The sequence below is a fragment of the Streptomyces sp. NBC_01707 genome (assembly GCF_041438805.1).
Classification (GTDB): Bacteria; Actinomycetota; Actinomycetes; order Streptomycetales; family Streptomycetaceae; genus Streptomyces.
This window is the reverse complement of record NZ_CP109190.1, coordinates 1,720,246-1,949,362: the sequence shown is the minus strand read 5'-3', so window position 1 is coordinate 1,949,362 and position 229,117 is coordinate 1,720,246. Positions and strand designations below refer to the sequence as shown.

General features: G+C 69.9%; 211 protein-coding genes, 1 tRNA gene, 4 pseudogenes and 1 riboswitch (2 of these 217 running past the window's edge). Of the genes and pseudogenes, 117 read left to right on the top strand and 99 right to left on the bottom strand.

Going from position 1 to position 229,117, the window contains the following annotated elements; all coding sequences use genetic code 11:
• Positions 1-607 carry the end of an AAA family ATPase gene (locus OG963_RS08950; RefSeq protein WP_093770015.1) on the top strand. Its footprint begins 2,027 nt before the window's first position, so only the last 607 of its 2,634 coding nucleotides appear in the window; its start codon lies beyond the left edge, outside the window; the stop codon is at positions 605-607.
• A gap of 50 nt (positions 608-657) precedes the next feature.
• Positions 658-731, top strand: a tRNA-Pro gene (locus OG963_RS08945).
• 144 nt (positions 732-875) lie between these two features.
• Here OG963_RS08945 and OG963_RS08940 read toward each other — a convergent pair.
• A complete protein-coding gene (locus OG963_RS08940) occupies positions 876-2,285 on the bottom strand; it encodes a S9 family peptidase (protein WP_093770016.1) in 1,410 nt (469 codons plus the stop codon).
• 290 nt (positions 2,286-2,575) lie between these two features.
• Between OG963_RS08940 and OG963_RS08935 the strand changes: the two genes are divergently transcribed.
• From OG963_RS08935 to OG963_RS08915, 5 genes are all read left to right on the top strand, one after another.
• On the top strand, positions 2,576-3,346 hold the full coding sequence (locus OG963_RS08935; protein ID WP_218133068.1) for an SDR family oxidoreductase: 771 nt from the start codon (positions 2,576-2,578) through the stop codon (positions 3,344-3,346).
• A 62-nt stretch (positions 3,347-3,408) separates the two neighbouring features.
• Complete coding sequence (locus tag OG963_RS08930; RefSeq protein WP_093770018.1) at positions 3,409-5,205, top strand: acyl-CoA dehydrogenase; 1,797 nt, start codon at positions 3,409-3,411, stop codon at positions 5,203-5,205.
• A gap of 357 nt (positions 5,206-5,562) precedes the next feature.
• Positions 5,563-7,377: an ABC transporter ATP-binding protein gene (locus OG963_RS08925; protein ID WP_093770019.1), complete on the top strand. Its 1,815-nt coding sequence runs from the start codon at positions 5,563-5,565 to the stop codon at positions 7,375-7,377.
• 537 nt (positions 7,378-7,914) lie between these two features.
• Positions 7,915-10,389, top strand: a complete 2,475-nt coding sequence (locus OG963_RS08920) for a polysaccharide lyase 8 family protein (RefSeq protein ID WP_371798733.1) — start codon at positions 7,915-7,917, stop codon at positions 10,387-10,389.
• A 104-nt stretch (positions 10,390-10,493) separates the two neighbouring features.
• On the top strand, positions 10,494-11,222 hold the full coding sequence (locus OG963_RS08915; protein ID WP_319327924.1) for a hypothetical protein: 729 nt from the start codon (positions 10,494-10,496) through the stop codon (positions 11,220-11,222).
• Positions 11,223-11,588: 366 nt separating this feature from the next.
• On the opposite strand, the gene OG963_RS08910 is transcribed toward OG963_RS08915, so the two are convergent.
• From OG963_RS08910 to OG963_RS08855, 12 genes are all read right to left on the bottom strand, one after another.
• Positions 11,589-13,085, bottom strand: a complete 1,497-nt coding sequence (locus OG963_RS08910) for an HAD-IA family hydrolase (RefSeq protein ID WP_093770022.1) — start codon at positions 13,083-13,085, stop codon at positions 11,589-11,591.
• A 37-nt stretch (positions 13,086-13,122) separates the two neighbouring features.
• Positions 13,123-13,254, bottom strand: a complete 132-nt coding sequence (locus OG963_RS08905) for a hypothetical protein (protein ID WP_371798732.1) — start codon at positions 13,252-13,254, stop codon at positions 13,123-13,125.
• Between the two features lie 12 nt (positions 13,255-13,266).
• Positions 13,267-14,322 carry a hydroxyacid dehydrogenase gene (locus OG963_RS08900; RefSeq protein WP_093770023.1) on the bottom strand — a complete coding sequence of 352 codons (1,056 nt, stop codon included), beginning with the start codon at positions 14,320-14,322 and terminating at the stop codon, positions 13,267-13,269.
• A gap of 2 nt (positions 14,323-14,324) precedes the next feature.
• Positions 14,325-15,260 (bottom strand): carbohydrate ABC transporter permease, encoded by a 936-nt coding sequence (locus tag OG963_RS08895; RefSeq protein WP_093770024.1) that lies wholly within the window; start codon positions 15,258-15,260, stop codon positions 14,325-14,327.
• Positions 15,257-16,111, bottom strand: a complete 855-nt coding sequence (locus tag OG963_RS08890) for a carbohydrate ABC transporter permease (protein WP_030973551.1) — start codon at positions 16,109-16,111, stop codon at positions 15,257-15,259. The genes OG963_RS08895 and OG963_RS08890 overlap by 4 nt, the downstream gene beginning before the upstream one ends.
• Before the next feature lie 190 nt (positions 16,112-16,301).
• A complete protein-coding gene (locus tag OG963_RS08885; RefSeq protein ID WP_093770025.1) occupies positions 16,302-17,609 on the bottom strand; it encodes an ABC transporter substrate-binding protein in 1,308 nt (435 codons plus the stop codon).
• A gap of 117 nt (positions 17,610-17,726) precedes the next feature.
• Complete coding sequence (locus OG963_RS08880) at positions 17,727-18,821, bottom strand: substrate-binding domain-containing protein (RefSeq protein WP_093770026.1); 1,095 nt, start codon at positions 18,819-18,821, stop codon at positions 17,727-17,729.
• A gap of 236 nt (positions 18,822-19,057) precedes the next feature.
• Positions 19,058-19,555 carry an FBP domain-containing protein gene (locus tag OG963_RS08875; RefSeq protein WP_093770027.1) on the bottom strand — a complete coding sequence of 166 codons (498 nt, stop codon included), beginning with the start codon at positions 19,553-19,555 and terminating at the stop codon, positions 19,058-19,060.
• Positions 19,556-19,610: 55 nt separating this feature from the next.
• Positions 19,611-20,117 (bottom strand): NUDIX hydrolase, encoded by a 507-nt coding sequence (locus OG963_RS08870; protein ID WP_093929247.1) that lies wholly within the window; start codon positions 20,115-20,117, stop codon positions 19,611-19,613.
• Between the two features lie 83 nt (positions 20,118-20,200).
• Entirely contained in the window at positions 20,201-20,419 is a 219-nt protein-coding gene (locus tag OG963_RS08865; protein ID WP_256223355.1) for a hypothetical protein, read from the bottom strand.
• 120 nt (positions 20,420-20,539) lie between these two features.
• Positions 20,540-21,172 (bottom strand): class I SAM-dependent methyltransferase, encoded by a 633-nt coding sequence (locus tag OG963_RS08860; RefSeq protein WP_371798731.1) that lies wholly within the window; start codon positions 21,170-21,172, stop codon positions 20,540-20,542.
• A 25-nt stretch (positions 21,173-21,197) separates the two neighbouring features.
• Positions 21,198-21,326, bottom strand: coding sequence for a hypothetical protein (locus OG963_RS08855; protein ID WP_256223353.1), 129 nt, complete (start codon positions 21,324-21,326; stop codon positions 21,198-21,200).
• Between the two features lie 201 nt (positions 21,327-21,527).
• On the opposite strand from OG963_RS08855, the gene OG963_RS08850 reads away from it, so the two are divergent.
• On the top strand, positions 21,528-22,112 hold the full coding sequence (locus OG963_RS08850; RefSeq protein ID WP_256223352.1) for a helix-turn-helix domain-containing protein: 585 nt from the start codon (positions 21,528-21,530) through the stop codon (positions 22,110-22,112).
• Positions 22,113-22,143: 31 nt separating this feature from the next.
• Here OG963_RS08850 and OG963_RS08845 read toward each other — a convergent pair whose 3' ends face one another.
• The 7 genes from OG963_RS08845 to OG963_RS08815 form a co-directional block, all read right to left on the bottom strand.
• Positions 22,144-23,208, bottom strand: coding sequence for an NAD(P)/FAD-dependent oxidoreductase (locus OG963_RS08845; protein ID WP_319739677.1), 1,065 nt, complete (start codon positions 23,206-23,208; stop codon positions 22,144-22,146).
• 349 nt (positions 23,209-23,557) lie between these two features.
• Positions 23,558-24,850, bottom strand: a complete 1,293-nt coding sequence (locus OG963_RS08840; protein WP_093770031.1) for an MFS transporter — start codon at positions 24,848-24,850, stop codon at positions 23,558-23,560.
• On the bottom strand, positions 24,847-25,386 hold the full coding sequence (locus OG963_RS08835; protein WP_093770032.1) for a transcriptional regulator: 540 nt from the start codon (positions 25,384-25,386) through the stop codon (positions 24,847-24,849). Before OG963_RS08835 ends, OG963_RS08840 begins: the two co-directional genes overlap by 4 nt.
• Before the next feature lie 392 nt (positions 25,387-25,778).
• Positions 25,779-26,678, bottom strand: coding sequence for an NAD(+)/NADH kinase (locus OG963_RS08830; RefSeq protein WP_093770033.1), 900 nt, complete (start codon positions 26,676-26,678; stop codon positions 25,779-25,781).
• A complete protein-coding gene (locus OG963_RS08825) occupies positions 26,675-27,688 on the bottom strand; it encodes an SPFH domain-containing protein (RefSeq protein ID WP_093770034.1) in 1,014 nt (337 codons plus the stop codon). Before OG963_RS08825 ends, OG963_RS08830 begins: the two co-directional genes overlap by 4 nt.
• Before the next feature lie 55 nt (positions 27,689-27,743).
• Entirely contained in the window at positions 27,744-28,559 is an 816-nt protein-coding gene (locus OG963_RS08820) for an SDR family oxidoreductase (protein WP_093929243.1), read from the bottom strand.
• 238 nt (positions 28,560-28,797) lie between these two features.
• Entirely contained in the window at positions 28,798-29,427 is a 630-nt protein-coding gene (locus tag OG963_RS08815; RefSeq protein ID WP_093770036.1) for a TetR/AcrR family transcriptional regulator, read from the bottom strand.
• 166 nt (positions 29,428-29,593) lie between these two features.
• Here OG963_RS08815 and OG963_RS08810 point away from each other — a divergent pair, with 166 nt between their 5' ends.
• The gene (locus OG963_RS08810; RefSeq protein WP_093770037.1) at positions 29,594-30,466 is read left to right on the top strand and encodes a phosphatase PAP2 family protein; all 873 of its coding nucleotides are present in this window, start codon (positions 29,594-29,596) and stop codon (positions 30,464-30,466) included.
• Entirely contained in the window at positions 30,463-31,425 is a 963-nt protein-coding gene (locus OG963_RS08805) for a hypothetical protein (protein ID WP_371798730.1), read from the top strand. Before OG963_RS08810 ends, OG963_RS08805 begins: the two co-directional genes overlap by 4 nt.
• A gap of 114 nt (positions 31,426-31,539) precedes the next feature.
• Here the strand turns inward: OG963_RS08805 and OG963_RS08800 are convergent, their stop codons facing one another.
• Together OG963_RS08800 and OG963_RS08795 are read right to left on the bottom strand one after the other, a co-directional pair.
• Complete coding sequence (locus OG963_RS08800; RefSeq protein ID WP_093770038.1) at positions 31,540-32,100, bottom strand: PadR family transcriptional regulator; 561 nt, start codon at positions 32,098-32,100, stop codon at positions 31,540-31,542.
• 63 nt (positions 32,101-32,163) lie between these two features.
• Entirely contained in the window at positions 32,164-34,185 is a 2,022-nt protein-coding gene (locus tag OG963_RS08795; protein ID WP_093770039.1) for an NADPH-dependent 2,4-dienoyl-CoA reductase, read from the bottom strand.
• Between the two features lie 206 nt (positions 34,186-34,391).
• On the opposite strand from OG963_RS08795, the gene OG963_RS08790 reads away from it, so the two are divergent.
• The 16 genes from OG963_RS08790 (at position 34,392) to hypE (ending at position 50,515) form a co-directional block, all read left to right on the top strand.
• Positions 34,392-34,916: a DoxX family protein gene (locus OG963_RS08790; protein WP_030923751.1), complete on the top strand. Its 525-nt coding sequence runs from the start codon at positions 34,392-34,394 to the stop codon at positions 34,914-34,916.
• Between the two features lie 222 nt (positions 34,917-35,138).
• On the top strand, positions 35,139-36,923 hold the full coding sequence (locus OG963_RS08785; RefSeq protein ID WP_371798729.1) for a hydrogenase maturation protein: 1,785 nt from the start codon (positions 35,139-35,141) through the stop codon (positions 36,921-36,923).
• Between the two features lie 59 nt (positions 36,924-36,982).
• Entirely contained in the window at positions 36,983-38,068 is a 1,086-nt protein-coding gene (locus tag OG963_RS08780) for a hydrogenase expression protein HypE (protein ID WP_030923747.1), read from the top strand.
• 96 nt (positions 38,069-38,164) lie between these two features.
• On the top strand, positions 38,165-39,949 hold the full coding sequence (locus OG963_RS08775) for a nickel-dependent hydrogenase large subunit (protein WP_030923746.1): 1,785 nt from the start codon (positions 38,165-38,167) through the stop codon (positions 39,947-39,949).
• Positions 39,946-40,563 carry a hypothetical protein gene (locus tag OG963_RS08770; RefSeq protein WP_093770041.1) on the top strand — a complete coding sequence of 206 codons (618 nt, stop codon included), beginning with the start codon at positions 39,946-39,948 and terminating at the stop codon, positions 40,561-40,563. Before OG963_RS08775 ends, OG963_RS08770 begins: the two co-directional genes overlap by 4 nt.
• Positions 40,560-41,231: a DUF5947 family protein gene (locus tag OG963_RS08765; protein WP_093770042.1), complete on the top strand. Its 672-nt coding sequence runs from the start codon at positions 40,560-40,562 to the stop codon at positions 41,229-41,231. Before OG963_RS08770 ends, OG963_RS08765 begins: the two co-directional genes overlap by 4 nt.
• Positions 41,228-41,929, top strand: a complete 702-nt coding sequence (locus OG963_RS08760; RefSeq protein ID WP_093770043.1) for a DUF6084 family protein — start codon at positions 41,228-41,230, stop codon at positions 41,927-41,929. Before OG963_RS08765 ends, OG963_RS08760 begins: the two co-directional genes overlap by 4 nt.
• The gene (locus OG963_RS08755) at positions 41,926-43,374 is read left to right on the top strand and encodes a hypothetical protein (RefSeq protein WP_093770044.1); all 1,449 of its coding nucleotides are present in this window, start codon (positions 41,926-41,928) and stop codon (positions 43,372-43,374) included. The genes OG963_RS08760 and OG963_RS08755 overlap by 4 nt, the downstream gene beginning before the upstream one ends.
• Complete coding sequence (locus OG963_RS08750) at positions 43,371-43,919, top strand: hydrogenase maturation protease (RefSeq protein WP_093770045.1); 549 nt, start codon at positions 43,371-43,373, stop codon at positions 43,917-43,919. The genes OG963_RS08755 and OG963_RS08750 overlap by 4 nt, the downstream gene beginning before the upstream one ends.
• 19 nt (positions 43,920-43,938) lie before the next feature.
• Complete coding sequence (locus OG963_RS08745; RefSeq protein ID WP_371126207.1) at positions 43,939-44,043, top strand: hypothetical protein; 105 nt, start codon at positions 43,939-43,941, stop codon at positions 44,041-44,043.
• Positions 44,044-44,172: 129 nt separating this feature from the next.
• Positions 44,173-44,565: a hydrogenase maturation nickel metallochaperone HypA gene (locus OG963_RS08740; protein ID WP_030923729.1), complete on the top strand. Its 393-nt coding sequence runs from the start codon at positions 44,173-44,175 to the stop codon at positions 44,563-44,565.
• A 3-nt stretch (positions 44,566-44,568) separates the two neighbouring features.
• Positions 44,569-45,507, top strand: coding sequence for a hydrogenase nickel incorporation protein HypB (gene hypB / locus OG963_RS08735; RefSeq protein WP_093770046.1), 939 nt, complete (start codon positions 44,569-44,571; stop codon positions 45,505-45,507).
• On the top strand, positions 45,504-47,909 hold the full coding sequence (gene hypF, locus OG963_RS08730) for a carbamoyltransferase HypF (protein WP_371798728.1): 2,406 nt from the start codon (positions 45,504-45,506) through the stop codon (positions 47,907-47,909). The genes hypB and hypF overlap by 4 nt, the downstream gene beginning before the upstream one ends.
• Before the next feature lie 50 nt (positions 47,910-47,959).
• Complete coding sequence (locus OG963_RS08725; protein WP_051878349.1) at positions 47,960-48,280, top strand: HypC/HybG/HupF family hydrogenase formation chaperone; 321 nt, start codon at positions 47,960-47,962, stop codon at positions 48,278-48,280.
• Positions 48,277-49,401, top strand: coding sequence for a hydrogenase formation protein HypD (gene hypD / locus OG963_RS08720; protein WP_093770048.1), 1,125 nt, complete (start codon positions 48,277-48,279; stop codon positions 49,399-49,401). The genes OG963_RS08725 and hypD overlap by 4 nt, the downstream gene beginning before the upstream one ends.
• A 13-nt stretch (positions 49,402-49,414) precedes the next feature.
• Positions 49,415-50,515, top strand: coding sequence for a hydrogenase expression/formation protein HypE (gene hypE, locus OG963_RS08715; RefSeq protein ID WP_093772039.1), 1,101 nt, complete (start codon positions 49,415-49,417; stop codon positions 50,513-50,515).
• Between the two features lie 168 nt (positions 50,516-50,683).
• Here the strand turns inward: hypE and OG963_RS08710 are convergent, their stop codons facing one another.
• The 5 genes from OG963_RS08710 to OG963_RS08690 all read right to left on the bottom strand — a co-directional run bounded on the left by OG963_RS08710 (position 50,684) and on the right by OG963_RS08690 (position 55,255).
• On the bottom strand, positions 50,684-51,499 hold the full coding sequence (locus OG963_RS08710; RefSeq protein WP_256223347.1) for a DUF427 domain-containing protein: 816 nt from the start codon (positions 51,497-51,499) through the stop codon (positions 50,684-50,686).
• Positions 51,500-51,800: 301 nt separating this feature from the next.
• The gene (locus OG963_RS08705) at positions 51,801-51,995 is read right to left on the bottom strand and encodes an antitoxin (protein ID WP_030923709.1); all 195 of its coding nucleotides are present in this window, start codon (positions 51,993-51,995) and stop codon (positions 51,801-51,803) included.
• A 536-nt stretch (positions 51,996-52,531) separates the two neighbouring features.
• A complete protein-coding gene (locus tag OG963_RS08700; RefSeq protein WP_371798727.1) occupies positions 52,532-53,320 on the bottom strand; it encodes a GNAT family N-acetyltransferase in 789 nt (262 codons plus the stop codon).
• Between the two features lie 448 nt (positions 53,321-53,768).
• Positions 53,769-54,296 carry a universal stress protein gene (locus tag OG963_RS08695; RefSeq protein ID WP_030923702.1) on the bottom strand — a complete coding sequence of 176 codons (528 nt, stop codon included), beginning with the start codon at positions 54,294-54,296 and terminating at the stop codon, positions 53,769-53,771.
• 125 nt (positions 54,297-54,421) lie between these two features.
• Positions 54,422-55,255 carry a slipin family protein gene (locus OG963_RS08690; RefSeq protein WP_256223336.1) on the bottom strand — a complete coding sequence of 278 codons (834 nt, stop codon included), beginning with the start codon at positions 55,253-55,255 and terminating at the stop codon, positions 54,422-54,424.
• A gap of 518 nt (positions 55,256-55,773) precedes the next feature.
• Here OG963_RS08690 and OG963_RS08685 point away from each other — a divergent pair.
• The 5 genes and pseudogenes from OG963_RS08685 to OG963_RS08665 all read left to right on the top strand — a co-directional run.
• A complete protein-coding gene (locus OG963_RS08685) occupies positions 55,774-56,511 on the top strand; it encodes a hypothetical protein (protein ID WP_371798726.1) in 738 nt (245 codons plus the stop codon).
• Between the two features lie 876 nt (positions 56,512-57,387).
• Entirely contained in the window at positions 57,388-58,005 is a 618-nt protein-coding gene (locus tag OG963_RS08680; protein WP_093770051.1) for a DUF6230 family protein, read from the top strand.
• A gap of 150 nt (positions 58,006-58,155) precedes the next feature.
• Entirely contained in the window at positions 58,156-58,725 is a 570-nt protein-coding gene (locus tag OG963_RS08675; protein WP_093770052.1) for a DUF6114 domain-containing protein, read from the top strand.
• A gap of 505 nt (positions 58,726-59,230) precedes the next feature.
• Positions 59,231-61,237, top strand: a complete 2,007-nt coding sequence (locus OG963_RS08670; protein ID WP_371798725.1) for a GxGYxYP domain-containing protein — start codon at positions 59,231-59,233, stop codon at positions 61,235-61,237.
• Between the two features lie 58 nt (positions 61,238-61,295).
• Positions 61,296-61,550, top strand: a pseudogene (locus OG963_RS08665) (class II aldolase/adducin family protein); the annotation flags it as partial.
• A gap of 351 nt (positions 61,551-61,901) precedes the next feature.
• On the opposite strand, the gene OG963_RS08660 reads toward OG963_RS08665, so the two are convergent.
• Positions 61,902-62,690: an SAM-dependent methyltransferase gene (locus tag OG963_RS08660; RefSeq protein WP_093770054.1), complete on the bottom strand. Its 789-nt coding sequence runs from the start codon at positions 62,688-62,690 to the stop codon at positions 61,902-61,904.
• 978 nt (positions 62,691-63,668) lie between these two features.
• On the opposite strand from OG963_RS08660, the gene panD reads away from it, so the two are divergent.
• Genes panD through OG963_RS08645 form a run of 3 tightly spaced genes read left to right on the top strand, consistent with a single transcriptional unit; the run spans position 63,669 to position 65,144 of the window.
• Positions 63,669-64,094, top strand: a complete 426-nt coding sequence (gene panD, locus OG963_RS08655) for an aspartate 1-decarboxylase (RefSeq protein ID WP_371798724.1) — start codon at positions 63,669-63,671, stop codon at positions 64,092-64,094.
• Positions 64,095-64,122: 28 nt separating this feature from the next.
• Complete coding sequence (locus OG963_RS08650; RefSeq protein WP_371798723.1) at positions 64,123-64,473, top strand: GNAT family N-acetyltransferase; 351 nt, start codon at positions 64,123-64,125, stop codon at positions 64,471-64,473.
• Positions 64,474-64,517: 44 nt separating this feature from the next.
• On the top strand, positions 64,518-65,144 hold the full coding sequence (locus OG963_RS08645) for an aspartate/glutamate racemase family protein (RefSeq protein WP_093770057.1): 627 nt from the start codon (positions 64,518-64,520) through the stop codon (positions 65,142-65,144).
• A 357-nt stretch (positions 65,145-65,501) separates the two neighbouring features.
• Here the strand turns inward: OG963_RS08645 and OG963_RS08640 are convergent, their stop codons facing one another.
• Together OG963_RS08640 and OG963_RS08635 are read right to left on the bottom strand one after the other, a co-directional pair.
• On the bottom strand, positions 65,502-66,884 hold the full coding sequence (locus tag OG963_RS08640) for a hypothetical protein (protein ID WP_093770058.1): 1,383 nt from the start codon (positions 66,882-66,884) through the stop codon (positions 65,502-65,504).
• Positions 66,885-67,090: 206 nt separating this feature from the next.
• Entirely contained in the window at positions 67,091-68,398 is a 1,308-nt protein-coding gene (locus tag OG963_RS08635) for a helix-turn-helix domain-containing protein (RefSeq protein WP_371800276.1), read from the bottom strand.
• Between the two features lie 323 nt (positions 68,399-68,721).
• Between OG963_RS08635 and OG963_RS08630 the strand changes: the two genes are divergently transcribed.
• On the top strand, positions 68,722-70,098 hold the full coding sequence (locus OG963_RS08630; RefSeq protein ID WP_371798722.1) for a M64 family metallopeptidase: 1,377 nt from the start codon (positions 68,722-68,724) through the stop codon (positions 70,096-70,098).
• Positions 70,099-70,123: 25 nt separating this feature from the next.
• On the opposite strand, the gene OG963_RS08625 is transcribed toward OG963_RS08630, so the two are convergent.
• The 4 genes from OG963_RS08625 to OG963_RS08610 form a co-directional block, all read right to left on the bottom strand.
• Positions 70,124-70,921 (bottom strand): family 1 encapsulin nanocompartment shell protein, encoded by a 798-nt coding sequence (locus tag OG963_RS08625; RefSeq protein ID WP_093770060.1) that lies wholly within the window; start codon positions 70,919-70,921, stop codon positions 70,124-70,126.
• Positions 70,921-71,991 carry a Dyp-type peroxidase gene (locus OG963_RS08620; protein ID WP_371798721.1) on the bottom strand — a complete coding sequence of 357 codons (1,071 nt, stop codon included), beginning with the start codon at positions 71,989-71,991 and terminating at the stop codon, positions 70,921-70,923. The genes OG963_RS08625 and OG963_RS08620 overlap by 1 nt, the downstream gene beginning before the upstream one ends.
• Before the next feature lie 240 nt (positions 71,992-72,231).
• A complete protein-coding gene (gndA, locus tag OG963_RS08615) occupies positions 72,232-73,674 on the bottom strand; it encodes an NADP-dependent phosphogluconate dehydrogenase (protein WP_030923659.1) in 1,443 nt (480 codons plus the stop codon).
• Positions 73,675-74,021: 347 nt separating this feature from the next.
• A complete protein-coding gene (locus tag OG963_RS08610; RefSeq protein ID WP_319328560.1) occupies positions 74,022-75,551 on the bottom strand; it encodes an SDR family oxidoreductase in 1,530 nt (509 codons plus the stop codon).
• 339 nt (positions 75,552-75,890) lie between these two features.
• Between OG963_RS08610 and lepB the strand changes: the two genes are divergently transcribed.
• From lepB to OG963_RS08590, 4 genes are all read left to right on the top strand, one after another.
• Positions 75,891-76,673 (top strand): signal peptidase I, encoded by a 783-nt coding sequence (lepB, locus tag OG963_RS08605; RefSeq protein WP_371798720.1) that lies wholly within the window; start codon positions 75,891-75,893, stop codon positions 76,671-76,673.
• A 92-nt stretch (positions 76,674-76,765) separates the two neighbouring features.
• Positions 76,766-77,365 carry a TetR/AcrR family transcriptional regulator gene (locus tag OG963_RS08600; RefSeq protein WP_093770063.1) on the top strand — a complete coding sequence of 200 codons (600 nt, stop codon included), beginning with the start codon at positions 76,766-76,768 and terminating at the stop codon, positions 77,363-77,365.
• Positions 77,366-77,526: 161 nt separating this feature from the next.
• Positions 77,527-78,900 (top strand): ROK family protein, encoded by a 1,374-nt coding sequence (locus tag OG963_RS08595; protein WP_371798719.1) that lies wholly within the window; start codon positions 77,527-77,529, stop codon positions 78,898-78,900.
• Positions 78,901-79,026: 126 nt separating this feature from the next.
• On the top strand, positions 79,027-80,289 hold the full coding sequence (locus tag OG963_RS08590) for a transglycosylase family protein (RefSeq protein WP_371798718.1): 1,263 nt from the start codon (positions 79,027-79,029) through the stop codon (positions 80,287-80,289).
• Here OG963_RS08590 and OG963_RS08585 read toward each other — a convergent pair.
• Positions 80,259-81,467, bottom strand: a complete 1,209-nt coding sequence (locus tag OG963_RS08585; protein WP_107441082.1) for a DMT family transporter — start codon at positions 81,465-81,467, stop codon at positions 80,259-80,261. The genes OG963_RS08590 and OG963_RS08585 overlap by 31 nt on opposite strands.
• A gap of 228 nt (positions 81,468-81,695) precedes the next feature.
• Here OG963_RS08585 and OG963_RS08580 point away from each other — a divergent pair, with 228 nt between their 5' ends.
• Positions 81,696-82,394: a (2Fe-2S)-binding protein gene (locus OG963_RS08580; protein ID WP_319737876.1), complete on the top strand. Its 699-nt coding sequence runs from the start codon at positions 81,696-81,698 to the stop codon at positions 82,392-82,394.
• A gap of 185 nt (positions 82,395-82,579) precedes the next feature.
• Here the strand turns inward: OG963_RS08580 and OG963_RS08575 are convergent, their stop codons facing one another.
• The gene (locus tag OG963_RS08575; RefSeq protein ID WP_093770067.1) at positions 82,580-83,170 is read right to left on the bottom strand and encodes a TetR/AcrR family transcriptional regulator; all 591 of its coding nucleotides are present in this window, start codon (positions 83,168-83,170) and stop codon (positions 82,580-82,582) included.
• 286 nt (positions 83,171-83,456) lie between these two features.
• On the opposite strand from OG963_RS08575, the gene OG963_RS08570 reads away from it, so the two are divergent.
• The 4 genes from OG963_RS08570 to OG963_RS08555 all read left to right on the top strand — a co-directional run bounded on the left by OG963_RS08570 (position 83,457) and on the right by OG963_RS08555 (position 91,036).
• On the top strand, positions 83,457-84,398 hold the full coding sequence (locus tag OG963_RS08570) for an alpha/beta fold hydrolase (RefSeq protein WP_093929224.1): 942 nt from the start codon (positions 83,457-83,459) through the stop codon (positions 84,396-84,398).
• Positions 84,399-84,612: 214 nt separating this feature from the next.
• Positions 84,613-85,557: an NAD(P)-dependent oxidoreductase gene (locus tag OG963_RS08565; RefSeq protein WP_093929223.1), complete on the top strand. Its 945-nt coding sequence runs from the start codon at positions 84,613-84,615 to the stop codon at positions 85,555-85,557.
• Positions 85,558-85,976: 419 nt separating this feature from the next.
• The gene (locus tag OG963_RS08560) at positions 85,977-88,523 is read left to right on the top strand and encodes a PA14 domain-containing protein (RefSeq protein WP_256223381.1); all 2,547 of its coding nucleotides are present in this window, start codon (positions 85,977-85,979) and stop codon (positions 88,521-88,523) included.
• 149 nt (positions 88,524-88,672) lie between these two features.
• A complete protein-coding gene (locus OG963_RS08555) occupies positions 88,673-91,036 on the top strand; it encodes a GH92 family glycosyl hydrolase (protein ID WP_093772041.1) in 2,364 nt (787 codons plus the stop codon).
• Positions 91,037-91,080: 44 nt separating this feature from the next.
• Here the strand turns inward: OG963_RS08555 and OG963_RS08550 are convergent, their stop codons facing one another.
• Entirely contained in the window at positions 91,081-91,536 is a 456-nt protein-coding gene (locus OG963_RS08550) for an ATP-binding protein (protein ID WP_093770071.1), read from the bottom strand.
• Positions 91,537-91,638: 102 nt separating this feature from the next.
• Positions 91,639-92,517, bottom strand: a complete 879-nt coding sequence (locus tag OG963_RS08545; protein WP_093770072.1) for an RNA polymerase sigma factor SigF — start codon at positions 92,515-92,517, stop codon at positions 91,639-91,641.
• Positions 92,518-92,697: 180 nt separating this feature from the next.
• Here OG963_RS08545 and OG963_RS08540 point away from each other — a divergent pair, with 180 nt between their 5' ends.
• The 3 genes from OG963_RS08540 to OG963_RS08530 all read left to right on the top strand — a co-directional run bounded on the left by OG963_RS08540 (position 92,698) and on the right by OG963_RS08530 (position 97,235).
• Positions 92,698-94,182 (top strand): SDR family NAD(P)-dependent oxidoreductase, encoded by a 1,485-nt coding sequence (locus tag OG963_RS08540; RefSeq protein WP_093770073.1) that lies wholly within the window; start codon positions 92,698-92,700, stop codon positions 94,180-94,182.
• A 277-nt stretch (positions 94,183-94,459) separates the two neighbouring features.
• Complete coding sequence (locus OG963_RS08535; RefSeq protein WP_176901994.1) at positions 94,460-94,633, top strand: hypothetical protein; 174 nt, start codon at positions 94,460-94,462, stop codon at positions 94,631-94,633.
• 241 nt (positions 94,634-94,874) lie between these two features.
• Positions 94,875-97,235, top strand: coding sequence for an alpha-L-fucosidase (locus OG963_RS08530; RefSeq protein WP_371798717.1), 2,361 nt, complete (start codon positions 94,875-94,877; stop codon positions 97,233-97,235).
• On the opposite strand, the gene OG963_RS08525 is transcribed toward OG963_RS08530, so the two are convergent.
• The 4 genes from OG963_RS08525 to OG963_RS08510 form a co-directional block, all read right to left on the bottom strand.
• A complete protein-coding gene (locus OG963_RS08525) occupies positions 97,213-98,649 on the bottom strand; it encodes a lipase maturation factor family protein (protein ID WP_093770075.1) in 1,437 nt (478 codons plus the stop codon). The two genes, OG963_RS08530 and OG963_RS08525, sit on opposite strands and share 23 nt — an antisense overlap.
• A gap of 38 nt (positions 98,650-98,687) precedes the next feature.
• Positions 98,688-99,197 (bottom strand): DUF1990 domain-containing protein, encoded by a 510-nt coding sequence (locus OG963_RS08520; protein WP_362272422.1) that lies wholly within the window; start codon positions 99,195-99,197, stop codon positions 98,688-98,690.
• The gene (locus OG963_RS08515) at positions 99,194-100,147 is read right to left on the bottom strand and encodes a YndJ family protein (RefSeq protein ID WP_371798716.1); all 954 of its coding nucleotides are present in this window, start codon (positions 100,145-100,147) and stop codon (positions 99,194-99,196) included. The genes OG963_RS08520 and OG963_RS08515 overlap by 4 nt, the downstream gene beginning before the upstream one ends.
• A gap of 151 nt (positions 100,148-100,298) precedes the next feature.
• On the bottom strand, positions 100,299-100,802 hold the full coding sequence (locus OG963_RS08510) for a cyclic nucleotide-binding domain-containing protein (RefSeq protein ID WP_093770077.1): 504 nt from the start codon (positions 100,800-100,802) through the stop codon (positions 100,299-100,301).
• A 298-nt stretch (positions 100,803-101,100) separates the two neighbouring features.
• Here OG963_RS08510 and OG963_RS08505 point away from each other — a divergent pair, with 298 nt between their 5' ends.
• The 7 genes from OG963_RS08505 (at position 101,101) to OG963_RS08475 (ending at position 109,108) form a co-directional block, all read left to right on the top strand.
• Positions 101,101-102,153, top strand: coding sequence for a chitinase (locus OG963_RS08505; RefSeq protein WP_093770078.1), 1,053 nt, complete (start codon positions 101,101-101,103; stop codon positions 102,151-102,153).
• 109 nt (positions 102,154-102,262) lie between these two features.
• Entirely contained in the window at positions 102,263-104,329 is a 2,067-nt protein-coding gene (locus OG963_RS08500) for a SpoIIE family protein phosphatase (RefSeq protein ID WP_093770079.1), read from the top strand.
• 167 nt (positions 104,330-104,496) lie between these two features.
• Positions 104,497-105,921 carry a wax ester/triacylglycerol synthase family O-acyltransferase gene (locus OG963_RS08495; RefSeq protein ID WP_093929219.1) on the top strand — a complete coding sequence of 475 codons (1,425 nt, stop codon included), beginning with the start codon at positions 104,497-104,499 and terminating at the stop codon, positions 105,919-105,921.
• A gap of 120 nt (positions 105,922-106,041) precedes the next feature.
• A complete protein-coding gene (locus tag OG963_RS08490) occupies positions 106,042-107,040 on the top strand; it encodes an aldo/keto reductase (protein WP_093770081.1) in 999 nt (332 codons plus the stop codon).
• 2 nt (positions 107,041-107,042) lie between these two features.
• Positions 107,043-107,354: an L-rhamnose mutarotase gene (locus OG963_RS08485; protein WP_030923599.1), complete on the top strand. Its 312-nt coding sequence runs from the start codon at positions 107,043-107,045 to the stop codon at positions 107,352-107,354.
• A gap of 1 nt (position 107,355) precedes the next feature.
• The gene (locus OG963_RS08480; protein WP_371798715.1) at positions 107,356-108,213 is read left to right on the top strand and encodes an amidohydrolase; all 858 of its coding nucleotides are present in this window, start codon (positions 107,356-107,358) and stop codon (positions 108,211-108,213) included.
• A gap of 34 nt (positions 108,214-108,247) precedes the next feature.
• Complete coding sequence (locus OG963_RS08475) at positions 108,248-109,108, top strand: Fpg/Nei family DNA glycosylase (protein WP_030923593.1); 861 nt, start codon at positions 108,248-108,250, stop codon at positions 109,106-109,108.
• Between the two features lie 27 nt (positions 109,109-109,135).
• Here the strand turns inward: OG963_RS08475 and OG963_RS08470 are convergent, their stop codons facing one another.
• A complete protein-coding gene (locus OG963_RS08470; RefSeq protein ID WP_319737903.1) occupies positions 109,136-109,831 on the bottom strand; it encodes a zf-HC2 domain-containing protein in 696 nt (231 codons plus the stop codon).
• Positions 109,832-109,867: 36 nt separating this feature from the next.
• On the opposite strand from OG963_RS08470, the gene OG963_RS08465 reads away from it, so the two are divergent.
• The 4 genes from OG963_RS08465 to OG963_RS08450 all read left to right on the top strand — a co-directional run bounded on the left by OG963_RS08465 (position 109,868) and on the right by OG963_RS08450 (position 113,845).
• Complete coding sequence (locus OG963_RS08465; RefSeq protein WP_093770085.1) at positions 109,868-110,650, top strand: LytTR family DNA-binding domain-containing protein; 783 nt, start codon at positions 109,868-109,870, stop codon at positions 110,648-110,650.
• Positions 110,651-110,712: 62 nt separating this feature from the next.
• Complete coding sequence (locus OG963_RS08460; protein ID WP_051878340.1) at positions 110,713-111,075, top strand: hypothetical protein; 363 nt, start codon at positions 110,713-110,715, stop codon at positions 111,073-111,075.
• Positions 111,072-112,553 (top strand): cation acetate symporter, encoded by a 1,482-nt coding sequence (locus tag OG963_RS08455; protein ID WP_093770086.1) that lies wholly within the window; start codon positions 111,072-111,074, stop codon positions 112,551-112,553. Before OG963_RS08460 ends, OG963_RS08455 begins: the two co-directional genes overlap by 4 nt.
• Positions 112,554-112,615: 62 nt before the next feature.
• Positions 112,616-113,845 (top strand): histidine kinase, encoded by a 1,230-nt coding sequence (locus OG963_RS08450; protein ID WP_362272411.1) that lies wholly within the window; start codon positions 112,616-112,618, stop codon positions 113,843-113,845.
• Positions 113,846-113,882: 37 nt separating this feature from the next.
• On the opposite strand, the gene OG963_RS08445 is transcribed toward OG963_RS08450, so the two are convergent.
• Positions 113,883-114,416 (bottom strand): hypothetical protein, encoded by a 534-nt coding sequence (locus tag OG963_RS08445; protein ID WP_093770088.1) that lies wholly within the window; start codon positions 114,414-114,416, stop codon positions 113,883-113,885.
• A 129-nt stretch (positions 114,417-114,545) separates the two neighbouring features.
• Between OG963_RS08445 and OG963_RS08440 the strand changes: the two are divergent.
• Positions 114,546-114,659, top strand: a pseudogene (locus OG963_RS08440) (zf-HC2 domain-containing protein); the annotation flags it as partial.
• 17 nt (positions 114,660-114,676) lie between these two features.
• Here the strand turns inward: OG963_RS08440 and OG963_RS08435 are convergent.
• Together OG963_RS08435 and OG963_RS08430 are read right to left on the bottom strand one after the other, a co-directional pair.
• Positions 114,677-115,248: pseudogene (locus tag OG963_RS08435) on the bottom strand (sigma-70 family RNA polymerase sigma factor).
• 217 nt (positions 115,249-115,465) lie between these two features.
• Positions 115,466-118,366 carry a glycoside hydrolase domain-containing protein gene (locus OG963_RS08430; RefSeq protein WP_371798714.1) on the bottom strand — a complete coding sequence of 967 codons (2,901 nt, stop codon included), beginning with the start codon at positions 118,364-118,366 and terminating at the stop codon, positions 115,466-115,468.
• Positions 118,367-118,463: 97 nt separating this feature from the next.
• On the opposite strand from OG963_RS08430, the gene OG963_RS08425 reads away from it, so the two are divergent.
• The 4 genes from OG963_RS08425 (at position 118,464) to OG963_RS08410 (ending at position 123,316) form a co-directional block, all read left to right on the top strand.
• Positions 118,464-119,597, top strand: coding sequence for an ROK family protein (locus tag OG963_RS08425; protein ID WP_176901998.1), 1,134 nt, complete (start codon positions 118,464-118,466; stop codon positions 119,595-119,597).
• 183 nt (positions 119,598-119,780) lie between these two features.
• Positions 119,781-120,695, top strand: coding sequence for an ABC transporter permease (locus OG963_RS08420; RefSeq protein WP_371126212.1), 915 nt, complete (start codon positions 119,781-119,783; stop codon positions 120,693-120,695).
• Entirely contained in the window at positions 120,692-121,612 is a 921-nt protein-coding gene (locus OG963_RS08415; protein WP_093770093.1) for a carbohydrate ABC transporter permease, read from the top strand. Before OG963_RS08420 ends, OG963_RS08415 begins: the two co-directional genes overlap by 4 nt.
• Before the next feature lie 72 nt (positions 121,613-121,684).
• Positions 121,685-123,316, top strand: a complete 1,632-nt coding sequence (locus OG963_RS08410) for an extracellular solute-binding protein (protein ID WP_177309182.1) — start codon at positions 121,685-121,687, stop codon at positions 123,314-123,316.
• A gap of 40 nt (positions 123,317-123,356) precedes the next feature.
• Here the strand turns inward: OG963_RS08410 and OG963_RS08405 are convergent, their stop codons facing one another.
• The 5 genes from OG963_RS08405 to OG963_RS08385 form a co-directional block, all read right to left on the bottom strand.
• On the bottom strand, positions 123,357-123,818 hold the full coding sequence (locus OG963_RS08405; RefSeq protein WP_030923553.1) for a universal stress protein: 462 nt from the start codon (positions 123,816-123,818) through the stop codon (positions 123,357-123,359).
• A 198-nt stretch (positions 123,819-124,016) separates the two neighbouring features.
• Complete coding sequence (locus OG963_RS08400; RefSeq protein WP_319328602.1) at positions 124,017-124,673, bottom strand: class F sortase; 657 nt, start codon at positions 124,671-124,673, stop codon at positions 124,017-124,019.
• A gap of 265 nt (positions 124,674-124,938) precedes the next feature.
• Positions 124,939-125,469 carry a hypothetical protein gene (locus OG963_RS08395; protein WP_093770096.1) on the bottom strand — a complete coding sequence of 177 codons (531 nt, stop codon included), beginning with the start codon at positions 125,467-125,469 and terminating at the stop codon, positions 124,939-124,941.
• 163 nt (positions 125,470-125,632) lie between these two features.
• Positions 125,633-126,409, bottom strand: a complete 777-nt coding sequence (locus OG963_RS08390; protein ID WP_093770097.1) for a DUF4239 domain-containing protein — start codon at positions 126,407-126,409, stop codon at positions 125,633-125,635.
• A 15-nt stretch (positions 126,410-126,424) separates the two neighbouring features.
• Positions 126,425-126,916, bottom strand: coding sequence for a hypothetical protein (locus tag OG963_RS08385; RefSeq protein ID WP_319738400.1), 492 nt, complete (start codon positions 126,914-126,916; stop codon positions 126,425-126,427).
• Between the two features lie 204 nt (positions 126,917-127,120).
• Between OG963_RS08385 and OG963_RS08380 the strand changes: the two genes are divergently transcribed.
• From OG963_RS08380 to OG963_RS08370, 3 genes are all read left to right on the top strand, one after another.
• Positions 127,121-128,098 carry an SCO0930 family lipoprotein gene (locus tag OG963_RS08380; protein WP_093770098.1) on the top strand — a complete coding sequence of 326 codons (978 nt, stop codon included), beginning with the start codon at positions 127,121-127,123 and terminating at the stop codon, positions 128,096-128,098.
• Between the two features lie 202 nt (positions 128,099-128,300).
• On the top strand, positions 128,301-129,119 hold the full coding sequence (locus tag OG963_RS08375; RefSeq protein WP_030933933.1) for an SAM-dependent methyltransferase: 819 nt from the start codon (positions 128,301-128,303) through the stop codon (positions 129,117-129,119).
• A complete protein-coding gene (locus tag OG963_RS08370) occupies positions 129,116-131,290 on the top strand; it encodes a bifunctional diguanylate cyclase/phosphodiesterase (RefSeq protein WP_093929214.1) in 2,175 nt (724 codons plus the stop codon). The genes OG963_RS08375 and OG963_RS08370 overlap by 4 nt, the downstream gene beginning before the upstream one ends.
• Positions 131,291-131,339: 49 nt before the next feature.
• Here the strand turns inward: OG963_RS08370 and OG963_RS08365 are convergent, their stop codons facing one another.
• Positions 131,340-132,230: a LysR family transcriptional regulator gene (locus tag OG963_RS08365; RefSeq protein WP_030933940.1), complete on the bottom strand. Its 891-nt coding sequence runs from the start codon at positions 132,228-132,230 to the stop codon at positions 131,340-131,342.
• Positions 132,231-132,325: 95 nt separating this feature from the next.
• Between OG963_RS08365 and OG963_RS08360 the strand changes: the two genes are divergently transcribed.
• The 3 genes from OG963_RS08360 to OG963_RS08350 are packed head-to-tail and all read left to right on the top strand — an operon-like array spanning position 132,326 to position 135,727.
• On the top strand, positions 132,326-133,033 hold the full coding sequence (locus OG963_RS08360) for a succinate dehydrogenase (protein WP_093929213.1): 708 nt from the start codon (positions 132,326-132,328) through the stop codon (positions 133,031-133,033).
• A gap of 1 nt (position 133,034) precedes the next feature.
• A complete protein-coding gene (locus tag OG963_RS08355) occupies positions 133,035-134,984 on the top strand; it encodes a fumarate reductase/succinate dehydrogenase flavoprotein subunit (RefSeq protein WP_030933945.1) in 1,950 nt (649 codons plus the stop codon).
• Positions 134,981-135,727 (top strand): succinate dehydrogenase/fumarate reductase iron-sulfur subunit, encoded by a 747-nt coding sequence (locus OG963_RS08350; protein WP_030933948.1) that lies wholly within the window; start codon positions 134,981-134,983, stop codon positions 135,725-135,727. Before OG963_RS08355 ends, OG963_RS08350 begins: the two co-directional genes overlap by 4 nt.
• A 218-nt stretch (positions 135,728-135,945) precedes the next feature.
• On the opposite strand, the gene OG963_RS08345 is transcribed toward OG963_RS08350, so the two are convergent.
• Entirely contained in the window at positions 135,946-138,369 is a 2,424-nt protein-coding gene (locus OG963_RS08345; RefSeq protein WP_371798713.1) for an ABC transporter, read from the bottom strand.
• Positions 138,370-138,779: 410 nt separating this feature from the next.
• Here OG963_RS08345 and OG963_RS08340 point away from each other — a divergent pair, with 410 nt between their 5' ends.
• Entirely contained in the window at positions 138,780-139,268 is a 489-nt protein-coding gene (locus OG963_RS08340) for a hypothetical protein (protein WP_176902001.1), read from the top strand.
• Positions 139,269-139,326: 58 nt separating this feature from the next.
• On the opposite strand, the gene OG963_RS08335 is transcribed toward OG963_RS08340, so the two are convergent.
• Positions 139,327-139,542, bottom strand: a complete 216-nt coding sequence (locus OG963_RS08335) for a dodecin (protein ID WP_030933957.1) — start codon at positions 139,540-139,542, stop codon at positions 139,327-139,329.
• 201 nt (positions 139,543-139,743) lie between these two features.
• Between OG963_RS08335 and OG963_RS08330 the strand changes: the two genes are divergently transcribed.
• From OG963_RS08330 to OG963_RS08320, 3 genes are all read left to right on the top strand, one after another.
• Positions 139,744-141,000, top strand: a complete 1,257-nt coding sequence (locus OG963_RS08330; protein WP_371798712.1) for an extracellular solute-binding protein — start codon at positions 139,744-139,746, stop codon at positions 140,998-141,000.
• Positions 141,001-141,194: 194 nt separating this feature from the next.
• The gene (locus tag OG963_RS08325; RefSeq protein WP_319328621.1) at positions 141,195-142,094 is read left to right on the top strand and encodes a GNAT family N-acyltransferase; all 900 of its coding nucleotides are present in this window, start codon (positions 141,195-141,197) and stop codon (positions 142,092-142,094) included.
• The gene (locus OG963_RS08320) at positions 142,091-142,939 is read left to right on the top strand and encodes a 1-acyl-sn-glycerol-3-phosphate acyltransferase (protein WP_093770105.1); all 849 of its coding nucleotides are present in this window, start codon (positions 142,091-142,093) and stop codon (positions 142,937-142,939) included. The genes OG963_RS08325 and OG963_RS08320 overlap by 4 nt, the downstream gene beginning before the upstream one ends.
• Here the strand turns inward: OG963_RS08320 and egtD are convergent.
• Genes egtD through egtA form a run of 4 tightly spaced genes read right to left on the bottom strand, consistent with a single transcriptional unit; the run spans position 142,882 to position 147,261 of the window.
• On the bottom strand, positions 142,882-143,844 hold the full coding sequence (gene egtD / locus OG963_RS08315) for an L-histidine N(alpha)-methyltransferase (RefSeq protein WP_093929208.1): 963 nt from the start codon (positions 143,842-143,844) through the stop codon (positions 142,882-142,884). The genes OG963_RS08320 and egtD overlap by 58 nt on opposite strands.
• A complete protein-coding gene (gene egtC, locus OG963_RS08310; protein WP_093770107.1) occupies positions 143,841-144,596 on the bottom strand; it encodes an ergothioneine biosynthesis protein EgtC in 756 nt (251 codons plus the stop codon). The genes egtD and egtC overlap by 4 nt, the downstream gene beginning before the upstream one ends.
• Positions 144,596-145,930, bottom strand: coding sequence for an ergothioneine biosynthesis protein EgtB (gene egtB, locus OG963_RS08305; protein ID WP_371798711.1), 1,335 nt, complete (start codon positions 145,928-145,930; stop codon positions 144,596-144,598). The genes egtC and egtB overlap by 1 nt, the downstream gene beginning before the upstream one ends.
• Complete coding sequence (egtA, locus tag OG963_RS08300; RefSeq protein WP_319328626.1) at positions 145,927-147,261, bottom strand: ergothioneine biosynthesis glutamate--cysteine ligase EgtA; 1,335 nt, start codon at positions 147,259-147,261, stop codon at positions 145,927-145,929. Before egtA ends, egtB begins: the two co-directional genes overlap by 4 nt.
• 149 nt (positions 147,262-147,410) lie before the next feature.
• Between egtA and OG963_RS08295 the strand changes: the two genes are divergently transcribed.
• Complete coding sequence (locus tag OG963_RS08295) at positions 147,411-148,253, top strand: TIGR02452 family protein (protein ID WP_030933979.1); 843 nt, start codon at positions 147,411-147,413, stop codon at positions 148,251-148,253.
• Between the two features lie 248 nt (positions 148,254-148,501).
• Here the strand turns inward: OG963_RS08295 and OG963_RS08290 are convergent, their stop codons facing one another.
• The 3 genes from OG963_RS08290 to OG963_RS08280 form a co-directional block, all read right to left on the bottom strand.
• Positions 148,502-148,951, bottom strand: a complete 450-nt coding sequence (locus OG963_RS08290) for a type II toxin-antitoxin system PemK/MazF family toxin (protein ID WP_371798710.1) — start codon at positions 148,949-148,951, stop codon at positions 148,502-148,504.
• A gap of 242 nt (positions 148,952-149,193) precedes the next feature.
• Complete coding sequence (locus OG963_RS08285) at positions 149,194-150,735, bottom strand: flotillin family protein (RefSeq protein WP_093770111.1); 1,542 nt, start codon at positions 150,733-150,735, stop codon at positions 149,194-149,196.
• Between the two features lie 160 nt (positions 150,736-150,895).
• Complete coding sequence (locus tag OG963_RS08280; protein WP_030933989.1) at positions 150,896-151,114, bottom strand: hypothetical protein; 219 nt, start codon at positions 151,112-151,114, stop codon at positions 150,896-150,898.
• A 49-nt stretch (positions 151,115-151,163) separates the two neighbouring features.
• Between OG963_RS08280 and OG963_RS08275 the strand changes: the two genes are divergently transcribed.
• From OG963_RS08275 to OG963_RS08265, 3 genes are all read left to right on the top strand, one after another.
• Positions 151,164-152,186 (top strand): LacI family DNA-binding transcriptional regulator, encoded by a 1,023-nt coding sequence (locus tag OG963_RS08275; RefSeq protein WP_093770112.1) that lies wholly within the window; start codon positions 151,164-151,166, stop codon positions 152,184-152,186.
• Between the two features lie 124 nt (positions 152,187-152,310).
• Complete coding sequence (locus OG963_RS08270; RefSeq protein ID WP_176902002.1) at positions 152,311-152,637, top strand: hypothetical protein; 327 nt, start codon at positions 152,311-152,313, stop codon at positions 152,635-152,637.
• Positions 152,638-152,933: 296 nt separating this feature from the next.
• The gene (locus OG963_RS08265) at positions 152,934-154,370 is read left to right on the top strand and encodes an aldehyde dehydrogenase family protein (protein WP_371798709.1); all 1,437 of its coding nucleotides are present in this window, start codon (positions 152,934-152,936) and stop codon (positions 154,368-154,370) included.
• An 84-nt stretch (positions 154,371-154,454) separates the two neighbouring features.
• On the opposite strand, the gene trxA is transcribed toward OG963_RS08265, so the two are convergent.
• On the bottom strand, positions 154,455-154,829 hold the full coding sequence (trxA, locus tag OG963_RS08260) for a thioredoxin (protein ID WP_030933996.1): 375 nt from the start codon (positions 154,827-154,829) through the stop codon (positions 154,455-154,457).
• Between the two features lie 115 nt (positions 154,830-154,944).
• On the opposite strand from trxA, the gene OG963_RS08255 reads away from it, so the two are divergent.
• A complete protein-coding gene (locus OG963_RS08255) occupies positions 154,945-156,387 on the top strand; it encodes an NAD(P)/FAD-dependent oxidoreductase (protein WP_177309180.1) in 1,443 nt (480 codons plus the stop codon).
• A 198-nt stretch (positions 156,388-156,585) separates the two neighbouring features.
• On the opposite strand, the gene OG963_RS08250 is transcribed toward OG963_RS08255, so the two are convergent.
• The 4 genes from OG963_RS08250 to OG963_RS08235 form a co-directional block, all read right to left on the bottom strand.
• A complete protein-coding gene (locus OG963_RS08250) occupies positions 156,586-157,083 on the bottom strand; it encodes a hypothetical protein (RefSeq protein ID WP_371798708.1) in 498 nt (165 codons plus the stop codon).
• Positions 157,084-157,156: 73 nt separating this feature from the next.
• A complete protein-coding gene (locus tag OG963_RS08245) occupies positions 157,157-157,711 on the bottom strand; it encodes a hypothetical protein (RefSeq protein WP_093770115.1) in 555 nt (184 codons plus the stop codon).
• Between the two features lie 167 nt (positions 157,712-157,878).
• Positions 157,879-158,385, bottom strand: a complete 507-nt coding sequence (locus OG963_RS08240; RefSeq protein ID WP_093772049.1) for an Asp23/Gls24 family envelope stress response protein — start codon at positions 158,383-158,385, stop codon at positions 157,879-157,881.
• 224 nt (positions 158,386-158,609) lie between these two features.
• Entirely contained in the window at positions 158,610-159,206 is a 597-nt protein-coding gene (locus tag OG963_RS08235) for a histidine phosphatase family protein (protein ID WP_093772051.1), read from the bottom strand.
• A 127-nt stretch (positions 159,207-159,333) separates the two neighbouring features.
• A riboswitch (adenosylcobalamin (AdoCbl) riboswitch) is annotated at positions 159,334-159,482 on the top strand.
• 3 nt (positions 159,483-159,485) lie between these two features.
• Between OG963_RS08235 and OG963_RS08230 the strand changes: the two genes are divergently transcribed.
• Together OG963_RS08230 and OG963_RS08225 are read left to right on the top strand one after the other, a co-directional pair.
• Positions 159,486-159,704: a CbtB domain-containing protein gene (locus tag OG963_RS08230; protein ID WP_030980799.1), complete on the top strand. Its 219-nt coding sequence runs from the start codon at positions 159,486-159,488 to the stop codon at positions 159,702-159,704.
• Positions 159,705-159,732: 28 nt separating this feature from the next.
• Positions 159,733-160,506 (top strand): CbtA family protein, encoded by a 774-nt coding sequence (locus tag OG963_RS08225; RefSeq protein WP_093770116.1) that lies wholly within the window; start codon positions 159,733-159,735, stop codon positions 160,504-160,506.
• Between the two features lie 90 nt (positions 160,507-160,596).
• On the opposite strand, the gene OG963_RS08220 is transcribed toward OG963_RS08225, so the two are convergent.
• A complete protein-coding gene (locus tag OG963_RS08220) occupies positions 160,597-161,157 on the bottom strand; it encodes a GNAT family N-acetyltransferase (protein ID WP_371127895.1) in 561 nt (186 codons plus the stop codon).
• 208 nt (positions 161,158-161,365) lie between these two features.
• On the opposite strand from OG963_RS08220, the gene OG963_RS08215 reads away from it, so the two are divergent.
• The 3 genes from OG963_RS08215 (at position 161,366) to OG963_RS08205 (ending at position 163,881) form a co-directional block, all read left to right on the top strand.
• Complete coding sequence (locus OG963_RS08215; protein WP_319328648.1) at positions 161,366-162,115, top strand: SDR family oxidoreductase; 750 nt, start codon at positions 161,366-161,368, stop codon at positions 162,113-162,115.
• Between the two features lie 91 nt (positions 162,116-162,206).
• Complete coding sequence (locus OG963_RS08210) at positions 162,207-163,103, top strand: SDR family NAD(P)-dependent oxidoreductase (protein WP_093770119.1); 897 nt, start codon at positions 162,207-162,209, stop codon at positions 163,101-163,103.
• A gap of 34 nt (positions 163,104-163,137) precedes the next feature.
• Positions 163,138-163,881 carry a TetR/AcrR family transcriptional regulator gene (locus tag OG963_RS08205; RefSeq protein WP_371798707.1) on the top strand — a complete coding sequence of 248 codons (744 nt, stop codon included), beginning with the start codon at positions 163,138-163,140 and terminating at the stop codon, positions 163,879-163,881.
• A gap of 121 nt (positions 163,882-164,002) precedes the next feature.
• Here OG963_RS08205 and OG963_RS08200 read toward each other — a convergent pair whose 3' ends face one another.
• Positions 164,003-164,359: a tetratricopeptide repeat protein gene (locus OG963_RS08200; protein ID WP_093770121.1), complete on the bottom strand. Its 357-nt coding sequence runs from the start codon at positions 164,357-164,359 to the stop codon at positions 164,003-164,005.
• 166 nt (positions 164,360-164,525) lie between these two features.
• On the opposite strand from OG963_RS08200, the gene OG963_RS08195 reads away from it, so the two are divergent.
• Positions 164,526-165,491: a pirin family protein gene (locus OG963_RS08195; RefSeq protein ID WP_093770122.1), complete on the top strand. Its 966-nt coding sequence runs from the start codon at positions 164,526-164,528 to the stop codon at positions 165,489-165,491.
• A 204-nt stretch (positions 165,492-165,695) separates the two neighbouring features.
• A complete protein-coding gene (locus OG963_RS08190; RefSeq protein WP_371798706.1) occupies positions 165,696-165,929 on the top strand; it encodes a hypothetical protein in 234 nt (77 codons plus the stop codon).
• A gap of 81 nt (positions 165,930-166,010) precedes the next feature.
• Here OG963_RS08190 and OG963_RS08185 read toward each other — a convergent pair whose 3' ends face one another.
• Entirely contained in the window at positions 166,011-166,694 is a 684-nt protein-coding gene (locus OG963_RS08185) for a hypothetical protein (RefSeq protein ID WP_093770125.1), read from the bottom strand.
• 172 nt (positions 166,695-166,866) lie between these two features.
• On the opposite strand from OG963_RS08185, the gene OG963_RS08180 reads away from it, so the two are divergent.
• The 3 genes from OG963_RS08180 (at position 166,867) to OG963_RS08170 (ending at position 171,320) form a co-directional block, all read left to right on the top strand.
• Positions 166,867-168,075, top strand: coding sequence for a HupE/UreJ family protein (locus tag OG963_RS08180; protein WP_093770126.1), 1,209 nt, complete (start codon positions 166,867-166,869; stop codon positions 168,073-168,075).
• Between the two features lie 127 nt (positions 168,076-168,202).
• Positions 168,203-170,179, top strand: coding sequence for a metallophosphoesterase family protein (locus OG963_RS08175; RefSeq protein WP_030934034.1), 1,977 nt, complete (start codon positions 168,203-168,205; stop codon positions 170,177-170,179).
• Positions 170,180-170,255: 76 nt separating this feature from the next.
• Entirely contained in the window at positions 170,256-171,320 is a 1,065-nt protein-coding gene (locus tag OG963_RS08170; RefSeq protein WP_371798705.1) for a WxL protein peptidoglycan domain-containing protein, read from the top strand.
• A 187-nt stretch (positions 171,321-171,507) separates the two neighbouring features.
• Here the strand turns inward: OG963_RS08170 and OG963_RS08165 are convergent, their stop codons facing one another.
• Positions 171,508-172,812: a ThuA domain-containing protein gene (locus tag OG963_RS08165; protein WP_319328660.1), complete on the bottom strand. Its 1,305-nt coding sequence runs from the start codon at positions 172,810-172,812 to the stop codon at positions 171,508-171,510.
• Positions 172,813-172,832: 20 nt separating this feature from the next.
• Positions 172,833-174,983 carry an RICIN domain-containing protein gene (locus tag OG963_RS08160; protein WP_362272515.1) on the bottom strand — a complete coding sequence of 717 codons (2,151 nt, stop codon included), beginning with the start codon at positions 174,981-174,983 and terminating at the stop codon, positions 172,833-172,835.
• A gap of 1,030 nt (positions 174,984-176,013) precedes the next feature.
• Here OG963_RS08160 and OG963_RS08155 point away from each other — a divergent pair.
• A complete protein-coding gene (locus tag OG963_RS08155; protein WP_362272367.1) occupies positions 176,014-176,997 on the top strand; it encodes an AEC family transporter in 984 nt (327 codons plus the stop codon).
• 18 nt (positions 176,998-177,015) lie between these two features.
• Here OG963_RS08155 and OG963_RS08150 read toward each other — a convergent pair whose 3' ends face one another.
• The 3 genes from OG963_RS08150 to ribA all read right to left on the bottom strand — a co-directional run bounded on the left by OG963_RS08150 (position 177,016) and on the right by ribA (position 180,194).
• Positions 177,016-178,176 carry an alpha/beta hydrolase gene (locus OG963_RS08150; RefSeq protein ID WP_093770130.1) on the bottom strand — a complete coding sequence of 387 codons (1,161 nt, stop codon included), beginning with the start codon at positions 178,174-178,176 and terminating at the stop codon, positions 177,016-177,018.
• A gap of 240 nt (positions 178,177-178,416) precedes the next feature.
• Positions 178,417-178,983, bottom strand: a complete 567-nt coding sequence (locus OG963_RS08145) for a hypothetical protein (RefSeq protein ID WP_256223326.1) — start codon at positions 178,981-178,983, stop codon at positions 178,417-178,419.
• A gap of 554 nt (positions 178,984-179,537) precedes the next feature.
• Positions 179,538-180,194, bottom strand: a complete 657-nt coding sequence (gene ribA, locus OG963_RS08140; protein ID WP_093770131.1) for a GTP cyclohydrolase II — start codon at positions 180,192-180,194, stop codon at positions 179,538-179,540.
• Between the two features lie 214 nt (positions 180,195-180,408).
• On the opposite strand from ribA, the gene OG963_RS08135 reads away from it, so the two are divergent.
• Both OG963_RS08135 and OG963_RS08130 read left to right on the top strand, forming a co-directional pair.
• Positions 180,409-181,239, top strand: coding sequence for a creatininase family protein (locus OG963_RS08135; RefSeq protein ID WP_319737996.1), 831 nt, complete (start codon positions 180,409-180,411; stop codon positions 181,237-181,239).
• Positions 181,240-181,250: 11 nt separating this feature from the next.
• The gene (locus tag OG963_RS08130) at positions 181,251-182,138 is read left to right on the top strand and encodes a RibD family protein (RefSeq protein ID WP_256223324.1); all 888 of its coding nucleotides are present in this window, start codon (positions 181,251-181,253) and stop codon (positions 182,136-182,138) included.
• Here OG963_RS08130 and OG963_RS08125 read toward each other — a convergent pair.
• The 5 genes and pseudogenes from OG963_RS08125 to OG963_RS08105 all read right to left on the bottom strand — a co-directional run.
• Positions 182,070-183,017: pseudogene (locus OG963_RS08125) on the bottom strand (lysylphosphatidylglycerol synthase transmembrane domain-containing protein); the annotation flags it as partial. The gene OG963_RS08130 and the pseudogene OG963_RS08125 overlap by 69 nt on opposite strands.
• A complete protein-coding gene (locus tag OG963_RS08120; RefSeq protein WP_093770134.1) occupies positions 183,014-183,982 on the bottom strand; it encodes an SAM-dependent methyltransferase in 969 nt (322 codons plus the stop codon). The pseudogene OG963_RS08125 and the gene OG963_RS08120, both read right to left, overlap by 4 nt.
• Complete coding sequence (locus tag OG963_RS08115; protein ID WP_319328672.1) at positions 183,979-185,130, bottom strand: glycosyltransferase family 4 protein; 1,152 nt, start codon at positions 185,128-185,130, stop codon at positions 183,979-183,981. The genes OG963_RS08120 and OG963_RS08115 overlap by 4 nt, the downstream gene beginning before the upstream one ends.
• A complete protein-coding gene (locus tag OG963_RS08110; RefSeq protein WP_093770136.1) occupies positions 185,103-185,501 on the bottom strand; it encodes a 6-carboxytetrahydropterin synthase in 399 nt (132 codons plus the stop codon). Before OG963_RS08110 ends, OG963_RS08115 begins: the two co-directional genes overlap by 28 nt.
• Before the next feature lie 111 nt (positions 185,502-185,612).
• Positions 185,613-186,620, bottom strand: coding sequence for a zinc-binding alcohol dehydrogenase (locus OG963_RS08105; protein ID WP_319328676.1), 1,008 nt, complete (start codon positions 186,618-186,620; stop codon positions 185,613-185,615).
• Positions 186,621-186,732: 112 nt separating this feature from the next.
• Between OG963_RS08105 and OG963_RS08100 the strand changes: the two genes are divergently transcribed.
• Positions 186,733-187,491, top strand: coding sequence for a CDP-alcohol phosphatidyltransferase family protein (locus OG963_RS08100; RefSeq protein WP_319328679.1), 759 nt, complete (start codon positions 186,733-186,735; stop codon positions 187,489-187,491).
• A gap of 58 nt (positions 187,492-187,549) precedes the next feature.
• Here OG963_RS08100 and OG963_RS08095 read toward each other — a convergent pair whose 3' ends face one another.
• From OG963_RS08095 to OG963_RS08075, 5 genes are all read right to left on the bottom strand, one after another.
• Complete coding sequence (locus tag OG963_RS08095; RefSeq protein ID WP_371798704.1) at positions 187,550-189,232, bottom strand: ArnT family glycosyltransferase; 1,683 nt, start codon at positions 189,230-189,232, stop codon at positions 187,550-187,552.
• Positions 189,233-189,341: 109 nt separating this feature from the next.
• Complete coding sequence (locus tag OG963_RS08090; protein WP_371798703.1) at positions 189,342-190,982, bottom strand: sulfatase; 1,641 nt, start codon at positions 190,980-190,982, stop codon at positions 189,342-189,344.
• Between the two features lie 483 nt (positions 190,983-191,465).
• On the bottom strand, positions 191,466-193,073 hold the full coding sequence (locus OG963_RS08085) for an MDR family MFS transporter (RefSeq protein ID WP_371798702.1): 1,608 nt from the start codon (positions 193,071-193,073) through the stop codon (positions 191,466-191,468).
• Positions 193,074-193,127: 54 nt separating this feature from the next.
• Positions 193,128-193,718, bottom strand: coding sequence for a TetR family transcriptional regulator (locus OG963_RS08080; protein WP_093770141.1), 591 nt, complete (start codon positions 193,716-193,718; stop codon positions 193,128-193,130).
• A gap of 123 nt (positions 193,719-193,841) precedes the next feature.
• Positions 193,842-194,093 carry a hypothetical protein gene (locus OG963_RS08075; RefSeq protein WP_093770142.1) on the bottom strand — a complete coding sequence of 84 codons (252 nt, stop codon included), beginning with the start codon at positions 194,091-194,093 and terminating at the stop codon, positions 193,842-193,844.
• 153 nt (positions 194,094-194,246) lie between these two features.
• Here OG963_RS08075 and OG963_RS08070 point away from each other — a divergent pair, with 153 nt between their 5' ends.
• Positions 194,247-194,789, top strand: coding sequence for an FABP family protein (locus OG963_RS08070; protein WP_093770143.1), 543 nt, complete (start codon positions 194,247-194,249; stop codon positions 194,787-194,789).
• Positions 194,790-194,888: 99 nt separating this feature from the next.
• Positions 194,889-195,410, top strand: coding sequence for a chloramphenicol phosphotransferase CPT (gene cpt / locus OG963_RS08065; RefSeq protein ID WP_093929302.1), 522 nt, complete (start codon positions 194,889-194,891; stop codon positions 195,408-195,410).
• Between the two features lie 153 nt (positions 195,411-195,563).
• Here cpt and OG963_RS08060 read toward each other — a convergent pair whose 3' ends face one another.
• Positions 195,564-196,622: a phosphotransferase gene (locus OG963_RS08060; protein ID WP_093770144.1), complete on the bottom strand. Its 1,059-nt coding sequence runs from the start codon at positions 196,620-196,622 to the stop codon at positions 195,564-195,566.
• Between the two features lie 116 nt (positions 196,623-196,738).
• Between OG963_RS08060 and OG963_RS08055 the strand changes: the two genes are divergently transcribed.
• Positions 196,739-196,918 (top strand): hypothetical protein, encoded by a 180-nt coding sequence (locus tag OG963_RS08055; RefSeq protein ID WP_093770145.1) that lies wholly within the window; start codon positions 196,739-196,741, stop codon positions 196,916-196,918.
• Positions 196,919-196,948: 30 nt separating this feature from the next.
• Here the strand turns inward: OG963_RS08055 and OG963_RS08050 are convergent, their stop codons facing one another.
• On the bottom strand, positions 196,949-197,191 hold the full coding sequence (locus OG963_RS08050) for a hypothetical protein (protein WP_371798701.1): 243 nt from the start codon (positions 197,189-197,191) through the stop codon (positions 196,949-196,951).
• Between the two features lie 145 nt (positions 197,192-197,336).
• Between OG963_RS08050 and OG963_RS08045 the strand changes: the two genes are divergently transcribed.
• Positions 197,337-197,510 (top strand): hypothetical protein, encoded by a 174-nt coding sequence (locus tag OG963_RS08045; RefSeq protein WP_158716083.1) that lies wholly within the window; start codon positions 197,337-197,339, stop codon positions 197,508-197,510.
• Positions 197,511-197,761: 251 nt separating this feature from the next.
• Here the strand turns inward: OG963_RS08045 and OG963_RS08040 are convergent, their stop codons facing one another.
• The 3 genes from OG963_RS08040 to OG963_RS08030 form a co-directional block, all read right to left on the bottom strand.
• Entirely contained in the window at positions 197,762-198,280 is a 519-nt protein-coding gene (locus OG963_RS08040) for a lamin tail domain-containing protein (RefSeq protein WP_256327943.1), read from the bottom strand.
• Between the two features lie 506 nt (positions 198,281-198,786).
• Entirely contained in the window at positions 198,787-200,187 is a 1,401-nt protein-coding gene (gene lysA / locus OG963_RS08035; protein WP_093770146.1) for a diaminopimelate decarboxylase, read from the bottom strand.
• Between the two features lie 12 nt (positions 200,188-200,199).
• On the bottom strand, positions 200,200-200,616 hold the full coding sequence (locus OG963_RS08030; protein ID WP_107441083.1) for an SAV_915 family protein: 417 nt from the start codon (positions 200,614-200,616) through the stop codon (positions 200,200-200,202).
• 344 nt (positions 200,617-200,960) lie between these two features.
• On the opposite strand from OG963_RS08030, the gene OG963_RS08025 reads away from it, so the two are divergent.
• Complete coding sequence (locus OG963_RS08025; RefSeq protein WP_093770147.1) at positions 200,961-202,055, top strand: magnesium and cobalt transport protein CorA; 1,095 nt, start codon at positions 200,961-200,963, stop codon at positions 202,053-202,055.
• 98 nt (positions 202,056-202,153) lie between these two features.
• Here OG963_RS08025 and OG963_RS08020 read toward each other — a convergent pair whose 3' ends face one another.
• Positions 202,154-203,116, bottom strand: coding sequence for a YafY family protein (locus OG963_RS08020; RefSeq protein WP_093770148.1), 963 nt, complete (start codon positions 203,114-203,116; stop codon positions 202,154-202,156).
• A 70-nt stretch (positions 203,117-203,186) separates the two neighbouring features.
• Here OG963_RS08020 and OG963_RS08015 point away from each other — a divergent pair, with 70 nt between their 5' ends.
• The 6 genes from OG963_RS08015 (at position 203,187) to OG963_RS07990 (ending at position 206,698) form a co-directional block, all read left to right on the top strand.
• Entirely contained in the window at positions 203,187-203,987 is an 801-nt protein-coding gene (locus tag OG963_RS08015; RefSeq protein WP_093772061.1) for a DinB family protein, read from the top strand.
• Positions 203,988-203,989: 2 nt separating this feature from the next.
• Positions 203,990-204,661 (top strand): alpha/beta fold hydrolase, encoded by a 672-nt coding sequence (locus tag OG963_RS08010; RefSeq protein WP_093929194.1) that lies wholly within the window; start codon positions 203,990-203,992, stop codon positions 204,659-204,661.
• A gap of 390 nt (positions 204,662-205,051) precedes the next feature.
• Positions 205,052-205,777 carry a dienelactone hydrolase family protein gene (locus OG963_RS08005; protein ID WP_093770150.1) on the top strand — a complete coding sequence of 242 codons (726 nt, stop codon included), beginning with the start codon at positions 205,052-205,054 and terminating at the stop codon, positions 205,775-205,777.
• 39 nt (positions 205,778-205,816) lie between these two features.
• The gene (locus OG963_RS08000; protein ID WP_319330109.1) at positions 205,817-206,272 is read left to right on the top strand and encodes a helix-turn-helix domain-containing protein; all 456 of its coding nucleotides are present in this window, start codon (positions 205,817-205,819) and stop codon (positions 206,270-206,272) included.
• Positions 206,166-206,552, top strand: coding sequence for a hypothetical protein (locus tag OG963_RS07995; RefSeq protein WP_256327945.1), 387 nt, complete (start codon positions 206,166-206,168; stop codon positions 206,550-206,552). Before OG963_RS08000 ends, OG963_RS07995 begins: the two co-directional genes overlap by 107 nt.
• Positions 206,549-206,698, top strand: a complete 150-nt coding sequence (locus OG963_RS07990) for a hypothetical protein (protein ID WP_319738025.1) — start codon at positions 206,549-206,551, stop codon at positions 206,696-206,698. Before OG963_RS07995 ends, OG963_RS07990 begins: the two co-directional genes overlap by 4 nt.
• Here the strand turns inward: OG963_RS07990 and OG963_RS07985 are convergent.
• The 3 genes from OG963_RS07985 to OG963_RS07975 form a co-directional block, all read right to left on the bottom strand.
• Entirely contained in the window at positions 206,687-207,022 is a 336-nt protein-coding gene (locus tag OG963_RS07985) for an antibiotic biosynthesis monooxygenase (protein WP_319738027.1), read from the bottom strand. The genes OG963_RS07990 and OG963_RS07985 overlap by 12 nt on opposite strands.
• A gap of 118 nt (positions 207,023-207,140) precedes the next feature.
• Positions 207,141-208,238, bottom strand: a complete 1,098-nt coding sequence (locus OG963_RS07980; protein WP_371800275.1) for a hypothetical protein — start codon at positions 208,236-208,238, stop codon at positions 207,141-207,143.
• A gap of 279 nt (positions 208,239-208,517) precedes the next feature.
• On the bottom strand, positions 208,518-209,426 hold the full coding sequence (locus OG963_RS07975) for an SMP-30/gluconolactonase/LRE family protein (RefSeq protein ID WP_093770152.1): 909 nt from the start codon (positions 209,424-209,426) through the stop codon (positions 208,518-208,520).
• 85 nt (positions 209,427-209,511) lie between these two features.
• On the opposite strand from OG963_RS07975, the gene OG963_RS07970 reads away from it, so the two are divergent.
• The gene (locus OG963_RS07970) at positions 209,512-209,949 is read left to right on the top strand and encodes an Lrp/AsnC family transcriptional regulator (protein WP_093770153.1); all 438 of its coding nucleotides are present in this window, start codon (positions 209,512-209,514) and stop codon (positions 209,947-209,949) included.
• Between the two features lie 57 nt (positions 209,950-210,006).
• On the opposite strand, the gene OG963_RS07965 is transcribed toward OG963_RS07970, so the two are convergent.
• Positions 210,007-210,327 (bottom strand): DUF6191 domain-containing protein, encoded by a 321-nt coding sequence (locus OG963_RS07965; protein WP_030924125.1) that lies wholly within the window; start codon positions 210,325-210,327, stop codon positions 210,007-210,009.
• Between the two features lie 240 nt (positions 210,328-210,567).
• Complete coding sequence (locus tag OG963_RS07960; protein WP_093770154.1) at positions 210,568-211,554, bottom strand: class I SAM-dependent methyltransferase; 987 nt, start codon at positions 211,552-211,554, stop codon at positions 210,568-210,570.
• Between the two features lie 447 nt (positions 211,555-212,001).
• Between OG963_RS07960 and OG963_RS07955 the strand changes: the two genes are divergently transcribed.
• Both OG963_RS07955 and nadE read left to right on the top strand, forming a co-directional pair.
• Positions 212,002-212,781 (top strand): SDR family NAD(P)-dependent oxidoreductase, encoded by a 780-nt coding sequence (locus OG963_RS07955; RefSeq protein ID WP_030924130.1) that lies wholly within the window; start codon positions 212,002-212,004, stop codon positions 212,779-212,781.
• A gap of 126 nt (positions 212,782-212,907) precedes the next feature.
• Positions 212,908-213,738 carry an ammonia-dependent NAD(+) synthetase gene (gene nadE / locus OG963_RS07950; protein ID WP_371798700.1) on the top strand — a complete coding sequence of 277 codons (831 nt, stop codon included), beginning with the start codon at positions 212,908-212,910 and terminating at the stop codon, positions 213,736-213,738.
• Between the two features lie 152 nt (positions 213,739-213,890).
• Here nadE and OG963_RS07945 read toward each other — a convergent pair whose 3' ends face one another.
• Entirely contained in the window at positions 213,891-214,742 is an 852-nt protein-coding gene (locus tag OG963_RS07945) for an IS5 family transposase (RefSeq protein WP_371798699.1), read from the bottom strand.
• A gap of 110 nt (positions 214,743-214,852) precedes the next feature.
• Between OG963_RS07945 and OG963_RS07940 the strand changes: the two genes are divergently transcribed.
• The 3 genes from OG963_RS07940 (at position 214,853) to OG963_RS07930 (ending at position 217,258) form a co-directional block, all read left to right on the top strand.
• On the top strand, positions 214,853-215,251 hold the full coding sequence (locus OG963_RS07940) for a hypothetical protein (RefSeq protein WP_371798698.1): 399 nt from the start codon (positions 214,853-214,855) through the stop codon (positions 215,249-215,251).
• Between the two features lie 374 nt (positions 215,252-215,625).
• Positions 215,626-216,375: a phosphotransferase family protein gene (locus tag OG963_RS07935; RefSeq protein WP_371798697.1), complete on the top strand. Its 750-nt coding sequence runs from the start codon at positions 215,626-215,628 to the stop codon at positions 216,373-216,375.
• A gap of 415 nt (positions 216,376-216,790) precedes the next feature.
• Positions 216,791-217,258, top strand: a complete 468-nt coding sequence (locus OG963_RS07930; RefSeq protein WP_093770158.1) for a hypothetical protein — start codon at positions 216,791-216,793, stop codon at positions 217,256-217,258.
• A gap of 507 nt (positions 217,259-217,765) precedes the next feature.
• Here the strand turns inward: OG963_RS07930 and OG963_RS07925 are convergent.
• Positions 217,766-218,179, bottom strand: a complete 414-nt coding sequence (locus OG963_RS07925) for an SMI1/KNR4 family protein (protein WP_371798696.1) — start codon at positions 218,177-218,179, stop codon at positions 217,766-217,768.
• Between the two features lie 240 nt (positions 218,180-218,419).
• On the opposite strand from OG963_RS07925, the gene OG963_RS07920 reads away from it, so the two are divergent.
• Both OG963_RS07920 and OG963_RS07915 read left to right on the top strand, forming a co-directional pair.
• A complete protein-coding gene (locus OG963_RS07920; RefSeq protein WP_143019954.1) occupies positions 218,420-218,824 on the top strand; it encodes a hypothetical protein in 405 nt (134 codons plus the stop codon).
• A gap of 276 nt (positions 218,825-219,100) precedes the next feature.
• Complete coding sequence (locus OG963_RS07915) at positions 219,101-219,484, top strand: VOC family protein (RefSeq protein WP_093770161.1); 384 nt, start codon at positions 219,101-219,103, stop codon at positions 219,482-219,484.
• Positions 219,485-219,580: 96 nt separating this feature from the next.
• Here the strand turns inward: OG963_RS07915 and OG963_RS07910 are convergent, their stop codons facing one another.
• Positions 219,581-219,709, bottom strand: coding sequence for a hypothetical protein (locus OG963_RS07910; RefSeq protein ID WP_256327946.1), 129 nt, complete (start codon positions 219,707-219,709; stop codon positions 219,581-219,583).
• Between the two features lie 373 nt (positions 219,710-220,082).
• Between OG963_RS07910 and OG963_RS07905 the strand changes: the two genes are divergently transcribed.
• The 3 genes from OG963_RS07905 to OG963_RS07895 all read left to right on the top strand — a co-directional run bounded on the left by OG963_RS07905 (position 220,083) and on the right by OG963_RS07895 (position 222,541).
• Positions 220,083-221,102, top strand: coding sequence for a DUF4331 family protein (locus OG963_RS07905; RefSeq protein WP_319330083.1), 1,020 nt, complete (start codon positions 220,083-220,085; stop codon positions 221,100-221,102).
• Positions 221,103-221,177: 75 nt separating this feature from the next.
• Positions 221,178-221,699, top strand: coding sequence for a hypothetical protein (locus tag OG963_RS07900; protein WP_143019955.1), 522 nt, complete (start codon positions 221,178-221,180; stop codon positions 221,697-221,699).
• A 155-nt stretch (positions 221,700-221,854) separates the two neighbouring features.
• Entirely contained in the window at positions 221,855-222,541 is a 687-nt protein-coding gene (locus tag OG963_RS07895) for a DUF4328 domain-containing protein (RefSeq protein WP_371798695.1), read from the top strand.
• Between the two features lie 254 nt (positions 222,542-222,795).
• Here the strand turns inward: OG963_RS07895 and OG963_RS07890 are convergent, their stop codons facing one another.
• Complete coding sequence (locus tag OG963_RS07890; RefSeq protein ID WP_371798694.1) at positions 222,796-224,298, bottom strand: FG-GAP repeat protein; 1,503 nt, start codon at positions 224,296-224,298, stop codon at positions 222,796-222,798.
• 500 nt (positions 224,299-224,798) lie between these two features.
• On the opposite strand from OG963_RS07890, the gene OG963_RS07885 reads away from it, so the two are divergent.
• The 3 genes from OG963_RS07885 to OG963_RS07875 form a co-directional block, all read left to right on the top strand.
• The gene (locus OG963_RS07885) at positions 224,799-226,265 is read left to right on the top strand and encodes an FG-GAP-like repeat-containing protein (RefSeq protein ID WP_371798693.1); all 1,467 of its coding nucleotides are present in this window, start codon (positions 224,799-224,801) and stop codon (positions 226,263-226,265) included.
• A 917-nt stretch (positions 226,266-227,182) separates the two neighbouring features.
• Positions 227,183-228,769, top strand: a complete 1,587-nt coding sequence (locus OG963_RS07880; RefSeq protein ID WP_093770167.1) for an ABC transporter substrate-binding protein — start codon at positions 227,183-227,185, stop codon at positions 228,767-228,769.
• A gap of 47 nt (positions 228,770-228,816) precedes the next feature.
• Positions 228,817-229,117: the 5' portion of a VOC family protein gene (locus tag OG963_RS07875; protein ID WP_030924184.1), read on the top strand. Its footprint extends 71 nt past the window's final position; 301 of the gene's 372 nt are visible here — the first part of the coding sequence; its start codon is at positions 228,817-228,819; the stop codon falls past the right edge of the window.

Genomic DNA, 229,117 nt, shown 5'->3' with positions numbered 1-229,117 from the left:
GGACGCCGCCTGCCTGCTCATCGACACCCTGCTGGCCCGCGGCCGCGTCTCCGAGGCCCGCACGATAGCTGACAGGTACCACTTCGGCCTGCCCTACCCCAGCGCCATGGTGCTGCCCGACGCGCCGTGCGTCCGGGGCCGTCTCCTGCTCGCCGAAGGCCGTACGAAGGAGGCCGTCACCGAACTCGAGGCGGCCGGCCAGGCACTCGAACCGCGCGGCAGGTTCAACGGCATCTGGGCCCCCTGGGCCGGCGACCTCGCCCGCGCCCTGGCCGACGACGACCCGGCCCGTGCCGCCCAACTCGCGACCTCGGCCCGGGTGCACGCGGAGAGGTTCGGCACGGAGACCGCGATCGGTGAGGCGCTGCGCTGCGTCTCGCTGTTCGCCCGCCCCGAGGACGCCGAGCACCTGCTCGCCGACGCGGTCCGGCACCTGGAGGCCTCCCCGTCCGCGTACGAACACGCCCTGGCCCGCTTCGACTACGGCATCGCGATCCGCTCCCCGAAGGAGCTCGCCCGGGCGCAGAAACTGGCCACCGCGTGCGGTGCCGAATCGCTCGCCACCCGCGCCCACCAGGCGCGGGCGTCGATCCGGTCGACGGAGTGAGGTAATGTTTGTCCTGCGCGGCCGCCTGGGGACACCGGGGGGATTCGCAGCGGGACGTGGCGCAGCTTGGTAGCGCACTTGACTGGGGGTCAAGGGGTCGCAGGTTCAAATCCTGTCGTCCCGACAGAGATGTCGGAATTTTCCGTAGGTGAGGGGCGCTCTTCGGGGCGCCCCTCACGCGTGAGCGGGAGCCGTGCGGGAGCCCTCTCGGGATGCCGAAGCACCGGCGTGATGTCGAGCGCGGTCCACGACTGCGCGTCATACGCGGTCAGCGTCCGGGCAGTGTCTCCTGCAGCCAGTCGAAGACGATCTCGCAGTGCTGCTGCGGGGCCATCGGGGAGCAGTGCAGCTGCGCGCCGGTCGCCGCGGTGAGCTTCACGTAGTCCTTGGGGGACGTCAGTCTGTCGAACATCCGGCGCGGCTGCCCCGGATAGAACTGCTCGTCGTCGTAGTCCAGGACCAGCGTGGGCATCGTGATGCGCCCTACGACGTCCGTGATGTCGAGCGACTTGATCAGCTGGGCGGGGGTGTGGAAGTCCGTGAACATCTTCCCGCCACGGGCGGCGAGCATCGCCGGCACGGAGAAGGGTTCGAACCGCTTCTTCAACGTCGCGGCCTCGGCCGGGTTCAACTCGGGGACGACCTGCTTGTTCCAGACGTTGTTCGTCTCCGTCCTGTCCGGGGTGAGGATCTTCCGGATCTCCGGAGGGAAACCCAGCCATGGAGCCAGAACGCCGGGCATCGCCACCAGAGCGGCGATCCTGTCCTCGAAGGCGGCGGCCCGCGGCGCCAGATCGCCTGCCATGCTCAGCCCGGTCAGGGCGAGCCTGCCGGCGTCCACGTCGGTGCGGGCGACCAGCCAGTCGACGAGAGGTGTGACAACCGTTTCCCAGCGCGGCGTGAAGACCACCCGGTCCACGAAGAGCAACTGCCCCTGACCTGGTCCGTCGTAGACGAGGGCGTTCCAGCCGCGGTCCAGGGCGGCCGGGACGCCATAAGTCCACATGTCGACGTTCTGACCGTCGCTGCCGTTGGTGAGGATCACGGTGGGGCGTCGCTCGCCGGAGTCGTCCGGCCGGAACAACCAGATCGGAAGCGGCGTCCTCCCGTACGGGACGTCCGCCGTCACCGGTGGCGGTTCGGACAGCTTGCAGAACGTGTCCCAGCCGCGGCGCCCGGACCTGTACAGCCGCTCCTCACCGCCGGGGTCGTCGGAGCCGAGGGCGAAGAAGAGTGCCTGGCCGTAGTACTGCGATGCCCGCAGCGCGCGAAGGCGCGTCGTCTCCGTCCCGGCCTTGCTGTCCACGGGCGCCACCATCAACTGATCACCGAGGCTCCTGAACGTCGCGGTATACGTCTGCGCCGAAGGCCCGGCCTTGTTGATCGCGTTCACGGCGGTGAGCACCTCGCCCACCTCGCTGGAGCCCTGGCCCGCCGCGCCGAGTGCGAGAAGCCCGTTGAAGTTGAACCCCGGATCCTTGAAGAGGGTCATCACCCCGGGCGTGGCGGCGTCCGCGGAGCCGGTGGCCGATCCCGTACGGCTGGGTGCGGGCCCTTGCGCGGAAGTCGCGCCCTGGGGCGTACAGCCGCCTGCCAGCAGGACCCCGGCCCCACCGGCGAGCCCGGTGAGCGCGGTCCGCCGACTGAGGCCGGCTGCGTCCTTCGATACGTGCGTCATGCCAGCCGACCGTAGGAGTCCCGACCCCTGCACCTCGATGCGCGACACCGGCCGTTCCCCCGAACAGCCTGCTTGACACCGAGGGCCGCCGTCCGGAGTACGGAGCCGGGCGGCGCGACGTGTTCCGCCGCTGCCGTGTCGCCCGCGGTCTCCGTCGACGCCGCCCAGGTCCATGGACAAGGCCCCCTCGACCGGCGACGCGACGGGTGCGGGCTGGTTGACGCGTTCTAAGCGACCGCTTAGTATCCTGGAGGTCCGCGCCCACCCGATCACCGCCTTTGGAGTCCGCCGTGACCTCACTGTTCTCCGTCTCCGGCAAAACCGCCCTGGTCACCGGAGGGTCCCGCGGTATCGGCCTGATGATCGCCCGCGGCCTGGTCGAAGCCGGGGCGCGGGTCTACGTCAGTTCCCGCAACGCAGCGGCCTGCGACGAGGCCGCGCGTGAGCTCTCCGAACTCGGCGAGGCGATCGCACTGCCGGCGGACCTGTCGCGGGAGGAGGAGTGCCACCGGCTCGCCGCAGAGATCGGCGACCGCGAGGAGCGACTGCACATCCTGGTCAACAATGCGGGCGCGACCTGGGGTGCGCCGCTGGACGAGTTCCCGGTCAGCGGCTGGGACAAGGTGATGGACCTCAACCTGCGCAGCCCTTTCCTGCTGACCCAGGCGCTGCTGCCGCTGCTGCGCAAGGCCGGCTCCCATGACGACCCGGCACGCGTGATCAACGTCGGTTCCATCGACGGCCTGCACGTCAACCCGCTGCCCACCTACTCCTACGCGGCGAGCAAGGCCGGACTGCACCACCTGACCCGGGTTCTGGCCAAGGAACTCGGGCCGCAGGGCATCACCGTCAACGCGATCGCCCCCGGCCCGTTCGAGTCCAGGATGATGGCCGCCACGCTGAAGGCACAGGGCGACGCCGTGGTCGAGTCCGCGCCGCTGCGCCGGATCGGACGGCCGGATGACATGGCCGGCGTGGCGATCTACCTCTCCAGCCGGGCCGGGGCGTACGTCACCGGCGCAGTGATCCCCGTCGACGGCGGCATCGGCACCACCGTCTGAACCGCCGCCCGGACGCACACGCGTACCTGTTTCCGCCGCCCTCCCCGATCGGACCCATGCCCATGGACTCCCTGCTGCTCTCCCGCCGCGACCTGGACTTCCTGCTCCACGACTGGCTGGACGTCACGGCTCTGACCCGCCACCCCCGCTACGCCGACCACGACCGGGACACCTTCGACGCGGTGATGGACCTCAGCGAGGCCATCGCGACCCGGCACTTCGCTCCGCACAACAAGAAGAACGATTCCGAGGAGCCGCGCTTCGACGGAGAGCGGGTGCATGTCATCCCGGAGGTCGGACAGGCGCTGCGGGTCTTCGCCGAGGCCGGGCTGACCGGCGCCGCGATGGACTACGAGGTCGGCGGGCAGCAGCTGCCCACCGTGGTCGCCAATGCCTGCATGTCCTGGTTCCAGGCCGCCAATGTGGGTACCGCCGCGTATCCGTTCCTCACCATCGGCAATGCCGACCTGCTCGTGGCGCACGGCAGCAAGGAACAGGTCGACACCTATGTGCGGCCCATGGTCGAGGGCCGGTTCTTCGGCACCATGTGCCTCTCGGAGCCGCAGGCCGGCTCCTCGCTGGCCGACATCACCACCCGGGCGGTGCCGCAGGACGACGGCACGTACCGGATCACCGGTACCAAGATGTGGATCTCCGGCGGAGACCACGAGCTCAGCGAGAACATCGTCCACCTCGTGCTGGCCAGGATCCCCGGTGGGCCGGCGGGCGTGAAGGGCATCTCGCTGTTCATCGTGCCCAAGTTCCTGGTCGAGCCGGACGGCAGCCCGGGCGAACGCAACGACGTGGTGCCGGCCGGCCTCAACCACAAGATGGGCTACCGCGGAACCACCAACACCCTGCTCAATTTCGGTGAGGGCCGGCACGCCCCGGGCGGCGCCCCGGGCGCGGTGGGCTTCCTCGTGGGCGCGGCCCATCACGGGCTCGCGTACATGTTCCACATGATGAACGAGGCCCGCATCGGCGTCGGGCTCGGAGCCACGGCGCTCGGTTACACCGGCTATCTGCACGCCCTCGACTACGCCCGCACCCGCCCGCAGGGCCGCCCGCTGACGGGCAGGGACGCGAACGCCCCGCAGGTCCCCATCATCGAGCACGCCGACGTGCGCAGGATGCTGCTGGCACAGAAGAGCTACGTGGAGGGCGCCCTCGCGCTCAGCCTCTACTGCAGCCGCCTGCTCGACGAGGAACGCACCGCCGAGCAGGAGTCCGGGCGCGCCCGCGCCCGGCTGCTGCTGGACGTCCTGACGCCCATCGCCAAGAGCTGGCCGTCGCAGTGGTGCCTGGCCGCCAACGACCTCGCCATCCAGGTGCACGGCGGCTACGGCTACACCCGCGAGTACAACGTCGAGCAGTTCTACCGGGACAACCGTCTCAACGCCATCCACGAGGGCACGCACGGCATCCAGGGACTGGACCTGCTCGGTCGCAAGGTCGTCACGAACGGCGGAGCGGGGCTGAGTCTGCTGCTGGAGACCATCTCGGCAACCGTCGCCCGCGCCACGGCGAGCGGCGGCGAGGCGGCCGAGCTGGCCGCCGTGTTGGAGCAGGCCACGACCCGGGCACAGCGCACCACGGCCACGCTCTGGTCGACCGGAGACCCCGCGACCGCCCTGGCCAACGCCTCCGTCTACCTGGAAGCCGTCGGCCACGTGGTGCTGGCCTGGATCTGGTTGGAGCAGTTCCTCGCACTCAGGGACCGCACCGATGACTTCCACGAGGGCAAGCGACAGGCGGCCCGGTACTTCTTCCGCGTGGAACTACCCCGTACGGGACCGCAGTTCGATCTGCTCGACAGTCTGGACCGCACCGCGGCGGACAACCGGCCCGAGTGGTTCTGATCCAACGATTCCGCGGTACCCGCCCTCCGCCGACGCGCTGTTGACAGGTCGCCCCCGACTCCTGGAGACCCGCACCCGTCCGGCTGGGGGCGCACGTGTGTGCGGTGCGCCGCCGGCTGACAAAAACGCTTGGACTCCGCGGGCGTCATCGCGGGACACTGTGACGCCTGGCCCGCCCGTACTCGCACGGTGGCGTCGCTGCGATCTGCGCGGGGGGCCTTGTCGTCGTGCCCCGCCTGTCGGAGGACGACCCGAGCGCGGGCACTCACTCGAACCGGAGCTCCGCACGGCCATGGAGACAGCGGCATGCCCCCGAGAGGCGCACGGCGGGCTGCTGCACGACAACACGGGGTTGGGATGGGCTTACCTGAATCGCGCGAGGCTCCTCGGAGCAGGGGCTCGGTACTCCTCGCACTTCGTTACTACGGACGGGAGCTGGCCCGGTGCCCGCGGCTGACGGTGCCCGCGATGCTGCTGCCGGCGCTGGGCAACATCGGTATCAACTACATCGCGCCGCTGGTCGTCGCGAAGCTCGTCGGCCGAATCGCAGGCGACAACGGCATCTCCATCGGTTCGACGCTGCCCTACGTTCTCGGCTTCGCCGGCGTCCTTCTGTTCGCGGAGACGCTGTGGCGCATCGGCTTCCACTGCCTGAACCGCGTAGCCGCGCTCGCCATCGAGCACCTGTACGTGATCGGCATGGACGAGCTGTTCGCCAAGGACGCCGCGTTCTTCCATGACAACTTCGCCGGGTCGCTGACCAAACGGGTCCTCAGCTTCGCCTCTCGCTTCGAGGAGTTCATCGACACTCTTACGTTCTCGGTCGTGGGAAGCTTCGTGCCGCTGCTGTTCGGGTCGGTGGTGCTGTGGCGCTACGACCCGCTGCTCGTAGTCGGGCTCCTGGCGATGATCGCCCTGACGGCGCTGTGCGTGGTGCCCCTCATCCGCCGCCGTCAGGCGCTCGTCAAACAGCGCGAGGAGGCGATCGCCCGGGTGTCGGGCCACGTCGCCGACAGCCTGACGAACATCGACACGGTCCAGGCGTTCGCCGCCCAGGAACGTGAGGCCGCCGAGCATCGGTCCCGCGTCGCGCAGTCGCGGCGGCTCACACTGAGGTCGTGGGACTACGGCAACCTGCGCATCGACACACTGGTCGCGCCGATGTCCGTGCTGACCAACGCGCTGGGCCTGCTGCTCGCGGTCACGCTCGGCGGGGGCGGGCACGGGGTGGAGGCGGTCGTGGTCGCCTTCACGTACTACAGCAACGCGACGCGGATCATGTTCGAGTTCAACCAGATCTACCGCCGCCTGGAGAGCTCGATGACGGAGGCCGCACAGTTCACCGAACTGCTGCTGACGCCGCCGACCGTGCTCGACCCGGCGTCGCCGGAGCCGCTGCTGTCCCAGGCCGCCGATGTCCGCTTCGAGCAGGTGACCTTCGCCCATGGGGGCGGGAGACCGCTTTTCGAGGGCCTGGACCTGGCTGTGCCCAGCGGAGCGAAGATCGGTCTCGTCGGTCGGTCCGGCGGCGGCAAGACCACGCTCACCAGGCTGCTGCTCCGGCTGACGGACATCGACGCCGGCCGGATCCTGATCGGGGGTCAGGACATCAGCAGGCTGCGTCAGACCGACCTGCGCAGCCTGATCGCCTACGTGCCGCAGGACCCGGCGATGTTCCACCGCACGCTGCGGGACAACCTCGCGTTCGCCCGGCCGGACGCCACCGATGCCGAGATCCGCCGCGCGGCCGAGGCGGCGCACGTCACGGAGTTCGCCGACGCGCTGCCGGACGGCTTCGACACCATGGTGGGGGAGCGCGGTGTCAAGCTGTCCGGCGGACAACGCCAGCGGGTCGCGCTCGCCAGGGCGATCCTGCGCGACGCGCCCATCCTGCTGCTCGACGAGGCCACCAGCGCCCTGGACTCCGAGAGCGAGATCCTGGTGCAGGAGGCGCTGTGGCGGCTCATGGACGGGCGGACGGCGCTCGTGGTGGCGCACCGGCTGAGCACGGTCGCCACCATGGACCGCCTCGTCGTCCTGGACCGCGGACGGATCGTCGAACAGGGCACCCACCAGGAGTTGCTCGCGTCGGACGGCTCCTACGCGAAGTTGTGGCAGCACCAGTCGGGCGGATTCCTCGACGGCAGCCCCGCGCGGGCCGACCTGCACTGAGCCCGAGGCCGGTGGGTGCGGTCCTGCGCCTGCCGACGACGGTGAGTGCCCGGTGGTGCCGTGCACACGGGAGGTGGGCACCCGACCCTGCAAGCGCTGCCCGTACCGGCTTCCCCGTCGTCGGTACGGGCACCTCTGCGTCCGGCCCGGCCTCAGCTGCCCGCCCACCTGCCTCCCGGGCCGACGGCATCGTGATCCGCGACGCGGTGCGTCCGCGCCTGCCGCGCGCCGGCTCGGCGCCACCCCCGCCAGGAGCAGCGACCGGAGGGACGACGTCCTGCATTCGAACAGCTCCTGCACGGTGTCCGGAGGCGACGACCCGACAGACACCATGGGAGGCGGAGGCATGCACCCTCCACCGCGAACTGCAGCCGAGGAGGAAGCGGTAGAGCAGGGGGGAAGTAGGACAAAGATTAACGCGCAGAACGATCGAAATGCTCAATTCTGTTTCTTCTGTTGATCGGTTGAGCGCTTGCGTGCTAGAAACCGCCTACTCCACAGCGGTATTCCGCACCCCTCCCGGCCTCCGGAGCACCCATGACGCCCCCTCCCTCGCCCCCGTGGTCCCGCCGCACCTTCCTGGCGGCCACCGGCGGCACCGCGCTCGCGGTCGGCTTCACCGAGCCCGGCACCGCCGCGGCCACCGCTCGCACCCAGGCATCGGCTGCCGACCAGGCTGACGACGAATTCGCCGCACTGCGCGCCAAGTGGCGCACGCTGATACTCGGTGAGGGCTTCAGCCCGACCGCGGAGCCCTTCAGGTCCAAGCTCGCCACGCTCGGCACCCAGGCATCCGGCTTCCTGGCCACCATGGCGCCGGCGGTCGGCTCACTGTGGCCCGGCATCAGCTATGCCGACCCGTCGCCGGACACCGACCAGGAGTCGTACGGCTACTCGGCCAGGATGAACGACAGCTTCACGCGGCTGAACACCATGGCCCAGGCGTACGCCCAGCCCGGCACGGGGCTCACCGGAGACACCGCGCTCAAGGACGCCGTCATCGCCGGCCTGGACCACCTCTACTCGGACGTCTACAACGAGAACAAGGCCCGGTTCGGCAACTGGTGGAACTTCCAGATCGGCTCGCCGCAGGCGCTGATGGACACCGTCGTGCTGCTCTACGACCACCTGTCGGCCGAGCAGACAGCCGCCTACTGCCGGGCCGTGGACAAGTTCCTGCCGGACTCGGCCGTGGCGCAGTACACCGGCACCAGTACCGGCGCCAACCGTGTCGACCTGTGCCGCGGGCTCATCCTGCGAGGCGTCGTCGGCGGCAGCGCGGCCAAGATCCAGCTCGGCCGTGACGCACTGTCCCCCGTCTTCCCGTACGTCACCACCGGTGACGGTTTCTACGCCGACGGCTCGTTCATCCAGCACACCGACGTCCCCTACATCGGCGGCTACGGCGCGGTGCTCCACGACGGCCTGGGCCGGCTGTTCGCGCTGCTGCGCGACTCGACGTGGCAGGTGAACGACCCGGGCAGCCAGCTCTTCCTCGACACCGTCGAGAAGGCCATCGCCCCCTTCATCTACAACGGGCTGATGATGGACAACGTCTCGAGCCGCGGCATCAGCCGAGGTCTGACGGTGTCCGACCCCTTCCAGCTCCCTCAGGACGATCACACCCGCGCGCACAGCGTGATGGCGTCCGTCCTACTGGTCGGCCAGGGCGCGAGCCCCGAGGAGCAGGCCCGCTGGAAGAGCATGGTCAAGGGCTGGCTGCAGCGCGACTACTACGGTCCCGCGCTGAAGAACCCGAAGCTGAGCCTGGTCAACACGGCCCGACTGCAGGCGCTGTTCGACGACGACACGGTCAAGGCGTCGCCCGAGCCGACCGAGCACCGGGTCTTCTCCAACATGGACCGCGCCACCCACCGCAGTCGCGACTGGGGTGCCTCGGTCAGCATGGCCTCCAAGCGCATCGCGCACTACGAGTTCGGCAACGGTGAGCACGCCCGCGGCTATCACACCGGCTCGGGCTGGCTGTCCTGGTGGGGCGACGACCATGGTCTCGAGCAGTACTCGGACACCTTCTGGCCGACGGTCGACCCGTACCGGCTGCCGGGTATCACCGTCTCGAAGAAGCCGCTGCCGGACGGCTTCGGCGGCAACTGGGGCAACCCGAAACCGGACACGACCTGGGTGGGCGGCACCACAGACGGCGAGTTCGGCGTCACCGGTCAGCATCTGCGGGGCGTCGACAGCACGATGACCGCCAAGAAGTCGTGGTTCTGGCTCGACGACTCGATCGTCTGTCTCGGCGCCGGCATCACCTCGGCCGACGGCACCGCGGTCGAGACGGTGATCGACAACCGCAACCTGGGCGTCTCGGGCACCGCCCGGCTCAGCCTCAACGGCATTCCGCAGCCCGGTACCCAGGGCGGGCAGACCACCCGCCCGCACACCAAGTGGGCGCACATCGCCGGGCACGCGGGCTATGTCTTCCCCGAGTCGGGCGGCAGCCGGGTCAGCGCACTGCGCGAGGAGCGCACAGGTGCCTGGAGAGACATCAACACCGGAAGCTCCCCCACCTCGTTCACGCGGCGCTATCTGACGCTGTGGCAGGACCACGGCGCCGACCCGCAGGACGCCTCGTACGCGTACATCCTCATGCCCGGCGCGAGCGAGCTCCGCACCGCTGCCCGCGCCATCGACCCGCTGTGGCTGCAGATCCTCGCCAACACGCCCGAGCAGAGCGGCATCCGAGTCCCCTCCCTCGGCTTCACCGGGATCAACTTCTGGGAAGCGGGTACGGTCGGAAAGGTCACGGCGAGCGCACCGGTGAGCGTGCAGATCCGTGAAAGGCGTGACGGCACGGCGACGATCTCGGTGGCCGACCCGTCCCGCACCGTCACGGGTCTGACCCTCACCTGGAAGCGCCCCGTCAAGTCGGTCGTCTCCAAGGCGACTTCGGTCACCGATGTGCACACGGGCTCCTCCCTCACCATCACGTTCGGCGACCTCAGCGGCAGCTACGGAACGACCCACCGGGTCAAGGTGCGACCGGCCTGACGCACCGCACCGCCTCGGCGGGCCGGGTTCCTCCCACCTGCCTGACAGGAACCCGGCCCGGCTGTCCCAAGTGAACAGATCGCAGCAGAAAGGGCTCCCCCCCCATGCTCAAGCGCCTCTGCACCCTCCCGGCGATCGTCCTGCCTCTCGCCCTCACTCCGGTCCTGGCTTCACCCGCCGCAGCCACTCCCCTCTGGAACGGCGACACCTCGGGTGGAACGGGTGTGTTCGCCACCCTGGACTGCGACGCGCCCGCCCATACCGGGGTCGTGTTCGATGACGAACACGGTCACGGGGACGTCTGGAAGTTCGACAAGCCGAGCGGTTCGCCCCGCTGCGAGGCCCGTAACATCCGCGTCGGCGGTTCCGCCTACCAGTTCCGGAACGACAGTACGTACTACCTGGGATGGTCGAGCGCGGTGTCCACCACCACCGGCGCCTTCGTCACCTTCCAGTGGAAGTCCTATCCCAACGGCAGCCAGAACTACCCGGTCCTCATGGAGGTCAGGAACGGCGACGTGCGGCTCTTCCACGTGACTCCGGGCGGCACCTGGAATCTCATCTGGTCCGCCCCCGTCACCGCCTGGCTGTACAACGACTTCGCCCTGGGCATCCACACCTCGGACACGGCCACGGGTGGCTGGATCGAGCTGTACTTCAACGGCACGCGACAGACCTTCAGCAACGGCTCGACCCGTTACACCGGACGCACCTGGGACGGCGACAACGAGCCCAAGTGGGGCGCCTACGACAGCGACGACCCCGCGAACGCGGAGATCAACTACATCGACGGCCTGAAGGCGGGTACCTCGTACGCCGACGTCGCCCCCTGAAGTCGGGTCCCTTGATCCCCGCCCCCGCCGCCTCCGCCCGAAGAGCCTCTGGTCCCTGCCCTGAATCCGCAACGTCGGTCCAGGGCCCCGCAGCCTCCTCGCACCTCCTCATCCGCAGATCGCAATGACGCGTTTCTGGCCCCGTCGTACCTTTCTGGCCACAACCAGGCGGTACGGCACTTGCCCTCGGCCTGGCCTCGCCCACTCTCCTGACCCCTGAGGCAGCCGCAGCCGGGGGCACCCCCCGGACGGAGTCCGGGGAAGAGTTCTCCGCGCTGCGCGCCAAGTGGCGCGCCCTGATTCTCGGCGAGGGCTTCAGCCCGACCGCCGAGCCGTTCCGAAGCCGATTCACCGACCGCGGTGCCACTACCCGGCCTGGAGTCCCGCGGTCCACAAGGTCTGTGGCTCCATCGCCCGCAGATCGCGCAGAGCCGTCCTTCGTGACGCAGGTGGGATCTCCGTGAAGGAGGGAACCGCGAGCACCCTGCAACCTGCGGCCTCGGCCGAGGCGATGCCCGTCGGGCTGTCCTCCACGGCGAGGCACGCCGCAGGGTCCACACCGAGCGCCCGCGCCGCCGCGAGATAGGGATCGGACGCGGGCTTGGTACGAGGCGTCTCGCCTTCGGCGACCGTCGTACGGAACCGCTCCGCGCCGAGCAGTTTGAGCACCGCGTCCACCACGGGGCGCGAGGACGCCGAGACCAGCGCCACGGGAATGTCCAGGTCCCCGAGCAGATCAAGGAATTCCAACGCGCCGGGCAGCACCGTGGTTTCGCACTCGACGGCGGCCAGGAAGGCCGCGTCGAGTTCCCGGGCCACGGACTGCGCGCTGCGGCCGGTCCCGGAGACCTGATGGAGATGAGCGGCCGTGTCGGCGACCGCGCGGCCCAGGACGAAGGGCAGGTCGGTCTCGCCCAGCTCGTGGCCGAGCCCCATCGCGGTCTCCCGCGCGGTCCGCAGCCACAGCGTCTCGGTGTCCACGAGTGTGCCGTCCATGTCGACGAGGACGGCGTGCGGGGCGGCGGCGAAGGGCCGCCCGTCCAGCGTCCAGTGCCGGTCGGCGTGCCGGCCGAGCGAGGCGAACACCTGGGCGGTGACGTCGACATGGCGGACGGCGCGGGGGACAGCACCCGCCGAGATGCCGGGCCCCGCCGCGATCAGCCAGGCGGTGCGCTCCTCCTCGGTGCGGCCGCCGTGCCCACCCGCGTCCGCATGACCGTGGTCGGTGACCACGAGAAACGTCCAGTCCTCGTTCTCGTACGAGGGCCGGGACCGCACCGCGTCGAGGAGCCGTCCTAGGCGTTCGTCGGCCGCCAGCACGGCACGCTCGTACGCGCTGCCGCAGCCCAGGAAGTGTGCTGTCTCGTCGGGCGCACCGAGGTAGACGAACGAGGCCTCCGGGTCGTCTCCGGCCAGCACCCGTACGGCCTCTTCGGTGATCTGCTCGTCGCACGCGTCCCAGCCTTCGGGGGTGTGCGCGGCGGGCGAGACGTACGCGGTCCTCGCCGGGGCCCGGAAGAGCGGGCCTCCGCCGCGGGCGAGCATCAGGGGCTCCCAGCCGGCCGCGACGAAGGTGCGCCGTCCGTCCTGTTCCGTGAGCCGGGTCGCGAAGTCGGGGAAGACGGAGAGACGGTGGCCGGTGAAGTCGTTGCTCCACACGCCGTGCTTGGCGACGGTGACACCGGTCACGACCGTGGCCCAGCACGGCCCCGACATCGTCGGTGTGTCGTTGTCGATCCGGACCGGTGCGAGGAAGCCCTGCCGTGCGAGGGCGTCCAGGTGCGGGGTCGGCAGCCGGCGCAGGGTGTCGAGCCGCACGCCGTCGATGCCGACGACGAGGACGCGGCGGGCGCGACGAGACATGACGAAGTCCTTCCCAGGTTCGATCGGAGTGGCCGGCTCAGGATCCGGCCGTGCCCGTCGTCGACAGGGCGCTCGATGCGGTCCGCTGCTGCCCCCTGGTTTCGAGCCGGCCGCTGCCCGGTGAACGGTGCTCCACATAGGCGGTGTCCGGTGCGGGGCTGCAGGTCATGCGGGATGCTTCTCAGGCCGAACGTTGCAGCTCGTCGGGGCCGACTCCGTACGCGAAGGGCGCACCCTGCGCGTACCGCTCGACTTCGTCGATCGCCCAGTGCGCCATGCGGCCGAGCTCATTGCCGAGGGAGCCGGCGATGTGCGGGGTCAGCAGGACGTTGGGCAGGTTGTACAGCGGAGAGTCGGAAGGCAGGTGGTCGGGGTCCGTCACATCGATCACGCCGTGGATCCGGCCGGACACGAGTTCCTCGGTGAGGGCGCGGGTGTCGACGAGCGAGCCGCGCGCGGTGTTGATGAGCGTGGACCCGTCCGCCATCAGCGCGAGCAGTCGCGCGTCGAACATGTGGCGGGTCTCGGGGAGTTGGGGAGCGTGGATGGAGACCACATGACTGCGCCGGACGAGCTCGTCGAGACCGACGCGCTCCACGCCGAGGGCGGCGGCGTCCTCCTTGTCCACGTACGGATCGTGCAGCAGGACCTCCAGGTCGAACGGCCGTAGCAGTTCGATCACCCGGCGGCCGATCCGCGAGGCACCCACGATGCCGATGGTGCGCAGATAGTTGCCCTGCCCGGCGAAGTGCGGGAGGAGGTCGAAGGCGCCCCGTGTCTCGCGGTAGCGCCGTGCGGCCCCGAGGACCCGCTTGTTGGCGAACAGGATGGCGGCCAGGGTGAATTCGGCGACGGGAAGCGCGTTGGCGGCGGCCGCGGACGAGACGGCGATGCCCCGATCCCACACCGCCGCGGTGACGTGGTGCTTGACGGAACCTGCCGCATGGACGACCGCCCGCAGTCGTGGCATGAGCCGCAGTGCCTCGTCGGTGAGCTGCGGGGAGCCCCAGTGGGTGAAGAGGACTTCGGTGTCGGCGAGCACGGCGGGATCGGCGGCGGCGTACTCGGTGACCAGGAGCGACGTGTCCACCGCCGCGATGAGCCCGAGCCGCTCGAGGGCGCCGCCGGCCAGCAGGGTGCGGTGGATCTCGCCGCCCATGGCGAGCACGGTGACCGGTCGTCGGCCGGCCGGGATGCGGTCCGGGCTGTTCAGGACGGTGCCTTCCGGTACGAACATGATCACTTCACCGCACCCGCGGTCAGACCGGATCGCCAGAAGCGCTGCAGGCCGATGAACGCGATGATCAGCGGAATGACGGCGATGAGCGAGCCGGTGATCACCAGCGAGTAGAACTCGGGCTGCTGGGCCGTGTTCGTGTTCCACATGAACAGGCCCAGGTTGACCGGGTAGAGGGAGTCGTCGTTGAGCATGACCAGGGCGCCGAAGAAGTTGTTCCAGCTCCCGGTGAAGGAGAACAGGAAGATGGTCATGAAGCCTGGGGCGAGCATCGGCAGCGAGATCCGGCTGAACGTGCGGAGCTCGCCCGCGCCGTCCACCCGCGCCGCCTCGAGGACCTCGTTGGGTACGTACCCCTCGGAGAAGACCCGGGCGAGATACACGCCGAACGGGTTCACCAGGGCGGGCAGCAGGATCGCCCAGTAGGTGTTGACGACGCCGACCTCGGAGGCGAGCAGATACATCGGCAGCTGGATCACCGTGGCGGGTACCAGGACGCCGCCGAGCACCAGACCGAACAGCTTCTCCTTGCCCCGGAAGTCGTACTTGTCGAAGGCGTAGCCGGTGGCGGTGCACAGCAGCGCGGAGGCGGCCGAGCCGACCACCGAGTACAGCAGACTGTTGCCGAACCAGCGCAGATAGATGCCGTCGTTGAAGGTCAGGACGTCGTGGATGTTCGCGAAGAGGTTGAAGTCACCGAAGGAGAAGCCACCGGTGGCGAACAGGTCACGGTGGTTCTTGGTGGCAGCGAAGAGCAGCCAGCTGACCGGCATCAGCATGTAGAACGCGGCGAGGAGAAGTACTCCGTTGACGACGCCCTTGGAGAGCAGCACATGCGTCGGGCTGTGCCGTCGGCCGGCCGCGGCGGGACTGCGCTCGGAGGGAGCGGCCGGCGCCTGGGCAGGGACGGATTCCTTGGTGACCGTGTGAGTGCTCATGCGGACTTCCACCGGTTTCCGAGCTTGGTGACGACGTACGAGAGCAGCACGCCGAGGGCGGCGAGCATGAGGGAGGCGGCGGCGGCGAGTCCGTAGTCGTGCTGGACGAAGCCGGCCTTCCAGATGAACAGGGTCGGCGACCACTCGGTGTCCACCGACGAGGTGCCCCGCTGGTTGAAGAGCTTGGGCTCGGTGAAGAGCTGGATCGCGCCGACGCACGTGAACAGCACGGTCATGACGACCGCGGAGGCGATCATCGGCACCTTGATCTGCAGGGCGGTACGGATGGCTCCGGCGCCGTCGACGACGGCGGCCTCGACGAGCTCACGCGGTACGGCCTGCAGCGCCGCGTAGAAGATCACCATGTTGTAGCCGATCCACTGCCAAGCGGTGAGGTTCACCATGGACGAGAGCACATGGTCGTCGCTGAAGAAGTTCCACGAACCGCCGAGGGCGCCGATCCAGTCGAGCACCGGGCTGAGGCCGGGTGTGTAGAGGTAGATCCACAGGATCGAGGCGATCAGACCCGGCACGGCGTGCGGCAGGAAGAGCGCCAGCTGGAAGAACTTCCTGGCCCGGGCGACCGCGGAGTCCACGAGCAGTGCCAGTCCGAGCGCGGCGCCGATCATGACCGGGATGTACAGCGCGCAGTAGACCGCGATGTGCAGGAAGGACTCCCGGAATCCCTGGTCGGACAGGGCGTTGGTGAAGTTGGCGAAGCCGGCGAAGGCCCGCTCGGTGCCGCCGAATCCGAGCCCGGAGGAGGCGCGCTCCTGGAACAGGCTCATCCACACGGCATAGATGATCGGAGCCGCCATCACGGCGGCGAACAGAACGAAGAACGGAACGATGAACAGGGCCGCGACACCGCGCTGATTGCGCTTCAGCCGGGACGCGCTCGCGCGGGGGGTGCCGGCTCGTGACGGTCGCACGGCCTTGGCGAGTGGTACTGCCACGGTGGGCTCCTTGGCGGATGGACGCTGCGGGGGAGGGTGGTCGACGGGGTCCGGCCGCGGTCAGGCGCGGCCGGACCCCGACGGGTCACTTGGCGAGCTTGAGCCCGCGGTCCTCGATGCCCGACTCGGCCTTCTGCTGGCCGGCCTCGACGCCGGCTGCGAAGCCGCCCTTGGCGGACGCGTCCTGCACCGCCGTGTAGACGTCCATCTGGTTCGGACCCCAGGTCCAGCCGGGGACGATGGTGTCGACCTGCTCGGAGGCGAGCTTGTAGATGTCCTGGCCCTTGAAGTACGCGGTGTCGAACTGGGACGCGGCGACCTCACGCATCTCCGGGTTGGCCGGCAGTGCGCTGCTGGGGGACTTCTTGTCGCTCAGGCGGGCCTTCACGGCATCACCGTCGGTGGTGACCCACTTGATGAACTCGGCGGCCGCCTCGGTGTGCTTGCTGCCCTTGAGTACGCCGTAGGAGGTGCCGCCGTAGTTGCCGATGGCGGGTGTGCCCCAGTTCGGCATGGGCGCCGCCGCCCACTTGCCCGCGAGGTCGGGGAGCGAGGTCTTCATGCCCCCCGCGGACCAGGAGGCACCGAGGAAGCTGAGCGTCTTGCCCTCGACCCGCGCCTTGGTCTCCTCCGGGCTCCAGCCGGTGAAGGTCTGCACGAGGTCGTCCTTGATCAGCCCGTCCCAGTAGGTGGCGGCCTTCCTGGAGCCGGCGTCGTCGACGGCGGGCTTCCAGGCGTCACCTTCGGTGGAGAACCACTTGCCACCGGCCTGCCAGGACAGCGCGGCGAACAGTGCCGGGTCCGACTTGGGCATCGAGGCCAGACGGACACTCTTGTCCTTCTTCTTGACCTTCGTGGCTGCGGCCCTGAACTCGTCCCAGGTCTTGGGGACTTCGATGCCGTACTTCTTGAACAGGTCCGTGCGGTAGTAGTACAGCTGCGGTGCGGCGTCGAACGGGACCGTCCAGGTCTTGCCGCCGAAGTTCACCAGGTTCTGGATGGGTTCGGGGAACTTCTTCTTGACCGTTTCACCGGCGAGGTCGGTGAGGTCGACCAGATTTCCCTGGCTCGCGAACTCGGGGACCATCTGGTACTCGATGGTGGCGACGTCGGGGGCGTTGCCCGCCTTCACCGCGTTGGCCAGCTTGCTGTACCCCTCGGTCGAGCTGGGGATCTCGGTGAACTTGACCTGGATGTCCTTGTGGGTCCGGTTGAACTCGTCGGCAGTTGCCTTGGCGCCCAGCGTCCAGGTCCAGTAGTTGATGGTGACCGGCTTGCCGTTCGACTTGGCGTCGGTCGAGCCGCCGTCGCCGCCGCAGGCAGTGGCGAGCAGCCCCAGAGCTGCGACGGAAGAGACGGCGGCTATACGGAACGAACGTGAAGTGCGCGACATTGCACGGCTCCTACGGGACCTCGTACGGGAAGAGAGGCGAACGAGGGACATCATTTGCGCGATGCCGATCACAGTCAAGAGCGAACGCACACAACAATCAAAACGATCGAGACACGATCAGTTGCCGCTCACTTCGCCGGCTCCGCACGACGCCCGTACCTGGAGCTCCGGCAGCAGTTCGAGGTGCTGGCGCGGGGTAGGAGTCCCGCCCGAGGCGCGCTCCGCCAGTCGCTGCAGCATCAGCTTCGCGGCCAGCTCGCCCACTGCCCGCTTCGGTGGCGCGACGGCTGTCAGCGGCACGTCGGACAGGCCGGCGACCTCGTCGTCGTACGCGATGATGGCCAGGTCGGAGGGCACATTGATGCCCCGCTCCTGCAGCCTGGGCACGAGCACGATCGCGTCCTCGTCGCTGTGCACGAGCGCTGCCGTGACCCCCCGCTGCCTGACGGCGTCGACCAGATACTGCACTGTCTCGTCGTACTCGCCATGTCCCCTGATCGCCGGCGATCCCGGCACGGGCGTCAGTCCGAGCGACTCCGTCGCGGCCAGATATCCCGCGGTGATCTGCGCGGCATGCGGTCCTTCCTGCAGTACCGCCGCGACCGCCCGGTGCCCCAGCTTCGCGAAGTGACCGACCGCCACCGCGGCGCCGTGCGCCCGGTCCGTGCGCACGCGGTCGAGCGCCGCGGCGGGATTGCCGGCCGGCGCCGTGCGTTCGACCAACACAGCCGGAACCGGGCATTCCAACAGCCATTTCTCCTGGCCGTCGGCGGGTACCCCGCCGAACCAGCTGGGCGCGATCAACAGCCCCTCGGCCCCTCCCGCCAGCAGATGTTCCGCCTGTACGGGGTCCTCCGTGTCGACATAGCCGGACATCCCGAGCACCAGGCGGCCGCCCTGGGCCTCCACGGTCTCGCGCGCTCCGCGCACGATGTCCGCGAAGATGAAATTGGTGGTCGGCACGATCATTCCGATCACGGCGCCCTCGGCGGTCGGCGGCTGCACCGGCACCTCCGAGGCCTGCCCACCCGGCCACACCACGGCCCCGTGCAGCCGCTGCACCCTCCCCTGAGCCGCCAGCGCCTCCACGTCGCGCCTCAACGTCACTGCTGAGACGCCGAGTTCGGACGCGAGTTCGGCGACCCGGAGGCTGCCGCGCTCCCTGACGAGCTCGAGCACCCGCTCATGGCGCTGGTCGACATGCAGTCGCATGGGCTCCCCCTGTGGCAAGGCTGGAAGGACGGACGCGGAGAGTGACTCCTCGCAGGTCACTGTACGCCCAATAGCGTATCGAGCGTCTGCGTTCAATACGATCGCCTGAGGGCTCGGGGTGATCCCCGGGCTCTTCCTGGAGTCGCTCTCTGCGGGGACTCGCGGGCGCCGTTGCCCTCGTTGCGGCCGACGCCCGGAATCGAGTCGTCCGAGTCGTGGAGTCGCGGATCAGGCGGTCAGGCCACGTACAGCGTGCGCAGGAACGCGGCGAGGTTGGTCCGGGTCCGTGCCACCTGCTCCTCCAGGGTCAGTGTCTCCTTGAAGCGTCCGCCGGAGGCCGGGACCTTCCTGCCGCGGACGTAGAGCGAGCAGGCGAGGTCGGTGCAGATGTACACGCCGACCGAATTCCCCTCCCGCCCCGCCGCGCCCGTCTTGCGGGCGGTCATCAGGGAGACACCGCTGCCCGGGTGTGTGGTCAGGCAGAGCGAACACATGCTGCGGTGAAGAAAGCCCCGTTGCCGGGAGGGGAACCGGAGGGTGATGCCGATCAGCTCGCCGTCGTGCTCGGCGACGACATAGCTGCGCCCAGGGGCGGCGAGATCGCGCCAGCCCAGGAAATCCAGATCGTCCCAGGGCTGCTCGGCAAGATCGCGCGGCATCGGCAGACGCTTGGCTTCCCCCTTCGAGCAGTTGACGAACGATGCGCGGATGTCCTGCTCACTCACGGCCTTCATGTCGATGACGCTAATGATGCCTATGAGGCCTAGGCAAACGATTAATTGCCCTAGGTTACGAGTCGGCTCCGGCGGGGACGGCCATGACCTTCAGGCAGTGGGCGGGCGGATGCTCGACGCGGAGCTCCGGACGCCAGGCGGCGAGGATCTGTGCCGAGGGATCGAAGAGCGGCTCGGGCAGGTCGTCGAGGCCGGTCCACTGCCAGGTGCTGATCAGATGGGGTTCGGTGACCTGGGGGTTCTCCGCCTGCACGGACACCACGGCCCCCATGGTCACGCGGTTGATCCCGGCGACCACGTCGTGAAGCATCGCGAAGACCGTCACCCGGTCCTCGGTGACATCCAGGCCGGTCTCCTCGCGCAGCTCACGCACGGCGGCCGCGGCGATCGACTCGTTCGTCGGGTCGACCTTGCCGCCCGGCAGCTCCCAGGTGCCGCCATGGTGTCTGCCGAGCAGGATGCGTCCCCGCTCGTCCTGCACGACGACGCCCACGCCGAGCGCCGCTTGGGCGACGGGCGGACGGGTGTTGCGCGTGGGGTTCTCGGTGCGTCGGGAATCCATGGTGCTCCTCGTGTGCCGGGACCGTCGCGCCCGGTGCGAGCGGACGCGACGAACCCCCTGTGCGGGTCGGTGCGTTCGGCGGTTCAGCGGTCCTGCGACAGGGCGTACAGCTCGGCGACGAGGCCGTCTCCGTACGCCGGTTGGTCGAAAGCCCCTTCTTCCCGGACCCGGCCCCGGTCGAGGACGGGAATCCGGTCGGCCATCCTCACATGGTCGAGGCGGTGCATGACGACCAGGGCGATCCGGCCCGGGGCCATCTCCCGCAGTGCGGTGAAGATCTGGTGCTCGCCCCGGGCGTCCATCGTGTGTTGTGGCAGGCAGATGCGGGCGCGTGCCGCTTGTTCTTTCGCTGTCGGCCGAGCCCTGAACGTCCAAGTGATGTCGTGCTCGGGGGTCAGCCGCGGTTCTGCCTCGTCGGTGGATCAGGGGGTGCGTCGGACGGCGATGACGTTGTCGGTGACGGTCGCGGTCTGTCCTTCGGGGCCGGTGGCGGTGCGCCGGGGTGCGTCGCCTCGTGCGACGTGCCAGGCGTCGTCGAGCTGGAGCGAGGCGATGACGTCGTCGGGGGTGGGGTAGCGGATGTCCTGGCCGGCCTGCCAGGACCAGGGGGCGGTGGAGGCGTGTTCGATCACGATCAGCAGTCCTCCCGGGGCTACTGCCCGGGCGGCTCGGCGCAGGACGTGCTCGCGGGCGATGGCGACCGGGGTGTGGAAGTAGGTGGCGGTGACCAGGTCGTAGGTGCCGTCGGGGAATGATTCGGCGAGGTCGTGCCGCTGCGCGTGCACCCGATCGGTGATGCCGGTGGCCGCGGCACCTGCCGCGACGCGGTCGAGGGCGGTCTGTGACACGTCGACAGCGGTGACGTCCCAGCCCTGGGCGGCGAGCCAGAGTGCGTCGCCGCCATGGCCGCACCCCAGATCCAGAGCGGTCCTGGGGATGGGGGCCAAGTCGGCGAGCAGGGTGGTCAGGACGGCGTTGGGCTTGGTGCCCCATCGTGCGTCCATAGCCGCGTAGTGGTTCTCCCAGAAGGCGGCGGACTCGTTGGTGCTGTTCATGTGCGGGGCCTTTCGGTGCGGCGGGTCAGGAGGCGGCGGTGCTGGTGCGGTGGCTTTTGACGAGGAGGCCGGTGGCGGCGAGGGCCAGGGTGAACAGGGCTGCGCCGGCGAGGAAGGCGATGCGGTAACCGTGGACGTATCCGTCCAGTCGCATCGCGTGCTCCACGGTGCCGGTGTGGTCGGCGAGGAAGCCGGTGAGGGCGGAGACACAGAGGGTGTTGCAGTCCTCAGCAGGTTCAGGGAAGTAGGCAGGTCACGAGCGGATCGCCGGGCCTGGGGCGGGCCGCTGGCACGACACTGCGACAGCCGCTGCCGGAGTTGCAAAGCTTCATGCCGTTTCAGCATGCTTGCGGGCATGAGCGCCGCACGTGACATCGAGAAGAAGGACCGGCTGGCCGCGGTCGGGCCGCGTCTGCGGGACCTGCGCCGGCGGCACGGCCTGACGCTGGCCGACCTGGCCGAGCAAACCGGGATCAACCAGAGCACGCTCTCCCGCCTCGAAGGCGGCACCCGCAAACCGACCCTCGAAATGCTCCTGCCGCTCGCGGAGGTCTACGCCGTTCCCCTGGACGAGCTGGTCGGGGCGCCGCGCACCGGGGATCCGCGCATCCACCTGAAGCCGGTCACCCGCAACGGCATGACCTTCGTGCCGCTGAGCCGGCCGGGCGGCGTCCAGGCCCACAAACTCCTCATCCCGCCCCGGCCCGAAGCCGAACCGCAGCTCAACACCCACGAGGGCTTCGAGTGGGTCTACGTCCTCGCAGGCCGCCTGCGCCTGCTCCTCGGCGACAAGACCGTGATCCTCAAGCCCGGCGAAGCCGCCGAGTTCGACACCCACGTGCCGCACTGGCTCGGCCCTGACGACGACCGCACCGTGGAACTCCTGATCCTCTTCGGCGCCCAGGGAGAACGGGCCCACCTCAAGGCCCGCACCACCTGACCCCCGCCCGCACCAAGAACGCCGACGCCGCTCAGTCACCGTCCACCAGGCCGTCAAGGCCATGCGTGCGGAGCGCCCGCCGCGACACCTCGGCCTCCATCACCCCGCTGAACACGTCGGCGCCGGGGACCGCAGTACGGGAGGCAGCCGCACGGCCGGCGTCGGTCATCAGCAGGTTCATGTTGATCGCCGCTGCCGCGCCGACCCCGGCCGCCATGGCCTGGGGAACGCCCGCCAGCACGTCGCTGACGTTGCCCGCCGCCCACACTCCCCCGACCCCGGTGAAGCCGGAGCCGTCGACCACCACCTGCTCACCGATCCCCATCGGATGCTCCCGCATCGTCAGGCCGAGACCGTCGAGGAAACCGGCCCGCGCCACGAACCGCGGCGCCACCACCAGCTCCTCCACCGGCACAGCCACCCCCGACACCAGGCGCACCCCTGTCAGCCGGTCCTGCTCCTCGTCGACGACCAGACCGCCGACTCCGCTCTCGACCACGCCGACACCCAGACCAGCCAGCTGTTCCCACTGCTCTTCGGTCAGCTCCGTGCCCTCGTGCAGGAACAGCGTGACGTCCGTGGACAGCTGCCTGAACAGCAGCGCCTGGTGGAAGCTGCCCAGCACACCGATCGCCCGATCGCGGACCTCCCAGCCATGGCAGTACACGCAGTGCAGGACATCGCGTCCCCACCGCGCGGCCAGCCCGGGCACGTCCGGCAGTTCGTCGACCAGCCCCGTCGTCACCAGGACCCGCCGCGCCCGCACCCGCTGCCAGTCCTCGGTGACCACCGAGAACTCCTCGCCGTCCCGGTGCACCTGCGCCACCCGGCCGGACACCACCCGAACGCCGTATGCGGCGACCTCATCCCGCCCCAGGCGCAGCAGCTCCAGCGGCGAAATGCCCTCCCGGCCCAGAACGCCGTGCACACCGACACCGACGGCCGGGGCGTTGCGCGGTTCACCCGCGTCGAGCACCAGCACCGAACGGCGCACCCTGCCCAGGGTCAACGCGGCCGAAAGACCGGCCGCCCCGCCCCCGACCACCACGACGTCCCAGGCCGCTCCGTCCACTCGCTTCATCTCTTGCTCGTTCATGACCACACCCTGCGACCCGACGGTGCGATCCGGCAAACATGCATGCTGTTTCGGCAAGAAGGCGAACTGACCCATGGTCATCCGCGGCGTCGTCATCAGCAGCCGGCTGAAGAGAAGAGCGCGGCGGGCAACTGGGAGGGGATGTCCATCAGGAAGGCGTTGCGCGCCGTGCGGGGCCGGATGCCGAAGTTCTTCAAACGTCTTCCGAGGCTGTGGGGACCTCCCCCGCTCCCGCTGTGCTTCTCCCTCGCGGCCTCCCGGCAGTGGCCGGAGCGGTGGCGCCGCGGCATTGACGACGACCCGCTGGTCGCCCCCCATCCCGAAACTCTCGTGACACCTTCCGCGAGGGTCACAACAATTCGGGTGCGCCCTCCTGAGCCGGATCGTCGGATTCCGGGTGACCTGGACCGCGGGTCGAGGCCGCGTCGTGCAGCGCCGCCTCTACCCGGCGGTTGCTGGTCATGGTCGCCGTGACGGCGGTCATGGCGAGCAGGAGGCCGGCGGCGGTGTAGAGCGGTGTGCGCACGTCGTACGTGTTGGCCAGCCAACCGCCGAGGAAGGCGCCGAACGGGGCGGCGCACATGGCGAGCATGCGGGAGGTGGAGGCGACCCGGCCCATCAGATGGGCCGGGACGATCGCCTGCCGGAGGGAGGGCCCGAGCACCATCGTGGCGCCCATGCCCGCCCCGCAGACGGCGAGCGCGAGCCCGGCCACGTACGGATTCGGGGCGGCGGCAAGCCCCAGGATGGCAAGCCCTTCGACTGCGGCCGTGCAGGTCAGCGCGGTGCCGGTGCCGAGTCGTCGACCGAGGAAGGAAGCGATGCCCGCACCGAACAGGCCGCCGGTGGCCTCCGCCGTGAGAAGCAGGCCGAAGCCGATGGTGGCGATGCCGAGACGGTCGTGCGCGAAGAGGGCGAGTACGGTCTCCACGGCGAGGAAGGCGACGTTCCCGACCGCCGGACGGAGCGCGAGTCCGAGCAGCAACCGATCCCGGAAGACGTACGAGGCCCCGGCTCGCGCCTGCTGGAGCAGCGACGCGCGGGTCTCCTTGGGCGGGGGCGCGGCGGGCAGTGACCGTACGAGCAGTGCGGAGAGCGCGAACGACACCGCGTCCGCGAGCAGCGGGACCGCCCGCCCGAGGGCGAGCAGGGCACTGCCCGCGGGCGGCCCGGCGAAGCCGGACGCGGCGGTCTGGGTGCCGCGCAGGCGTGAGTTGGCGCGTTCCAGCAGTGCAGGGTTCCGGCCGAGCAGATCCGGCAGATAGGCCGTGGCGGCCGTGTCGAAGAAGAGTCCGCCGAGGCCGAGCAGGAAGGCGACGGCCGCGAGCAGTGGAATGCTCAGCACGTCGAGCGCGGCCGCTGCCGCCGGTATCGCGAGCAGCACCGCCCTCGCCGCGTCCGTGACCCACATCGTGCGCCGGCGGTCCCAGCGGTCGACCAGTGCGCCGCCGACCACCCCGAAGAGCAGCCACGGCAGAGTTCCGGCGGCCGTGACGACGGCGAGCGCCATCGGATCCCGCGTCAACGTCAGCGCGAGCAGCGGCAGCGCGGCATGCGTCACCCCGTCACCGAGCGAGGACACCGTCTGCGCGGTCCACAGTCGTCCGAACCCGGTCGGCAACTTCCGAACGTCTGAGGTCACTTGGCGTCCCCTTCTGCCTGCTCGTGCGGTACCGGGTGGAACAGTGCGAAGACGAGTGACGCGTCCGGCAGCGACGGATCGGACAGTTCCCGGTACTCGTCCGCCAGTGACTCCAGCCGCGCCCCCAGCTCCGCGAACTGCTTCTCGGTGAGCCGCAGATGCGCCATCTGTACGTGCCGCGCACTGTCCACCGGCGCGGCCTCCAGGTCCGCCACCGCATGCCGCATCAGCACATCCGGCCCTCCCTCGCCCGGATCCGGGAGCACGATCGCCCGCGCGGCCATCGCGTAGTACCGCTCGGTGACACCCCGCACCTTGCGCGTCCGCACCACTTTCACCAGGCCGGCCCGTTCGAGCAGCCGTACGTGGTAGCTGGAACTCCCCTTCGCCAGACCCACTTGCTGGGCGATCTGCGTAATCGTCGCGGGCTCGAAGCGGAGTACGGCCATGATCCGGTGACGGGTGAGATTGGAGACGGCTCGTAACTGCTCGTCCGTGGTGACGTGGAACGTCTCGGGAAGCTCATCGGTAGGCATGCATCCAATGGTCAACGATTCTTGACCATTAGGCAAGGGATTTTCTGATGCGACGTCAATCCGGTTCCGGCAGGCAGGGGATGAACCGGAAGCGCATCGAACATGAGATGACGCACTGAAGGGTGCGTACGCAATTCATCGCTCCTCCTGAAGTCGCTGCGATCGGGGCAAGCGATCGGAGAGCGCGGCTGATCAGGAGGCCGGCGCGGAGAAGCGAGAGCGATTCATCGGCCTGGTGTTCGAGTTGGAGGCGCGTTCCGGAGTGCGGCTGGGCGAGCGGCCGTGATCGGGTGTTCGATTCACCCGTGCGGCGGGAAGTCGCTCGATCGAGGCATTGACCGGGATGCGGCCGGGCTCCGGCATGCCCTGCCTGCCCGACCCATGACGGCTGCTCATACGGTCAGCCGCAGCGATGTCGCCGAGATGCCGAGTCGCACCGTCTGACCCCATGTCAGTTCCAGTGCATCGCCCTCCATTCCGTCACCGAAGACCACCACCCGGTCGGACTCGACCGTGAGACGCAGCCGCTGGTCATGCCTGAGTTCGCCCGCCACCAGCGAGGTGCCGGTCGTGGGCGACGGCCAGGCCTCGCGTACGAACCAGACCAGCCGGGGATCGGTCGGGCCGGGCAGCGCCAGGGTGCTCCCGCGCTCCTGCCACAGCGAACGCAACCAGCCGGTGGAGCCGGTGCCGGTGCCGACCAGGACACCGGAGGACGCCTGCGGTTCGGCGGGGGAGCCGTCGGCGTCGGGGCCGAGCCGGTACCGGGCGGTCTGGTGGCCTGGCGGGCCCAGATAGATCTCGTTGAGTGCCAGGAGGCGCTGGGTGTCGTCGGCGACGGCCTCGACCATGGTGAGATCGTCCGTCGTGCCGCCGGGGGACGCGGCCGCCCGGAACAGGGCGGCCGCGTCGCAGGGACGGTGGCGCACCAGCACACCCGGGTTGCGCCCGGGGTCGGTGTCGATGCCCACCACGGGCTGGCCGGTCAGGTATTTGGCGACGTTGGCGACCAGTCCGTCCTGCCCGACGACGACCACCACGTCCTCGGGCCCGAAGAGGAAGCGGTCGAGATCCGCGCGTTCCACCCGGGACTGGCGCCACTGCAGGGGTACGGCTGCCGCCACATCGGCGAGCGCCTGCCGGGTCCGTCCGTGCCGCAGCGCCACCTCCTCGATGGACCGGCCGCGGGAGGACAGGAAGAACTCCGCCTGGCCGTGCGTGCCGTGGCGGGCGAGCAGCTCCTCGTACTCGGTCGTCCGGTGCACGAGCACCGCGCGCGGCGCGAGGCTCACGCGCGCGCCTCCGGGTCGGGCCGGCCGAGCCGGGTGAGCAGACCGGTGAGGACATCGGGGGAGAGGGTGACGCTGTCGATGCGCGGCAGGTTCTCGGCGAAACGGGTGGTGGCGAGGGCGTGCAACGTCCCGGTGTCCACCTCCGCGTGCACCCGCAGCCAGGCCGCCTGCGACTCGGCGCGGGCCGCGCCGACCTCGCGGGCGGCTGCTGCCTCGGCGTGGGCCAGGCGCACCTTGCGCGCCGCTTCGGCCTCGGCGCGCACCCCGTCGGCCGCCGCGCTCTCCTCCGCCTCGCGGCGGGTGTTGGTGCCTCGCTGCTCGACCAACTGTTCCTCGCGGCGGGCGAGTTCGATCTGGCTGGCGAGCTCGTTCTCGGCGATGGTCCGCTCGCGCTCGACCGCCACGGCCCGGCGTTCGTACGTGGCCCGGTCGGCCTCCTGCTGGATCTGCTCCCGGGCCGGGGTGCGCAGGGCACGCTCCACCTCGGCCTCGGGGCGGATCGCGACGATTCGTACGGCGACCACGTCGATGCCGGTGGCGGGCAGCCGGGGCTCGGCGGCAAGTCCCTCGGCGACCCGGCTCCGTACCGACGCGACTCCGTCGACCAGGGCCCCGGCCAGGGGGGTACGTGCCAGCACGTCCAGGGTGTGCTGCTGGGCCGTTTCGGTGAGGAGTGTGGCGATCTGCTCCAGCGGCGCACCGCGCCAGACCCCGGTGTCCGGGTCGACGGAGAAGTCGAGCCGGGCGGCGGCCTCGGCCGGGTCGCTGATCCGGTACGTCACGGTGGCCTGGACGGTGACGTCCTGGAAGTCGGACGTACGGGCGTGGAATGCCATCGCCAACTCCCGGTCGTTGACCGGAACTTCGGAGAGTGCGGCGCTCAGTGACCGGTACCAGAAGCTCAGCCCCGGCCCGTCGTGCGCCAGTCGGCCACGCTTGTGGTGGCGGATGTGGGCGGTGGGTGCGGAGCGCAGATGGCGCCAGCCGAACCGCTTGGTGATGTCGGCCATGTCGGATCCCCCTCGTTCTCGTCATGAAGACGATAATGGGGGTGGGTTGATATCGTCAAGAGGACGAGAATGGTTCATGGTGCGCGTCTCGACGTCGGCCGTCCTTCGCGACGAGGAACCTGGCCGGCACCTCGCCACCCCCGTGCACCGCCAGATCGGCGCCGTTGATGTACGGAGCGAGGTCGCCCGTCAGGTAGAGGCAGGCGTGCGCGACATCGTCCGGCACGGCCATCCGCCCCATCGGGATGACGCCGGCGACCGCCGCACCGCCGTCGTCGCCGTACACCGGCACCGCACTCTCGGTGCGGATCAGTCCGGTCGTGATGTGGTTGACGCGCACCTTCGGTGCCCACTCCAGGGCCAGTGCCCGGGTCAGCGCCAGCAGTCCGGCCTTCGCCGCCGTGTAGGCGGCGGTGCCCGGCTGCGGGGTGTGGGCGGAGACGCTGCCGATGTTGACGACCGAGCCGCCGTCCTGCTGGGCCTGCATGATCCGGTTCGCCGCCTGCGCCACATAGAACGGGGCCAGCAGATTGAGCGCGACGACCTTCTCGACGAACCGCGGCGACACGGTCGCCGCATCGGCGTCGGGGGAGCCGCCCGCATTGTTGACCAGCACGTCCAACCGTCCGAACCGCTCCACGGCGGCGTCGACGAGACCGGCGGCCGCGGCCGGGTCCCGGACGTCGACCGACCGGAAGTGAGCCGTCCGTCCGCCCGCCTCGGGCGGTGCCGACGGCTCGTTGCGCCCACAGACCATGACCTCTGCGCCCGCGGCGAGGAACATCGCCGCGATCGCGGCGCCGATGCCCTTGGTGCCGCCGGTGACGATGACCGCTCGCCCCGTGAAGTCGATGGGATTGCCGATGCCCATGGTCCACCCCTGCTGTTGCCGAAGTGCGTGACGATCGTCGCCCCAGCAATCTACCAATCGTTTGTTTGATATGTGACGGCCGGGACCGGACGGCTGTCGGGAGAGACGGACACGCGAAACGCGGGCGGCCGGTGACTCCCGAAGAAGTCACCGGCCGACCGGACGGTGCGCCGCCCCCGTCCCCACGGTGCGGCGCGGGCGGGCCCTCGTCATCCGCTCGGACGACGGCCCACGTTCATCAGGACCCGGTCGTTGCCGGATCCAGTCCGAGCGACGGGAAGACCGCGCTCTCCACGAAACGGGTGAGATATGCCTCATCCGCGATCTTCGCCTCCAGCAGCGGCCTGGCGCGCATCACGCCCAGCAGCTGCGCCGAGACGAACTCCGCGCCCGCGTTGTCCGCGGTGATCTCGCCGCGCTCCATGCCGCGCCGGACCATGGCGTCGATCGCCGCCAACTCCGGCAGGATCAGCGCTTCGCGCAGTGCGCAGAGCAGCTCCGGGCTCTGCAGCGCGGCATGGCTCAGCGCATGCATCAGAGGCGTGTCACTCCCGGAGCGCGCGCCGATGGCCCGCGCCGCCTCGCGCAGATCGCCGGCGAGCGTGCCCGTGTCGATGTGAGACAGCAGCATCTGCCGGGTGCTGTGCAGTGCTGCGACGACCAGCTCGGGCTTGGAGCCCCACTGCCGGTAGAGAGTGGACTTCCCGCACCGGGTGCGGGACGCGACCCCTTCCATGGTGAGGGACTCGTAGCCGCTCTCCCGGAGCAGTTCGAGCACGGCCGTATAGAACTCTTGCGCCCGCTCCGGCGTGATCTTCGAGCGGCGCGGCGTGTGAGCCGGTTCCTGCACGGAATCGTGCGACGACATGTGCTGTTCCCTCTCTGCGACTGTGCGACGAGGTCCATCGATACGCCAGTGTACCGAAACGCCGCTGTACCGATACGTTCGCGTATCGGTACACTGGCGTATCGATGCGTCATGGACTGGACCATGCCGCCGTAATACCGCTTCGTCAGCAAAGGGGCACCGGGTGATGTACGCCGCCCGTAGTGAGCCCGCAGATCGGGAGCCGGACACTTCTGCCCGACCGCCCCTCGTCCGCGAGCTCCTTCTCGTCGTAGGACTCTTCGCGATCTACAAGCTCGGCCGCCAGGCCGCGAGTGGTCACGTCGAGGAGGCGTACCGAAACGCCGGACATGTCTGGGACCTCGAACGGGCGGTGCATCTGCCGGGCGAGGGTGCCGTACAGGGCGTGCTGCTGCACAGCGAGACGCTGATCCACCTCGCGAACACCTACTACGCGATCGTGCACTTCCCGGCCACGCTCTTCTTCCTGGCCTGGCTCTACTGGCGCCGGCCCCTCCACTACGTCTGGTCGCGCCGGATCCTCGCGGCGCTGACCGGGGCCGCGCTCGCCCTGCATCTGCTGTTCCCGCTCGCCCCGCCGCGGATGCTGGCCGCCGCCGGCCTCGTCGACACGGGCCAGGTGTACGGGCCGACGGTGTACGGAGACACCCCGGCCACCGACTCGATGGCGAACCAGTTCGCCGCGATGCCCTCGCTGCACTTCGGCTGGGCGCTGATGGTCGCGGTCGGACTGATCGTCGCCACGCGTTCGCGGTGGCGGTGGCTGTGGTTGCTGCACCCGCTGGTCACACTGCTGGTGATAGTCGGCACCGCCAATCACTACTGGCTCGACTCGATCGTGGTGAGCGCGCTGCTCGCCGTCGCGTTCGCGGCGCTGCGGCTGGAGCGGACCGTGCCGGTCCGCGTGCACACCCGGTGGCCGTCCGCCGCCGGTGCGGCCGAGTCCACCGTCGCCCGGACCGGGCTGCCGGTGTCCCGTATCCCCGATCCGGCCGCCATCTCCGAGGTGTACGCCGCGCCGTCCGGAGGCCGACCATGAACGCCACGCTGACAGCCGTCGCGCTGTCCCTGGTCTCCGCCGTCGCGTATGCCTCGGCCGCCGTGGCGCAGGCCCGGCTCGCGGGGCGCAGCGAGCCGGGCGCGGGAGTGTTCCGGATGCTCGGGCGCGCGGCCTGGTGGTCGGCGGTGGCACTGAACGCCGGTGGAGCGCTGTTGCATGTCGCGGCACTGAAGTACGGCCCGCTCACCCTCGTCCAGCCGCTAGGCGCGCTCACCCTGGTCGCCGCCGTTCCGCTGGGCGCACGCGCCGCCGGACGCCGGGTCACCGGCACCGAATGGCACGGCACGATCCTCACCCTGCTCGGCCTGGGCGCGCTGCTCCTGACGGCGGGCGGCACGGCCCCGCACGAGACGCTGAGCCTGGGCGAGGCGCTGGCGGTCGGTGCGGCGACCATGGCGGTCGTCGCCGGACTCAGTCGCCGCGGGACCCGCCCCGGGCTGCGGCACGCGGCGGCGTCCGGTATCACGTCCGGCGTGGCCTCGGCGCTCACCCAGACCCTGACGGTGGCGGTCACGGACCACACGGGCCCGCTGTTCAGCTGGCGCCTGGTGACGGTGGCACTGCTCGTCTCGGCCTTCGCGATGGGCGGCCTGCTCCTCGCCCAGACGGCGTACCAGGGCGGTCTCGGCGCACCGCTCGCCGTGGTCACGCTCGCCAACCCGATCGCCGCCGCGGTCATCGGCCTGGCCCTGCTCGGCGAACGCCTCCAGGGCGGGACGATCGCCCTGATCCCGGCGCTGCTGGGTTCGGCCGCGGCGATACGCGGCGTCGTCCTGCTCAGCCGTGCCCAGGGCGAGACGATGTCGTTGGCGGACCGGGCCAGGACGGAACCGGCGCCGAGCGCGCAGTCCCGGGTCGTGATCGGCAGCCCCCGGACGAGGGACGACCGGCTGGTCATCAGCCCGGAACCGAGAGGTACGCGGGTCGGCGGGCTGTGAGGCGGGTGGGACGAGGCGGGGCGAGCCGGGCAGGATCGGCCCGCCCCGCCTTCATCGGCAGCCTTCCTCGACCGTCCTCGGCGACTGCCTGATCAGACCTCCACCGGGCGGCCCTCATGGGCCGGACGGGCTCGCCGGAGTGACGTGACCGGAGTCCTGTGCCAGAGCGCGGGTCAGCCAGCCGATCCAGAAGTTCTCCAGATCGATTCCGCCGCGCAGCACCAGATGCCGCAGCCGGTCCTCCTCGGAGTCCCGACCGGGTGGGAAGTCCCGCTTCTCGATCGCCAGGTACTCGGCGAGCTGCTTCTCGTGCAACACCAGGTGGCGGCGCAGCTCCGCGGTGAGGCCCGGTGCGCCGACCACTGCCGCCGCTCGCATCCGCAGCAGCAGCGGATCGCGGATCTGCTTCGGGTCCTCCTGGAGCGCCACCCAGGCGGCCAGCGCCTCGCGGCCGGCGGGCAGTACCTCGTACTCCTTCTTCCGGCCACGGGCCGGCTGGGCCGACGGCAGGGCCCGGATCTGTCCGGCCTCCTCCAGCTTCCCGAGTTCGCGATAGATCTGCTGGTGCGTGGACGACCAGAAGTAGCCGATCGACCGGTCGAACCTGCGGGTCAGCTCCAGTCCCGACGACGGCTTCTCGAGCAGGGCGGTGAGGATCGCGTGCGGGAGTGACATGGGACGCATCCTAAGGACGGCGCCGCGCCCGGAGTCGTGGGCCCCGGGCGAAGCGGCCCGTCGTCACAGCGCGGCGGCGAGCTCCGTGCCCTGGCGGATCGCCCGCTTGGCGTCCAGCTCGGCGGCCACGTCGGCGCCACCGATCAGATGCGCCGTACGGCCTGCGGCGAGCAACTCCTCGTACAGGTCCCGCCGTGGTTCCTGTCCGGCGCAGAGCACCACCGTGTCGACCGGCAGGAGGTGCTGTTCGCCGTCGACCGTCAGGTGCAGGCCGTCGTCGTCGATGCGGTCGTACGCGGCGCCCGCGATCATCGTCACGCCGCGGTGCCGCAGCTCCGTGCGGTGGATCCACCCGGTCGTCTTCCCGAGCCCCGCGCCGACCTTGCTCGCCTTGCGCTGCAGCAGGTGGACGGTGCGCGGCGGCTTGGGGCGCTCGGGGAGGCGCAGACCGCCGCGCTCCCGGTACCCGGTGTCGACCCCCCACTGCCGGAAGAACACCTCCGGGTCGAGGCTCGCCGCGTCGCCGCCGTCCGTCAGGAACTCGGCGACGTCGAATCCGATCCCGCCCGCACCGATGATCGCGACCCGCTCACCCACCGGCGCCCCGTCCCGCAGGACGTCCAGGTAGCTGAGCACGCTGGGGTGGTCGAGGCCCTCGATCGCGGGGGAGCGGGGCGTGACACCGGTGGCGAGCACGATCTCGTCGAAGCCGTCGAGGGTGCCGGGCGTGGCCTTCGTCCCGAGCCGGAGCTCGACCTGCTGCTCCGCGAGCCGGGTGCGGAAGTAGCGCAGCGTCTCGTCGAACTCCTCCTTGCCCGGGATCCGGCGCGCCACATCGAGCTGGCCGCCGATCTCGTCTGCCGCGTCGAAGAGCGTCACCGCGTGGCCGCGCTCGGACGCCGAGACGGCGCACGCGAGACCCGCGGGCCCGGCGCCGACGACCGCGACGCGCTTACGGGTCCGGGTCGGCGACAGGGTGAGCTCGGCCTCGGTCTCATGGCAGGCGCGCGGATTGACCAGACAGGACGTGATCTTCCCGCTGAACGTGTGGTCCAGGCACGCCTGGTTGCAGCCGATACAGGTGTTGATCGCGTCGGCGCGGCCCGCGGCCGCCTTGGCCACGAAGTCCGGGTCGGCGAGAAACGGCCGGGCCATCGACACCATGTCCGCACGGCCCGAGGCGAGAATCTCCTCGGCGACCTCGGGGGTGTTGATCCGGTTGCTGGTCACCAGCGGTACGGAGACCGACCCGCGTACCTTCTCGGTGACCCACGTGTAGGCACCGCGCGGCACCGATGTCGCGATGGTGGGGATGCGGGCCTCGTGCCAGCCGATCCCGGTGTTGATGATCGTGGCCCCGGCCGCCTCGATGGCCCGGGCGAGCTGCACGACCTCCTCCAGCGAGGAGCCGCCGGGTACCAGGTCCAGCATCGAGAGCCGGTAGATCAGGATGAAGTCGCTGCCGACCCGCTCGCGGACCCGGCGCACGATCTCCACCGGGAACCGGATGCGATTCTCGTACGAACCGCCCCAGCGGTCGGTGCGGTGATTGGTCCCGGCGGCGATGAACTCGTTGATCAAATAGCCCTCGGAGCCCATGATCTCGACACCGTCGTAGCCCGCCCGTCGCGCCAGCTCCGCGGTCCGCACGAAGTCCTCGACGGTCTCCTCGACCTCGTCGTCGGTGAGGGCGTGCGGGGTGAACGGGCTGATCGGGGCCTGGATCGCACTCGGCGCCACCAGGTCCGGATGGTGCGCGTACCGGCCGAAGTGCAGGATCTGCATGGCGATCCGGCCGCCCGCCGCGTGCACCGCTGCGGTGATCTGAGCATGCTGCTCGGCCTCGGCCTCGGTGGTCAGTTTGGCACCGCCGGGATACGGGCGGGCGCGGTCGTTCGGCGCGATGCCACCGGTGACCATGAGGCCCACACCGCCACGGGCGCGGGCCGCGTAGAACGCCGCCATCCGTTCGAAGCCGTGCTCCGCCTCCTCCAGGCCGACATGCATCGATCCCATCAGCACCCGGTTGGGAAGGGTGGTGAACCCGAGGTCGAGCGGGCTCAGCAGATTCGGGTACGGGGTCATCCGGCGGCTCCTCACACAATGTCGTTGCGCCAGTTGTAGACCACCGAATCGTCATTGTGCAACAAGTTGCACAATGACCTGCGTCGCATTTGCCCACCACCGGACGGCGGCCCCCGGACGGAGTAGCACCGGGGCACGTCCACCCGTCGCGGCGCGGAGAGTGGACGCGTAACCCGGCTCACACCCGAACCCTCACGGAGACCCCCATGGCCTGCCTCAACCGGCGTGACCTCGGTCTGCTCGTCCTGCGCGTCGGCACCGGCGCGGTCCTGGCCGCGCACGGCAGTCAGAAGCTGTTCGGCTGGTTCGGCGGCGGGGGCATCGAGGGAACCACCGCGGGCATGCAGGCCATGGGCTTCCATCCGCCCAGGCACAGCGCCGTCGCCGCCGGAATCGGTGAGGTGGGCGGCGGCGCCCTGCTGGCCCTCGGACTCGCCACCCCCGCCGCCGGAGCGGCCGCGGCGGGCGCCATGTCGGCCGCCGTCGCCGTCCACGCGCCCGCGGGCTTCTTCGCGCAGGGCGGTGGGTACGAGTACCCGGGCTTCCTCGGCTTCACCGCCGCCGCGATCGGCCTGACCGGCCCCGGCCGGTACTCGCTCGACCATGCGAGCTATCACCTCCTCGACCGGCCGTGGATCGTCGCCCTCGCCTTCGCGGCCAGTGCGGCCGGGGTCGTGGCCGTCGTCGGGAAGCGGTCCCGGGGGCTGCGGAGGAACGCGGCCGAGAACTGAGCCGACGGTGTGTGAGGACCGCCCTGGCCGCCCTTGCGCACCGTCGCCCCGACGGCTGCCTGTTCGGCCGTCGGGTGGCCGCAGGACATTCCCCCTTTCGAGTGACTCCGCCGCCCGGTGATGACGGAGCCCGTCGGGTGTGTCCGAGGCTTGCAGGCGGCCGGACCCGCTCCGGCCGGGAGTCGCAGAGCCGCAGAACCTCAGAGCCGCTGGGAGTCCGCCGTGCACATCCTGCTCGTCGCTAGTGCGTTCAACAGCCTTACTCAGCGCGTCCACGCGGAGCTGCGGGACCGGGGCCACACCGTGGCGGTCGGACTCGCGCTCTCCGACGGCCATCTGCGGGACGCGGTCCGAGGATTCGCGCCGGACCTGATCGTGGCTCCGATGCTCAGGACCGCCATTCCGCGCGACGTGTGGTCGGCGCACACCTGCCTCGTCGTCCATCCCGGACCCGTCGGCGACCGCGGACCGTCCTCGCTCGACTGGGCGATCCATGAGGGCGCCACTCGTTGGGGCGTAACGGTTCTGCAGGCCGACGAGGAGATGGACGCCGGAGACGTCTGGGCGTCGGTGGAATTCTCCGTACCGCCGGTGGGCAAGAGCGACCTGTACCGCAACGAGGTCTCCGACGCGGCGCTGACGGCGGTGCTGCGGGCCGTCGACCGGTTCGCCTCGGGGATGTACACCCCTCGGCCCCAGGGCGGCGCACGTGCCACCGAAGGCACGCGGCCGTATTTCCGTCAGGAGCTCCGACGGATCGACTGGCGGTCCGACTCCACCGCGACCGTGCTGCGAAAGCTGCGGGCGGCCGACTCGCAGCCCGGCGTGCTGGACGAACTGCTCGGCGGCGAGTGGTTCCTGCACGGGGGGCACCCCGAGGACCGGCTGCGTGGCCGCCCCGGAGAGCTGCTGGCCACGCGGGCCGGCGGGGTCTGCCGGGCGACCGTCGACGGCGCCGTGTGGATCCCGGAGCTGCGCGCCAGGCGGCAGCCGGGACAGCCTGCCCCGTTCAGACTCCCGGCCGTTCTGGCACTCGGCGACCGGCTGCCGCCGCTGCCTGTGGACCCGGTCCCGCCGGAGGCATCCGGGCGCCGCGGAACCTGGGCCGACATCCGCTACGAGGAGACCGGCGCCGTCGGACATCTCACGTTCTCGTTCCCGGGCGGGGCGATGAGCACCGATCAGTGCACGCGTCTCCTGGATGCCTACCGGACCGCCTGCTCCCGGCCCACCTCGGTCCTGGTGCTGGGCGGCGGCCGGGACTTCTTCTCCAACGGCATCCACCTGAACGTCATCGAGGCGGCGGCCGACCCCGCCGAGGAGTCCTGGGCCAACATCAACGCCATGAACGACCTGGTGGAGGCCGTGCTGACCACCACCGACCGACTGGTGGTCGCCGCCGTGGGCGGCAACGCCGCCGCCGGCGGAGCGATGCTCGCGCTGGCCGCCGACGAGGTCTGGTGCCGCAGGGGCTCGGTGCTCAACCCGCACTACCGGCTGATGGGACTGCCCGGCTCGGAGTACTGGACCCGCACCCTGCCGAGCAGGGTGGGGCCCGAGACGGCCGAGCGGGTGTCCCGCGAAGCGCTGCCGCTCGGCGCCGAAGCCGCCGAGCGGCTCGGCCTGGTGGACCGGACGATCGCCTGCCGGCCCCAGGACTTCCCGGTCGAGACCGTCCGGCTGGCCGTCCGGCTGGCCTCGTCGACCGCCGGTCAGGCACGGATCGCCCGGAAGAAGACGGCGCTCGAGCGCCAGGAGGCGCTCAAGCCGCTGGCCGCCTACCGGCAGGAGGAACTGGCCGCGATGCGGTCCATCTTCTTCGACCCGGACGCGCCTTACCACCGCCTGCGCCGTGCCTTCGTACGCAAGGAACCCCCGACCCGGACTCCGTCCCACTTCGCCGTCGGCGTGCCCGGAAGGCGCAGGGCATCTCCGTCCGCCACCCGGGACCGGGCCGTCACCACAACGGCGGCGCTCACCGATGTACCCGGACCGACTGACGGTTAGCTGGACATGAAGGCCGAAAAGCGGGCTTTCAGCGCAGAGCTCCCCAAGGAGACATCCCCATGGATGCAGCAACAGCGAACACGGTCGGCGACCGGGCAGACGGTGCGGCCGCCGGCGAGGAGTCCCCGATCCACATCCTCTGGATCAACGCGGGGCTGAGCTGTGACGGCGACTCGGTGTCGCTGACGGCGGCGATGCAGCCGAGTATCGAGGAAATCGTCCTCGGTGTGCTGCCGGGCCTGCCGAAGATCCAGGTCCACTGGCCCCTGATCGACTTCGAATGCGGTCCGGTGGGCGGTGCGGACACCTTCATCGAGTGGTTCTTCAAGGGCGAACGTGGCGAGATCGACCCCTTCGTGCTGGTCGTCGAGGGGTCCATCCCCAACGAGTCGATCAAGCAGGAGGGGTACTGGTGCGGCTTCGGCGACAACCCGGAGACCGGCCAGCCGATCACGACCAGTGAATGGATCGACCGGCTGGCGCCCAAGGCCCTGGCGGTCGTCGCCATCGGAACCTGCGCCACCTACGGCGGCATCCATGCGATGGCCGGCAACCCGACGGGTGCCATGGGCGTGCCCGACTACCTGGGCTGGGACTGGACCTCGAAGGCCGGTATCCCGATCGTGTGCGTGCCCGGCTGCCCGATCCAGCCGGACAACTTCTCGGAGACCCTCACCTACCTGCTCTACCAGGCGGTGGGCTCCGCCCCGATGATTCCGCTGGACGACAAGCTGCGCCCGACCTGGCTCTTCGGCGCCACCGTGCACGAGGGCTGCGACCGGGCCGGCTACTACGAGCAGGGCCAGTTCGCCACCACGTACGACTCGCCCAAGTGCCTGGTCAAGCTCGGCTGCTGGGGCCCCGTCGTCAAGTGCAACGTCCCCAAGCGTGGCTGGATGAACGGTATCGGCGGCTGCCCGAACGTGGGCGGCATCTGTATCGCCTGCACCATGCCGGGCTTCCCCGACAAGTTCATGCCGTTCATGGACGAACCGCCCGGCGGCAAGGTCTCCGTCGGCGCCAGCGGAGCGTACGGGGCGGTGATCCGCAGACTCCGGTCGGTCACGGCCAGGACCGTGGACAAGGAACCGAAGTGGCGTCACACGGGCAAGAAGCTGACCACCGGGTACCGCCCGCCCTGGTGACCGACCGCCCGGCGCCACCGCTCTGCGATCGACGGACGGCCCGCCTTCGCTCCTCCCCCTCAACTCCCGCTTCCCAGAAGGGTTATGGCACACACAATGGCATCCACGACGAAGGCGGCCGGCGACGGCAGTGGCCTCGTTGAGATGGCCTGGGATCCGATCACCCGGATCGTGGGCAGTCTCGGCATCCACACGAAGATCGACTTCAAACAGAAGCGGGTCGCGGAGTGCTACAGCACTTCGTCGGTCTTCCGTGGCTACAGCGTCTTCATGCGGGGCAAGGACCCCCGGGACGCCCACTTCATCACCAGCCGCATCTGCGGCATCTGCGGCGACAACCACGCCACATGTTCCGTGTACACGCAGAACATGGCCTACGGGGTGAAGCCGCCGCACCTCGGTGAGTGGATCATCAACCTGGGCGAGTCGGCGGAGTACATGTTCGACCACAACATCTTCCAGGAGAACCTGGTCGGGGTCGACTACTGCGAGAAGATGGTCCGCGAGACCAACCCCGGAGTCCTGGAGCTCGCCGAGCGCACCGAGGCGCCGCACGCAGGGGAACACGGCTACCGCACGATCGCCGACATCATGCGCTCCCTCAACCCCATCGAGGGAGAGTTCTACCGCGAGGCTCTCCAAGTGAGCCGCTACACGCGGGAGATGTTCTGTCTGATGGAAGGGCGCCATGTGCACCCTTCCACGCTGTACCCGGGCGGTGTGGGGACGGTCGCGTCGGTCCAGCTCTTCACGGACTACCTCAGCCGCCTCATGCGGTACGTCGAGTTCATGAAGCGGGTCGTTCCCCTGCACGACGACCTGTTCGACTTCTTCTACGAGGCGCTGCCCGGGTACGAGGAAGTCGGTCGCCGACGGGTGCTGCTCGGCTGTTGGGGGGCGCTCAACGACCCCGAGTACTGCGACTTCACGTACGCCAACATGACGGACTGGGGACGGAAGATGTTCGTCACCCCCGGCGTGATCGTGGACGGCAAACTGGTCACCAACGACCTCACCGAGATCAACCTCGGCATCCGGATCCTGCTCGGCAGTTCGTACTACGACGACTGGCAGGGCCGGGAACAGTTCGTCACCCACGACCCGCTGGGCAACCCGGTGGACCCCCGCCACCCGTGGAACCAGCACACCATCCCCGCCCCGCAGAAGCGGAACTTCGACGACAAGTACAGCTGGGTGATGTCGCCCCGCTGGTTCGACGGCAAGGACCACCTGGCGCTGGACACCGGCGGCGGTCCCATCGCCCGCCTCTGGTCCACCGCCCTGTCCGGGCTCGTCGACGTCGGCTATGTGAAGGCCACCGGGCACAGCGTCGTCATCAACCTGCCGCGCACGATGACCAAGCCCGAGACCACCTTCGAGTGGAAGATCCCGAAGTGGAGCAACGCGCTGGAACGCAACCGCGCCCGCACCTACTTCCAGGCGTACGCCGCCGCGATCGCACTGCACTGTGCCGAGAAGGGACTCGAGGAGGTCCGCGCCGGACGCACCCAGACCTGGGAGAAGTTCGACGTGCCGGACGAGAGCATCGGCGTCGGCTTCACGGAGGCCGTACGGGGCGTGCTCTCCCACCACATGGTGATCAGGGACGGCAAGATCGCCAACTACCACCCCTATCCGCCCACTCCGTGGAACGCCAGCACCCGGGACACATTCGGCACCCCCGGCCCGTATGAGGACGCGGTGCAGAACACGCCGATCTTCGAGGAGAACACCCCGGAGAACTTCAAGGGCATCGACATCATGCGGGCGGTGCGCAGCTTCGACCCCTGCCTGCCGTGCGGCGTCCACATGTACGTGGGCGACGGCAAGACCGTCAAGCAGATGCATGTGCCCACCGGACTGAGCGGACTGGCCGGATGAGCGCCGCAGCCCCGTCGGCCGTCGCACCGCCGCGAGCCGTCGACGCCGTGGAGGCCGGACAGCGGGTCGAAGAACTGCTCGACCGTCTGACCGCCACCGGAGACCAGGAAGTGGGTGCCGCCGCCGAGGATCTGGTGCGGGTCCTGATGGACTTCTACGGCGCCGGCCTCGCTCGGATCGTCGACCGCCTCAGCGCGCCCGCGGACCACTCGACCGGCGGCGGACCGCTCGCCGCACTGCTCGACGACGAACTCGTGTCGAGCCTGCTGGCCCTGCACGACCTGCACCCGGAGGACATCGACAAGCGCATCGCGCGCGCCCTCGACTCCGTCCGTGACCCTGTCGAGGTCGTCGGCTTCGACGAGGAGTCCGGCGTTCTTCGGCTGCGCTCCTCGTCCGAAGCCGGTGACGGCGGTGGCTGCGGCTGCCCGAGCACGGGCGAGGCCACCCGGCGCAGCGTCGAGGACGCGCTGGCCTGCTTCGTACCGGAAGTGAACCAGGTGGAGATGGAGTCCACGACCACCGACCGGGAGCCGCCGCTGCTCCAGATCGCCACCCGTCCGCCGGCCGGAACTTCCGTGTCCGGGCAGGCCGTCGAGGCGAAGGCGCCATGATCGCACCCCAGGCGCCCGCCGGGCGCCCGGCGGGCGTTGCCCGCCCCCGAGGCCTGCGCAGGTTCACCACGCCGCCGGCGCCCCGGCAGGAACGCTGCGAGCTGTGCGGCGTGCCGGTGGCCGAGGGCGGTCATCGGCATCTCGTGGACACCGAGAAGCGGGCGCTTGCCTGCGCGTGCACCCCGTGCGCCCTGCTCTTCGAGCAGCCGGGCGCAGCCCACGGACGCTTCCGAACGGTCCCGGACCGCTATCTGTCCGATCCGGACCACCGTCTCGACGACGGCGCGTGGGAACTCCTGCAGATTCCGGTCGGCGTCGCGTTCTTCTTCCGCAACGCCGCGCTGGACCGGCTGGTCGCGCTGTACCCGAGCCCGGCCGGAGCCACCGAGAGCGAACTCGACCCGGAGACCTGGCAGACCGTGCTCGGCACCACTCGCCTCGCCGCACTGCTCGAACCCGACGTCGAAGCGCTGCTGATGCGCCGCACGCAGGGCCGGGCCGAGTGCTACCTCGTACCGATCGACATCTGCTACGAGCTGGTGGGACGCATGCGCCTCCTCTGGCAGGGCTTCGACGGCGGGGCCGAAGCGAGGGCCGACCTCCAGGCGTTCTTCGGGCACGTCGAGGAGCGCGCCACCCGGACCCAGGAGAAGGGGCAGCCGCGGTGACGGAATTCGCCTTCAGCTGCAGCGGAGTCCGCGCCGACCCGTATGCGGCCGGACCCACGCTGGTCTTCCGGCTGCGCATCACCGCGTCCGCGGAAGCCCGGGTGCATGCCCTCGCGCTTCGCTGCCAGATCCGTATCGAACCCGGCCGGCGCGGCTACGAGCAGGCCGAGGCGGACGGACTGCACGACCTCTTCGGAGACCGCTCACGCTGGGGAAACACGCTCCAGCCCCTGCAGTTCGCGCAGGTCTCCCTCATGGTCCCGTCATTCACCGCGGAGACCGAGGTGGACCTCGTCGTGCCCTGCACCTACGACCTGGACATCGCCGCGACACGTTACTTCGACGCGCTCCAGGACGGCGAGGTGCCGCTCCTCCTGCTCTTCTCCGGCACCGCCTTCACCGGGGACAGCGGCTTCCACGTCGAGCCGGTGCCCTGGGACCGCGAGGCTTCGTACCGCATGCCGGTGACGGTGTGGAAGGACATGATCGAGCAGCACTTCCCGGGCTGCGGGTGGATCCGGCTGCCGCGCGACACCATGGACGCGCTGCTCGCCTTCCGCTCGCGACAGGCCCTGCCGTCCTGGGAGGCGACCGTCCAGGCACTGATCGACCTGGCCGGAGCCCCCGCGGAGATGACCCCTGAGCGCCCGGCGCGCCGGCCCGTACTGCCCCGCGTCACGGAGAGGACGGCGCCGTGACCGCATCTCTGCTCACGCCTGCACTGGAGTCCCGGTTCGCCACCGCCCGGCAGGTCGCCGACACCGTCCTCTTCGAGGGCTATGTGCTGTACCCGTACCGGGCCTCCGCGGCCAAGAACCGGCTGCGCTGGCAGTTCGGGGTGCTCGTGCCGCCCGGCTGGGGCGCGGACCGTGAGGAGCACGACTTCCAGCACACCGAGTGCCTGATGGAACCGAAGCCCGGCGCGACGCTCGCCGTCGAGGCACGGTTCCTGCACGCCCAGCGACGGACGGTGCAACAGGTCCTCGACAACGGCACATTCGAGACCGTGGACCGACTCGACCTGGCCGACCGGGTGCTGGTTCCGTGGGACGAGGGCGCCGAGGAGCGCGTCGAAGTGGTCGTGGACGTCGCCGAACTGACCGGGGACGGAGTCACCGTCGCCTTCACCCGGCCCGCACGCGAGGAGACCGAGCCCGTCCTGGACGCGGACGGGCGGACGGTGGGCCGCCTGGTCCGCCGCTGCGAGGAGATCAGCGGAGCTGTGCGGCTCTCCGCCCGCGAACTCGACGGCCCCTACCGGGTGATGAGGCTCACCGCCGTGGTGGAGAACACCAGCGCCTGGACGCCCGACTCCACCGAGGCCGACCGGGAGGCCGCGCTCCCACGGTCGCTGGTCGCCACGCACCTTCTGCTGGGGCTCAGCGCGGGATCGTTCCTGTCGATGACGGACCCGCCCGAATGGGCCAAGGGTGCGGTCGCGGCCTGCCGCAACCTGCACACCTGGCCGGTGCTCGCCGGGGAACCCGGGCACGCGGACCTGATGCTGTCGTCCCCGATCATCCTGGAGGACCATCCGGCCATCGCCCCCGAGAGCCCGGGCACGCTCTACGACGCCACCGAGATCGACGAGATCCTCGCCCTGCGCACGGCGGCCCTGACCGAGCAGGAGAAGCGCGAGGCACGCGGCACCGATCCCCGGGCGGCAGCCGTCATCGACCTGGCCGAGTCGATGCCCCCCGAGGTCCTGGAGCGACTGCACGGCGCGGTTCGGGCCCTGCGGGAGATCACCGGACCCGACACGCCCACGCCCGCCGCGCACGACCCCGTCCCGGACGACGTGGACCTGATCGACACCCGCGGCGTACTCCGGCCCGACACCCCGTGGTGGGACCCGGCGGGCGACGACACCGCCGACCCGGCCCGGGACCGGATCCTGGTGGACGGACGGTCCGTGGGTGTGGGCAGCCGCGTCCTGCTGCGACCGGGGCTCCGGCGGACCGACGCCCAGGACCTGTTCCTCAAGGGCCGCAGCGCACAGGTCGAAGCAGTGCTCCACGACGTCGACGGCGGAGTGCACCTCGCGGTCACCGTGGAAGGCGACCCGGGCGCGGACATCCGCCGCGAGCAGGGGCGCTTCCTGTACTTCCAGCCGGACGAGATCGCCCCCCTGGAGGACGCGTGAACGACCCTGCGCAGAAGCACGCGAGAACCCTCGTCGCCGGGATCGGGAACATCTTCCTCGGCGACGACGGCTTCGGCGTCGAGACGGTGCGCGCACTGTCCTCGCACCGCCTCCCCGACGACGTCGAGGTGGTCGACGTCGGCGTGCGGGGCGTCCATCTCGCCTATCAGCTCCTCGACGGATACGACACCCTCGTCCTGATCGACGCCACCGCACGCGGCGGCCGCCCGGGCACCCTGTATCTGATCGAGGCCGACGAACCCGGAGCCGTCGAACCGCAGAACGCGCTGCTCGACGGTCACCGGATGTCCCCCGATGCCGTCCTGGCACTGCTCGGCACCCTGTGCGCGGGCACCGGAGCCGTACCGCCGAGGCGCACGCTCGTCGTCGGCTGCGAACCCGACAGCGTCGACGAAGGAATCGGGCTGAGCGCCCCCGTGGCCGAAGCGGTGCCCCATGCCGCACGAATGGTCCTGGACCTTGTACAAGCGGCCGACCGTCCGGCCGATGCCCGGCGGACGGCGACCGGACCTGTCATGAACTGAGCAGAAGGAACCCACCATCATGAAGAAGCTCCTTGTCTGCGGCCTGAGCGCCGTCGCTGTCGCCGCCGTCGTCGCGCAGATCCTGCCCGACGTCAGGCGCTATCTGCGGATGCGCAGCATGTGACGGCACCTGCCGCCCGGCCCCGGCCCAGGGCTGCACCGAATGGTGCATGTGCCGCACGGGTACCGGCGAGCCGGTCCGCCGGCCCCCGTGACCCGCCGCTGTAATGACGCAGTGCAGGACGGAGAACCAATGCACGAGATGTCGATCGCCATGGCCGTCGTCGACCAGGTGGAAGAGGCGGCTCAGGCAGGCGGAGCCACCTCGGTCGGGTCCGTCCGGCTCCAGGTCGGGGAACTGGCCGGAGTCGTCCCCGACGCCCTGTCCTTCTGCTTCGGACTCGCCTGCGCCGGGACCGTCCTGGAAGGAGCCGAACTCGTCGTCGACTCCGTGGCGGCCCGCGCGCGGTGCGTGCCCTGCGCGGACGAATGGGCGGTCGGCATGCCGCCGCAGCTGTGCTGTCCCGTCTGCGGCGAGGCGACCGCCGAACTCCTGTCGGGCCGCGAGCTGCAGATCCTCAGCGTGCACTGGCAGGACGGCCCCGCACCCGAACACACCCGCGAACCGATCTCCCAGGAGCACTGAACGATGTGCCGTGAAGTCGACCTGCAGCAGGCGGTACTCGCCAAGAACGACGCGACGGCCCACAGCCTGCGAGCCGGGCTCACGGCCCGCGGCACCACCGTCGTCAACCTGCTCTCCAGCCCCGGCAGCGGCAAGACCGAACTGCTGGAACGCGAACTCGCCCGGGCCTGCGAAAGAGGAGTGCCGGTCGCCGCACTCACCGCGGACCTCGCCACCGAGAACGACGCCGTACGCCTGGCCCGGTCCGGCGCCCCCGTCAAGCAGGTGCTCACCGACGGACTCTGCCACCTGGAGGCCGGCATGCTCGGCCGCCACCTCGACAACTGGCTGCCCGACGGGACCCGCATCCTCTTCGTGGAGAACGTGGGCAACCTGGTCTGCCCCGCCTCGTACGACCTGGGGGAGACGCTCAGGGTCGTCCTCGCCTCCGTGACGGAAGGCGAGGACAAACCGCTGAAGTACCCCACCGCATTCGGACTGGCCCAGCTCGTCGTGGTCACCAAGACCGACATCGCAGAGGCCGTCGACTTCGACGAGGCCGCGTTCCGTGCCCATGTCCAGCAGGTCAACCCCGGTGTGGAAGTGGTCCTCACCGCCGCCCGCCGCGGTGAGGGGGTGGGCACGCTGCTCGACCGGGCGCTGGCCGCCGGTGAAGGCGCCCCGGTCCACACACCGGTGATGGCCCGGCAGCACCCGTACCAGCAGCACACGCACACGCACGGCGACATGGGCGCGCACGACGACACCCACACCCATCGTGACCACGGCGCGCACGGCGCCTCGCACACCCACACCCACGCGCACACCGGCATTCACACGCACACCCATCCGGACCTGGGTACCCACGAACACCCGCACACCGGCCCCCACGCACACGCGCATCCCGACGAGCCGCTCGTCATGACGCCGGTACCCGACTCCGCGGCCCAGTACCGCTCGTGACGACCCCACAGCCCGGCGCAGCCGCCCTCGCGGGAGCCGTGGAGCGCCGACGGGTCGTGGTCCGCGGTGTCGTGCAGGGTGTCGGATTCCGGCCCTACCTGTACGCCCGGGCCACCGGGCTGGGCCTGGCCGGACACGTCACCAACACCACCGAAGGCGTCGTCGCCGAGGTCGAGGGCGCCCCGGCCGCCGTGGCCCTGTTCTGCGACCGGATCGCAGCGGAGGCACCCCCGCTCGCCCGGGTGGACTCCGTCGACCACACGCAGGTACCGGCCGCGGGCGGATCGCGCTTCAGCATCGTGGACTCCCACACCGGCGGACCGGCCCGCACACTGGTTTCCCCGGACATGGCCACCTGCGCCGACTGTCTCACCGAACTGGCCGATCCGGCCGACCGGCGCCACCGCCACCCGTTCATCACCTGCACGCACTGCGGGCCCCGGTTCACGATCGTCACGGCGGTGCCGTACGACCGCGCGCACACGACCATGGCGCGCTTCCCGATGTGCGCCGACTGCGCCCGTGAATACGCCGACCCCGCCGACCGGCGCTTTCACGCGCAGCCGGTCGCCTGCCCTGCCTGCGGCCCGAAGTTGCGACTGCTCGTCGCGCGGCCGGACGGCACCACGCCCGAGCAGTGCGCAGCCGACCCGGTCGCGGAGGCACGCCGGCTGTTGTCGCACGGTGCGGTCCTCGCGGTCAAGGGGCTCGGTGGCCATCACCTCGCCTGCGATGCCGAGAACTCCGCCGCGGTCTCCCTGCTGCGCCGCCGGAAGGCCCGAGGCGACAAGCCGTTCGCCGTCATGGCGCGGGACATCGACGACGTGGCGCATCTCGTGCACGTGGGCGAGGAGGAGCGGGCCCTGCTCACCGGTGGTGTCCGGCCCGTCGTCCTGTTGCGCCGGCGCTCCGACGCCCGCCCGGGCTCCGGCGCCCCTTGGCCGTCGGATGCCGTCGCCCCGCGCAGCCCCGACCTCGGCGTCATGCTCCCGTACACTCCGCTGCACCACCTGCTGCTCGGCCTGCCCGGTGACCCGCCGGGGCCGCGCCTGCTCGTCATGACCAGCGGCAACGTGGCCGGTGAACCGATCGTCACGGACGACGACGATGCGCTGGAGCGGCTCGCCCACCTGGCCGACGCGTGGCTCACGCACGACCGCCCGATCCATGTGCCGTGCGACGACTCCGTGGTGCGCGTCTGCGACGGCGAGCGGCTGATCGTGCGCCGCTCCCGCGGCTACGCCCCGCTGCCGCTCGCCCTGCCCCACCCGGTGCCTGCGATTCTCGCCACCGGCGGCGACCTGAAGAACACCTTCTGCCTCGCCGAGGAGCGCAGGGCCTGGCTGTCCGCCCATGTCGGCGACATGGACGACCTGGACACGCAGCAGGCCTTCGCACGCGCCGAACAGCACATGGAGACCCTCACCGGGGTGCGGCCCGGCATCCTGGCCACCGACCGGCATCCGCGCTACCGCACGGGCAGGTGGGCGCTGGGCCGGGCCGACGGCCGACCGGTCGTGCGCGTACAGCACCACCACGCCCACATCGCCGCCGCGATGGCCGAGCACGGCCGGGACGGCAGCCGACGGGTGATCGGCGTCGCGTTCGACGGCACCGGTTACGGGGACGACGGAGCGGTGTGGGGCGGCGAGATCATGTTGGCCGACTACGACGCCTGTCTCCGCTTCGCACACCTCGCGTACGCGCCGCTGCCCGGCGGTGATGCCGCCGTACACCGGCCCTACCGGATGGCGCTGGCCCACCTGTACGCCGCGGGCATCGGCTGGACGGACGATCTGCCCTGCGCGGCCGCCTGTCCACCGGACGAACGACAGGTGCTGCTGAGCCAGTTGGAGCGCAACCTCAACTGTGTCCCCACCTCCAGCATGGGCCGGCTGTTCGATGCGGTCTCCTCGCTGGCGGGCGTGTGCCACCGCGCCGGGTACGAAGCCCAGGCCGCCGTCGAACTGGAGGCCGCCGCGGTCGGCGCCGCCCCGGACTCCGGACCCGGTTACGGTTTCGCGCTGCGACCGGCGGACCCGGTCGGCGGACAGCCGTGGGTCATGGACCCCTCGCCGCTACTCGCAGCCGTCGTCGACGACGTGCGCGCCGGTGCGGCGCCGGCACTGGTCGCCGCACGCTTCCACGCGGCCGTCGCGGACGTCGTGCTCCAGGTGTGCGTCGCAGCCCGCGAACGGCACGACCTGCATGAAGTGGCTCTGACCGGCGGCGTGTTCGCCAACACCCTGCTCTCCTCCCGGTGCGCCCGGACGCTGAACGAGAACGGCTTCACCGTCCTGCGTCACCGCGAGGTCCCTCCGAACGACGGCGGACTGGCGCTCGGCCAGCTCATGGTGGCCACCCGCAACGCGGCGGCGCGCACCGGCGCGGCCGCCGACTGACGTCCGGCCCGGCGGAGCCGGGCAACGCCCCCCCACAGCAAGGAGCAGCCATGTGCCTGGCGGTACCCGGCAGAGTGATGGACATCGAGGAGCGCGACGGTACCCGGATGGCCACCGTCGACTTCGGCGGTGTGGTCAAAGAAGTGTGCCTGGAGTATCTGCCGGATCTCCAGGTGGGTGAATACGCCATCGTCCATGTGGGATTCGCCCTGCAGCGGCTGGACGAGGAGTCGGCCAGGAAGACGCTTGAGCTCTTCGCTGAACTCGGCCTGCTGCAGGAGGAGTTCGGTGACCCATGGGAGCGGGCCGAGGGGACCGGCGGCTCGTCCGGGTCCGATCGCGCCGACGCGCCCGAGGAGGTGCAGAAGTGAAGTACATCGAAGAGTTCCAGAACCCGGACCTGGCGCGTCGGCTGCTCGACGACATCCACTCCGTGGTGACCCGGCCCTGGGCGCTGATGGAGGTCTGCGGTGGACAGACGCACACCATCATCCGGCACGGCATCGATCAACTCCTGCCGGAGCAGGTCGAACTGATCCATGGTCCGGGCTGTCCCGTCTGCGTCACGCCACTGGAGGTCATCGACAAGGCGCTGGCCATCGCCTCCCGCCCCGAGGTGATCTTCTGCTCGTTCGGGGACATGCTGCGCGTCCCCGGGACCGGCCGTGATCTGTTCCGGGTCCGCAGCGAGGGTGGCGACGTACGGGTCGTCTACTCGCCACTCGACGCCCTGAAGATCGCCCAGCAGAACCCCGACCGCGAGGTGGTCTTCTTCGGGATCGGATTCGAGACCACCGCACCGCCGAACGCCATGACGGTGTATCAGGCGCGCAGACTCGGTATCGCGAACTTCAGCCTCCTGGTCTCCCACGTGCGGGTCCCCCCGGCCATCGAGGCGATCATGCGGTCGCCGAGCTGCCGGGTTCAGGGCTTCCTCGCCGCCGGTCACGTCTGCAGCGTGATGGGCACGAGGGAGTACCCGGAGCTGGCCGAACGGTTCCGGGTGCCCATCGTGGTCACCGGATTCGAACCGCTCGACATCCTCGAAGGGGTACGGCGCACCGTCCTGCAACTGGAGCGCGGCGAGCACACGGTGGAGAACGCGTACCCGCGCGCCGTGCACCCGGACGGGAACCCCGCGGCGCTCGCCATGCTGGACGACGTCTTCGAAGTCACCGACCGTGCCTGGCGCGGCATCGGCACCATCCCCGACAGCGGCTGGCGGCTCTCCACGCGTTACCGGGACTACGACGCCGAGTACCGCTTCTCGGTCACCGGCATCGACACCCAGGAACCCGCCGCGTGCCGCAGCGGTGAGGTCCTGCAGGGACTGCTGAAACCCCACGAGTGCGAGGCGTTCGGCACCACCTGCACTCCGCGCAACCCGCTCGGGGCCACCATGGTCTCCAGCGAGGGCGCCTGCGCCGCGTACTACCTCTACCGGCGCCTGGACATCACCACCGCAGCCAGGGAGACGAGCCCCGTTGCCTGAGACGACCGAAGCACTGAACACCACCGTCGCCACCGCGGCGACGGCCGCTCCCGGCGAGCCGGCCGTCCTCGACCTCACGGCATGGACCTGCCCGGCACCGCTGCGCGACCAGCCGCGGGTGGTGATGGGCCACGGCGGCGGCGGGGCACTCTCGGCCGAACTGGTCCAGCACGTCTTCGCGCCCGGCTACGGGGGCGACGTGCTGGCGCAACTGACCGACTCGGCCGTGGTGTCGCTGGGCGGCGCCCGGCTGGCCTTCTCCACCGACTCGTACGTCGTTCGGCCGCTGTTCTTCCCCGGCGGCAGCATCGGCGACCTCGCGGTCAACGGCACCGTCAACGACCTGGCCATGAGCGGAGCCCGGGCCGCCTACCTCTCCTGCGGTTTCATCCTGGAGGAAGGCGTGGAGGTATCGGTCGTCGCACGCGTGGCCAACGCGCTGGGCGCAGCCGCGCGCGCGGCGGGCGTCGAGGTGGCCACCGGCGACACCAAGGTCGTGGACGCCGGTCACGGCGACGGCATCTTCATCAACACCGCCGGGATCGGCCTCGTCCCGGCCGGCGTCGACCTCCGTCCTCAGCGGGTGGTCCCGGGCGACGTAGTGATCGTCAGCGGCTCGATCGGCGCGCACGGCGTGGCGATCATGAGTGTGCGCGAGGGTCTGGAGTTCGGCGTGGAGATCGAGAGCGACTGCGCGGCCCTGGGCGGGCTGGTGGAGACCATGCTCGCGGTCACCCCCGACCTCCATGTCCTGCGTGATCCCACACGAGGGGGGCTGGCCGCGGCGCTCAACGAGATCGCGACGGCCTCCGGCGCCGGTGTCGTCCTGCAGGAACGCGACGTCCCGGTCCCTCCCGCAGTGGCCAACGCCTGCGCCGTCCTGGGCCTGGACCCGATGTACGTGGCCAACGAGGGAAAACTTGTCGCGTTCGTCCCCCGCGAGCATGCCGAAGCCGTACTGGAGTCGATGCGAGCGCATCCGCTGGGAGCGGAGGCGGCCGTCGTCGGCGAGGCCGTGGAGGCGCATCCCGGCATGGTCGTGGCCCGCACCGGGCTCGGCGGGACGCGCGTGGTCGACCTGCCGATCGGCGAGCAGCTGCCCCGGATCTGCTGAGCCTTCGCCCTCCGGGCGGTAGCGCGCGGGGTATGGCGCCCCGGCGGGAAGCGGGGCGACCCGCACGGCCGTACCCACTTCCCGCCGGACATGCGTAAGAGTCGTGCGCGGGCGCCGGCTTGGGGGCGAGGACGCCGCATCGGGCTCGTACGAGCCCGATGCGGCGCGTCATCGGCCCGCCGGACGCCCCGTGAAGCCGGTGGCCGGGCGTTCCAGCCGCTCTCCGTCCACGATGACGTCGACGGCTTCGTCGTAGAAGGCGATGAGGCCCTTGACCGCCCCTGCGGCGGGGACGGGATCGGGGTAGCTCCACGCCACATTCGCCGGAGCCTTGCTGTCCGTACCGGCCACCGACCAGTACTCGGCCGTCCCCTTGTACGGGCATCCCGTACGCAGACCGGTCGGGGCGAACAGCTCGAGGCGGACGTCCTCGCGGGGGATGTAGTAGCGCACAGGCAGACGTGTCTCGAAGAGCAGGACCGGGCTGCGCGTGTCCGCGACCAGCGTTCCGTCGATCTCGATCTGCACATGCCGAGAGCTGCGGAGTGCGTCGACGCGTGAGTACGGGTCACGGGGGTGGACGAAGATCTCTTCCTCCTCCTCGTACCAGTGGTCGGGGCCCACACCGGCGCGCTCGAACCACTCGAAGGCGATGTGTCCGGCGAGCTCGGCGACGGGGAAGGTCCATGCGGCGTTGGGCTCCGTGACGCCGTCCACGACGAGGTCGTAGAAGAGTGTGGAGCCGGAGTGCGCTCCGGTGTCGGGGGTGGCCGCCGGACGGAGCAGACCGGTGCGGACGTCGTCCCGGGGAAAGACGTAGAGCGGCACGGCGCGGCCGGGTTCCCATACGAGCACGGGCCGCCGGCTGTCGACGACGAGGGTCTCGCCCTTCTTTCCGCGTACACGGCGCTCGCTCGGCTCCCAGGTGAGAGCGGTGTCCCGCACCGGGTGACGGCGCTCGACGGCTGGGGGTGGAGTGGTCACCAGGTTCTCCTCGAAGAGGTCCCGAGCCGCTCAGCGGCCGTGGCGGGACGAAACCGGACACGCGGCACCTGCTGGCCGTCGGGGACCAGCCACGCCACGATCCGCAGGCGGTCTGCGGGTCGGCCGACGTTCTGCGGTGGGGAACCGGTCGACGGATGCTTCAAGGCGCCCGTCGCCTCGAGCGGTGCCGACGGAGCGCGCAGACGGAGAACGGACCGGACATCCCGCCGCCCCTGCCTGCTCACGGCATGGGCAGGCGAGGCGGCAGCGGCCTGTTGACGGTGCAATGGCCTGGTGAGGGTCAGGTCTGCGGCGGCTGGTCCTCGCCGCGGTCCGAACCGAGCTGGCCCTTGAGCCTGTCCTGAGCGGTGTCGACCTGGCCGGTGTACTTGCCCTGGGTCCTGTCGTCGATGGTGTCACCCGCCTTGTCGATGCCCTTGCCCGCCTGGTCCTCGTGGCCCTTCAGCATGTGCTTGATCTTGTCCATCATGGACATGGGTCCTCCTCGGTGCGTTCACCCTGACACTTCCAGCGTCGCCACTTGTGCCGCACTTCGCATCTGCATGGGACGGCGCGCACGCCACGACGGCCGCCCGTACACATGTCGCACCGTCCCGGATGCGGCGCGTGCGCCCTCCACGGCGTGGGGGAGTGGGGCAGCAGAGCAGAGCCTCTCGATCCCCGCCGGTGTCATCGTGCCGGCGGTGGTGATCGACCTGGCGACTGCCCGTCCCGCTGCGGCGCCCGTACGCGAGCAGCGACCTCCGCCACGCCGTCGCAGACCCTCGGCGCTCTGCTCCGCGACGTACGACGCCATGCGGACGGGAAGAACGATGACGAGCAGGCTCTGCCGGCCCTGCACCGCCCGCCGGTCCGCCGTACGTCCTGACGCGCCGCAGGCCGGCGACGGCGCGGCCGACGGTCCCGGTCCGGCATCTCGCACAGTCGGGCAGGCTCACTCCGGGCCGGACACCCTGACGACCGTGCAGGCCGTCTCGCGGTCGACCTGCTGCCGCACTGCGGGATGGGGCTTCACGCGGGGATTCTCGTCCCCGATGTCCCGCGGACGGCCGGTGCGCCGGTGGCGTGGTGGACGTACTCGCGTACCAGGCGGAAGCCGGCGTTCCAGGCGAGCAGCCGGCTGGCCCTGTTGTGGCGCGAGCAACTCCAGCTGGGGGTGTGGCCGCGTGCCGTGACGTCGGCGCAGAGTGCGGTGACACAACTGAGGGCGAGCTGCCGGCGGCGATGGTCGGGGGCGGTGAGGACGGCGAGGTCCTCGTAGGCGCTGCCGAGGAAGTACGTGCACGCGACGGCGAGGGCTTCGCCGTGGTGGAAGGCTCCCCAGGCGTGCCCGGAGGTGGCGAGCCCGACCGGGCCGCCCCAGCTGGCATGAATCCAGGCAGCACCCGGGCCGAGCGCGGCAAGTGCCTCGGCATCGGCGGCGGTGATGCGGCGTACCACCACGCCCCTGGGGGTGCGCGCCAGGGAGGTCGGTTCCTCCCGCTGTATGTAGACCATGCGCTCCCACGGCATGATCCGGTCGAAGGAGGCGCCGAGGACGGGGAGGAATCGGATGGGTGCCTCGATGTAGCGCGAGCCGAGCGGTGCGAGTTCCGCGGGGACGAGTGCGCCGGGATCGCCACGCAGCAGTACATGGGCGGCGCAGTCGACGGCGATCGCGCGTGGCTGGACGGCGCGGTCGGCCCAGAAGCGGCCGGTCCCGGTGGTCAGGACATGTTCGGCCAGGGCTGCCGGACCAGGTGCTCCGGCGGGGAACCAGCGTGAGAGTGCGGGAAGTCGGTGCGGCAGTAGTTGGATCATGACGGGTCTCCCTTCCGGAGCCGGATGTACGGCAACGGGGCGGCCGGTACGCCGGGTCCAGGCCGTCTCCGCGCCGCCTGCGAATCGAGTTCCGGGCGCGCATGCGACGACGCGCGCACGGTCGATGGAGGCAAGAGAAATGGAGAAGCGGCCGCTTCATCGATCGGGCGGCCGCAGGTGGGTGACGCGCAGGAGCACCATGTGCCGAAGCACGGGGGAATGCGTCAACGCATCCAGAGGCGAACAACGCGCGTCGCCGGCGGCACCGTATGCGGTGGCCGATCGTCATGTCGCAGTGCGCTGTTCACGTCACCCATCCCACTCCGTCGGGTGCCCCGCCTCAAGCGGGCGCACAGATCCCTGATGACCCCCTGATACGAGCCGGCCGACGCGGTGGCGGACATGTGGCCGCCCCTTCATGGCGCACGCCCGCGCACGGCGCAGCGGGTCAGTCCGCCAACTCCTGGGTGCTCAGCGGCATGTGCCAGGAAATCCGGCGGTGGACGGCGGCGATGTCGTCCTGCAACGGAGAGGGCGGTACGGCGAGTACGGGGCAGGTCGCGTGCGCGAGACAGTACCGGGCGACCGAAGGATGAAGAGCCCTCCGCAGCCCTCCGCGTGCCCCGGCCCCGACCACCAGCAGGTCCTCGGGGCCGTTCGTCGCAGCGATCAGCGCGACGCCCGGTGTGCCCCGTACGACCAGAGTCTCCATCGGCACCCCGGGCCCGGCCGGGCCGAATGCGGTGTCCACCGCCCGGAGCAGCCGGTCGCCCGCCACCCGGCGGCACTCGGCCAGCAGCCCGGGCCATGGCTGACTGCGCTGCCCGAGCTCGCCGCCGGGAGGTGACCAGGCCAGTACGGCCCGCAGCACGGCATCGGTGCGCCGGGCCTCGGCGGCGGCCCGGTGCAGTGCTGTCAGACTGCCCAGCGTGCCGCTCACACCGGCCACCACACGCCGTTCGTCCGCTCGCTCCATTTCGTCACCACTCCTCGCCGACCTCAGGTCCTGACCTCATGGAAGGGCCAAAGACCGCGGCGATCAGGGGGCGTTGACGCATCGCTGACGCCAGGGCAGCGGACCCTGACGGACCCATGACGGCGTTACGCGCGAGGATCGGGCACTGCTTCGTCGCGCGGGGCCGGAACGGGTGTCGCGACGTCGCCGCCCGTCCCGAACTGACGAGCCGCCCGGTCGAAGTACCGCAGAAGTTCCACCGGGAACGGCATGACCAGCGTGGAGTTCTTCTCGGCCGCCACCTCGACCACCGTCTGCAGCAGCCTCAGCTGCATCGCCTCCGGCGTGTCGGCCATGATGCGCGAAGCGTTGGCGAGCTGCTGTGCCGCCTGGAACTCCCCGTCCGCGGTGATCACCCGGGCGCGCCGCTCCCGCTCGGCCTCGGCCTGCCGCGACATGGAACGCTTCAGCGACTCCGGCAGCTGCACGTCCTTGATCTCGACCCGGTCGATGTGCACACCCCAGCCGGCCGCCGGGCTGTCGATCATCAAGGCCAGCCCTTCGTGCAGCCGTTCGCGGTCCGAGAGCAGATCGTCCAAGTCGCTCTTGCCGATGATGGAGCGCAGGGACGACTGGGCGACCTGGCCGACCGCGAAGATGTAGTCCTGCACCTCGATCGTGGCCCGTACCGGATCGACGACCTTGAAGTAGACGACGGCATCGACCTTCACCGACACGTTGTCCCGGGTTATGCCCTCCTGGGTCGGCACGGGCAGCGTCACCACCTGTACGTTCACCTTCCGCATCCGGTCGGCGAACGGGATGAGGAAGGTGATGCCGGGCTGCCGGTGGCCGGGCAGCGCCTTGCCGAAGCGGAACACCACCCCTCGGTCCACCTGATTGACCACACGCATCCCGCTGCGCAGCACCAGAAGCACGCAGACGACGACAACCACAGCTCCGACGACAGCACCATCCATGGCAGCTGACTCCTTCACGAGGGGCAGGTTCGACACCACTGAGGACAGCGCCGGAGCAGCCATGGATGCGGTCCTGGAGGTCAAGGGATCGTCAACATCCCGAGCACGGGGCACCGGGACGGGGCGCCGGGCCGTCGCCACTCGCTCCGTGTTCCGCGGGCCCCGTCATGAGTTCCGGGAACTCGGGGAGACCTGAACGGACATGTGGCGCGTAGGTGCCGGGACGCTCGGCGGCATGCGTCTCCGCCGTGCTGGAATCGGGGGGATGCTGCCGACAGGGTGAGCGGGCCGAGGTATGTCGCCCGGAAAGCCCAACGGAGCGCCAGATACGGCCGTTTTCCTGGGCTTTCACGACCCATCAGATGACGCGTCGGCACATGGCACCCGCCGTTCGTACACCCGGTCGGCCCCTTCGCGTCACACTTTCGGTATGTCCGATATGACAGCTAAAGGGACTATTAGTACGTTCATCGCAGGTCGGCTTCCCGGCCGACGTCTCTGAGACAGGGAGAAGTGACATGACGACGCGAACCGTCGCTGTGACTGCCGCCGTAGTTGGCGCCGCAGTCCTCGCGACAACCGGCATTACATATGCCTCGGCTGCTGGATCCGCTCCGGCCGCCCCATCCGTCCAACAGGCAGCCCCCGCCCCGGGCCCCGCTGCCGGCGACGGGAACGGTAACGGAAACGGAAACGGAAACGGAGGTCGTGGCGGCAACGAGGGTGGCTTCGGCGGCGGTGGCGGCGGTGGCCGTGGCGGCGACGAGGGTGGCTTCGGCGGTGGCGGCGGCGGTGGCCGTGGCGGCGACGAGGGTGGCTTCGGCGGCGGTGGTGGCGGCGGCTACGGCGGCGGTGGCGGCGGCGGTGGCCGTGGCGGCGGCGGCGGTGGCGGTGGCTACGGCGGTGGCGGCGGCGGTGGCCGTGGCGGCGACGGCGGTGGCTACGGCGGCGGCTACGAGGACGGCGGCCGGATCCACATCAACGAGCGGTCGTACTCCGCCCGCGGGGAAGAGGGCTGCATCACTGTGGTCAGCGGGCTGGGCTCGCGGAGCTTCAACGTCCGCAACGACAGCCGCAGGACCGTAGAGCTGTTCCGCGGGGCCACCTGCGACAACGGCTCCCCGGTCGCCACTGTCGGCCCCTGGAGCACCAGCAACGGTGTCTTCACCCGCCAGGTCCGCGGCGGCGTGTGGGTCCGCAATGGTGTCGTGGGCAGCTTCCGAGTGGTCAGGGACCACTACGGAAACAAGTGGTAACAGCTCCACCCGCTCATCACATGGAAACCCCGGCCCGTCGGAATCGGGCCGGGGTTTCCGGCTGGGGGCGCCTGTCGGCTCATGCCCGGCCCCGGGCGGCCGCACGCGCGTGCGACGCAGGTCCGGTGTCCTATACACCTGGTACGCAATACTAGATCGGTGCACCGGGCGAGAACTTGCCGGGCGGCCTTGGGGTGTTGAGCCCGGGGCAGTGGAGGAACTGTCCTGAGGACGGCTCCGGTCCTCTCATGGTGGCCGACGTGACGGTGGCGTTGACGCGGACTTCCGGAGATCGGCTCGCCGAGGGCACGGTCAACGCGCAGAAACGGAAGGAGAGTCGGTACGTGTGGCCGCCCCCGGCGGCCCGAGCCGGCGGTGTGCGCTCGGCTCGGGCATGCGCCCCGCAGTCGTCTGTCAAGGCCGAGGCGGGACCGGAGCGGGTCCGGTGCGGTCGCCGCGCCACTTCGCCCGGTCCGCCGGTACGCCGGTCTGTCGTGGCGTCCACGGCCGGCCTGGTGCCGGGCGCGGTGTCACGGTTCGGGCGCCCCGGCCTGCACGGACCGCCGCCGCGGACAAGGGCGGCTTCGCGAACGGCACGCTGACTTTCACCCCCGCTCGTCGACCACCGCGATCCGGCGAAGGTGACCTTCGCCGGTGCCCCTGTTTCACCCGTCTGGGCGGGCTGGCGTGCCGACGGGTTTCCCTGTGCGCACTCTAGAGTCCATCAAAGGCGCAGGACAGTGGTCCATGTCGGACCGCCGGTACCTGCAAGGCTTGTGTCGCGACCGGAATGTCCGCCGTCCAGCCTGGCGGACGAGCCTGTCCGAAGGCGCGGTGTCGGGGGGCGGCCTGCACTTCACGGGAGAGAGGCACGGCATGTCGCACGGCTGCGGCAGGACGCGGTGGAAGCGTTTCGCCCTTGTCCTGGTTCCGAGCACGGCGGCTGCCGCGGCGCTGGGTATCGGCATGGCGCAAGGAGCGCTGGCCGCGTCGTTCTTCATCTCCGGCGAGCGGTTCCAGTTCGCTGCGGACACGCTGACCACTCGCGGTACGAGTATCTACGGCATGGTGGACGTGACCCGAGAGGGCCGCCATGTGCCCGTCGTGGTCACGGGCGCCAGGCATGCGACGATCGAGAGACTGTGCGAGTCCGTTGCGGTCGAGATCCCGGTTCTGGGCCTGTACACGCTGCGGATCACCGGCGGCGACCGGGCCGAGGCGCGGGACATCTTCATCGACGCGACAACTCTGACAGCCGGTCAGGCGACCTTGAACAACCTGGACGTGGGTGTTGCCGCAGGCTCGATCACCGAGGGCCCGATCGCTCCGGGCGACCGGAACTCACGGTTCTTCGATCCCAACGGTTTCGCCCAGCAGGCCACGTCGGCCACCCTGACCGACGTGCGCGTGAACGCGGTCGCGATCTCGGCCGCCACCCTCAGCGTCCCTGACCTCCGGGTGACCGTCAGGCAGGGCAGCCACCGCTGCTTCTGACTCCGTGCACCGCTACGGGGCCCCGGACACCATGCGGACGGGGTCATGGCCCGGCCCATCCGCACTCGTTCGGCCTGGCACCGACTCGCACCGACTCCACGTACCGCGTCATCACCGGCGACACCCACCCCTTCACCCTGGAAGCCGCACGTGATCAACGAGCCTTTCGGCACCCTCCCAGGACTACGCGACAGGATCGACGGCACACGGCGCAGATTCAGAATCTGGCGTGGTGGGCGCCCGTTCTGGGCCGGCCTGTTCATGCTCTTGGCGGGGGCGCCCATCATCTACTTCCCCTATGTCCACATCACGCTGAAGGGCGTCGCTGTCGCCCTGGCCACCACGGCCGGTGCCGCGTCACTGATCATCGGGGTCCTGCTCATGACTCTGGGCGTCACGCTCTGGTTCCATCAGCAGGTGCGCGTCTTCGCCGGGGTCGCGGGCCTGCTGCTCAGCCTCGTCTCCTTCCCGCTCGCCAACTTCGGGGGGCTCTTCTTCGGACTGTTCCTCGGCCTCGTCGGCGGATCCCTGGCCTGCGCCTGGGACCCCTCCCCGCCGGAGGCCGAGGTGCAGAAGACAGCAGCCACGCCGCCTGTGACCGTTCCTGGGATCGAGGGCCACATGACAGTGGGCAACCTGACGGGTCAAGCCGGGGGCGCCCCGGGGGCCGGACCTTCTCACGGGGACGAGAACGCAGCCGATGCTTGTGGCGCACCCTGAACGCCCATCGTGCTGCGGGCAGTCATTCCTCCGGACCGCGACCAGCTTCTCTCCGAAGGCTTCTCGACGCGGCGGGCTGCGTACGCGAAAGGCCGTGCGGACGGCTCACCCGTACCGGGCCGTGCCTGTGGCCCGCCGGCCGTCGGCTCGCACGCGCTCAGGCGTGCCCGCATCGTCCGCGTCGCCGGCCTGACACCGTCGACGGATCGAATGCTGCTGGGCCTGCCCGATACCGTTTCCCGCGGGCTGCTCCATGGTCACCCGACTGCGCTGCCCGGCGCTGCCGCCCGGGCAGAACGTCGGTGGCGGGTTGCCCTGAAGCACCCGCACGGTCGCCCTGGGCGGCGCTGCGGGGAGGGGGCATCGTCATGGCCGGACGTGCGCGCGTTCGCTCCGACCTGGCCGGCGGAGGCGTCCGCACCCTTTACACGCGCCCCATGCGTGGCTAGCTTCACTGGCTGGTGACAACGATGTCAACTCCGCATTCGAGGAGGAGCGATCGTCCATGGCGTCACGAAGAGACTTCTTGCTGACCAACGGAACCATCCTGGCGGCAGCCGGACTGGGCTTCGGCCTCCCCGGTAAGGCCGCGGCCGCCGAACGTGACAGCCCCACCCCTCTGCTGCCGTCCTTCGGCCACGCCACCACGCTCGACGTCGCCGACGTGAGCAGGCTCCACGGGGACGATCAGCTGTTACTGACCACTCTGCAGGGCGTCGTCAACCGGCGCCGCCCCCGCCTCTACTTCAACTACGACGCCGGCGGTGTCGATCTGCGCTGGCTGGCCGGCACCGGCGCCGACGTCACCCGCCACGACAACGCCCTCGACCTGATCGGCCGCTACCGCGGCGAGGTCCGCGGCGCCGTCCTGCACGACCCCGAGGTCCCCGACTCGGTCAACGTCGCCACCACGCTCGCCGGGTTGGAGAACGCCGTCGCGGCCACCGCCGAACAGGCGAGCCGGTACGGCCTGAAGGTCGTCGCCGACCTGCGGGGCCGTTTCGCCGACGACCCGCAGGCCGTCTATCGCTGGCAGCTGGACAACCTCTTCCCCCGCTGCACCCACACCCTGCTGGCCGGGCTCCCGCCCACCAGGACCGTGAAGGTGGACGGCGTCCGGTGGCGTGAGATCGCCCGCGAGCCGAACCGTGTCCGCGACTCCTCCAACCGGGAGGTGCGGACCTTCGACCTCAGCCCCGAACTGGCCGGCACGGACGGGGCCTTCCTGCGCTTCCAGGATTCCCTCGGGGACGACGGCTGGGGCGCCTCGGTGGGGCGGGTCACCGTACGGGCCGACGGTCAGGAGATCGCTTCCTTCGCACCGGGTACGGACGCCGAGGCCCCGTACCTCTTCGACGGGCTCAACTCCTCCCTCGGCGGCGACGCCAACCGGTTCTGCGACGGGGGCGGCTACTTCGTCTACCGGCTCACCGCACCGGCCGGGACCACCCGGCTGACGGTCGACGTCGACCTGTGGAACCAGTACCTGGTCACTGCCACGACCACCGCGCCCACCCGCGTCGAGCCCTTCCCGTACTTCCGCGACTACGCGGTCGCGTCCCGGGCCATGGTGGTGTGGCTGCCGCCCTCGGGGGCCACCGGCGCGCTGCTCGACGAGGTGTTCGGCCGGGTCGAGCCGACCACTCCGTACTGCGGCTGGTTCTCCAATGACGTGGCCGGGGAGTGGGGCGGTGTCGACCGGGCCTCCCAGCACGGGGTGCAAGTGGTGCCCGCCGACTACTACATGAACGGCACGGTGCACGCCGGGACCCGGGCGAAGGTCTCCGACCGGGTTCGGCCGCGCCCGCCGGCGACGCTTCGCAACCGGGTGTACCTCACCCTCACCGTCGGCGAGGGCGACAACATCCAGTACTGCCAGCGCCGCATGCGCGATCTGTGGGACGACCCCGCGCGCGGCCAGGTGCCCGTCAACTGGACGGTCAGCCCGCTCCTGGCCGACATCGGTCCTGCGCTGCTGGCCCACTACCAGCGCACCGCCACCGCCAACGACCTGCTGATCAGCGGCCCGTCCGGCGCCGGGTACACCTACCCCGGCTCCTGGCCGCGGGAGGCGCTGGACGCGTACACCCGGCTCACCGGAAGGTTCCTGCGGCGGACCGGCATGGATCTGGTCTACGCGTACAACCAGCGGCTCCCGGAGGGCAACGGCTGGGTCCCCTTCGACGAACGCATCGTGCGCTCCTACCGGGACAACACCCCGCTGCGCGGCATCATCCAGTCGTGGGAGACCGGTGACCTGCAGATCCGCCCCGCCGGGCTGGCCGTGATCGGCAACTACTGGCCGCAGGGCAACGCGGCGGAGTACCGGGACGGACTGGTGAAGCACATCGAGGGCTGGGACGGGAGCGGCCCGCTGTTCATCGCCGGGGCGGTCAACGCGTGGAACTGGACGCCGAGCGACATCGCCGAGCTGGGCGAGTTGCTCACCGACCCGTTCGAGGTGGTGAGAGGGGACACCTTCTTCCGGCTGTTGGACCGGGCCTCCCGTTAGGAGGAGGTCCGCTGTCGCCGCCGCCGTGGGGCCTGTGCCCGGAGGCGTCGCGCTTCCTCTGCCGCCGATTCGACTCGTCGGGGCCGAGCGACAGTAACGCAAGGAGCAACTCGCAGCTGGGTTCCGGCTGTTCGGCAGGTTCGGCTTCTCCGAGGGCTTCGCCGGACACATCACGGTTCGCGATCCGGAGAACCCGGACCGGTTCTGGGTCAACCCGTTCGGCATGTGTTTCAACCGGATCAAGGCCTCGGACCTGATCCTGGTCGACCATGAAGGCACCCTGCTTCACGGCAACCGCATGGTGAACAAGGCAGGTCGCCGTCTCCGACCCGGACCTGTTCGACCGACGCGGCCAGTCGTCCGGCGTGCCCAGCAGGCGGGCCGACGGGATCGCGTGGACAGGTCGGATCCGGTGCGACAGCCCCGGGCCCGGAGCTGTTCGGATGAGCGCGCCGTCACCGCCGTGTCTCCAACCTGAGCGGCGCCGTCCAGGTGCAGGGGCAGCCTCGGCGGGGCCGGTCGAGGATGAGAGCGCTGCTGCCGCGCCGTGCCGCTAGGGAGGCCCGGACATGCGTCGGTGGTCGTTGCTGATCACGATCGGCCGGGACGGTCCGCGCATTCAACGGGCGTTCGCCGCCCCCTCGGCGATCGCACGGGCCCTGGTTCAGCGGATGCGAGCCACTCCTGCGTAGATACCGCTGTCCTCCGGCTCCGGGTCGCGGGGGGAGGTGAACCAGTCCGTCGCCGTCACCAGGCCGGGTGGCACGAGATCCAGGCCGTCGAAGAAGCGCTCCACTTCCGCGCGTGTGCGGAAGGCGAGCTGGATGCCGCCCTTGGCGTACTCGTCGACGACCCGTTCGGCGAGTTCCGGGAACAGGTCGGATGCGGCGTGCGACAGGATCAGATAGCTGCCCGACGGCAGTGTGTCGATCAGGGCACGGACGATGCCGTGGGCGTCCTGTTCATCGGTGATGAAGTGGATCAGCGCGATGAGCGACAGCGCGATGGGGCGGTCGAACTCCAGGATGTGTCGGGCATGCTGGACGATCGCTGCCGGGTCGCGCACATCGGCTTGGATGTAGTCGGTCGCTCCGCCGGGACCGCTGATCAGCAGCGCCTCGGCGTGGCGCAGCACGATCGGGTCGTTGTCGGTGTAGACGACCTTGGCCGACGGCACAAGGTTCTGCACGATCTGGTGGAGATTCGGCTCGGTCGGGATGCCGGTACCTATGTCCAGGAACTGATCGATGCCCTGCATGGCGAGCCAAGCGGCGGCCCTGTGCATGAACTGTCGGTTCTGCCGAGCAGCGTCCCTGGCCTCTGGCGGCAGTTTCTCACCGACCGCTTCGTCGACCGGGTAGTTGCCCTTCCCGCCGAGCAGCCAGTCATAGACCCGCGCAGGGTGTGCCTTGCTGGTGTCGATCGGTAGAGGCGGCTGTGGGTTGGTCGTCATGGCAGCTCCATCGGGCCGGTGAAAGATACAGACCGAATTTGCGATGATCTTACGCGGAAATCTCATCTGCCTTGTGTGCGCGGCGACTTGAATAACTTTCTGCGACGACAACCAGTGAAGGTGCCTGCCGACCGGCCGGCAGCGCGGTCGCCTTCGGACTTCACGTTCGGATGCGGGCCCTCCGCAGCGTTGCCGGCGTGGATCACCTTCACCGGCACCTGCGGGAACGACGAGGCGAGCTCTTCGCTGATCGCCGCCCGCACCACGGCCCGTCTCGCTCCCCACGGCCGGGTCCCGGTGCTGGTGCCGACCCTGGACCTGCTGTCCCCGGACTGTGCGGTCCTGGCACGCCACCGGCCGCAAAGGATGGGCGGTGGCCGCTTCTTCGACACGTCAGCGCTGGACCACGCCGGCCTGAGCCGGAGCGCGCCATCGGCTCGCGCTCTGCTCCGGCCGGATTCCAAAGATCGTCGACACCCGCCCTGTGCCGCCACCAAGCGTCACCGGACGAGCAATAGCCACGGTCATGAGAATCGCCGGTTTTGCCAACCGGGGATTCTCGGCCATGTTGCCGCGCCGCTTCGGCTACTCGGATTGCTTGTGCACCCATGGGTGCCGCCTTCTTGGTGGCGGAGCGGAGGGAGCCCGGGCCGGCTGATCCATGGCGGTGCGCGGCCCGACTCCCGATCGGCCGCCTTCGTCGCTGACCGCCGGCCGGACCGTCGGAGTGACGGTGATCACGGACACCCTTCGGAGGGTGCTGCGTAGGCTTGTGCCGTCGTCGCGGTGGGATCCGGAGGAGCAGGCGAAGCCCGCCCTGCAGCTACCTGACGATGCGTCAGGAAAGTCGGCAAGTGGTCAGCGTGAGTCCTCAAGACCTGGGGGACGCTGCCCGGAAATGCGACTCGTTGTAGGGTAAGAAAATCGCCCTTGACCTGCAGAAATGCGGGCAGGGAGCCTAGACCCAGGAGTGCCTCGATGATGCGTACCATGTTCAAGTCGAAGATCCACCGGGCCACCGTGACCCAGGCCGATCTGCACTACGTCGGCTCGGTCACCGTCGATGCCGAGCTGATGGATGCGGCCGATCTGCTGCCCGGTGAGCTCGTGCACATCGTCGACATCGACAACGGCGCCCGGCTGGAGACGTACGTCATCGAGGGCGAGCGCGGCTCCGGTGTCATCGGCATCAACGGCGCAGCCGCCCACCTCGTGCACCCCGGCGATCTGGTCATCCTGATCAGCTACGCCCAGGTCGAGGACGCCGAGGCCCGCGCTCTGACCCCGCGGATCGTCCATGTCGACGCCGGCAACCGGATCGTCGAGCTCGGAGCCGACGCCTCGGCGCCCGTGCCCGGCACCGCCACCGCGCGCAGCCCGTACGCCGTTCCCGCGGCTGACTGACCGTTCTGTTCACGAGGGAGATCCCGCCATGGCTGAGAACACCGCGCTCGAATTCTTCGACGACCGTGAGAACGGCAACCTGCTGGCACGGGTGGACGGCCGGACCGCCGGAGTCATCGCGTACTTCGTGATGGACGGCACGCCTGCCGCTCTCGTCGCCGTGCACACCGTCGTCGAACCGGAGCACAAGGGCAAGAGGTTCGCCGGAGCCCTGGTCCAGGAGTTCTACGCCATGGCGGACCGCGAGGGTGTGCCCGTCGTCCCGCTCTGCCCCTATGCCGCGAAGTGGGCTCTGGGCCACCCCGACCAGGCTCCGGTGGCACCGGCCGAGCTGGTGGAGCGGGCAGAGCAGCAGCTCAAGTCCCACCCCGAGCTGTAGCGATCCGGTCCCGTCCCGTCCGAACAGGATCCGAGCCCTCGCCGATGACACTTGCGCTCCTGCACACCTCCCCGGTCCACGTCCCGGTCTTCGAGGCGCTTCGCGACGCCGACCACCCCGGTCTCGCCCTGCGGCATCTCGTGCACGAGGACCTGCTCGCCCGTGCCCGGCGCGCAGGCCCGGACGCGGTGCGGGGTGACATCGAGGCGCTGCTCGCGGGAGCGGTCGCCGAGGGTGCGACCGCGGTGCTCTGCACCTGTTCGACGATCGGTGGGGTCGCCGAGTCCGCCGCGGAGTCGCTCGGCGTCGCCGTCCTGCGCGTCGACCGCCCGATGGCGGCCGCCGCCGTCGCGCGGGACCGGGTGGTGGTCCTCGCGGCGATCGACGACACCCTGCCGCCGACGCTCGCCCTGCTCGCCGAGGAGGCCGGCGAGCGGCGCGTGGACATCCGCACGGTGCTGGTGGCCGGTGCATGGGCGCGGTTCGAGGCGGGTGACCGTGACGGCTACCTCGAGCTGGTGGCGGCGGCCGCCGACCGGGTGACGGACGCCGATGTGATCGTGCTGGCCCAGGCCTCCATGGCCGATGCCGCCACCCGCGCGGCCACCCAGATTCCGGTCCTCTCCAGCCCCCGACCGGGGCTCTCCGCCGCGGCCGCCGCGGCGGGCTGAGCCGCCGTACGGGTTCTCGTCCGACGGTACGGAACTCGTACGTATGGACTCGGCAGGCGAGGGCAGCCGCTCCGGGAGACGGTGGACTCGAGATCCGCCGCAATGTTCGGAGGCCCGAGATGACCAACCCGTATCCCGACCCCGTGCCACCCGCGCCGACCCCCGGCCCCATGCCGGGACCGCCGTCGCCGCTGCCCGAGCCGACGCCCGCGCCGCCCGTCCCCGGCCCTGTGCCGCCCGGTCCGTCGCCCGACCCGATTCCGCAGCCGCCGCGGCCCGAACCCGAGCCGGTGCCGGAACCGGAGCCGTCGCCCCAGCCGCCCGGATGACGCGGCCGGTCCGTACCGCCGCGACCTGCTACCGGTCGCGCCGCGGTCCGAGCCCGAGGAGCGAGTCGGCGTGGCCGGCGCCGCTCTCCTCGGCGATCGAGTCCAGCGACTGCGCATCACGCACCGGCGCGAACCGCACCGTGTCCCCGTCCGAGCCGTCGTCCCCGCCGTCGCCGACCGTGCTGAAGCCGTACACGGCGGGGCGCGGCAGGCTGTTGTACGACCACGGCGTGGAGAAGTAGTACGCGCCCGTGTCGTACAGGACCACGAAGTCCCCCTCCCGCAGCTCGGGCAGCTCCCGGGCGTGCGCGACGACGTCACCGGCGAAGCAGCACGGCCCCGCGATGTCCTGGACCAGTGGCGGACCTTCCTTGGGTCGCCCCTCGGCGTCGAACGCCCCCGCCCGCAGGGGCCAGGCGTCAGGCATGAAGACGGTACGGGTGGCGATCTGCGCCCCCGCGTGGGTGAGCGCGATCCGGCGGCCACCTGCGTCCTTCGTGTACTCGACGAGTGCCCCGATGAACCCGTTCTTGGCGAGCAGCGACCGGCCGAACTCGGTGATCAGCCTGTACCGGCCGTCGAAGAGACCCGGTACCGCCGCCCGCAGCGCCGCCGCATGGGCGGCGAAGGTCGGCCGGACGGAGTCGTCGTCGAAGTTGACGGGAAGGCCGCCGCCGATGTCGATGCCGGTGACCTGCCGGGTGCCGAGCGTCTTGTTGATCTCCTCGGCGAGCTGGTACATCTCCGCGACGCCGGCCGCGATCAGCTCCAGGGAGCAGCCCTGGGAACCGACATGGGCATGCAGCTGGGTCAGCCAGGAGTGCTCGGCGAAGGCCTGTACGACGCGCTCGCGCGCGCCGGGATCGAGCAGCGCCACGCCGAACTTGGAGGTTGCCGTGGCGGTGCTCATCGCCCCGATGGCGCCGCTGCCCACCTGTGGGTTGACGCGCATCCCGATGACGGAGGCCGAGCTGCTGGACCGCAGCGAGGCGATCCGGCGCACCTCGTCGAGGCTGTCGGCGTTGAGCGCCACTCCTAGGGCGAGGGCCTGACGGATCTCGTCACGTGTCTTGGCGGGGGAGTCGAGCACGATGGCCGAGGGTGAGAAACCGGCGTCGAGGGCGAGCCTCAGCTCACCCGGGCTGGCGACCTCGCACCCCATGCCGCAGTCGGCGAGCAGCCGCAGTACGGGGACCAGGGACGCGGCCTTGGCGGCGAACGTGTGCAGCACGCCGGGTGCCCCGGCGAACGCGTCCTGGAGGGCGCGGACCGAGTCGCGCACCCCGTCGGTGTCGATGAACCCGGCGACGGGCCGGGACTCGCCGAGCAGCCCGGCTCCGACGGCGTGGCGGACCGCCGCGGCGACACGCGCGGAGGACGGAGGGCCGGGAGCGGGCGAGGTGAGAGGCATGTGTCGTGAGTCGGTGATGGGAGCCCCGCAGGTTTCTCTGTCGGACGGGACACGATCGGTTTCGGTTCTTGGCCGTGGGGGCCAACGGTTGTGGCAATACAGGACAAATCTATCCGCTGAGGCGGACGGCGACAGTATGAGCAACCAGGTGTCGGGGACGTCGTGGCCGACGCGAATCGCTCCCGGGCGCGGCCGCTGCCGCAGGGTCAAGGGCTCGGCGGGCGCACCGGAGCCGGACCCAGCGTCGTGCTGCCGGGCGCCGCCCGGTGGCCGAGGCCGGTCCGGTACGCGTCCATCGCGGCCTCGGTACGGCCGGTCCGCCGCAGCAGATCTCCGAGCAGCCGGCAGATGTCCGCCAGGTCACCGGCGGCGCCCGCCCGCTCCAGCAGACCGAGCGCGGTGACGTAGTGCTCCTCGGCGCGGTCGAGATCGCTCCGCTCCTCGGCGATCAGGCCGAGCAGCCGGTGCACGCCGCCCGCATGGACCGAGCCCCGGTCCGCCTGCAGTTCGCCGAGCAGCCGCAGCAGCAGGGCCTCCGCCTCCTGCCGCTTGCCGAGTCGGCGCAGGACGTCTGCCAGTTCCACCTCGACCTGTGCGGTGTAGAGCGCGGCCCGCTTCGACGCCAGCATGTCCCGGGCGGCCCGCAGTTCGGACTCGGCGCCCAGCAGATCGCCGTCCTGCGCATGGACGTAGCCGCGCATCCAGTGGCAGTGCGCCATCTCCGTACGGATCTGGAGCTGTTGGTAGATCTCGGCTGCTTTGGCGAGCGAGGCGTCGGCCTCCTGTGTGCGGCCGGCCGCGATGAGCGTACGGGCGACGCCCCGGTGCAGCCCGGCGACCAGCTCCGGGTCGGACACCTGGGGAGCCAGAGCCAGGGCCAGTTCGCCTGCCTGTGCGGCACGGGCGTGGGCGCCCATGTCCATGTAGGGGGCGATCGCAGCCGTGTACAGCAGCAGGAGCGCGCCGGGGTCCTGCAGGCCCGAGGAGTTCAGTTCGTCGATCGCGCTCTCCAGCAGATAGCACGCGTACCGGAGTTCGCCCGCCAGGAGGTGCGCGACGGCCCGGCCGCGGATGGCCGGGGCGCGCTGCGGGAGCGGGGCGTTCGCGAGCAGCTTTTCCGCGGCTTCGAAGCGCTCGCGGGCCACCGGCAGCTCGCCCGTCTCCAGCGCGCACTGCCCGAGCCCCAGCAGAGCCGTGGCGCGTTCGCCGTCGAGGCCCAGCTGCTCCGCCTCGGCGAGCAGCCCGGTGTAGGCGGCCACGGCGTCCTCGGCGGCGCCGGTGGCCAGGGTCCGCTGGGCTTCGACGAGCTCCAGCCGCAGGTCGGTGGCGAGATGGGCGGGACGTCCCGTCTCCAGCTCCTCGTACGTCACCCCCAGATGCTCCGCGAGATGACGTATGGCAGCTTCCGAGGGGCGGACCCGGCCCGCCTCCAGGGTGGAGATGTACGCCGGGGTGTAGGCGGGTTCGGCCAGCTGGCGCTGGGTGAGGCCGCGCTCCGTACGCAGTCGGTGCACGCGTCGTCCGACGGCGCCGGGGTCGTCGGACGGCCCGCGCCGGGTCCCCTGTTCGCCCCCGTCGCGTGGCTTCTGCCCGGTGTCCGTCCCTGCGGTGTGCTTCGCGGCCACTGAGTCGCCCTCCTGCTTCTCACATCTCACCCTGCGCCCGATGAAGGGCGGTTGCCCGGTGATGAACGCCAACCACGCGCCGTCCGGGCCTTGTTCCGCGTCCGACGCGCCTCTAGGTTAAGCCTCGAACTAAGTCGATTTAACTCGCAATTTAATCAGCGGTCGCACCGACTCGCGTCCGCCCGAAGTCCGAGGCTCTCAAGGAGTTGTACATGCGCATACGCCCAGGCACGCGCCGAACGGCAGGATCGGTGGCGGGACTCGCCCTCGCCGTCCTGCTGGCAGCGACCGCCGCCGGCACCACCCCCGCGGCGGCCGCCCCGACCGGGGCCGACGGTGGGGGAAGCCACCGGGTCGAGTACTTCCCGCAGCCCGACGGTGCCGGAAGGACCGTTGACGTCCCGGCCACCGCACCCGCGCGGACCGGTCGGAGCTCCGGGGCGTCCCTGAGCGCCGCCGAGGCCGCCGTGGACGGAACGGTCGGCGAACAGGCCGTGACCGGTTCCACCGACGACCGGCTCGACGTCGTGATCATCGGGGACGGTTACACGGTCGACCAGCAGGACGACTTCCACGCGGACGCCACCGCCAAGTGGGCCGACATCACCGCCATGGAGCCGTACCGGAGCTATCAGAACCTGTTCAACGTCTGGACCGTGGACGCCGTCTCCAACCAGTCCGGCATCAGTGGCGATCCGGGCGCCGACGTCGTCAGGGACACAGCCCTTTCCAGCTACTTCTGGTGCGCGGACACCGAGCGCCTCGTCTGCACCGACATCGACAAGGTGGCGTCGTACGCGGCCGAGGCGCCCGCCGCCGATCTCGTCGTCGTCATCGCCAACTCCACCAAGTACGGCGGGGCCGGCTACTCCGGTCTGCAGGCCCAGGGTTACCCGTTCAACGGCGTGTCGACCCTCTCCTCCGACCACTCGTCGTCGAGCATGATCGCCGCCCACGAGATCGGCCACTCGGTGGGTCTGCTGGAGGACGAGTACACGTACCCCTCGTACGGCACCTGGACGGGCGGCGAGACGGACGGCCCCAACTCCACCACGTACACACCCGCGCAGCTCGTCGAGAAGCGGGCCAAGTGGTACCGCTGGCTGGGACAGAGTGACCCGACGGGCTCCACGGTCGGCACGTACGAGGGGAGCGCCTACTACCCGTACGGTCTCTACCGGCCGACCTCGACCTCGATCATGCGTGAACTGTCCAGCACCGACTTCAACCTGCCCGGACGCGAGGCGATGATCGCCGGCTTCTACCGCGCGGGCAACGCGCTCAGCACCACCCTCGACACGAACACCGCGATCAAGCACGGCAAGCGGATCCCGGTCACCCTGGCCGTGGGTACCACCGGCCTCGCCCGGCCGGAGCTGCGCTGGTACGTCGACGGGGTCGAGAAGGTCCACGCCCGGGGCCGTACGGCCGTTACCCCCCACTCGCTCGGTGTCCGCGCCGACGGTCGCAGGCACAAGGTGACGGCGGAGGCCGTCGACCGTACGGACGCCATCCGGGACCCCGCCGTCCGCGCCCTGGCCACCGACAGGCTCACCTGGAGCGTCCAGGCCACCGGGCATCGCAGGTGACGGGGCCGTTCCAGGCCCTCCTGCCTCAGGCGACGATCGGGATCGCGGCCTCCGGTGTCAGCATCCGGAACGTGAACGACTGATGGAAGTAGAGCCGGATGTGGGTCGCGTCGTGGTCCTGATAGCCGATGGAAAGATCCTGGCCCAGCCGCAGTTCGAAGTCGCCGCCACGGGTGGACAGCAGCACCCCGCCCTTGACGGCGGGCGCCCACAGGATCTGGTCGTCCAGCAGTCGCGCGAGATGCGTGGCCACCGGATAGCCGTGGTCGGACGTCTCGGTCGCCTCGGTGAACGCGTCGGCGCCCAGCAGCAGCCGGTACGGCCCGTCGACACCCGCGAGCCGCAGCTGGGTCAGCGCCTGGCTGACGGTGGTCGGGTAGTCGCGGGCATCCGCCGGCAGCGGTAGCGCCGGGTGCGAGGAGCCGTCGCGGAGACCGGTGATCCCGGCGGCGGCGTACCCGTCGATGATGGTCATGTCCTCGGCGAACGCACAGGTCCGGGCGGCGTCCTTGACGGGCTGCCAGTCGCTGTCGTCGGAGCCGCGCTCGACATCGTCCACGGCCGCCCGGGTCACCGTGAAGGGCACCCGCCACTCGATGACCGGTTTCGAGGTACGGGCCCGCGCGATGACGTCCGGTGTGGGCGGATCGATGTCACTCAGATGCCCGTCACCGACCGCCGCGAGGGCGGGCCCCTCCGGGTCCGTCACATCGACGACGCGGCGGCCCGCCAGATGGCGGCTGAAGGTGCGCCGGGCCTCTTCTTCGATCTGGTCCCAGGCGGCTTCCGTGACGGGGGCGAGTTCGCGGTGGAGGTTGTTCATCACTGGGCGCTTTCTTGCAGGCTGCCGATGTGCAGCGAGCCGTCGCCCGCACCCGTCGGGACCGGGGCCTGGGCGACCAGCGCGGACGCCGGCTGCGGCAGGGACTCGGTCCCGGACGGGACGGGAGACGGCGGCGGGGCGTCGAAGAAGTCGGCGCAGGGGGCGTAGAAGAGCGTGCCGGTGACCGCGGTCGAGAAGTCGAGAATGCGGTCGTACGTACCGGGCGGACTGCCGAGGAACATGTTGCGGAGCATCTGCTCGGTCACGTCCGGGTCGGCGGCGTAACCGATGAAGTACGTGCCGAACTCGCCCTGCTCGAAGCTGCCGAACGGCATGTTGGCGCGCAGGATCTCCCGCTCCGAACCGTCAGGCGCGGTGAGGGTGTTCAGTGCGACATGGGAGTTGGCCGGCTTGACGGCATCGGACATCTCGACGTCGTCGGCCTTGCTGCGGCCGATGACCCGCTCCTGCTCCTCCGTGCTCAGCGCGTTCCAGCCGGCCAGGTCATGGAGATACTTCTGCACGATGACATAGCTGCCGCCGGCGAAGTCAGGGTCGGCTGAGCCCACGAGGGCCGCAGCCCGCGCATCGGCACCCACGGGGTTCTCCGTCCCGTCGACGAAGCCGAGCAGATCCCGGTGGTCGAGATAGCGGAACCCCTGGGTCTCGTCGACGACCTTCACCGCCCCACCGAGTCTGCCGAGCAGTCGGGCGGCCCACTCGTAGCACACGTCCATCCGCTCGCCCCGGATGTGGAGCAGCAGGTCGCCGGGGGTGGTGGGCGCGTGGTGGCGGGCGCCGTGCAGCTCCTGGAACGGATGGAGTCCGGCCGGCCTCGGCCCCGCGAACAGCCGGTCCCAGGCATCCGAGCCGAACCCGGTCACGCAGGCCAGACCGATGCCCGGGAAACGGAAGTCGATGGACCGGGCGAACGCCCCGAGGTCCGGCAGTACGTCGCGTACGGCGGCCTCACCACCGGGCTCGATCGTGACGACCAGGATCAGGGCGGCGGTGGACAGCGGCGTGAGGATGGGCTGGGCGGCGGCCGGTTCCGGGACGGCGGCGGGCATGCGGCGGCTCCGAGGAGTGGGGGCGACAGCGCGGTCGTGGCGTCGGTGCGGTGCCGCCGGCACCCGGGTACGGGGTGGATGCAGCCGGGGCGCGGGTGGCTGGTGTCGGTGGGTGGTTTCCACGGGGTGCAGCCGTCGCGGGAGTGCGGGACGGCGGCGGGACCCGCTGCTACTTACGCATACGCGCGGTCCCGCCGCACCCCGGGTGAACCGGGCGGACGAACGGCTGCCCGAGGGCCGTCAGTCGGTGGCGGTCTCCGACCGGTCGCCGCCCCAGAGGGTGTGGAAGGAACCCGTGCGGTCCGTACGCCGGTAGGTGTGTGCCCCGAAGAAGTCCCGCTGCCCCTGCGTGAGCGCCGCGGGGAGCCGGTCGGCGCGCAGACCGTCGTAGTACGAGAGCGCGGCGGCGAACCCGGGGGTCGGCACTCCCTGGCGCACCGCCTCGGCGACCACGGACCGCCAGTCGTCCTGCGCCGCACCGATCTCCGCGGCGAACTGCTGGTCGGAGAGGAGGCTCACCAGCTCCGGCCGGGCGTCGTACGCCGCCCGGATCCGGTCCAGGAATGCGGCCCGGATGATGCAGCCGGCCCGCCAGATCGCCGCCACCGCACCGAGATCGATCTTCCAGTCGTACGTCTCGCTGCCCGCGCGGATCTGATGGAAACCCTGCGTGTACGAGACGATCTTGGAGGCGTACAGCGCCTGCTCCACCCGGTCGGCGAACTCTGCGGCCTCGGCTCCGGCCAGTGGAGTGGCCGAGGGGCCCGGCAGCTCCCGCGCGGCCTCCCGTAGATCCGCGTGGCCCGACAGCGAACGGGCGAAGACGGCCTCCGCGATGCCGGAGACCGGCACGCCCAGATCGAGTGCGATCTGCACGGTCCAGCGGCCCGTGCCCTTCTGCTCGGCCCGGTCCTGCACGATGTCGACGAACGGCTTACCCGTCTCCGGATCCGTGTGGGAGAGGACTTCGGCCGTGATCTCGATCAGATACGAGTCGAGCCGGCCGGTGTTCCAGCTGCGGAACGTCTCGGCGATCTTCGCGGGGGAGTAGCCGGCCACCCTCCGCAGCAGGTCGTACGCTTCCGCGATCAGCTGCATGTCCGCGTACTCGATGCCGTTGTGGACCATCTTCACGTAGTGCCCGGCACCGTCGGGGCCGATGTGTGTGGTGCACGGGGTGCCGTCCTTCGCCTTCGCGGCGATCTTCTCCAGCAGCGGTCCCAGTGATTCGTACGAGCGGGTGGAACCGCCGGGCATGATGCTCGGCCCGTTCAGTGCGCCCTCCTCGCCGCCCGAGATGCCGACACCGACGAAATGGATGCCGCGCTCGCGCAGAGCCTTCTCGCGGCGGCGGGTGTCCTCGAAATGGGCGTTGCCACCGTCGATGATGACGTCGCCCTCGTCGAGGAGCGGCGCGAACTCCTCGATCACCGCGTCCGTCGGATCGCCGGCCTTCACCATGATGATCAGCCTGCGCGGGCGTTCCAGCGCCGCCACGAACTCCTCGGGCGTGCGTGCGGCGACGAACGTGCCCTCGTCGCCGAACTCCTTGACCAGGGCATCGGTCTTCGCGGTCGTACGGTTGTGCACCGCGACGGTGAAGCCGTTACGTGCGAAGTTCCGGGCGAGATTGCGGCCCATCACCGCAAGTCCAGTGACGCCGATCTGCGCAGTGCCGCTCATCTGTGTGCTCCTGCAATCTGTCGAGGATGCCGGGATGACCAGTATGGATACGGGGCGCGGGGACGGCCTGTTCAAGTCGCCGCGCAACGGTCACGCCGCCGCGGCGAACCGTCCGTACGGTCGAGCGGGGAGGCGGCCGGACCGGGGCGGAACGCGAGCTCCGGCGAAGGGCCGGCGGGGCGTCCGGGATCGGGCTCCTGAGGCGCCCGGTCGGGGCGGCCGACGGTTGCGTCGTCGGACGTGGGCCGAGGCGTGTGCGGCCGCCTCGGTGCCACGCTCGCGTGCCGCGTGCCGCGTGCCGCGTGCCGCGTGCCGCGTGCCGCGTGCCGCGTGCCGCGTGCCGCGTGTCAGAGGGCGGAGGCTGCCTTCATCTGCTCCGACCGGGTGGGCAGCTGGGTGGCGCGGGCGATGTTGCGGGCCATCCCTCCGAAGACGACGGCGTGGAAGGGGGCGACACTCCACCAATAGGCATGGCCCAGAAGCCCTCGGGGATGGAACAGCGCGCGCTGCCGGTAGTGCGCGCCACCGGTCCCGTTCCGCTCGGCGTACAGCTCCAGCCAGGCCAGGCCGGGCAGCCGCATCTCCGCGCGCAGCCGAAGCAGACGGCCCGGCACGATCTCCTCGACCCGCCAGAAGTCCAGCGAGTCGCCCACCCTGAGCCGGGTGGCGTCCCGGCGGCCTCGGTTCAGTCCGACACCGCCGATCGCACGGTCGAGCCAGCCGCGGACGGCCCATGCCAGGGGGAAGGAGTACCAGCCGTTGTCACCCCCGATGCTCTCGATGACCCGCCACAGGGCCTCCGGGGCGGCGTCGATGTCGAGTTCCCGCTCGTCGGTGTAGAGACTGCCGCCTGCCCACCCGGGGTCCGTGGGCAAGGGGTCGCTCGGTGCACCGTGGACCGAGGCCGACGACCATCGGGTCGTCACGTTCGCCTCGCGCACGCGCTGCAGCGCGAGCGCGAGCGCTCTCCGGAAGGTGAACGGCTGCCCCGGCCCGTCAGGGACGTACCGCGTGATGTCGTGCTCGCGGCACACGACCTCGTACTTCAGCGATTCGGCGAGCGGGCGTGCAATGCCGGCGGGGACGGGTGTGACCAGCCCGATCCAGTGGCTCGACAGCCGGGGCGTCAGCATCGGGACGGGCAGGATCAGCCGGTGCGGCAGGCGGGCGACGGCCGCGTAGTCCTGCATCATCTCCCGGTACGTGACGACGTCCGGGCCGCCGATGTCGAAGGTGCGACTCACCTCGGCAGGCATGGTTGCACTGCCCACGAGGTACCGCAGTACGTCACGGACGGCGATGGGCTGGATCCTGGTCGACACCCAGCTCGGCGTGACCATGACCGGTAGACGTTCGGTGAGGTATCGCAGCATCTCGAAGGAGGCCGAACCGGAGCCGATGATCACGGCCGCGCGCAGCGCCGTGGTCGGCACGCCCGACTCCAGCAGGATCCTGCCGACCTCGGCACGCGAGCGCAGATGCGGCGACAGCTCGTGCTCGGGGACACCGGCGGGTGTGAGTCCGCCCAGGTAGACGATGCGCGACACACCTGCGGCGCGTGCCTGCTCGCCGAATGTCCTGGCCGCCTTCCGGTCCGTGGCCTCGAAATCCGATCCGCTGCCGAGCGCGTGCACCAGGTAGTAGGCGACGTCCACACCCCGCATGGCCGGCCCCAGCGACTCCGGGTCCATGACATCACCGCGGACGACCTCGGCCCGGCCGGCCCAGGGGTGGTCCCGCAGTTTCTGGGGCGTACGTGCGAGACAGCGCACGCTGTACCCGGCATCGAGCAGTTCGGGGACCAGCCGTCCCCCGATGTAGCCCGTCGCACCGGTCACCAGGCAGCGCAGTGCCGGTGCGCCGTCTTCGTGGTTCATGGCGCCTCCACATGTTTCGATGTCCGACTCTTCCACCGTGCCCGCGTGCCGTACATTCCGCTGCCCGACGACTTCTGGATCACCGAGTGGCAGGAAACCGCCGAGGCCGGTGCCGCCATCCGTTCGCGGGGGCGGCGAGGCGCCCGCAGCGGCCGTCGGGAACGCCGAGGGCTCCCTCGCCGGACGTCCGTCGGCGCGTGCGGTGGTCGGCCCGGTGCCGGAGGCGCCGGCAGGGAAGATCCGCAGCACAGTACGCCTGGTGGGGACGGCTAAAACCTGAAGCGCATTGCCCATAGAGTGGTCGTGAAGCACTGACAACTGGTCTCGACCTCACAAGGGTTGCGGACGGGGCGTGCGGCAGCCGTCCGAGGCGTGCCGCGACGAAGCGGGGGCGGCGTGACAGAAGCAGAGGTCGGAGCGCGCAATTCGAGTGACGCGGAGGGCGATCCCCCTGCCGAGCAGCGCTCCCGGAAGAATGAACGACAGTCCTTCTGGGTGGAGCTGCCCCTGCTCATCGGCGTTGCGCTGGTGCTGGCGCTGCTCATCAAGACGTTCCTGGCCCAGGCCTTCTCGATCCCCTCGGACTCCATGCAGAACACGCTGCAGCGCGGGGACCGTGTGCTGGTCGACAAGCTCACGCCCTGGTTCGGTGCGCAGCCGGAGCGTGGGGAGGTCGTGGTCTTCCACGACCCGGGCAACTGGCTGCCGTCCGACCCGACTTCGCAGGCCAACCCGGTGCAGGAAGTGCTGTCCTTCATCGGCCTGATGCCGTCGGCCGACGAGAAGGACCTGATCAAGCGCGTGATCGGGGTGGGCGGAGACACCGTCGAGTGCGAGGGCACCGGCCCGGTCAAGGTGAACGGCCGGGCCCTCGACGAGCCCTATGTGTTCCCCGGTAACACCCCCTGCAGCTCGGATGCCGAATTCAGGATCATTGTTCCGCAGGGACACATCTGGGTGATGGGCGACCACCGTCAGGCATCGGCGGACTCGCGCTACCACCGGGATCAGCCGGGTGGCGGTGCGGTCCCCGTCGACGACGTGGTCGGACGTGCTTTCACCGTCGTCTGGCCGGTCGACCGATGGGACTGGCTGTCCGTCCCCGACACCTTCGAACAGTAGAGGCCGGTGACCGTCGCGGTCCGTGTACGACCCGATTCGACCAGGGGTCCTAGGTAGTAGCCTAGGGCCCCTAGCTCCCGTGGAGGTGGCGGATGGTTCGCGCTGGTCTGACGACCGATCGTGTCGTGGAGGCGGCGGCCGATCTGGCGGACTCCATCGGTCTCGACAAGGTCACCGTGTCCGCGCTGGCGCGCGGCTTCGGAGTGAAGGACGCCAGCCTGTACTCCCATGTCAGGAGCGTGCAGGACCTGCGCACCAGGGTCGCGCTGCTGGCCGCGGGGGAGTTCGCCGACCGACTCGGCAGGGCCGTCGCCGGACGGGCCGGGAAGGACGCACTCGTCGCGTTCGCCGACGCCTACCGCGCCTTTGCGCTGGAACGGCCGGGCCGGTACGCGGCGACCCAGATCCGGCTCGATCCCGCCGTCGTCGCCGAGTCCACCGCGTACCACCGCACCATCGAGATCATCTACGCGATGCTGCGCGCCTACGACCTGACCGAACCCGATTTCACGGACGCCGTACGGCTGCTGCGCAGCACCTTCCACGGTTACAGCGCTCTGGAGGCAAACGGCGGTTTCGGTGCCCCTCGCGACGTGCAGGCGTCCTGGCAGCAGTGTGTCGAGGCGCTGCACGTCGTGCTGGAGCGTTGGCCGTCCGCACAGCGGAGCGGGGAAGGGCGGAACGACGGATGAGCGGATCGCGACCCGCACCGGCCGTCCGGAAGTGCCCGGGGCGATCCTCCACCGCAAGGTGAGCGACGCCGGGCCCGTACTGCGTGGGATCGGCTGAGCGGGGCGGCCGCGCCCGTTCCGAGCGCGGTGGACGGGTTCGATACCGTGAAGGGAAGGGAAACATGGCCGAGCGCGCCAGACGGACCGTGCGCGACCTGCGGCGGGGCAACCGGGCGAGGGTCCTGCAACGGCTCTATTTCGACGGGCCGTTGAGCCGACAGGAGCTCGTTCCCGCCACCGGGCTGAGCTCAGGATCGATCAGCAACGTCGTCGCGGAGCTTGCCGCTGAGGGACTCCTCGAGGAGGCCGGCATCGTCGGCTCCGACGGTGGCCGCCCGCGCACGCTGCTGCGCGTGGCGCCCGGCGGGGGACTTCTCATCGGCGTCGACATCGGCGAGACCCGGGTCCGTGTCGAGCTCTTCGACCTGTCGCTGACCGAACTCGCCCGCACGGAACGGCCGCTGGCCCAGGACGGCTACGACGTCGAGCGCATCGTCGCCCTTGTCGGCAGCGGCGTGACGGACGTGCTGCGGGAAGCGGGACCGGATGCGGATGCGCGACGGCTGCTCGGCATCGGTGTCGGGGTGCCGGGCATCGTCGAACGGGGCAGCCGGGAGAGGACCGTTGGTGAGGCTCCTCGCGCACCGGGCGAAGTCGGCGCCGTCGTGCACGGTCAGACGATCGGCTGGCGCGATGTCCCCTTCGAACGGCTGCTGCGCGACGCGGTCGACGTTCCGCTCGACGTTCCGCTGTTCATCGACAACGGCGCGAGGACGCTGGGGCAGGCCGAGATGTGGTTCGGCGGCGGACGAGGCGCGGAGGCCGCCGTGATCGCCCTGTTCGGATCGGGTGTCAGTGCCTGCGTCCACCGCGGCGGCGTCCTCGACGAGCACCGCAGCAGCATGGCGCTGGAATGGGGCCACACGACGGTGCAGCTTCGCGGCCGTCGCTGCCGCTGCGGGTCCATCGGCTGCCTGGAGGCGTACGCGGGTGCGCAGGCCATGCGCGAACGCTGGCACGAGGCGGGCGGCCCGCCGGCCCGCTACGCCGACGACGAAACCGCGCTGGCGGCGCTCCTGGCCGCCGCGTACCCCGATGCCGACGGCCCGGATCCCGACCCGGTCGCGCTCTCCATCCTCGACGAGACCGCCGAATGCCTGGGCGCGGCCCTGGCCGACCTCGTCAACCTGTTCCTGCCCGAACGCATCCTGCTGGGCGGCTGGGCGGGGTTGCTGATCGGACCGCATCTGATTCAGGACATCCGCCGGTACGCGCAGGAGTACGCGCTCCGGCGCCCGGCGGCCCGCACCACGATCGAGATGGGCCGGCTGGGCCCGGACGCGGTCACCCTCGGCGCGGCCACGCTCCCGCTGGCCGAATTCCTGGCACGGGGCGGCCACCGCAGTACGGGGGACGCGCCACCGAGCGTGCCCGCGGCCCGGCTCCTCACGGCAGCCGACGCCGTGCGCGGCCGCCGTCGTACCCCGGCACCATGAGGTCCGCCGACACTCCCCGTCCCGCCCATGACCGGCAGGTCTCGGCCACTGCCTTGTCATCACCCGTTGTCTGCCCATAAGTTGACCGCTTGCGACGTGTCCTACAGCCAGTGGGGGAGCCAAGTCATGGCCGCGAACGGACGACACCGCAGATACCAGCCGAGCCGCATCAACCGCGCCTCGCTCACGGTCACGGTGGGCGGCGCGGGCATCGCGCTCCCCCTCGTCACCGCCGCCTCGGCGGGTGCCGCATCGACCGATGTCTGGGACAAGGTCGCCGCCTGCGAGTCGACCAGCAACTGGCACATCAACTCGGGCAACGGCTACTTCGGCGGGCTGCAGTTCACCCGGTCGACCTGGGCGGCATACGGCGGCACGGTCTATGCCCCACGCGCCGATCTGGCCACCAGGGAACAGCAGATAACCGTCGCGGAGAAGGTGCTGGAGGCACAGGGGCCGGGTGCCTGGCCGACCTGCTCCGTGGGGGCGGGGCTGCAGCGGGGCGGCGGCGCCCCCGAGATCATCCCGCAGTCGGAACGGGCCGGTGGTCGCGTCGAGGCCTCGTCGGCAACCACCTCCGCGCCCAAGAAGACCGACCCGAAGAAGACGTCCGCGCCGGCCACTCCGACCACGGTGCCCGGCACGCGCGACTCGTACACCGTCGCGCGCGGCGACTCCCTCTCCGGGATCGCGGCGACCGAGCATGTGCAGGGGGGCTGGCAGCGCCTTTACACGGCGAACCGTAAGGTCGTCGGCGACGACCCCGATCTGATCTTCCCGGGGCAGCGGCTCACCCTGGATGTGTCCCACACCCCGCAGGCCGGCCCGAAGAGCGGAACCAGGCCCGCCGCGAAGCCGAGCCGGTCGTCCGAGCCGAAGCAGAAGACCCGTCCGCACCAGCCCGCGAAGCCGAGTCACCGGACGACGAGTCCGCACCAGGTCGGGAAGGCACAACCGAAGAAGACCGAGCGGGCCGAGAAGGACTCCGGGCTCGTCGCGCCGGTGGCGGCGACGCGTGTCGGCACCGCGTACCATCAGGCCGGTTCCTGGGCGAGCGGCTACCACACGGGCGTCGACTTCCCCGTCCCCACCGGCACCTCGGTCAAGGCGGTGGCCTCCGGCACGGTCGTTTCGGCCGGCTGGGCGGGGGCGTACGGCTACGAGATCGTCATCCGGCACAGCGACGGCAGGTACAGCCAGTACGCGCACCTGTCCGCACTGCTGGTGCGCGAGGGCCAGCACGTCAGCGGCGGCCGGCGCATCGCCCGATCAGGCTCCACGGGCAATGTCACCGGACCGCACCTGCATTTCGAGATCCGTACGGGGCCCGGCTACGGCTCCGACGTCGATCCGTTGTCCTACCTCCGGGCGGGCGGCGTCAACGTCTGAACGGTCCGATGCAGCTCCATGGGACCGCCGGCCGCACGGTCCTCCGCTGAAAACGCACCTTGTCGTTCCGAACCGGTGCGCGGCTGCCGTGCGGAGCCGAAGTCGACCTGGCCCACCCGCCGTCGCTCCAACGGCACCGTGACGGCCAGCGGGAGCGGCGCCGGAAGCGTTTCTTCGGCAGCGGCGGGCGGGGCTGCCCCGACGGTCGCGGCCGTGGCCCTTCCGGGCTCCGGCGGAATGATCACCGTGAGCTCGGCCTCCGCAGCGCTCCCGGCGCCCACCGCGGCAACCGCCGGCGGGGCGTCCGGACCGGCCGGGAGCACCTGGTGTCCTTCGCGCTGCTCCGCGCCCAGCCGTTCCGTCATCAGCATGATCAGGCCGCCCGCGGCGACCGCACCGCAGGCAAGTGCCAGGAACGCGCCCGCCGTGCCGTGCCGGAACTGCTCACCGAACAACGTGATGCCGACCGCCGAGGCGATCACCGGGTTCACCACGGTGACCGTCGCCAAGGGTGCGGTCAGGCCGGCGCCCCGGTACGCGGACTGCGACAGCAGCAGCCCGGCCGACGCCAGAGCCGCTATGACCACAAGCGTGGGCAGCCCCGCGCCGACCGAACCGGACGCCCACTGCATCGCCACCGTCTTCGTGAAGACGGACGCGATACCGAAGGCGACACCGGCGCCGGCGGCCAGGACCACACTCCGTACCACCGGTGGGCGCATGCCCTTCGCGATCAGCACGAGCAGCGCCACACCACCGAACGTCACGGTCGCGAGCATCAGCTGCTGCGGGCCGCCCAGGGTGTGCGACTCCTTGTTGCCGGTCAGGGCGAGCAGACCCGCCAGACCGACGGTCGCCATGATCGCGCCACGCCAGGCGGTCGCCCTGGCCCGGCGGCGCGCGAAGAGCGCCGCCATCGGCAGGGCGAAGACGATCGTCAGCGCGCCGAGCGGTTGCACCAGGCTGAGCGGGCCGTAAGCCAGTGCCATCACGTGCAGCACCGCACCGACACCGTTTAATGCCACCGCCACCCACCAGACGCTGTTGCGCAGAGGGGCGAACGAACGGCCGTCTCCGGCCGTGGCGACGCGCTCCTGGACGATCGCCCCGGCCGCGTAGGCGACCGCGGAGATCAGTGAGAGCAGCACGGACAGCGCAAGGAAGCTCATGTACACCACGATGGCCCTTCAAAGCCGTCGAGTCGTCGTCCCTGAGACGGCGTTCCGACGTACTGCTTTGGTAGTAGGGGAGTGGTTTTTGTGTCCTCCTCCCGACGGTAGTCCTCCCGCTGCCGAGACTCAGGACGATCATCTTCACGGCTACGGTGAACGCTGAGACGCGGCGCCGAGGGGTGGCCGGATCGTCACTACGAGTGACCGGGGGAGTCCGTGGAGGAGCAGCAGCGCATGGAACAGGCGCGGGCGGAGTCGGTGGGCGGATTCTTCACCCTGCGCGGAAATCCGGTGCCCGGCGGCGCGCACCGTCCGCTCGCCCTCCTGTACGCGGGGGAGACGTCACCGCTCACGGCCCGCATCGACACCGTTGCCGCCCGGCTCCGTACCCCCGAGCGCAGGGTCGCCGCGTCCGTCGCGCACCTGGGTCTGGCCGCCCGCCTCTGGTCGACCGCCCTGGGGCCGGCCGTCCTATCCGGTCGTTTCCCGGATCTCTCCCCGACGGCACTCCATTGGGATCCGCAGCATCCCGCGCCGGACGACCTGTGGCTGGACTCCGCGGACACCCTGCCGGGCACCGCTGACCGCATCCGCGAATGCGTCCAGTACGGCCACCTCGTACCGCTCGGGGAGGCGATCCGAGGGGACGGACACATCGCACCCCGGCTGCTGTGGGGCAATGCGGGCTCGGCCCTGGCCGGAGCGCTGCGCGAGCTGATCGCCTGGGCCCGCGCCCACCGTCGCCCCGACGCGGCGCACCGGGCCCGCGCCCTGGCTGCCGAACTCTTCGACCACCCGGACCTGCGGACCACCGGGACCCCGCACACCCCGGCGTTCCGCAGGAACAGCTGTTGCCTCTACTACCGGTGCCCGGGCGCCGGCCTCTGCGGGGACTGCGTCTTCGACCGCCGCCCGGGCCCTTCCGCTCCGTAGCGGGCTGTTCAAGCTTCAAGGTCATCCCGTGGCGGGCTTCCGGCGTGAGGATGGGGGCCGGACGGGGGCGGTCCGCCCGGGAACGGGTAGCGACCAGGATCAACGGCTGTTCGGTGATCCGTTCCCGATCACGCTCCAGGAGAGGACCGTTCGCGTGGGCGCTCCGTCATGTGCGAGCGCCCCGGTCAGCTCGGCAGGCGCAGTCCTGCGACGAGCAGCGCGACCAGTCGGCGCACGTCGTAGCGGGGGTCGCTCTCGGCGCCGATGCAGAGGTTTCCGATGCCGCGCATGAGTTGATAGGCGTCGAGGTCGGAGTGGATCTCGCCGGAGGCGGCGGCAGCTTCGAGGAGCTGGGTGCACACCGGCAGGAGGCGCTCGAGGAAGTAGGCGTGCAGCGTCTCGAACCCGGTGCCGTCCCCCTGCATAGCGGCGGCCAGGCCGTGTTTGGTGACCAGGAAGTCGACGAAGAGGTCGACCCACCGTTCCAGGGCGGCGTGAGGTGTCGAGCTCGTCCCCAGCAGGGCCGGGCCGGCCTCGGCGCAGGCGTCGACCTGGTGGCGGTAGACGGCGATGACGAGATCCGCCCGGGTGGGGAAGTGGCGGTAGATCGTGCCCATCCCGACGCCGGCCTCGGCTGCGATGTCACGTACCGGCGCTTCCACACCCGAGGCGACGAAGACCGCGGCGGCCGCCTCCAGCAGGGTCTGCTGGTTGCGTCGGGCGTCCTTGCGCTTGGACCTGGCTGAGCTTCCCGGGCCCTGGCCGCTGTCGTCCACCGCGGCACTCCTTCCGTAGTCTTGCAAAGCGGAACAGCGCTCCGTATTGTTAGCGGAGCGACGTTCCGTTTCCCTCATGATGGCAGACCCGGGAGCGGTCCACCAGGCCGCTCGCGATCGCGCTCCCCCGGACGGGAAGAGCGCGCGAGGGTCGGCACCCGAGTTGACGTGGCTCCGCGTGAGAAACGCTCCTCGGTCCCACTCCGCCCGTCCTGCGGCACGACCGACCGCCGGCCCCACCGAACCCAAGAGTGCGAAGGCACCGAACCGAACGGAAGGCACATCCATGCCCGACTCCAAGACCGCCAACGCGCCGAAGACGGCGGGTGCGCCCACCACGGTGCTGTCCGCGAAGCCGGTCGTCCTGTCCGCCCCTGGCCGCGGTGAGGACCTCCAGATCCGTGTGTCCGCCCCGGCGACCGGCGGAGATCTGCCCGTCGTCGTCTTCTCGCACGGCTTCGGCTGGTCGATGAACGGCTACGCCCCGCTGGCCGACTTCTGGGCCGCTCACGGCTTTGTGGTCCTGCAGCCCACCCACCTCGACTCCAGGACGCTCGGTCTCGCTGCCGAGGACCCCCGTACGCCGCGGATCTGGCGTTTCCGCATCGAGGACCTCACGCGTGCACTGGACGGACTCGACACCCTGGAAGCATCCGTGCCGGGCCTCGCCGGGCGCCTCGACCACGACCGCATCGCCGTGGCCGGCCACTCGTGGGGAGCCCAGACGGCGAGCACGCTGCTGGGTGCGCGCGTCCTGGACTCCGATGGTGTTCCCGGGGAGGACATGTCCGATGCCCGGATCAAGGCCGGTGTGCTGCTCGCCCTGACCGGCCTGGGCGACGACCTGACCCCGTTCGCCGCCGAGAACTTCCCTTTCATGAGGCCGTCCTTCGACAGGATGACCACGTCGGCTCTCATCGTCGCCGGGGACAACGACCAGTCCCCCCTGTCCACTCGCGGACCGGACTGGTTCACCGACCCCTTCACCTGCAGCCCGGGAGACAAGAGCCTGCTCACGCTGTTCGAGGCCGAGCACTCGCTCGGAGGGATCGCCGGGTACGAGGTCGCCGAGACGACGGACGAGAGCCCCGCACGCGTCGCCCTGATCCAGCAGCTCACCACGGTCTTCCTGCGCAGCGCCCTCTATCCCGAGGACACCGGCTGGCGGGCGGCGGCCGCCGCACTGGAAGAAGAACCCAACCCGTTGGGGAAGCTGCAGAGCAGGTGAGCAACCTGATTCCGAGCCTCACGGGCGCCGGCGGGCCTGGTCCCCCCTGGCGCCCGGCAGCGACCAACCATGAGGCGACGCCGAGCGGTTCGGGTGCGGCGTCGCCCGGCTCGGCCATCCGCGCCCGCTCGATTCCCGACAGATGTCGCCGGCGTGCATTCGCCGGAATCGTCGGCCCTGCCGACGATCAGGATTGCTACCGGAAGGACACACGTTGATCCTCGTCACCGGAGGTTTCGGCTTCATCGGATCCCACACCGTGCGAGCACTGCTCGACCTGGGCGAGGACTGTGTGGTGGTCCAGCGCCGTGCCCGTGAACTCCCGGCCGTACTCGCCGGAGCGCGGGTGGAGGTGGAACAGGCGGACGTGGCCGACCGCGATGCCCTGCTCGCGATCGGCCACCGCCACGACATCACGGGCATCGTGCACCTGGCGGGCTCCTATCCCTGGCCTCCTGTCCCCGACGCACCGGTCGAGGCGACACGGCGGGCGCTTGACGGGCTGTTGAACATCGCGCAGGCGGCGCAGGAGTGGGGCGTGCGGCGTCTGGGCGTCGCCAGCACGATCGGGGTCTACTTCGGCGCCAGGAACGACGGACCGCTACGCGAGGACGTTCCGCTGTCGATGACCGCACGTGTCTCGATACCCACCTTCAAGAAGGTCGGCGAACTGCTGGGCGGATTCCTCGCCGACACCACGGGTGTCGACATCGTCAACTATCGCGTCTCCGGTACCTGGGGCCCGCTCGGTCACCCCGATCCGTTCTTCGCCGCGCCCGCCCTCGTCCACGCCGCCGCCCGCGGCATCGCCCCGGACCTCTCCCACCTCGTGGGGCCGGCCTTCGCCGAGGACGGGCTCGACCTCAACTATGTGAAGGACACCGGACGGGCGATCGCCCTCCTCCAGCTCGCGGGCAAGCTGAACCACCGCACGTACAACGTCGGATCCGGCCGAGCCACGACCAACGCCCAGGTCATCGAGACGATCAGGAAGGTGGTGCCCGACGCCCAGGTCGACCTTCCCACCGGGGGTGATGCCCCGCACCTGGTCCTCGACATCAGCCGTCTCCAGGAGGACACCGGCTACCGGGCCGAGTACGACACGGAGCGAGCCGTCGGCGACTACATCGGGTGGCTGCGCGCAGGCAACAAGACCTGAGCCAAGGCCTCTTCCCGACCACGGGCCCGATCAGGCCTGATCTTCCCCTGAGGCGAGGTCACTTCCGCCCGCCGGCGTCGTCCGCGACGCCGGCGAGCGGGACCGGACCGCGTGCGGCGTCCGCGTCAGCCCGGGACGGCGAGGCGCCGGCGGCCGGGAAAGCGCAGGCCAAGAAGCGGAGCGGCCGTCCTGCCGGCCGGTCCGTCGCTGGTGTGCCGAGGCTTCTCTCCGGCCCTCTCCTTCGGGCTGTCATGCACCTGGACAGTGGAACAGGAGTCGTGCTGTCATGCCAACTGTCATTCCTTCCAACGTTGTACATCCTGTTGCAACGAGCCGCCACCCTTCCTCACCAAGGAGGATCCGTGCGCATCAGAAAGAAAGTCGTCCTGCTTCTCGCCGCCGCTCTCGCTGCTGCCGGTATGACCGCCGGGCCTGCCGCGTCCGCGGCCTCGGACCCCGGCAGTCCCGCCGACGTGCATGGCCTGAAGGGCGAGTACTACACCCAGTCCGCCCCAGGGGCTTTCGACTTCGGGCAGTTGAAGGCCACCGGATTCGATCCGGACATCGACTTCCCCAGCCTCGAATCGCGGCTGAGCTCGGCCACCGGGCAGGCCGACGACGCCAGCATCCGGTGGACCGGGAAGATCGTGCCGGAGAAGTCCGGTTCCCATGTCTTCTCGATGATCGGGGACAACGGGTTCCGTCTCTGGATCGACGGGAAGCCCGTCATCGACCACTGGGTCGACGACTGGGAGAAGGAACAGACCTCGCAGCCGGTCGAGTTGACCGCGGGCAAGGCCTACGACCTCAAGGTCGAGTACTTCGAACACTTCGGCGGGTCCAACCTGCACCTCAAGTGGACCGAGCCCGGTGGCACCAAGGAGCCCGTGCCGCAGTCCGCCTTCCGGCTGCCGGACGACTTCGCCTACGACGGCGCCATCGGTGCCACCGTCCTCGCCGACGGCCGCACTCTCAAGCTCGACTTCGCGCAGAAGCTCGCGGCCCTGCCCGACGGACTCGCCAACCATCTCGACGCCGTCATCGGCGGCGCGACGTGGCCGCTCGGGGCCATCAAGGCCGATCCCGCCGACCCGCGCAGCCTCACCGTCGCGCTCAAGGAACCGGTCGTCGGCAACAAGGCCGGCGACGCCAACGGACTCGCCGACATCCGCTACGACGGCCAGGGCGGGCTGACCGGACAGGACGGCAAGGCCGTCGGAGCCTTCTGGTCCAGCGGGCCCAACCACTCCACGTACGAGCTCCGTACGAAGTGGGCCGACGAGGTCGGCCCGCACAACGCGCTGCCCGAGTACCCGCGTCCGCAGCTCACCCGCGACAACTGGCAGAACCTCAACGGTTCCTGGGAGTTCGCCGCGGCGAAGGCGGGGGAGCAGCCCCCGGTCGGCCGGAAGCTCGGCGAGAAGATCCTCGTCCCGTATCCGGTGGAGTCGCAGCTCTCCGGCCTCGAACGGCACGAGGACCGGATGTGGTACCGCCGTACCTTCACCGTTCCTCAGGGGTGGAAGGTCGGTCAGGGCAAGCGGCTGCAGCTGAACTTCGGTGCCGTCGACTGGCAGTCCGAGGTGTATGTCAACGGGCACAAGGTCGCCGAACACAAGGGCGGCTACGACAAGTTCAGCGCCGACATCACCGATGCCCTGAAGCCGGGGCGGACCCAGGAGCTGATCGTCGGCGTCTACGACCCGACCGACGCCGCCGACGGCGAGAACCCGCCGATGGGCAAGCAGCGCCTCGACCCGAGCGGTATCTGGTACACCCCGTCGTCCGGCATCTGGCAGACCGTGTGGATGGAGCCGGTCGCCACCGACCACGTCGACTCACTGAAGCTCACCCCCGACGTCCAGGGCGAGAAGGTCGCCGTCGAGGTGCAGGGGGTACGTGGCGGGGTGCCGGTCACGGCGACCGCGTACGACGGGAAGCGCAAGGTCGGCACGGTGACCGGCCGCACCGGTTCGACGCTGGACCTGCGAGTTCCGCACCCGCACCTGTGGTCCGCGAACGACCCGCATCTCTACCGGTTGGAGGTCTCCGTCGGCTCCGACCGCGTCGGCAGTTACTTCGGGATGCGGTCGATCGCCGTGGAGAAGGTGAACGGCACCCCGCGCACCGTGCTCAACGGCAAGCCGGTCTTCATGATGGCTACTCTCGACCAGGGCTTCTGGCCCGACGGGCTGCACACCGCCCCTACCGACGAGGCACTCGCGTCCGACCTGAAGATGCACAAGGCCATGGGGTTCAACTCCGTGCGCAAGCACATCAAGGTGGAGCCCGACCGCTGGTTCTACTGGGCGGACAAGCTGGGCCTGCTGGTCTGGCAGGACATGCCCGCGATGAACACCGTCAACCCGTCCGCCGCCGCCCGCACGGAGTACGAGCACGAGATGAAGGAGATGATCGACGAGCACTACAACCACCCGTCGGTCGTCATGTGGGTCACGTTCAACGAGGGCTGGGGCCAGTACGACGAGGCCCGCATCGCCGACCAGGCGAAGTCCTGGGACCCGACCCGGCTCGTCAACAGCATGTCGGGCATCAACCTCGGCGTCGACGGAGGCACCGGGGACATCATCGACGAGCACGGCTATCCGAGCCCGGCCCTGCCGGCGCCGGACGGGCGACGCGCCCTGGTCAGCGGCGAGTACGGCGGACTCGGCCTGGCGGTGCCGGGCCACGCCTGGGCCGTGCAGCAGTCGTACATCGCGGTCGACCAGTCGACCTACACCGATGACTACATCGCCAAGCTCGACGAGGTGCGGGCGCTCGCCTGCAAGGGAAGCAACGGAGCTGTCTACACGCAGATCTCCGACGTGGAGGGCGAGTTGAACGGCCTGCTCACCTATGACCGACGGATCGTCAAACCCGACGTGAAGCGGATCAAGGCGGCGCAGGACGCGCTCGTCCGCGACGCGTCCGACCCGGTCGTGGCGGGATGCCCCACCGCCTGACCCGTGGCAGTGCTCCGGTCCGCCCCTGCCCGGGGCGGACCGGAGCGTTCGCGTCCGAACCCTTGACGCGGATAACCGGGAAACCAAGAATGATCGCGCTCTGACAACGTTGTCCAAGGAGGAGTACCCCCATGCACCGGATCCCACGGATGCACCGGACCCCACGGCCGAGACTCCGCGGCCCGGCGGCGGCACTCGCCGTCGTCGCGCTCCTCGGCGGTGTCCTCACCACCGGGGCCACGGCCCAGGCCGCGCCCCGCGCCGAAGGGCAACTGACCGATCTGGTCAACCCGTTCATCGGCACCCAGAACGAGGGCAACACCTACCCGGGCGCGTCCGTGCCGTTCGGCATGGTGCAGCTCTCCCCGGACACCGGCCACAACACCGGCTACGACTACGCCGAGAACCACATACGCGGCTTCTCCGCCGTACATCTCTCCGGTGTCGGCTGCGGACTCGGCGGCGACCTGCCGACGCTGCCCACCACCGGTGACATCACACAGACCGACTACGCCAAGTACGCGGCGGAGTTCAGCCACGACGACGAGAAGGCGAGCCCCGGCTACTACAAGGTCGGGCTGCGGACCGGGATCGACGCCGAACTCACCGCGACCAGGCGCACCGGCGTCCAGCGCTACACCTTCCCCGCCACCGACAAGGCCAACGTCCTGCTCAACGCGGGCCAGTCGCTGCACCGGACGCTGTCCTCGAAGGTGGAGATCCTCGACAACCGGACCGTCCGGACCGCGATCACCGGCAGCGGCTTCTGCCAGGACACCAAGCCGTACACCGTGTACACGATCACCCACTTCGACCGGCCCTTCACCACCTCCGGCACCTGGAACGGTGACACCGTCGCCGAGGGATCGAAGGTGTCCTCGGCGGCCGGCGAGCGCAACGGCGCCTGGCTGCGCTTCGACACCCGCAACGACCGCACCGTCGAGGCCACCACGGCCCTGAGTTACGTCGACGCCAAGGGCGCCGCACTCAACCTCCGCGCCGAGGGCGGCCGCAGCTTCGACCGCGTCGAGCGCGCCGCACAGCGGTCCTGGGAGGACCGGCTCGACGACGTGAAGGCCCAGGGCGGCAGCGACGAGCTGCGCCGCACCTTCTACTCGTCGCTCTACCGTTCCTTCCTCGCCCCCAACGTCGGCAGCGACGTCGACGGCCGCTACACCGGCTGGGACCAGAAGACCCACCGCGCTGTTGCTGCCGACGGGGTTTTCACCTACTACCAGAACTGGTCCCTCTGGGACACCTACCGCACCCAGGCCCAGCTCCTCTCGCTGCTCGCCCCGCGCGAGTCCCGTGACATGGCGATCTCGGTCCTGCGGATCGACGCCGAGAGCGGCTGGCTGCCCAAGTGGGGCTACGGCACCGTCGAGACGAACATCATGACCGGCGACCCCGTCACGCCGTTCCTCACCAACGCCTACCAGCAGGGGCTGCTGAAGGGACATGAGGAAGAGGCGTACCGCGCCCTGAAGAAGAACGCCGACGGCGTCCCGCCCACCGACGCCGCGCCCGTCGGCCGCGAAGCCAACGTGCAGTATCTGAAGGACGGGTTCGCCCCGTACATCAAGGACCGTCCGCACGCCAAGCCCGGTGACTCCGACTTCGACCACGGTGCCTCCGCCACCCTGGAGTACGCCCTCTCCGACGCGATGCTGGGCGAGATGGCCCGCGACCTCGGCCACGACGCCGACGCGAAGCGGTACGAGGACCGCGCCCAGAACTACCGGAAGATCTTCGACCCCTCGACCGGCTTCTTCCGCGCCCGCGACGCCTCAGGAGCCTTCACCGGCCCCGCCGACCCGGCGCAGAGTGAGGGCTTCCACGAGGGCACGTCCTGGCAGTACCAGTGGCTCGTGCCGCAGGACCTGCCCGGCATGGTCGGCCTGATCGGCGGGAAGGATGCCGCCAACCAGCGGCTCGACTCCTTCTTCGCGTACGACAAACTGCTCGCCGATCCGGCGAAGACCGCCCGTGAGGTCTGGGTCAACGGCCCGTACGCGTACTACAACGCCGACAAGTACAACCCGCAGAACGAGCCCGACCTCATCGCCCCGTACACCTATCTCTCCACCGGGCAGCCGTGGAAGACCACCGACGTGGTCCATGCGGCTCTGACCCTCTTCACCGACGCCCCGACGGGCATGACGGGCAACGACGACCTCGGCACGATGTCCGCCTGGATGGTGCTCTCCTCCATCGGCGTCTTCCCGGTCCAGCCCGGCACCGACACCTGGGGTCTGTCCACGCCCGCGTTCGAGCGTGTCGATCTCACGCTCGACCGCCGCTACTACCCGCACGGGTCGTTCACGGTGAGCGCGCCCGGGACGTCGGACACCGACCGCTACATCCAGTCGGCGAGCATCGACGGCGCGGCGCAGTCGCGCACGTATCTCACCACCGAGGACATCCGCTCGGCGCGGTCGCTCGCCTTCACCGTGGGCGGCGCGCCCTCGGCGTGGGGCACCTCGCCCGCGGACGCTCCGCCCGCCCTGGGCTGACCGGCGTGGTCGTGGGGTGGGCGGCGTCCCGCCCGCCCCACAGCTCAGCTGCTGAGCTCGAACTCCGCCCGGATCCGCTTGCCCACCGGCACCCGCTCTGCGGTCAGCCGGTCGCACAGGGCGGTGACGATCTCCATGCCGTGACCGCCGGGGCGGGTCGGGTCGGGGGAGTAGAACAGCGGAAGCGCCGTGCTGCTGTCGTACACCGTGACGCTGACCCGCTCGGCGGAGCCCTCCAGCTCCAGCAGATACGGGCCCTGGCTGTACCGGTCGGCATTGGTGACCAGTTCGCTGACCGCCAGCATCAGATCGCCCCGGATGCGCTCACCGAACGCCGTCCCTGACTGGGCCGCGAGCCGCGCCAGAAAGCTGTCGGCGAGGGCCCGGGCCTGCGCGATGCAGCCGGGCTCGCCGTCGAACGCCGCGGCGCTGCGGAGCACCTCCGTGGGCCGATGCCCGTACGGGCGGCCGGTCGGCCGCAGGGTGACCTGATCGTTCATGTGCTCCAGCCAGGGCGACGCAGGGATGGTCGGTGACCATTTCTCACCGTCCGCCTACCCGCGGCGAACGGACTCACTCCAGGCAAAAGTGGACGACGCGGTTCAGCTGACGACGCACATGCCGGTACGCAACCGCTTCACGATACGGGAGAGCAGCCGGGACACATGCATCTGGGAGACCCCCAGCTCCGCTCCGATCTGCGACTGCGTCATCTCGGCGCCGAAGCGCATCTGCACGATCTGCCGTTCGCGGTCGTCGAGCCCGGCGAGGAGCGGCGCCAGCGCATGCAGATTCTCGACGCTCTCCATGGCCGGATCGGGTGCGCCCAGCACATCGGCGAACGTACGCCGGTCCTTGCCGTCGTCGCTGTCGACCGCGTGGGAGTCCAGGGACCCCGCCGCGTAACCGTTGGCGGCGACCAGCCCCTCGATGATCTCGTCCTCGGACAGTTCCAGATCCGCGGCGAGCTCCGTGACGGTGGGATCCCGGTCCAGCTCCAGTGCGAGCCGCTCCTTGGCCTTCGCGAGATCGACCCGCAGCTCCTGCAGCCGCCGCGGCACATGGACGGCCCACGTCGTGTCACGGAAGAACCGTTTGATCTCGCCGACGATGTACGGCACGGCGAAGGTGGCGAACTCGACCTCGCGGGACAGGTCGAACCGGTCGATCGCCTTGATCAGACCGATCGTGCCGACCTGGACGATGTCCTCGGCGTCGTCTCCGGCCCGGTTGCGGAAGCGGGACGCGGCGAAGTGCACCAGTGAGATGTTCATCTCGATCAGGGTGTTGCGGGCGTACGCGTAGGCGTGCGTCCCCTCCTCCAGATCCTGGAGGCGGTCGAAGAACAGCTTCGAGAGTGCGCGGGCATCACTCGGCGCGACGCTGCCGGCGTCCTCGACCAGTGGCAGCCCACTGGACTGCTCGATCCGTCGTGCCGGTACGCCCACCACTTCGGTCGTCCGTGCGGACCTGGCTGCCATGACGTCGTCCTCCCCTACGGCGGAATGCTGTCGACGCGCTCCTGCCCACCCGTGGCGAAGTCATGCCCCCCTTTTTCGTGCCGCTTCACGCGAACGGAGCAGCGGCCGTCGCATGGCAAACTTGATCGGGGCGCTCTGCCCGCGATCAGTGACCCCATGACCAGTGACAGAGGAACGGCAATGACGGTGACAGAGGACAGCCAGGAGCTCGCTCCCGGTATCGAGGAGTTCGGTCCCGGTATCGACCCGGAGCGGCTGGCCGTCTGCCTGAGCGTGCTCGACGAACTCGACTCCATCGAGGTCGACCACCCGGACGCCATCGCCGTGCGCCGCGCCACCGCCGGTATCTACCGGACGGTGAAGCAGCGCCGCCGCCAGGAGCGCCGGGCCGCCAAGACCGCGCACGACAAGGCCGTCACCGAAGCGACGGCCACCGGGTCGGCCGAACGCATCGACGACGAGACCCAGGGCGTCCTGCCGTCCTCCTCGGCCGGTGCCGAGATCGCCGGGATACTTCAGCGGCCCCGGTCCTGCTACATCTGCAAGACCCGTTACGTCGAGGTCGACGCGTTCTACCACCAGCTCTGCCCGCAGTGTGCCAAGGAGAACCGGTCCCGCCGCGACGCGCGCACCGACCTCACCGGGCGCCGGGCGCTCCTCACCGGAGGCCGCGCCAAGATCGGCATGTACATCGCGCTGCGGCTGCTGCGCGACGGCGCGCACACCACGATCACCACCCGCTTCCCCAACGACGCGATCCGCCGCTTCAAGGCGATGCCGGACAGCGCCGAGTGGATCCACCGGCTGAAGATCGTCGGCATCGATCTGCGCGACCCCGCCCAGGTCGTCGCGCTCGCCGACTCGGTCGCCGCCGAAGGGCCGCTGGACATCCTGATCAACAACGCCGCGCAGACGGTGCGTCGCTCCCCGCAGGCGTACAGCGAACTGGTGAGTGCGGAGTCCGCCCCGCTGCCCGCGGGCGAGCTCCCCGCCGCCGAGGTCATCGGTACCTTCGGCAGCGGCTCGGTCGACCGCGTCGCGGCCCTGCCCGCCGCCCGCAAGGAGGGCCTGACCGCGCAGGACGTCACCGAGCTCGCCCTGGTCACCGGCTCCGCGTCGCTGGAGAGGATCGCCGCCGGCACCGCGATCGACGCGGGCGGTCTCGTACCCGACCTGCATCACACCAACAGTTGGATCCAGACGGTCGAAGAGGTCGAACCGATCGAGCTGCTCGAGGTCCAGCTCTGCAACTCCACCGCGCCGTTCATCCTGATCAGCCGGCTCCGCCCGGCGATGGCCGCGACGGCCGCCAAGCGGGCCTATGTGGTCAACGTCTCGGCGATGGAGGGCGTGTTCAGCCGGGGTTACAAGGGCGCGGGCCACCCGCACACCAACATGGCCAAGGCCGCGCTGAACATGCTCACCCGCACCAGCGCCCAGGAGATGTTCGAGAAGGACGGCATCCTGATGACCGCCGTCGACACCGGCTGGATCACCGACGAGCGTCCGCACCCCGACAAGATCCGCCTGGCCGAAGAGGGCTTCCACGCACCGCTGGACCTGGTCGACGGCGCCGCCCGGGTCTACGACCCGATCGTCCGAGGTGAAGAGGGCGAAGATCTGTTCGGTTGCTTCCTCAAGGACTACGCGCCCGCAGGCTGGTAGATCACCCGGATGTCCGAAAGTGACCCACCGCACGCATTCCATCGAGCGCGGACGCGCTCATTTGGTTAGTCTGATGTGCACGGACGCCACCAAGGGATCCACGAAACTTCCTCGGCCGTCCTGGGACAGGTCTGTAAGCAGGCCGCCGTCCCCGATCCACACCCGGCGCCACCGCGACCGAACTGTTCCTGCCCCTGCCCCTCATGGGCAGTCGATTTCCGGTTAGAGGCCGGAGGCTCGGCGCCGCCCGGGGTGACGTGACACTAAGGAGTGCGCGGTGACACCAGAACTGACGAAGCACGAGAAGCGACCGGCGGAACGAAGCGGAGAGCGGGCCAAGCGGCCCGAAAAGCTCCGGAACATCGAAGTCTGGGCCAGGTCCGCACCGATCCGGCTGGCCGGCTACGAGGACGACCTCGCCGAGCCGCACATCCTGCCGGGCATCGACTGATCCTCCGGCCCGACCCGCGCGGCCCGATCACTCGCCCCGGTCCGTCAGCTCGGAAGCCCCGGCCCTCCGCCACCACGGAGAGCCGGGGCTTCGGCATGTGGTCGGCGGCTCGGCAGCACCGATCGGATCGGTCGGCCTGACTCAGGTACATCCAGTCATCCGATGGTTGTGGGGAAGAAGTTTCGTTCTGTCTGGAAATTTTCATTGACAGGTCCTCGCCACGCTTCAATCATCGGACGTCATGACCGAACTTCCCAGACGCCATGTACTCGGAATGACGGCAGGGGCGGCAGTCGGCGCCGCTCTGCTCACCCCCGCCACCGCCGATGCGGCCCCGCGAACCGGAGCCGCACTCCCGGGACCGGACAGCCACGGAAGCGACTGGGGCACCGTCCCCGCCGCCGTCCCCGTGGCCCTGGACAGCTGGTTCGACAACGACGGCATCGATACCGCCGAGGCCCGTGGCGGCAACTTCGACGGCTCCGGCTACACCTTCCCCGGTGAGGAGCTCCCCGCCGGAGAACGAGAGATCGACGGCACCACGTTCCTCTTCCCCGCCTCCGGCGCCGGTGCCAAGAACAACATCGTCGCCCTCGGCCAGCGCATCGACCTGCCGCCCGGCCGCTACCTCTCCGGGCTCTTCCTCACCGCGTGCAGCTACGGCGCCGCCTCCGGCCGGGCCACCGTCCACTACGCGGACGGCACCACATCGAACGCCGCCCTCGGCGGCCCCGACTGGTATTCCGGCAGTGGCGCGCTCACCGCCGCGTACCGCTACCGCCCCGACGGTGACAAGGACGCGCACCAGGTCTCCATCGACGTCACCGAGATCGCGCTCGACCCGACCAGGGAAGCCGTGGCGCTGACCCTGCCCACCACCGGGCCCGCCGAGGCCAACAGCTCATCACTGCACATCTTCGCGCTGTCGCTCCAGCCGGCCGCCGAGGGGCGGGCACTGTCCCTGCGGGACGCGCACTCCACCACCTCGCTGCTGGACTCCGGCGCGCAGAGCGTCGAGGCCACCGTCGTCAACGCGGGGACCGTCGCAGTCCTCGCCGCCGACGGCCTCAGCCTCTCCGTGGACGTTCCCGGAGCCCGTACGGTCGAGCCCGCCCGCATCACCCGGCTCGCCCCCGGCGACCAGGCCCGCGTCCGGATCGGCATCCGCAGCAGGCCGGGCACCGCACCCGGCACCGCCCAGGAAGGCAACGTTGTCGCGCGTGGTCGCGGGCAGCAGGCGGCCACCGTCCGCCGCTCGCTCACCCTCGGCGTCCCCGACTACCGGCCCACCGACGCCTCCCTCTCCAGCCACCAGGCGCCGTACTGGTTCCAGGAGGCGAAGTTCGGCATCTTCATCCACTGGGGGGTCTACTCGGTACCCGCCTGGGCGCCGGTGGGCACGCAGTACGCCGAGTGGTACTGGAACCAGATGCAGGACCCCAACAACCCGACGTACGCCCACCACCGCGACACGTACGGCGAGTCCTTCAACTACGACGACTTCATCCCGCAGTTCCGGGCCGAGCGTTTCGACCCCAGGTCCTGGGTGGAGCTGTTCCGGGACGCGGGCGCGCAGTACCACGTCCTCACCTCCAAGCACCACGAGGGATTCGCGCTCTGGGACACCAAGCTCTCCGACCGCAACGCGGTGAAGATGGGGCCCAGGCGCGACCTGGTGAAGGAGCTCTTCGACGCCTCGCGTCGCTACACCCCGGAACTGCACCGAGGGCTGTACTTCTCGATGCCCGAGTGGTTCAACCCCGACCAGCCCTGGATGGGCCACGCCCCGCGCAACCCGTACACCCTGGAGCCCGTCCCGTACACCGGATACACGGCGGGCAAGGACTACGTCACCGAGTTCCAGGGCCCGCAGATGCTGGAGCTGGTCCACGGGTACGACCCCGAGATCCTCTGGTGCGACATCGGCGGCGACAACGACAGCCACCGGGTGCTGTCCGAGTACTTCAACCATGCCAAGAACCGGGCCCGGCCCATCGATGTCACCGTCAACAACCGCTCCGGGATCGGGACATACGACTTCACGACGCCCGAGTACACGACGTACGACCAGATCGTCACGGCGAAGTGGGAATCCAGCCGGGGCCTCGACCCGTTCTCGTACGGCTACAACGCCCAGACGCCCGACGAGAAGTACATGACGACCGAGGAGGTCGTGCACTCGCTCGTCGACATCGTCTCCAAGAACGGCAATTTCCTGCTCGACATCGGACCGAAGGCCGACGGCACGATCCCCGAGATCATGCAGCGCCGGCTGCGGGAGACGGGGGAGTGGCTCAAGACCAACGGCGAAGCAATCCACGGGACCACGTACTGGTCACGGATGCCGCAACTCGGCGAGGACCTGCGGTTCACCGTCCGGCCGAACAAGGCCTTCTACATCCACTCGCTGGCTCAGCCGGGCGCGACCCTCACCGTCGAGGCCCCGGTTCCGATCCGCGGCGGCGACCGGGTCACCCTGCTCGGGTACGACCGGCCGCTCCACTGGCACACCACGGGCGGTTCGCTGGTGATCGACGTACCGGCGGGCGCGCGGAGGACCGGGAAGCACGCCTGGGTCTTCAAGGTCGCCTGGTCGGGCTGAGGAACGAGGGACCGAGCGAGACGGGCCGGATGAAGTCCCGCACATAGGTGCGGTGCCACCAGCGTCCGGTGGCCCGCAGTTCGCGCCAGGTCGTGTACCGGTAGTGGTACACCCTGGCGCGAATGTGTGCGGGTGGCGCGTCGGGGAACGGGTTGTGGCGCAGCAGCCGCAGCGTGTCCCGGTCGTTCTCCAGCAGCCGCTCCACGAACGGGCCGAACCAGGACTGTGCGTACGCGGGGGACAGCGCCGCGAACCACATCAGCCAGTCGAGCCGCAGATGGTACGGGGCGAACTGGCGCGGCAGCCGGCGCGGATCGCCCGGTTTGCCGCGGAAGCCGTACTCCTGCCAGGCCGTGCCCGGGTGGAGCAGCTGCTCGTCGGTGCCCTCGACCACGATCTCCAGGCGGACGCGGCTGATGCTGCCGAACGCACCGTACGTATTGACGAGATGCAGCGGGTCGAAGGAGCGGTTCATCACCTGGCGGCGCGAGACGAGGTTGCGCGCCGGACGGTAGCTGAGCACCAGGACCAGCGCGGTGACGGCGATGACCACCACCTCGTACCAGAGCGGCGGGGTGGACTGTGCGGGCGGCGTGGCGACCAGTGACCAGTCGACGGCGGACAGGGCGAGGGTGATGGTCACCCAGTTCAACCAGGCGAAGTTCCCGGACAGCACGAGCCACAGCTGGGTGGCGATCATCAGCCCGGCGGCGGCACTCGCCACCGGCTGCGGGGCGAACAGCAGCACCGGGACCAGCAGCTGGGTGACATGGTTGGCCGCCACCTCGACCCGGTGGAGCGGCTTCGGCAGCCGGTGGAAGAACCAGCTCAGCGGGCCCGGCATCGGCTGGGTCTCATGGTGGAAGTCCAGACAGGTCAGCCTGCGCCAGCATGCGTCGCCACGGATCTTGATCATCCCGGCGCCGAACTCGACCCGGAACAGCACCCAACGGAGCAGCCACAGCACCAGGACCGGTGGAGCCGTATCCGCGTTGCCGAGCAGGACGGCGAGGAAGCCGGTTTCCAGGAGCAGCGACTCCCATCCGAAGCTGTACCAGATCTGACCGACCTGCACGATCGACAGATACAGCGCCCACGGCAGCAGCCACAGCAGCATCGCCGCCCACAGCGGAACGTACGAGTCCACCCCCGCGATCAGCGCGACCGCGACGGCACAGCCCGTCCAGCAGACGGCGGCGAAGAAGCGGTCGGAGTAGTGGAGGCGGAAGAGACCGGGGGCCTCCCGCCAGTCCGTACACCGTAGGAACTCCGGCACCGGGAGCATGCCGCGCTCGCCGATCAGCGCCCGGAACTGGAGCGCGGCGGCGAGAAAGGCGACCAGATAGATGCCGGCGAGAGCCCGCTGGAAGATCAGCCGGCTGAGCCAGTAGCCATCTGCGGTGAACCACTCCATCACGTCCAGTATCGGCGCTGCGGAGCGACTGAGCCGGTTCAGCTCGCCGAGACGATCCGGCGCAGTGCGGTGCCGAGCCGGCGCGCGTACATGTGCTGGGCCATCGGCACGAGCGGCCCCGCGAGCCGGACGTACCAACTGACCGGACGGGAGAACGCCAGCACGGTGAACCACACCGTGCCGTCGTCCGCCAGGTCGACCACGAAGCACTCCTCACCGCACTCGGGGTGGTGCGGACGGGTGCCGTAGGCGAAGCCGATGCGCGCCTTCTCGTACGCGGTCCAGACCACCTCGCACGGCGCGGTGAACCGGAACGGGCCGACCCCGATCGATACCCGCACGCTGGTCCCGGCCTCGGCGCGGGCCGTTGACGCCCGTACCCGTGCGCCGGAGGTGCGATGCATGCGCCAGTCGGTGACGGCGGCGCCCGCAGCCTCGAAGTCGGCGCGGCCACGGCCCACCGCGACCCGGTGGTGGAGATGGTTGTACCCGTCGGGGAGCGGGCCGAGCCGGGTGGCGCCGACCTCGGGATAGGTGAGGGTACTCATGACGTCCTGTCTTCGAGGCCGGTGAGGGCGGGGCGGGTGAGGGGCGGGTCCGTGCGGACCGAGGTGGCGAGGGCCGGGTCGGCAGGGGGCGGCCCGGTACCAGGACGGCCGGGTGGCGACTGCTCGGGCTGATCCTGGAGCCGTCGCCAGGCGAGCACCGAGCAGAGCGCGAAGCCCAGTGCGTTGCCGAGACCGTGGGTCGCGGCCATCCAGGTCAGCGTGGGGTGCGGCAGCCCGGTCGCCTCGCCGAGCGCCCAGCTCAGCGCGAGCACCATGGTCGCCACGAGCACGGCGGACGAGACGGCGAACAGAGTGCGGGTGGTCCGGTCCCGGCCGCTGACGCGGATCGTGCGCCAGGTCAGCAGGGCGACAGTCCACATCCCGGCCGTCAGCACGACTGCTCCGGCCAGCTCGGCCCAGTCGCCGATGAAGTATCCGATGAGCACGAGCAGGGTGCCCGACGGCACGCTCGATGCGGCGAACCGGCCGGCCGGCCCGTCCGCGACCCGGCGGACGAGTCCTGCGATCAGTGCGGCGGCGAACCCGGCGAAGTGGAAGTGCGGCACGGTGAGCGCGAGGATTCCGGGCCCGAAGCCGAAGAGGGCATGCCCGGAGCGTTCGGCGACCAGCGCGGTGGCGGCGACCGACGGGGTGACGAGGGCGGTGAACAGTGCGATCTCGGCGGTGCGGTGAGCGGCGGAGGCCCGGACCGCGCGGAGCAGCCGGGGCGGCGCATGCAGGGCGAGGAGTACGGCCCCGAGCGCGTAGCAGCCGGCGAGGACCGTGGCGGGTCCGCCACGTGGCAGCCAGAGGGCGACGGCCCCGGGGACGGCGAACAGCGGCCACAGACGGCGGATCCGGTCGAGTTCGGCTGCCCCGGTCAGCCGAAGTCCGGCCGGTACGACGACCAGCATGCCCAGCATCACGATCAGGTCGACCAGTACGGACATGGCACATCCCCCGTCTTGAACGCGTTCAAGTAGTTGTCCGAGCCGACTCTAGAGGCTTTCTTGAACGTGTTCAATGAGGGGTGCCGGAGTTGTGCGGCCGCTTCGCCGGGGATGGTGGAGGCGTGAGTGGCGTGCGACCGTGTGCTGCGCGTCAGATGTCCGCGAGGTCCTGGCCGATGTCCGCATCGTGGTTCGCACCCGCCCGGTTGCCGGACTGCGGACCGTACAGGGCGAGCAGTCGGGTTCGGGTCCCGCGCAGCCGTGCCGCCACGGTCTCCGCGACGTACCTGTACAGCGCACGCCCCAACTCGGCGTCTTCGTCGCACAGTGAGCAGACGGCCGCGGCATCGAACTCCACGGCCTCCACCGGGTAGATCGCGACGGCGCCGAGATGCCAGATGCGCGGCGGGAACAGCCAGGACCAGCCCAGCAGTTCGTCCCGGCCCAGTGTCTCGATCACCGCGGACCGGTGGCCGGGCACATGGAGGTCCAGTTCTACCTGGCCGGATCGGATGATCCAGAAGCGGTCGGCCTTGCGGCCCTCTTCGAAGATCCGGGTGCCGACGGGCAACGACACCTCGCGGGCTGCCTGGTCGAGCAGTCGCGCGCGCCCTTCGGGTGGGAGCGCGTCCAGCATGTTCTTGGCCGTTGACATTCCGTCCTCCGTCCGCCACGGATTCCGGGGTGCTGTGCACGCGGACTGCAGCCGCACCGGTGCACCACCTCTAGTGAACGATATGCGCTCTTTCGTGCCACCGCTCGGGCGCGGCACGGGCCGCGCCGCGCCCTGCTCGTGGAGCCTCCCGCGCCGACCGGCCCCGCCAGGCGACCTCACCGGTCGTCGGTCCAGGCCTCTTGACGGCAGGTCTGGACCATTTTAGCGTGTGCATTGTCAGGTGCATGATGACTCTCGCGGTGCGGTGGGCGGCCGGCCACGACGGAAGGGAACCCGCATGTTCGGTCGGACATCGCGTCTGTTCGGGATCGGCCTGGCGGCCGTATGTCTCGTGCAGACGCTCGTCGCCGCGACCCCGAGCGCGGCGCAGGACGAGACCTGCGCGGTGAAGTCGAAGCCGGCGGGCAAGGTGCTGCAGGGTTACTGGGAGAACTGGGACGGCGCGGCCAACGGTGTACACCCGCCGCTCGGATGGATCCCGATCACCGACTCCCGCATCCCCGCCCACGGGTACAACGTGATCAACGCGGCCTTCCCGGTCATCCGCTCCGACGGCACCGTCCTGTGGGAGGACGGGATGGACTCGACCGTGAAGGTCCCGACCCCTGCCGAGATGTGCCAGGCCAAGGCGTCGGGTCTGACCACCCTGCTGTCCATCGGCGGTGCCACGGCCGGGATCGACCTCAGCTCCAGCGCCGTCGCCGACCGCTTCGTCGACACCGTGGTGCCGATCCTGCAGACGTACAACTTCGACGGCATCGACATCGACATCGAGACCGGCCTCACCGGCAGCGGCAACATCGGTCAGCTGTCCACGTCGCAGGCCAATCTCATCCGCATCATCGACGGAGTACTCGCCCGGATGCCGTCCAACTTCGGTCTGACGATGGCGCCCGAGACGGCCTACGTCACCGGGGGCAGCGTGGCGTACGGCTCCATCTGGGGCGCGTACCTCCCCATCGTGAAGAAGTACGCGGACAACGGGCGGCTCTGGTGGCTGAACATGCAGTACTACAACGGCAGCATGTACGGCTGCTCCGGCGACTCGTACTCCGCCGGAACCGTCCAGGGGTTCACCGCGCAGACCGACTGCCTGAACAGCGGCCTGACCATCCAGGGCACCACCATCAAGGTTCCGTACGACAAGCAGGTCCCGGGCCTGCCGGCGCAGCCCGGCGCCGGGGGCGGCTACATGGCGCCGAACCTGGTCTCACAGGCCTGGAACACGTACGGCGGCGGGCTGAAGGGGCTGATGGACTGGTCGCTGAACTGGGACGGGTCGAAGGGGTGGACGTTCGGGGACAACGTCAAGGCGCTCCAGGGGCGCTGAATCCGGCGCGACAGCGTTGCGGCGGAGGGGGCCCGGCGACCGGGCCCCCTGGCGGTCCGGCGAACGGGATCTCTCGAAGAATCGGACAATTGATGGCAGAGTGACCCGCATGGATGATCGGGTTGTGGGTGCCCTGTCACTCCCGGACGACTGGCCCGCCCACCCGGATCTCAGCCTCGCCCTGAACCGTATGGGCAGCTTCGACTGGGACCTCGACAGTGGCCTCATGCACATGGACCGGCCCGCACTCGACGTGTTCGACATGCGGGTCGACGAATACGACGGCCGGCCGGAGAGCCTCGGCCCCCGGGTACCGACCGATGAGGCCGCACGGCTCGACGCCATGGTGTCCCAGGCCCTCAAGTGCGGGCAGGCCAACTACGGGGCGTACTTCCGCATTCTCCGGCGTGACGGCACGCTGCGCTGGACCCACACCCAGGGCTTCATCCGGCGTGACGAGGCGGGCCGCCCCCACCGCATCATCGGTATCGTCCGGGACGCCACCCAGGAGCTGGCCGACTCCACCGCCCGCCGCGAGCTGGACGAGGAGCGGCGCCGCCGCACCAGCCTGGTCGAGACCACCACGGCCGCGCTGGCCCATGCCCGTACCGTCCAGGACGTCATCGAGGTCCTGAAGAACTCGCAGGGCCTCGCCCACCTCGGTGCGACCAGTCTCGTCGTGGGGCTGCTCGAAGCCGGTCGCATCCATCTCGTCGCGGACGGCCCCGCGGGGTCCTTCGTGCCGGGCACCCGTTTCACCCGTACGGACGAGCCGTACCCGATGAGCGAAGTCATCCGTACGCTCAGACCCCGTTTCATCGTGTCCTCCGAGGACTTCGCCACCTCGTACCCGATCCTGTGGCCGCGCATCAGCGGTCTCGGCATCACTTCGGCCGCCTATCTGCCGCTGATCGCCCAGGCCCGGCCGATCGGTGCGATCGGACTCCTCTACAGCGGCAAGGACGGCTTCGAGGGCGACGAACGCAATCTGCTGGTCGCGCTCGGCAGCTCCATCGCCCAGAGCCTCCAGCGGGCCATGCTGTACGAGCAGGAGCACGACCTCGCCGAGGGGCTCCAGCAGGCGATGCTGCCCCGCCGCATCCCCGCGGTGCCGGGTGCGCAGATCGCCGTGCGCTACCGCTCGGCCCGGCAGGGTCAGGACATCGGGGGCGACTGGTACGACGTCATTCCGCTGCCCGGCGGCCGCGTCGGAGCCGTCATCGGGGACGTACAGGGCCACGACACGCACGCGGCGGCCGTCATGGGACAGCTGCGCATCGTGCTCCACGCGTACGCGGCGGAGGGACACAGCCCGGCCACGGTCATGGCGCGGGCCTCCGCGTTCCTCCACGAACTCGACACCGACCGCTTCGCGACCTGCACGTACGCCGAGGTCGACCTGACCACCGGAGTCATACAGCTGGTCCGGGCCGGGCATATCGATCCGCTGGTCCGGGACACCGACGGAAGCTGCCGCAGGATGCCCGTGGAGGGCGGGCTGCCACTGGGCCTTTCGGCCGAGTTCGGAGGTCTCGAGTACCCGGTCAGCACGATGGAGCTGGACCCGGGGCAGACGATGCTGCTGTACACCGACGGCCTGGTGGAGCTGCCCGGCGTAGATCTCGACGAGGGGGTGCAGCTGCTGGCCGCCAGGATCCGCAACGGTCCGCAGGACCTCGAGCAGCTGGCCGACGAGCTCTGCGAGGAGGTCGACGGGTGCGGCGGTGAGGACGACGTGGCGGTGTTGCTGCTGCGCCGCAAGGCCGCGCACGCGCCCCGGCCGGGCGGCCGGCTCCAGCAGAATGTGGCCCAGAACGACCCGGAGGCGCTGAGCTCGGCCCGGCACATGATCCGGGCGGCGGTACGGGCCTGGGGTGCGAAGGGCCGGGCGGACGACGTCGAGCTGGCCGCCGACGAGCTGATCACCAATGCGCTGACACACACCGACGGCGGGGCGATCGTCACCATTCGGGTGCTCACCGGGTCCGGTCGGCGGCTGCGGGTCGATGTCGAGGACCGGTCGAGCGCACTGCCGCGCCGCCGGGACGCGGGTGAGACCGGGGTGTCCGGGCGGGGCCTGATGCTGGTGGACCGGCTGGCCGACACGTGGGGTGTGGAGTCCCGCGGCACCGGCAAGTGCGTCTGGTGCGAATTCATCATTCCGGAGCGCGAATGACGGGTCGGGCGGGAGGGGCTGGGCCGGTGGGGGGAGCGGGCGACTCTACCGGACAGTAACAGAACGTAACATGTCTGTACTTGACCGTAACCGATCGAGGGGGATTGACTGCGACTGCGGCAGTCGTTGACTCCGGCAATCTTTGTCTTCGATGACATGAGGACCCGTTGGGCACTGAGCTACTGGCACCTCTCGATCTGGCGTTCTGGCATCTCGAATCCGATGCGCACCCGATGCATCTCGGCGCGCTCGCCGTCTTCTCGCCTTCCCCCGCCCCCGCGCCCGGCGTCGATGCGGAGGCGGTCCTCCAGCTGCTCGGCAGCCGCGCGGCCGCGATCCCCAGGCTGCGGATGCGGGTACGGGACGTCCTGCTGCCGGTCGGCGGTGCCGCCTGGTCGGTCGACAAGGACTTCGACGTGTACCGGCACGTCAAGCGGGTGCGGCTGCCCCAGGGCGAGGTGGATCCGGCGGGCGGCGGGTTCATGGCCGGGGCCACCCGGCTCGCCGGCGAGCTGATGGAGCAGCCCCTCGAACGCGGGCTGCCGCCCTGGCAGATGTACGTCATCGGCGGTGCCGACGACGGCCCCTTCGCCGTGCTCGTGAAACTGCATCACGCGCTCGCCGACGGGATGCGCGCGGTCGCCATCGGTGCCGGGATCTTCGACGAGATCGCCTCCGTCGGGGCCCGCGCCCGCGGCGGCGCGAGCACCCGCCTGGCGCGCCCGGTCCCGCCCCGCTCCTGGATGCCCGGGCCGCGCCAGGTGGCCGGCTTCGCGCTGGGCCGGATCGAGGATCTCGGCCGGGCGTTCGGTGTCGGCGCTTCCGTCGTACGGGCCAGCCGCCTCGATCTGCGCGGCGCCCCCGCACTCACCGCGACCTCCAGCGGCACCCGGCGACTGGCCACCACCGACCTGGACGCCGAGGCCGTCGGCCGGATCCGCCGGATCGTCGGCGGCACCACCAATGACGTCCTGCTCGGCATCGTCGCCGGGGCGCTCCGCCGCTGGATGCTGGAGCGCGGCGACCGGCTGCCCGATGCCGACCCACGCGCCCTCGTCCCCGTCTCCCGGCGCAGGCCCGGTGGCGCCGCCACCACCGGGAATCGGCTGTCCGCCTATCTGCTGGGCCTCCCCGTCTCCGAGGCCGACCCATGGAACCGGCTGCGCGCCGTCCGTACGGCCATGGACCGCAACAAGGCCGCCGGACCGCTGCGGGGCGCGGGTGCGGTCGCCGTACTCGCCGACCAACTTCCTTCGCTGGCGCACCGCTTCGGGGCCCCGCTGGCGGGCAGCGCGGCCCGGATGCTCTTCGACGTGCTGGTCACCAGCGTGCCCCTGCCGCGCTCGGCGCTCTCGCTCGGTGGTTGCCCGCTGCAGGCCATCTATCCGATGGCGCCGCTGGCCCGGGGCCAGTCCCTGGCGGTCGCCCTGTCCACGTACAGCGGCCGGGTGCACATCGGTCTGGTCGCCGACGGCAAAGCGGTCCCGGACCTGGAGCGGCTGGCCCGCTGCGCCGAGGACGAGCTGCGCGAGCTGCTCGCCCTGATGCCGGCGGACCAGGGGGCTCGCTTGTCGGAAGACGTCCGCCTATAGATCGGACAAATTTCCTCGTACAAGTCGCATGTGGTGGCGTTCCAGGAGTTGACGCGCCCAAGTGATCCGATGAATATTCGTTGTGCAGAAACAGCGATCATCGGGGAGGGCGGCAACGGCATGCGGCGAAACAGGCTGGGAAGTAGTGCGGTCGAGGTCACCGAACTGTCCTTCGGGGCGGCCGGCATCGGCAATCTCTTCCACGAGGTCGATGCCGCGCAGGCCGCCGCCGCCGTGGACGCCGCCTGGGACGAGGGCGTCCGCTACTACGACACGGCACCGCACTACGGGCTCGGCCTCTCCGAACGCAGGCTCGGCGAGGCCCTGCGCCACCGGCCCCGCGACGCGTACGTGGTGTCCACCAAGGTCGGCCGGGTGCTCGACCCCCTGCCGCCCGGCGAGCCGGTCCCGGACCACGGTCTCTCCGAAGGCTTCGCCGTAAGGGCCACCCACCGACGCCGATGGGACTTCAGCGCCGACGGCGTACTCCGCAGCATCGAGGACAGCCTCGAACGGCTCGGTCTCGACCGGATCGACATCGCCTATCTGCACGACCCGGACGACCACGCCGAGGAAGCCTTTCGCACGGCCTACCCGGCCCTGGAGAAGCTGCGCGCCGAAGGGGTTGTCGGCGCCATCGGCGCCGGCATGAACCAGACCGCGATGCTCACCCGCTTCCTGCGCGACACCGACGTCGACACCGTGCTCTGTGCCGGTCGCTACACCCTCCTCGACCAGTCCGCGCTGGCCGAACTGCTGCCCGAAGCAACTGCCCGCGGTCGCGCGGTCGTCATCGGCGGGGTCTTCAACTCCGGGCTGCTCGCCGACCCGCAGCCCGGTGCGACCTACGACTACGCCGCCGCCCCCATGACCCTGCTGGACCGCGCCCTGCGCATGAAGGCCGTCACGGAGGCACACGGCGTACCGCTGCGCGCCGCCGCGCTGCGGTACCCGCTCGCTCACCCGGCCGTCGCCTCGGTGCTCGTCGGCACCCGCTCGCCGGACGAGATGCACGACGCCGCCGACCTGCTCTCCCGCGAGATCCCGGACGCCGTCTGGGACGACCTGCGCACCGAGGGCCTGCTCACCGACGACCCGCTGGACGAGGACGGACGCTGATCATGAGGATCGCCCTGCACACCAAGGTCCGTGCCGACCGCATCGAGGAGTACGAGGCAGCGCACCGCGAAGTCCCCGCGGAACTCACCACCGCGATCCGGGCGGCGGGCGCCACCTCGTGGACGATCTGGCGCAGCGGCACCGACCTCTTCCACGTCATCGACTGCGCGGACTACGCCCGGCTCCTCGCGGAGCTGGAGAAGCTCCCCGTCAACGTCGCCTGGCAGGCCCGGATGGACGAGCTCCTCGATGTCGCGCACGACTACTCGTCGGACGGCGCCGCCGCCGGTCTCCCCGTCGCCTGGGAGCTGTGACATGACCGGCCAGGAACGGATCGTCGACGCCCACCACCACGTATGGGACCTGGCGGTACGCGACCAGGAGTGGATCACCGGGGAGGAAATGGCCCCGCTGGCCCGCACGTTCACCCTCGCCGATCTGGAGCCCGAGGCCCGCGCCGCCGGGGTGTACGCCACCGTCCTCGTCCAGACCGTCACCGTGCCCGAGGAGACTCCCGAGTTCCTCGCCCTCGCCGACGGCAACGACCTCGTCGCGGGAGTCGTCGGCTGGACCGACCTCACCGCGCCCGACATCGCCGACACCCTGGCCGCGCTGCGCGAACTCCCCGGCGGCGACCGGCTCGTCGCCATCCGTCACCAGGTCCAGGGCGAAGCCGACCCCGAGTGGCTGCTGCGCCCCGACGTCCGTCGCGGGCTCTCCGCCGTGGCCGCCGCCGGACTGGTCTACGACCTGGTCGTCCAGTCCCGTCAGCTGCCCGCCGCAGTCTCGGCCGCCGCACTGCTGCCCGAACTCACCTTCGTACTCGACCATGCCGGCAAGCCGCCCATCGCCACCCGGAGCCTGCACCCCTGGGCGGCCGACCTCAAGGCCCTGGCCGACCACCCCAACACCGTCTGCAAACTCTCCGGCCTCGTCACCGAGGCCGACCTGCGGACCTGGACGGTCGACGACCTCCGCCCGTACGCCGACACCGTTCTCGACGCGTTCGGGCCCGACCGGCTGATGTTCGGCTCCGACTGGCCGGTCTGCCGGCTCGCGGCGAGTTACGCGGAAGTCGTCGACACGGCCCGCACCCTCACCGAAGACCTTGCCGAGGACGAACGGGCGGCGGTCTTCGCGACGACCGCCGAGCGGGTGTACGGACTTCGATAGGCGCGGGTCCCTCAGGTGCGGCACCCTGGGAACCATGCCCGAACTACCGGAGGTCGAGGCCCTGCGGGTCTTCCTCGACGAGAACCTGGTCGGCAAGGAGATCGCCCGCGTCCTGCCGCTCGCCGTCAGCGTGCTCAAGACCTACGACCCACCGCTCACCGCCCTGGAGGGCGGCACCGTCACCGGCGTCGCCCGGCACGGCAAGTTCCTGGACATCGGCGTCGGCCCGCTGCATCTGGTCACCCATCTCGCCCGGGCCGGCTGGCTGCACTGGAAGGACAGCTTCCCCGCCACCCCGCCGCGCCCCGGCAAGGGGCCCCTCGCGCTGCGCACCGTACTCACCGGTGGCGACGGCTTCGACCTCACCGAGGCCGGCACCACCAAGCGCCTCGCCGTGTATCTGGTCCGCGACCCGGCCGAGGTGCCCGGCATCGCCCGGCTGGGGCCCGATCCGCTCGACGACGCCTTCGACCGTGACGCGTTCGCCGCGCTGCTTGCCGGGGAACGCCGTCAGATCAAGGGCGCTCTGCGCGACCAATCGCTCATCGCGGGCATCGGCAACGCCTACAGCGACGAGATCCTGCACGCCGCGAAGATGTCACCGTTCAAACTGACCGCGAGCCTCACCGACGACGAGACCACCCGGCTGCACACCGCGCTGCGCACCACGCTCCAGGACGCCGTGGCGCGCTCCAGCGGAGTGGCGGCCGGAAAACTGAAGTCGGAGAAGAAGAGCGGGCTCCGCGTCCACGGCCGCGCCGGCGAACCCTGCCCGGTCTGTGGGGACACCATCCGCGAGGTCTCGTTCAGCGACTCGTCGCTGCAGTACTGCCCGACCTGCCAGACGGGCGGCAAACCGCTGGCGGACCGCCGGCTGTCCAAGCTGCTCAAATAGCACGCCGCCGCGCTCACCGCCGGCCCCTCAGCGGGTCAGTTGCAGCAGCCGCCGTCCGTCCGCCGCACGGATCTCGAAACGGTCGATGGCAGCCGGGTGCAACGCGGCCCCGCCCTGCATCGACAGCGGATCCTCGTCCGGGCCGGCCACCGACCAGGTGGTGACGGTCTCCTCGCTGCCGTCCCGCCCCACCGCGACCAGTGCGCACACCCCCGCCAACGGGACGCGTGACACCTCCAGGCCGACATCCGTGCCCCACTCCTTCGCCCCGGTCGTCACCACGGCCGCCAGCCCCGATGACCGGTCGGCCGCCGCCCACCGCTGCACCTGCGCCTGCCCCGGCGGCCCGGCCGATTCACCGACCACCACGAGCGGACCGCCCACCGCGAGGACCACCGCGGCCGCCACCAGCGCCAGCCGCCGCCTGCGGCTCCTGCGTCGCGCGGCCACCACCGCACCCACCGCACGCCGCATCAGCTCCGGGCCCGCCCGGACCACCGGATCCACCCCCGGCGGCGTCCGCCGCGCATGCTCCGCGAGCACCGCGGTCACCGCACCGAACTCTGCCGCCCGGACTTCGCACAGGGAACACTGGGCCAGATGCTCCTCGAAGCGGAAGGCATCGGCAGCGCCGAGCACGCCCAGTGCGTAGGCGCCGACATTGCGATGAGGTTCCGGGGTGCGCATGCCGTCTGGTACGGACCCGGCCCGCAAATCACTCAAGCCAACTCCGCCGGACACGCTCTACACTCCGGCCTCATGCTGCGCGTACTGGCCGTCGACGACGAAGCACCCGCCCTGGAGGAGCTGCTCTACCTCCTGCGCGCCGATCCGCGTATCCGCAGCGCCGAGGGCGCCACCGGGGCCACCGAGGCGCTGCGCCGGATCGGCGGCGCCGTCGACGCGGGGCCTGACGACCCGTCCGCCATCGATGTCGTCTTCCTCGACATCCACATGGCGGGCCTCACCGGACTCGATGTCGCCCAGTTGCTGGCCGGGTTCGCCGCGCCCCCGCTCATCGTCTTCGTCACCGCCCACGAAGGCTTCGCCGTCCACGCGTTCGACCTCAAGGCCGTCGACTACGTCCTCAAGCCCGTGCGCCGTGAGCGCCTTTCCGAAGCCGTGCGCCGCGTCGCGGAACAGATCGGCGACCGCTCCGCACCCGCGCACCCCACGCCGGTCCACTCCGCGTCCGTCCACGACACCGCGGCGGACCAGATACCCGTCGAACTCGGCGGGGTCATCCGGTTCGTCCCGGTCGACGACATCGCATACGCCGAAGCCCAGGGCGACTACGCGCGGCTGTACACCGCCAGCGGCAGCCACCTGGTCCGTATTCCCCTCACCACGCTTGAGGAGCGCTGGCGCTCGCGGGGCTTCGTGCGCATCCACCGCCGCCATCTCGTCTCCCTCGCCCGCATCGACGAGCTGCGGCTCGACGCGGGGACCATGAGCGTCCGCATCGGCACCGCCGAGCTCGCCGTGAGCCGACGCCACACCCGCGCGCTGCGCGACCTGCTGATGCGGCGGACCGGCCGCTGACCAGGGCCTACCCGGGTTCGAACCCTTCCCAGAGCGCCACCGGCTGCGTACACTCCGGGCCCATGTCCGCAGAGTCGACGCCCCGGCGTGAAGTGGTGACGGGGGAGCCCCGGCGGGTGCGCCCGCTGCCGCGCTACCGCACCCAGTCGGAGATCGACGAGCAGACCGCGCTCGGCGGCGCCTATGTCCGTTCGCTGATGCGCAGTCAGCTACGTGCCGGACTGACCGCCTTCAGCGTGCTCGCCGTGGTCGTCGGTACGCTCCCGCTGGTCTTCGAGGCCCTGCACAGTGCCGCCCTCGTATGGGCGGTCCTCGGCTTCGCCGCCTATCCGCCGCTGACCCTGATCGCCTGGTGGTACGTGCGGCGGGCCGAGCGCAACGAACGCGACTTCGCGCGGCTCGTGGAAGGCCGCCCCGCACAGTGAGCCGCACATACGCGGTGGCGGCCGTGGCCGCCGTCGTTCTCACCACCCTTCTCGTCGGCGGTTTCGGGCTGCGCATCTCCCGTACCACCTCGGACTTCTACGTCGCCTCCCGCACCGTCCGGCCCCGGCTCAACGCCGCCGCGATCAGTGGCGAATACCTCTCCGCCGCATCCTTCCTCGGCATCGCGGGACTGGTGCTCGTACACGGCCCCGACATGCTCTGGTACCCGGTCGGCTACACCGCCGGCTATCTGCTGCTGCTGGTGTTCGTCGCCGCGCCGCTCCGCCGCTCCGGTGCGTACACCCTGCCCGACTTCGCGGAGGGGAGGCTCGAATCGCGGCAGGTGCGCAGGTTGGTGAGCGTCCTCGTCGTCGGGGCGGGCTGGCTCTATCTCGTACCGCAGCTCCAGGGCGCCGGGCTCACCCTGAAAATCCTGACCGGGGCGCCCGGCTGGCTCGGCGATGTGCTTGTCGCGTCGGTCGTCGTGACGGCCGTCGCCGCGGGCGGCATGCGGTCCATCACCTTCGTGCAGGTCTTCCAGTACTGGCTGAAGCTGACCGCACTCCTGGTCCCCGCGATATTCCTGGTACTGGCCTGGCACGGCAGCGGGCACCCCCGGGGCACCTTCGACGAGCAACTGTCCGTCTTCCGCGCCGACCACCCCCTGTACGCCACGTACGGGCTGATCATCGCGACGTTCCTCGGCACCATGGGGCTGCCGCACGTCGTCGTCCGCTTCTACACCAGCCCCAACGGCCGCGACGCCCGCCGCACCACCGTCGTCGTGCTCGCCCTCATCGGCACGTTCTATCTGCTGCCGCCCGTCTACGGAGCACTCGGCAGGGTGTACGCCCCCGAGCTGATCCACGGCGGGGACGCGGACGCGGCGGTGCTGCTGCTGCCCGAGCGGGTCATCGGTGGGCTCGGCGGGGATCTGCTCGGCGCGCTCATCGCGGGCGGCGCGTTCGCCGCGTTCCTGTCGACCGCCTCCGGACTCACCATGGCCGTCGCCGGGGTCATCACCCAGGACGTCCTGCCGTCGCGCGGGGTGCGGCACTTCCGGCTGGCCACCGTGCTCGCCATGTGTGTCCCGCTGGCCGGTTCGCTGATGGTCAGCAGGGTCCCGGTGGCCGACTCGGTGGGGATGGCGTTCGCCGTGTCGGCGTCGTCGTTCTGCCCGCTGCTGATCCTCGGCATCTGGTGGCGGCGGCTCACCCCGCCCGGCGCGATCGCCGGACTGCTGCTCGGCGGCGGCTCCGCGTTCCTGTCCGTCGCCGTCACCGTCAGCGGTGCGGTGCGTCCGCCGGGCTGGCCGCACACGCTGCTCGCCTGGCCCGCCGTCTGGTCGGTGCCGGTCGGATTCCTCGCGATGGTTCTGGTGTCGTTGGCCACGCCCGGCCGCATCCCGCCCGGGACGAACGCCGCGATGACGCGCTTCCACCTGCCGGAGGCCCTGATGCCCGGCAGACACCGATGACACGAGGCCGCGATGACTGAGGGACGCGATGCGCCGCGGGCCGCGACGACTGGGGGACAGCCATGACCGGGGCCGGTTACGCCGTACTCGTCCTGCTCGTACTCCTGCTGTTCGGCGGCGGCTTTCTGCTCGGCCGCCGTACCGCCCGCCCCGTTCGCACCAGCGACGTCGGTACCCCCGTCGAGCACGCCACCTTCGAGACCCTGCACACCGCCTCGCTCGCCGCGCCCCCGCTGCGTGCCGGACTCACCGAGGAGAGCGCCCGCAAGTCCGCCCGCAGGCTGCGTTCCCTGCTCGGCACCGACGCACTCTGCCTCACCGACCGGGACCGGGTGCTCGTCTGGGACGGCGAGGGCGAGCACCACGGCAAGCACGTCATGGACCAGGTGCGGGGCCTCCTCGCGAGCGGTCGTGACACCGCCTTCCACAGCGACTGCGACGACCTCGACTGCCCGCTGCGCTGGGCCGTGGCCGTGCCGCTGACCGTCGACCACCGGGTCCTCGGCACCCTGATCGCCTACGCCCCGCGTGAGTCGGCGGTGCTGGCCAGGGCGGCCGGAGAGGTCGCGCGCTGGGTCTGTGTACAGCTGGAACTCGCCGAACTGGACCGGTCCCGGACCCAGCTCATCGAGGCCGAGATCAGGGCCCTGCGCGCCCAGATATCCCCGCACTTCATCTTCAACTCCCTCGCCGCCATCGCGTCGTTCGTCCGCACCGACCCCGAGCGGGCCCGCGAGCTGCTGCTGGAGTTCGCCGACTTCACGCGCTACTCGTTCCGCAGCCACGGCGACTTCACCACCCTCGCCGACGAGTTGCACTCCATCGATCAGTATCTGGCGCTCGTACGGGCCCGCTTCGGCAAGCGGCTCTCGGTCAGGCTCCAGGTCGCCCCCGAAGTGCTGCCCGTCGCCCTTCCGTTCCTCTGTCTCCAGCCGCTCGTCGAGAACGCGGTCAAGCACGGCCTCGAAGGCGCCGTCACCCTTCCCCGAGGTCTCAACTCCGCTCGAACGGGGGAGGCCCCGATCCGCATCACCATCAGCGCTCTGGACGCGGGCTCCGAGGCGGTCGTCGTCATCGAGGACGACGGCACCGGCATGGATCCCGAACGGCTCCGGCAGATCCTGCGCGGCGAGGGCGGGACCTCCACCGGCATCGGCCTGCTCAACGTCGACGAGCGGCTGCGGCAGGTGTACGGCGACGACTACGGGCTCGTCATCGAGACGGGGACAGGCGCGGGGATGAAGATCACCGTGCGTCTGCCGAAGTACCGCGCCGGCGTGCACGGCTCGTGACCGCCGCCACCGGCGACACCCGCCGAGCGGGCGGCGGTCAGTACAGATGGATCGCCAGATGCCCCAGCGGCAGTCCCAGCTGCCAGGCCGGCGTCCACACCTGGGCCGTATCCTGCGGCCACTCCAGGTCCTCCTCGGCATCGACCGGCTCCCACGGCGCCGGACCGATCGCATCGAGGTCGGCCGCGAGCAGCTCGGTCTCCTCGAGCCACCGCCATGCGACCCGGGCCAGTGCCAGATCGGGGTCAGGCCCGCGCCGCACACCGTCCGGCGCCGGGGCCGCCGCCAGTGCGTCGAGCCGCTCGCAGACCCATCTGCGCCAGGCCGTCCCGTACGCGGTCAGCAGCCGCAGCTCGTCCATCCGGGTCGCGGGCAGGGCATCGGCCACGCCTCCGTCGGAGAGGAAGATGGTCAGGGCGAGCGCATCACGCCCCGCGCGGTACTCCAGCGTCGACGGTTCCATCAGATCGCCGGTCCGCAGCAGCTCATCGGCGATGTACTCGGCGTACATCCAGGCCATCGGGACCAGCAGCCCGCCCCCACCGGTTCCATCCGTGCGTTCCGGACGCATCCCGTCTCGCCTCTTCCTCTTCTCGGCACCGGGCTACACGCAGCATTGAACCGGGGGAGCGCGCCCCGCGTGGCCAGAAGGACAGGATCCGTCGGACCGGATCCGTCACAGAACAGACATGAGGTTGCGATGACCGTCGATCCCGGGGAGGGCGCGCATGTGCGGCAGCTGCTCGGCGCCTATGTTCTCGACGCGCTCACGCCCGGGGAGACCCGTCGCGTCTGCCGCCATCTACGGGAGTGCGACGACTGCGCCGCCGACTACGTGGAGGTCGCGGAGGCCGCGGCCCTGCTCGGCCTGGTCAACGAGGAGGACCTGCTCGGGAGTAGCCGGGCAGATTGCGGGAGAGCAGGCGCAGCGCGTAGTAGGAGCGGGACTTGACCGTGCCCGGCGGAATGCCGAGCACCTGCGCCGTCTCGCCCACGCTCAGCCCGCGGAAATATATCTGCACCAGCACCGCACGGTGCTCGGGGCTTAGCGTGCGCACCGCCTCGCGCACATCGAGCGCGGCGACGGTCGACTCCGTGGAGTCCTCCCGGCCCGGGGCGCTCTCCAGCGCGATGTCGCCGACCTCGGCCGGCCGGGCCTGCCGGGACCTGCGCGCGTCGATCGCGAGGCGCCGCGCGACGGTGAAGAGCCAGGGCCGCATCGAGTCGTACGGGCCGTCGAATGCCTCCGGGTGCTGCCAGGCCCGTACCAGCGTCTCCTGCAGGAGGTCCTCGGCCCGCTGCCGGTCGCCGAAGGTCAGACCCAGCAGGAAGTGCAGGAGCGCGGGACCGTGTTCGCGCTGCACCTTCGCGAGGGCCTGCTCGTCGGTCGTCGTCGTGGTCATCGTGCACGCCCTTCCCCGCGGAGACCCTTGCCGCCGCGCCGCTGCCTGCGCCGTATACGAACGCATTCGCGCCAAGACGAACAGGAGATGCACCGAGGCGTGCGACGAGCGGTCGCACAGAGCGGTGAATGGTGCGGTGAACGGTCGGGCGGACCCCGGGCGGCGCCTTCGGTACGTTCGGCCCGTCCTCGGCCGCGGTGGCCGAGGACGGGCCCGGTCAGCGGGGCACCGGAGCCGGCCGCAGGGTCAGCAGCCAGCCGCGCCCCGGAGCCACCGGTACCCGCTCACCCGCTGCGAAGGAGCGTTCCGGCTGGAAGCCCGCGATCGCCGGCGCGTACGTCGCCACCGGGCCGTCGGCGTCCCTGAGGACACATCCGACCGGTTCCGCCGCCCATGACGCGATCGCGGTCGTCGTCCCGCCGGGCCCCTCCCAGGTGGAGGCGAGGACATCGTCCCGGCCGGTGGACACAGGAGTGTCGTCGGCCCACCAGCCGGTGAACTCGGCGTCGATGAGGCGTAGTTCGTCGAAGGCCCGCCATATCGGCCGCACGTCGGTCATCGGGGCGCGCGCCGTCATGCCGAAGACCAGTCCCCGCCACGGGTTGCCGCCGTCCTGCAGCATCTCGCCCATCAGTCCGAACGGGATCCCTGACAGCTCCACCAGCCAGTAAGCGGGATCGGTCCCCTCGTAGTCGAACAGCTCGCCCAGCCAGAGGCGGTCGGTGTAGGGCATCAGTTCCGCGTACAGATTGGCACTGGACGCGAAGCCGTCAGGCTCCCGGTACTGGTTGCAGGAGTGCAGATCGATCAGGGGTGCCGTGTCCACGGAGCGGGCCAGGGTCTTGCGTACGCGCTTCATGATGGTCCGGTCGTACGCCACATCGTCGAGATAGAGGCCGTCGACGCCGATCCGGCGGCGCAGCCGGTCGATGCCGCACACATAGGAGTTGTGCCACCGTGAGTCGCCCGAGGTCACGACGGCCACGTCGGCGACATCGGGTGCCACCCAGCCGGGGACGTAGTCCGTGCCCAGATGCTCGTGCAGCCAGGCGTGTCCACCGCCCGGTCCCGGCGCCAGCACTTCGCTTCCGAGGGACGCCAGGACGGGCAACTCAGGGTTGTGACGGGTGAGTTCGCGCACCGTGTCGTACACCTTGACGCGGATGCCGAGCCGGTGTGCCTCGGTGGTGTACTCCTCGAGCAGGCCTGCGGCGAGCAGAGGGTCGTTCAGGTACGGGTTGGGCGGGGTGGCGTGGTGGAGGTTGACGACGTTCGCGCCGTAGGCGGCGATCTCGGCAGGGGAGGCGTACGCGTGGAAGTAGCGCTCGGCGAGTTGCCGCTCTACCCGGATCGGCTTGAACGGCGTGAGCAGGAGACGCAGTTCGAAGCAGCGACGCTCCCCGGCGGCGATCCTCAGCGGGCCGCTGTACGCGGTCAGCGTCCGCACCCCGTCCGCTGTGCGCAGCCGGATGCCGCCGTGTCCGTCCCCTGCCCAGGAACGCGGCGTCACGAGGGGCTTCTCGCGGTAGTAGTTGGTGTTCAGCGGGCGGGCATAGTGCTCGTCGCGCAGCGACACCTGGATGCCGGCCGAGGGGGAGCCGAGCCAGAGGGAGTCCTGATTGCGCGTGGGGGTGTCCCACTGCCAGTCGTACGTCTTCGGGCAGACCTGCCCCGGCAGTCCGAGCCCCATCGCGTAGCGGGCGGTCTCGGCGACGACCGGCACATCGAGCCGTACGTCGAGGGCGAGGTCGTCGACCGCCTCGACGGTGGTCCGTACGACAAGGAACCCGTCGGCCTCCAACTCACCCTCGGTGGCGAGCCGGAGTCCGGGAGCGGTGGCTTCGGTGGACCAGCGCACCCGAGCCGGTCCGGTACGGTCCAGCTTCAGCGGAGCCCGGTCGAGAGGGCGGCCGACCGTGAGCGTCACCGGGCCGGCCAGCAGATCGCGCTCCGGCCCGTCCGTGCCGGTCACCGCCGAGGTGAACGAGGAGGTGAGCCGCTGCGGCAGCCCGTCGGGGCCGATCTCGACGGCCCGGCCGAGGATCTCCAGCCGGCTTCCGGCGACCTTCACCGGGGTGAACGGCGGGACGACTTCGTCGTCCTGGCCGAGCGTCGAGTCCAGCCAGCGCAGCCTGGCCAGCCGTGCAGGGTCCCCGGCGCCGTGGTCGGTGACGGTCCGCGGGTCCACGGTGATCCGCAGCGGCAGCAATCGCTCGCCGGTGCCGTCGGCGCGCACAGCGATCTCGCCCTCGTACGTACCGGGCCGTGTGTCCTCCGGGACGTCCAGGCCGAACCAGAGCACGTGTACGCGCCCCGCGTCGATGCCGATCCGGTTCTCGAACGGCAGCCCGCGTGCGTCGGTGCCGCCGGCGGTGAGCGACCGGACCGGAAAGGGCAGCCCGCGGACCTCGGTACGGACCTCCGTAAGCGCCCGCACCGCGTACACCCCGGCCTGCAGCACATAGAACTCGCCCCGCGCCGCCGAACCCGAGAACGGCGCGAACGGCACGGCGCCCGCCCAGCGGGCGGGCAGGCCGTCGTACCGGCCGAGCGGACGGCCGCGGTCCTCGCCGAACAGCAGGAACGGCTGGTCCGGGTGAGCCGCGGTCAGCGCCGCGCACTCGTCGGCGGTGGCCGCGAACCCCATCGGCGCGAAGGAGTCGACGGCGCTCACGGCCTCGTACCGGAACGCCTCGGCGCGAGGCAGCGTCGCCCAGGCCCGCTCCGGCCGGTTCAGCCCGCTCCGATGCACCCAGCCGGGGTCGGCGGTCGGTGTCGGCTGCCGGTAGGCGGCCTGCGGATAGTACGGCCGGCCGGTGTGCGCGTACGGCAGGTAGTGCACGGCGTAGTCGCCCTCGCCCTCCACCGGCTCGAAGGCGATCCGGCCGCGCCCGGCCGTCACCTCGATCGGCACCGTGTTCCGCACCCGCCGACCGGAAGGCGCGAGCACGATGACGTCCACCGTCGCGGGGTCCGGATCCCGGCGACGCCATGGCAGTTCGGCCCCGAACACCGGGCCGCCCGAGGGTGCGCGTACCAGGATCCGGTGGTTGCCGTACATGTCGCTGTCCCATGATCCGAGCCCGCACTCCAGCTCGGGATGGCCCTGCTCACCCATGTCTGCACTCCCTCAAGGGCGCTATTTATTAGGTAAGTTGCTCAATCGCCATGGGCCACCATGGAGAGACTTCGATCACGCTGTCAAGGGAGAGGCCATGGACCGGGGTGGGGACGCCTCGCTGCTGCGCCGACTGAACACGGCCGCCGCGCTACGGGTGTTGCGGGAACGCGACGAGGTCACCGTGCCGGAGCTCGCCGGGCTGATCGGGGTGTCCCGGCCGACCGCCCAGGACCTCACGGCACAGCTGCTGCGCGAGGGCAGGCTGGTGGAGCTCCAGGCCAGCAGCGGCGCCGTCGGCCGCCCGGCACGCCGGTTCCGCTTCCGGGCCGAGGCGGGCCATGTCGTCGGCGTCGACATCGGAGCGCACAAGGTACTGGTCCACGCCGTGGACCTGCTCGGCCGCACGGTCGCCGCGCAGCGTGTCGTGGTCACTCCCGCCATGACCGCTCGGCGACGACTCAAGGCCGTCCGCGGGGCGATCGACGCCTGCCTGGCCAGGCCGGAGGCCGCCGGGGTGCGCCCGCTGGCCACCGGGATCGGCACCAGCGGCATGGTGGATCTGGCAGGCCGGGTGGTGCGGAGCACCGCGCTGCCCGGCTGGACCGGACTCGACCTGGGCCATGAGCTCGCCGACTGCGCGCCGGGGCCGGTTCTGGTCGGCAACGACATCCAGCTCGCGACGCTCGCCGAATGCTCCGGGGGAGTGGCCGTCGGCGTCCGGGACGCCATCTACCTGTACGTCGGCAATCGCCCCGGCATCGGCCTGTGGCTGCACGGCCGGCTGCACCGGGGCCACGGCGGTGCGGCCGGCGAACTGCTGCCCCCGGACGGCTGGTCGGCGGCATACCGGCGGCTGCTGGACTGGGCCGCCGGACACCAAGGAGCCGAACTGCCCACCCGGAACAGCGCCGCCCGCGCCGTGGTCGAGGCCGCGGCCGCGGGGGACGGCGGCGCTCGGTACGCCCTGCGCGCCTTCGCCGAGTCGCTCGCCGAATGCCTGGCGCCCCATGTTGCCGCGCTCGATCCGGAACTCGTGGTGCTCGGCGGCGGTATCTCCCGGGCCGGCGCGCTGCTCAGCGAGCCGTTCGCCGCGGACCTCGCGGGCCGCTGCCCGAATGCGCCATCCGTGCGGAACTCCGCACTGGGCGAGGAATCGACTGCAATCGGGGCAGCCCGGCTGGCATTGGAGCACATCGATCACGCCGTGCAGAAAAGTCCAACTACCTAGGACTGATTGGCTGTTGACCTACCGGTTCGACGCTTCGATGATGTGGCCACTCTTTTCGGAAAGTTGGTTTCTAAATTCGTCGAGCCGCCAGGTCAGGGAGTACGTGTGACATCCGCTGCAACAGCGCGCAGCCCACGGGCCGCGTCCCCACCCGAGCCCAGGGCCGAGAGCGGTCGTCCCCCGTTGCGGCGTGTACCTCTGCGGGTCCGGCTGCGCAACAACTGGGTGATGCTCGCCCTGATGACCCCGGGCCTGCTCTTCTTCGCCGTCTTCTTCTACGTGCCGATGCTGGGCAACATCGTCGCCTTCCAGGACTACCAGCCGTTCATCGGCTTCAAGGACAGCCCCCTGGTCGGCCTGGCCAACTTCCAGGAGATGTTCGCGGATCCGGCGTTCTGGGAGGCCGTACGCAACACCCTTGCCTTTGCCGCACTGCAACTGATCTTCTTCTTTCCGGCGCCGCTGGCCCTCGCCCTGCTCATCAACAGCCTGGTCAGCAGTCGCGTCAAGAGGTTCGTGCAGAGCGTCGTCTACCTACCGCACTTCATCTCCTGGGTGCTGGTCGTCGCCCTCTTCCAGCAAGTGGTCGGTGGCGCCGGACTGATCAGCAACTTTCTTCGTGACCACGGTCTGTCGGCCCTCGACGTGATGACCGACCCCGGGACCTTCCCCGTACTGATCACCGCGCAGGTGATCTGGAAGGACATCGGCTGGGGCATGATCATTTATCTGGCCGCGCTCGCCAACGTCGACCAGAGCCTGTACGAATCGGCAGCCGTGGACGGTGCCGGCCCCTGGCGGCGCATGTGGCATGTGACGCTGCCCGCCGTCCGCGGAGTCACGATCATGCTGCTGGTGCTGCGCCTCGGCGACGTACTGTCCGTCGGTTTCGAGCAGTTCCTTCTGCAGCGCGACGCGGTCGGTGCCCGGGCCGCGGAGGTCCTCGACACCTACGTCTACTACCACGGCGTGGTCTACGGCGACTGGGGCGTCGGCGCCGCCGCCGGCCTGGTCAAGGGTGTGGTCGGCGCCCTGATGATCTGGGGCGCCAACCGGCTGGCCCACGCATTCGGAGAGCAAGGGGTGTACAGCAGATGAGCATCGGACTGCCCTTGTCGAAGCCTCGGACGGCGGACCGCCGGGCCGCCTGGGAGGAGCCGCCCACCCGGCTCGGCTCGGCGGCCAAGGCCGTCGTGATCACAGTCATCGTCGCTGTGATGACGGTGCCGTTCCTCATCGTGCTCTCCACCAGCCTCGCCTCCCGTGAGGAGATCACGGCCGCCGGCGGGTACGTCCTCTTCCCGACGGAGCCGACCCTGCAGGCCTACCGCACGATCCTGTCCGGCGGACTGGTCACCCGCGCCGTCACGGTCAGCGTCCTGATCACCGGCGTCGGCACGGCACTCTCCCTCCTGACGACCATCGCCCTGGCCTACGCGCTGAGCAAGCGAGGCGTCCCCGGCAGCAAACCCGTCCTGCTGCTCGTCCTGTTCACGCTGCTCCTCGCCCCCGGCATGATCCCGATGTACGTCCTGGTCAGGGAGCTCGGCCTGCTCGATTCCTACTGGTCGCTGATCCTGCCGGGTCTGGTCAACGCCTTCAACCTGGTCGTGATGCGGGCGTTCTTCATGAACATCCCCGAGGAGCTCTACCAGGCGGCCCGGATCGACGGTGCGGGCGACTGGCGGATCCTCACCCGGATCGTGCTGCCGCTCTCCAAGGGAGTCATCGCCGTCGTCGGGCTCTTCTACGCGGTGACGTACTGGAACGCGTTCTTCAACGCGATGCTCTACCTCAACGACTCCGGGAAGTGGCCGGTCCAACTGCTGCTGCGGACCTACGTGGTGCAGAACAAGCAGATGGCGGCCGACCAGCTCGGCGTGGCCCATCTGCCGCCGCAGCAGTCGATCTCCATGGCGGTCGTCATGATCGCGCTGATCCCGATCCTGCTGCTCTACCCCTTCCTCCAGAAGTACTTCACCAAGGGCGTGCTCACCGGCGCGATCAAGGGCTGACCCGCGCCGCTCCCCGCCCTCCTCCCCTCACCCGTCCCCCCTCACCCTGTTGCGGAGATTTCCATGACCGGCATGTCCCGACGCACTTTCCTGGGCCTGAGCACCGCCGTCGCGGCGGGCGCCGCCGCCGCCTCGCTCACCGGCTGCGGTTCGTCCACCGGCCACCGGACCGAAGCCGCCTCGGCAAAGGTGAAGCTTCCCGCCTACGTCCCCTTCACCAAGGTCACGCCCGATCTCCCGGCCAACGCGAAGGGCCTCTCCGCGGGCTACCTCTCGTACCCGGAGCAACTGATCCGGAGCGTCCCCGAAGTCCCTGGCGACGGCTCGAAGGTCACCCTGCTCACCGAGATCTGGACGCAGCCGCCGCTCCCCAAGGGATCCAACGAGCACTGGCAGAAGATCGACCAGGAGCTCGGCGTCGACCTCTCCGCGATCCTGGGCACGGATCCCGGGTACGAGGAGAAGTTCTCCGCCACCGTCGCCGGCGGGGACCTCCCCGACCTCATGTGGATACCACCCAACCAGGGCATCCAGCACATCGCCGAGCTGCTGGAATCGAAGTGCGCCGACATCACCGACTACGTCTCGGGTGACGCGGTCAAGGACTACCCGAACCTCGCCGCGATGACCCCCGCACACTGGAAGACCGCCGTGGTCAACGGCAAGATCTGGGGTGCGCCGAGCCCCTACCCCGCGTTCGGCCAGGTCTACGCGGGCAACCCCGAGGTCTGGGAGAAGGCGGGTGGCCTGTCCGCGAGCGGCCCCGACGAGTTCCTGGCCAAGTGCAAGGAGGTCACCGGCGGCAAGGTATGGGCGCTGGAACCGATCTATGTCAATGCCGTCAGCGTGCTGAGCCAGTGCTTCGGCGCCCCGAACAAGTGGCGGCAGAACAAGGACGGCTCGCTCACCTTCTGGCAGGAGACCGACGAGTACCTGGCGGCACTGGACTTCGTGCTCAAGCTCAAGCAGGCCGGTGTCTTCTACCCCGGTGACCCGAAGATGGCCGACGCCTATCTGAAGATGGCACAGGGATCCATCGGTGCCGCGGTGTTCGCCAATCCGTCCGGCGGCCGTGCCAACCTCCGTACCAACGACCCGTCGCTCGCGGCGCAGATCCTGATCCCGTTCGCCGCGGGCGGCCGGCAGCCGAACCACCACTACCACCTGGGCACGATCGGCTACACCGCCATCAAGAAGGGCAGCGAGAAGCGGGTACGGATGCTGCTCGGCGTGCTGAACTACCTCGCTGCGCCGTTCGGCAGCAAGGAGCGCGAGCTCCTGGAGTTCGGCACCGAGGGAGCCGACTTCACGTATGACGAACAGGGTTTCCCGCAGCGCACCAAGAAGGGGAAGCAGCAGGTCGAGGGGTTCTACAGCGGACTGGCGACCGCGACGACCGCACCGTTCGCACTGCTGCCCTCGGCCTTCCCTGGCAGCCACGGCCCCGAGGACGTGAAGGAGACGTACGCCGTCGAGCAGAAGCTCATCGAGACCGCTGTCGCCAACCCGACGGTCGGCCACTACTCCGACGCGTACACAGAGCACTACGGGCGCATGTCGACCGAGGCCACGGACCTGGTCAACGACATCGTCAGTGGCCGCAAGAAGACCGGCGAGTGGAAGCCGTTCTGGACGGAGTGGCGCTCCAAGGGGCTGGACCAGATGGCCCGGGAGTTCCAGAAGTCGATCGAGAAGAACGCCTGACGACCCGGAAGGCGGGGCCCGTCCCGACACCGTCGGGCGGTCACGGAACGACGGTGACGGGCCAGCGCCCCGCCTTCACCAGCCGGATCGCCACCGAACCGATGAACCGGTGCCCCGCCGACTCCGACGCGCCCACCACGACGGCGTCCGCCCTCAGTTCGTCGGCGGCGGTGACCAGCCCGTTGTACGGATCACCCCGGAAGGTGTGGAACTCCCAGCGCACATCCCATATGTCCTTCAGTCGCTCGGTCGCCGCACGGATCTCGCTCACCAGACCCTCCGCGACCTCACCGGTCGTGTCGGCGACCGGTGCGCCGAGCGCGGCCCCCGCAGGCATCACGGGCTGCACATAGACGAGGGCGAGCAGAGCGTGCTGCCGGCGGGCCAGCCCGGCGGCGTATGCGGCGGCGCGCATCGAGGAATCGGACCCGTCGAGGCCCGCGACGATCACCTTCGGACCGTCTGTGCCACGTTCGAACTGGTGGGGCTGCTGGTCTGTCACGGCAGTGAGGTTAGCCGCTCCCGCCGCCACCCCCGACCCGGGCTGCCCCGCTGCCGGGTCCGGAGCCGTCGGTTACCACGGGTGCGATCCCTCCATCGGGTGCAAATCGCTCCGGAGCGAAGGATGTCGCTTCCCGACGGCCGCCGCCGGAAGGGCGCCGCACCGCGGCTGAGTGCGCGGCGGCTGCTCGGCCATGGATCAGCGGGTCGCGACCAGACGGGCGAAGACGACGACACAGGTGTCGTGGCCGTCGGATGTCGTGCAGCCGTCCTGGGCGATGAGCCGCAGCTCCGCCCTGCCGGTGTCGCGGTACACCCGGGTGCCGGGGAAGGCGGCTGTGGAGAACACCTCGACCCCGTAGACCTCGAACACCGCGACCCGGTCGTCCTGGCGTGGCACCTCGATCCGGTTGCCCCGCCTCAGCGAACCGAGGCCGTCGAACACGGCGGGTCCCGCCATGGTGTCGACTTGGCCGACGAGAACCGAAGTACCCAGCTGGCCCGGTGCGACGCCGTCGCGGTACCACCCGGCGAGCCGGGGTTCCTCCGGAGGGGGTGTTCCGAGCGAGCCGTCCGGCTCCAGGTGCACATCGACGAGCGGCGCATCGACCTGGATCGCGGGGATGACCACGCGCGAGGCGGGGGCGTACGCCAGTGGCCGCACCGTGAGGTCCGCCGCAGGCACGACGGGGGCGTTTTGGTGGCGGTGGGCCGAGGCGGCGGCGACCGGCCGGGGTGGGCCCGGTGAGGGGTCCGGACCGTTCCGCACCAGAGCGAGGCCGGTGAGCAGTACCAGGGCGAGAGCGCCCCAGGGCGAGTGTCTGGTCCGCTCGACGCGCCAGTGGTCCCGGCCCATGGTTCTCCCTTCGTCGCGACACCAGGAACGCTAGGCGCGCGACGGTCGGGCGGCGATCAGGGAGGGGCGAATGGGTGGCCGGCCACGAGGTCCCTTTCACAGGAGCCCGGGCCGGACGACGGGCCTGTGGCGACCTCAACATGTGGGTCCGTCAGATCGACGCACGGTGACGGGATGTGTCGGATCATCGGTTCGATGTGCGCGTCGCCCCGGGGCCTGGATCGGGTCCCGGGACGACGCGCGTTCCACCGCCGGCTCGCGCCGTTCAGTGGCGGCGGATCTCCTTCCGCCGACGCACCACGAAGAGGGTGCCGGTGGTTGCGGCCACTGCCAGTGCGGTACCGCCGACCACCTCCGCGGAACTCATCCGGCCGATGCCGCCGAGGCCACCCTGGACGCCGCCCGGCGCGATCGTCGTGGACCCGGTGGGTGTGGGATTGCCGGCGGAGATCGTGAGGCGGATCTTCGCCGTGGAGGTAGGGGACGTATTGCAGATGAAGGTCACTTCATAGGAAGCGCCAGGTTCGGCATCCCAGTCGACCGTGGCCGCGGCGGTGCCCCCGCTGGGAATGGTGATGCTGTCGAAGACGCCCGAACTGGCCGTCGCTGCTTTTGAGCACCCCCGGGCGGCCAGGGTGACCTGGCCGCCCGGCGCGACCACCGACGGGGCGACGATGGGTCGGGTCGCGCTGGGCGCCTCCCTCGACGTCGCGGCGTGCGCGGTCGCGGCCGGAGCGGTCAGGGCGAGAGCGGTGGCGCCGAGCATGGCGACGGGTGCGACACCTATGGGGCGCATGATGATTCCTCCGAGTCCCCGAGGAGCAGCTGCGGAACCGTTTCCCACAAAGCGTCAGATATGCACCTCGATGGGAGAAACGCTAGAAGTGCCGCATATCATGCGCGATCGGGGTCCGGCGAATGGGGCACGGGTGTCCCTCGGGCGGCGCACCCCCATGCCGTCAGGACGACGGCCCGCCCCCCGCGTTGGGGAACAGATCGAGGAACGGCGCCGCGGTGGCGGAGATGCCACGGCCGAACGGGGAGTCGAAGTCCCAGATCAGGAAGAGCAGGAAGGCGATGAGCACGCTGAACAGTCCGGCCAGCAGCAGCTCCCGGAACGTTCTGCGGATCTGCAGGGTGAAGATCAGTCCGACGGTCACCAGCGCCCCGGTGATCAGGCCGAACCAGACGACGCCCGGCATGGTGGCGCCGGCGCTCTGGCCGCGGGAGCTGCGTGCGTCGTCGGCCGCGGCGACCTGGTCGACCAGTGGCTGATAGGCCTGTCCCTCGTGGTCGGTCTTCGGCCGGTATTCGGTGACATCGGCACGTACCCGGCCGAGGAGTTCGGTGCCCCGGTCGGTGAGATCTCCGTGCTCACTCATCGCCCGCCACTCGTCGTGGACGACATAGCTGACGTACGCGTCGACGTCGGCGCGGATCCGGGCGCGCACGTCGGCCGGGTAGACCGAGGAGCGAACGTTCACCTCGTGCAGGGCCTGGGCCTCCTGGCGTACGTACTCCTGGGCCGCGCTGCGGCCCTCCCAGACTCCCGCGATGGCGAGGCCGAGCACGATCGCGTACACCACGCCGATCATCATCGTCATGTACTCGATGACGTCAGGGGTCTCTGACGGGTCGTCGTCCTCCGTGATCCGGCGGTTGTTGAGGACGGCGATGGTCAGCACGACGGCGCAGGCCGCGGCCATGGCGAGGGTGAGAACAAGCCATTCCGACATGGACTTCTCCGTGGGTCATCGGGAGCGGGGACGTAGCACGGCGACGGCGAACACCGCGGGGGCGGTGATCAGCAGGGTGAGTGTGACCAGGGAGGGGCCGCGCTGGGGGACCTTGCGCGGCGGCCTGCGGTAGTCGGGCAGCGCCACCGGCCTGGGCGGCGGCGTGGGACGTGCGGAGGGCGGGGGTGGCGGAGGCGGCGGAGGTGGCGGCGCGGGCTCCGGTTCCGGCGCGCGCGGTGGCGGCGGTGGGGGCGGGGGTGGCGGGGGCGGCGGTACCGGGGGAGGAGGCGGAGGGGGTGGTGGGGGCGGTGGCTCGGGCCGGGGAGTCGGCTCGGGCGCCGGGCCCGCCTGGCAGTGCCCGTCGCCCGTCGTGGCGACCGCCGTGTTCCCGCCCCCCTCCCCGATCGAGGCGTACGAACAGTTGTCGGCCGCCGCGGGCACCGGGGCGGCCAGGAGCCAGATGAGTGCGAGGGCTGCGGTGAGCCGCCCCACGAGTGATCCGTACACGACGGGGAGCATGTTCCGGCTGGTGGGACCACACGCGGACCGCGGCCAGGATTCCCCTGATGGAGGGGACCTGGAGCACTTGGGGTTTGCGGCTCGGGAAAATTCTGCGGACGCGTTGAACAAAGAAGCACCCGCCGCCCGTACCTAGGGCCATGAACGACGCGGACTGGCGTCGCAACTGGCGGAAGAATTACGGGAGTTGACATGAACACCTGGCGGAACGCCTCGCTCGCGGTGACCGCGGCGGCCCTGTTGGCGCTGACGACGGCGTGCGGTCAGGACAAGGGCACCGAGTCTCCCAACGGACAGAACGTGGGCAATGCGAGCCCGGCCGGGCAGGCGGGCAGCGGTTACGACACGGACAGCGGGTACGGCTCCGACACCGGCTACGGCTCCGACTCCGGGGCGCAGTCCGCCAAGTCGAAGCAGGCCGGACAGCTCGCGGTGTGGGACAGCAAGAAGCTCGGCAAGGTGCTGACGGACAGCGAGGGATTCACGCTCTACCGCTTCGACAAGGACACCGCGAGTCCGCCGAAGTCGAATTGCGAAGGTGACTGCGCGAAGATCTGGCCGGTCGTCCCGGCGGGCAACGTCACGGCCGCCGCCGGTACCGATGACGCAGTGATCGGCAAGGTCACCCGCGCGGACGGCACCCAGCAACTCACCATTGCCGGATGGCCGATGTACCGGTACGCGAAGGACGCCAAGCCCGGCGACGCCAATGGGCAGGGTGTGGGAGGCACCTGGTTCGCCTCCGATCCGAACGGCAAGAAGGCCGCGGTGAACGCCGACGGGCCGGCCGGTGCCGAGCAGGCTGATCTCGCGGGACTTTCGGTGCGCAAGGACCCGGAACTCGGGAACATCGTGGTCGACAAGCGCGGCATGACGGTCTACCGGTTCAAGAAGGACAGCGCCTGGCCTATGAAGTCGGCCTGCACCGGGGCCTGTCTCTCGAAGTGGCCGGTTGTCGCCCCATTGGCCAAGAATGATGTGTCGGGTGTTACCACCAAGGGATTTGTCACCTTCAATCGGCCTGACGGACTCAAGCAGCAGTCCATCGACTGCTGGCCCATCTATACGTTCTCCGGTGACACGAAGCCCGGTGACACCAACGGACAAGGCGTCGGGGGCACATGGTACGCGGTGTCGCCCGAGGCGAAGCTCGTGGGAGCCCCGAAGTAACCACACAACAGTCGTTCCGGACCGGCCCGTCGCTGAATGTCACACTTAGCGACGGGCCGGTTGCACATGCCACTGGTGTGTGACCAATAACGGACCGCTAATTTCCGTTTCCGCTCGCTCTCCTGGCGGTCGATCAGTAGCCTCTGGTCCACACTGACCATGAACATGGCCGGATCACCGTGGCGACTTGTTGGAGACATCGATGGAGCGTCCCGCCTGGGCACCGCAGGGCATTGACATATCGGTGCCGAGCGTGTCACGCATGTACGACTTCTATCTGGGCGGATCGCACAATTTCGAGGTGGACCGGGAAGCGGCCCGCAAGGCCATGGAGTTCATGCCGGGACTTCCCAAGATCATGCAAGCCAATCGCGCCTTTATGCGCAGGGCCGTGCGTCATGCGGTGAGTGAGGGCATCACTCAGTTCCTGGACATAGGTTCCGGCATACCGACCTTCGGCAATGTCCACGAAATCGCCCAGGCCGCCGACCCCGAGGCGCGAGTCGCCTACGTCGACCACGATCCCGTTGCGGTCGCGCACAGCCAGGCCGTACTCGAGGGCAACGACCGGTCGGTGATCGTCACCGCTGATCTGCGGCGCCCGCAGGAGATCCTGAAGAGCCGTGAGGTCACCGAACTCCTCGACCTGGACCGTCCGGTGGCGCTGCTGCTCGTAGCCGTCCTCCACTTCATCGAGGACGCCGACGACCCGCAGACGGCCGTCGCCGAACTGCGCGAGGGGCTCGCACCCGGCAGCCTCGTCATCATCACCCACGCCTCGTACGAGGGCATTCCGCTCACCCAGGAGGAGGCGGGAGGTGCGGTCGACGTCTACCGGAACATCCGTAACCCGCTGATCATGCGGTCACGCGACGAGATCGCCAGGTTCTTCGACGGATACGAGATGGTCGAACCCGGTCTCGTGGCGATGCCGGAGTGGCGTCCCGACACCTCCGCGGCGCAGGAGCAGGAAGACTCGTATGCGTTCTCGGGCTTCGCCGGAGTGGGACGCAAGGCGTGAGCATTCCCGCCCAGGCGTCCGACGCACCGGACGCGGAGCCCGACGGTCCCGAGGACCGGCTCCGAAGATTCGCGACGATCTGGAGCCGGGCCACCTTCCCGTCGACGGCCACGTCCATGACCCGTCCGGAGTTCGAGCAGCACCTGCTGCCGCTGGCCCGCAGACTGAGCGACATCCTGCACGCCCGGCCCTTCGACGCGGCGCCCGCGAACAAGGTGGGGGCCGCGCTTGTCGATGCGCACTGCACGGACCCGGAGGCACTCAGCTCCACGCTCGGCGTCGTCGACTCGTACCTGGTGCTCTACTGCGGCGGCAATGGCCCGGTGGCGCTGTCGACCGAGGACAGCCGGGCCCGCTGCGCCCGGATGCAGCATGCCCTCGCGGGCGGCTTCACCCTGGCGCTGCGCGAACGGACCCTGGCCGAGCAGGAGGCCATCGCCCGCTCGGCGCTGACCGCCCGTTCCAACGCCGAACAGGCCCTGCACGCCACGGAGGCCCGCTTCCGTGCCGTCTTCAAGGACGCCGCCATCGGCATCGGGATCGCCGACCTGGAAGGCAACGTGCTGGAGGTCAACGACACCCTGACCCGGATGTTCGGCGGGCTCGACCACCATGTCCGCAGTCACAAGCTCAACGAGTGGGTCCACCCCGAGGACTCGCCGTACGTGTGGAAGTACTACGACGAGCTGGTGCGCGGCGAGCGCGAGCACTACCGGGTCGAGAAGCCGTTCTACCGCAACGACGGCACCGTGCTGTGGACCAACCTCACGGTGTCGCTGCTCCGCGACTCCGAGGGGCGGCCGGAATATCAGCTGGCACTGATGGAGGACACCACGGAGCGCCGGCTGCTCAATCTGCGGCTGCGCTACGAGGCCACCCACGACGCGCTCACCGGCCTGCCCAACCGGACGCTGTTCTTCGAGCGGCTGGAGAAGGCGCTGTCCGCCGATGACGGCAACCGCTTCGGGCTCTGCTACCTCGACCTCGACGGTTTCAAGGCGATCAACGACAGCCTGGGCCACGCGGCGGGGGACCGGCTGCTCGTCGAGGTCGCCGACCGGTTGCAGAGCTGTGCGACCGCGCCCGGCGAAATGGTGGCGCGGCTCGGCGGCGACGAGTTCGTGGCACTGACCACCGGCCCCGGCACCGAGCAGGAGGTCGACGAGCTGGCCGGCCGGATCCTCGCCGTGCTCGCCACCCCGATCCGGCTCGACGGCCGCGAACTGACGGTGCGTGGCTCCATCGGCGTCGTCGAGGGGCCGGCGGGCGAACGCACCGCCGCGGAAGTGCTGCGCAGCGCCGACATCACGATGTACCGGGCCAAGTCGGCGGGCGGCAACCGCTTCGAACTGGCCGACGCCGAGGCGGACGCCCGCGCCATCACCCGGCACGGGCTGACCACCGCGCTGCCCGCCGCCCTGGAGCGCGGTGAGTTCTTCATCGAGTACCAGCCACTCGTGCATCTCGGCGACGGTACGGTGCACGGTGCGGAGGCCCTGGTGCGTTGGTGCCACCCGCAGCACGGCGTGCTCGGCCCGGACCGGTTCATCCCGCTCGCCGAGCACACGGGGCTGATCGTGCCGCTCGGGCGCTGGGTGCTTGAGGAGTCCGTACGGCAGGCCAACTTCTGGCAGGAGCGGCACAGTGACGGCGGCCCGCTGCGGATCAACGTCAACCTGTCGCCGACCCAGCTGCACCACCCGCATCTGGTCGCCGAGACGGTCGATGTCCTGGAGCGTTCGGGACTGGAGCCGAGGGCGCTCTGCCTGGAGGTCACCGAGTCCGCGCTCATCGGTGCGGACGACGACCTGCTGAAGCCGCTGCGTCAACTGGTCGAAATGGGTGTCGACATAGCGCTCGACGACTTCGGCACGGGTTACTCGAACCTGGCGAATCTGCGTCGGCTGCCGGTGAGCGTGCTCAAGCTGGATCGTTCCTTCACCCGGGGCATGCAGCAGCATCCGGCGGACCCGGTCGACCTGAAGATCGTCGAGGGGATCGTGTCGCTGGCGCACAGCCTGGACCTGGCAGTGACGGTGGAGGGTGTGGAGACGCGCGCCCAGGCGGAGCAGCTGCGGCAGCTGGGCTGCGACACGGCGCAGGGGTGGTACTACGCGCGGCCCGGTGCGCCGGACCGGATCCACTCGCTGCTGCTGGCCGACGCGGTCTGAACGGGGGGACGGGCCACCGGTTCCGTCCTCGGCCGCCGGACGGGCCCGATCACCCCGTCCGGCTGGCCAGCAGTACCTTCTGCAGCTCCCGCGCCGCCCGTGGCGGTGCCACATCACTGCGATGCGCCAGCGCGATGGTGCGCCGCAGCCCCGGCGGGGCCAACGGCGTCGTCCGCAGATCGCTGCCCGCCCGCGTCGCCACCATGCTCGGCACCACCGCCACTCCGAGCCCGGCCCGTACGAACCCGAGCACCGCGTCCATCTCGCCGCCCTCCACCGTGAACGACGGCTCGAAGCCCTCCGCCCGGCAGGCGGCCACCGTCAGTTCCCGTAGGTCGTAGCCGTGCCGGAACATCACCAGTGGTTCCCCCTGCAGATGCGCCATCCGTACGCTCCCGCCCCTCCCGGGCCGCGGAGCCTCCGCCGCCGACACCACCACCAGGTCCTCCTGGAGCAGCTCCACCGTGGTGAGCGCCGGAGACGCGGCAGGCAGCGGCAGCACCACAAGGGCGAGATCGAGAGCGCCGCGCGCCAGCTCCCGTACGAGGTCGTGCGAGCCGCCCTCCTCCAGCAGCAGCTGGATCCCCGGATGCCGGTCGTGGAAGGCGCGCAGCACGTCGGGCAGCAGCCCTGTGCACAGGCTCGGCGTCGCGCCCAGCCTGACCCGGCCCCGGCGCAGCTGTGCCAGCTCCTGCACCTCGTGGCGGGCGGTGTCGGCGTCCGCCAGGATCCGGCGGGCGAGCGGCAGCAGTGCCTCGCCCGCGTCGGTGAGCGTGATGTTGCCGCGGGCCCGGCTGAACAGTTCCGCCCCCAGCTCGTTCTCCAGGGCCCTGATCTGCTGGGAGAGCGACGGCTGGGAGACATGCACCTCCTCCGCGGCGCGGGTGAAATGCCGCGCCTCGGCGACGGCCACGAAATACGTGAGCTGCTGGAACTGCATACACCCAGCATAGACCCCGCGATAGGCCACGCCTATGGATATGAGCCGTACCATGTCTTGGACTGATAGGGCCCTTCCGTCCTAGCGTCGTGTCCATGGCATTGGCAACCCGGACGGACCGACGGCCGTCCATGACGCGCACGCTCTGGGACTCGTCCGTCGGCAAGAAGGCGATCATGGCCGTGAGCGGCCTGATCATGCTCCTCTACCTGGTCGTTCACATGGTGGGCAACCTGAAGATCTTCTTCGGGTCCGGCGAGTTCAACCACTACGCCCACTGGCTGCGGACCTTGGGCGAGCCCTTCCTGCACTACGAGTGGGCCCTGTGGATCGTCCGGGTGGTGCTTGTCGCGGCCGTCGTGCTGCACGCCACCTCCGCGTACCAGCTGAGCCGTCGCGACATCAGGGCGCGCCCCAGCAAGTACGTCCACAAGAGGCCCCGCGCGAGCTATGCCACCCGCACCATGCGCTGGGGCGGGATCATCCTCGCCCTGTTCATCGTCTGGCACGTCCTCGACCTGACGACGGGCACCGTGCACGCCGACGGATTCCAGGCCGGGCATCCGTACCAGAACGTCATCGACACCTTCTCCACCTGGTACGGAAACGTCATCTACATCGTCGCGATGCTCGCCATGGGACTCCATGTCCAGCACGGCTTCTGGAGCGCCGCACAGACCCTCGGCGCGGGCAGAGCGACCCGCGACCGTGTTCTCAAGACCATCGCCAACGCCCTCGCACTGGTGCTGACGGTGGGCTTCATTTCCGTACCCGTCGCCGTCATGACCGGAGTCGTGAGCTGACATGACCGACTACTCGCACTACGAGACCGGTGCGCCCGTCGTCGACACCAAAGCCCCCGAGGGCCCCGTCGCCGAACGCTGGGACACCCGCCGCTTCGAGGCCAAGCTCGTCAACCCGGCCAACCGGCGCAAGCACACCGTCATCGTCGTCGGCACCGGCCTGGCCGGCGGCTCGGCCGGGGCGACGCTGGCCGAGCAGGGCTACCACGTCGTCCAGTTCTGCTTCCAGGACTCGCCCCGCCGCGCCCACTCCGTCGCCGCCCAGGGCGGTATCAACGCCGCGAAGAACTACCGCAACGACGGCGACTCGATCCACCGGCTCTTCTACGACACGGTCAAGGGCGGCGACTTCCGCGCCCGAGAGTCCAACGTCCACCGGCTCGCCCAGATCTCCGTCGAGATCATCGACCAGTGCGTCGCCCAGGGCGTTCCCTTCGCCCGCGAGTACGGCGGACTGCTCGACAACCGCTCCTTCGGCGGCGTCCAGGTCTCCCGCACGTTCTACGCCCGCGGCCAGACCGGGCAGCAGCTCCTCCTCGGCGCCTACCAGGCGCTGTCGCGGCAGATCGCCGCGGGCAACGTCGAGCTGCACGCCCGGACCGAGATGCTCGACCTGATCATCGTCGACGGCAAGGCCCGGGGCATCGTCGCCCGCGACCTGGTCACCGGGAAGATCGACACGTACTTCGCCGACGCGGTCGTGCTGGCCAGCGGCGGCTACGGGAACGTCTTCTACCTGTCGACGAACGCCATGAACTCCAACGCCACCGCCATCTGGCGCGCCCACCGGCGCGGCGCGTACTTCGCCAACCCGTGCTTCACCCAGATCCACCCCACCTGCATTCCACGCACCGGCGACCACCAGTCCAAGCTGACACTGATGAGCGAGTCGCTGCGCAACGACGGCCGGATCTGGGTCCCGAAGGCCAAGGGCGACAACCGGCCGGCCAACGAGATCCCGGAGGACGAGCGCGACTACTACCTGGAGCGCATCTACCCGGCCTTCGGCAACCTCGTACCGCGTGACATCGCCTCCCGCGCCGCGAAGAACGTCTGCGACGAGGGCCGCGGCGTCGGCCCCGGCGGACAGGGCGTCTACCTCGACTTCGCGGAGGCCATCCAGCGGATGGGCAAGGCCGAGGTGGAGGAGAAGTACGGCAACCTCTTCGACATGTACGCGCGGATCACCGCGGAGAATCCGTACGAGACCCCGATGCGGATCTACCCCGCGGTGCATTACACGATGGGCGGTCTCTGGGTCGACTACGACCTGCAGACCACGATCCCCGGCCTGTTCGCGATCGGTGAGGCCAACTTCTCCGACCACGGGGCCAACCGCCTGGGCGCCTCGGCGCTGATGCAGGGGCTCGCCGACGGCTACTTCGTCCTGCCGTCGACCATCAACGACTACCTGGCCCGCAACCCCCACCACGACGAGGTCGACGCGTCGCACCCGTCCGTGGAAGAGGCCCTCGCGGAGACCGAGGACCGGCTGAACCTGCTGCTCGCCGTCGACGGCGACCGCACTCCCGACTCCTTCCACCGGGAGATCGGCGAACTCATGTGGGAGTACTGCGGTATGGCCCGCACCGAGACAGGGCTGCGCAAGGCACTCGACCGGATCCCGGAGATCCGCGAGGAGTTCTGGCGCCGCATCAAGGTGCCCGGCACCGGTGACGAGTTCAACCAGTCCCTGGAGAAGGCCAACCGCATCGTCGACTACCTGGAGCTCGCCGAGCTCATGTGCCTCGACGCCCTGCACCGCGCCGAGTCCTGCGGAGGCCACTTCCGCGAGGAGTCGCAGACCCCGGACGGCGAAGCCGCCCGCCGGGACGAGGAGTTCTCGTACGCCGCCGCGTGGGAGTTCAGCGCCACCGGCGAAGCCCCCGTCCTGCACAAGGAAGACCTCGTCTTCGAGTACGTCCACCCCACTCAGCGGAGCTACGCATGAAGCTCACCCTGCGCGTCTGGCGCCAGAAGAACGCAGACGCCCCCGGCGCCATGTCCACCTACCAGGTGGACGGCATCTCGCAGGACATGTCGTTCCTGGAAATGCTCGACACCCTCAACGAGGAGCTCATCCTCACCGGAGACGATCCCGTCGCCTTCGACCACGACTGCCGGGAAGGCATCTGCGGCGCCTGCAGCCTCGTCATCAACGGCGACGCCCACGGCCCGGAACGCACGACCACCTGCCAGCTCCACATGCGGTCCTTCCAGGACGGCGACACGATCGACATCGAACCGTGGCGCGCCTCGGCCTTCCCGGTCGTCAAGGACCTGGTCGTGGACCGCTCGGCCTTCGACCGGATCATCCAGGCGGGCGGTTACATCTCCGCCCCGACCGGCACCGCACCCGACGCCCATGCCACCCCTGTGCCCAAGCCCGACGCCGACTTCGCGTTCGAGCACGCCGAGTGCATCGGCTGCGGTGCCTGCGTAGCGGCCTGCCCCAACGGCTCGGCGATGCTCTTCACCTCGGCGAAGATCAACCACCTCAACGTCCTGCCACAGGGTGCCCCCGAGCGCGAGACGCGCGTGCTCGACATGGTCGACCAGATGGACACCGAGGGGTTCGGTGGCTGCACGCTCACCGGGGAGTGCGCGACGGCCTGCCCGAAGGGCATCCCGCTGCCGTCGATCTCGGCCATGAACAAGGAGTGGCTGCGAGCGACCCGCAAGGTGCACCGCTGAGGGCCGTCCCGTCCTCCCCGATGGATCGGTGTGCGGCGTCAGGTGCGGGGCGTCGCAGGACGGAGGGGCGTCATCACGCTGGGCGCATCCGGGCGTTCGGGCGACGCGGTGAGACGCCGTAGCTGCGGCCGGGCGCCCGCCAGGGACGACGGGTCGGTGTTCAGAGCCTCTCCGCCGGTCCCGGGAGCCGCCCGCTCCCGGGACCGGAGGGCGAAGGCTCAGCCCGCTCGGAGCGCCGCCGACAGGTACGGTGCCGTCCGGCTGTCCGCCGCACCCGCCACCTCCGTCGGCGGTCCCGCGGCGACGATCCGGCCGCCCCGGTCCCCGCCGCCGGGCCCGAGGTCGATCACCCAGTCGGCGCCCGCGACGACCGCCATGTCGTGCTCCACGACCACCACCGTGCTGCCCCCGTCGACCAGCCCGTGCAACTGCCGCATCAGCACCTCGACATCGGCCGGATGCAGACCCGTGGTCGGCTCGTCCAGCAGATACAGGGTGTGACCGCGACGAGTGCGCTGCAGCTCGGTGGCCAGCTTGATCCGCTGTGCCTCACCACCGGACAACTCCGTCGCCGGTTGCCCCAGCCGCAGATAGCCGAGCCCGACGTCGAGCAGCGTCCGCAGACTGCGCTCCGCGGCGGGCGTCCCCGCGAAGAAGCCGGCCGCCGACTCCACCGTCAGGTCCAGCACCTGCGCGATGTTCAGCCCGCGCAGAGTCACCTCCAGCGTCTGCGGGTTGTACCGCGCACCGTGACAGTCCGGGCAGGGCGCATACGTACTCGGCAGGAAGAGCAGCTCGACGCTGACGAACCCCTCGCCCTGGCAGGTCTCGCACCGCCCGCCCGCCACATTGAACGAGAACCGCCCGGCCCGGTAGCCGCGCTCGCGCGCCATGTCGGTCGCGGTGAACAGCTTCCGTACGACATCGAAGAGCCCGGTGTACGTGGCCAGGTTGGAGCGCGGCGTACGGCCGATCGGCCGCTGGTCGACCTGGACGAGACGGTCCACCGCCTCCAGCCCGAGCGCCGATGCGCATCCCGGCACCGGCCGCTCGGCAGGGAGATCGGCGGTGGTGGATGCCTGCCGGTCGGCGAGGGCCCCGGCGAGGACCTGGCCGACCAGGGTCGATTTGCCCGAGCCGGAGACACCGGTGACCGCCGTGAACACCCCGAGCGGGAACGCGGCGTCGACCCCGCGCACATTGTGCCGGTCGACTCCGATCAGCCTCAGCCACCCGGAGGGCGTACGCGGCTCCCGCACCGGCACCGGGCCCGTGTCGAAGAGGAACCGTCGGGTCGCCGACTCCAGTACGTCCGCGAGCCCGGCCGGGGGCCCGCTGTGCAGCACCCTGCCCCCGTGCTCGCCGGCCAGTGGCCCCACATCGACCAGCCAGTCCGCCCGCCGCACCACATCCATCTGGTGTTCCACGACGAAGACCGAGTTCCCGGCCTCCTTCAGCCGCCCGAGGACCGCGAGCAGCGACTCGGTGTCCGCCGGGTGCAGACCGGCCGACGGCTCGTCCAGCACATAGACGACCCCGAACAGTCCCGACCGCAGCTGGGTGGCGAGGCGCAGTCGCTGCAGCTCACCGGAGGACAGCGTGGGAGCCGTACGGTCGAGGCCGAGATAGCCGAGACCGAGCTCGGTCACCGTCTCGATCCGGGCCAGCAGATCCGCCGTCAGCACCCGCGCGGTGTCGTCGCCGCCCGCGGCCGACAGCACCTCGGCGAGATCCGCGAGGGGAAGTGCGGCCAGCTCGGCGATCGTACGGCCCGCGAAGGTGACGGCCATCGCCTCCGGGCGCAGCCGGCTGCCGCCGCAGACCGGGCAGGGGACACCGGTCAGGAAGCGCTCGGCCTTGGCCCGCAGGGTGCGGCTCTTGGTGTCGGCGAAGGTGTGCATCACATAGCGCCGCGCACTCATGTACGTGCCCTGGTAGGGGCGCTGGATCCGGCCCGCCTCGCGTACCGGATGGACCGTCACCACCGGCTGCTCGTCGGTGAAGAGAATCCATTCCCGGTCGCTCGCGTCCAGCTCGCGCCACGGCCGGCCGATGTCGTACCCCAGCGTGTCCAGCACATCGCGCAGGTTCTTGCCCTGCCAGGCGCCCGGCCAGGCCGCGATCGCACCGTCGCGGATCGACAGCGACGGGTCGGGGACGAGCAGCTCCTCCGTGGTGCGGTGGATCAGACCCAGCCCGTGGCACTCGGGGCAGGCTCCAGCGGCGGTGTTCGGCGAGAACGCGTCGGAGTCGAGCCGCTCGGCGCCGGCAGGGTACTCCCCGGCACGCGAGAACAGCATCCGCAGCGAGTTGGAGAGCGTGGTGACCGTTCCGACGGAGGACCGCGCGCCGGGCGCGGACCGGCGCTGCTCCAGGGAGACCGCGGGCGGCAGCCCGGTGATCTCGCCGACCTCGGGCGCGCCGACCTGGTGGATCAGCCGGCGGGCGTACGGGGCGACGGACTCGAAATAGCGGCGCTGAGCCTCGGCGTAGATCGTCCCGAAGGCGAGCGAGGACTTGCCTGAGCCGGAGACACCCGTGAAGACGGTGAGGGTGTCGCGCGGGATGTCGACGTGGACGTCCTGCAGATTGTGCTCACGAGCGCCGCGCACCCGAACGTACCGATCGTGGGGGGTGGGCATGCGCGCGGACTCCGTACGGATCGGGACAGTGCTGACAGCTGAGGGCAAACAGCACGATCCTAGGGCCTCTCGTCGGGATCACGCCGGGCTCGCGGGGTCCGGCACGCACGTCTGCCGCGTTGTCGTCGGTCTTCCCCGAGCTCTTGGTTTCGCTCGAGCAGGGGGGAGCCCGTGCGCTCCGCGTGGGCTGCTTCTTCCGTCTTGCGGCTGCACGCACCGCGGTGACACCGGCCGCCCGGCGGCGGGCCGCTCCCTGAGCCGGCCTGATCCGAACGAAAGACCCTGGATGCCGAGAGACTCTGGATGCCGAGGGTGACCGGGCTCGGGAGGAGGCCTCCCGCAGGCCGTGCGAAGCGGCCCGGGAGCCCGCAGGTGTGGACGCGTTGTTTGTCGCCCAGGACACTGGACGCGTGATGGACGACGCCCGGCCACTGGCCGTATTCGACCTGGACGGCACGCTCGCGGACAGCGGCCACCGACAGCATTTCCTGGAAGGAGCCCGGCGTGACTGGAGCGGCTTCTTCGCCGCCGCCGTCGACGATCCGCCGCTCGACGAGGGCGTGCGGCTGGTGCTGAGCAGCGCCGAGGAGTGCGAGATCAGGTATCTCACCGGACGTCCCGAGCGGTGCCGCCGCGACACCGTGGCCTGGCTGGAGGAACAGGGACTGCCCGAGGGGCGGGTGTACATGCGCCGTAACGACGACCGGCGGCCGGCTCGCCACACCAAACTGGAGATCCTGAAGAGGCTGGGCCGGGAACGTGACGTGCGGATGCTGGTCGATGACGACGAGTTGGTCTGTGACGCGGCAGAGCAGGCCGGGTTCGCGGTGGTGCGGGCCCGCTGGGCGGTGACCTCGCCTTCGATGCGGGACGCGCAGGAGCGCGAAGGGCGTACCTGACGCCATCGGCGGCCCGGCGGCCACGATGCGCGGGCTCGGCTGTGCGCGTTGCGCCGGCTCAGCTGGTCTCGTCGAGCCGGAAGCCCACCTTCAGGCCCACCTGGTAGTGCTCGATTCGGCCGTCCACGATCTGCCCGCGCACCTGGGTGATCTCGAACCAGTCGAGATTGTGCAATGTTTCCGAAGCCCTTGCGACGCCCCTGCGGATGGCGTCGTCGACCCCTTCGTGGGAGGTTCCTACGATTTCGGTGACCCGATAGGTGTGGCTTGACATCGTGTGTCTCCTTTCGTCCTTACCACGGTGCCCCATCCGGCCCTGGTGCGCGAGGGGTCGGGGTGGAGAACGTGTCGTGAACTGGTCTTGACCAAATTGAATGGTCCATACCAAAATCCAGCCACACCCGTGCGAGCACCGCCCGCAGTCCCCCACATCGGGTCCTGTACCAGTCGTGCTGTTTCGCAGAAGGTGACCCCTGTGAAGAACCGCGTACTCATCGGCGCCGTCGCGCTCGTGTCCACCGTTGTACTGGGTGGCTGCGGCTATCTCCCCGGCACGGGTGGGTCCGGCGACAAGAAGGTCACGATCTGGCTGATGAAGGACAGTGTCTCCGCCGATTTCCTGGACCGTTTCACGAAGTCGTACGAGGACGAACACCCCTCCATCGAACTGGAGTTCAAGATTCAGAGCTGGAGTGGCATCGGTCCCAAGGTCACCTCGGCCCTCAAGGGCGAGGACACCCCGGACGTCATCGAAGTCGGAAACACCCAGATCGCGCAGTACGCGGAGAGCGGCGGTCTGCGCGACCTCACTCTCGAATCGATGCGTGACCTCGGCAGCGACGACTGGCTGCCCGGCCTCGCCGAGCCGGGCAGCATCGAAGGCATCCAGTACGGCATCCCCTGGTACGCGGCGAACCGTGTGGTGATCTACAACAAGGCCCTCTTCGAGCAGGCAGGCATCAAGAACCCGCCGAAGACCCGGCAGGAGTGGGTCGAGGACAGCCGTGTGCTCAATCGGGAGGGCAACCAGGGCATGTACCTCGCGGGCCAGAACTGGTACGTGCTCGCCGGGTTCATCTGGGACGAGGGCGGCGACCTGGCCAACGACAACGGCGGCGAATGGGAAGGCGCTCTGGACACTCCCGCCGCACTCAAGGGCATGGCCTTCTACAAGGAACTCCAGTCGTACGGCAACGGCCCCAAGGACGCCGACGAGGAAAAGCCCCCGCAGACCGACGTGTTCGCCAAGGGCGATGTCGCGCAGATCATCTCCGTGCCGGGCAGCGCAAAGCTCATCGAGCAGAAGAACCCCGAACTCAAGGGGAAACTCGGATACTTCCCGATCCCCGGAAAGACCGCGAAGAACCCCGGCTCCGTGTTCACCGGCGGTTCCGATCTGATCGTTCCGGCGAAGGCGAAGGAGCGCAGCGCCGGTATAGACGTGGTCAAGGCGCTCGCGGGCGAGAAGTGGCAGGCGGACCTCGCCAGGACGATGAGTTACGTACCGAACAAGCCGGCCCTCGCCCAGGTCATCGAGGGCCAGGAGGGCACCGCCGCCATGGCCCAAGGTGCCAGGCGTGGGCGTGCCACCCCCAGCTCGCCGCAGTGGGCGGCGGTCGAGGCCGACAACCCGATCAAGCCGTACATGACGGCTGTCCTGCAGGGCGGCGACCCGCTGGAAGAGGCCAGATCCGCCTCGGAACGGATCACTGCCGAGCTTGCGGGCAGCTGAGAGGCAGCTCGATCGGTGAACGGCCGGGTGCCCGGCCCGCCGCCCGACACCTCGGGATTCAGCCGTCGCACATCCAGGCTCTCCACAGCGGTCATGTCGAATCCAGCCGGTCACGGAAGAAGTAAGGGGCCGGGTCGTCGCAGCACTGCGGCGGCCCGGCAGCCGCCCTTGCCGATCCGTCCCCGGAGACCGTCATGAACGCGCTGCCCACCCCGCCACTCGTCGCCGGACCGTTCACCGCCACCCCCTCCGTACCGCAGCAGGCCACTCCGACGCTGTCCCAGGCCCAGGCCCAGGCCCAGGCCCCGTCCGACCGCTCGGCCCCACCGCTCTACCGGGTCTCCCTGGCCGTCAGCCAGGAGGACGTGCGCGCCGCGCAGCGACTGCGTCACCAGGTCTTCGCAGGTGAACTCGGCGCCCGGCTCGACGGCCCCGAACCCGGCCTGGACAGCGATGCCTTCGACGCGTACTGCGATCACCTGCTGGTACGGGAGGTGGCGAGCGGCGACGTCATCGCCACGTACCGGCTCCTGCCGCCCGAGCGGGCCCGGATCGCCGGCCGTCTCTACGCGGAGAGCGAATTCGACATCGGCCGCCTCGCACCGATCCGCGACGACCTGATCGAGGTCGGCCGCTCCTGCGTCCACCCGGCCCACCGGGACGGCGCCGTCATCGCTCTCATCTGGGCGGGCCTCGCCCGCTACATGGAGCGCAGCGGGCACAACTGGCTGGCCGGCTGCTGCTCGATCTCCCTGTCCGACGGCGGCGTACTGGCCGCCGACTCCTGGGACACGGTGAGGACGAAGTACCTGGCCCCCGAGGAGTACTGGGTCACCCCGCACCGTCTCTGGCAGCCCACCGTCGCCACCCGCCCCACCGGAGCCGCGCCCCTCGCCGGTCGGACCACCGCGCGCACCGGGCTCGCCGCTCTCCCGCCGCTGCTCCGCGGCTACCTTCGGCTCGGTGCCTGGGTCTGCGGTGCGCCCGCGCACGACCCGGACTTCAACGTCGCCGACCTCTACGTACTGCTGTCGCTGCGCCGCACCGACCCGCGGTATCTGCGCCACTTCCTGTCACTCGCTCCGCTGACATGAGCGTCTGGCTGCCCACGGCACCCTGTACGCCGCACACCTGCGCCGGTCACACCGGCCCCGTGCGCGGCCGGCTCCAGGCCTCGGCCCTGCTGGTCGCGGGATGCACCTTTGTACTCCTCGGCGCGGTGTGCTTCCCGGCCGTGCTGCTGCTCGGCCGGGCACCGCGGAACCGGTTGATCCGGTGGTGGGCGTACGGGGTGGTGCGTGCGTTCGGCGTACGGGTACGGGTGATCGGCCGTCCGCTGCCGCCGGCCGGAGAGGCGCAGCCCGGCGAACTCGTCGTCGCGAACCACATCTCGTGGCTGGACATACCGCTCGTCGCCGCCGTGCTCCCCGGCCGGATGCTCGCCAAGAGCGAGATCCGGCGTTGGCCGGTGCTCGGTGCGCTCGCCGCCCTCGGCGGCACGCTGTTCGTCGAGCGCGACCGGCTGCGGGCGCTGCCCACGACCGTGCGCGACATCGCGGGGGCGCTGCGCGGCGGGTCCCGGGTGGTGGTCTTCCCCGAAGGCAGCACCTGGTGCGGGCGTGGAGCCGGCGGCCGGTTCCGGCCCGCCGCGTTCCAGGCGGCGCTCGACGCGCACGTCGACGTCCGCCCGGTACGCATCACCTACCGCACCGCGCGGCCGGACGAGCCGGCAGCCGGCGCCGCCGCCTTCGTCGGGGAGGATCCGCTCACCGCCTCGCTGTGGCGCGTGGTCACGGCGGCCGGACTCACCGCAGAGATCCGCGTACTGCCGCCGATCCCCGCGGGCACGACGCCCGGCCGCCGTGCGCTCGCCCGTGCCGCTCAGACCGCCGTGGCCAGCGACAGTGCGAAGCGGTCCGCGGAATCCGTCCACCATTGAGACAGCCTCAGCCCCGCCGCGGCCAGCTCGCCGCTGATCCCCGCCTTGCGGAACTTCGCCGAGACCTCCGTGCGCAGGCCCTCACCGGCCTCGAACGGAACGACCAGATCCAGCCCGGGGATCTTCACCGTCAGCGCTCTGCGGGCCTGCAGGCGCATCTCGATCCACTCCTGCCGTCGGTCCCACAGTGCCACATGGTCGAAGTCGGCCGGGTCGAAGTCCGCCCCCAACTCCCGGTCGACGACGGTCAGTACGTTCTTGTTGAACGCCGCCGTCACCCCGGCCGCATCGTCGTAGGCCGCGACCAGTACCTTCTCGTCCTTCACCAGATCCGTGCCGAGCAGCAGTGCGTCGCCCGGCGAGAGCAGCGAGCGTACGGACTTCAGGAACACCGCGCGCTCGTCCGGCAGCAGGTTGCCGATCGTGCCGCCCAGGAACACGACCAGTCGCGGTCCGGGCGTGTCGGGCAGCACGAGCTCGCCGGTGAAGTCGGCGATCAGGGCGTGGACCGAGAGATCCGGCCGTTCCACGAGCAGCGCCTCGGCCGCGCCGCGCAGCGCGCTCTCGCTGACGTCCACCGGTACGTAGCTGTGCAGTCCGGGCAGTGCGTCGAGCAGATGCCGGGTCTTCTCCGACGAGCCGGATCCCAGCTCGATCAGAGTCTTCGCCCCGGACGCCGCGGCGATCTCCGGCGCGCGGGCGACCAGGATCTCCCGCTCGGCGCGGGTCGGGTAGTACTCGGGGAGCCGGGTGATCTCCTCGAACAGCTCGCTGCCGTGCGCGTCGTAGAACCACTTGGGCGGCAGCGTCTTCGGGTGCCGGGTCAGACCGTGCAGCACGTCGGCGCGCAGCGCCGCGTCCGTCGCGTCCACCGGCAGGGTGCGGGTCAGCAGAAAGGGACTCACTCGGTGGGCTCCTTGAGCGGGGTGAGCAGAACGTCGGCGCGGGTCGCGACCAGCAGGGTGCGGTCGGGGACCTCTCGCCAGTGCGGATCGTCGTCGTAGGGTTCCGAGGCCACGACCGTTCGGTGGCCCGGCTCGGCCAGATACCACAGGGTGTCGCCCCAGGCCGTCCCCACGATCGTCGTACCGTCGGTGAGCAGCAGATTCAGCCGGGAGCCGGGCGCAGCCTCCGCGACCTCGCGCACCGTGTCGGCGACCGCCTGGGGCACGTCGTCGCCATCCGCGACACGGTGCCGCACCAGCGCCCAGATCAGGGCCGAGTCGCAGCGGGCCGCAAGGGCGAGTAGCTCGGCCGGGGGCAGCGTGGCGGCGAGCGGCGCCAGCGATCCGGGCCAGCCCTTCACCGCGCCGTTGTGGCTGAACAGCAGCCGCCCCGCCGCGAACGGCGCGGCCGCGGCCTCACCGTCCGCGTCTCTCTCGGTGGCGTCCCGGACGGCGGCGAGCAGGGCCGTGCTGCGTACGACTCTGGCCAGATCGTCGAACGACTGGTCGGCCCAGACGGGCCCCTGGCGCCGGTAGCGTCCCGGGACCGGGTCCCCGTCCGCATACCAGCCCACGCCGAAACCGTCCGCGTTGACCGTTCCGTACTTCTGCCGGCGTGGCTCCCAGGACTGGCGGACCAAGGCGTGGGGCGGCCGGGTCAGCAGCTCACCGAGCGCCACCGACGGTCCCAGGTAAGCAATGTGGCGGCACATCAGATATCCCTCGCGGTACGGAACCCGGAGAAGATCTGGCGCCGCACCGGAAGGTCCCAGTTCCGGAAGGTGCCTCGGCAGGCCACGGTGTCCACGGCGAACGAGCCGCCGCGCAGCACCTTGTGGCCGGGCCCGAAGAAGACCTCCGAGTACTCGCGGTAGGGGAATGCCGAGAAGCCCGGATAGGGGAGGAAGTCGCTCGACGTCCACTCCCACACGTCACCGATCAACTGCCTCACCCCGAGCGGTGACCGACCCGCCGGGTACGCCCCGGCCGGTGCGGGCCGCAGATGGCGCTGGCCCAGGTTGGCCCGCTCGGGGGACGGGTCCTCGTCGCCCCACGGATAGCGCCGTGAACGCCCCGAAGCCGGGTCGTCGCGCGCCGCCTTCTCCCACTCGGCCTCGGTGGGCAGCCTGCGCCCCGACCAGCGGGCGTACGCGTCCGCCTCGTACCAGCTGACATGGAGCACCGGCTCGTCGGCGGGCACCGGCTCGGTCACCCCGAAACGGCGGCGCAGCCACTGGCCTGCGTCCCGGTGCCAGAACAGCGGGGCGGTCAGCCGGTGCTCACGGACCATCGCCCAGCCCTCGGGGGCCCACCAGCGCTGATCGGTGTAGCCGCCGTCCTCGACGAAGCGCTCGTACGCGCCGCAGGTGACCGGCGCCGTGTCGATGAAGAACCCCGGCACTTCACGCACATGGGCGGGGCGCTCGTTGTCGAGCGCCCACGGCTCGGTCGACGTACCCATGGTGAACGAGCCCCCGGGAACCATGACTTCGGCGGGAAGCGAGGCCGCGTCGGTCGGCCGCGGCGGCTCCGGCGCGGTGAGCACGGCCGGACCGGATCGCAGCTGGTGGGTGATCAGCATCGTTTCGTCGTGCTGCTGCTCGTGCTGGGCGATCATCCCGAAGGCGAAGCCGGCCTCCACGAGCGGGCGGTCACCGATCAGAGCGGTGCTCTCCAGGACGTCCAGGGCCCTGCCACGTACCTCCGCGGCGTACGAGCGGGCCTCGGCGGGCGGCAGCAGCGGAAGAGAGGGGCGGCTGGCCCGCGGATGCTCGAAGGCGTCGTACAGCCCGTCGATCTCGGGGCGCATCGCCTCCCGCCCGGCGACGCCGCGCAGCAGCCACAACTCCTCCTGATTGCCGATGTGCGCGAGGTCCCAGACCAGCGGCGACATCAACGGGGAGTGCTGGGCCGTCAGTTCACGGTCGTCGACGCTGTCGGTAAGGAGCGTGGTGCGTTCCCGGGCGGTGAGGAGCGCCGCGAGAGCGCGCTGCCGCAGCGCCTCCGTGTCGAGTTCGGGCGTCGGGGTTGCGGGGGTTTCAGTCATGAGCGGGCTTTCCTTCCCTCATCCGGACGAAGCGCCGGGGGCGCCGCATGCACCGAGGGCATCGCGAGAAGTTCGGGCAGATCGTCGGCAGGACACCGGCCCCGGGCGACGAAGCGGTCGTGGAAGACCGCCACCGCCTGCTGAACGGCCTCGGAAGCACCCAGTCGGGGCAGAGCCTCCAGCGCCACTTCGAAGCAGGTCGCGGCTGTCACCCGCAGTTCCGGGTCGGCCAGGCCGTCACGGGCGGCGCCGACCCAGAGCGGATTGCGCGGAGCGGACCGCGCGCCTGCTATCTCGGCCAGAGGTTTGACAGTGCGGTACACGGTCTCGGCGGCCTCCGGGTCGTCGAACAGGGCGGTGGTGACGGCGAGCGGTACAAGCCATCCGTCGTCACCGAACTGTGCGTCGATCATGCGCAGTTCGAGGTGTCCGCGCGGGCGAGCCGGCGGAAACAGCGTGGTCATGTGGTACTCGAGATCGGCGCGCGTCGGCGGCCGCGGCGCACCCGTACGGATCCAGTTCCGGAAGGTCAGACCGACCGGCACGGCCCACGGCGCCTCGTCGCTCCGGATGCACATCACCGGGGCGTCGAGCACATGCGTGGCCCAGTCGTCGCGCGGGGCGGAACGGCCAGGCGGTGCCAGGCTCCGCACCGGATCGAGATCGGCCCACAGCGACTGGCGGGTGGACCGCCATCCCGTCGGGCGGCCCTCCCGGTACGGCGAGTTGGCGAACGCCGCCACCAGCACCGCACCCAACAGGTGCACCAGCTGCCAGCGCCGCCCGTGGCCGAGCGGCCCCGGCTCCTCCTCGCCGGCGTCCAGACAGACCTGGACGGACGCGGTGGAGCACATCATGGCGCGACCCGCCGGTCCCGACCGGTCCAACGAGGCCTCCAGGGCGTCGTAGCGGGGCTCGTGCAGCAGACGGCGTGGGGGATGCCACGGATCGACGCCGAGTCCGACCGGTACGAGGTCCAGCCGGCCGAGCGCGGCGCGTACGGCGGCCAGGTCGGTGGCCATGGTGTCGATACAGGCCATCAGGGAGTCCGCCGGCTGCGAGCTGAGCTCCAGCTGTCCGCCGGGTTCGAACGTGAGCGCCGCGCTCAGCGGCAGTGCGCCCACGGCGGCGACGGCCGCGTCGACACGGTCGTGGGCGACCGGGGTACGGGGCCGGTCACGGTCGTGAACGAGCCATTCGAGCTCGACCCCGACCGTCCGGGGCGGGCCGGTCTTGAAGCAGATGCATCGCAGTAAATCCTCCGCATCGCCCTCACCGAGAGGGCGGTCGTAATCGGTCGGACCGTGGCCGACGGGTGCGTCCGGTGACATGCCGGGGCCTCCTTTTTCGGTACGTCCGTACCACCCAAACCCTTGCGGGGAGATCGCACAAGGGTGCCCTTGCGCGGCACATAATTCCGTTGCGCCGGGAGCGCAGGAGCGTCGATCATGCCCCGTATGCATCACACGGGGGAGTGCCGATGAGCGCACGGCTGCGCGCCATCGCGACAGAGACCGAGTCCATCGTCGAAGCCGGGCTCTACCGCACGCCCGAGGGGCGTGAGATCAGTATTGAGCGCACTCTGGCCGCCGCGCTCTCCGGGACGCGGCTGTACGGGCCCGACCCGGTGCCCGTGGCCGCACTCGACACAGACCGCGCCTCGGTCATCGAGGTGACCGACGAGAGCAGCCTGCAGGCGGCGCGCCGGATGACCGGCGAGGGGGCCGGCAGGATCGCCGTCCTGAACTACGCCTCCGCCCGTAACCCGGGGGGCGGCTACCTGAACGGCGCGCAGGCCCAGGAGGAGGCCCTGTGCCGCGGCTCCGCGCTGTACGCCACCCTGCTGCGGGCCCCCGACTACTACGCCCACCACCGGGCCGAGCGCAGTGCCTTCTACACCGATCGGGTGATCCACTCGCCCGGTGTTCCGGTGTTCCGTGACGACCGGGGGCGGCTGCTCGACACCCCTTACACCGTCGGCTTCCTCACCTCGCCGGCGCCCAACGCCGGAGTGATCCGCAGCCGGACGCCCGAGGACGCCCACCGCATCCCCGCGGTGCTCGCGTCCCGCGCCGAGCGGGTACTGGAGGTCGCCGCCGTGCGTGGGTACCGCAGGCTGGTGCTCGGGGCCTGGGGCTGCGGAGTGTTCATGAACGATCCGGCGCAGGTGGCCGGTGCGTTCCGGGCGCTGCTCGCCGACGGGGGCCGGTTCGCCGGCCACTTCGAGCAGATCGTCTTCGGCATCCTCGACCGCAGCCGCGCAGCGGCCACCCGTACGGCGTTCGCCCGGACGTTCGGTCGCGAGCCGCAGACGTATCCGTGACGTTGGGCCGGGGGAGTGGCGCTCCACCGTAAGGGTCACGTTGAGCCGGAGGAGTGTGGACCGACTGTGACGGCCCACCTCGGACCGGTGCTGTGGGCAGCGGCTTTGACGGCGACGTCGAGCCGTGGGGTCGGGCGCGTACACCAACCGTAACCGTCAGGTCGAGCTGGAGGGATGGGTGCTCCGTGACGGTGTCGAGCCGGAGAGCCCACGTAGGCCGCCACGGCCGGTGGCCCCGGCCCCGTCGGTCAGCCCCAGCCGTAGCGCTCCCGCAGCCGCCCGACGACCAGATCGAAGCGGTCCCGGTCCAGCGCGCACGCCTCGCGGCGCATCCCGTCCTCGTGCACCCGCAGCATCCGGTCCAGATCGACCCAGGACGGCCGGCCCGAGCTGTCCCACGGCCCGGCGCCGAGGGCCACCCACTCGTGGTCCCGGTCGTGCTGCTTGCTGGAGAGCTGCACGGCGAGCAGTGTGCCCGCCGCCTCGCGCGCGACCACGAGCACCGGGCGGTCCTTGCCCCGGCCGTCGTTCTCCTCGAACGGCACCCAGGTCCAGACGATCTCGCCGGGGTCGGGATCGCCGTCACGGTCGGGGGCGTACGAGGTGCGGACCTGGCCCACGTCGTGCGGGTCGGCCTCGGCGGTGGCGGTCGGACCGGAACGGCCGGGGAAGTCGGCCGAGCCGTCGCTGCTGTTCATGCTGAATGTGCCGACTGAACGGTGAGGGATCGTCATCCGAACACCGTAGAACGTGTACGACCCATTCCGTGGAGCCGGGTCCGCCGGACACGCAGCGGATCGGGAAGGAAGACGCCGATGCGCTGCGGAGAGCACCGGGCGGGCCGCGCCGCTCGTCGGGATACGGACGGGACGGCACACAGCTGTGGCCGGTACTCGCCCGTGGTTGACGGACAGGAACCGGCCACAGCCGCCACGACCGGTCAGGAGGGTGCGCCGCCCTCCTGACCGCCCGTCACCGGAATGCGCTCCTTGCGCGGCACGGGCGGGACCGTGGGCGCGACACCGTTGACCGGGGGTGCAGCCTCCGTCCCACCGTTGGTCCGGCCATCGTTCCGGCCGTCGCCCTGGCTCATCGTGGACAGCAGCTGGCGGGCCAGGCCCAGCCCCGTACCACCCATCGTCAGGGCCTTCGCGAACATCTCCGACATGCCGTCGGCCCCGTTCAGCAGCACCATGTGATCGACGCTGCTGAAGGCGCCCGCGCCGGCCTCGACGATCTCCGGCCACCTCTCCGCCAACTGCTGTGCGACCACGGCCTCCTGATTCTCGGCCAGCGCCGCAGCCCGTGCCTTGATCGCCTCCGCCTCGGCCAGTCCCTTCGCCCGGGTCGACTCGGCCAGCGCGAGGCCCTTGGCCTGCGCTGCTGCTGCCTCCGCCTCACCGGTCGCCCGGGTCGCCGAAGCGGCGGCGGCGCCACGCGCCTTGGTCGCCTCGGCCTCGGCGATCGCCGCCGTCTTCACCCGGTTGGCCTCGGCGACGGCGGCGAGTTCCGTCTCCTTCGCATGCGCCTCGGCGGCCGAGATCCGGGCGTCGCGCTCGCCCTCCGCCAGCGTGCGCTTCTCGTACGCCTGGGCATCGGCGGGTTTCCGTACGTCGGCCTGCAGCTGTTGCTCGCGCCGCTGGGCCTCCAGCTCGGCGACCCGGGTCTCCTGGACCACGACCTCCTGCCGGGCCGCTGCGTCGGCGAGCGGCCCCGCCTGCCGCGACTTGGCCGCGGCCTTGTCCCGCTCGGCCTGGTAGCCGGCCTGCAGGATCTCGCTGTCGCGGGTCGCCTCCGACATCCGGGCGGCGGCCTGCTGCTCCGCCTCGGTCGCCCGCCGGTTCGCCTCGGCCTGCGCGATCCGGGCATCCCGCTGTACGGCGGCGGCATGCGGCATGGCGAGATTCTTGATGTACCCGGTCGGGTCCTCGATCTCATGGATCTGCAGCGAATCGACGATCAGCCCGAGCTTCTCCATCTCGCTGCCGCACGCCGCCCGGGTCTGACCGGTGAGCTTCTCCCGGTCCCGGATCATGTCCTCGACGGTCAACCCGCCGACGATGGAACGGAGGTGACCGGCGAACACGTTGTGCACCCGCTCCGACATCATCTTCTGCTGGTCGAGGAAGCGGCGGGCCGCATTGGCGATCGACACGAAGTCGTCGCCCACCTTGAAGATGACAACACCGCGCACCCGCAGGGGAATCCCCTGATGCGTGACGCAATCGACGGACAGCTCCGTCTCGTTGAGATCGAGAGACATCTTCCGCACCGCTTGCACACCGGGCAGGACGAGCGTGCCGTGCCCGGTGACGATGCGGAACCCCATGCCCTGGCCAAGACCTTCGGTCTTGTGCTTCGAGCCCGATATGACCAGTGCTTCGTTCGGCTCGGCCACTCGCCACATCAGCTTGAACAGGCCGATCAACACAATGATGGCGGCGAGAACCAGCCCCGCCGTGACGCCGATGACCATCGGCATGCGCCCCCTTATCGCAGTGCCCCGTCGGCACTGCTGAACAGAGGGAGTCTTCTCCTGCGAGCGACGGTGGAGAAGAGGTGGGCGGAACCTTGCCGCTTTCTTGACCGGCGCGGACCCGACGCCTGTGCGTCGGGCCCCTCACCTGTCCTGCGTGTGCACGTCAGCTGTCGTACGCGCGCGCCACGTACACCGTGCGCGGGGGAAGATATTCGATCACCGTCACCACCGTCCCCGGCTCCATGCGGTCCGACGGTGAGGACGGGTACGCGAGGAAGTGCTCGGCGCCCCCGCGAATCCGTACGATCACCTCGCCGACCAGCCCCGGCCCCACCGTCCCGGTCACCCGGCCGAGCAGTCCCACCATCGACGAGTCATCCATGCCCCGGAGCGTACCCACGCAGGGCCGGTCTGGAAGACTGCCCGACGCCATGAGCCAGTTACCCGAGCAGCCCTCCGAAGGTCCGATCCCGACGAGCGCCGATGTGGCGCGACTCGCCGGCGTCTCCCGGGCCACCGTGTCGTACGTACTCAACAACAATTCGACCGTGCGGATCAGTGATCCGACCCGCCGTCGGGTCAGGGAAGCAGCCGGCGAACTCGGCTACGTGCCGCACGCGGCGGCCCGAAGCCTGCGCGCCGGACACACCCGGATGGTGCTGCTGCCCACCGGCAGCCATCCGGCCGCACCGCTCCACCACCACTTCTTCCATGAGCTCGAGTCCGGCCTGCGCCGTCTCGACTACACCGTGGTCCAGCACGGCAGTCTCGGGCTGGACGCCGAGGAGGCCGCCCGTGCCTGGGCCGAACTCCGCCCCGTGGCCGTCGTCGCACCCGGCGGGATCGCCCTCACCCCTCAGGGCATCGCCGTGCTCCGGCGTTCCGGGGCCAGGGCGGTGATCACCCTCGGCCCGCAGCCGGTCGACGGTGCCCACGCCCTGGTCATGGACGAGCGGGAGGTGGGCCGTTGCGCCACCGCGCATCTCCTGGAGCGCGGCCGCCGCCGGATCGGAGTGGTCATGCCCGAGGAACGGGGCGTCGGCGTGTTCGCCGAACCCCGGCTGGCGGGAGCCCGGCGAGCCGCGGCCGGTGGCGGAGCCCGTATCGAACCGCTGCCCCTGCGGTACGAGGAGGAGTCGGCCGCCGTCCTCGCCGCGCGGTGGCGCACACTCGGACTCGACGCCGTGTTCGCCTACAACGACGACTACGCGATGCTTCTGATGCGGGCGCTCCAGGACGCGGGCATCGACGTGCCCGGCGAGACCGCCGTGATCGGAGCCGAGGACCTGATGCTGGGCAGGCTGCTGAGGCCCCGGTTGAGCAGTGTGCGGATGGAACTGGCGACGGCGCAGCCGCTGGCCGATCTCGTCGACCGGCTGGTGCGGAGCCCCGGGGGCGAGCCCGAGCGTCACGACCTGCTGAGTGCGCGGGCGATCGCCCGCGAGTCGAGCTGAGGCGGCGGGGCGCGGTCGCCGGGCTCAGCGGCGGCAGCACACGGGGGTGGTGGCGTTGCCCGGCACTGCAACACGGCAGCGCGGCAACGTGCGCGCCGCGCGTCGCTTGCCTAGCGTCATGACCATGAGCTATCCGCAGAGTTACGAGATCCTCCTCGTCCCCGGGTTCACCGACACCACGACCCAGCCGGCCGAAGTCACCGAACACCCGGAAGCCACCGACGGCACCGAGCACACCGACGCAGCCGAGGCTCCCGACTCCGTGGCCGCCATCCGCTCGGCCGTCGTGGAGGCCACGGGCGAGACCGGGGCATCGGGTTACCCTCGGTACGCGGGGGAGGGGATGGTGGCGGACATCGATCCGGTGACCCGGACCGTGGAGGCCCTGCTCATCGACGGTGCCGAACTTGACTACGGCCTCTCGGTCAGGGTCTCGGAGCGGAAGGCCTGAGGCTGAGCCGGCACACAGGGAACTTCCGTCATTCGATGGAGAGTTGATAGGTGCCGTTGCTGCGCGAGGTCGGCACGGGGCGTCGGTTGCAAAGGGAGCAGCAGTTCGATCAATTCCCTTGTCGGTGGGTGCTGCGTGGCTACGATGTTGCACGTTCAACCGAGCGAGGCCACGTTCGATTGCCGGACGCAGCTCGCACGGCTGCGCCGGATCGCGTCGCCCCGCGAAGCCGCGGCCGCACCCCCGCGCCCCACCGCATGGGACCACCCCTCGAACCGATCGACTGGAGAGTCTTCATGTCCCTGCTCGACCCCAAGGCCTGGCAGTCCCGCACGCTTGCGGGAGGTGAGTCGGACGTCGTCGAGCCCGCCACCGGCGAGGTGCTCGGACGTGTCACCCTTGCCGCGCCCGAGGACATCGCCACGGCCGCCCGGTCCGCGGCCGCCGCCCAGGCCGCCTGGTCCCGTACCCCGCACTTCGTCCGTGCCGCGGTCCTGCGCCGGGCCGGCGACCTGTTCACCGCGCACGCCGACGAACTGCGCGAATGGATCGTACGGGAGTCGGGCTCGATCCCCGGCAAGGCCGACTTCGAGCTCCATGTCGCCGCCCAGGAGTGCTACGAGGCCGCCGCGCTCGCATCCCGGCCGACCGGTGAGGTACTGCCCAGCGAGGGCGAGCGCCTCTCCTACACCCGGCGCGTCCCGGTCGGCGTCGTCGGCGTGATCGCCCCGTTCAACGCGCCGCTGATCCTCTCCATCAGGTCCGTCGCCCCCGCACTCGCCCTGGGCAACGCGGTCCTCCTCAAGCCCGACCCGCGCACCGCCGTCTGCGGCGGGCTCGCGCTCGCGGCGGTCTTCGCCGAGGCCGGACTCGACGAAAACCTGCTGCACCTCCTGCCCGGCGGCGCCGAGGCCGGACAGGCGCTGGTCGCCGAACCGCGTGTGCCGGTCATCTCCTTCACCGGTTCCACCGCGGCGGGCCGCGCCGTCGGTGAAGCCGCCGGACGGCTCCTCAAGCGTGCCCACCTGGAGCTCGGTGGCAACTCCGCCCTCGTCGTTCTGGAGGACGCCGACCTGGAGGGCGCGGTGGCCCAGGCAAGTTGGGGCTCGTTCTTCCACCAGGGCCAGATCTGCATGACCACCGGCCGGCACCTCGTACACGCCTCGCTGCTGGACGAGTACGTCGAACGGCTCGTCGCCAAGGCGGACGCGCTGGCGGTCGGCGACCCGCACCGTGAGCAGGTCCACCTGGGCCCGATCATCGACCGCGGCCAGCTCGGAAAGATCCACCGGCTGGTCGAGTCGAGCACCGCAGGCGGCGCGAAGGTCGCGGCCGGAGGTACCCATCGCGATCTGTTCTACCGCCCCACCGTCCTCACCGACGTCGACGACCACACGCCCGCCTACACGGAGGAGGTCTTCGGCCCGGTGGCCCCCGTGCGGTCCTTCGACACCCTGGACGAGGCCGCGGCGCTGGCCGCCGACAGCCCGTACGGACTCTCCCTCGGCATCGTCACCCGTGACACCGCGCGTGGCCTGGAACTCGCGGAACGGATCCCGACCGGCATCGTCCACATCAACGACCAGACGGTGAACGACGAGGCGGTGGCGCCCTTCGGTGGCATCGGGGCGTCCGGCACCGGCGCTCGGTTCGGCGGCGGGGCCAACCTGGAGGCCTTCACCGAGCTGCGCTGGACGACCGTGCGCCACGAACCGGCCGGCCACCCCTTCTAGCACTCGGGTCTGTCCGCCTTCGCAACGCCAGGAGGGCCCGGCCGTCGGCCGGGCCCTCCTCCACCCGCGGTTCGCGCGCGCAGGCTACTGCTGCTGTTCCTTCTGCTGGTTCTCGATGGACTTGCGCACCTCGTCCATGTCCAGTTTCCGGGCCTGTCCGATGACGTCCTCCAGCGCAGCCTCCGGCAGCGCCCCGGGCTGGGCGAACACCGCGACATTGTCCCGGACGATCATCAGCGTCGGAATGGACTGGATCTCGAAGGCAGCCGCCAGCTCCTGCTGCGCTTCCGTATCGACCTTGGCGAAGACCAGGTCGTCGTGGCGCTCGGACGCCGCGTCGTAGACCGGCGCGAACTGACGGCACGGGCCGCACCAGGAAGCCCAGAAGTCGATCAGGATGAACTCGTTCTCGCTGACGACCTGATCGAAGTTTTCCTTGGTGAGCTCTACGGTGCTCATGCTTCTGTACCTCTTCCTGTGCCCGCTGGGACCTGTACGGGACAACGGTGGCTTCCTTTGCGCTATTCCGCCTGCCCATGTGGCCGAGGCCCACACCCACCACCAGACTGTCCCCATGACAGATGCTGATGCTGTGAAGAACGCCGTGTACGACGTCGTGGTGATCGGTGCGGGGCCGGTGGGGGAGAACGTGGCGGACCGGACCCGCGCGGCCGGGCTGACCACGGCGGTCGTCGAGTCGGAACTGGTCGGCGGCGAATGCTCGTACTGGGCCTGTATTCCCAGCAAGGCCCTGCTGCGACCGGTCGTCGCCCGTGCCGACGCGCGCAGGGTCCCGGGCCTCGGCGCAGCCGTACAGGGCCCGCTGGACACGGCCGCGGTCCTCGCCCACCGTGACTGGTATGTCTCCGACTGGCACGACGACGGGCAGGTCGCCTGGCTGGAGGGCGTCGGTGCGGATCTCTACCGGGGCCAGGGCCGTCTGGCCGGTACGAAGCAGGTCTCCGTCACCACCCCCGACGGCACCGAACACCGGCTCACCGCGCGGCACGCCGTCGCCGTCTGCACGGGCAGCGGTGCCGTGGTTCCCGACCTGCCCGGAATCGCCGACGCCCGCCCATGGACGAGCCGGGAGGCGACCAGCGCGAAGGAGGTTCCCGGCCGCCTGGTGATCGTCGGCGGTGGGGTCGTCGGCGTGGAGATGGCCACCGTCTATCAGGCGCTCGGCGCCCAGGTCACGATGCTGATCCGTGGCAAGGGCCTGCTGCCGAAGATGGAGCCGTTCGCCGGTGAGCTGGTCGCCGAGGCGCTGACCGAGGCGGGAGCGGACATCCGCACCGGCGTCTCGGCCACCTCCGTCGACCGCACAACCCCGGACGGTCCCGTCACCGTCGAACTGGACGACGGCGAGCGCATCGAGGCCGACGAGATCCTCTTCGCCACCGGCCGCGCCCCGCGCACCGACGACCTCGGGCTGGAGACGGTGGCTCTGAAGCCCGGATCCTGGCTCCCGGTCGACGACAGCTGCAGGGTGGAGGGCAGCAACTGGCTCTACGCCGTCGGCGACGTCAATCACCGGGCGCTCCTCACCCATCAGGGTAAGTACCAGGCCCGTATCGCGGGTGCCGCGATCGCCGCCCGCGCCCAGGGCACCCCGGAGGCGACCGGTCGTTGGGGTGCCCACACCGCGACCGCCGACCACGCGGCGGTGCCCCAGGTGGTCTTCACCGACCCGGAGGCCGCGTCCGTCGGTCTCACCCTCGCCGCGGCGGAGAGGGCCGGCCATCGCGTGCGCGCCGTCGACTACGACCTCGCGGCGGTCTCGGGCGCCGGCCTCTACGCGAGCGGTTACCGGGGCCGCGCCCGCATGGTCGTCGACCTCGACCGGGAGATCCTGCTCGGCGTCACCTTCGTAGGGCCGGGCATCGGCGAGCTGCTGCATTCGGCGACCGTCGCGGTCGCGGGTGAGGTCCCCATCGACCGGCTCTGGCACGCGGTCCCCGCCTTCCCCACGATCAGCGAGGTCTGGCTGCGCCTGCTGGAGACCTACCGCGGCTGAGTACGGACGGTGAGCCGACGCGTGGAGGAACGGATCCCGACGTGACCGAACGCCCCGCAGGGGGCGGGGTGGCTGGACTGTCGGGATCCGGCACCCCCGCGCACCGCGCGCTGCACCCGCGTCCCGAAGCGCGGATGCAGTGGCGGCGGGCTCGCGCCGTGCCGCAACCGATCACGCCTCCCGATCGCCTCTCCGCGATCAGGCGCTGAGCAGGCGGTTGAAGAACGAGCGGTAGCGCTGAAGCGCTATGCGCAGATCCTCGGTGAGGACCTCCTCGCCTCGGCCCCACTGACTTTCGAGCCCTTCCTTGCGGGCTGCGAACGACCGGGCCAGTGTCTGCATGACCTCGGCGACCAAGGCGTCGGCCGTACGGACGGCGTCCTGCGGATCGTCGACGAAGGCTGTCTGGACGGCCTGCCATTTGGACTTGAAGGCCTCGGCCTCCTCGGGACCGAGCAGCGGCTCGTTCTCCTGGCCCTGATCCGGCGCCGAAGCGTGCGGTGTGCCCGCCACGGGCTGCTCCGTGGACGGGGAACCCGCAGCGGCGTCCACAGTGGGCGCGGGAGCGTCCGCCGCTGCCGGCGGTGTTCCACGATCTGCGTCCCGGTCGTCCCGAGGCCGGGCGAGATCCTCGGTGCTGAGTCCCGCGTCGCTCGCGCTGCTGTGCTCGCCTGCTCCAATGTGTTCGCGCTGCATGCTTGTTCACCTCGTCCGAATGGGTTTCGACGGGATCTCGTTCGGTCGCCCGCAGGTTTGCGCGGGCGCCGGGTCAAGCGTGTTGCTGCCCCGGCCTGTCGCCGTCGGTGAGCAGGTCGTCGAAGAGTGCGCGGTAGTGCACCATCGCTCCCCGCAGTTCCTCGGTGGTCGTCTGCCGGCCCCCGGCTCGCGCATTGACTTCGTGGGCGGCGCGGTAATGCTCCAGCGTGCGCCCGTGTTCGACCGACAGGTCTTTCACCTGCTGCTCATAGTCCTGGGTCGGGTAGCCACGTTCCTTCATCAGCCGGGTCACCAGCTGGTCCGCCTCACCGACCGCCTCCTGCGGACGGTCCACGAAGTGCTCCTGCACGCTGTTCCACTCCTGCGCGTACTGCTGACGGGCAGTCGTGGGCAGCGGCTTCAGGTCGAGGTCGTCGTGCCGTTGCTCGCGTTCGCGCAGATCACGCTCGGCCGCCGTGCGGCTGTCACCGGATTCGACAGCGCGCTCGTACTCGGGTCCGAAGCGCTCTCGCAGATGACGCCGCCGAACGGCGAGCCGGACCATCACCGCGAGGGCGACAAGGACCACCACCACGACGACGATGGCAACAATGATTCCTGTGGACATCTGGTCCTCCGATCGAGGTCAGCCACATCCCCGTCATACGCGGCTGCCTCAGTGGCCGGGTGCCGGGCGGACATCCGACGGTCCCGGGAGACAACCGAGGTTTCAGGCCGACGACACGGCCGACGGTCACCCCCCTTCGACCAGGCGCGACCCGGTCCGGCGAGCCACTACACGACTCGCCTCTCCGGCACCTGCTCTTCCTCTTCCTCCTCGTCGGGCAGCTTCACGTCGGTCACCGTGATGTTGACCTCCACGACCTCCAGACCGGTCATCCGCTCGATGGCGGCGATCACTTCGGTCCGGACGTCGCTTGCGAGCTCGACGATCGGGAAGCCGTATTCGACGATGATCGACAGGTCGACGGCGGTCTGGACCTCACCGACCTCGACCTTGACGCCGCCGGTGACGGACCGACCTCCCGCTCCGGGCACTCGCTCCCGCACCGTCCCCATACCGCGGGTGAATCCCCCGCCCATGGCCTGGACTCCGGGGACGCTCCGGGCCGCCAGCCCGGCGATCTTCGCCACCACGCCGTCGGCGATCGTGGTACGCCCTCGTGCCCCGGGTTCCGTTCGGCGGTTTTCCCGGCGGTTTTCGCTCTGCGGTCCCGCGCCGTGCGTGGACCCGGATGGGCGGGTGGTCTCGGGCCGGCTCAGCTGCGTTTGATCGGTCATGGTCGGTCGCCCTTCCGAAGAGGAGGTGGGCTCGATCGCCTTGGCCATTTTACGTACGATTTGTCAGCATTGCTGTGCGGAGGGGATGAGGGGAGCAAGTCGTTGCGGGTCCGGCCTCGGGTGCCGCCCTCCGGGTCGGGGCAGGGGAGGCCGGAATCCGTCGTGACCCATGGTCGAGGGGGCGTTCATGATTCCGCGATCCATCACGGATACGGCTCCCCGGGTTACCGTCCGTGCGCCGTGGTGGGCTCGTCGGTTCCGATGCTCAGGGACCGCCCGCAACGCAGGTTCCAGCGCCCGGACCGACCGCTGAGCTCGGTCAGCGTCAGCGGAGCGACGTCCAACCGCCAGAACGCCTGCGGCGGAAGACCCAGCGCATGCACGATCGCGGCCCGCACAGCCGCGGGTTCGACCACGGCGAGCACGCCGCCGTCCTCGGCGCCCTCCCCGTGCAGCGAATCCAGCCAACCGCCCACCCGCGCATGCAGATCGAGCAACGACTCACCGTCGTGCGGGGCAGCCGAAGGGTCGGACAGCCAGGCCGACACCGCCTCCGGCTCGTCCTGGCTCACCTGCGCCAGCCGTTGTCCGCGCCAGCGTCCCAAGTCCCAGCCGCGAAGGGCGGGTTCGGGCTCGGACCGCAGCCCCAACGCCTTGGCGGTCCCGGTGCACCGCTCGTCCGAACCGTGCACCCGGCGGTCAGCGGCAGGCACCGCGGCCGCGGCCGCACGCGCCCGCCGGACGCCGGACGCGTCGAGCGGGGCGTCGCCGTCGAAGCGGGCCTCGCGCAGCGCCGCGTTGAGCGCCGGTGAGATCAACATCACCCGTACCGTGAACACCCGCGTCAACTCCCTGAACTGTGGCCCCTTCGGTAAGCACACCATGGCATCCAGGGCCGTGGGGTGGGCAGATGGTGCCATGGCGGCGGGGTGCACCCAGGCGGTATGGTCGCGACGAACATGACGACGGTGTGATGGAAGTCCGGTGAGAATCCGGCACGGTCGCGCCACTGTGAACCCGTATCCGTACGGGAAGTCAGACCCGGCACCGTCGTCTCAGGCACCACGATCGGGACGCGTGTTCCCCCAGGAGGTTCTGCCATGGCACAGACTGCTGCCCCCGCCGCCGTCGCATCACCCGCCATCACCCCCATCTCGCTGAAGGCGATTGCCCCGTGGGCGGTCTTCTTCGGCATTCTCATGCTCGTCCTGCTGTACTTCGTCGGCGCCGAGCAGGGCGCCACCGCGGTCATCTCCGGCGAGGGTGTCCACGAGTGGGTCCACGACGGTCGCCACCTGCTCGGTTTCCCCTGCCACTGACATACCGCGCAAGCCAGGGGAACCCCTCATGAACTCCATATCCGTCAGAGCCCTGCTGGTCCGCGGCATGCTGGCCGGCCTCGTCGCGGGTGCGCTCGCACTTGCCGTCGCCTACTTCCTCGGAGAGTCGCGGGTCGACGCGGCGATCGCTCTCGAAGAGGCGCACAGCCACGACCACGGCGGCGGCGAGGAACTCGTCAGCCGTGCCATGCAGTCCACGGCCGGCCTCGCCACCGGTGTCCTCGTCTTCGGCGTGGCCGTCGGCGGTATCGCCGCGCTCGTCTTCTGCTACGCCCTCGGCCGCATCGGCAGGTTCGGCCCGCGGGCCACGGCCGCACTGATCGCGTTCGGCGCCCTGCTGACCGTGTATGTCGTGCCGTTCCTCAAGTACCCGGCCAACCCGCCGGCCGTCGGCAACCCCGACACGATCGGCCAACGCACCGCCATGTTCTTCCTCATGGTCGCTCTCAGTGTGCTGCTCGCCGTTGCGGCCGTCATCCTCGGCAAGCGGCTGGCTCCACGCCTGGGCAACTGGAACGCGTCGATCGCCGCATCCGCCGGCTACGTCCTCGTCATCGGGCTCGCGTACGCCTTCCTGCCCTCGTTCAACGAGGTCGGAAAGGACTTCCCGGCCGGCCTGCTGTGGGAGTTCCGCCTCGCCACCCTCGCCGTTCAGGCCACGCTCTGGACCACTTTCGGTCTGTTCTTCGGCTATCTGACCGAACGGCTGCTGGTGTCGGGACCGGAGCCGGTCCCGACAGGGGGCGGCACGGCATCCCGCACGGCCACCGCCGCCGGCTGACCGGCCGAGAACGCCACTACGACCGACCCCGCCAGGAGCCGCCTGGCGGGGTCGGTCGTGGTAGGGGTCCGACCGCCCGGGTGTCGGGCGTCACGACGGACGTGGAGCGGAGACCTGGGGAGAAGATGAGGACCCGGCGGCTTCGTCCGTCGCACTCGCTCCGCCCCCGCGTTCGGCCGCCGATCCGGCCGGCCAGTCGATCCGGTAGTGCCTCAGCAGGTCGTCCTCCCCGACGAGGCGCATGCCGGCTGCTGCCATGACGTGCTGGGACGCGGCGTTGTCGAGGTCGGCGTCGCCCTTGACCGACGCGACACCCGAGGCACGGGCGAACTCCAGCAGCGCGCGCAGAGCCTCCGAGGCGTACCCCTTGCCGCGCATCGCCGGTATCAGGCCGTAGCCGATCGTGACCTGCCCCCGGTCGTCCGGGACTCCATGGAAACCGACTCCGCCGATGGCGTGCCCGTCTTCGCGGAGGCGGATCTCGTACGCTCCGAACGGCCGGGGATCGCCGGTATCCGCGCAGTGCTCCAGGAAGTGCCGCGCGCCCGCCCGGTCGCCGTCGTTGGGATAGTCGGGTGCCCAGAGGGCGTCCGGCCCGGGACGGCCTTCCACTACGTACTCCGCCTCGGCGGGGGTGAGTGGGTGGAGCACGAGTCGCGTTGTCACAAGAGGTCCCATGACTCGCCGGAATATCACGGCGGCAAGCCTCGACGCATCGGAATTTTGACCGACCGAGGAGTAGGTAGCGATGTACGTAACGTTGCTACGAAGAGAGGGTAGCGACGCTACTCGATTGGTGTTAGCGTTCTTTCCATCGGGAAGCGGACACCACCGCACCCTTCGAAGCGGGAGCAACGCCTTGACTGAGCAGACCACCACCACTGCACGCCGGGTCGCGGTCGTCACCGGAGGATCCAGGGGAATCGGCCGGGAGAGCGCCGAGCGCCTGGCTGCCGACGGATTCGCCGTCGTCATCAACTACGCGGGCAACCGGACCGAGGCCGAGGTCGCCGTCGCGGCGATTGCCGCCGCAGGTGGCGAGGCGATCGCCCACCGGGCGGACGTCGCCGACGAGGTCGCGGTGGCTGCGCTCTTCGATGCGGCAGAGGAGATCTTCGGCGGAGTCGACGTCGTCGTCCACGCCGCGGGCGCCATGACGCTCGCACCACTCGTCGACATGGATCTGGACGCCCTGGACCGGATGCACCGGACCAACATCCGCGGCACCTTCGTCGTCGACCAGCAGGCGGCCCGCCGCCTGCGCGGCGGCGGAGCGATCATCAACTTCTCCAGCTCCGTCCTGGCGCTGGCCCTTCCCGGCTACACCGCCTACGCCGCCACCAAGGGCGCGGTCGAGGCCATGACCCTGATCCTGGCCCGCGAACTGCGCGGCAGGGACATCACGGTCAACGCCGTGGCCCCCGGGCCGACCGCCACCGCTCTCTTCCTGGACGGCAAGGACGAGGCGACCATCGGGAAGCTCGCCGGCCAGGCGCCGCTGGAGCGCCTCGGGACTCCGCAGGACATCGCGGAGGTCGTCGCCTTCCTCGCCGGTCCCGCCCGCTGGGTCAACGGCCAGGTCGTGCGCGCCAACGGCGGCATCGTGTGACTCCGCTCGCTGCAGCAGCAGGCCGCTCCCAGGACCGCGTCACCCCTTCCTTCTCTTCTTCCTCTACTCCACCGACCGAGAGGACCGAGTCATGAGCAAGACCATCGTCATCACCGGCGCGGGGTCCGGCTTCGGCGCCCTGGCCGCCCGGGCCCTGGCTCGCGAGGGCCACACCGTCTACGCAGCCATGCGCGACACCAGGACACGCAACGCCGCACGGGTGGCCGAGGCGGCGGCTTACGCCGCCGAGCACCAGGTGGACCTGCGTACCGTCGAACTCGACGTGCTGTCCCAGGAGTCGGCGGACGCCGCCGTCGCCGCCGTCCTCGCCGACGTCGGCCGCCTGGACGTGATCATCCACAACGCCGGACACATGGTCACCGGCCCCACCGAAGCGTTCACGCCCGAGGAGCTCGCGGCGGTCTACGACACCAATGTGCTCGGCACCCAACGCGTCAACCGGGCCGCCCTCCCGCACCTGCGCGCCCAGGAGCACGGACTGGTCGTATGGGTGGGGTCCACGTCCACCAGGGGAGGCACCCCGCCCTATCTCGCCCCGTACTTCGCGGCCAAGTCCGCCATGGACGCGCTCGCCGTCTCGTACGCCGCCGAGCTGGCCCGATTCAACATCGAGACCACCATCGTCGTCCCCGGCTCCTTCACGTCCGGCACCGACCACTTCGTCACCGGCGGCCATCCCGCCGACCTGACCGTCGTCCCGGCGTACGAAGAGCGCTACGCGGGGATGATGGACCAGGTCTCCCAGCGTCTGGCCGCCCTCGCACCCGCCGACGCCGATGTCTCCCAGGTCGCCGACGCCATCGTCCGGGTGGTCGGGACGGAACACGGCAAACGCCCCTTCAGGGTCCACATCGACCCCGTCGACGACGGCAGCGAAACGGTCAGCGCCGTTGCCGACCGGATCCGCTCCGAGTTCCTCACCCGCATCGGCCTCGGCGACCTGCTGGTTCCCCATGCAGCGCGCTGACCTCCGCGCGCTCTCCCTTGATAGCGTCCGTTCGATGAGTACTCGGGCACGCATCCTGGAAGTGGCGGCCGACCTGGTCGCGAAATCGCCGGACGGTGGCATCTCCACCCGGGCCGTGTGCGAGGCCGCACAGGTGGGAGCCCCGGCCCTCTACCGGCACTTCGGCGACAAGGAAGGACTGCTGTCGGCCGTCGTCGATCACGGCTTCGATGCCTACCTGGCGACGAAGCGGGAGCACGGCGACACCGCGGACCCCGTCCAGGACCTGCGCGACGGCTGGGACAGCCATGTCGAGTTCGCCCTGCGCAATCGGAACCTGTACCGACTGATGAATTCCCCCGCCATGCGCACCCCGCCGGCCGCGGCGCTCGAATCGCATCGGATCCTCACCAGGGACCTGGAGCGGGCCGCAGCACAGGGCAAGCTGCGGATCGCGCCCGAGCCGGCCGCCCAGATGATCATGTCTGCCAATGTCGGCGTCGCGCTGATGCTGGTCGCCCGCCCGGCGACCTTCACCGACGACGGCACGTCCGTACGGGTGCGCGACGCGGTGCACGCGGCCGTGTTCGTACCGGAAGCGAGCGGCAGCGAGCCGGACGACGTGGGAGAGGCGCAGATCCCCTCCGCGGCCAACCGGCTGCGGGCGCTGCTGCACGGTTCTCCTGGCGCCGGACTCAGCAAGGCCGAATCGGCCCTGATGGCCGAATGGCTGGGCCGCGTATCGAATGCTGCGGGAAGCCGGACCGCGGACGACGCGGAAACCGATCGCTCCGGCTGAGGCACCGAACCCTGAGGCATGATGCCGATGGCCGGTAGCCGACCGGCTGCGCCGGGCCCCCGACGGCGCGCGGTCGGCTCCCTTTTGAACAGGCCCGCAGCGCGCCCGACGGCGCGCCACCTCAGACGTCCGCGTCGTCCTCGAAGTCCCCGGACATCGCCGCCGCCATCCGCAGATGCGGCGTCGCCTCGGCCTGCCGTCCCTGCCGCTCCAGCGTGCGACCGAGCATCAGCCGTGCGTAGTGCTCCACGGGGTCGCGCTCCAGCACGGCCCGCAGCTCCGTCTCGGCCTTGCCGAGCCGGGCCGAGTGGTAATAGGCGCGGGCCAGCAGCAGCCGCGGGGCGACCTGCTCCGGCGCCTCCTCGACCAGCCCGCCCAGGATCCGGGCCGCGGTGAGATACTCCTTCGCCTCGAAGAACATCCGGGCGCGGTCCCAGCGGTCGGCCGGCGTACCGAACTCGAAGTAGCTGTCGTTCACTTGTCCTCCTCCGTCGCGGCTTTCCCGGATCCTGCCGGTCGGGCGTCCACTCGTGCGCCCAGCCGTTCGTTCACCGGTGACAACAGAGCATAATGGTTGAACATTCCACTAAAATCTTGGCGTGGGTATCGACCGCCCACGCCCGCACGGGAATAGGTTGAGCGCCATGAGCAATCTCGATCGCCAGGCCGCACTCTCCGTCTGCGGAGGGCGGGGTTTCGTCGTCGCCGAGCCGGTACGCGAACTTCTCGCCCCGCGCCACGTCCAGCTCGGCGAGTCCACCGAGGTCCGCCGGCTGCTGCCCAATCTCGGCCGGCGGATGGTCGGCGCCTGGGCCTTCGTGGATCACTACGGCCCCGACGACATCGCCGACGAGCCCGGGATGCAGGTCCCGCCGCACCCCCACATGGGTCTGCAGACGGTCAGTTGGCTCCATGAGGGCGAGGTGCTGCACCGCGACAGCCTGGGCAGTCTGCAGACGGTCCGCCCGCGCGAACTGGGGCTGATGACCTCCGGCCGGGCGATCAGCCACTCCGAGGAGAGCCCGAAGTCGCACGCCCGTCTTCTGCACGGCGCCCAGCTCTGGGTGGCCCTGCCCGACGCGCACCGGCAGGTCGAGCCGCACTTCCAGCACCACACCGAGTTGCCCACCGTCACCGCCCCCGGCCTCACCGCCACGGTGATCCTCGGCGAACTCGACGGCGCCGTGTCACCGGGCACGGCCTACACCCCGATCGTCGGCGCAGACGTCGCCCTGGCGAGCGGCGCCGAGGCGCGACTGCCGCTCGAGCCCGACTTCGAGTACGCAGTGCTGTCGATGTCCGGCGAGGCCGAGGTCGACGGTGTGCCGCTGGAGCCCGGATCGATGCTCTACCTCGGCTGCGGCCGCAGCGAACTCCCCCTCCGCGCCTCCTCCGACGCCGGCCTCATGCTCCTGGGTGGCGAGCCGTTCGAGGAAGAGATCGTCATGTGGTGGAACTTCATCGGGCGTTCCCATGAGGAAATCGAGGAGGCCCGGAGGGGCTGGATGGAGAGCTCCCGCTTCGGCGAGGTGAAGGGCTATGACGGCGACCGGCTGGCCGCCCCCGAACTGCCGCCGGTGGCGCTGAAGCCGCGCGGACGCGTGCGCTGAGCTGAGCGTCCGTGGTGTGGGTGAGCTGCGACAGGCGCGGCCCACACAGCCCTCAACGGTACCGGGCACCGCAGCCACGACGAACGGAACGCCGCTGGCTCGTCACCTACATGCGTGGCACAACCCTTCGAGGTGCGCATCGACGATTTCGAGGACTCGGGCGTCAGCGATCGGGCCTTTGAGGTGGCGTAGATCACCGAACACGTGGCCAGCTGGGTGCCGCTCGACGTCGAGACCTTTCTGGAGCAATTCGAGCTGACAGCAACTGAATCCGTTCGACTGGCGGACTGCCGTCGGCTCCTCGCCCTCGTCTGGCTTTTCCTGCTGTCGTTCGACAAGGGTGACAAGCCGAGGAACCCGCCGGGCACTGCGGAACGACGGGCCGGCCGAAACAGTGAGCTCGCACTGCTTCCCGACCGCGGCGCGGCTCTCTCCTGACCCACCAGTGCTGAGCTCGTACGTCCACAGCCAAGGAGCGGGAGCGGGTTCGACCGGCGCTTTCGCAGCAGTCCGAGGCTCTCAGCGTGGGGCGGAGGGGTTGTCGAGCCAGATCACGATCCCGGTCAGGTCGTTGAGCACGGATGCGACGCCTGCCCTGATGGCGGCCGCGCAGCGCTCGGTGGAGAACGAGCCGGGGTCGTACGTCGAGGACATGCCGAGCCCCTCGCCACGGAACGACGCACCGGACCAGTCGACCGCCGTGACGTTGTGGGTGGGCTCGGCAAGCTCCGCGCCCACGACGAGGAACTGCTGGGACAGGTGGTTCGGGGTGACCACCGCGAGGGGGTCGACGAGGTCGTTGCCTGCGCTGACGATGAGGTCCGGGCCCATCTCAAGGGCCCTGGTGATGCTGGGTACGAGGTCGGACGGACCATCGGCGGTCATCGTTCTGAGGTCGACGTGCTCGTCCCCGGCCCAGTCCTGGACCGCGGTCACGAGCTTCTTCGTCGGGCGCTCGTCACCCGAGGTCAGCAGGACCACACGGTAGTCCTTCGGCGGGTGGACCTTGGTCCAGGAGCCGGGCCGCGGTGTGGCGGTCCCCTCCGGGGCGGGTGGGGAGGAGGGGTCGACGAACCCCGGACCGAGCTTGCCCACGGCAGTGGGCTCGGGGTGCGGCCGTGACCAGTCGTCGCCGGAACTGCATCCGGTGACCAGCGCGGCGGCCGCGGCCAGCGCGGCAGCGGCCCGAAGCAGGGAGTACAAGGCGATCGTCCTTTGAGGGGTGGCGGATGGTGCGCCTACATCCTGCTATCCCGGTCGGTGTCTTCTTCCTCCTCAGGTGTCGCCATCGCGTTTGTTGTTCCACAGTTCGCCGGCCGCCCGGGCCGTGTTCACCCGTGACGCGCACCGTGCACTGGCAACCTGAAGGAGCAACATGTCACAACGGGTCCGCCGCACCATCGTCGGGATCACCGCGGCCGTGATCGCTTTCCTCGCCGCCGGACAGCCGGCGTCCGCCCACGGGTTCACGTCGACCGCGTACGTCGACGTCGCCGAGGGGCACGAGGGCCATATACGGACGAAACTGAGGCTCGAGTACGACCTCTTCGTCGTATCCGCCGCCGACTACGAGGACGACGACCCTCTCTTCGAGACGGGAAACGCCGCGTTCGAAACCGGTGGCCCCGAAGAACAGTCCGCGGCGCTCAACGCCCATGCGGAGTCGGCCGCCAGATATGTGACCGAGCGCTTCTCGGTGACCTCGGACGGCACGAAATGCACGCCGAGACGGGTCGGCGACTTCACGATCGGCCGGCAGGAGGGCGTGCCGTACGCCGGTCTGCTGCTCGACTGGGCGTGTTCCGAGCGGGGCGACGATCTGCAGGTGCGCAGCGGGTTGTTCCCCGACGCCGAGACGTACGTCAAGGGCACCAAGACGATCGTCACGTACGAGCTCGACGGCCGGTCCGGCAGTGCCGCACTCGACGCCGCTCACCCGTCCTTCTCGATCGGTCAGGCCTGGTACGAGCGGTTCTGGGAGTTCTTTCGCCTGGGCGGCGAGCACCTGCTGACCGGGGTCGACCACATCCTGTTCCTGCTGGCACTCATCGCCGGGTCACGGCGTCTGCGCGAGATCGTGCTCGTGGCAACGAGTTTCACCTTGGCGCACTCGGTGACCTTCATGCTCGCCGCGCTCGGTCTGGTCGACGCACCCGCCGACATCGTGGAGCCCGTCATCGCGCTGTCGATCGCCGTGGTCGCCGGCTGGCACCTGTGGCGGCTCTGGCGGCGCCGCAGCCACGCGGCCGACCTCGAGACAGCGGGACGCGGCCACTTCAGCCTGGACCGCGCGGGCTGGACCCGCCTCGGGGTCGTGTTCTGCTTCGGCCTCGTGCACGGCCTGGGTTTCGCGGGCGCGCTGGGGATCGACGAGGCGTGGTCATGGACCCTGCTGTGGTCCTTGCTGGTGTTCAACGTCGGCATCGAGACCGTGCAGTTGACCATCATCGCCGCCCTTTTCCCGCTGCTGATCGTCCTGCGCCACCGGGCGCCGACGGCCGGCCTCTGGGTGACCGGCGTGATCTCCGCCTCCGTGGCAGCCATGGGGCTGGTGTGGTTCGTGCAACGGACGTTCGGGATCTGAGGCCGATTCAGGTCCCGCGAGATGTTCAGACAAGTCCGAGATGGCATTGGCCGCGGGTTAACCATGTGAAGGAATCGTAAGTGTCTCCATTCCGTGCACATATGTGCGTTAGAGGAACAGAAAACCAATGAAATCGAGCACCAAGAGACAGGCTCCCGGGTCTGTACGGCGCCGCGCAGCCACTGGGGCCACAGCGGCATTCCTGGGCTTGGCCGTAGCCCTCGGAAGCGGCACGGCGTCTCCCGCCGCCGCGGCGGACCCGGCCGCGATCACCGGGATCATCCTCGGCGTGGGCGCCAACGAGACCCAGCGCACCGTGACGTGGTACTCCTCGGCCGACACCGCGCAGAAGCTCCAGGTCGCCCCGACCTCGGCGGTCGTCAACGGCGAGTTCCCGGCCGACGCCGCCAACTTCGACGCCACGGGCGCGGTCAACATCGCGACCAGTGGAGGCTTCAACCGCCACGCGACGATCACGGGCCTGAAGGAACACACGGCGTACTCCTACCGCGTCGGCACCGAGGGCAACTGGTCCTCGACGTACTCCTTCAAGACGCAGGACTTCGAGGGCGACTACGACTTCCTGTTCTTCGGCGACCCGCAGATCGGCTCGTCCGGCAACCTGGCGCAGGACCAGGCCGGTTGGAAGGACACCGTGGACGTCTCGCTCGCGGCCAACCCCGACGCCGAACTGCTGCTGTCGGGCGGTGACCAGGTCGAGACCGCCAACACCGAGTCCCAGTGGAACTCCTTCCTGGCCCCCGACAAGCTGCGCCAGTACCCGTGGGCTCCCACCATCGGAAACCACGACGTCGGCGGCAAGGCGTACGAGCAGCACTTCACCACCCCGAACACGGACCGTTCGGCCCCGCTGTACTCGAACGGCAACCCGACGTCCAACACGTCCGGCGGTGACTACTGGTACATCTACAAGGATGTGCTGTTCATCAACCTCAACAGCAACAGCTATGCCACCTCCCAGGGCGGCGGCGGTGACGCGGCGCACATCAAGTACGTGACCGACGTCATCAACCAGCACGGCGCCGAGGCCAAGTGGAAGGTGCTCACGTACCACCACGCGATCTACTCGCCGGCCTCCCACGCCAAGGACGGCGACAACAAGGTCCGCCGCGTCGACTTCTCGGATGCGTTCTCCAAGCTCGGTGTCGACCTGGTCCTCCAGGGCCACGACCACAGCTACTCGCGCAGCTACGAGATCAAGAACGGCCAGAAGGCGAACCCGGACGAGAAGCCCGGCGCCGCCGACCTGTACCCCGGTCCCGGTGGCGTCATCTACGTGACCGCGAACTCCGCTTCGGGGTCGAAGTACTACGACATCACGAAGCCGGACAGCAGCGGCACCAGCGGTGCCGGCAACGGTGCCGACCCGCAGAACCCGAACAACTACTGGTACAACTCGGTCCAGAACCAGGAGCACGTCCGCACCTACGTCAAGGTCGAGGTGCGCAACGACAAGCTCGTCGTCGAGGACATTCGCAGCGGCACCTGCGCGGCCCCGAACTCCGAGGTCGAGCAGGGCATGTCGTGCACCAACACCGCCACCGGACAGCCTGTCGGCTCGACCGTCGACAAGTTCCAGGTGCACCCGAACCACGGCACCGGCCAGGACCTCCAGGTCAACGTGCCGAACCCGGCCCCGGGCGAGTTCGGTTGGACGATCGACGGCTACAACGGCCTGGTGGACCTCGGCACCGCGCAGGAGCGCAACGGTGACCACTTCGAGGCCTCCGGCAAGATCAACCCGATCACCGTGTCGGACAGCCGCCGTTCGCTCGCGCCGTGGTCGATCTCGGCCGACGTGGGCGACTTCAAGGACGGTGACAAGACGTTCTCCGGCTCGTACCTCGGCTGGAGCCCGTACGTCCTCGACCAGGGCGCCGGCGCAACCAGCGGCGAATCGGTGGCCTCCGGCTACGACGACAACGGTAAGGGCCTGTCCGTCTCGCGCGGCCTCGCTCACGCCGACCAGGGCCACGCCCGTGGTGGGGCCAAGCTCGGCGCCGACCTGGGTCTGAAGATTCCGGACAGCGTCACCAAGGGTGGCTACCGCGCCACTCTGACGATCACCGCACTGAGCAGCTGATCGATCCGTCCCAACATGGCGGGGCGGGGCACCTTCCGGTGCCCCGTCCCGCCTGAAGTTCCAGGAGAACCCCGAAATGCACCCGCCCGTCCCGCGCCGGAAGACCACCGTCAGCGCGCTCGTTCGTAACGCCACCCCGGTCCTGCTCATGGTCCTCGCGATCGTCGGCCTGCGGGTCGATCCCGCGCTGGCGGACGACGGCGATGTCACCTGGACGGTCAGAACGGCCGCGAACGGGTACGGCGACGACCGCTCGAGCTTCAGCTACGGCGTCAACCCCGGCGGCAACGCCGAGGACGCCATGGTCGTCGCCAACCACGGCAAGTCCCCGCTCGAACTCGCTGTCTACGCCGCCGACGGTTTCACGGCCGGTACGGGCCAGCTCGATCTGCTCACCAAGGACAAGAAGTCCGTCGGTATCGGAGCGTGGGTCCACGCCGACCGCGACAGTGTCGTGATCAAGCCTGGCAAGTCCGCCAAGATCCCCTTCACGGTCGCCGTTCCGGACAACGCCACGCCCGGCGACTACGTGGGCGGAATCCTCACTTCCCTGCGGCAGTCCGACGAGGCCGAAGGCATCAACGTGGACCGGCGCCTCGGCATCCGGGTCAAACTGCGGGTCAGCGGCGAGCTCAAGCCGAAGCTCGCGATCGAGGACCTCCACGTGGGTTACGACGGCTCGCTCAACCCCTTCGCCAACGGTGACGCCACCGTCACCTACACGATCCACAACACCGGCAACGCCATCCTGTCGGCCAAGCAGGGGGTATCGGTTTCCGGCCCCTTCGGGTGGTTGCGGTCCGCAGCGGGCGACATGACCTCGCCGCCGGAGCTGCTCCCCGGAGAGAGCTGGAAGGTGAAGGCGCGCGTACACGGCGTGGTGCCCGGAGTCGGCCTGGCCGCGACCGCGACCCTGACACCGCTGCTCACCGACGCGTCGGGCTCCACCAGTTCGCTCAAGCCGGTCCAGGCCACGGTCCACGGCTGGGCCGTCCCGTGGACGCTGTTGCTGCTGGTCGTCGTGGTTATCGCGGCAGTCGCCGGGGCACTCGTTCTCCGGCGTCGAAACCGCGTACGGCGCAAGGCGCGTGAGGACGCCCGGATACGGGACGCCGTCGAGCAGGCGCTCCGCGACCAGTAGCCGCAGCGGCGGACACCTCCCGCCTGCGTCGTCGGTCCGATCCCGACGCACTGACACCCGAGAGGGCGTCGGCACCTACAGGCGGCCGGACCGGTTCGACGTCCTGTCCGCTGTGCGTGCCGTCATGAGAGTGGTCCGGTGCCCCCCGCCGTGGATCAGCGGCGAGGGGCACCGTCAGGTGGAACGGTCAGGGCTGTGCTGTGAGCGTGAAGCTCTGTGCGGAGGAGCCGTCGCACGGTCGCTGGGTGAGCTGGACACCGTTCGTCGAGGAGCTCGCGGAACTCAGGCACTGGCCGCTGTGACGGGCGGTGAAGTGGTACCGCCCGCTGCTCTCCTTCACGGGCTGCCACTGCTGGTTCTGCCCGCCCCCGTAACTCCACAGCTGGAGTGGCGCGTTCCCGGCGGTCGAGCGGTCGGTCACATCGATGACCTGTTGCGGGTTCCCGCGAATGGTGATCCGGGTGTATCCGCTGTCCGTCGAGCGGAACTGGAACTGCTGCGCCAGGGTCCCGTTGCAGGAGTACTGCTGGATCGCCGTCCCGTTCGCCGTGGCGGCGGAACGGGCGTCCACACAGGTGCCGTTGGCGGTGTTCTTCAGTGAGTACCAGGCGGTCTCGGAGATCTGGTCCGCCGGTGGCACGGTGCCTCCGGCGCCGCCCAGCCACTTCAGCCCGTCGAGCAGGAACCGGTTCTGTGTCTCACTGGCGAACGTCGACGACAGCGTGGTGTCGGATGCGTAGTCCATCGCGTTGTGACCGAAGTTCGCGTACAGCATCCTGTACTTCGTGTTGGTCCACAGGATCGGGTAATAGCCGCTGTACCAGGTCTGGTTGGGGTCTGTTCCCAGCGGGAAGCTGCTGGGGTCTATCGAGGCGAGAATCTTGATGTCCGGATTCTGCCGCAGGTCGTTGGACCAGCTGTACCACTCGCTGACCGACGAGGTGAAGGTCGTGGGCAGGCCCGTGGTGGACGGGTGGGTGCGGTCCTCGACCTTCAGGACGGCCGTGGTCGGACCCCAGGTGTTGGACTTGAAGTTGCCGCTGCCCAGGAACTGGTTGTGGTACCAGGGCCAGGACTGCGCGTCCGTCGTGAAGGCGGACACGTGGAAGCCCATCCAGGCGCCGCCACCGCGCATGTACTGCTCGAATCCGGACCGCTGAGCGGCGGTCTGCGGCAAGTCGTCGAGGAAAAGGACGACTTGATAGGCGTTCACCCCACCGTTGCTGAGGAGATCCCAGTTGTTGCTGGCCGTGTACGTGAAGCCGTTCTGCGCGGCCTGCTCGGGAAACCACTCGTTGGCCTCGTGGACGAAGCTGATGTGCGCGGCGTCCCAGGTGCCGTTGTAGAGGGCGAGCACCTTGAACGGTGTTGCCGCGGTGTCGGCCCGGGCGTCGGGCGGTGTCGCCAGGCCGAGCAGCGTCGCCAGCAGGACGAGGACCCACAGGGTCGCACGCGCCGGACCGGATCTCCTGATGTCCGTTCTGATGTCCATCGACGATCCTTCCTTGAGCATCAGGGGTAGCTGACGAGGTTGGCGACGTTGGTGGTGGAGTTGGACGGGCCACCCCGGTCGTTGACGACGTGCCGGATCGTCCCGGTGCCGCCCAGCGAGACCGTCACCATGTCCCTGAAACGCACATTCGCGTTGTTGGGCGCCTCGATGGCGTGCTCGGCGGTGACACTGGGATTGACGTTGAAGTAGCAGTAGCTGCCGAATCCGAACACCTGATGACTCGTCACGGAGTCCGCGACCTTGTAGGCGGCGTAGCCCTGCGTCGAACCATTCATCCAGGAGGCCTGGTTGGGCGGGTCGTACGGCATCTCGTTCTGGTAGAAGTACGTGCGGCCGCCGTTGCCGTTCCAGACGGTCTGGTGCTTCTGGTAGTGCTCGACGAACAAGCCGTACATCGTGACGTCGTCGCCGTTGACGACGAGCCCCGTGGCGGCGGTGTTGCTGGTCCAGCCCACGCCGTTGCCGTGGTCGGCGCGCCACAGCCACAGGTGGTCGCCGATGACGTCGTCGCTGTTGATGGTCAGGCTGGTGGTGGCCTTGCCGACGCCCGCGCCGCCGATGCGGAAGAACACGTCGTGCAGCGAGCTGGGGTCGGCGCTGTGGTCGGCCGACGATCCGCTCGGCCCCATCTCCAGGAGCTGGGACGAGTTCGTGGTGCCGGCGTCGATCAGCAACCCGGCCAGCTGGACACCGTTCACGTCGGCGACCGTCATGGCGGTGATCCCGTTGTCGGGTATGAGCGTGGCCAGGCCGAGGCCCAGGACCACGGTGCCGGCCCTGGTCACCTTGAGTGTCTGGTCGAGGTGGTAGACACCCGGCGTCACCAGCAGGTTCTTGCCCTGGGCGAGTGCGTCGTTCATCTGCGCGGCCGTCGCGCCGGGCTTGACGATGAAGAAGTCGGAGAGGGGCAGGGACGTACCTGCGGGCGTGCCCGAACTCCAAGAGGTGCCGGATGAGTTGGTGCGTACGCCGGGCACGAACACCTTGTAGGCGCCCGACGGGTCGACGTACAGGAAGGGCTTCTCACGCGACACGGGGGTCTGGTCGACCGTGGTGTACGGCGGGCTGGGAAAGCTGTTCGCGGGAGCGTTCCTGGCGCCGACGTAGACCATGTTCCAGTTGGAGCCCGTCCAGTTCGACCACTCGGTGTTGCGCGACAGCCACTGCTGCTGCGAACCCGAGTTGACCTGACCGTCGATCTTCGTGTCGGCCATGTAGCCGCCGCTGGACCAACCGCCGTCGTCCAGCCGGAGGTTGCCGCGCAGATGCATCCGGCGGTACGGGGCGGCCTGCGACACCGCCCAGCGGTCCGTGCCGGAGGTCGGGGTCACCGACAGGTTCTCCGCCGACCGCCAGAAGTTCTGGGTGGCGTTGCCCTGGAACCAGTCCGCCTCGGCGTGTACCGCACCGCGGATGGTGACGTCGTCGGGGGAGAGGCCGAGCCCCGCGATCTGCGTGTAGAAGCCGACGTTGGCATCGGCGTCGTAGGTGCCCGGCTTGAAGAGGAAGGCCTTGCGGGCGGTGCCGAACTGGTTGGTCTCCTGTTGGGCGAAGGCCGCGTTCAGGCTGTTCTGGATGGTGGCAGCGGGGGTGGACGGGTCGAAGACGGTGACATTCGGGCCGAGGTCCGGTGTCCCGGGCGGCTGTTGGGGGTCCGCGGGGTTGACGTGGAAGGACTGGGCCGCGCTGCCGTTGCAGGTGTACTGCTGGAGCTGGACGCTGTCCGCGGTCGATGCGCTCGGCACATCGAGGCACTTGCCGCTGTTGCGGTTCACGAAGTGGTACGTGTCGCTGGACTCCGCCACGGCCTGCCACTGCTGGTTGTTTCCGCCGCCGTACGTCCACAGCTGTACGAGCGCGCTGTCCGCCGTCGAGACGTCGGTGACGTCCCAGACCTTGGTGGCGTCGGTGCGATTGCCGACCTGGGTGAATCCGCCGGAGGTGGCGGCGAACTGCCACTGCTGGGCCTGGCTGCCGTTGCAGGCGTACTGCTGGACGGCGGTGCCGTTCGCCGTTCCCGCGGCGCGCGCGTCGACGCACTTGCCGCTGCCCACGTTGACCACGGTGGCCCAACTGGTCGGCAGCGCGGCGGCCTGCGCGGTCGCCGTGTCCTGCGAGGCGGCCGCGACACCGGTTCCGGTCGTGGCCACGAGGGCGATCAGGGTGAGCAGCTTCGGTATCCGGCGACGGCCGGTTTCTCTCTTCGATCCGGGCACGTTGGGATCTCCTGTGCGGGTCGGGGTGGGGGGTGGGAGCGGCGGACGTGTCCGTCAGCCGATGACTCCGGAGCGGCGTGCGAGTACCGGTGTCGTGAGGGCGGCGCGCAGCGCCCTGGAGCGCGGGAGGAGATGTCCGGCCATCGGGGGGATCACAGCCTTTCGTGCGTGGCCGACGGTGGGGGTGGGAGCGTGGCGCGCAGGTGCAGGCATCGGGACGGAAGGTGCGTGGCCCGTCCAGACATGTGAACGTCGAGTGCATTCATGGAACGGTGGTGATCGGTGAACCTAAAGGTCTGAACCAGGCACGTCAAGATATGAAGCGAAGAGACCCCGTAATTGCCCTGGATGTGCAAGGAGTTGAACGCACGGGAGGCTCGGCGGCGTCGTATCGTCGACGGACGTGTGTGGTGCCGGAGCGGCCCGTGTGTACGGTCGGAGCGCCGCCCCGGCCGTCGCGGCCCGCGGAACCTCTGGCGGGAGATCGCCCGCGCCTCGGCCCGGCGGGCCCCGGCGTGCGCCCCTATGTCCGGAGACTTTCAGGCCAAAACCGCCTGCCCGGCCCTGGCCGCGTTCACTCACGACCTCATGCGCACCTCGGCTCGTCGGCCGCCGTCCACCATTTCGGGGCCGGCTTCGCCACGATCCGCACCCGGCTCGGCACCGGTCCGGCCCCACCGCCCGAGGGGCACGGAGCTGACGCTGCACATTCCTGGAGACCGGCCCGGGAGAGAGCCCTGGCTCCAACTCTTCGCCACCCTGCGCGCCCCACACCGCAGCTGACGCCCCATTCGGACCGCCCCGGTCCCAACGGCCGAACCTGGCATCCATGCCGGCCGGTTCGTCCATGGGTGTCGCGGCCGCGACCGGTCGGGCGCTCTGCCGGGCAGTTCGGCCACCGGGCGAGTACGTACGGGCAGCCTGCACCGCGTATGAACGGAAATATAGGAGAAAGTCATTCTCCGTGGCGATTACTGCAGAAGTCTATAGTTTTTGCATGGTGCACGAGATTGCGACGGCCCTGCTCCCCGTCTTCTTCGCCCTCGCCCTCGGGTTCGGCGCCGGCCTGCGCGGATACGTCGACAACCGGGACGTTTCCTCGATCAACAAGCTGGTCATGGATTTCGCCATCCCGGTGTCGCTGTTCGTGTCGATCTCCTCCACGGACCGGTCCGACATCACCGCGCACGCCGGGTACATCGTGGTGACTGTCATCGCCCTGGCTGTCGTGTATGCCGTGACTCTGGTGCTGCAGCAAAGAACGTTCGGGCTGCAGAAGGCGGAGGCCGCGGTGCAGGCCGTCACCATCGCGTACCCGAACTACGCTTCCATCGGCCTGCCGTTGTCCGCCGCCGTGGTCGGCGCCCGTGGGGCGATCGCCGTCGCCATCGGCCTCGCGGTAGGGTCCATGACCATTGTGCCGTTCAGTCTGGCCCTGCTGGAGGACTCCAAGCTGGGCCCGAATGCGCCGGGGTCGACCCTCTCCCGGTTCGGCGGCGCATTGGGCAAGTCGGCGCGTCGGCCCATTTTCTGGGCCCCGATGCTCGCCATCGTGCTGGTGCTCTGTGGCGTGCACATGCCCGACCTGGTCGAGAAGACACTGACCCCCCTCGGTCAGGCCGGTGCGGGTGCGGCGCTGTTCCTCACCGGGCTGCTGCTGTCCGCGCAGAAGGTGTCGTTCGGACCGAACGTGGCATACGGCATCGTGGTGAAGAACGGGCTCATGCCGCTGTTCGTCTGGGGGCTGTGCCTGCTCCTCGACCTGGACAGGCTCAGCACCACCGAGGCCGTGCTGCTCACCGCCATTCCCTGCGGCTTCTTCGGACTGGTGTTCAGCGCGTCCTTCGGACTGCAATCGCGCGTTGCCGGATCGACTCTGATGCTCTCGACGGTCGCGGGCATTGCCTCGCTGTCCGTGGTGATCGCCCTGCTGCCCCAGCACGTATGAGCCCAGGGACTGCGCGCGTCACTTGCCGGGGCCGGGGTCGGTCGGTGCGTACAGCGCCCCGCGCAGAGTCGCAGTCGTCTGGGTGACGGCCTGCTCGGCGGCCTGGGTGCCGGCCAGCGCGTTGAGCATCATGAAGTCGTGGGTGACCCCGCTGTGGTGGGACGAGGTGACCGGGACGCCGGCTGCGCGGAGCTTGGCGGCATAGGCGTTGGCCCCGTCCAGCAGAACATCGGAGTCGGTGATCATCAGGGCGGGCGGCAGGCCGCGCAGCTGGTCGACGGTGGCGTGCAGCGGGGAGGCCAGCGGATTGCTGCGGTCGGCCTCGCGGGGCGCATAGGCGTCCCAGAACCACTTCATGGCGGGCCGCGTGAGCCAGCAGTTCTCGGCGAAGCGGTTGTAGGAGGCGGTGTCGAAGTCGGCGTCTGTGACGGGGTAGAGCATGACCTGCTGCTTGAAGTGGGGGCCACCGCGCTGCTTGGCCATCATGGTGACGGCCGCGGTCATGTCTCCACCCACCGAGTCGCCGGCGACTGCCAGCCGGCTGGGGTCGACGCCGATCTCACCGCCGTGATCGGCCACCCACTTGGCCACGGTGTACGCCTGCTCGACAGGGACGGGGAACTGGGCCTCGGGGGAGGGGGTGTAGTCGACGAAGACGACAGCGGCACGAGCGCCGTCGGCGATCTGGCGGACGAGGCGCTCGTGGGTCATGAAGTTGCCCAGTACCCAGCCGCCGCCGTGGATGTACACGACGGCGGGCACATCGCCCTGGACACCGTCGGGGCGGACGACGTGAATGGACACCGGACCGGTCGGACCACCGGGCACGGTCCGCTCACTGATCTGCGCGGGCAGCATGTCCACGGGACCTGCCTGCAGCTTGTTCAGCACTTCCCGGGCATCCTTGTACGACTGCTCGTACAGCGGGGTGCCGCCGGCTGCCGCGAGTGTGTCGAGAAAGTCCTGGTCGACCTTTTCCAGCTTCACCGGCGGCTTGCCGCAGGGCACGTACTCGGTCTGGACCTGTTTGGCCCCGGCGGCCGCGGCCCGGCTGCTGTCGGCGGCGCGGTCGCTGCGGCCGGCGCAGGCGTTGAGTGTCGCGCTGATGGCCACCAGGAGCGCGACCATGGTGCCGTAGCGGGTCCTGCGGGCTATCGGGCGCCGTTGCGAGGGTGTCATGTTCTGCGGATTCCCAACGTGATCGTAGGTCCCCCCGGTCAGCCTGTTGGCGTCGCGGGCCACTGACCAGCCGGGTTGGGCCGCTGGAGTGTCCGGACGCGGTACGTGTCGCGGCCCGGCAGAGGAGGTCAACCGGTCCCGTCCGTGCAGACGGGGGATGGTGGGTGCTGCCTCATCCGGTGACGAGCGCGCCGTGCGCGCCGACTGCCCCTGCCCGGACCCCGCCGGCGCTCTCGTCGGTCATGAACGCAGGGTGCGCCGGAGCGCGGCGCCACACTCCCGTACTCCCGTGCTGATCGCGCCGGTGCGATCGGGCGGGCCGGGTTCCAGGCCCCTGACGACGGCGACGGTGACCAGCGCGTAGGCCACGTGCGGCACGAGGTCGGCGACCCAGTCGGAGCGTGACCACGTGCGCGGGTCGGTCACGCGCAGCACGGTCATGGGCCCGTTGGTCCCGATCAGCGCCCCCGTGGTCGCCGTGGCGGTCAGGACCGCGTTGCCCGGCCGCCAGCCGCAGGACAGAGCGAGGCCGAGCAGGGCGCCCATCCCCACACCCGCTGCCATACCGGTCAAGGGGCCCAGACCTTCGACGCGGTTCTCCCGCGCGTTCTCGTCGCCAGGAATCCGAACGTGCAGGGTCTCCGACAGCCGCGCCACGGTGACCTCGGGTGTCGTACTCGCTCCACGGCCGCGGATCACCATGTCGAGGTACCCGATCGCGTCCAGGACCGTGGTCCCGGCAGCGCCCGCGGCGGCCCCGGCCAGGAGACCACGCAGGTGCCGGGCCGGACCGCTGATTCCTGTCATAGGTCGCTCATCCCTTCATGGAGTCCAGCAGCGCGGGGGTGACGACCTCCGCGGGTGTCCGGGCGACGTCGTGCGGACCGCTTCCACCGCCACCAAGGCGAAGTCCGTGAACGGTGACAGCAGTCGGCCGGCGGTGTTGTCGTACGGGCAGGATGCGGACCGCGTCGCCATGGACGAGGAGCGCGCCGTTCGCACGGCGGCAGCTGCCGGCCGCATACCGTCTCAGTAGATACACCGAACGGCTCACTCCGCCACCGGGGTCTCGGCGTCGGAACCGGGCAAGTCGATGACCGCAGGTGTCGGCAGCGAACCGGCTCTCCACCAGCTGTACTGCGGTGGCGGGCCTGCCGCGAGTCGGTGTCGCGTGCCCGTGCTGCCCCCTCGGCGGCACCTGCAGAGGGGGCGGCGTGCCGGCTTCGCGGGGTGGTCGCCCTGACGGAGGAGGGTGGTTCCTCGACGCGAGGGGCTACGACCGCCCGGCCGGTGCCTCCGGAGGCTGCCGAACGCCTCTGCTCGGGCCGCGCCGCGCACCGGGCTTCGCCCCACGCGTCGCGTCAGATCCGGTCGACGCCACCGTCCAGATGCGGCAGGTGATGGCCGAGACGTTCGCGCTTGGTCCGCAGGTAGACGAGATTCTCCTCACGCGGTTCCGTCAGCAGCGGAACCTGTTCGGTGACCTTGATGCCGTGCTGCAGCAGCGCCTCACGCTTGCGTGGGTTGTTCGACAGCAGTCGCACGGACCGGACACCGAGGTCGTGCAGAATCTCCGCCGCCACCTGGTAGTTGCGGGCGTCGACCGGGAGCCCGAGCGCGATGTTCGCCTCGACCGTGTCAAGTCCCTCCGCCTGGAGCTGCATCGCTCGGAGCTTGGCCAACAGGCCGATTCCCCGGCCTTCGTGGCCCCGCAGGTAGATGAGTACGCCGCGTCCCTCGCCCACGATGGCGCGTAGTGCCGCGGACAGTTGGTCACCGCACTCGCAATGGTTGGATCCGAAGGTATCTCCGGTCAAACACTCCGAATGCACCCGGGTGAGCGCGTCGTCTCCCTCGATGTCGCCGTATACCAGCGCTATTTGTTCATCCCGGCGATTGTGGTCCCAGTAGCCGACAGCACGGAAAACTCCGTGCTCGGTCGACAGCTGGACAGTTGTCGCTCGTTCAGCGCCTGTTGAACGCGCGCTGTCGCTGTGTGCGCCATCGCTCTCTATCATGGCCCGATCATATCGGGTAGCCTTGTCCGGCGGGCTGGAAGTTCATGACGGGAAGGCAACTGGTCTGCCAGGTCATCGTGTTCGACGGCTGAATGCACCGACTTTGCGTGGCCTGCTCTCGTGGGTGCGTACGGAACTTCCCTCCGTGTGCTGTGCTATTCAGGCCGACCGGTGGTCAGGTCTCGTGGTGCGAAGAAGGAATGGGTCGGGAAGCATGAGTGAACGGCAAGAGCGCACGCGGATATCTGATCTGCTGTCACCGGACACGACGACGGCGGATGCGGGGGCCGGTCGGGCCGGTGTCGCAGTTCTTCCCATCGGCAGCTTCGAGCAACATGGGCCGTATCTTCCCCTGATGACCGATACGGTAGTGGCCTGCGCCATCGCCCGGGAGATCGCAGCCGCCCATGTGGTGCTCCGTCTGCCTCCGGTGACGATCTCCTGTTCGCACGAACACGCCGCTTGGCCTGGAACGGTCAGCATTTCCGCGACCACCTTGTGTGCCGTTGTCCGGGACATCGCTGAATCGCTCCGCCGATCCGGCATCAATAATCTGGTTCTGATCAACGGACACGGTGGAAACTATGCGTTGCGTAACGCAGTTCAGGAGTCGGCAGGGACGGGTACTCGCATGGCGCTCTTTCCTGGATCGGCCGACTGGGACAGCGCGCGGGACAAGGCCGGCTTGAGCACGTCCTCGTACAGCGACATGCATGCGGGAGAATTGGAAACGTCCATCCTGTTGCATGTGGATCCAGGAATGATTCGCCCCGGTCATGAGACCGCAGATTTCCTCGCCGACGACCGGAAACATTTGCTCACTCTCGGCATGCGGGCTTATACGGAGTCAGGTGTGATCGGTCGTCCTTCCTTGGCATCCGCCGAAAAGGGCAAGCAGCTGTTGACCGGCCTGGTCGAGTCCTTCGCTGAATACCTCGCGCTTCTGACACCGGATGAGCTCCTGGTTCCGGCGGAGTCAGGGTCCGGGCCGTCCGGCGCCACGGACAGCCGGTCGTCGGCCGTCGTCCGGCGGGGAACGCGGTGACCGGTCGCTCCGTGGAACGACGCGACGGGCTGGATGCGGCCGAAGCCTGGGAGCTGCTGCGCGGCATCCGGTCCGAGGCGGACGCCGAGGCCGCCGGACTGGTCCGAGGAACTGACGGCCGACGCCGGTGGGGGCGCGCCTCGCCCGAGGCGGACATCCTCGCCGACCGTTACCTGCCGCTGTGTCTGGGCGGTCCGCGCATCGCCATCGCGCAGCTGGGACAGAGTCTGGACGGATTCATCGCGAGCCGTACCGGAGACGCCGACTTCGTCACGGGCACGGAGGACCGCGACCATCTGCACCGCCTGCGTGCCCTCTGCGACGCGGTGGTCATCGGCGCCGGCACCGCCGTCGCGGACGATCCCCAACTGACGGTCCGTACCTGCGCGGGCAGCAACCCGGTCCGCGTCGTCCTCGATCCGCACCGCCGGGTACCGCTCCGCCACCGGGTGTTCAGTGACGGCGCAGCACCCACCCTGTGGGTGGTGGGCGCGGACGAGGAGCGGGGGCAGGCCATTGCGGCCATGGAGGGCATCGACATACTGACCCTGCCCGACGCCGCTGCGTTCGCCCCCCGACGTCTGCTGCGGGAACTCGCCCGCCGTGGGCTGGGCCGCGTGCTTGTCGAGGGTGGCGGAATCACCGTGTCGCGCTTCCTCCACGCGCGGGCACTGCACCGCCTCTACCTCACAGTGGCACCGGTCCTGCTCGGTGACGGTGTCCCGGGGCTCGGCTTTCCCGGCCCGGAGCTGATGCGCGATGCGCTTCGTCCGCCGACCCGGCGCGCCGCTCTCGGCGAGGACACTCTCTTCGAGCTCGATCTGCGGACGACGCATTCCGCTGACCCAGTGGGAGACGAGCACGCCGATACCGGGCAGGCTCGCGACGAGGGTGAGTAGCCCGTACACCACGGCGACGGTCAGGCCTTGCGCGGCACTCATGCCCGCAGCTCCGAAGGCCCATGCCGTGACCCCTTCCCGGGGCCCCCAGCCCCCGACGTTCAGTGGCAGCGCCATGGCGAGAAGTGCCAGGACCATCAGCGGCACCAGTTCCGTCGCCGGCGCCGTCGAGCCTGCGGTTCGGGCGGCGAGAAGGAACATGCCGAGATGCCCTGCCAGCACCGCGAGGGACGAGATCAGCACCCCCGGCCAGCTTCCGCGGGCGAGCAGTCCGAGCCGCGCTTCGGCCAGCGTGCCCCGCACCGCGCGGTGCCATCGAGATGTGCTCCGCTTCCCGCTGAGCCGGACAGCACCCACGATCACCAGGCCGGACACCACGAGGAGAGCGGACAGGGCACCCGGCGCGGTGGCGGTCCGATCGGCGAGGCGGCCGACCTTGTCGAGTGCCAGGGAGGGCTGAGTGAGCAGGAGCGCCACGCCGACTGCGGCCAGGACCACTTGGCCCGCAACGCGTTCGAGGACGACGGTGCGGACGCCCCGGCCGACGTCACCCGCGCTCTGCCCGTGTCGTACACCACGGTGTACGTCGCCGAGGACGCCACCGGGCAGAGCGGCGTTCAGGAACAGAGCACGGTAGTAGTCGGCGACGGCCCGACCCAGCGGCAGCCGCACGCTCAGCCCTTTCGCCACGAGGCGCCAACGCCAGGCACTGCACACGGTGGTGAGCATGCCGAGACCGAGTGCGGCCAGGAGGGTGGGGCCGTCGATCCCGCGCACGCCGTCCAGGACGCCCGCGGTGCCCTGCCACCACAGCACCCCGACGACGATGACCGTTCCGGCGAGGATGCCGAGACGGGCCCGTACGACCCGCGGCGTCACGAAGATCCACCTGTCGGCCCGGGCAGAGCCAGCACATCCTTGTGATGCACCACCACCTGCAACTCACCTGCCCAGCACTCCGCCAGGCGACGCCGCAGGTACGCGTCGGCATGCTGTGCGAGGTCCGGCCGCTGGTCACGAGCGGCGCCGACCCAGCCCCGAAGCCACTCCGCCGTCAGCGCGGACTCGCAGGAGCCCGGGTCCTGACCTCCGGATCCGTACGGATCGACCTCTTGCGTCCGGCGCGACCCGTCGCAGGGCAGGGAACGAGGACCGGAACCGAGCCGCCACGGGCTCGCGTGTTCCCGTACGGTCAGGCCATGACGTGCGAAGGCCTCGGAGGCCGCCGCGACGGCGTCGGGACCGAGGAGCCGGCGGCCCTGGTCCACGCGGCGCTGATGGGCGTTGAACGCGTGCGCGATCTCGGCGTCCAGCGGATCTGCCGGGGTGAGGTGGACCCTTCCCACCACGGAAAGCGCCAGCAGGGCGGGGCAGCCGGCCCCGGCGCAGGCCGCGGCCAGCACGTCCAGTTCTTCGCGGGTGAGCAGGTCCAACAGGGCGGAGGCCGTCACCAGCGAGGTGCCTGAGAGGACGTTCGCGGTCAGTAGCGCGACATCGCCGGGTTCTGTCGTGACGGTGACGGGGCTGCCGTCGGCGGCCGTACGAGGCGTCCGAGCGGCGGCCAGGTCGAGCAGGTCCCGGTCGTGGTCGTGCAGGATCCAGTGCTGGGGACCGTTCAGCCGGGGGGCGAGCCAGCGCCCCATGGAACCGGTGCCGCACCCGAGATCGCGGATCACCCACGTCGAGCGCCCTGGCGCCGGTTCTGCGCCCCCGGGCTCACCGGCCGCGGCCTCCAGGTGTTGCCGCAGCGGTCCGAGGAGTCGGGATGCGCGGGCGGCCGCATCGGCACCCTCCCGCAGCGCAAGCCATGCCGGGGCATAGCGAGTTGCACCGGTCCCGCTCATGCGGCCTCCCGGGATTTCTTGCGGGGTCGTTCCAGCACCGCGGCCAGACTGCGCGAGGTCGTGTCCCAGCCGGCCAGCACCGTGCGCCGAGCCACGGCCGCCTGCTTCGAACGTCGGCGTTCGACCGGCTCACCGAGCCAGAGGCGCAATGCCGAGGCGAATGCTGCCGGGTCCCGCGGTGGTACCAGGGAGCCCGGCACGCCCATGTCGGGTACGTGTCCGACCGCTTCCGGGAGTCCACCGACCGCCGTCGCCAGTACGGGGACGCCGCGGGCAAGAGCCTCCGTCGCCACCATGCCGTACGTCTCGGCGTGCGAGGCGAGCAGCAGCAGGTCGGCTGCGGCGTAGCTCGCGTTCAGTTCAGTGCCTGTCCGTGGGCCGACAAGGTGTACCCGGTCGCCGAGGCTGTACCGCCCGATCAGTTCCCGGAGCCGCGTGACGTAGCCGGGATCCTGGCCCAGTCCGCCGACGCAGACGCAGTTCCACGGAAGGTCCGCGACGGCAGCGAGGGACTCCACCAGCTGGAGCTGCCCTTTTCGCGGAGTCACGGAGGCCACGCAGAGCAGGCTCGGGGGGCGGCCGGCGCCGGTGCCGGCCGCCAGAGGGGCGGTGTCGGCTCCGGGGGCGGCGACGTGGACCCGGCCGGGGTCGAGTCCGTGGTGGTCCACGAGCCGTCGGGCCGCCCAGTCACTGGTTGCCACGACTGTCGCCGCGGCCTGCAGCGTCCTGCGCTCTCCGGCGTCCAGGGCTGCTGCCGTGGCGGGGGTGAGGCCCGTCTCGTCGCCCAGCGGCAGGTGGACGAGCACCACCAGGCGCAGCCGTTCGGCCTCGGGGACGACGATGTCGGGGACGGCGCAGGCGACGAGTCCGTCGAGGAGGACGACGGCGCCGTCCGCCGACTCCCTGAGAATCCGGGCCAGTTCAGCACGAGCGGTGGCTCGGGGCTGTGGCCAGGTGCCCGCGACGGCGTACTCGTGGACCTGCCAGCCGAGCCGGGGCAGGTCCCGGCACACTCTGCGGTCGTAGGTGTTTCCCCCGCTCGGCGCGGAAGGATCGTCGACGCCACCGGGCATCACCACGACGACCGAGCGCCCGGTCGTCGTGGTGGCGGCCGCGGGGTTCACAGGAGCCGCTCGTAGCTCGCCCATGCGATGTGTGATTCGTGCAGAGTCACCGTGATGGCGGTCAGGCCGTGTGCGCCCTCGCCCAGTGCTCCGGAGCGCACCTGGTCGGCCAGGCGGTCGGCGATGACCTTGGCCAGGAATTCCGTCGAGGTGTTGAGGTCCGCGAACTCCGATTCGTCATCGAGGTTGCGGTAGTTGAACTCGCCCACCGCACGTTTTAGTTCAGTGGTGGCCAGCCCGATGTCGACGACGATGTTGTCGGCGTCCAGCTCGGGACGGCGAAAGGAGGCGTCCACTACGTACGTCGCTCCGTGCAGACGCTGCGCGGGACCGAACACCTCCCCGCGGAAACTGTGGGCGATCATGAAGTGCTCGCGGACGGTGACACTGAACAACGGCTGTGACCTCCTGGTCCGACCCATGTGGCCGCTCGCGGCCCTTGTCGTTCAGTACGGCTGGAACATGCCGTGCGTTCAGGCCCCGACAGGTTCAATGGCGAGTTTCGTTCAACGTCCGGCCGGAACCCGTGCCACCGGAGTCGTGTCGTACAGCACGCGGTGGCACAACCCGGGAAGATCCCCCTTGCCGATCCTGGCCAGCACCGAGGGCAGCTCCTCGAAGGCGCATTCGCCGGTGATCAGTGCGTCGAAGGCGGGGTCGGCGAGCAGGTCGAGCGAGAGGGCGAGCCGATCGGCGAAGGTACGGCGGGAGCTCCGGGCCGGAGACACGGTCCCCACCTGGCTGCCGCGCAGGACCAGACGACCGGAGTGGAAGGCCTCCCCGAGCGACAGGCTGACTCGCCGGTCGCCGTACCAGCTCAGTTCCAGGACCGTGCCCTCCGGGGCGAGGAGCTCCAGCGAGCGGGCAAGACCCCCCTCGGTGGCGCTGGCGTGGACCACGAGGTCACAGTCGCCCAGAGCATGCTCGGGGAGCGCGAAGTCGACGCCCAGGGCGTCGGCGACGACGGCCCGGGTGGGATCGGAATCGACCAGCTGGACGCGGACGGCAGGGTACCGGGCGAGCAGTGCGGCGACGGAGCAGCCGATCATGCCTGCCCCGACGACGGCGATCCGGTCGCCGATCAGCGGTGCGGCGTCCCACAGGGCGTTCACCGCGGTCTCCACCGTTCCGGCCAGCACGGCCCGCCCGGCGGGGACGGTGTCGGGCACCGGGGTCACCGCACTCGCAGGGACGACGTACCGGCTCTGGTGCGGGTAGAGGCAGAAGACCGTACGGCCCACGAGGCGCGCCGGTCCCTCCTCGACAAGGCCGACGTTGAGATAGCCGTACTTGACCGGACCGGGGAAGTCGCCGTCCTGGAACGGCGCCCGCATCGCGATGTGCTGACTCTCCGGTACGCCGCCGCGGAAGACCAGGCTCTCGGTGCCACGGCTCACCCCGGAGTACAGCGTGCGCACCACGACCTCGTCGCCGGCCGGCTCCGGCAGCGGAACGTCCCGTATCTCGCCGTGGCCGGGGGAGCGGAGCCAAAAGGCGCGTGCGGTGCGCTCCATCGGTGACCTCCTGCTGAACGCTCGGGTGATGGTTTACGTTCTGATGATCGTGAGACCGCGTAAACGTACGCGGCTCTCGGCGAATGTGTCACACGGCAGGAGGGCGGCGCGCGTGACCCGGAGTAGCACATACAGAACTCGTCTGCTTCGCCCGGAGCCGGCGTCGGGCGCGGCCGGGCAGACCCTCCTGCTGGCCCTTCTCGGCATGATGACCGGGCTGGGAGCCGCGGGGTGGCTGACGGGCCTGGTCTTCACGGCCGGCGTCTGGGTCGTCCTCACCCGCGCACTGGACCAGGCAGGCAACCGGCCCTTCGGTCCCGCCAACGGCGTCACCCTGGCCCGCACGACGCTCGTCGGGGGTGTGGCCGCGCTGGTCGCGGATTCCTTCGTCAGCCGACCGCCGGTCGCGGTCCTGGTCGCGCTCGCCACGGTGGCGCTGATCCTTGATGCGGTCGACGGCCAGGTCGCCCGGCGCACCGGGACGGCGTCGTCCCTGGGGGCACGCTTCGACATGGAGGTCGACGCCTTCCTCATTCTGGTGCTCAGCGTCCACGTCGCCACGTCACTGGGCGCATGGGTGCTGCTGATCGGGGCCATGCGCTACGTGTTCGTCGTGGCGGCCCGGGCATGGCCGTGGTTGCGTGGGCCCCTTCGGCCGAGCATGGCCCGTAAGACGGTGGCCGCCCTGCAGGGGATCGTTCTTCTCGCGGTCGGCGCCGGGATCGTCCCGCGCCTGCCCGCGTATGCGGCAGTCCTGTCGGCGCTCGCGTTGCTCGTCTGGTCCTTCGGGCGTGACATCGGGTGGCTGTGGTGCGTCAGGTCCCGTGGGAACGCGAAGGAGGTCCGGGACACGATGCTCGAAAACGCCTGACCGCTCCCTCGCCCGGTCACGTCGTGGGACGGTTGTGAGGGACCTCTTTGCGCCGCGGTCACTTCGCCTCGGGTGCCCCGTCAACGCGCGTTGCCCGGCGGTAGATCGTGATCGAGTGGCCCACCTCGTCGATGCGCACGCTGGTGTTGACCAGAGTGGCCAGCCGTTCATCGGCCTTGGCGATCGAGGAGTCCGACACGACGAGGAGCCCGTGAACCTCGCTAGGAGGGACCTTGCGCGGGTCGGACGCGTCGATGCCGTAGTAGGAGGGCACGCCGCTGCCCTTGTAGACGAGCCAGACCCTCTCGTCCGGGTACCGCTGCCGAAGGCGGGCGGCCAACCGGCCCAGGTCCTGACCCCAGTCGACGTTCGAGTCATGCAGACGCAGGTGAGTCCTGGCCGGGCCGCCGAACGCCTCGTTGGAGTACGGCAGGTAGTACGGGTACGTCCGCAGGGAACTCACCGCAACGAACAGGAGCAGCGCCGCTGACGCGATGTGCGCCGACCGCCGTCGGAAGGTGGCCACGCCGGCCGCGGCGACTGCCAGGAACATCGGCATGAAGAGGGCGTACCGAACACCGAGATCGCGGGACCCGGTCATGGCCGCGGCCAGCAGCACCACCGTGGGGACCAGCACGTACGGTGCCGCGGACCGCAGTCGGGGCACCGTCACGGCGGCGACGGCACCGGCCGACCACAGCGCGAGCATGCCCAGCGGCGTCTTGATCAGCAGCGCGGCCGGCAGGTAGTACCACAGCGAACCGCGGTAGTGGCGGCCGAACAGGAAGCCGCTCCACGTCATGTTCTCGAAGCCGAACTGGATGCGCATACCGTCGCGGTACGGCTCCGGGAACGGGAGCCCGTCGACGACACGTGGGCCCGGCCCGTGGGTGACCGGCAGGTTCTCGGCACCGGCCCATCGCAACTGCGGGTCGACGGCGAGGTAGGACGCCCACACCACGGCGATCGCGACCAGCGCGACGACCGATACGGCGGCCACGCCGAGCACGAGAAGCCGCATCCGCCCGCCGGGGCCGGGGTCGTGCGTCCGGCGGGCGTGACAGACCGACAGGACGACCAGGAGGAACAGCACCGGAACCGCAGGCAACGCGCTCATCTTCGTGGCCACGGCCGCGCCGAGCGCCCCTCCGGCGAGCGGGAGGCAGAGGCGAGGCCGCCGCCGCGCCCGCCACAGCAACCAGACCGACGTCAGCAGGAAGCCGGCCGTCGGAACGTCAAGTGTGGCCAGCGAACCGTGCGCGATGATGTCGGGCGAGAACGCGTACAGACCGAGCGCCACCAACCCGCCCACGGGGCCGGCGAGGTCCCGGGCGAACGCGAGGACAACCAGCCCGAACAGGAGCGTCAGCACGATCACCGGCAACCGCGCCCACAGCATCAGACGCCACGGATCATTGCCCGATTCGTACAGGAGGTGGCGTCCGAGCTCCGTCTGATCGCCGGTGAAGGCGCGGTCGAGGTGCGCGTCGGCGAAGGCCGTTCCCGAGCCGATGAGCAGCTTGCCCAGCGGCGGATGCTCGGGGTTGTACCGCAGGCTGTGCTGCTGCAGGTAGACCACCGCCGTGCCCACGTACACGGGCTCGTCGATGGTAGGGGTCTGCTTCACGGCCGTCGTGACCATCGCGACGGCCATCTCGGCGAGGAGCACGACCACGACGAGTGCGAACAGCCACCGCCGGTGTCTCCGCAGCCCTTCGTCCGCTTGAGCGGCCTGCCGCATCAGTGCGCGAACCGTCCGTCTCCGTCGCGCATCCGGCGGGACGTCGACCGCGCCGTGGCGGGTCGACGCGACATCATGACTCCACCTGGTCAACTGCGTTTGCCTCTGGTCACCGGGCCGGCGGGGACGAGTCGGTGCGCGGCTGCGGACCGAAGGCGGTCAGGAAGCGGTCGCGGAAGGCGTCCATTTTCCAGACGGGAGCGGACGGGCCGGGCTTCAGACCGTCCTGCCAGCCCCAGCCGGAAATGCGGTCCATCACGGCCGGATCGTGGGCGACGATCGCGACGGGTACGTCCCGGCCGAACTTGCCACCGGTGACGGTCGCCACCGGCTGATGGTCGCCGAGGAAGACGAGCACGGTGTTGTCGTCGCCGTACTTCTCCACGTAGGAGATGAGGCTGTGCAGCGAGTACTCAATGGCACGCCGGTACTCGGTTCGCACCTGGGCGGGGTCCCGCCACACTTCCTCGGGGTCCTTGCCGGCCTTCTTCATGGCGTCGTACGCCGAGCCGTCACCGACCTCGTCCCAGCCGATCATCCTGGGGATGGGTGCCCAAGGATTGTGGCTGGAGGCGAGAATGATCTCCGCCATCAACGGGTCACGGCCCGGCTTGCCGTGCTCCAGGCGTTCGAACGCGGACAGACTGAACTGGTCAGGTACGGGCGTCCAGCTGAACTTCGGGCCCTTGTACCCGAGCTGCCGGGAGTCGTGGATGTTGTCGAGGCCGAAGAACTTCCCCTCCGGCCAGGCCCGGGTGACACCCGGCATGATGCCGACCGTCCGCCAGGCGTCGGCGCGCCCGAAGGCGCCGGTGAGGGTCAGGCGGTTGCTGGAGGTGACGCTGCGATAGCGCTGCTGATTGTCGACCCACAGTCCCGACATGAAGGTGGTGTGGGCAAGCCAGCTACCGGCGCCCGTCGTGGGGGAGGTGAGCCAGCCGCTTCGCGAGGAGAACCCGGCCGCGCTCAGCCGACTGGCCCCGTCCGCGAGCACCGCGTCGACCTGCGACGCCATCGCCGGGTCCTCGACTGCGGAGCGGCCGTAGCTTTCGATGAAGGTGAAGATGACGTCCTTGCCGCGCAGCCCGGTCAGCAACTGGTCGGCCGGGGTGTCGCCGAAGGCATCGACGGCGGACTCCTTTTCGAACTCGCGCTCATCCTTGAGTCCTGCACGCACCGAGTCGGCACGGTCCTCGACGAGGGTGGCCGAGTTCCTGGAAGCGACCGGCACACCGGCGATCTGCGTGCCGAGCGCCGTGAGGGTGATCCAGGCGGTCCCGAGCACCAAGGTGGTACGGGTCGCCATGGCGCTGTGCCGGGCCAGGAGGCGGCTCAGCCGGACCACGGCCAGCGTCATGAAGGCGAGCAAGGCGATGGCGAGGGCCACGATCCCGATCAGCGCACCGATCGCTTCGGCCCGGCCGACAGAGTCCTTGAGGAAGGCTTCGGCGTCGTCGAGGAGGATCCAGTCGAGTACCGGATCGAAAGGTCGGTCGAGACTCGCGTAGAAACCCATGTCGAGGAATTTCAGGATGGTCAGCAGGCCGAGACCCACCCCGGCGAACACCGCCACCACCCGCCTCGGCTTCGGCGGCAGGACGAGCAGTACGGCGACGCCGAGGATCCCTTCCACCGGGATGCGGGCGAATGCGCCGGGCGTGACCCGGTCGACCTGGTTCGGCAGGAGGAGAGCGAAGAGCACGAGCGCGACGGCCAGAGCAGTGGTCACCCACGCCGCGCTCCGCACCATGGCCGGGTGCCTTTCCCATCGGCCGCGGACGACGGGCTCACCGGGGCCGTCACTTGCGGCGCCGGCCGGGCCCGCGGCGTCACGGTCCGCGACGCGCTCCGGGGAACCGTCCCGTGTCGGGCCCTCCTCCGTGCGTGCGCTGTCGGTTCGGGGCGGGACTGGAGCGCGGTCAGGGTGCGACACCCGATGATCCTTCCGTGCGAAGCCAAGTGGTGGCACGGCGGATCAGGTTGGGGGGCCGGTTCCGCCATCCATCATGTACGGCTCGGAAGCGGCTCCAGTTCAAGCGAGTCCTGCGATTGTGTGGTCGGGCCGAACACTTCGTCGGCTCGGGGTGCCCGGTCTGTCCGTACCCCTGGCGAGAAGGAGCCTGGCCGCCGTGCGCGCAACGCTCACGCGGACGCATTGTGCGTGTCCGCAGAGTCTGTACGGTCACGACGGCCCTGCTCATCGAACTCGGTGTGGCCTGTCGCTGTGGCGCGCTCAGTGCGCCGGGGCGGCCGGCGCCTTTGCCGCGGCGGCGTTCTCCTCCGCGAGCCGTTCCATGCCGCTCTGCGTCTTGAGCGGCTTCTCCTTGATGAACAGCACCGCGATCAGCGCGAGAAACGCGAAGGGGGCACCGATCAGGAAGACATCCGCGGTCGCGACCCCGTACGCGTGCTCGACCACCTGCCGGGCCGCTTCGGGAAGGGCGGCGAGGTCGGGGACCCCGTGCCCGGCGCCTCCGTTGTCCGCCGCGCCGCCGAAGCCCTTCTCCAGCTCGCTCGCCACCCGGTGGCTGAGCACGGCGCCCAGCGCGCTCGTGCCGATCGCCCCACCGAGGCTGCGGAAGAACGAGAGCACCGAGGTCGCCGCGCCGAGCTCCGACGCGGGTACGTCGTTCTGAGCTGCCAGCACCAGGTTCTGCATCAGCATGCCGACGCCGACGCCGAGTACCACCATGTAGATGCTGAGCAGCCCGAACGAGGAGTCCGCGCTGATCGTGGCCAGCAGGCCCATGCCCGCGGTCATGATGATGCCGCCGGCGATCAGGAAGCCCTTCCACTTGCCCCGGGCGGAGATGATCTGCCCGGCGACGGTCGTGGAGAGCATCAGACCGAGGATCATCGGCAGGCTCATCAGACCTGCGATGGTCGGTGACTTGCCGAGCGAGATCTGGAAGTACTGGGAGAGGAACACCGTGCCGCCGAACATGGCCACGCCCACCAGCAGGCTCGCCAGTGTGGTCAGCGCAACGGTGCGGTTACGGAAGATGTCCAGCGGGATGATCGGTTCCTGGACCCTGGATTCGACCAGGACCGCTGCGACCAGCAGGACCACACCGGCGGAGACCAGAGCGGCGGTCTGCCACGACGCCCAGTCGAACCGGTTGCCTGCGAGGGTCACCCAGAGCAGCAGTGCGCTGACCCCGCTCATGATGAGGACGGCACCGAGATAGTCGATCTTCACCTCTCTGCGGACCGTGGGCAGCTTCAGGGTCAGCTGGAGCAGCACGATCGCCAGCAGGGCGAACGGCACACCGATGAAGAAGCACCAGCGCCACCCCAGCCAGGAGGTGTCCACGAGCACACCGCCGATGAGCGGTCCTGCGACGGTGCCGACGGCGAAGACGGCGCCGAAGATACCGGAATAGCGGCCGAGTTCACGCGGCGGAATGACCGCCGCCATCACGACCTGGGCGAGCGCGGTGAGACCGCCCGCGCCGATGCCCTGCACCACACGGCTCACGATGAGCAGGCCGACACTGTGCGAGAAGCCGGCGACGAGCGAGCCGACGATGAACATCGACAGAGAGAGCTGGATGAGCAGCTTCTTGTCGTAGAGGTCGGACAGCTTGCCCCAGATCGGGACGGTCGCCGTCATCGCCAGAAGCTCGGCGGTGACCACCCAGGTGTACGAGGACTGGCTGCCGTGCAGATCGGCAATGATCCTGGGAAGGGCGTTGGAGACCACGGTGGAGGCCAGGATGGCCACGAACATGCCGGCCATCAGGCCGGACATGGCCTGGAGTATGTGACGACGCGTCATGGCCGGTGCAGCCCCATCGGGCGCACCGGCGGTACCGGTTTCGGGTGTGACGGCAGCGGTCATCGGCTGACGTTCCTCATTCTTTGGTGAAGGGCCCCCGGTGGGGGCGGATGTACTTCAGTCGTCCAGGCCGTCGGCCAGCGAGGCGAACGCCTCGCCGTAGATGCTCTGGAACGTGCGGTTACGGCCGGAGGCCACCCAGAGCTCGACGGCGGCGCGCACGGCAGCGATCGTCACGTGTGTGAGAAGCCGGGGGTGGAGATCCGTCTCGGGATCCTGGCCGAGGCGCTCGGCCACGACGGCGACCAGTGCGCGTTCGTCCGCGCCCTGCGCGGCCAGGAATCCGGGCAGCAGCGAAGGGCTCGCCCTGAGCGCGGCCGACTGGAGTTCCCAGCGTTCGTGATCCTCCTCGATATGGGCGAGTTCCTGGCCGATCGCCTCGCGCAGAGCATGGAGCGCCGAGAGTTCCCTCGGCGCGTCGAGCACCGCCCGACGGGCCCGCTCGGCGGTGTCGGGGTCGGGTCGGGTGACCGCGTCTTCCAGACACGGGAAGTAGTTGAAGAAGGTGCGCGCAGAGACGCCGACCGCATCGGTGACCGCTTCCACGGTCACGTTCTCGATCCCGCGGTCCGCGGCCATGCGTAGCGCCACGTCCGCGAGGGCGTCACGTGTCGCACGCTTCTTACGTTCGCGCAGCCCGAGTGGCATGTCGTCGGCACTCACGAAGGTGCATGCTATGCAATTTTGCGTGGCGTGCAAAATTTTCACGGACGGCGACCGAGGAGGCCCTGACTGCCGGCGCTCCGACGCGGCGGCGTGCTCGTCCTCCGCTCACCCGGACCGGGAGCACCCGCGGCGCCTCAGGGGACGTGCGGCCCGGCCGCCGGGTGGGAGTTGGCACCGGCGGCCGGGTGCAGACGAGACGAGCGGGACCACGCCGTGCGCGGACATCGTGTTGCCGCAGTCGATGTCGTACGCCGTCGAGTCGAGAGTGCCGTGGCCGCCGGTGACCTCGTTGTGATGGCAGAGGTCGTCGTCCGAATTCCAGTCCCAGACACCGGCGTTGTAGCCGGCCGAGCGCATGTCTCCGACGACGGCAGGTCACATGACAGCACGGGCGCCGCCACCGGGAGACATCTCCCGCGACGCGTCGCGGGAGCTTCCCCGCCCGTCGCCGAAGTGAACGACACTCTAGGCTTCGACCCGGCACCGGCCCCGATCCCAGGAGCGCACACCGTGTTCGACCCCGCAACGGAGCCCCCGTACCCCGATGCCCACCGACCGGACGAGGAGCCCGCCCCGCACGCGCTGCTGTCGCCTGTGCTCGGCCTCCTGGGCACCTGGCGCGGCCGAGGACGCGGCGGATACCCGACGCTCGCCGAGGACTTCGAGTACGCGCAGGAGGTCACCTTCAGCCACGACGGTCGCCCTTTCCTTCGCTACGAGGCCCGGGCCTGGCTGCTCGGCGCCGACGACGCACCGCTGCGGCCGGCGGCCCGGGAGAGCGGCTGGTGGCGTCTGCAGCCCGACGGCCGCGTGGAGGCCCTCATCACCCAGCCCACCGGCATCGCGGAGATCGCGGTCGGCCGTGCGACCGACAACACGGTCGACCTCTCCACCCACGACGTGGCTCTGACCCCCACCGCCAAGGAGGTCGATGCCACCCGCCGCCGTTATGCCCTGGCCGACGACGCCACGCTCACGTTCGTCCACGACCTCGCGGCAGTCGGTCAACCGTTGCAACACCATCTCTCGGCACGGCTGCGACGCAGGGACTAGACCGCGCCTGCGTCGCGTGCACGGGGGAGCTCTTGTCTCCGTCGAAACCCGTTTCGGTCGTCGCTGAGGTGCCTCTAATGTGGCGCGGTGATGACTCAGATGATCGTTCTCAACGGCGGATCCAGTTCGGGGAAGTCCGGGATCGCCCGGTGTCTGCAGGCGGTGCTTCCGGATCCTTGGCTGTCGTTCGGGGTCGACACACTGGTCGAGGCGATGCCCGCGTCCATGCGGACGTCGGATGGGGGCATCGTGTTCGCTCCGGACGGTGAGGTGATCGTCGGTCCTGAATTCCGGACGCTGGAAGCGGCGTGGATCGAGGGGCTTGCCACGATGGCCCGTGCGGGTGCACGGATCATCGTCGATGAGGTCTTCCTCGGCGGAGCGGCGTCCCAGCGGCGGTGGCAGCAGGCTCTTGGCGGACTGCAGGTGCTGTGGGTGGGCGTCAGGTGCGATGCCACTGTTGCCGCGGGTCGCGAGATCGCGCGTGGTGACCGGGTCGCCGGGATGGCGCTGTCACAGGCGGATGCGGTCCACCGCGGCATGTCCTACGACCTGGAGGTGGATACCACGCATACCGAGTCGATGGAGTGTGCGCGCACCATCTTCGCCCGGGTCAAGTGATCGACAGCCCGGTGCCTGCTGCCCTGACCACGATGCCGGGCCGGTTGACGACCGCGGTGCGGGAGCGTTCGACCCGACCGATTCCGCCTCCGTGATCCGCGCACTCCGGTGCCCGAGTCCTTCGCCGACACGCTCCTCGACCGCGTAGGACTGTCAGTCCCAGGGGCGTGTGTCCTGCGCCGGCAGCGGGCGCAAGGTGGGCCAGCGTTCCAGCAGGCGTACGGCCATTGCCGCGCTGAGGTGACCGAGTGCGTGCAGATCGTCGTGGTCGCGGGTTTGGTCGGCGACCGCGCCGAGCCGGTGGACGAGGCGCTCCCGAGCGGAGACGTAGCCCCACTCGAAGTCCTCCGCCGGTACCCGTGCGAGGTGGTCGACCGACTCGCGGTGGGCGCGTTCGACGAGCGCGTCCCCTCGGATCAGCCAACCGGCGCAGGCATCCGCGAGGTCCCCGGGGACGTCCGTGCCGGTGAGGCTCCGCCAGGTGGCACGGTAGATGTCCTCGACTTCCGCAAGCGGCGTGCCGGTGACCGACAGGGCGCACCAGCAGGTCGGGAATCCGATGCGGAAGTAGGCGAGTTCGACGAGGCCGTTGCCCAGCGACGCCTGTTCGAAGTCGACGAAACGGACGCCGGTCGCGGTGCGCAGATCGTTGCCGGGGCAGGGGTCCCCGTGCAGCAGCGCATGATGGGGCGTGGGATCCAGCCGGTCGATCAGGCCGGCGAGTTCGTTCGGCACCGCCGGTGGGACGGGGACGTCGAGCGCTTCGGCGAGGGCGATGAAGGACTCGGCGTCGGCGGCCGTCGGTCCGGACCAAGCGGGGAGCGTGTCCGTGTCGGCCGGTCCGGTGAGTGAGTGCAGCCGGGCGAGGGCCTCGGCATGGCCGGGCATCCAGTCGCCGGCCGCTCCACGATCGTCCAGGTGCTCCAGGACCATCACTCGGGACTCCGGGTCCGTTCCGAGCAGCGCCGGCGCGACGGTCGGTCGGGTGGCCCGTGCGGCAAGCCGCAGCGCGGCGACCTCCCGTGCATAGCGCGCGTCCCCGTCGGGCCCGGTGCCCCCTCCGTCCGCGATCTGCTTGACGATCACCCGGCTGCCACCGCGCAACTCGACGCGCCACACCCGGGAGCGCGGACTGCTGTCCAGCAGCGTGGCCTGCGTGGGGGAGCCCACTACGGAGCGCAGCTCATCGCTGATCGGCACGTGAGACGACATGGTGGTCAGCGTAGGGCGTTCTGCCGCACGGGGTGCGACCGTTTTCAGGTCCGAGGTCACAGCGTTGCTGCGGGGGGCAGGTCAGTGAAAGTGAGCAATCAACATCCCGTCACCACATGGGACATGGCATCGTGCCTGCGTCCACCGACAGCGGCAAGGTCTCTCAGGACATCGCGCTCGCCACGGACGACATCATCTCCGCATCCCGACGGCTGCGCGACACCGGCCGTCCGTCGCCGGTGCCCGACAACTGTCACGAGGACTTGGCCGCCCGGCTCGCAGTCGGCCCCGGGTGAGCTGGAGACGTATCCGGAGCTGGGCATCCTCTACGGCCTCGACGAGAACGGCCGGTTCCGGCCGTTGGAGTGACGTCGTCCGACCACATCACCTCCGGTCCCACGCCCGGCCCGGCCCGGCCCGGCTGCGATGTTCGCCGAGGTCGTCAGGCCGTCAGCGCCCCGACCGGTCCGGTCCTGCTCGTCCCGGCTGTTCCGTGACAGCGGGCCCTGCCCGTTCGACGGGTTGACCACCATGAGCGCGGTGCGGATCGCGAGGACAGGGTCCTCCATTCGGCCCGTTGTGGTTGCTGGCGGGCGGAGTTGGGAGTGGGCTGTCAGTGCGCCCAGTGACAGTCGCGGGCGCCAAGAGGGGCGCCCCCGCTGAACGAGCGGGCCGATCCCCCTCGCCGACCTACACGAGACTTGGAGATTTCCCATGCCCTACCGCAAGGGACAGCACGTGGAGTACCGGGACCACCAGGACGAGATCCAGCGGGGCGAGATCCGGCAGGCCGAGGGCAGCGGGCCGCAGACTCGCTATGCCGTCCAGAACGAGATGACCATGCGCGAAGAGAAGATCAGCGAGAACCAGATCGAGCGGGAGCTGTAGTAGCGGTCCTGCCCACAAAGCCGCCGTCGCACCGAACCAAGGTGCGACGGCGGCTGCTCGTCAGGTTGTGCCGTCCTGGCTCCCGGGGCGGCCTGTCGACCGACGACAGGCCCGCGCCCATCCCGCCCGAGGGGGGTGGCCGGTGAGCGCGTGGGCTGCGTGCCGCCACTTCGGGGGCGGGGGGTGGCGGCACGCAGCCGTTCCGGGAGGTCCGCTGTGGCTGTCAGCAGGCGGTGGCGGACGGGGTCAGGTCAGCGGCGGTGTCCGCGGTCGTTGTAGCGGTGGTCGCGGTCGCGGTCGCGGCCCCAGGACTTGGTGTCGACGGTCCGGCCGTGGTCGTCGCGCAGGGTGGCCTTGTCGGAGTAGTTGCTCCAGACGTAGTCGAAGCGGCGGTCCTGGTAGACGTGGGCGCGGGTGTCGTAGCCGCGTCCGGTGTGGACGCGGACGGTGGCCCGGGCGCCCAGACGCAGGTCGTCGAAGCGGTAGCGCTTGCCGTCCCGGTTCGACAGTGTCCATCCGTCCAGGTTCACCGGCCGGTAGCCGGTGTTGGTGACCTCGACCCATTCCCCGTTCAGGGAACGGTTGGAGTGGTCGTCGACGCCCGGGCTGTTGTACTGGATGCCGCCGAGCACCACACGGGAGTACGTCTGGTGGTGACGGCCACGGTGGTGGCCGTCGTCGGCCGATGCCGGCATCGCCACGACGGCGACAAGGGAACCGGCCGCCAGACCGGTAGCGACGAGACGACGGACAGTACGAGAAGCAGACACGTGATGTCCCCTCAAGTAGAGGCGCCCAGGCCCAGGTCGGAGCCATGTTGCGCGGTGCGGGTCCCGGCTCAACAAGCCGAGGACCCACACTCTGAACCACCCGCCCGCCCACCGGCACAGGCTTCAGCCTGCGTTACAAAATGCGGATATTTCCGTAACCGACGACTGCAGTCGTCACGCACTCCCCACAGACGTGACCCTGACAATCACTGAGCACGGCAACCACCCCCGCCACCCCCGGCGACAAGCCCTTACCGGCGCACCCGCACACCACGCCACACCACCCCGCGCTCCGCCACCGGTGTCACGTAAATCGGGTAACAGGCACAATGCTTGACAGTTCGGACAATGGTGCGGTGATCACACGCCTGAGCGAGCGCGAGAGGGGCACCTCGCGCTCGACGAGTTGCCCGGACACATCTGGTGGCCTGTCGGGCCATCAGATGTGTGTCGAGCGGCGTCCGCCGAGAGGGGGGTTCGGCGGACGCTGGGCGTGGGGGCCGGTGTCACAGGCCGATGTCTCTGCGGCTCATGTCGTCCAGTGATTCGCGGCGTACGAGTACGCGTGCGGTGCCGTCGGACACTGCGACGACGGGGGGTCGGCCGACGAGGTTGTAACCGGAGGCCATGGAGAGGTGGTAAGCCCCGGCCGCGGGAACGGCGAGGAGGTCGCCGGGGCGTATGTCGCCCGGGAGCGCCACTCCGTCGGCGAGGACGTCGCCGGCCTCGCAGTGCCGGCCCACGACGGTGACGAGGCGGGGCGGCGCCGACGAGGGTCGGCCGATGAGGCGGGGCGCGTACTGCACGCCGTAGAGCGCGGGCCGGGGGTTGTCGCTCATGCCGCCGTCGACGGCGACGAACGTGTGCTCGCCGGTTCGCTTCACGGCGAGCACGTGATAGACGGCGACGCCGGCCGGTCCGACCACCGCACGGCCGGGCTCCAGGGTGAGCCGCGGCACCGGGAGCCCGGCGCGGGCGCAACCGTCCTCCAACTCGGCGCGGACCCGCCCGGCCAGCACGGCCACGTTCATGCTCTCCTCACCGGGCCGGTAGGCGATGGCGTGGCCGCCGCCGATGTTCAGCTGAGGGAGGGCGATGCCGTGCTGGTCCCTGATCCGGGCCATCAGGCCGACCATGCGCCGCACGGCGACGACGTACGGCTTGACCGTGGCGATCTGCGAACCGATGTGGCAGTGCAGGCCCACGAGTTCCAGGTGTCGCTGGTCGAGTATCCGGGTGACCGCGTGCTGCGCGGATCCGTCCGTGATCGACAGGCCGAACTTCTGGTCGTCGGTGCCGGTGCGGATCTTGGCATGTCCGCCGGCGGCGATGCCGGGGACCACCCGCACCATGACTTTCTGGCGGGTGTCGGCTGGGGTGATCGCGGCGAGGCGCGCGATCTCGGACGCGCTGTCCACGACGATCCGTCCGACACCGAGCCGAATGGCGGTGCGCAGGTCCTCGGGGCTCTTGGCGTTGCCGTGCATCACGATGTTCTCGGGCGGGAAGCCGGTGGTGACGGCGAGCGCAAGCTCCCCTGCGGAGCAGACGTCCAGGCCCAGGCCCTCTTCTTGCACCCAGTGCGCGAGCGCACGGCACAGGAACGCCTTCGCGGCGTAGACGATGTCGGCCTCGGGGAACGCTGTGCGGTACGTACGGCAGCGCTCGCGGACCTCCTGCTCGTCCAGTACGTAGACGGGGGTGCCGAAGCGGTCGGCCACCTCGGCGAGGGAGACCCCGCTGACGGAGACGTCCCCGTCCGCCTCGGGGCGGGTGGAGCGGGGCCAGACGGACAGGCCGTCGGCGTGGCCGACGATGCGGGACGGGGCCCGGGGGTCCGAGGGCAGGGAGGCCGGGGGCGATGCCGGAAGCGGCGACGCAAGGGACGACGGAACGGTGACTGACATGGTGGCGCCTCCTCAGCCGATCAGCAGGTTCAGACAGGCGACGACAGCAGCGGCGCCAGTCACTCGCAGGGCACCCACGTGCTGGGGATGCCATGCACGCGAGGAGCTCGCACGTTCGATGTCCCTGGAGACCGAAGGGGTTGTCGCGGGGGCGGAGAACTGCGGGTCGACGGTGAGGGCGGTCACACCCAGGGGGGCCGCGAGTGCGCGCAGTGCGGGTTCGGAGAGCCTGATGCAGGCCTGGTCCGGGCCCAGAGTGGCGGTGAGTTTCGCCGCCGAGGTGAATCCGACGGCCGTGCGGCCGCCCAGGGGGGTGCGGAAGAACCGGGTGGTGCATCCAGAGGGCCCCGACCGGACAGGGACGTGGAGAAGTCCGGCCGGGAACCGTTCAGAAGGCTCGGGATCCTCGGGAAACTCGACTGGAGACATGGTGCTGCTCCTCGCGGAAGGCGACTGGCGTCGCCCGGTCGGACCGGCCGGGCGTTCCACCGAAGCTATGCCCGCCCACCGGCGACGGGCCCCCGCACTGACGGATGCTTGACGCCGAGCCGCCACCCCGTAACGCGACGCTGACGGGCCACGGCGGTCCTGGTCGGCGTGGCGCCAGGACCTTCGGACGGAACCCACAGGGGGCCTTGGCACGGAACCCCGGGCCGGCGTCGCCAAAGGTGACACCCGGGTCGCTTCGTGTGTAGGAGCAGGCCGCCGCAGGCTCTGACCTCCGCTTTACCTTCTCCTGGCACACTGGCCCGCACCTGGCGAAGGAGTACTTCATGTCGATGGTCGGCAGCCTGCGCAAAGTCGCCCGTCTGGCGCGGCGGGAGCGCCCTGTGGACCTCAGCCACCCGGCCCGTTCGCCGCTGGGCTCCACCGTGGTCAACTGCGTCATCTACCGCGACGGCGTCCGCCAGCAGGCGGCCCCCAGCGTCGAGGAATCCGTCGCCCGCGTACGCAAACGCGGCGACGGCTTCGTATGGCTCGGCCTGCACGAGCCCACCGAGACGGAGTTCGTGCGGGTTGCCGAGCTGTTCGGTCTGCACCCGCTCGCCGTCGAGGACGCCGTCCACGCCCACCAGCGGCCCAAGGTCCAGCAGTACGGCGACGTCCTGTTCGCCGTCTTCAAGTCGGTCGCCTACGTCGAGCACGAGGAACTGACCGCCACCAGCGAGGTGGTGGACACCGGAGAGATCATGGTCTTCGCCGGCCCCGACTTCGTGGTGACCGTACGGCACGGACGCCACGGCTCCCTGGGCTCCCTGCGCGAAGGCCTCGAAGCGGACCCACGGCAACTGGCCAAGGGACCGGCTGTTGTTCTCCACGCCATCGCCGACCACGTCGTCGACGACTATCTGACCGTCACCGATGCCGTCCAGGGCGACATCGACCAGGTCGAGACGGACGTGTTCTCACCGCACGGCTCTCAGAGCGCCGACGTCGGGCGTATCTACCAGCTCAAGCGCGAACTTCTGGAACTCAAGCGTGCCGTCGTCCCGCTCGGCCGCCCCCTCCAGGTGCTCACCACCGAGCCGATGCGCTCCGTCGACCGCGAGATACAGGCGTACTTCCGTGACGTCGCGGACCACTTGGCCCGAGTCATCGAGCAGATCACCGACTTCGACGCGCTGCTCGACTCCATCCTCCAGGCCCACCTCGCCCAGGTCACCGTCAAGCAGAACGAGGACATGCGGAAGATCACCGCCTGGGCCGCGATCATCGCCGTGCCGACGATGGTGTGTGGCGTCTACGGCATGAACTTCGATCACATGCCCGGACTGCACTGGCGCTTCGGCTACCCGGTCGCTCTCGCCGTCATCGCTACCGCTTGCTTCGTCATCCACCGGGGCTTCAAGCGCAACGGCTGGCTGTGACCGCCGATGCCGCACCCGCGCGGCGATGTGCCTCGCCGGCCCTGGCCGTGAACCACCGACTGGGCGCAGTCCGTCGACCGAGTCCTTCGATATCGCTGTCAGGGCCGGTCCGCCAGGGCGGCGGCGAAACGTGCCGCGAGCGTCGCGACCGCGGCACGGAGTTCTTGTCCGCCGTCGACGCGGAAGGGGAACGGCACGCTCGCCAACCACTCCTGCGCGTACATCGACGGATTGCTCGTGCTGCCGACGAGCACGCACCCGTCCCCCGATGGTTCAAGTCGCCCCATGGGAGGCCGGATCCATGGCGCCACCTCGGCCGGTGGAGCGTCGAACACCACGCGGGTGGGGAACTCCCACCCGGTGCCCAGGTTCTCCTCCACCGCTGCCACCGGGTCGAGACCGTCGGGCGGATCGAACCCACGGGCGGTCCGCTGGACCGTGCGGACGCGGTCGACCCGGTAGGTGCGGATCGCGTCGGCGCGATGGGAGTGACACAGGAGGTACCAGCGCCCGTGGCGGACGACGACCGCCCAGGGATCCACCTCGGCCTCCCACTCGTTGCCGGACTCACTCCGATACGTGATCAGCACGCGACGTCGGGCTGCGATGGCGGCGACGAGAGCGCTGGTGAGCGAGGGATCCGGACGGGCCGAGTACCGGTCGGGCGCAGCTGACGCGTGCTCTCGCAACGCCGCCGCCTGTCGGCCGACGTTCTCGGGCAGTGCCCGGATGACCTTGCTCAGGGCGGCACCGACGAGGTCGTCGACCTCGGCGGCAGCCGGCTGGCCGTCGAGGACCGCCATGACCAGGCCGAGTGCCTCGTGCTCCGTGAAGACGACCGGAGGCAGCCTCGTCCCGCGCCCGAGCCGGTACCCACCATGGCGGCCCCGGGTCGACTCCACGGGGATCCCCGCCTCCCTGAGGATCTCGACATACCGACGCGCCGCCCGCTCCGTGACTCCCAGAGCCGCGGCGAGTTCGTCGGCCGTCACGCCGGGGCGGGTACGGAGGATCTCGATGGCGCGCAGAGCTCGTGCGGTGGGGCTGGAGTCGGTCGGCACACGAGCAGACTAGATGGGCACGGGACAAGCCGGAAGTAGATCGTCCGGAATTGGTCCTAGGGTGACGTTCGTGACCGAGTTCCGCGAGCAGGACCTCACCGGAGCAGGCTTCGACCGCGTCAGCCTCCGGGGCGCCACTTTCACCCAGGTATCCCTCAACGAAGCCCGCATGAACGCAGTTGACCTCACCGGGGTGCAGGTCCGTGGCGCCCTGTTCCACGAGATCCGCATGCGCGGCGTCGAGTTGGTCGACGTCGAGATCAGCGGCGAGCTGAGGAACGTCGTCGTGAACGGTGTCGACATCGCACCGCTCGTCGAAGCCGAACTGAACCGTCGCATGCCCGAGCGGGCGAGGATGCGCCCCGACGACACCGACGGGTTCCGTGCGGCGTGGGCAATCCTGGAGCGGCTCTGGGAGGGCACGGTCGCGCGTGCGAGGACGTTCCCCGAAGCGGTGCTCCATCGCAGCATCGACGACGAGTGGTCCTTCATCCAGACCCTGCGACACCTCAACTTCGCCGGCGCCGCCTGGGTGGGCCGAATGATTCTCGGGAACCCCTCGCCCTGGCACCGGCTGGACCTGCCGTGGGACGAGGCGCCCGGCTGGGACGGTATCCCGTGGGACCGCGAGGCGCGCCCCTCGCTCGACGAGGTGCTCACGGTCCGACGCGAACGCCAGGCGATGGTCCGCCACGTCATGGAGTCACTCACCGACGAGCGACTTGCCTCTGCGGTCACGCGCACCGAGCCCGGTTGGCCCCGCGCCGAGAACTTCCCCTTCAAGGAATGTCTCAGCATCGTCATCAACGAGGAATGGGAACACCGGCTTTATGCCGAACGTGATCTGACCTCACTGGAGAAAGAGAACTGATCATGGACATCCTGCTCATCGCCGGCCTGTGGCTCGACGGATCCGCATGGGACGATGTCGTGCCCACGCTCGAGTCACTCGGCCACCGCCCCGTGCCGCTCACCCTTCCCGGCCAGGGCGACGGAGCTGCGTCGGCCACGCTCGACGACCAGGTGGCCGCAGTGCTCGCGGCCATTGACGCGGCACCCGAAAAGCCCATGGTGGTGGGGCATTCCGCCGCCTGCACCCTGGCTTGGCTGGCCGCCGACGCGCGACCGGAGAAGGTGGCCGAAGTCGTCCTCATCGGCGGCTTCCCGGCCGCCGACGGGGAACCCTACGCCGACCTCTTCGAGGCGAAGGACGGTGTCATGCCGTTCCCCGGCTGGGGCCCGTTCGAGGGGCCGGACTCCGCCGACCTCGATGAGGAGGCCAGGCGCAGCATCGCAGCTGCCGCGATTCCGGTCCCCACAGGAGTGACCAAGGGTCTGGTGCGCCTGGTGGACGAGCGACGGTTCGACGTCCCGGTCGTACTCGTGTGCCCCGAATTCACCCCCGCCCAGGCTCAGGAGTGGATCGGCGCCGGTGACGTCCCCGAGCTCGCCAAGGCCAACCACGTCGACTTCGTGGACATCGACTCGGGCCACTGGCCGATGGTCACCAAGCCGACCGAACTGGCCCGGCTCCTGGGGTCCTGAGCCGGCTCCTCCGTTCACGGGCTGAGGCTTGTCCGATGGCACGGACGGGAGCCGTGGAAGGCCGGGTTGAACTGTCGGACGAGGAACAGGACGCGCATGAGGTGTGGGTGCGGCGTCGTTCCACACCTCACCGCGTTCTGGTTTGCCGAAGGAGCATGTGCGCCATGCTCAGCGAGCGGACCGCTTCGGGCCTGAGTGCGGCTGCTCAACCGGTGAGGACGATGCGGTATCGCAGAGCCGACGCCTGCGGCCTCGGCTCGGCAGCCTGCTCACAGCCCTGGAGGTGGCTGCCGTGTGAGCCATCGCCGCATTTCAGAGGGGCACCCGCGCTGTTCTGCCAGCGGCGAACCCCGGCCCGGTCGGACTCGACGATCACTACGGTCCAGTCTCATGACGACGATTACCACGCGCACGGTCGAGTACCCGGCGGACGGTTTGACGATGATCGGGCACCTCGCGCTCCCGGCCTGTGTCGACCGCCGGCCCGCGGTGCTGCTCGGACCAGAGGGCATGGGGCTCAGCGACGTCGAGCGCCGCCGGGCCGATGCTCTCGCCGAGCTGGGATATGTAGCGCTGGCCTTCGATCTTCACGGCGGGCGCTATCTAGGTGACCCCGAGGAGATGCTGGCCCGTTGCATGCCGCTGCTCGCCGACCCCAACCGGATGCGGGGCATCGGCCATGCGGCGCTCGACGTGTTGCGCGCCGAACCGCGGACCGACCCCGACCGGATCGCCGCCGTCGGTTATGGCACCGGGGGCGCCATCGGGCTGGAACTCGGGCGCGGCGGCGTCAGCCTGCGCGCGATCGGGACAGTCAACGCACTGACCACAGGCCGACCGGGCGAGGCGGCGCGCATTCGCTGCCCGGTGTGGGCCGGGGTCGGGTCGGAAGACCCGATCATGCCGCCCGCGCAGCGGGACGCGTTCACCGCCGAGATGCAGGCCGCGGGCGTCGACTGGCGCCTCGTGGTCTATGGCGGCGCCTTGCACGCCTTCCACCACCCGCCGGTCGATCATCCCGTGGTCCCCGGCGTCGGCTACCATCCCCGGCACGCGCAGCGAGCCTGGCGCGATGTCGTCGACCTGCTCGCCGAGTGCCTGCCCGTGACGGAGTGATCTGGTCAGTCCAAGCTCGGGAGCCCGCTGACCGCCGTGATGCCTGGGCTCCACTGCCACGGCGGGCGGGGAAGGCCGCGGCTTGCCAGTGATCCACTTCGGCCGATCGGCTCGCCCGCCATGCCCCTCCGCACTGCCTGTCCGATAGCCCCGAGTGCCGCCGAACGCACGCGGCTGAAGGCGATGGCCTACGGCCACAAGACCGAGCACCGGTTGCGGGTGCGTGCACAGGTGGTGCCACACGCGGCGCGCGGACGCTCCGACGCGTGTGTCGCCCAGGAGACGGGGCTGCACCTGGACACCGTGCGCCGCTGGCGTGGCCGGTTCGCCGAACAGCGAACAGGGATTGCCCGGGCTCCGAGACCGTCAACGCCGCGGCCGCCCGCCGGTGTTCACGCCGCTGCAGGTTGCCGAGGTCAAGGCGCTGGCCTGCCGGCTGCCCGCCGAGCGCGGAGTGCCGCTGTCGCGCTGGTCATGCCCGGAACTGGCCTATGAGGCCACCCGGCGGGGCATCGCCGGGTTCGTGTCGGCGTCCACCGTGCGCCGCCGGCTGGCCGACGACGCGCTCAAGCCCTGGCAGCACCGCTCCTGGATCTTCATCACCGACCCCGACTTCCGCGCCAAAGCCCAGCGAGTGCTGGACCTGTACGCCCGCACCTGGCAGGGCACCCCGCTGGACGCCGACGAGTACGTCATCAGCGCCGACGAAAAGACCACCATGCAGGCCCGCTGCCGCTGCCCCCCACCCTCGCCCCGGGCCAGGCCCGCGCGATGAGGGTGAACCACACCCACGGACGCGGCGGCGCCCTGGCCTACCTCGCCGCATACGACGTCCACGCCGCGGAGGTGTACGGCCGCTGTGAGAAGACCACCGGCATGGACCGGTTCACGCAGTGCGGCCATCCTGGTTCACGATCCTGATTGCGGCTGGCCCACTTGTGGCGCGGCCTGCTGCACGACCTCGAAGGACCACAGTGCCGACCCGCTCGCGGCAGGCTTGGGCCGTTCGCCACCCCCCTGATGCGCGGCCTTCATCGGTCCCTCCATCCAGGCCTTGAAGGACTCTTCGTCACGCCACCGCGTGTACACCAGGTAGCTGTCAGTGCCTTCGACAGGGCGGAGGAGTTCGAACCATTCGAAGCCGTCCGAGTTCTCGACCGCGTGGGCGCGCGAGGCAAAGCGCTTCTCCAGGGTCTCGCGCTGTTCGGCGGGGACAGTGAGTACGTTGATCTTGACGACGCTCATGGCTCCATCCTGCCCCACGCCCGGTCCGCGTCGAAGAACGTCGGTCGGAGTGGTCGGATGTAGGGATTCATCCGAGCGCCGTACTGAGATTCGTCCCGAACGGATGAGCCGCTGCCGCTCACAACCGTGTGGCGGTCCAGCACTTCGTCTCGCCGGCTTCCTGCATGAGCGCGTCCACCGACCTGCTCCGGTCGTACGGGTCGAACTCGGGGCCGTCTCCCCTGCCCTTGGTCGCGCGCTCGGCGCTGAACTCGGGGGTGAGGTAGCCGGTGGAGGCGCCACAGCCACTGTTGGAGGTGTCCGTCTTGTAGGAGACGAGGGAAAACGTCCCCGGCTCGACGACCACCTTCGCCGGGTCGTCCCAGCTCATCACGATCTCGCGGCGCACGATGGTGCGCGCGACTTCCTCGCTTCCCGCTGCAGCGCGTACGACCGGGTAGACGTACGTGACATCGGTGGTCACCTCGACCGCACCACGCTTACCTTCCCGGTAGGTGATCCGGCCTCGTGTCTTGATCACATCGCCGACAAGCCGCACCTTCTTCGTCGCGAGACGGCTGAAGAGCAGCAGAGGATCATTCTTCCGACTGGGCGCGCTGAACGCTGTAGCCAGGTAGTCCTGGACATCCTGCTGATGCGGGTTGAGCAACGCGATCGCCTTCTTCGGCCGCTCCCCGCGCAGCACACCGCGATCCAGACTGGACGCGGCAAGGAAGTCCCGGCTCCGATCGAGTGCCTGCGCGACCTGCTCCTTGCTCATCCATCCGGTCGCCCGTGCCGAAGGCAGGCTGATGCCTGCCTTCCCGTTGTCCCACTGCGCCGCGGGCGACCCTCTGAACGGCTCATCGGGTGTGGGTGGTTGGGGTGCTGATTGCGTCGGCGGCGGCTGATCCGGACGTTCGGACTCCGCGGCGAGCGGCGCACTCGCGGCGCCCCCTCCTCCGAACCATCCAGCCACCCGCCCGGGGGCCAGTGCCACGATCAGCAAGCCGACCGTGACCAGCAGACCGACCGCGTACCAGCCCTTGGCCCGGCGCCGCGGGGCCAGTTGGTGAGTCCGCCATCCCTCGGGCCGGCCGGGCTCCTCCCGCAGCTGCCGCGTCACCATGCGGGCCCGTGCCGACGGCTCCTTGGGCGCGCCCTGGGCCCCGGCCTCCGCTTCCCGAAGGAAGCGCTCCCACTCCTCGTCCGGTATGGACGTCCCGCCATTGCCCACGATGTGTCCCGCCCCTTCCCGCGCACCCGGTCCCTCCCCAGGGCCGGTCGTCATCCGTGCATCATCACACAGCTCACCCGCACCCTCACGAGCTCCGGCCCCCCGTGTGACCAGCCCCGTAACCCCGCGGGCCCCGCCCGAACCGTTCATGGTTCCCTGAGTGCGGCGGGCCGGGGGAGCGGTCCAACGGAGCGGAAATCCACCAGGGTTCGACTGCGAGGCCTATGGACAGCGCAACGTTTCGGGACGAAAGAACCTGGAGGCGAGGCGCCCGGTCCGCTAGAGGCGCGGCGCCCCGGTCACCGACATCACCAGCGAGTACAGGGAGGTGGTGGCCGTGATGAACAGGCGGTTGTTCTTCGGGCCGCCGAAGGCGATGTTGGAGACCGGCTCGGGCACGCGCAGCCGGCCGATGAGGGTGCCGTCGGGGTGGTAGCAGTGGACGCTGTCGTCCAGGGCGGCGGCCCACAGGCGGCCCTCGTCGTCGAAGCGGATGTTGTCGAAGTGGACGTTGCCCCGGCCCTCGGCGAAGACCTTGCCGTCGGAGAGCGTGCCGTCCTCGCGGATGTCGAACATATGGATCCGGGCGGTCCGTGAGTCGGAGACGTACAGTCGCTTCTCGTCGGGGGACAGGATGACGCCGTTGGGGCCCTCGAACCCGTCGGCAGCGAGCTGCACGTCCCCCGTCCCGGGGTCGATCCGGTACACGTTGCACGCGCCGATCTCGGACTCGGCGCGATGACCCTCGTAGTCGCTGGTGATGCCGAAGTCCGGGTCGGAGAACCAGATCGTGCCGTCGGAGCGTACGACGGAGTCGTTCGGACTGTTGAGCCGCTTGCCGGCGTACCGGTCGGCGAGGACGGTCACGGTCCCGTCGGGCTCGGTGCGGGTGACGCGGCGGTTGCCCTGCTCACAGGTGACCAGGCGGCCCTGTCGGTCGAGGGTGTTGCCGTTGCTGTGGCCGGCCGGCGTGCGGAAGACGCCGACCGTGCCGGTGGCCTCGTCCCAGCGCAGGATGCGGTCGTTCGGGATGTCGCTCCAGATCAGCTGGCGCCAGGCGGGGAGGTACAGCGGGCCCTCGGCCCAGCGGCAGCCGGTGTGCAGGACCTCCAGCCTGCTGTCGCCGTTCGCACAGCGTTCGATACGGAAGCGATCGTCCAGGATCTCGTACGGGCCGTCGGCGGGCATGGCGTCCCCTCAGAAGGATTGACCAGAATATAGTTCAACGTAACATGCGTATAACAGAACCAGGTATGGTTTTCGCATGAAACCAGTGGATGACATCGACCGTCAGCTGATTGCGCTGCTCCAGCGGGACGCCACCCAGTCGTATGCCGTGCTGGGCAAGGCGGTCGGCCTGTCAGCGGGTGCCTCGCACGAGCGCGTACGCAAGCTGCGGGAACAGGGAGTCATCCGGGCCACGACGGTCGATGTCGACCCCGCGACGCTGGACCGCGCAGTCCTCGCCTTCGTGCTGGTCGATTCGACGGCGTGGATGGGCGACCGTGCCGAGGACTTCGCCGCCGTGCCGGAGATTCAGGAGGCGCACGTCATCGCAGGCAGCGCGGCTGTCCTGGTGAAGGTGCGCACCGCGACCACCGAGCGGCTCCAGGACGTGCTGCGGCGCCTGTACGCGATCGACGGGGTCAGCGGGACGCAGGCAACGGTGGTTCTGGAGACCTTCTTCGAACGGCCGTTGGACGCAGGTTAGTACCCCACCGGCGTCTCCTCCGTCCTGGTCGCAGGCCGTCGAAAGGAGAGCGGCCCGCTACTTGTCGGCCCGCGGTATCCGGACGACTGCGGTCCCTCTCGCCAGGTCCACCGTGGTCCGGTTCGGCGGTGCCCCGTCCTCCTCGTCGTCCCGCATCACCAGCGCCGACTGCCGCTCCTTGAGTTCGTTCTGCTTCCCCGGCGAAAGACTCGCGTGCAGCTGCTCGAACCCGGTCGCCGAGATCTGGCCCTGCCGTGCCGCGTTCCGCCACGGCAGAACGCCGGCCCGCCCGGCACGCAACAACAGCTGATCGGCGAAAGCCAGCACGGTCAGCAGGATGACCAGTCCGGGCAAGGTCATGAGGACGACGAATTCCATGCCCTCAGTATCCGAGGCCGAAGGTGACTCGTGCACTGCCGTCGAAGTCGGGGGGATACACCCTCCCGGTGCTCGACCGGGCCGGGGCGCGCCGAACCCGTGGTCAGGTCACGGCAGCGCTCACCGGTGGAGGCGTGACGTGTTGTTCTGCGAGCCGGCCGTGCGCGGTGGCTCCGGATGCGCCGAACACCGGCGGCCCACCCTGGGGCGCTCGGCGCCCCGGCACCGCCGGGGCAGCCCTTACGCCCTGCGCGTCACCTTCTTGATCAGCCTGGCAAGACGGGAAGATCCGCGCTTGGGCTCGGCCTCCTTCAGCGCCTTCTCCAGTTGGGCGAAGTGGTCCTTGCGGGTTCGGCTCAGGTATTCGTTCGAGGTCAGCGGCTCGGCTATCCTCCAGGCCCGGCGGTGGTCACCCTCGTAGTGGGCGACGTAGGCCTTGGCGAGTTCGATGACGGCCTTGAACGGGATGCCGTCGGTGTAGTCCCGGTCGACGACGTCCTGGACGTCCGACATCAGCTTCAGCTTCTCTTCGATGTCGAAGGAGTCCTCGGCTATGGCCCGCAGCACGTCCTGTGGGATCGGCTTGACCACCTCGAAGGCGAGTGTGGAGCGGATGGGCGGCCCGGCGATCTCGATGTACGGCAGCAGCAGGCCGGTGCTGTAGTGCAGCCACGGCAGCCGGGGGCTGGCGAAGTCCTGGTGCAGCAGCACGGAGCCCGGCTCCAGGCGGGGCAGGAAGCGCTCGGCCACACAGCGGAAGACCCGCGCCGTCTTGGCGATGTCGACGTGCAGGAACTCGATGGGGCTGTGGTCCTCGGGGTCGGACGTCTGCCAGATGTCGCCGGGGTGCAGCTCGATGAAGTCGATGAACGGCTTCAGCTTGTCCTTGAAGTCGTCGAGGAAGGAGTTCGAGTCCTCGGGCGCGACCCCGGCCGAGAAGAATTTCTCGGAGGCGAAGGTGCCCTTCCCGACCCGGAAGAAGTCGTACGCGTGCAGCTTGTTGGTCTGCTTGTCGAAGTCCGGGTTTTCCTTCAGCCCGAGTGCGAACGCATACGTCGATCCGCCGCCGCCCGACCCGAGCTCGATCACCTTGCCCTCTCCAGTCAGCCGATGGCGTCCCAACAGGTAAAGAAAGCGCAATTCCCATGCGCTCACCTGGGAGTAAGGGATCGCGTCCGGAAGTTCGACGTCGTCGAGCTGGAGGTACAGCTTGCTGAGCGGTGCCACGGGTGCCTCGCGGTTTCAGTCGGATGGACGGGTCGCGATATTAAGTCGGGCGCCGGAGATCCGTCCGCGAAAATCAGCGATGGATCAGAGGATTTCCCCAGCCGCCACACCCCGGATGAACGGTGTTGGGCCGAAGTTCCATTTCCGGATTCGAACGCGGATGATCTCGGCTGCGAGTGACCGCGCGGCGTAGGCCGTACTCGCGCACCGAGACAGGCCGCGCAACGGCAGCCCATCGCCTCCGACCGGGCATTACCGCCGACCGGGTGCGTGAGGAACGGGCCCTCGCGGCCGAGGCCAAATGGCCACCGCGCTTTCCATTGCTCCACAGCCGAGTTGTCGGCCGGCATCGTCGTCGACCCGCATCCGCCCACCCATGATCACTGGAGGTAGGCCTGCCGCAGTCCGGGCGGACCTGTCGCCGTGGGCAGCCCGTAGGGTGCGGGCATGATCTCGCAAACCTATCTCTCCGAGCTGTTCTCACTGGACGGCCGGGTCGCCGTGGTGACGGGTGGCAGTTCCGGTATCGGGCGAGCCATCGCCGGGGCTCTCGCGCGAGCGGGGGCGAGCGTGGTGATCGTGGCGCGCAAGGAATCGGAACTGGCCGCCACGTGCGACGAGCTGGCGGCGGACGGCTGCCGGGCGGCCTGGGTGAGCGCCGACCTGAGCACCCGCGACGGGGTGCGCGCGGCGGCGGAGCAGGCGGCGGAGGTGTTCGGCGAGCCCGACATTCTCGTCAACAGCGCCGGGAACAACCTTCGGCCGCCGATGGACGAGTTGGGCGAGGAGGTGTGGGACGCCACGATGGCGGTGAACCTGGAGGCGCCCTACTTGTTGGGCCTGCGGTTCGGGCCCGGCATGGCGGAGCGGGGCTTCGGGCGGATCATCCACATCACCTCCCAGCAGGCGCATCGGGCGTTCGTCCAGAGCGGCGCCTACGGGGTTTCCAAGGGGGCACTGGAGTCGCTGGCCCGCTCTCAGGCGGAGGCGTGGTCGCCGCACGGAGTCACCTGCAACACGTTGGTGCCCGGCTTCGTCATGACCCCGCTCAATGCGCGGTTGTCGTCCGACCCGGAGAAGGTGGCGGAGCTGGCCGCACGCACGATGGTCGGGCGCAACGGCCTGGCCGAGGACTTCGCCGGAGCGGCGGTGTTCCTGGCCGGCCGAGCCTCCGGCTACGTCACCGGGCAGTCGATCTTCGTCGACGGCGGCTTCTCGGTCCACTGAGTCCCACAGCGGTGAGCTCGCCGACACCTGCCCGGCGAGCTCCGCCAGCCGGCCCCGACACGTAGGAAAGCCCTACTCGGTAAAGTGGGCGCGACAGCGCACCGTGAACCGGAACAAGGAGCAGACGTGAGCGAGCCGGCGTCCATCGCCCTGCAGCAGGGGATCGCCCGTGACCTCCAGGTCGCCGAGAGCTTCGAGGCAGAGCGGGAGATCGAGCGCCGGGTGGCCTTCCTCGCCGAGCGACTGACCTCCACCGGTCTGCGCTCCCTCGTGCTCGGCATCAGCGGCGGCGTCGACTCCACCACCACCGGCCGGCTGTGCCAGCTCGCCGTCGAGCGGGCCCGGGCCGCCGGGCACGAGGCGCGGTTCTACGCGATGCGGCTGCCCTACGGGGTCCAGGCCGACGAGCACGACGCCCAGCTCGCGCTCTCCTTCATCCAGGCCGACCACGTGCTGACCGTGGACATCAAGCCCACGAGTGACGCCGCGCTCGAGGCCTCGCAGGCCGCCGGTGTGAGCTACCGCGACGCCCATCACCGGGACTTCGTGCACGGCAACATCAAGGCCCGGCAGCGCATGATCGCCCAGTACGCGGTGGCCGGCGCACACGACGGCCTGGTCGTCGGCACCGACCACGCCGCAGAGGCGGTCTCCGGCTTCTTCACCAAGTTCGGCGACGGTGCCGCCGACCTGGTTCCGCTGACCGGCCTGACCAAGCGCCGGGTACGTGCCGTCGCGGACGCGTTGGGCGCGCCCGCCGAGCTGGTGTGGAAGACCCCGACGGCCGACCTGGAAACCCTCGACCCGGGCAAGGCCGACGAGGACGCCCTCGGGGTCACCTATGACGAGATCGACGACTTCCTGGAAGGCAAGCCGGTGGACGAGCGGGCCTTCGAAACGATCGTCCGCCGCTACGGCCTCACCGACCACAAGCGCCGGCTGCCCGTCGCCCCCTAGCTTGATGCGGCCTTCGTGCTGGACGTACGTGTTCCTTGGTCGGACTACATGTTCAGACGAAGGCCGTGTTGGCGTACGCCGGTTACCGAACCGAGTGAGCAAGTTCGACGCACGGTGGCGGCAACGATCTTAGAGCAACCGCCACTTGATGGTCAGCGGAGTCGGCGGGTTGCTGGCCGTGTGCTCCAGCCGTAGTGCTTGCGCGCCCGGCGGATCAGCGCGCGGACAGTGACGAACGCGGCGGCGAGGTAGCGGTAGAAATCGACGACCTTGCCGTCGCGTTCGAAGCACCTGCGGATCTTGCCGTAGCCGTTCATCCATGACTGCGTACGTTCGACCACCCAGCGCTTGCCAACCTGGATCGGCGCCGGGATGCCTTTCACGGCTATCTCGCCGATAAGCCGGTGGTTGTCCAGAACTCGGCGGCAGGGCTTCCCGTTGTACGCGGAGTCCAGGTGGATCACGGCGTTCTCAGGCAAGGCTCCGAGCTGATGTTCGGCCGCCTCGATGGTCGGTCCCAGCAGTTTCGAGTCATGCCGGTTCGCGCCGGCCGCCGCAATGCCTAGCGGGATTCCGCTGCCATCGACCAAAGTGGAGCGTTTGAGTCCCTGCTTCGCACGGTCGACCGGTGACGGTCCGGCCTTGGCGCCGGCGCAAGGGGCCTTGGTGTGGCAGCCGTCAGCAGACAAGTCATCGAAGTTCAGGCCGATCATCGTGTCGTAGGCGGCCAGGGCGATCGCGTGCAGCTGCGTGGCGAGTCCGAGGTGAGCCCATTCCCTGACCCGGCGCCGGATCGTAGTGGCTGAGCACTCGTTGCTGGCGATCCGCTCATAACCCGAGCCGTGGACCAGGGCGTCTACGACGTGGCGAAAGACGACCCGGTCGGGGACCCGGCGGCGGTGGCACCCCCATGGATGCGCCGGATCGAACTCGGGCCGGTCGGGAAGCAACGCGCTGAACTGGTCCCACAGCGGTTCGAACAGGGATGATGGGACGGTAGGCACGAATCCTCCGGCGATCGCTGAGCTTGGAGAGCTTCATGATCGCTAGAGGTCGCGCCTGCGAGTCATCCCTTCAAGCCGAACCTGGCCGACACCCTGGAGAGTGAGAGCCTGTGGGCATATTCGGATCACCGGGCGGCTTCCAGGTCGTGGTACTTGAGTACATGCCATTGCGGCGCTTCGGGCTCTTCCAGATCCTGCTCAATGGCTGGCCGATAGGTGACGGAAGTACAACGGCGTTCTATCCGCACTACTGCGACCTGCAAGATCTCGCCCGCCTGGCGGAGAGCGGCGAACCGCATGAGCGGTATCAGCTGAGCCTGGGTGACACCTTCGACCACATGCAGGTCGACGCTGAGATGACCGACCGCGCGATCCTGTTCAGCTTCCGCACCCATGACGAGAATTCGCAGTGGCGCGAAGCACAGGTAGACAAGAAAGAGTTCCTCACCGTCTGGAGTCAGGCCGCAGCCTGCATCGAGACCATCCTCGCCCAGGCAAACGAGCCCTGACTCGTCGCCCAGGCAAGCGCCGATGTTGAACCCGGCTGCACGAATCACGCCGATCAGCCGGCAACCTGAAGCCCTCGCTGACCATCAAGTGGCGGTCGCTCTTAGATCCGGCCACGGCCCGCACTCGACAGGCACGTCCCGCCACGGAACCTCCCGTCCGAACCCGGAACGCTATGCCGTTGATCAGCTGCTGCCGGGTCCAGACGGACGGGCGGTCGTCCCGCCTCAGGACTCCTGACAGGGCTGGTGGGCTTGTCCTGGTCAGAGGTTGGTGTCGTGCATGAGGCCGCCGGGTAGCGGGACGCGGTCAGCCGCGTGATCGCACGCGACAATCCCGGCGACATCGGCGATCATCCCCGGGATACTGGTCGCCCATGGATGAGGTCGAAGTCGTCGTCGCCCATTCCGAGCGCGCGACCCTGCGCGTCGGCGACGTGTTCTTGAAGGTGGACGCCGATCAGGCGCGCATCGACGTCGAGGTCGAGGCGATGGCCTTGGTGCCGGTCCCGACTCCGGAGGTCCTGTGGCGCAAGCCGCCCGTGCTCGCGATCGCCGCCGTCCCGGGGACGGTGCTCGGCCGTCTCGGTGAGCCGTCGCCCGCGTCGTCGTCGGCGGCATGGGCCGCGGCGGGTGCCGCCATCCGGCAGTTGCACGAGGCGCCGTTGCCGCCCTGGCTCGGCCGGCGCCGCCGGGGTCCCGACGAGTTGGCGGCGGAACTCGACGGCGAGTGCGAGTTGCTCGTGACGAACGGCGTCCTGCCCGCCGACCTGGTCACCCGCAACCGCCAGGTCGCCGAGGCCGCGATCCGGCCGTGGACTCCGGTGTTCACGCACGGCGACCTGCAGATCGAGCACGTCTTTGTCGACGGCGACGAGGTCACCGGCATCATCGACTGGTCCGAGGCGGGTCGGGGTGATGGCCTGTTCGACCTCGCCACATTGACGCTCGGACACGAGGAGCACCTCGACGACGTCATCGCCGGTTATGGCACCGACGTCGACCTCGACGTGATCCGCGCGTGGTGGTCGTTGCGAAGCCTGCTGGGGGTTCGCTGGCTGGTCGAGCACGGCTTCGACCCGTCCGCGCCGGGCTGTGAGGTCGACGTGCTGAGATCCCGGATGTGAGGCTGCGCGAGCCGGACTGCTGCAAGCGCGTTCCGACGCATCGAGCAGGCCATCCCCTGGGGCACGCGTGGTGGATGTCGTCGCGGCTCTCTCAACGGATACGCAGGCGGCGGAACCAGTGCAGCAGCGCACTCGCTCCTTCACGAGCAATGCGAAAGACCTGAGGATCGGGGCTCGTGAGACGTGCGAAGGGCGGACCTTCTCGAGTGATCGATTGAAGGTCACGAAGTATGCCGACGTTGCAGCGTCGGGCGGAAAGGCACGCCCATGCTCAGCGTAGTCAAGGCCCATGGCTCCACCCCGAACGACTCCCTGATCGACGAGATCGTCCGCGAGGGCGCCGGCGGATGCTGGCCGCCGCCCTCCGAGCGGGCAGTGGCATAGTCTCAGACCCGATCAGGCTGGAGTCCTCACCATGAACAACATTCCACTGCGCCTGGAGCGCACCACCGAGCGCGATATCCACGACGACCTGCTTCTGCGATTGGGTGACTACCAGCACACGTGCGATTCGTACTACTTCGCCATCGATGAGTCCGCACGGGCAGGCCAAGACATCGCGGATGGCCTCCGGCGACTCCTCGATCAGTGGGGCGACCACCTGCGGCGGCTGCGGCCCACCGGCGGCACCGTCTTCCTGCCCTTCGACTTCTCGGACCAGTGCACGGCCTGGTTGCGTGTCTCCTCGCCGGATGGAAACCACGCCACCATTCAGGTGGGCTGGAGCAGCATCGAGGGGTGGAGTTTCTACCCTTCGGACTTCGCCGCGAGAGCAGCGAGCGTCGATGACTTCGAGCCCGTCGTCGATGCCTCCGTGGAATGCGGTCTTGATGACCTCATCACGACAGTCGCGGGGAACCGGGACTCACTTTCTCCCACGTAATGTGCTGATCCATAACTCTTGACGATTGCTCTCCTTGCACGACCCGGCGGTACACGCCCAGCCGGTAAGACATCCGGCAAGGCCCTTCCGGCTTGGTGATGTTGGTCGTTGATGTCCGCTGCTGAGCAGCCTCGGATTGCGATGCCAGGGCAGCGCGGGCGGCCGACCGGCGCGGCCGGAGACGCGTTTGCGCAGGCAGCCGGATTCATCGGCTATGCCTTGGCCTGCGGCGAGCCTGAGCGATCACGCCACGAGCTTTGAGGACCGTCGTGGCAGCGATGTCGTCGTGGGTTCAAATCCCACCGCGGAGGAACGGCCCCTCATGCGGATCGGTCGGCAACGTCCTCACCAGCTGTCGGCGAACCCCTGAGGACCGCCGACGGACGTGATCGGTTGCCGGCGTGAGTAGAGGTGTTCATCCAGCGGGGCAGTCCTGGGAAGCCGGCTCACGATGCGGATGGGACCCGTCAGGCATGGTGCCTTGCAGCCAATCGGCCAGCCACTCGGTCAGTGATTGCCCAAGGGGGCCAGAGCGTGCTCCCTGCAGCAGAGGTTGGGATCCCAGTCCCACATCTGTCCATCCGCCGTCTTGACGTCGATCAGCGCCCACATGGCGCAGCCGCGGTCCATCAAAGGCACGAGCCCCGGAGGGAGATTGCGCTCAGGACCGGTGAAATCGCGGTGTGCCATCGCGAGGTCCTCGCAGTCACTGAACCAGTCGCCCGTATCCGTCAGGAACATCGCCCCCAACGGCCCGAAACCGCCGTTGGAGACTTCGAGGTAGACCCTCTTCAGCAGGCGTGGCATCGCGTGTCCCACGGCCCGCTCGGCGGAAGCCACATCTTCCGGAACGGCCGGGCCGGGGGGTTCCTCGTCTCCTGCGTGGGAGCGGGCAGCTGCTATGAGTTCGTCATCAGTCACACGCGGATCCTCGGTGGCTGTCGGTGGATTGTCGACGGCCGGCTTGCAACGAGAAGGCCTACAGCTTCCGCGGACTCCATACTTACCTGCGACGACGGGGCATCGGCCACACCATCCCGGAGAAGAAGCCGACCGGAAACGGCACCGGTACAACAGAGGCCGCCACGGCGGCCGACCCCCCCCTTCGACCGCGAGGTCCAGGGCCTGTCCGGCGGATCATGGTGATGGCAGGGTGTGTCCGTGAGTTACAGCATCTTCCTGCTTCGGTTCGTGGACGGCGAGGTCGCCCCCCTCGACGTCGAACGGTTTCGGCAGGTGACGGAGCCGTACGTGCTGGGGAGCGGCCTGGGGGAGGGCTTCTCCGAGCTCCGTGCGGAGGACGGGGGCGAGGCGGACCTCTACCACGCAACCCAGGACGGGGACGTGTTGTTGTGTGTGTCGGCAACGCACTTTGCCCGCGGCGCGATGACCGGTGTGCTCATCCGGCTGGCGGCAGCCCTGGGCGCCTCGATCGTTCCTCAGGATGGCGGTGCGCTGATCTTCCACGAAGGCGACCGCCGGCATCTTCCTGCGGACCTCCAGGACAAGGCGGTTGTCATAGCCCCCACGGCGGACACGTTCCAGGCGGCATTGGACGAGCTCTGAGCTCTTCCGCCGTGACAGCTGTGTCAGGACCTGTTCGACGGGTCATGGGCGGAGCCGGATCGAGGCGACGGTGATGGTGCCGTGGAAGAGGTAGGCGCTCTTGTCAACCTCGTCGCCACGGCCCAGGAGTTCTTCAACGCGCCGCTCCTCCCTTCGACTTCGTTCCTGCGCCTGTAGAGCGTGTATCGAAAGTGCTGCCAGGAGCCTGATCCGAGTGCGCGAAGACCGAGCGCAACTCGTTGGCGTTTTGCGTGGGGATCAGGAAGGCTCGCGCGCATGGTTTCGGTATTGCAGAACGTGGCGATCGACTGTGCGGATGCCTACGAGCTGGCCCAGTTCTGGAGCAGCGTGACCGGCCGTCCGCTGCATCCGGAGGACAGACCGGGTGACCGGGAGATTCAGGTGCTGCTGGCGGAGGGCCCGGTGCTGCACTTCAACCAGGTGCCCGAGGCCAAGACGATCAAGAACCGGATTCATCTGTGTTTGCGCCCTGAGACCTCGCGCGATCAGGAGGTGGAACGGCTGATGGGCCTCGGTGCCACCTTTGTCGCCGATCACCGGAATCACGATGGTTCAGGCTGGGCCGTCCTTGCTGACCCGGAAGGCAACGAATTCTGCGTTCTGCGCAGTGAGTCCGACCGATCCACCATGAACTCCTGACGCTCACGCGCCGTCCTGCCCGGTGCCGTAGGACAGCTGGTCACAGCCACTCCTGACGCTCACGCGCCGTCCTGCCCGGTGCCGTAGGACAGCTGGTCACAGCCACTCGTTGATGGCCGCGACGAGGACGGTCGCTTCGTGGCGGACGGCGAGCTTGTCGTACCGGATGGCCACTGCCCGGTGCCTCTTGAGGCGATCGATGCCGCATTCGACTGCGTGGCGCACGCGGTAGTCGATCGGTGCTCGCGGCGGCCGTCCGACGACGTTCGACAGGACACGGTCCACCTGATCCGCCGGACAGGCCCTGTTGCGACGCAACTCCGTCAAGCGCTGGTTCTCGACAGGGCGCGTGTCTCTCAGCCGATCAACTGACCGGCGACCTCCCGAAGGCCCACTCTCTGACCGCGAGACGATCGCCTCCCGCCTGTCGGTGACCCATTCGAGCGTTGTTTGCCGGCTGTGCCTCCGCCCTCGACGGACGGAATCCTGTGGCGGCTAGCGTGGACGCACCGCCCAGATGTGTGTATCTCACGTGCCCAGAACGGCCGTTCGAGCGTTCTAGTGGCTTTTCCGGCGGCGAGCAATGGAAGGGCCTGACATGTCCAACCACTTCACCGGCCTCAGCCTTGGGCCACCACTCGGCGACCAGCGTCTCGATCTGTGCGATCTGTACGCCTTCGGGGCCCCTGGCGATCCGAGCAGGACCGTTCTCATCCTCAACGCCAATCCCAAGGCCGATGCCCTGCACCCCGACGCCGTTTACCGCCTGAACGTCGACAACGACGGCGACTACCTGACCGACGTCGCCTTCAGCTGGGTCTTCGGCCCGCCGGCAACCGACGGCTCGCAGACCTACAGCGTCTTCATGGCAACCGGCACGGAGTCCCGCAGGCCCGAGGCGGTCGGCACCAAGATCGTGTCGGACGCCGCCGTCTCCTTCGGTCCCCGGGCCGACGTGGTCGACAGCGGTGACTACAAGGTGGCCGCCGGCAGCCGCAGCGACGCCTTTTTCTTCGACTTCGACGGAATCAAGGATCTGTTCGACACCAGCGGCAACCGGAATTTCACCGCGCCGCATCCGGGCGGAAAGTCCCCGTGGACCGGCGTCGACTCGAACAGCACGGCCAACGTCTTCTCCATGGCCATCGAACTGCCGACCGCGGAGCTGGCCCCCAAGCCCGAGCTGCACATCTGGGGCCGGTGCAGCGTCCTGCGCGACGGCGAACTCGTCCACGCGGACCGGGCCGGGCACCCGTCGATGAGCAGCTTCTTCAACACCGACGACACGAAGGAGGAGTACAACGCCGGCGAGCCGGTCAACGACCGGGCCAGGTGGACGGACCAGTTCGTCCACCTGTTGGGCCACACCGGCGGCTACTCGCGTGAGGAGGCGATCACCGCCCTCGACGAGCACGGCCTGCTGCCGGACGTGCTGCACTTCGACCCGTCCAAGCCTGCCGCGTACCCGAACGGCCGGACATTCGCGGAAGACGTCATCGACATCCGGGTCGCCTTCCTCACGAAGAACGAGGCGCCGCCCACCGGTCTGACCGCGCACACCGACACCCTGGACCGGTTCCCGTACCTCGGCGACCCGCACCCGGCGACCACCTCCTGACGGATCCCGGTGCTCATGCCCGGACGTCAAGGCATCGGCCCGGATTTCGAACAGCGATGGGTGCAGGAAAAGAGCATGCCTGGGCGATCGTTCGGCGTGTACGGCGGGGCGGGAGGACGCGGCCAGGCACAGTGGAGGAGGGCCGACCCGGCCTCGACCACCGAGGAACGGAGACTGCCGATGCTCATGGCCACCCGCGGCATCACAGGCAAGGAGCTCGCCGACGACCTGCTGCAGGGTGTGAGCAGCGAACAGATGAGGGCGGCGACACGCCTCCTCGGTGCTCACCACGACGGCTACTGGCTCCGGCGTTTCTTCGAGGACCAGGAACTCGCGGACGCGGCCGGCCAACCGCTCCTCGACCATGCCGGACCGCATCCTTCCATCGACTGGAACGCGGTGGGACTGCTCCTGCTCGCCGACAGCCCCCTGGCACGCAAGGCGTCGAGCAGCGAAGTGGCCGTACTGGAGTTCGCCGCGTCCCTCGTGGGGCGCGCCCCCATCCAACTTCAGCGCGTCATCCACGCTGTCGACGACACCGAGTTCCGGCTCCTCCTGCGAGCCCTGATGGCGGCCGCATACGGGGAGACCCATTGATCCACGGCCACCAACAGCGGCTGACCCGGTAGCGACGCATCATCCGAGCGTCCAGGATTCGGGCCGGCGGGCGGGCCCGACGCGGCAGCAGCAGCCGAGGCGGTGCTGCCCGTCGGCCGGTCACCGACACCCGTCCGTACGGCAGATCCCGGCCCGTGACCAAGGGGGCGTCCACGCTGGACCGGGTGCCGAGCGCGGCATTAGGTTGCGTCCCTGTGAATCACGACGACACCATCGCCATATCCCCGCCCGTTCCCTCGACCGCGCGCGAGCCGCTCTTCGTACCGAGGGCGATGACGACCGTGGTCATGGCCGCACTCGGGGTCTGCGTTCTGGTCAATGCCGCATTGCTCGTCGCTCAACTGCGCTTCAGTCGCGCGGTTGACGGCTCGTATGCCGCCGTCCAGAGGGAGATGTGGGTCGGCAACCTCACCGGCATGAGGCTGCTCGCCTTCCTGGTGACCGGAATCGTCTTCCTGCGCTGGCTGTGGCAGATTCGGGTGAACGCCGAGGCGCTGGCGCCCCGCGGCCACCGGATGAAACGCGGCTGGACCACAGGCGCGTGGCTGGTGCCGGTCGCCTGCTTCTTCCTGCCCAAGCGGATCATCAATGACATCTGGGCCGCCAGCTCTCCGCCCGACAGGCCGCGGCGCACCGATGCACTGCTCACGTCGTGGTGGCTGCTCTTCGTGGCGGCGCAGCTTCTCGCCTTTCCCTCCACTTCGCGGGGACCGCTCTCGACAGAGATGGCCGGGGCCGCGCTGTATGTCCTCGCGGGAGTACTGGGTATCGGTGTGGTGCGGCGACTTGCCGCGATGCAGAGAGCGCGTCTGCACGGTTGAGCCCGGCAAGCCGCCAGGCCCGGCGGGACCTCCGCGAGATGGACGCCGCTGTGAAGTGGCGGTGGTCGTCAGGACGACGTGGAGGCGACGGGCCTCACGACTCTCCCGGAGATCACTTCGTGGTGTTGTGCCCGAATCGTCACGGGCACAACACCACGTTCGGTGACCGGAACACTGATCCCGCCCCAGGGCCGTGGGGGACTGGTGCGTTCTTTTGATTCCCGGTGAATCCCCGATCCTCGTCGAGGCCTCCGCTACTCGTCGATCGCCGCCCCGAACCGCGCATCGGCCACCGGAGCCCCGAGGCGTGCCCCGTCATAGGTCCAGGTGCCCTTGGCGACCAGCCCCGACGACGACGCGGGGACGACCCATACGAAGCCGTCGCCGGTGTTCTCGCCCGGCGCCGCCGCCAGCAGGCCGAAGAGGCCGTCCGCATTGGCGTCGACCAGCCGCACCTGGCCGCCCCAGGCGTCCGAGGCCTCCGCCACGCCGGGGATGTCGGAGTGGTTCTGGTCGAAGCTGCGCGCACCGGTCGCCGTCAGCCCGCCCGGCGCACCGCGCAGCGTCCAGACCGCACCCGCGTCGGAGACGGACCCGATGTCCTCCCCGGGCGCCCCGACGGCCAGGTCAGGCATGCCGTCGCCGTTGGTGTCGCCGGAGGACATCTCGGCGCCCCACCGGTCGCCGGCCTCGGCTGTGCCGGGAACGCCCGGGGAGTCCTGCGTCCACGTCTGCGCGGGGGTCGGGTCGAGGCCGGACAGATCGCCCTGGCCCAGATAGACGGAGACGGCTCCGCCGACGGGCGAGCCGACGCCCGTGTCGCCGATGGCCAGGTCGTCCTGACCGTCATGGTTGAAGTCGCTGGAGACCACCGCAGGGCCGCCCTCGAACGCGCCGCCGTCCGTGAGCGCCTCGACGCTCGGCGCGCCGTGCAGCACCTGGGTTGCGCCGATCCCCGGCTGGTCGCCGGTGGTCACCCCGGAAATCGCCAGGTCCGCCCAGGAGTCCTCGTTGTAGTTGCCGTGGCTGAGGCTCCGCAGAGCGAGGCCGGTCCCCAGCGGAGCGACGTCCAGAGCCCGGACTCCCTTGTCCGCGAGCTTCAGCTGCTGGGTCGCCAGCCCCGGCGGGGAAGTGAAGAACAGCAGCGTGTCGTTCTCCAGGACGGCAACGCTGTCCCTCAGGTTGGCGTCCGGGTGTGCCGGGTCGGGGGCGAAGTACCGGGCCGCTTCGATCGCCCGCCCGAAGTTCGCGCCGGCCCGCAGCTGGTCGGGGTTCTCCAGCCAGGTGCTGTCGGCCCCATGCAGTCCGGTCGGCGAGCCCCAGAAGACGACGGCGCCGCCCGCGTCGGACAGCCCGGCCAGATCCTCGCCGGGGATACCGACGATCGCGTCGTCGTAGCCGTCGTTGTCGAGGTCGCCGGAGGCCACGGCCTGCCCGAAGCCGTCGCCGGCCTCGGCGCCACCCGGGACGCCCGAGGTGTTCTGGTGGAGGACGCTCTTCTTCGTGGTGCTGAGACCGCTCGACGAGCTGTACTGCACGGTGACGTAGCCGGCGCCCGCGGCGCCGCTCACCGTGGCGCCCGGAGCGCCGATCAGCACGTCGTCGAAACCGTTGCCGTCGTAGTCGCAATTGTGCTGCTGCCAGCCGATGGACGGAAAGGGCACTGAGGCCCCTGCGGCGGGGGGCGCGAACACGGCACCGCCGCCGAGGGTGAGGAGTGCCGCGGCTGCAAGGGCCGCGCTTCTGAGGTGACGCACAAGAACCTCCTTGGTCTCCTGGGTTGCCTACGGCGTCCTGCTCAGCCGCGGTGGATTGTGCGTGGTCGGCGCGGATGCGTGGCGGGGTCCCCGGCGAGGCGCCGAGGCGCATGCCGGTGCAGGTGTCCGGAAGTGCCGGGCGATGCCGCCGCGCCCGCCGCCGAACGGCGTGTGACCATGTGCGGCCTCCCCGTGGCGTAATGCGGTGAGGGCAATGCCCTATTGCACTCACCTGGAAGACATCCGAAGTTCATCCAGGGTTGTACGCCGCGCCGGGACGGTCGTCCGATGCGAGGCGGTCCCAGTTCGTCAGGGAGGCGAAAGGGCACCTCATGCGGTCAGGTCGTCGGGCGAGGGGTTCGAGGACGGCCCGCCCCGTCCCGACGGCTGTATTCACTTCCTGGTCACCGGGCAACCATCCACGCGCCACGCGTGTCTCACAGTCGAGCCCTCACGCTTCGCGCACCCTCGGCTCTCCGTACGCCCATCATGGAGGAATTGTGGGTATTCGCACCTTTGTTGCGGTCGCCGCCTGCGCGGTCACGGCGCTTTCGGGCGGCGTGGCCGCCGCGGCGCCCGCGCCTACCACGGCGGGCCCGGCCGCTGCCACCGAACGCGAGGACTTCAACGGCGACGGCTACCAGGACCTGGCGGTCTCCGCCCCTGCCGCCACCGTCAACGGCCATTCCTGGGCGGGCTACATCGCCATCAGTTACGGCTCCGCGCAGGGGCTCGGCGCGGCGCACACCACGATCATCACCCAGGACACCCCTGGCGTGCCCGGCACCTCCGGTGACGACCACGGCTTCGGCTACCGGATGTTCGCCCGGGACCTCGACAGCGACGGCCTCACCGACCTCGCCCTGGTCACCAACGAGGCGCTCGCGGCCACGATCAACTCCGGCTCCGTCATCGTCCTCTGGGGCCGTACCGGCGGCGTCACGGGCCAGGGCTCGGTGCGACTCCCGGCGCCCGCCGACGCCACCGTCGGCGCGAACCTCACGGCCGGCGACTTCGACGGTGACGGCAAGACGGACCTGATGATGTCTCACAGTGACGACTACGACCTGCGCAGCGTGCTGTACGGGCCGTTCACCCGCGCCGGCGCGCCTGCCCGCGAGCAGCAGTTGACCATGTTCAGTACGGACAACTCCATGATCAGTACCGCGGCGGGCGACTTCAACGGCGACGGTATCGACGACCTGTGCACCTTCTATGCCTACGAGGAGCACGCCGAAGGCGGCAAGCTGTGGCTGGGCACCGAGCACGGGCTGTCGGCGAAGTCCACCCCGCTGCCCTCCGCCGCCGCCACCGCGGTCGGCGATTTCGACAAGGACGGCAAGGCCGACCTCGCCACCAGGGTGATCCCGAACGGCATCACGGAGGACCTCCCCTACGACGCAGGCAGCGTCAAGATCTACTACGGCTCGGCGTCCGGCCCGAGCACCACCCGGACGAAGACCATCACCCAGAACACCACGGGCGTGCCCGGAGTCAGCGAGAAGGGCGACCAGTTCGGCGCCCGACTCAACGCGGGCGACGTCAACGGGGACGGTTACGCCGACCTCGCCGTGGGCGTTCCCTTCGAGGCCATCGGGACGACCAGGGCCGCGGGCTCGGTGGTGCTGCTGAAGGGCGGCTCGGGTGGCCTGGGTGGCACCGGCGCGCAGGCGTTCCACCAGGACACGGCGGGCGTCCCCGGCGTCGCGGAGGCCGACGACCACTTCGGCGGCGCGGTCCGGCTGCTCGACATCAACGGCAACGGGAAGGCGGACCTCGCGGCCGGCGCCCCGGGCGAGGATCTCGGTACGGTCGCGGACGGCGGCGCGGTGTGGTCCCTGCGCGGCGGCTCCTCGGGTCTGACCGCCACGGGAGCGTTCGCCTTCAACCCGGTCGACCTGGGTGCCGCGGTGCCCGGTGCACGCTTCGGCATGGACCTCTCGAACGACAACGGGCCGAACCTGTGACGATCACCTGAAGGGAAGGTTCCGCAGGCTCGACACAGCTGCGGTGCGGTGACACGTACTCCCCAGCTCACAGCCCGCTCGATGTTCAGCGCCTTGGCGAGATAGTTCCGGGCCTTGGGTGACATCGCGTCTCCCGGGGAGGGCGCTGCGGCGTGGGAGATGACGGCACCACCGGCGTGTGGCGGACCTCGGCTGCCTGCCGCAGCGGGGTTGGCTCCGCAGAGCTCGGTCGGTTCTGCGGCGCAATGGCGGCATCCGCCCGACTCCGATGGGGACCGGTCCGCGGAGCGTCAGCGCGGTCGTGCTGAACGTCCACCCCGTGCGGACTCGGCCGTCATCTCGCCAGGAGACTCCAACTGCGCTTTCAATGTACCGATTTCTACGGATTCATAACGGGGTATTTTCGTCCGAAACCACGTCCCGAAACCTCCCGGACGGATCGCGTTCTCGGAGAGTTCCGTTGATCGCTACCGGCGGCCACGACGGACTGGCGGAGCACGTGGACAAAAGCCCCTACGTACACCACCGACTGCCGGGGGCGCAAAGAGGGGGGCTGTCGCCCGCCCTTATGATCTGAGTGAAAGCGCTCGCTTCCCCGGTCCGGATGCGCAGAGCCTCCCCGCGTCTGGAAGGGGGCTGCGGACGGAGACTGGGAACAGCAACGACTGCCCCGGTGCACCGCTGTGATGGAGGAGATTCGGATGCCCCGGACCGGCCCGGACGGCCACGGGTCCGGCCTGACCGTGTCTTGGGCGGCAAAGGCTACAGCTCCCGGTCCATCCGGACCTGGCTCAGGCGGTGGGGCACCGGCTGCACCATCCCCGAACGGACCCACCAGGTCCGCAACCGAGGGTTCCTGATCAATCCCGGCCGTGTGGGACACCCCGCGCGGCCGACAGAAAACACGAGGCAGTTCTGTGAACATACGCAAGCGGTGGACAAGCGCTCCCGTCGGGGCCGGTCTCGCGGCGGCCCTGCTGAGCAGCTGCAGCCTTCAGTCCGAAGGAGGCGCAGCCGAACCCGGCAAATCGATCGTGGTGGGCATGTCGGACGACGTCCTGGCCGCGGATCCGGCCTCGGGCTACGACCCGGGGTCCTGGCTGCTGTTCAACAATGTCTTTCAGTCCCTGCTCAGTTTTCCCCGAGGCAGCTCGACCCCCAAGCCGGAAGCGGCGAAGTCCTGCACGTTCGAGGACGGCAACAGGACCTACCGGTGCACGCTCCGTGACGGTCTGACCTTCAGCAACGGCCACAACCTCACCTCCGAGGACGTCAAGTACTCCTTCGAGCGGGCGATCCGGATCGACGACCCCGCCGGCCCCGCGCCGCTGCTCTCCACGATCGCGAAGATCACCACTCCGGACGAACGAACGGTCGTCTTCCAGCTCAAGGTTCCTGACGCCACCTTCCCCAGCAAGATCGCCTCGGGCGCCGGTTCCATCGTGGACCACAGCGAGTACCCGGCGAACAGCCTGCGCAAGGACGGCAAGGCCGTCGGGTCGGGGCCCTACAAGCTGAAGTCCCTCGACAAGTCGAAGGCCGTCTTCACGGTCAACTCCGGCTACCAGGGCACAGCGCGGGTGAAGAACTCGGGCATCACCCTCGACTTCTTCCGGGGCGACCAGAACAAGCTGGCGTCCGCCCTGCAGAACGGCGACATCGATGTCGCGTACCGCGGTCTGACCGCCCGGGACATCTCCAAACTGGAGGATTCCGCCGCCACGGCCGACAAGGGCATCGACGTCGTCGAAGGCACCAGCGCGGAGGTGCAGCACCTGGTCTTCAACATGAAGGACCCGGTGGTCGGACAGCTCCCCGTACGCAAGGCCATCGCGTACCTGGTGAATCGTGACGCCCTCGTCAGCGAGGTCTACCACTCCACGGCCACCCCGCTGTACTCGATCGTCCCCGCAGGCATCACGGCCCACAACACCGCGTACTTCGACATGTACGGCGGCAGCCCGCAGCCGGCCAAGGCGGAAGAGGCACTGCGTACCGCCAACATCACCGACAAGGTGAAGCTCACGCTGTGGTCCACACCGAGCCGTTACGGCCCCGCCACCGACGAGGCGTTCCGGACGATCGCCAAGCAGCTCAACGCGAGCGGACTGTTCGACGCGGACGTCAAGTCCCTGCCCTTCGACCAGTACGAGAAGCGGATCGCGGCCGGCGAGCTCGGTGTCTACGTGAAGGGCTGGGTCCCGGACTACCCCGACCCGGACAACTTCACCCAGCCGTTCTTCGGCAAGGACAACGTCCTGCAGAACCGCTACGTGAACAACGACATCACCAGCCGGATCATCCCCGACACCGCCGCAAAGGCGGAACGGGGTTCCACCGAGAAGGACTTCAGCGAGCTTCAGGACGACGTGGCCCAGGACCTGCCGATCCTGCCGCTGTGGCAGGGCAAGCAGTACGCGGTGGCGCGGGACAACATCGCCGGCCTGGAGTGGACCCTGGACGCCTCGACCGTCTTCCGCTTCTGGGAGATCAGCAAGTACTAGTTTCCGAGCAAGTTCTGTCGGGGCGATCGCTGGGCACACTGGCCGACATGCCTGTCTCGCTGCATCACATCGTCATCGACGCCCACGACCTTCCCGCCCTGGCCCGCTTCTGGGCCGGGGTGCTGGGTTGGCGGATCCTGTCCCAGCGGGAGCGGGAGGTCGTGATCGGGCCGGACGAGACTGCACCGGTGGGCATCTGCTTCATGCCCGTGACGGACCGCAAGGTCGTCAAGAACCGTCTGCACCTCGACCTGACGTCGGCCGCGGAGGACCGGGAGGCCGAGATCGAGCGCATCCTCGCGCTCGGCGCCCGCAGGGCCGACGTCGGGCAGAGCGGCAGCGAATCGT

Bases quoted from the DNA above. Each gene is read 5' to 3' on its own strand.
- OG963_RS08875 (WP_093770027.1), bottom strand. From the start codon at position 19,555: ATGAAGGCCGTGAGTGAGCAGGACATCCGCGCATCGTTCGTCAACTGC.
- OG963_RS08740 (WP_030923729.1), top strand. From the start codon at position 44,173: ATGCACGAGATGTCGATCGCCATGGCCGTCGTCGACCAGGTGGAAGAG.
- OG963_RS08325 (WP_319328621.1), top strand. From the start codon at position 141,195: ATGAACGCGCTGCCCACCCCGCCACTCGTCGCCGGACCGTTCACCGCC.
- OG963_RS08195 (WP_093770122.1), top strand. From the start codon at position 164,526: ATGAGCAATCTCGATCGCCAGGCCGCACTCTCCGTCTGCGGAGGGCGG.
- OG963_RS08375 (WP_030933933.1), top strand. From the start codon at position 128,301: ATGGAGCGTCCCGCCTGGGCACCGCAGGGCATTGACATATCGGTGCCG.
- OG963_RS08180 (WP_093770126.1), top strand. From the start codon at position 166,867: ATGTCACAACGGGTCCGCCGCACCATCGTCGGGATCACCGCGGCCGTG.
- OG963_RS08625 (WP_093770060.1), bottom strand. From the start codon at position 70,921: ATGAACAACCTCCACCGCGAACTCGCCCCCGTCACGGAAGCCGCCTGG.
- OG963_RS08135 (WP_319737996.1), top strand. From the start codon at position 180,409: ATGAGTGAACGGCAAGAGCGCACGCGGATATCTGATCTGCTGTCACCG.
- OG963_RS08485 (WP_030923599.1), top strand. From the start codon at position 107,043: ATGAGGATCGCCCTGCACACCAAGGTCCGTGCCGACCGCATCGAGGAG.
- OG963_RS08870 (WP_093929247.1), bottom strand. From the start codon at position 20,117: ATGGATTCCCGACGCACCGAGAACCCCACGCGCAACACCCGTCCGCCC.
- OG963_RS08120 (WP_093770134.1), bottom strand. From the start codon at position 183,982: ATGAGCGGGACCGGTGCAACTCGCTATGCCCCGGCATGGCTTGCGCTG.
- OG963_RS08460 (WP_051878340.1), top strand. From the start codon at position 110,713: ATGTCCGCAGAGTCGACGCCCCGGCGTGAAGTGGTGACGGGGGAGCCC.
- OG963_RS08490 (WP_093770081.1), top strand. From the start codon at position 106,042: ATGCGGCGAAACAGGCTGGGAAGTAGTGCGGTCGAGGTCACCGAACTG.
- OG963_RS08895 (WP_093770024.1), bottom strand. From the start codon at position 15,260: ATGAGCACTCACACGGTCACCAAGGAATCCGTCCCTGCCCAGGCGCCG.
- OG963_RS08210 (WP_093770119.1), top strand. From the start codon at position 162,207: ATGAGCAAGACCATCGTCATCACCGGCGCGGGGTCCGGCTTCGGCGCC.
- OG963_RS08425 (WP_176901998.1), top strand. From the start codon at position 118,464: ATGGACCGGGGTGGGGACGCCTCGCTGCTGCGCCGACTGAACACGGCC.
- OG963_RS08095 (WP_371798704.1), bottom strand. From the start codon at position 189,232: ATGCGGCAGGCCGCTCAAGCGGACGAAGGGCTGCGGAGACACCGGCGG.
- OG963_RS08295 (WP_030933979.1), top strand. From the start codon at position 147,411: ATGAGCGCACGGCTGCGCGCCATCGCGACAGAGACCGAGTCCATCGTC.
- OG963_RS08205 (WP_371798707.1), top strand. From the start codon at position 163,138: ATGAGTACTCGGGCACGCATCCTGGAAGTGGCGGCCGACCTGGTCGCG.
- OG963_RS08410 (WP_177309182.1), top strand. From the start codon at position 121,685: ATGTCCCGACGCACTTTCCTGGGCCTGAGCACCGCCGTCGCGGCGGGC.
- OG963_RS08365 (WP_030933940.1), bottom strand. From the start codon at position 132,230: ATGCAGTTCCAGCAGCTCACGTATTTCGTGGCCGTCGCCGAGGCGCGG.
- OG963_RS08930 (WP_093770018.1), top strand. From the start codon at position 3,409: ATGGACTCCCTGCTGCTCTCCCGCCGCGACCTGGACTTCCTGCTCCAC.
- OG963_RS08175 (WP_030934034.1), top strand. From the start codon at position 168,203: ATGAAATCGAGCACCAAGAGACAGGCTCCCGGGTCTGTACGGCGCCGC.
- OG963_RS07975 (WP_093770152.1), bottom strand. From the start codon at position 209,426: ATGCCCGCCGACGGCCCGTACGAGATCCTGGACGATCGCTTCCGTATC.
- OG963_RS08105 (WP_319328676.1), bottom strand. From the start codon at position 186,620: ATGGAGCGCACCGCACGCGCCTTTTGGCTCCGCTCCCCCGGCCACGGC.
- OG963_RS08940 (WP_093770016.1), bottom strand. From the start codon at position 2,285: ATGACGCACGTATCGAAGGACGCAGCCGGCCTCAGTCGGCGGACCGCG.
- OG963_RS08390 (WP_093770097.1), bottom strand. From the start codon at position 126,409: ATGTCGGAATGGCTTGTTCTCACCCTCGCCATGGCCGCGGCCTGCGCC.
- hypB (WP_093770046.1), top strand. From the start codon at position 44,569: ATGTGCCGTGAAGTCGACCTGCAGCAGGCGGTACTCGCCAAGAACGAC.
- OG963_RS08885 (WP_093770025.1), bottom strand. From the start codon at position 17,609: ATGTCGCGCACTTCACGTTCGTTCCGTATAGCCGCCGTCTCTTCCGTC.
- OG963_RS08545 (WP_093770072.1), bottom strand. From the start codon at position 92,517: ATGGCAGCCAGGTCCGCACGGACGACCGAAGTGGTGGGCGTACCGGCA.
- OG963_RS08570 (WP_093929224.1), top strand. From the start codon at position 83,457: ATGCCCGACTCCAAGACCGCCAACGCGCCGAAGACGGCGGGTGCGCCC.
- OG963_RS08150 (WP_093770130.1), bottom strand. From the start codon at position 178,176: ATGACACCCTCGCAACGGCGCCCGATAGCCCGCAGGACCCGCTACGGC.
- OG963_RS08850 (WP_256223352.1), top strand. From the start codon at position 21,528: ATGAGCGCCGCACGTGACATCGAGAAGAAGGACCGGCTGGCCGCGGTC.
- OG963_RS08790 (WP_030923751.1), top strand. From the start codon at position 34,392: ATGGCCTGCCTCAACCGGCGTGACCTCGGTCTGCTCGTCCTGCGCGTC.
- OG963_RS08235 (WP_093772051.1), bottom strand. From the start codon at position 159,206: ATGTTGATCTCACCGGCGCTCAACGCGGCGCTGCGCGAGGCCCGCTTC.
- egtA (WP_319328626.1), bottom strand. From the start codon at position 147,261: ATGTCACCGGACGCACCCGTCGGCCACGGTCCGACCGATTACGACCGC.
- OG963_RS08290 (WP_371798710.1), bottom strand. From the start codon at position 148,951: ATGAACAGCAGCGACGGCTCGGCCGACTTCCCCGGCCGTTCCGGTCCG.
- OG963_RS08225 (WP_093770116.1), top strand. From the start codon at position 159,733: ATGAACTCCATATCCGTCAGAGCCCTGCTGGTCCGCGGCATGCTGGCC.
- OG963_RS08600 (WP_093770063.1), top strand. From the start codon at position 76,766: ATGGTTCGCGCTGGTCTGACGACCGATCGTGTCGTGGAGGCGGCGGCC.
- OG963_RS08920 (WP_371798733.1), top strand. From the start codon at position 7,915: ATGACGCCCCCTCCCTCGCCCCCGTGGTCCCGCCGCACCTTCCTGGCG.
- OG963_RS08630 (WP_371798722.1), top strand. From the start codon at position 68,722: ATGCGCATACGCCCAGGCACGCGCCGAACGGCAGGATCGGTGGCGGGA.
- OG963_RS08075 (WP_093770142.1), bottom strand. From the start codon at position 194,093: ATGCGCTCGGCCGGCTACAACGCCGGTGTCTGGGACTGGAATTCGGAC.
- OG963_RS08250 (WP_371798708.1), bottom strand. From the start codon at position 157,083: ATGCAGCGCGAACACATTGGAGCAGGCGAGCACAGCAGCGCGAGCGAC.
- OG963_RS08005 (WP_093770150.1), top strand. From the start codon at position 205,052: ATGACGACGATTACCACGCGCACGGTCGAGTACCCGGCGGACGGTTTG.
- OG963_RS08010 (WP_093929194.1), top strand. From the start codon at position 203,990: ATGGACATCCTGCTCATCGCCGGCCTGTGGCTCGACGGATCCGCATGG.
- OG963_RS08445 (WP_093770088.1), bottom strand. From the start codon at position 114,416: ATGCGTCCGGAACGCACGGATGGAACCGGTGGGGGCGGGCTGCTGGTC.
- OG963_RS08905 (WP_371798732.1), bottom strand. From the start codon at position 13,254: ATGACCTGCAGCCCCGCACCGGACACCGCCTATGTGGAGCACCGTTCA.
- OG963_RS08165 (WP_319328660.1), bottom strand. From the start codon at position 172,812: ATGGACATCAGAACGGACATCAGGAGATCCGGTCCGGCGCGTGCGACC.
- OG963_RS08335 (WP_030933957.1), bottom strand. From the start codon at position 139,542: ATGTCAAGCCACACCTATCGGGTCACCGAAATCGTAGGAACCTCCCAC.
- OG963_RS08680 (WP_093770051.1), top strand. From the start codon at position 57,388: ATGTCGCACGGCTGCGGCAGGACGCGGTGGAAGCGTTTCGCCCTTGTC.
- OG963_RS08450 (WP_362272411.1), top strand. From the start codon at position 112,616: ATGACCGGGGCCGGTTACGCCGTACTCGTCCTGCTCGTACTCCTGCTG.
- OG963_RS08595 (WP_371798719.1), top strand. From the start codon at position 77,527: ATGGCCGAGCGCGCCAGACGGACCGTGCGCGACCTGCGGCGGGGCAAC.
- OG963_RS08465 (WP_093770085.1), top strand. From the start codon at position 109,868: ATGCTGCGCGTACTGGCCGTCGACGACGAAGCACCCGCCCTGGAGGAG.
- OG963_RS08350 (WP_030933948.1), top strand. From the start codon at position 134,981: ATGAAGCTCACCCTGCGCGTCTGGCGCCAGAAGAACGCAGACGCCCCC.
- OG963_RS08520 (WP_362272422.1), bottom strand. From the start codon at position 99,197: ATGAGTACCCTCACCTATCCCGAGGTCGGCGCCACCCGGCTCGGCCCG.
- OG963_RS08925 (WP_093770019.1), top strand. From the start codon at position 5,563: ATGGGCTTACCTGAATCGCGCGAGGCTCCTCGGAGCAGGGGCTCGGTA.
- OG963_RS08080 (WP_093770141.1), bottom strand. From the start codon at position 193,718: ATGCCACTCGGGCTGCGCGAACGTAAGAAGCGTGCGACACGTGACGCC.
- OG963_RS08555 (WP_093772041.1), top strand. From the start codon at position 88,673: ATGCACCGGACCCCACGGCCGAGACTCCGCGGCCCGGCGGCGGCACTC.
- OG963_RS08090 (WP_371798703.1), bottom strand. From the start codon at position 190,982: ATGGTGCGGAGCGCGGCGTGGGTGACCACTGCTCTGGCCGTCGCGCTC.
- OG963_RS08430 (WP_371798714.1), bottom strand. From the start codon at position 118,366: ATGGGTGAGCAGGGCCATCCCGAGCTGGAGTGCGGGCTCGGATCATGG.
- OG963_RS07905 (WP_319330083.1), top strand. From the start codon at position 220,083: ATGTCCAACCACTTCACCGGCCTCAGCCTTGGGCCACCACTCGGCGAC.
- OG963_RS08530 (WP_371798717.1), top strand. From the start codon at position 94,875: ATGACCGAACTTCCCAGACGCCATGTACTCGGAATGACGGCAGGGGCG.
- OG963_RS08345 (WP_371798713.1), bottom strand. From the start codon at position 138,369: ATGCCCACCCCCCACGATCGGTACGTTCGGGTGCGCGGCGCTCGTGAG.
- OG963_RS08745 (WP_371126207.1), top strand. From the start codon at position 43,939: ATGAAGAAGCTCCTTGTCTGCGGCCTGAGCGCCGTCGCTGTCGCCGCC.
- OG963_RS08500 (WP_093770079.1), top strand. From the start codon at position 102,263: ATGGATGATCGGGTTGTGGGTGCCCTGTCACTCCCGGACGACTGGCCC.
- OG963_RS08400 (WP_319328602.1), bottom strand. From the start codon at position 124,673: ATGGGCCGGGACCACTGGCGCGTCGAGCGGACCAGACACTCGCCCTGG.
- OG963_RS08395 (WP_093770096.1), bottom strand. From the start codon at position 125,469: ATGCGCCCCATAGGTGTCGCACCCGTCGCCATGCTCGGCGCCACCGCT.
- OG963_RS08805 (WP_371798730.1), top strand. From the start codon at position 30,463: ATGAACGCCACGCTGACAGCCGTCGCGCTGTCCCTGGTCTCCGCCGTC.
- OG963_RS08650 (WP_371798723.1), top strand. From the start codon at position 64,123: ATGGCTGAGAACACCGCGCTCGAATTCTTCGACGACCGTGAGAACGGC.
- OG963_RS08540 (WP_093770073.1), top strand. From the start codon at position 92,698: ATGACGGTGACAGAGGACAGCCAGGAGCTCGCTCCCGGTATCGAGGAG.
- OG963_RS08320 (WP_093770105.1), top strand. From the start codon at position 142,091: ATGAGCGTCTGGCTGCCCACGGCACCCTGTACGCCGCACACCTGCGCC.
- OG963_RS08170 (WP_371798705.1), top strand. From the start codon at position 170,256: ATGCACCCGCCCGTCCCGCGCCGGAAGACCACCGTCAGCGCGCTCGTT.
- OG963_RS08415 (WP_093770093.1), top strand. From the start codon at position 120,692: ATGAGCATCGGACTGCCCTTGTCGAAGCCTCGGACGGCGGACCGCCGG.
- OG963_RS08145 (WP_256223326.1), bottom strand. From the start codon at position 178,983: ATGACAGGAATCAGCGGTCCGGCCCGGCACCTGCGTGGTCTCCTGGCC.
- cpt (WP_093929302.1), top strand. From the start codon at position 194,889: ATGATCGTTCTCAACGGCGGATCCAGTTCGGGGAAGTCCGGGATCGCC.
- OG963_RS08820 (WP_093929243.1), bottom strand. From the start codon at position 28,559: ATGGGCATCGGCAATCCCATCGACTTCACGGGGCGAGCGGTCATCGTC.
- OG963_RS07985 (WP_319738027.1), bottom strand. From the start codon at position 207,022: ATGAGCGTCGTCAAGATCAACGTACTCACTGTCCCCGCCGAACAGCGC.
- OG963_RS08355 (WP_030933945.1), top strand. From the start codon at position 133,035: ATGACCGACTACTCGCACTACGAGACCGGTGCGCCCGTCGTCGACACC.
- OG963_RS08765 (WP_093770042.1), top strand. From the start codon at position 40,560: ATGATCGCACCCCAGGCGCCCGCCGGGCGCCCGGCGGGCGTTGCCCGC.
- OG963_RS08865 (WP_256223355.1), bottom strand. From the start codon at position 20,419: ATGGACGCCCGGGGCGAGCACCAGATCTTCACCGCACTGCGGGAGATG.
- OG963_RS07900 (WP_143019955.1), top strand. From the start codon at position 221,178: ATGCCTGGGCGATCGTTCGGCGTGTACGGCGGGGCGGGAGGACGCGGC.
- OG963_RS08780 (WP_030923747.1), top strand. From the start codon at position 36,983: ATGGATGCAGCAACAGCGAACACGGTCGGCGACCGGGCAGACGGTGCG.
- OG963_RS07965 (WP_030924125.1), bottom strand. From the start codon at position 210,327: ATGGAATTCGTCGTCCTCATGACCTTGCCCGGACTGGTCATCCTGCTG.
- OG963_RS08025 (WP_093770147.1), top strand. From the start codon at position 200,961: ATGTCGATGGTCGGCAGCCTGCGCAAAGTCGCCCGTCTGGCGCGGCGG.
- OG963_RS08380 (WP_093770098.1), top strand. From the start codon at position 127,121: ATGAACACCTGGCGGAACGCCTCGCTCGCGGTGACCGCGGCGGCCCTG.
- OG963_RS08240 (WP_093772049.1), bottom strand. From the start codon at position 158,385: ATGACCGATCAAACGCAGCTGAGCCGGCCCGAGACCACCCGCCCATCC.
- OG963_RS08640 (WP_093770058.1), bottom strand. From the start codon at position 66,884: ATGCCTCTCACCTCGCCCGCTCCCGGCCCTCCGTCCTCCGCGCGTGTC.
- OG963_RS08690 (WP_256223336.1), bottom strand. From the start codon at position 55,255: ATGGATGGTGCTGTCGTCGGAGCTGTGGTTGTCGTCGTCTGCGTGCTT.
- OG963_RS08770 (WP_093770041.1), top strand. From the start codon at position 39,946: ATGAGCGCCGCAGCCCCGTCGGCCGTCGCACCGCCGCGAGCCGTCGAC.
- OG963_RS08265 (WP_371798709.1), top strand. From the start codon at position 152,934: ATGTCCCTGCTCGACCCCAAGGCCTGGCAGTCCCGCACGCTTGCGGGA.
- OG963_RS08000 (WP_319330109.1), top strand. From the start codon at position 205,817: ATGCCTGGGCTCCACTGCCACGGCGGGCGGGGAAGGCCGCGGCTTGCC.
- gndA (WP_030923659.1), bottom strand. From the start codon at position 73,674: ATGAGCGGCACTGCGCAGATCGGCGTCACTGGACTTGCGGTGATGGGC.
- OG963_RS08810 (WP_093770037.1), top strand. From the start codon at position 29,594: ATGTACGCCGCCCGTAGTGAGCCCGCAGATCGGGAGCCGGACACTTCT.
- OG963_RS08705 (WP_030923709.1), bottom strand. From the start codon at position 51,995: ATGTCCATGATGGACAAGATCAAGCACATGCTGAAGGGCCACGAGGAC.
- OG963_RS08280 (WP_030933989.1), bottom strand. From the start codon at position 151,114: ATGGATGACTCGTCGATGGTGGGACTGCTCGGCCGGGTGACCGGGACG.
- OG963_RS08360 (WP_093929213.1), top strand. From the start codon at position 132,326: ATGGCATTGGCAACCCGGACGGACCGACGGCCGTCCATGACGCGCACG.
- OG963_RS08580 (WP_319737876.1), top strand. From the start codon at position 81,696: ATGGAACAGGCGCGGGCGGAGTCGGTGGGCGGATTCTTCACCCTGCGC.
- OG963_RS08115 (WP_319328672.1), bottom strand. From the start codon at position 185,130: ATGGGCGAGCTACGAGCGGCTCCTGTGAACCCCGCGGCCGCCACCACG.
- OG963_RS08480 (WP_371798715.1), top strand. From the start codon at position 107,356: ATGACCGGCCAGGAACGGATCGTCGACGCCCACCACCACGTATGGGAC.
- ribA (WP_093770131.1), bottom strand. From the start codon at position 180,194: ATGATAGAGAGCGATGGCGCACACAGCGACAGCGCGCGTTCAACAGGC.
- OG963_RS07930 (WP_093770158.1), top strand. From the start codon at position 216,791: ATGAACAACATTCCACTGCGCCTGGAGCGCACCACCGAGCGCGATATC.
- OG963_RS08525 (WP_093770075.1), bottom strand. From the start codon at position 98,649: ATGGAGTGGTTCACCGCAGATGGCTACTGGCTCAGCCGGCTGATCTTC.
- OG963_RS08775 (WP_030923746.1), top strand. From the start codon at position 38,165: ATGGCATCCACGACGAAGGCGGCCGGCGACGGCAGTGGCCTCGTTGAG.
- OG963_RS08915 (WP_319327924.1), top strand. From the start codon at position 10,494: ATGCTCAAGCGCCTCTGCACCCTCCCGGCGATCGTCCTGCCTCTCGCC.
- egtB (WP_371798711.1), bottom strand. From the start codon at position 145,930: ATGACTGAAACCCCCGCAACCCCGACGCCCGAACTCGACACGGAGGCG.
- OG963_RS08085 (WP_371798702.1), bottom strand. From the start codon at position 193,073: ATGACCGCTGCCGTCACACCCGAAACCGGTACCGCCGGTGCGCCCGAT.
- OG963_RS08835 (WP_093770032.1), bottom strand. From the start codon at position 25,386: ATGCCTACCGATGAGCTTCCCGAGACGTTCCACGTCACCACGGACGAG.
- OG963_RS08055 (WP_093770145.1), top strand. From the start codon at position 196,739: ATGGGACATGGCATCGTGCCTGCGTCCACCGACAGCGGCAAGGTCTCT.
- OG963_RS08060 (WP_093770144.1), bottom strand. From the start codon at position 196,622: ATGTCGTCTCACGTGCCGATCAGCGATGAGCTGCGCTCCGTAGTGGGC.
- OG963_RS07990 (WP_319738025.1), top strand. From the start codon at position 206,549: ATGAGGGTGAACCACACCCACGGACGCGGCGGCGCCCTGGCCTACCTC.
- OG963_RS08275 (WP_093770112.1), top strand. From the start codon at position 151,164: ATGAGCCAGTTACCCGAGCAGCCCTCCGAAGGTCCGATCCCGACGAGC.
- OG963_RS08550 (WP_093770071.1), bottom strand. From the start codon at position 91,536: ATGAACGATCAGGTCACCCTGCGGCCGACCGGCCGCCCGTACGGGCAT.
- OG963_RS08645 (WP_093770057.1), top strand. From the start codon at position 64,518: ATGACACTTGCGCTCCTGCACACCTCCCCGGTCCACGTCCCGGTCTTC.
- OG963_RS08685 (WP_371798726.1), top strand. From the start codon at position 55,774: ATGACGACGCGAACCGTCGCTGTGACTGCCGCCGTAGTTGGCGCCGCA.
- OG963_RS08590 (WP_371798718.1), top strand. From the start codon at position 79,027: ATGGCCGCGAACGGACGACACCGCAGATACCAGCCGAGCCGCATCAAC.
- OG963_RS08270 (WP_176902002.1), top strand. From the start codon at position 152,311: ATGAGCTATCCGCAGAGTTACGAGATCCTCCTCGTCCCCGGGTTCACC.
- OG963_RS08725 (WP_051878349.1), top strand. From the start codon at position 47,960: ATGTGCCTGGCGGTACCCGGCAGAGTGATGGACATCGAGGAGCGCGAC.
- OG963_RS08050 (WP_371798701.1), bottom strand. From the start codon at position 197,191: ATGGAGGACCCTGTCCTCGCGATCCGCACCGCGCTCATGGTGGTCAAC.
- OG963_RS08695 (WP_030923702.1), bottom strand. From the start codon at position 54,296: ATGGAGCGAGCGGACGAACGGCGTGTGGTGGCCGGTGTGAGCGGCACG.
- OG963_RS07955 (WP_030924130.1), top strand. From the start codon at position 212,002: ATGATCTCGCAAACCTATCTCTCCGAGCTGTTCTCACTGGACGGCCGG.
- OG963_RS08510 (WP_093770077.1), bottom strand. From the start codon at position 100,802: ATGTCAACGGCCAAGAACATGCTGGACGCGCTCCCACCCGAAGGGCGC.
- OG963_RS08845 (WP_319739677.1), bottom strand. From the start codon at position 23,208: ATGAACGAGCAAGAGATGAAGCGAGTGGACGGAGCGGCCTGGGACGTC.
- OG963_RS08670 (WP_371798725.1), top strand. From the start codon at position 59,231: ATGGCGTCACGAAGAGACTTCTTGCTGACCAACGGAACCATCCTGGCG.
- OG963_RS08855 (WP_256223353.1), bottom strand. From the start codon at position 21,326: ATGCGACTGGACGGATACGTCCACGGTTACCGCATCGCCTTCCTCGCC.
- egtC (WP_093770107.1), bottom strand. From the start codon at position 144,596: ATGTGCCGCCACATTGCTTACCTGGGACCGTCGGTGGCGCTCGGTGAG.
- OG963_RS08255 (WP_177309180.1), top strand. From the start codon at position 154,945: ATGACAGATGCTGATGCTGTGAAGAACGCCGTGTACGACGTCGTGGTG.
- OG963_RS08560 (WP_256223381.1), top strand. From the start codon at position 85,977: ATGACCGCCGGGCCTGCCGCGTCCGCGGCCTCGGACCCCGGCAGTCCC.
- OG963_RS08620 (WP_371798721.1), bottom strand. From the start codon at position 71,991: ATGCCCGCCGCCGTCCCGGAACCGGCCGCCGCCCAGCCCATCCTCACG.
- OG963_RS08900 (WP_093770023.1), bottom strand. From the start codon at position 14,322: ATGTTCGTACCGGAAGGCACCGTCCTGAACAGCCCGGACCGCATCCCG.
- OG963_RS08030 (WP_107441083.1), bottom strand. From the start codon at position 200,616: ATGTCTCCAGTCGAGTTTCCCGAGGATCCCGAGCCTTCTGAACGGTTC.
- OG963_RS08800 (WP_093770038.1), bottom strand. From the start codon at position 32,100: ATGTCACTCCCGCACGCGATCCTCACCGCCCTGCTCGAGAAGCCGTCG.
- OG963_RS08910 (WP_093770022.1), bottom strand. From the start codon at position 13,085: ATGTCTCGTCGCGCCCGCCGCGTCCTCGTCGTCGGCATCGACGGCGTG.
- OG963_RS08285 (WP_093770111.1), bottom strand. From the start codon at position 150,735: ATGCCGATGGTCATCGGCGTCACGGCGGGGCTGGTTCTCGCCGCCATC.
- OG963_RS08515 (WP_371798716.1), bottom strand. From the start codon at position 100,147: ATGTCCGTACTGGTCGACCTGATCGTGATGCTGGGCATGCTGGTCGTC.
- OG963_RS08880 (WP_093770026.1), bottom strand. From the start codon at position 18,821: ATGCGACTGCATGTCGACCAGCGCCATGAGCGGGTGCTCGAGCTCGTC.
- OG963_RS08045 (WP_158716083.1), top strand. From the start codon at position 197,337: ATGCCCTACCGCAAGGGACAGCACGTGGAGTACCGGGACCACCAGGAC.
- OG963_RS08475 (WP_030923593.1), top strand. From the start codon at position 108,248: ATGCCCGAACTACCGGAGGTCGAGGCCCTGCGGGTCTTCCTCGACGAG.
- OG963_RS08245 (WP_093770115.1), bottom strand. From the start codon at position 157,711: ATGTCCACAGGAATCATTGTTGCCATCGTCGTCGTGGTGGTGGTCCTT.
- OG963_RS08860 (WP_371798731.1), bottom strand. From the start codon at position 21,172: ATGAACAGCACCAACGAGTCCGCCGCCTTCTGGGAGAACCACTACGCG.
- OG963_RS08700 (WP_371798727.1), bottom strand. From the start codon at position 53,320: ATGATCCAACTACTGCCGCACCGACTTCCCGCACTCTCACGCTGGTTC.
- OG963_RS08795 (WP_093770039.1), bottom strand. From the start codon at position 34,185: ATGACCCCGTACCCGAATCTGCTGAGCCCGCTCGACCTCGGGTTCACC.
- lysA (WP_093770146.1), bottom strand. From the start codon at position 200,187: ATGTCAGTCACCGTTCCGTCGTCCCTTGCGTCGCCGCTTCCGGCATCG.
- OG963_RS08505 (WP_093770078.1), top strand. From the start codon at position 101,101: ATGTTCGGTCGGACATCGCGTCTGTTCGGGATCGGCCTGGCGGCCGTA.
- OG963_RS08230 (WP_030980799.1), top strand. From the start codon at position 159,486: ATGGCACAGACTGCTGCCCCCGCCGCCGTCGCATCACCCGCCATCACC.
- trxA (WP_030933996.1), bottom strand. From the start codon at position 154,829: ATGAGCACCGTAGAGCTCACCAAGGAAAACTTCGATCAGGTCGTCAGC.
- OG963_RS08660 (WP_093770054.1), bottom strand. From the start codon at position 62,690: ATGACGACCAACCCACAGCCGCCTCTACCGATCGACACCAGCAAGGCA.
- OG963_RS08815 (WP_093770036.1), bottom strand. From the start codon at position 29,427: ATGTCGTCGCACGATTCCGTGCAGGAACCGGCTCACACGCCGCGCCGC.
- OG963_RS08825 (WP_093770034.1), bottom strand. From the start codon at position 27,688: ATGGCCGACATCACCAAGCGGTTCGGCTGGCGCCATCTGCGCTCCGCA.
- OG963_RS07935 (WP_371798697.1), top strand. From the start codon at position 215,626: ATGGATGAGGTCGAAGTCGTCGTCGCCCATTCCGAGCGCGCGACCCTG.
- OG963_RS08610 (WP_319328560.1), bottom strand. From the start codon at position 75,551: ATGAACCACGAAGACGGCGCACCGGCACTGCGCTGCCTGGTGACCGGT.
- OG963_RS07915 (WP_093770161.1), top strand. From the start codon at position 219,101: ATGGTTTCGGTATTGCAGAACGTGGCGATCGACTGTGCGGATGCCTAC.
- panD (WP_371798724.1), top strand. From the start codon at position 63,669: ATGATGCGTACCATGTTCAAGTCGAAGATCCACCGGGCCACCGTGACC.